Origin of the sequence: Variovorax sp. PBL-H6, assembly GCF_901827155.1 — a bacterium.
In the GTDB taxonomy this organism is placed as follows: Bacteria; Pseudomonadota; Gammaproteobacteria; order Burkholderiales; family Burkholderiaceae_C; genus Variovorax.
The window spans coordinates 5,072,243-5,240,000 of record NZ_LR594659.1 but is presented as its reverse complement, the minus strand read 5'-3'; the positions used below and the strand labels follow the sequence as shown (position 1 = coordinate 5,240,000).

Below are 167,758 nucleotides of genomic sequence, written 5' to 3'. Positions count from 1 at the left end.
GTGTAGACCCGAAACCAAGTGATCTATCCATGGCCAGGATGAAGGTGCCGTAACAGGTACTGGAGGTCCGAACCGACTAGTGTTGCAAAACTAGCGGATGAGCTGTGGATAGGGGTGAAAGGCTAAACAAACTTGGAAATAGCTGGTTCTCTCCGAAAACTATTTAGGTAGTGCCTCAAGTATTACCGTCGGGGGTAGAGCACTGTTTTGGCTAGGGGGTCATGGCGACTTACCAAACCAAGGCAAACTCCGAATACCGACGAGTACAGCTTGGGAGACAGAGCACCGGGTGCTAACGTCCGGACTCAAGAGGGAAACAACCCAGACCGCCAGCTAAGGTCCCTAAAATTGGCTAAGTGGGAAACGAAGTGGGAAGGCTAAAACAGTCAGGATGTTGGCTTAGAAGCAGCCATCATTTAAAGAAAGCGTAATAGCTCACTGATCGAGTCGTCCTGCGCGGAAGATGTAACGGGGCTAAGCCAGTTACCGAAGCTGCGGATGCACAGTTTACTGTGCGTGGTAGGAGAGCGTTCTGTAAGCCTGTGAAGGTGCGTTGTAAAGCGTGCTGGAGGTATCAGAAGTGCGAATGCTGACATGAGTAGCGTTAAAGGGGGTGAAAAGCCCCCTCGCCGTAAGCGCAAGGTTTTCTACGCAACGTTCATCGGCGTAGAGTGAGTCGGCCCCTAAGGCGAGGCAGAGATGCGTAGCTGATGGGAAACAGGTCAATATTCCTGTACCGATGTGTAGTGCGATGTGGGGACGGATCTTAATAGGTCATCCGGGTGTTGGATATCCCGGTTTAGTTGGAAGTAGGCGTGCGTTAGGCAAATCCGGCGCACATATACCGAGGCCAACGATCGAGCCAGCTTGCTGGTGAAGTGACTGAACGAGGTTCCAGGAAAAGCCACTAAGCTTCAGCTGCACACGACCGTACCGCAAACCGACACTGGTGCGCGAGATGAGTATTCTAAGGCGCTTGAGAGAACTCAGGAGAAGGAACTCGGCAAATTGACACCGTAACTTCGGAAGAAGGTGTGCCCTAATAGTGTGAAGTGAACAACGGAGCATGAATGGGTTGCAAAAAATCGGTGGCTGCGACTGTTTATTAAAAACACAGCACTCTGCAAACACGAAAGTGGACGTATAGGGTGTGACGCCTGCCCGGTGCTGGAAGATTAAATGATGGGGTGCAAGCTCTTGATTGAAGTCCCAGTAAACGGCGGCCGTAACTATAACGGTCCTAAGGTAGCGAAATTCCTTGTCGGGTAAGTTCCGACCTGCACGAATGGCGTAACGATGGCCACACTGTCTCCTCCTGAGACTCAGCGAAGTTGAAATGTTTGTGATGATGCAATCTCCCCGCGGAAAGACGGAAAGACCCCATGAACCTTTACTGTAGCTTTGTATTGGACTTTGAACAGATCTGTGTAGGATAGGTGGGAGGCTTTGAAGTGTGGTCGCTAGATCGCATGGAGCCAACGTTGAAATACCACCCTGGTGTGTTTGAGGTTCTAACCTAGGTCCATTATCTGGATTGGGGACAGTGCATGGTAGGCAGTTTGACTGGGGCGGTCTCCTCCCAAAGCGTAACGGAGGAGTTCGAAGGTACGCTAGTTACGGTCGGACATCGTGACGATAGTGCAATGGCATAAGCGTGCTTAACTGCGAGACTGACAAGTCGAGCAGATGCGAAAGCAGGACATAGTGATCCGGTGGTTCTGTATGGAAGGGCCATCGCTCAACGGATAAAAGGTACTCTGGGGATAACAGGCTGATACCGCCCAAGAGTTCATATCGACGGCGGTGTTTGGCACCTCGATGTCGGCTCATCTCATCCTGGGGCTGTAGCCGGTCCCAAGGGTATGGCTGTTCGCCATTTAAAGAGGTACGTGAGCTGGGTTTAAAACGTCGTGAGACAGTTTGGTCCCTATCTTCCGTGGGCGCTGCAGATTTGAGGAAGCCTGCTCCTAGTACGAGAGGACCGGAGTGGACACACCTCTGGTGTATCGGTTGTCACGCCAGTGGCATTGCCGAGTAGCTAAGTGTGGAAGAGATAACCGCTGAAAGCATCTAAGCGGGAAACTCGTTTCAAGATGAGATCTGCCGGGGCCTTGAGCCCCCTTAAGAGTCGTTCTAGACCAGGACGTTGATAGGTCGGGTGTGGAAGCGCAGCAATGCGTTAAGCTAACCGATACTAATTGCTCGTGCGGCTTGACCCTATAACTTTGATCTCCCAGATCAAGGTTTTATGCCAAGTGACGCAGTCAAATACCAAGCTGATTTAACTCTATGAATTCGCCGTCTTGACCTCAACACCAAGACAGCACCCCTTTATGCCTGATGACCATAGCGAGGTGGTCCCACTCCTTCCCATCCCGAACAGGACAGTGAAACGCCTCAGCGCCGATGATAGTGCGGGTTCCCGTGTGAAAGTAGGTCATCGTCAGGCTCTTACAGCCACAAAAAGCCCAACCAGCAATGGTTGGGCTTTTTGCTTTTAGAACCCCCGCACGCGCTACCATCCCAATACCCCAGCCACTGGCGGCCATACAGGTTAACGGAAGCCCCAACGCCCAACGCCCAACGCCCAACGCCCAACGCCCAACGCCCAACGCCCAACGCCCAACGCCCATCGACCTACATCTGCCCCTGCAAAGCCCCGCAGGCAGCGCGTTCAAGGCCCGTCGGTACGGAGCTCCCGCCGAAGGATCTTCCCCACGTTAGTTTTTGGCAGGCTATGTCGAAACTCGATGTGCTTGGGGCGCTTGTACCCGGTCAGTTGATCATTGCAGTAACGTGTCACGGCGTCCTCGGTCAGTGTGAGGTCCTTGCGGACCACGAAGACTTTAATCGCCTCGCCTTGCTTTTCGTCGGGCACCCCGATTGCCGCGCATTCAAGCACGCCCGGGCACAGCGAGATAACGTTCTCGAGCTCGTTCGGGAACACGTTGAAGCCGCTCACGAGGATCATGTCCTTCTTACGGTCAACGATCCGGCTGTAGCCGTCCTCCTGCATGAGCGCAATGTCGCCAGTGCGCATAAAGCCATCTGCAGTGAACGCCGCCCTGGTTTCTGCAGGTTGGTTGTAGTAGCCGACCATCACGTTGGGCCCCTTGATGCAGAGCTCGCCTGGCTCGTCGAGGGGCAGGGAGCAGCCTTCGTCATCCTTGATCGCAATTTCAATACCGGGCAGCGGCAAGCCGATGGTGCCCGTGAAGGCGATGTTGGACACCGGGTTGTTTGTTCCGATCGCGCAGGTCTCGCTCATGCCCCAGCCCTCAATCATCGGACAGCCTGTCGTCTCGAACCACTTCCGGGCCGTTCCCGCTGATGCGGCCATACCCCCGGCCTGGGAGATGAGAAGGCTGGAGAAGTCGATGGTCTTGAACTCTGGATGCATCAACAACGCATTAAAGAGCGTGTTCACCGCCGGGAGCATGTGGAAGGGCCTCTTCTTGAGCTCGACGATGAACTTGTCGATATCGCGCGGGTTGGGGATCAACGTGAGATGCGATCCCAGGCGAATCGCGAGCAGGCATAGCGTCAGTGCAAAGATGTGATAGAGCGGCAGCGCTGCGATGCTATTGATTTTGGACGAGTCGCCTGCGCGCCCGAGCGCCGGCTTGAACCAGGCTTCGGCCTGCAACGTGGCCGCGATGATGTTGCGGTGTGTCAAGACGGCACCCTTAGACAAACCGGTAGTGCCTCCTGTGTATTGCAGGAAGGCGATCGAGTCGAGCGTGCTCGTGTCCAATCCGAGCTTGAGTGCTTTGCCGTCCGCGATCACCTTCGGAAAGGGTACTACTGTACGGCCCCTGTCGAGAGGGAGCTTGTACGGGGGTACCATCTTGGCGAGATGTCGTACTGCCAGCGTGATCCATGTGCCGTAAAGGCCGCCAAGCAGGTCGCCCATGGAAGCGACGACCACATGCTTGAGGGTCGTCTGATCGATCACCTGTTCTAGCGTCGCTGCAAAGTTCTCGAGAATGACGATCGCCGTCGCACCGGAATCCTTCAGTTGATGCTCGAGCTCGCGCGCGGTGTATAGCGGATTGACATTGACGCAGGTGTAGCCCGCGCGTAGAACCCCTGCCATGGTGACCGCAAATTGCGGCACGTTGGGCAGCATGATGGCCACGCGAGCCCCGACCTCCAGCCCGCGCGCCTGGAGCCAAGCCCCCAGCGCCCTGGACAATTCGTCCAGTTCCGCATAGCTCATCCACTTGTCCATGCACACCGAGAAGGGTCGCTTTGCGTAGCGATCGAAAGACTCGTCGAACAACTGGGCCAGCGAACGGTACTGCTCGGGATGCACCTCGTGCGGTACGCCCGGCGGATAGCTTTTCAAGACGGCTGATTGCATGCGAATTCCTTTGCCGGCGGATTGTCGAAGCGAGCTGGGCCGTGCCGCCAGCGGGCTTGTCCCAGTGTCGCGGAAGATCTGTTTCGCGTGCGATAGTCGGGCGCATGGTCGCGCGTGTTCAGAAATGCATCGTGTTGGCTTGGCTGCTGGCAGCCGCTTGGTGGACTGGCGGCTGGTGGCCTGTCGCTCCCGGCGTGGCCGTAGCCGGCCTTCTGACCTTGAGCCTGGCTCACACGGCTTTCCTGGCGCTGGAGTTCATTGCGAGCTATCACGTCAGCCGACGAGACCCGTCAGGACGCGCCACTCCGATGCAGTGCGCGCGGGCGTGGGCTGCCGAAAGCCGGATGGCGCTGTGGGTGTTCTGCTGGCAACAGCCGTTCCGCTCGCAGGCAGTTCCCGATCATTTGCCCGTGAGCAGCGGCCGGCGTGGCGTGGTGCTGCTGCACGGGTTCCTGTGCAATCGGGGGTTCTGGAATCCCTGGCTCCAGGAATTGCGTGCGACCGGACACGCCTTCATCGCTCTCGATCTAGAGCCAGTCTTCGGCTCGATCGATCACTACGTGACGGTACTTGACCAGGCAATCTCGCGTGTGACCGCTGCAACTGGACACTCGCCAGTCCTGATCTGCCACAGCATGGGCGGCCTGGCCGCCAGAGCCTGGCTGCGGAGCGCGGATGCTGCGCGCGTGCATCGCATCGTCACGATTGGCACGCCGCACCGTGGCACTTGGCTGGCACGCTTCGGCCGTACCGCGAACGGACGCCAGATGCGAATAGACGACGAATGGATCCGGCAAATGGACAGCGCATTCGGGAGCGAAGTGCCGTTTACCTGCTGGTACTCGAATTGCGACAACATCGTCTTCCCGACGTCATCGGCCACGCTCCCCGGCGCAGACAACAGGCTTGCCGCCGGGCGCGGCCATGTGGAAATGGCGTTTGTCGCGAGCCTGCGGCAGCAGACCTTCGCACTGCTCGACGAGTGAAAACCTCGTGCTCAGCGAGAGGACTCGCCCTGCAGCAATACCCCGGCTTCGATGTCTGGCTCCCGGGAAAGCGCTTGGTAAAAGGGCGTGAAGTCCGGCGCCGTCAGGTCAAAGAGCTGGGCGAGGCTGTCGATCACGAAGTAGTTGCGCTGGTCGGTGTCGATCTTGTAGCGCGTACGCGTGGCTCGCAGCAGAGAGCTGTAGAGCCGTTCATTGATCTCCTCGAAGCGCGGAACTCGGTCCTTGAACGCCGAGAAGCGGCAGTGATTCGATAAACATGCCTCAAGCCAGTCCCGACGACTGCGCGGCCTGCCGTTCGAAGGCGACGGTAGGTGTCCTGGTCGGCCGGCGTGTAGCTGGCCCAGTCCTGCGGACAGGTGTAGTCCGCGAGCACGGCGCCGCCGCGCGAATAATCGCCGCGTGGCGGCCGGTCCGTTTGACCGTAGACCGCGGGCATGACCGCACCGGAAGGCGTCTTCGTGAACGCTCCGGAAGATGGTTACTTGAGCCAGCGGTCCATGACGCGCTGGAACTCGCCGTCCGCTCGTGCCAGGTGCAGCCACTGGTCGACATAGGCCTTGAATGCGATGTCATCGCGCGGCAGCATCCAGGCCATCTCACCGTACTGCAGCGGCCTGTCGGGATTGATTGCGCAGAGGCCCGGCTTCAGCTTCTGCTGCGTGATCGCTTCCGCCGCTTCCGTTACGAAGACATCGGCACGGTTCGCCAGGATCTCATCGAAGATCGTCACGTTCTCGCCATGCAGCGTGAGCCGGGCTCGCTTGAAGTTGGCACGCGCGAAGCGCTCGTTGCTTCCGCCGGGGTTGAAGATCACCCGCACCTCGGGCTTGTCGATGGCGGCGACGCTCTGGTACTTGGCGGCGTCGGCACAGCGCGCAATCGGTGTTTTGCCGTTGACCATGTAAGGCGCGCTGAAGAAGGCGCGCTTTTGTCGCTCGGTGGTCACCGAGACTCCGCCCACCGCGAGCTCGCACTTGCCGGCGGCAAGGTCCGGCAGCAGGTTGGCCCAGGTTGTCTTGACCCACTCTGGCTTCGCATTGAGGCTGCTGCCGAAACTGGCCATCAGGTCGACATCGATTCCCTCATAGCTCGCATCGGGCTTCTGAAAGCTGAAAGGCTTGTAGTCGCCCGGCGTGCAGATGCGCAGCACGCCTGTCTTCTGCACTGCATCGAGACGCGATGTGGTCACGGACTGCGGCTGCTGCTGCGGGTTCATCGCACAGCCACCGAGCACGAGGACAGCAGCCGCGATCGATGAATAGCCAATCCAAAAGCTCAAGCGCATTCCTTGCTCCTGTTTGTGATGGAGCAACTATTGTGCGGCGCTCAATACACCCCGACGCATCTGGTCGAGCTCGATGCTCTCGAACAGGGCCTTGAAGTTGCCATTGCCGAAGCCATCGTCCCCTTTGCGCTGGATGAATTCGAAGAAGATCGGGCCCAACTGGTTCTCGCTGAAGATCTGCAGCAGCAGCGCGTCCTTCTTGCCGTCGATCAGGATCTTGCGCTTGTGAAGTTCATTGACACTTTCCCCGTGGCCCGGGATGCGCTTGTCGACGAGTTCGTAGTAGGTATCGATGGTGTCGAGCAGCTTGACGCCGCTTGCGCGCAGCGCGTCAACCGTCTTGTACAGGTCGTTCGAGCCCATCGCGATGTGCTGAATGCCTTCCCCGCGATAGAGGTCCAGGTACTCCTGGATCTGGCCGGGCTGCTCCTTGCCTTCCTCGTTGATCGGGATGCGGATCTTGCCGCAGGGGCTGGTCATCGCTTTGCTCTTCACGCCCGTGACCTGGCCTTCGATGTCGAAGTACTTGACTTCTCGGAAGTTGAACAGACGCTCGTAGAAGTCGGCCCACTCGTTCATCCGCCCACGATGCACGTTGTGCGTGAGGTGGTCGATGTAGGTCAGCCCATTGCCTTCTGGCGCCAGCGCTTGCAGTGCCGTCAGGCCGGGCAGGGCTTCGAAGTCGACGTCGTAGAACCCGATGTTGCCGATGTCGCCCGGCTGCGAGCCGTTCTTGCCGCGCCAGCGATCGACCAGGTAGATCAGGCTGTCGCCGATACCCTTGATCGCCGGGATGTTCAGCTCGCCAGGGCCGGCCTTGTCGGCAAAGCCCCAGGCACCCAGCGAGGTTGCGCGCTCGTAGGCGGCCTTGGCGTCCTGCACCCGGAAGGCGATGGCACAGACGCTCGGGCCGTGCTGGCGGGCAAACCGCTGGGCGAAGGAGTCCGGCTCCGCGTTCACGATGAAGTTGATCGTACCCTGGCGATACAGCAGCACGTTCTTGTGGCGATGCTTCGCGACCGCCTTGAAGCCCATGCGCTCGAAGACCTGGCCCATGGCGATCGGATCGGGCGCGGCATATTCGATGAACTCGAAGCCATCGGTACCCATGGGGTTGTCCCACGTAGTGAAAGCGGGGGCGTCGACGGTGCTCATGAGGCGTCTCCAGAAAGAAGTGGCAGGTTAATTCAGTGTGGCGTTGCGATTGCGCACGCAGGTGTGGAACTGTAAGAGCGCACCTCCTCACGATTCCAGCGAAACCAGGCCCACAACCGACTCACAACGCAAGGACACTGTGGAAATTCCCAAAGGAACGCACTTGACAAGCGGGATCGGCTGATATTGCGCAGCAGCCGACCAGGCGATGGCCGGGCCACTTACGACCAAACTCGCCGAGGCCGTCAGCCTCTCGCCGAGCGCGGTGCTGCGGCGGGTGCGGCGGGTGCGGCGTCTCGGGGAGAGCAGCGTCGTAGCCGATATGGCCCACTACAGCCGTTTCATCATAAACACGCTGCTCAAGCACCCCAGCGTGGAAGACTTCAAAACCAGTTTCGTGCTGGACAGGGGTGAAGGCCACTACCGCTGTGCCGATATAGCAACAGGCAGGTTGCCATCTGCTGCTTCGAGTTTGTAATCTTATGAATTACTTTTTAGGCATTGCGACCTTGCCGGTTAGGGGAAAACCCTTATATTGGAGCTATGAATACCGCCAAGGCACTTCTGAAAGCCTCGCTCGGCATCGGCTCCTTCCTGAAAACGCCCATGATTGAAGCCCGGCCGCGCGCCGCCTCGACCGCTCCCGTGATGGTGCCGATCCGCTCGATCGGACCACGCGAGCGGGATCGCATCGCGCAGCACCTGCTCGCGCTCAAGCCCCACGACCGTTACCTGCGCTTCGGCTACGCCGCCTCCGACGAGCAGATCCAGCGCTATGTCGACGGTCTCGATTTCGATCGCGACGAGCTCTTCGGCATCTACAACCGCCGTCTCGACCTGATCGCGATGGCGCACCTCGCCTTTGCCCCCGACGATCAGCTCAAGGATTGCGCCGAGTTCGGCGTCTCCGTCGCAGAGCACGCACGCGGCCGCGGTTATGGGGCCCGCCTGTTCGAGCGCGCGGCAGTGATTGCGCGCAACGAGGGTGTCGGCATGCTCTTCATCCACGCGCTGAGCGAAAACATGGCCATGCTCAAGATTGCGCGCAATGCCGGCGCGACCGTGGTGCGCAGCGGCTCCGAATCCGAAGCCCATCTGCAACTGCCCAACGCCACCTTCGACAGCCGCATGAGCGAGATCGCGCTAGAACACTACGCCGAGGTCGACTTCCAGCTCAAGACACGTGCCAAGCAGTTCTGGGCCCTGCTGGCCACTCTGCAGGAGATCCGCAGCGGCGTGCGCGCCGCGCGTGAGCAGTCTTCGCCTTGACCGGCAGTTGCCGCAGGCGACCGGCGGAGCCCCGCGGGGCCGGCCCGTTCCGGTATCCTTGCGATTCCCCAACTCCGCCCTGCCGCAGTGGCTGACCCTCATCCCGACCGCGTGCCCGTTGAACGCGAGGACAAGCGCAGTTTCCTCCAGAAACTGGCCGAGTTCATTCATCCCGGACCCGACTCGCGTGACGAGTTGATCGAAACCCTCGCCGACGCCGAAGACAACGACGTGATCGGCGCCGAATCGCGCGTCATGCTCGAAGGCGTGCTGCGCATGGCCGACATGAGCGCCGGCGACGTGATGGTGGCCGCTCCGCGCATGGACCTGGTCAACATCGATGCACCCTACGAGGCGCTGCTCAACCTGGTAATCGACGCGGCGCACTCGCGCTTTCCGGTTTACGAGGGCGAGAAGGAAAACATCATCGGTATCCTGCTCGCGAAGGACCTGCTCAAGCTGCAGCGCGCGCCAGGGCTCAACATCCGCGCGCTGCTGCGTCCCGCCACGTTCGTGCCCGAAAGCAAGGGCCTGAACGATCTGCTGCGTGAATTCCGGGGCAATCGCAACCATCTGGCGATCGTGATCGACGAGTTCGGCCGCGTTGCCGGGCTCATCACCATCGAGGACGTCCTGGAGCAGATCGTCGGCGAAATCGAGGACGAATTCGACATCGCCGAAGACGAGGGTGACATCTTCGGGCTGGCCGACCGCACCTACCGTGTCTCGGGCGACACGCCGATCGAGCGCGTGGCCGAGGCCTTCGGCATCGTCTTCGACGAAGAGATGCTGAGCGAGGACTTCGACACCATCGGCGGCCTGATCGCCCACGAAATGGGCCATGTGCCCAAGCGCGGCGAGCACTATGCGCTGGGTGCCTTCGACTTCGTCGTGCTCCACACGAAGGGCGGTGCTGTGCGCTGGTTCAAGGTCTCGCCAGCGCGTGGCGACGACGCGGGCGATTGAAAACGCCGGTGCGCCCGCTGGGCTTCGCATTCGCAGGTCTCGCGCAGGCCGCGTCCATCGCGGCTCCCTGGAACGGCCAGCCATTGTGGTGGCTGCAACTGCTTTCCCTGGCCGCGCTGGTCTGGCAGCTCGATGCGCTGCCGGATCGCACCGGGCCGCGACGCGCGTGGCGCAGTGCGGTGTTCTACGGCTGGGTGTTCTCGACCGCCTGGCTGTGCGGCACCTTCTGGTGGCTCTTCGTCTCGATGCACACCTACGGCGGACTCGCTGCGCCGCTGGCCGCGATGGCCGTGCTGGCGCTGTCCGCGGCCCTGTCGCTGTACTACGCCGCTGCCGCGGCCGTCTATGTCGCGTTCGCGCCGGTCCATCGCGTGGGCGCCGTGCTCCTGTTCGCTGCTGCCTGGACTTTGGCTGAGCTGCTGCGCAACAGCTTGTTCACAGGTTTTCCTTGGGGGGCCGGCGGGTACGCCCACGTCGATGGTCCGCTCACGGCTTATGCGCCCTGGCTGGGCGCATATGGCGTCGGCGCCGTCGCGGCCGCCATCGCGGCGCTCGCAGCAGCCGCGTTGCGCGCCACGCGAGCCGGCGCGCGGATGCGTGAACTCGGCGCCGCCCTGATCCTCCTGGCCGCGCCGGCGCTGTTCACCGCGGTGCGGGGCGCACCCGACGACGCGGCGCTTTCGCGTGGCCGCATCGACGTGGCGCTGCTGCAAGGCAATATCCCGCAAGACGAGAAGTTCATCCCCAGTGGCGGCATCGCCACTGCGCTGCAGTGGTACGGCGAACAACTGCAGCGCGCCACCGAGCCGCTGGTGATCACGCCCGAAACCGCGCTGCCCCTTCTGCCGTCGCAACTGCCGCCCGGCTATCTCGATGCCATCGCGGCGCACTACACGGCCGGCTCGCAGACCGCGATCGTGGGCCTGCCGCTGGGCGATGGCCGCGTCTACACCAACTCGGTGCTGGCCTTCGGCCCCGGGCGCAGCGCGCCTTACCGCTACGACAAGCACCACCTCGTGCCTTTCGGCGAGTTCGTGCCGGGCCTGTTCCGCTGGTTCACCGACCTGATGAACATCCCGCTCGGCGACTTCCAGAGCGGCGGGCTCGCGCAGCCGCCGCTGGACTGGCAGGGCCAGCGCATCGCCCCCAACATCTGCTACGAAGACCTGTTCGGCGACGAGATCGGCGCCAACTTCCGCCACGAGGCGAGCGCGCCCACGATCCTGCTCAACGTGAGCAACATTGCCTGGTTCGGCGATACGGTGGCGATCGACCAGCACCTGGCCATCTCGCGCATGCGTGCGCTCGAATTCCAGCGGCCGATGGTGCGTGCCACCAACACGGGAGCGACCGCGGTCATCGATCACCGCGGCCGCGTCACGCACGCACTGCCGCGTCTCACGCGTGGCGTGCTGGTCGCGTCGGTCGAAGGTCGCGCAGGGCTCACGCCCTATGCGTGGTGGGTCTCGCGCTTGGGGCTGTGGCCGTTGTGGGGCCTGGCGATCGTGGTCGTGGCGGCTGTGCCCTTCTTCACGCGGAAACGTGCCAGTCGCGCAGTTGCCCCGGGTTGAGCAGGCGCACGGGTCGAAGCGCACAAACGCGGTGGTGCCGGGCACGCCGATTGCCTGGGGAAGCGACACCCGCTCCATCGAGACCGCCGATGAAACCCGCCCGATTCGAACTCGAGCAGATGCACCTTTCGCCGCAGGACGCTTCGCCGCAGGACGCTTCGGTGCCATGGTGGCGCCATGCGCTGATCTATCAGATCTACCCGCTCTCCTTCCAGGACAGCGACGGCGACGGCAAGGGTGATCTGCCGGGCATCGCCGCGCGGCTGGACCATCTTTCATGGCTCGGGGTGGACGCGGTATGGCTCGGCCCCGTCCATCCCTCGCCGATGAAGGACTTCGGCTATGACATCGAGGATTTCACCGGCATCGACCCGGTCTTTGGCACGCTGGTCGACTTCGAGCGCCTGCTGGCCCTGCTCCATGCGCGTGGAATCCGGCTCATCCTCGACTTCGTGCCCAACCACACTTCGGACCGGCACCCCTGGTTCCAGGCTTCGCGCGCTTCGCGTTCCGACGCCAGGCGCGACTGGTACGTCTGGGCCGACCCTGCGCCCGACGGAGGGCCGCCGAACAACTGGCTCAGCCGCTTCGGAGGCAGCGCGTGGGCCTGGGACGAAGCGACGGGCCAGTACTACTATCACGCCTTCCTGAAGGAGCAGCCCGACCTCAACTGGCGCAACCCCGACGTGCGCGCGGCGATGTGCGAAGTGATGCGCACCTGGTTGCGGCGAGGGGTCGACGGTTTTCGCATCGATGCCGCCGCCGTGCTGGCCGAGGACCGGTACCTGCGCAACGACCCGCCCAACCCCGAGGCGGACAAGGCGCCCCCGCCCGAGCGGTACAAGCGCGTCTACACCAACTACCGGCCCGAAGTGCTGGACTGGCTCGCCGAACTGCGCCAGGCCGTCGAGCCTTTCGGAGACCGCGTGCTGCTCGGCGAGGTGGATACCTCGGGCGATCGCATCGCCGATTTCTACGGCAGTGCGGAGCGGCCGATCCTGCACCTGCCGCTCAACTACGGGCTGCTCGACGCGCCTTGGGAGGCGGACGGCGTGCGCAGGATGCTGGAGGACTACCTCGAGCTGGTGCTCGCGCAGGGCTGGCCGAACTGGGTGATAGGCGGTCACGACAAGAAACGCATGCATGACCTGCGCGGTCCCGAGCATCTGCGCGTGGTCGCCATGATGCTGCTCACGTTGCCGGGCACTTCCATCCTTTATGCCGGCGAGGAAATCGGAATGCGCGGCGCCCACGTTGAGCAGCCGCATGATCCTTTCGAACTTCTGGTGCCCGGCTGGGGCCTGGACCGGGATCCGCAGCGATCGCCCATGCAGTGGGACGCGACTGCGAACGCAGGCTTCACGCGAGGCCAGCCCTGGCTGCCGGCCGCCGAGGGATTCGAGCACTGCAACGTGGCGGCGCAGCGTGAGGATGCCGGCTCCCTGCTGACGCTGTATCGCGAACTGATCCGCCTGCGCCGATCGGACGCGGCGCTGCGCGAGGGCGCTTTCGAGCATCCGTTCGCGGCAGGCACGGTGCTGGGCTACACCCGACGCCATCGCAATCGCTGCCTCCTCGTTCTGCTGAACCTCGGCGGGACGCGGCAGATGGTGCGTCGTCCCGACGGGTGCCGTGCGAACGTACTTCTCGCCACCACGCAGGCGCCGCAGCACGCCGCCGCGCTCGACGGGACCGTGCCCTGCGAAGCCCACCAGGGACTCATCATCACGCTCGCCTGAGAGGCCGGATCGGCAAATTCGGCGAAGATGGGCGCATGAAGCCTTCGCCTTGCCACGAGCGCGTCAAGAAGCGCAGTCTCCGAGCGTGAGAGCCCTGCCTGGCCGCACCGCGACGACCTTGATGCTGGGCGTGGCGCAGACGCTGGCCTGGGCGTCCTCCTACTACATCCCTGCGGTCCTCGCCGGGCCCATGGGGGCCGAGTTCAATGTCTCTCCTTCCACGATCTTCGGCGCGTTCTCCGTCGCGCTCCTCGTGTCGGCTGCGACCGGGCCGTGGGCCGGGCGTGCAATCGATCGCTTCGGCGGCCGCCCGGTGCTGGTCGCGAGCAACCTGGTGTTCGCGGCAGGCCTGGCCGGGCTCGCGCTGTCGAGCCAGGTGCTCCATGTCTTCGCCGCATGGGTGCTGCTCGGCGTGGGAATGGGCAGCGGCTTGTACGAAGCCGCATTCGCGACCGCCGTGCGTTTGCACGGGCGCGACGCGCGCGGCGTCATCACCGGGATCACGTTGCTGGGGGGTCTTGCAAGTACGGTGGGATGGCCCCTGTCCGCCCTGCTCGCGGAGATCGCGGGATGGCGGGGCGCCTGCCTGGCCTGGGCTGGGCTGCATCTGGTCCTCGGCCTCCCGCTCAATGCATTGCTGCCGCCGCCGCCGTCCGCGCATGCCATTCAGGCGGAGGACGGCAAGGCCGAGCAGGGCCGCGCCGCCGCCCTGAGCGCGGCCGAGCAGCGCCGAGCAGCCTGGATCATGGCCTATGTCTTCGCCGTGAGTTGGTTCGTCAGCACTGCCATGGCCGCGCACCTGCCGCGGCTGCTGGTCGCCGGAGGGGCGACGCTCGCCTTGGCCGTGTCGATCGCGGCGCTGGTGGGCCCGGCGCAAGTCGCTGGCCGGCTGATCGAGTTCAGCTTGCTCAGGCGCGCGCACCCCCTGCTCTCTGCGCGGCTGGCCACGCTGGCCCATCCGCTCGGCGCCTTGTGCCTGGGCCTGTTCGGGATGCAGGCGGCCACAGCCTTCGCAGTGCTGCATGGGCTGGGCAACGGCATCCTGACCATCGCCATCGGGACGCTGCCCCTGCTGGTCTTCGGCCCGCAAGGCTATGGGCAGCGGCAAGGCCTCCTGATGGTGCCTGCGCGGATCGTGCAGGCAGGCGCGCCCTTCCTGTTCGGCCTTGCGCTCGAGCATTGGGGTGCCGGCGCGCTCTGGCTCTCCACGGGACTTGCTTTGTCGGCGTGCGCCGCCCTGCTGGCCATGAAGCTGCCGCAGGCCAGGCAAGGACGCCCGACGGATCCGGCGCCAGTGGAGGATGCCGCCGGCAGCCGCTGAATCGCTTCGGCGGCATTGGCCCATGCGCAGGAAGCATTCCGCCGGCATGACGGCCGCCTGCGCTTCCGCTATCGTCTCTGCGCTTCGTGAGATTCTTCACGCCAACAGGAGCCTCCATGTTCTTTGCCACCCGCATCCGTGCCTTCGCGGCCGCCGCGGCGTTGACGGCCGCCGCCGCCATCGCCCATGCCCAGCAGGCCCTGCCCAACGTCGTCATCCTCGCGACCGGCGGCACCATTGCCGGCGCCGGAGCCTCGGCCGCCAACAGCGCCACCTATGCCGCGGCCAAGGTGCCGGTCGACAAGCTGATTGCCGGCCTGCCAGAGATCTCGAAGGTTGCCACCGTGCGCGGCGAGCAGGTGTTCCAGATCGCTTCTGAGAGCTTCACCAACGACAACCTGATGGTGCTGGCCAAGCGCGTCTCGGCTCTCGCCAAGCAGGCCGACGTCGACGGCATCGTGATCACCCACGGCACGGACACGCTGGAGGAGACCGCCTACTTCCTCAACCTGGTGGTGCGCACCTCCAAGCCCATCGTGGTGGTCGGCTCGATGCGCCCGGGCACCGCGCTCTCGGCCGACGGCGCACTCAACCTGTACGACGCGGTCAACGTCGCCGCCAGCAAGGACGCGTCCGGCAAGGGCGTGCTGGTGACCATGAACGACGAGATCCAGAGCGGACGCGACGTCAGCAAGACGGTCAACATCAAGACCGAGGCCTTCAAGAGCCAGTGGGGTCCGCTGGGCATGATCGTGGAGGGCAAGAACTACTGGTTCCGCGCGCCGGTGAAGCGCCACACGGCCCAGTCGGAATTCAACATCGACGAGATCACCGCACTGCCCGCGGTCGACATCGTGTACGGCTACGGCAGCGTACCTTCCACCGCAATCGATGCGCTCGGCAAGAGCGGCGTCAAGGCCCTGGTCCATGCCGGCACCGGCAACGGCTCGGTGGCCGACCGTATCGTGCCCGTGCTGCAGAAGCTGCGCGGCGAAGGCGTGCAGATCATCCGCAGCTCGCGCGTGCCCGACGGCTTCGTGCTGCGCAATGCCGAGCAGCCCGACGACAAGTACGACTGGGTGGCGGCGCATGACCTGAAGCCGCAGAAGGCGCGCATCCTCGCGATGGTGGCGCTGACGAAGACCAACGACCCGAAGGAACTGCAGAGAATCTTCTGGGAGTATTGACCCCCTGGCGCTTCCCGCTTCATCCGACGGCCGCAGCGGCGCAAGCCCTGCGGCCGTCGTCCGTCCGGGCGCTCTTAAAATGCCCGGTTCGCTGTGCCGAGGACTCGAACAGCCACCACCCCAAGATGCTCACCTTCCAACAAATCATTCTCAAGCTGCAGTCCTACTGGGATGCCCAGGGCTGCGCGCTGCTGCAGCCCTACGACATGGAGGTGGGGGCCGGCACCTCGCACACCGCCACCTTCCTGCGCGCGCTCGGCCCCGAGCCCTGGAAGGCCGCCTATGTGCAGCCAAGCCGGCGGCCCAAGGACGGCCGATACGGCGAGAACCCGAATCGCCTGCAGCACTATTACCAGTACCAGGTCGTGCTGAAGCCGGCGCCGGCCAACATCCTCGAGCTTTACCTCGGGTCGCTCGAGGCGCTGGGCTTCGATCTGAAGAAGAACGACATCCGCTTTGTCGAGGACGACTGGGAGAACCCCACGCTCGGCGCCTGGGGCCTGGGGTGGGAGGTCTGGCTCAACGGGATGGAAGTGACGCAGTTCACCTACTTCCAGCAGGTCGGCGGCATCGACTGCCGGCCCATCACGGGCGAGATCACCTACGGGCTGGAACGCCTGGCCATGTACATCCAGGGCAAGGAAAGCATCTTCGATCTGGAATGGACGCCCGGCATCACGTATGGAGACGTGTATCACCAGAACGAGGTCGAGCAGTCCATCTACAACTTCGAGCACAGCGACGCGGACTTCCTGTTCACCGCCTTCGCCGCGCACGAGAGGCAAGCGAAGCACCTGATGGAGCAGAAGCTCGCGCTGCCGGCCTACGAGCAGGTGCTCAAGGCGGCCCACAGCTTCAACCTGCTCGACGCCCGCGGTGCGATCAGCGTCACCGAGCGCGCGGCCTACATCGGTCGCATCCGCAACCTCGCGCGCAGCGTGGCGCAGAGCTACTACGAAAGCCGTGAACGCCTCGGCTTCCCGATGGCGCCGCGCGAGTGGGTGGCCGAGATGACGAAGAAGGCGGCCTGAGCGATGAGCACACGCAACAACCTGCTGGTCGAGCTGTTCGTCGAGGAACTGCCCCCGAAAGTGCTCAAGAAGCTCGGCGACGCCTTTGCCGGCGTGCTGCGTGAGCAGCTGGTGGCCCAGGGCCTGGCCGACGTGAGCTCGGTACTGACCGCCTACGCCTCTCCGCGGCGCCTGGCGGCACACCTCACCCACGTCGGCTCGCAGGCTTCAGACCGCGCGGTCTCGCAGAAGCTGATGCCCGTGGCCGTGGGACTCGATGCCGCCGGCCAGGCAACGCCGGCGCTGCTCAAGAAGCTCGCCTCGCTGGGTGCCGATGTTGCCGCTGTGCCCGGGCTGCGCCGCTCGATGGACGGCAAGGCCGAGGCCCTGTTCCTCGACAGCAGCGCCAAGGGTGCCACGCTGGCGGAAGGCCTGCAGAAGGCACTGACCGAAGCCATCGCGAAACTGCCCATCCCCAAGGTCATGAGCTACCAGCTCGAAGCCGGCTGCGCGCTGCCGGGCTGGACCAGCGTGAGCTTCGTGCGTCCGGCGCACGGGCTGGTCGCGCTGCATGGCGATGCTGTCGTGCCGGTCGAAGCGCTGGGCCTCCAGGCCGGGCGTGAAACCCATGGCCATCGCTTCGAGGCTCTGCGCGACCCGATCGTGCTGCGCGACGCCAACAGCTATGCGGTGCAGTTGGAGGAAGAAGGCGCGGTCATCGCCGGCTTCGAGGCGCGCCGCTTCGAAATCGCGCGCCAGCTGGCCGAGGCCGCACTGTCGGCCGGTGTCGGCACGCAGCCGATCCACGACGAGGCGCTGCTCGACGAGGTCACTGCACTGGTCGAGCGCCCCAACGTGCTGGTGTGCGAGTTCGAGCGCGAGTTCCTCGGCGTGCCGCAGGAATGCCTCATCCTCACGATGAAGGCCAACCAGAAGTACTTCCCGCTCCTCGATGCCGCCGGGCGGCTCACCCACAAGTTCCTCCTGGTCAGCAACATCCGGCCCGCCGACGCCAGCGCGGTGGTCGGCGGCAACGAGCGCGTGGTGCGCCCGCGCCTGGCCGATGCCAAGTTCTTCTTCGACCAGGACCGCAAGAAGTCACTTGCTTCGCGCGTCGAGTCGCTGGGCAAGGTGATCTATCACAACAAGCTCGGTACGCAGGGCGAGCGCGTCCAGCGGGTGATGCGCATCGCGCATGCCATCGGTGAGCAACTGGGCCTGGCGACGAGCGACCCCACGCTGGCCCGGCGCGCAGTGCAGGCCGCCCAGCTCGCCAAGGCCGATCTGGTGACCGACATGGTCGGCGAGTTCCCTGAGCTGCAGGGCACCATGGGCCGTTACTACGCGCTCCACGACGGCCTCGAGCAGGCCGTGGCCGACGCCATCGAGGACCACTACAAGCCCCGCTTTGCCGGCGACGCGCTGCCGCGCGGTCCGGTCGGCATCGTGGCGGCCCTGGCTGACAAGCTCGAGACCCTGGTGGGCATGTTCGGCATCGGCAACCTGCCGACCGGCGACCGCGACCCCTTCGCGCTGCGTCGCCATGCGCTGGGCGTGATCCGCATGCTGACCGAGCGTCACCTGCCGCTGGGCCTGCGCGACCTCATCGGCCAGGCCCACGCCGCTTTCAGCGCGCCCAAGGCCGGCGACCATCCGCTGGCCGACCCGACCGAGGCGCTCGAAGCCTTCATCTACGACCGCCTGGCCGGCAGCCTGCGCGAGCAGGGCGCCAGCGCACAGGAAGTCGAGGCGGTGCTGGCGCCCGCGCCGCAGCGGCTGGGCGAAGTGCCCAAGCTGCTGGCGGCCGTGCGCGCCTTTGCAGCCCTGCCCGAGGCGCCGGCGCTGGCCGCGGCCAACAAGCGCATCGGCAACATCCTCAAGAAATCGCCCGAGGCCGACGCGCATGTGAGCGAGCTGCTGCTGAAGGAGCCGGCCGAAAAGGCGCTGCACGCCGCCATGCAAGAGATCTTGCCCGTGGCCAATGCGCAGTTCGATGCCGGCGACTACACCGCCTCGCTGCAGACCCTGGCTGCGCTGCGTGGGCCGGTCGACGCCTTCTTCGACGACGTGATGGTCAATGCCGAGCAGTCCGACCTTCGGCTCAACCGCCTGGGGCTGCTGATGCTGCTGCACCGGGCCATGAACCGGGTGGCACAGCTGGAGCGGCTGGCCGCCTGACGCGAGGCAACTCATGAAAATTGTCATCCTCGATCGCAACGGCACGCTCAACGTGCACCGCGAGGACTTCGTCAAGAGCGACATCGAGTGGACGCCGCTGCCCGGCGCGCTGGAGGCGGTGGCGCGGCTCAACCACGCGGGTTGGCATGTGGTGATCGCCTCCAACCAGTCGGGCCTCGGCCGCGGATTGTTCGACGTGGCCTCGCTCAACGCCATGCACGCCAAGATGCACAAGATGCTGGCCGCGGTGGGCGGGCGCGTCGACGCGGTGTTCTACTGCCCCCACAGCCCTGACGAGAACTGCGAATGCCGCAAGCCCAAGCCGGGGCTCTTCTTGCAGATCGCCGAGCGCTACGGCGTGGATCTGGCCAACGTGCCGACCGCTGGCGACAGCCTGCGCGACATGCTGGCCGGGGCGGCCGCGGGCTGCGAGCCGCACCTGCTGCTGACCGGCATGGGCGCGGCCTGCCGCGGCGTGCCGCTGCCGCCCGAATATCCGGTGAATACGCGCGTGCATGAAGACCTGGCAGCCTTCGTCGACTTCCTGCTGGAGCGCGAAGAGCGCAACGCACTCAACCTGGCTGTGTGATGTCCCTCCTCCGATCCATCGTCCATGCCCTGTGGATGCTCGTCACCGTGGTGCCATGGGGAATGATCATGGTGGTCAGCTCGCTCTGGAAGCGCGGCATCCCGCTCTACTGGATGGCGGCGCGCTGGCTCGGATGGGCGATCGGCGGCGCCCGCGTGCTGCTGGGGATCGAGACGCGCGTCACCGGCATGGAGAACCTGCCGCAGGACAAGCTTGCGGGCTGCGTCCTGCTGGTGAAGCACCAGTCGACCTTCGAGACCTTCCTGATGCCCACCTTGATGCCGCATCCGCTGGCCTACGTGTTCAAGAAGGAACTGATCTACGTGCCCTTCTTCGGCTGGGCCATGGCGCGGCTCGACATGATCCACATCGACCGCAGCCAGCGCACCCAGGCCTTCAACAAGGTGGTCGCGCAGGGCCGCGCGTTGCTGGCCCAGGGCATCTGGATCATCATGTTCCCGGAAGGCACCCGCATCCCGCGCGGACAGCAGGGCATCTACAAGACGGGCGGCACGCGGCTGGCCTGCGAGACCGGGGTGCCGGTGATTCCCATCGCGGTGACCTCGGCCAAGGTCTGGCCGCGCAAGGCCTTCATCAAGCGCCCCGGCGTGGTGGATGTCTCCATCGGTCCGGCGATCTCCAGCGTCGGACGCAGGCCCGACGAGCTGATGCGCGAGGTCGAGGCCTGGATCGAGGGCGAGATGCGCCGGCTCGACCCCGAGGCCTATGTCTCGGTGGAGACGGTGTCGGCCTGAGGACAGGCACCATGCGCGGCTTGCTGCAGTTCACGCTCGACCTGTTCGACGCGCCGGTGACGCCACCGGTGCCTCCGCCGGCCCCACCCGCGGCCGTGGACAGCGCCGCGCCTCCCGCAATCCCCTTGGCCGACGCGATGAGCCCGGCGACCTTCATCCATCCGCGCGCCACGCGCGAGCTCACGCTGGGCAATGCCCGCGTGGCCTACGAGTTCACGCGCGGCAAGCGCCGCACCATCGGCTTCATCGTCGGCGCCGAGGGCCTGACGGTGCGCGCGCCGCGCTGGGTGGCGCTGCGCGATGTCGACGCCGCGGTGAAGGAGAAGGCCGACTGGATCCTGCGCAAGCTCGCCGAGACCCGGCAGCGCCATGCCAAGCTGGAAGCCACACGCATCGAGTGGCGCGACGGCGTGAGCTTTCCGTTCCTCGGCGAACCGGTGGTGGTGCGCCTCGACCCGCACCACGGCTTCGAGGGCGTGGGTGCGATGCTCGACGCGGGCGGGGGCGTCAAGGCGCGCATCCTGCGCCTGGCGCTCGCGAACAACGCCAGCCCGGCCCAGATCAAGGATGCAGCGCAGGCCTGGCTGATGCGCCAGGCTCGGCGCATCTTCATCGAGCGCCTGGACCATTTCGCGCCGCGCCTCGGCGTGTCCTGGAACAAGCTGACGCTGTCGAACGCCTCGACGCGCTGGGGCAGTGCCCGAGTCGACGGCGCGATCCGCCTGCATTGGCGGCTGGTGCACTTCCGGCTTCCGGTGATCGACTACGTGGTCGCCCACGAACTGGCCCATCTGCGGGTGATGGACCACAGCGCGCGCTTCTGGGAGACAGTGGAGACGGTGGTGCCCGACTACGATGACTTGCGGCAGCAACTCAAGGAGCAGCCGGTTCCGAAGTGGTGATCTCTTTTCGGGGAAGGAGTCGCTGCCTCAGCGTGCGTGCGTCACGCCGCCATCGACCACGAGCGTCGAGCCCATCACGTAGTCGCCCGCACGTGACGCCAGGTAGATCGCGGCTGCCGCCATGTCCTCCGGTTCGCCGATTCGCCCGGCCGGAATGCGGCCCTTGACATCGTCGCCATGGTCGCGCGCGTCCTTGTTCATGTCGGAGGCGAAGGCGCCCGGCGCGATCGCGCTGACGACGATGCGCTCCTTCGCCAGGCGCAGCGCCATGCGGCGCGTGAGGTGGATCAGGCCGGCCTTGCTTGCCGCGTACGAGTACGTTTCCTGCGGATTGACGGAGATGCCATCGATCGAAGCGATGTTGATCACCTTCGCCAGGTGATCGGTGGCCGCGCTCCTGAGCATCGGCGTCAGCGCCTGGGTCAGGAAGAAGGGGGTCTTGAGATTGAGGTCGACTACCTTGTCCCAGCCGCTTTCGGGGAACTCTTCGTAGGGCGCGCCCCAGGCGGCACCGGCGTTGTTGACCAGGATGTCGAGCGTGCTTTCGTGCCTGGCATAGGCCTGGACCAGCGCGTGCGCGCCTTCGACGGTCGAGACGTCGGCCGGCAGCGAGATGCAGGGGCCGAAGGCGGAGAGCTCCTGCGCCGTCCGGTCGCAGGCTTCGGCCTTGCGCGCCGAGATGTAGACGCGCGCGCCCTGGGCCAGGAAGCCTTCGGCGATCATGCGGCCGATGCCGCGCGAGCCGCCGGTGACGAGGGCCGTGCGGCCGGCAAGAGAAAAGAGTCGGGTGGTGTCCATGCGCTGTGTCTCCGTGAGTACGCAACAAGCTTAGTGCGCGCGGGCAGCGCGGCGCGTCACCTTGGCGCCAGCGGCTCCTGCGCTTCGTCTTCGTCCAACGCCAGAACCACCTCCTGCAGCGTGCGCGCGAGCTTGTCGCCATCCAGCGGCTTGTGCAGGATGCGCGCCACCGCGGTGGAAAACTCCTGGAAGCGCGAAGGCGCGGTCTCGCCGGTCACGATCACTGCGGGAAGCGCCGGCCGCTGTTGCCGCACGCGCGCGATCACGTCCAGGCCGGTTTCGTCGCGCAGGCGGTAGTCCACCACCACCACGTCGGGCTCGAAACCCTCGGCCAACGCCTGCAGCGCCTTGGCGCCGGTCGACACGCCCTTCACCAACCAGCCCAGCTGATGCAAGTAGGTGCACATCGCGGACAGCACCTCGGCCTCGTCGTCCACCAGCAGCACCGCCAGTCGCGTGCCGTCGGAGGCGCGCGCCTGGGCTGTCGCGGCTTCGGGATGGGTCTCGTCCAGCGGCATGGCGGGGGCGAGGTGCAGGGTAAAGGTGGTGCCGCGGCCGGGTTCGCTGTCCAGCTTGATCTCGATCTTCAGCAGCTCGGCTGTGCGCCGCACGATCGCCAGGCCGAGGCCCAGGCCCTGGCTGCGGTCGCGCGAGGGATTGCCGATCTGGTAGAACTCCTCGAACACCCGCTCGCGCTCGTGCTCCGGAATGCCGGGGCCGCTGTCGCTCACCCGCACCAGCACTCGGCCATCGTCAGCGGCTTCGGCCGACAGCGTCACGCCACCGCGGGTGGTGAACTTGATCGCGTTGTTCACCAGGTTGCCGACGATGCGGATCAGCTGGTCTGCATCGGTCAACCCCCACAGCGGCGTCTTCGGCACCATCGCCTTCAGGAAGATGCCCTGCTGCGCCGCGAGCGCTGCGTACTCGTCGCGCGAGGCGCGCAGCACGGCGCCGATGTCGTGCGGAGCGAACCTGGCCTCGGTGGTGTGGGCATCCAGCCGCGAGATGTCCAGCAGGCCATCGAGCAAGCCGCTGCTCTGGCGTAGCGCGCTTGCGATGCCGCGGCTCACTTCCTTGAGCAGCGGGTCGGACGAACGGCGCGCCAGGATGTCCAGCGTGGTCGCATTGATGGACAACGCGTGCAGCGGCTGGCGCAGGTCATGGCTAGCCGCCGCGAAGAAGCGCGTCTTGGCCTCGCTGGCTGCGGTGGCGCGGTCGCGTTCCTGGCGCACGGCTTCGGACAGTACTGCGTTGTCGTCGAGCACGTTCATGAGCTTGTGCAGCATGCGCCCCTGGTCCTTCACGGTGGCCAGGAGCATGAAATAGACGAGCAGGATGCCGGCGGCGAACATGTAGCCGATGGCGCCGCCGCGCCAGGCCCAGCCGGCCGCAAGACAACAGAAGGTGAGGGTGCAGAAGCCGACGAAGGCGCGTTGCGAGCCGGCGACCGAGGCGGCGCCGATGGTGCAGCCGGCCATCAGCACGGCGGCCACTGCCATCGGCGCGAAGTCGCCGTGCGCGTAGAAGGCGAACGGGACGATGCTGGCGGTCGACACGCCGTTGTAGTCGAAGCCGCGCAGCAGGCGCGGCAGGCACTGCAGTTGCCTGTCCGGTGCGGCGCGCTCCACCGCGAGGCCCATGCGCCAGCGGTACACCATGACGGCGCCGGTCAGCACCAGCCAGGCCCACGGCCAGAACTCCACGCCCTGACGCCAGACGATGAAGGCGACCAGTATGTAGCCCAGGTAATTGAGCGGCAGGCGTCGCGAGTATTGGAGGATCAACTGCAGCCGGCGCTCCAGAACGCGCTGGCCGATGCGTGCATCGCGCGAGGCCGCGGACAGCGGCATCGGCGCCGGAATGGCTTCAGTCAATGCGCACGCCCTCGCGCGAGGCCTGGTAGGCGGCCTCCGTCCTGTTGCGCACGCCCAGCGCGGTGTAGACCGCGGTGAGGTGCGCCTTGACGGTGGATTCGGCGATGTCGAGCCGGCGCGCGATCAGCTTGTTCGGCAGCCCGCGCGCGGCCGCGCGGTAGACGTCCATCTGGCGCGGCGTGAGGCCGGCGAGCCGCGGGTCATGGCCAGCGGCCGTGGCGCTTCCCATGGCCGGTGGTGGTGCCGCATTGAGGGTCTCCAATGGCAGGAAGATGCGGCCGGCCAGCACCTGCTGGAGGGCTGCGACCATCATTTCCGAGCTGTACTTCTTGGGAATGAACCCGGCTGCGCCCAGATCCACCGTGTTGCGGATCATGGTGGCGTTGGTGTCGCCCGACAGCACCACGATGCGTGCCATGCAGCCGCCATCGCGCAGCCGGCGGATCGATTCCTCGCCATTGCAGTCGGCGAGGTGCCAGTCCAGCAGGACAAGATCGAACTCGGCCAGCTCCACGAGCTTGATGGCGCTGCTCAGCTCGCCCGTGGTCTCCACGCGCAGCTCCGGCACCAGCACGCTCAGCAGGTTCTTCATGCCCTGCAGGAACATCATGTGGTCGTCGATCATCAGTACGTTCATCGACGGGAGTATTCATCAGAACAGGCCCGGCTTGATCGACCTTCGACTTTGGTCGAAGCGGGTTTGTAGGGAGCCGCGAGGCTCGTTCAGAGGGCGAGCGAGCGAAGGCTCTCGAAGGCGCGCGCCCGGCCGTCGAGCGGGTCGCGAAAGGCCAGTGACCTGGCCAGCAGCTGCAACGGCCGATCGAAGTCGTCGGCGCCCTCCGGCAGCAGCGTGGGATAGAGCGTGTCGTGGCGGATCGGCAGGCCCAACGCGGCGCAGTGCACGCGCAGTTGATGACGGCGGCCGGTCAGCGGCGACAGGAACAGGCGTGCCCAGCCGTCGCGGGCCTCGAGCAGCTCGAAGCGGGTCTCGGCGTTGGGCTCGCCTTCCACCTCGCGCATGCGCATGAAATGCGTGTCATCGACCACGCGGCTGCGGCGCACGACGGGCAGGGCCGGCGTGCCGTGCCACGGCACGATGGCCTCGTAGCCCTTGGTGACGGCGCGCGCGGCGAACAGCGCGTGATACGCATGGCGTGTGGCCGGCTGCACCGAGAACAGCACCAGGCCTGCGGTCTCGCGGTCGATCCGATGCAGGGGCGCGAGCTGGTCCAGCCCCAATTTGCGTTGCAGGCGCACCAGCAGGCTCTGCTGCACGTACTTGCCCACCGGTGCCACCGTCAGGAAATGCGGCTTGTCGACCACGAGGAGGTGCTCATCGCGGAACAGCACCGTCTCCTCGAAGGGCACGAGCGTCTCGTTGTCGAGCGATCGGTAGTAGAAGACGCGCAGCCGCGGCTGGTATGGCCGGCTCGGCGTCACGGGAATGCCGTGCTCGTCCACCACATCGCCCGCGCGCATGCGCGCCTCCCACTCGGCGCGCGGAATGGCGGCGAAGCGCTCGACCAGGAACTCCGCAATGGTGGACCATGGGCCGGGCGGCAGCGCGACCCGGCTCGGACCGACGCCGTCGCGGGTGGGCAGCGGCAAGGCGGGCACGCGAGGCCTCAGGCGGTGGCCAGCGCCGAGGCGATCTCGGCCAGCCGCGGGCGCTCGGCGACCTGGGGCTGCGTGCAGCGCCTTTCGAGCTCGGCCCATCGTTCCAGCACGGCGTGGTCCGCATTGCTCGCCGGGCGGCAGCGCGAGCGAAGCTCCCCGAGCAGCAGGCCGAAGGCGCGCGCCTCGATGCGCTGCAGCGCCAGGGCCTGATTCGCGTTGTCCGGCGGCAGGAAGGATGCGGCACCGAAGTCGCCCAGCAGGGCATTGCCCTCGCCATCCCACAGGATGTTGTGGGCATAGAGGTCGCCATGCACGATGCCGCGCGCGTGCAGCTGCGCGGCGGCCGAGGCGATGCCGCTGGCCAGCCGCAGGGCGGTCGTCACCGGCCAGCTGGCGTCGTCGGCATAGACGTCGCGGGTGCAGGAGTCCAGGCTCGGCGGCCCCGCCAGGTTGCGGAAACGCGGGTCCACCAGCGAGAGCACCAGGCCGGATCTGCCGTCGGGGTGGTCCTGGACCCGTCCCTCGACCGCAATCAGATTCGGATGCGTGCCTGCGGCGATGCAGGCGGCCATCTCGCTGTGCGGCCAGCCGTCGCTCGTGACCTCGCCCTTGAACAGCTTCACGGCCACCGCGAGAACGCTGCCGTCTTCCTGCGCCCAGTCGGCTCGGTGGATCACGCCCGAGGCGCCTTCTCCCAACTTGCCGTGCAGCGACAGTCGCTGCCAGTCGACCCTCGGGATAGCCGCTGCCTCGACGGCGGCGGCTTCCGCGCGCTCGTCGAAGGGGTTGCCTGCGAAGGCCAGCCACGCGAGCCGGGGCAGGGCCGGCAGCCAGTCTGGGAGGCCATCGAGTCGATTGGCCGAGATGCGCAGCAGCTCCAGCGCTCGGCAGCCGGCCAGCTCGGGTGGAAGGGTCTGCAGGCGATTGCCGGCGAGCATCAACTTTTGAATTTGCGTACAACGGCCGATGGCGGGAGGCAGCGCGTCGATCTCGTTGTCGGTCAGGATCAGCCAGCGCAGCGCGGGCGGCAGCGCCTCGGCCGGCAGCGTCCGGATGCGGTTGGCCTTGAAGCCGATCATCTCCAGGCTGCCGCACCGGCCCAGCGCGGCGGGCAGTTCGGTGAAGTGGTTGTTCGAGCAGAAGAGCACGCGCAGCCGGTGGAGCCGGGCGAGGTCCTCGGGCAGCGTCGACAGTGCATTGCCCGACAGGTCGAGCTCCTCCAGCGTGTCGGCCAGCGCGAAGATCTCGCGCGGGAACTCCGTGAGCTCGCAACGCAACGCAAGCCGTCGCGCCCCCGCCAGCTGCCCGCTACAAAGCAGGTCCAGCGTGGTGGGAGTGGCCGCGCCTTCTCCCGCGGTGCGACCGCCTCCTGGCGGCCGGCCCGCGGTCATGAGAACACGCCGAAGCGCCAGACGCCGTCCTCGCCTTTGCGCCGCTGCAGCTGACCCTCGAACCACAGCAGGTGCAGGTGCGCCACGGTTTCGCCCAGGGCAAAGGTGGTCTGGTGCACGTCGAGTGCGCGCTTGAACAGGACCGGCAGACCTTCGGCGGCGCTGAGGGGCCGGGCGGCACAGGCTTCCAGCAGCTCGGCCAGGCGGTCGCGGTGGTGATCCTGCAGCTGCTTCACGCGCTGGTGGATGCCGGTGAATGGCTTGCCGTGCGAGGGCAGGCCCAGTGCGTCAGCCGGCAGCGCGTTGAAGCGTTCGATGCTGTCGAGGAACAGGCGCAGCGAATTGGCCTCGGGCTCGCCCGCATGCACGCTCACGTTGGTGGAGATGCGCGGCAGCATCATGTCGCCGCCCAGCAGCACGTTGAGCTCCTCGCAGTACAGAGAGATGTGCTCCGGCGCGTGCCCGTAGCCGCTGATGCAGCGCCACGCACGCCCTCCGATGCGGACCGTGTCGCCGTCGAGCATGCGAACGAAATTTGCGGGCACCGAGGGCACCATGTCGGCGTAGTAGCTGGTGCGACCACGGATGACTGCCAGCGCCTCGGCATCGGCCATGCCGTGCGAAACGAAGAAGTCCGCCGCCGCGTCTCCGCCGGCCAGCGTGTCGCCGGTGCTGGTGAGCACGCGCGCGACGTGGTAGTCGGTCGAGCTGATCCACAGCGGCGCGTTCCAGCGCTTGCAGAGCCAGTCGGCCAGGCCGATGTGGTCGGGGTGCATGTGCGTCACGATCACGCGCAGGATCGGCAGGCCCTCCAGCTCGCTCGCGAAGATCTGCTCCCACTGGGCGCGCGAGGCCTCGTGCGCGATGCAGCAGTCGACCACCGTCCAGCCCTCTGTGCCGTCGATGCTGTCGCGCAGCAGCCAGAGGTTGATGTGGTCCAGCGCGAAGGGCAGCGCCATGCGCAGCCAGCGCACGCCCGGCGCCACTTCGAAGGTGCGGCCGGGCGCTGGCAGCGTGTCGCCGTGGGGGTAATGGAGTTCGCGTTCGAGCAAGTTCATGTAGGATTGACGTTAACGTAAACGTCATGGGAAAGACCTTTCATTGTAGGTAGTCAGGCCCAAAGCTGCTGTCGCCTGCGCAATTGACCCACGATGCCCTCGCAGACCTTCACCATCGGCGAACTCGCCCGGGAATTCGACCTCACCACGCGGGCGATCCGTTTCTACGAGGACATGGGCCTGCTCGCTCCGGAGCGAGCCGGGCAGCAGCGCGTCTACACCGCGCGCGACCGGACGCGGCTCGCGCTCACGCTGCGCGCCAAGCGCCTCGGACTGAAGCTCAACGAGGTGAAGGACATCCTCGACATGTACGACAGCCCGCGCGACACCGTGCCGCAGCTTCAGCGCTTCCTCGGCGTGCTCGGCAGCCATCGCACCCAGCTCGAGGCGCAGATGGAGGAACTGCAGGCCAACCTCGCCGAGATCCGCGCGCAGGAAAAGCAGGCTCGGGCCGCCCTGACTCGCGCGTCCAAGCCGAAGGCCCGCTGAGGCCTCATCATCATCCCTCAATCACCTAGCATGACGCCATGGACAACGAAACGCCCGACAACCTGGAGGATCTTTTCGCCCACAACCGCTCCTGGGCAGCGCGCATGGAGCGGGATCGTCCCGGCTTCTTCACCAGCCTGGTGAAACAGCAGACGCCCAAGTACATGTGGATAGGCTGCTCCGACAGCCGCGTGCCCGCGAACCAGATCACCGGCCTGGAGCCCGGCGAAGTGTTCGTGCATCGCAATGTCGCCAACATCGTGGTGCACTCCGACCTCAATGCCCTGTCGGCGATCCAGTTCGCCGTCGAGCGGCTCAAGGTCCAGCACATCATGGTGGTGGGCCACTACGGCTGCGGCGGCGTCCAGGCGGCGCTCGACAGCGCGCGCATCGGGCTGGCCGACAACTGGATCCGCCATATCCAGGACGTGCGCGACCGCCATCGCGTGCTGCTCAGTTCCCTGCCGGAAGAACTGCGCGCCGACGCATTGTGCGAACTCAACGTGACCGAGCAGGTGGTCAACGTCGCGGTCAGCACCGTGATGGAGGACGCCTGGAGCCGCAAGCAATCCGTCTCCATTCACGGCTGGGCTTTCGGCGTGCACGACGGGCTGTTGCAGGACCTCGGCATGACCCTCGATGGCGTCAAGCCCATCGAGGCCCTGTACAAGGCGGCCGTCCAGCGCATCCGCTACAAATGGAGCAAGCGGGCCGAGAAGCCGCAGGCCGATGCCGACCCGGCGCAAGCCGTGCCGTGAACTGATGTTTCCCCAGCGCCTCGATTCCCCGCTCGCCTACGACATCGCCAAGGCGATGCGCGACGGCTTCGACCGCCACTACCGGCTGTTCCGTGCCGAGTCGGCGCGCGCCAAGCACCGCTTCGAGACAGCCGACTGGCACGGCCAGCAGCGGGCGCAGCGCGAGCGCATCGAGTTCTACGACTTGCGCGTGAGCGAAGCGGTGGCCCGGCTCGAGAAGGAGTTCAAGGCCGGCGAGCAGCCCATGGACGTCTGGCACCAGGTCAAGCTGCACTTCATCGGCCTCCTGGTCGACCACCACCAGCCGGAGCTGGCCGAGACCTTCTTCAACTCGGTCACCACCAAGATCCTGCACCGCGCTTACTTCCAGAACGACTTCATCTTCGTGCGGCCGGCCATCAGCACCGAATACATCGAGGCGCGCGGCTCGCCCACCTACCGTGCCTACTACCCCGAGCAGCACACGCTGGCCGACACGGTGCGCCGGCTGCTCGAGGACTACGCGCTGCAGGGCCGCTTTGCCGACATCCAGCGCGATGCCGAGCGCGTGGCGGCCGCCATCCTCGGGCGCTTCCACCAGATCAAGCTGCGCGCGAACTTCCAGTTGCAGGTGCTGTCGGGCCTGTTCTACCGCAACAAGGGCGCCTACGTCGTCGGCAAGATCATGAACGGCTTCATCGAGCTGCCCTTCGCACTCCCGATCCTGCATGACCGCGCCGGCAAGTTCTACATCGACGCCGCGCTCTTCGGCGAGGAAGACCTGCAGATGCTCTTCAGCTTCGCGCGGGCCTACTTCATGGTCGACATGGAGGTGCCGTCGGCCTTCGTGCAGTTCCTGCGCTCGCTGATGCCGCGCAAGCCGCGCGCCGAGATCTACAGCGCCCTCGGGCTGGCCAAGCAGGGCAAGACGCTCTTCTACCGCGACTTCCTCTACCACCTGAACTACTCGACGGACCGGTTCCGCATCGCGCCCGGCATCAAGGGCATGGTGATGCTGGTGTTCGACCTGCCCTCCTTTCCGTACGTTTTCAAGGTCATCAAGGACTTCTACCCGCCGCAGAAGGACACCACGCGCGAGCAGATCAAGGGCAAGTACATGCTGGTGAAGCAGCACGACCGGGTGGGCCGCATGGCCGACACGCTGGAGTACAGCGATGTCGGCTTCCCGCTGGACCGCTTCGAGCCCGAGCTGATCGCGGAGATCAAGCAGTTCGCGCCCAGCCAGCTCGAGATCGGCGACCGTGACGGCAACGGGGAGATGGAGCTCGTGCTCAAGCATGTCTACATCGAGCGCCGCATGATCCCGCTCAACATCTACCTCCAGGAGGCCTTCGACCAGCTCGAGCATCCCGAGCACGCCCAGCGGGCGAGCAAGCAGCTGGAGCACGCGGTCGTCGAATACGGCAATGCCATCAAGGACATGGTTGCGGCCAACATCTTTCCCGGCGACATGCTGTGGAAGAACTTCGGCGTCGCGCGCGGCGGCAAGGTGGTGTTCTACGACTACGACGAGATCGAGTACCTCACCGAGTGCAATTTCCGCCGCGTGCCGGAGGCTCGCACCGAGGAAGACGAAATGAGCGGCGAGGTCTGGTACTCGGTCGGCCCCAAGGACGTGTTCCCGGAGACCTTCGGCCCCTTCCTGCTCGGCAACGAGTCGGTGCGCGAGGCCTTCATGGCCCACCACGCCGACCTGCTCGACGCGGCCTTCTGGCAGAGCCACAAGGAGCGCATCCAGGCCGGCCAGATGCTGGACGTTTTTCCCTACGACGAGGCGCAGCGGTTCCAGCACGACGGCCATGCGCCCTACTTCTGAAATGAAACCGGCGTCGCGGACCTCGCCTTCCTCTTCAATCTCACAAGGAGCAATTCATGTCTGAATCCATCGTCATCGTCGGCGCCGCGCGCACCCCCATGGGCGGCTTCCAGGGCGATTTTTCTTCCCTTGCCGCACACGACCTGGGCGGTGTCGCCATCAAGGCGGCCGTCGAGCGTGCAGGCATTGCGTCCGACGTGGTCGGCGAGGTGTTGTTCGGCAACTGCCTGATGGCGGGCCAGGGCCAGGCGCCGGCGCGGCAGGCAGCCTACAAGGGCGGCCTGCCCGACAGCGCCGGGGCAGTCACCCTCAGCAAGATGTGCGGCTCGGCCATGAAGGCCGCGATGTTCACGCACGACATGCTGCTGGCCGGCACGCACGAGGTGATGGTCGCCGGCGGCATGGAGAGCATGACCAACGCGCCCTACCTGATGCTCAAGGGGCGTGGCGGATACCGCATGGGCCACGATCGCATCTTCGACCACATGATGCTGGATGGACTGGAAGACGCCTACCAGCCCGGCCGTTCGATGGGCACCTTCGGCGAGGACTGCGCGGCCAAGTACAAGTTCACGCGACAGCAGCAGGACGAGTTCGCGATCGCCAGCGTGGAGCGCGCCAAGGCCGCCACCAGCTCGGGCGCCTTCAAGGCCGAGATCGCGCCGGTGCTGGTCAAGGGCCGCGGCGGCGACACGCTGGTCGAGATCGACGAGGGCCCGGGCAAGGTCAAGCTCGACAAGATCCCGACGCTCAAGCCGGCCTTCAAGAAGGAGGGCGGCACCATCACCGCCGCCTCCAGTTCCTCGATCAACGATGGCGCCGCGGCCCTGGTCATGATGACCGAGAGCACCGCGAAGAAGCTGGGCGCCAAGCCCATCGCGCGCATCCTCGGCCACGCAACCCATGCGCAGCAGCCCGAGTGGTTCTCGACCGCGCCGGTGGGGGCGGTGGCCAAGCTCTTCAAGAAGACCGGCTGGGGCGTGAAGGACGTCGACCTCTGGGAGGTCAACGAGGCCTTCGCGGTGGTGCCGATGGCGCTGATGCACGAGCTCGACCTCTCGCACGCGATGGTCAACGTGCACGGCGGCGCCTGCGCGCTGGGCCACCCGATCGGCGCCAGCGGCGCGCGCATCATGGTCACGCTGATCCATGCGCTTCAGCAAAAGGGCAAGAAGCGCGGCGTCGCCACGCTGTGCATCGGCGGCGGCGAGGGCACGGCCGTGGCGCTCGAGCTGGTCTGAAGCCGGCCGGCACGATAACTGCAGTCGCAGCACCGCGAAGGCGCCGGCCATCGGCCCCGACCGCCTTCGCACGGTGCGCAATCCTTGCCGAACGGAGCCCTTTCAAATGCCCTCACCGATATCGCAGGCCCAGTTCAAGAAGCTTCGCCTGCTGCTTGGCCAGGGACGGGTTGGCGTGGTCTATACCTACCTTGCCGATCACGGCTATTACTACGCATGCTGGGCTGCTGGCGAGCTCGACGGCGGATCGCCGCCCGAGCTTCGGCTTGCAACGGTGCCGGGCCTTTGCCTGGAGACGGCGCAGCGCCTCCAGGACGGCGAATTGACGCAGATCCGCCTGGCCATGGCGTGCGGCTATCTCGACAGCCTCGGCCTGCAGTTCGACACGGCCCCGCTGATCACGCGCGACGTCACCGCGGAAGAGACGGCAGAGTTCCATGGCGAGGTCTTTCGCGCTCATTTCCTGGGCCTCACCGACTGGTCCCTTCGCATCCCCTTCGAGCAGCAGGAAAAGGCCGGCGGGCTGGAGGCCGTCGAGCGCTACTGGCAAGGCGTGCTGCGCACCTCGGCACAGCTGAACGCACGCGCCATCGCCAAAGCCGCCGCTGCCTTGCTTGCTGCCTGACTCACCGCGCCCGCTCTGACATTCTTGGGCCGCTTTTCGGCGCGCTCTGACATTTCTTGGCCCAGGGCGTGCACGGCCGTGACAAGGCGAGCGCTCCCTAGAATGAGCGTTCCCCAACTCTTCGAGCCCTCCGTCATGCACCCGGCCTTCCATCGCCACGCGCTCGCTGCGCTGCTCGCCTGCGCTTTTCTCACGCCCGCTGCCTGGAGCCAGGTGCGCGACGATGCCCTGTTCAGTGCCGCCACGGCCGAGCAGCCCGCAGTGGTCAAGACGCTGGAGCGGCTGGTCAACATCGAGACCGGCACCGGCGATGCCGACGGTTTGGCTGCAGCCGGCAAGGTCCTCGAGGACGAGCTCAAGGCCCTGGGCTTCAGCGTCACGCGCAGCAAGTCGGCCGGCATCGTCGTCGGGGACAACATCGTCGGCAAGCTCAAGGGCAAGGGCGGCAAGAACATCCTGCTGATGTCGCACATGGACACCGTGTACCTGAAGGGCATCCTGGCCAAGGCCCCGTTCCGCGTCGAAGGCAACAAGGCCTATGGCCCCGGCATCGCCGACGACAAGGGCGGCAACGCCGTCATCCTGCACACGCTCAAGCTCTTGAAGGCACGCGGCTTCCAGGACTTCGGCACGATCACCGTGCTGTTCAACACTGACGAGGAAAAGGGCTCCTTCGGCTCGCGCGACCTGATCCAGGAGGAGGCGAAGGCCAGCGACTACGTGCTGTCCTTCGAGCCCACTGGCGCCGAGTCCGAGAAACTGTCGCTGGGCACCTCGGGCATCGCCTATGTGCAGGTCAACATCAAGGGCAAGGCCTCGCATGCCGGCGCGGCGCCCGAGCTCGGCGTCAACGCCCTGGTCGAGGCTTCCGACCTGGTGCTGCGCACCATGGACATCGACGACAAGTCGAAGAATCTGCGCTTCAACTGGACCATCGGCAAGGCCGGCGCCGTCTCCAACATCATCCCTGACAGCGCCAGCCTCAACGCCGACGTGCGCTATGCACGCAACGAGGACTTCGACGCCGCCATGAAGACACTGGAAGAGCGCGCCCAGAAGAAGAAGCTCAAGGACGCAGAGGTCAAGGTGCTGGTGACCCGTGGGCGGCCGGCATTCAATGCGGGCGAAGGTGGCAAGAAGCTGGTGGACAAGGTGGTTGCGTACTACAAGGAGGCCGGGGGCACGCTGGGCGTCGAGGAGCGGACCGGCGGCGGCACCGATGCGGCCTATGCCGCGCTCTCGGGCAAGCCGGTGATCGAGAGCCTGGGCCTGCCCGGTTTCGGTTACCACAGCGACTCGGCCGAGTACGTGATGATCGACGCCATCCCCCGCCGCCTGTACATGGCCAGCAAGCTGATCATGGACCTCGGCGCCTCCAAGTAAGCGCTGGCAAGGAGTCCCCATGCTGCTGACCCCCGACCAGGAAGCGATCCGCGACGCGGTGCGCGCCTTCGCCCAGGCCGAGCTCTGGCCCAACGCGCCGCGCTGGGACCGCGAGCACCTCTTCCCGAAAGAAGCCCACGCCGGGCTTGCGGCGCTCGGCGCCTACGGCATCTGCGTGCCCGAAGACGACGGCGGCGCCGGTCTCGACTACCTGACGCTCGCCCTCGTGCTCGAGGAGATCGCGGCCGGCGATGGCGGCACCAGCACCGCCATCAGCGTCACCAACTGCCCGGTCAACGCGATCCTCATGCGCTACGGCAACGCGGCGCAGAAAGCGAAGTGGCTGCAGCCGCTGGCCCAAGGCCGGATGCTCGGGGCCTTCTGCCTGACCGAGCCGCAAGCCGGCAGCGATGCCTCATCACTGCGCACCACGGCGCGCAAGGACGCGGACGGCTGGGTCATCGACGGCGTCAAGCAGTTCATCACCAGCGGCAGGAACGGCCAGATCGCGATCGTGATCGCCGTCACCGACAAGGGCGCTGGCAAGCGCGGCATGAGCGCCTTCATCGTGCCCACCGATGCCCCGGGCTACACGGCGACGCGGCTGGAGGACAAACTCGGCCAGCATTCGAGCGACACCGCGCAGATCAACTTCGACGCCTGCCGCATCCCGGCCGAGAACCTGATCGGCCAGGAAGGCGAGGGCTACAAGATCGCCCTCGGCGCGCTGGAAGGCGGGCGCATCGGCATTGCGGCGCAGAGCGTGGGCATGGCGCGCAGCGCGTTCGAGGTCGCCCTTGCCTACGCCAAGGAGCGCCAGGCCTTCGGCGGCGCGATCTTCGAGCAGCAGGCCGTCGGCTTCAGGCTGGCGGACTGCGCAACCCAGCTGGAGGCGGCGCGCCAGCTGATCTGGCATGCGGCCAGCCTGCGTGATGCGGGCCTGCCCTGCCTGAAGGAAGCCGCGATGGCCAAGCTGTTCGCCAGCGAAATGGCCGAGCGCGTCTGCAGCGCGGCCATCCAGACGCTGGGCGGTTACGGCTACGTCAACGACTTTCCGCTGGAGCGGATCTACCGCGATGTGCGCGTGTGCCAGATCTACGAAGGGACGTCGGACATCCAGAAGCTCCTGATCCAGCGAGCACTGGCCTGAGGCGCTGCTGCGGCTGTCGGCTGTCGGCTGTCATCGATACGGATGACAGACAAGCGTGACGCGGCGGCGCACCATGGGGCCTTCGTTTCACGGAGGCGTCCGCCATGTCCATCGAATGCTGCGTCTCGTTCGTTCGCACCGGCGCGCTCGCGCTGTGCGCTGCTGCCCTCGCTTCATCCGCGGGTGCGCAGGTTGCGCCGCTCGACCTCGCCACGCTGACGGCCAGCGACGCTGCGCAGCGCCTGTGCGCCGGCTCTCTGACCAGCGAGCAACTGGTGACGGCCTACCTCGCCCAGGCCAAGGCGAAGCCGCAGCTCAACGCCTTCATCACGTTGGACGAGGCAGGCGCCCTCACGGCCGCGAGGGCTGCCGATGCGGCACGCCGCAGTGGCGGTCGCTGCAAGCCGCTCGGCGGGCTGCCGGTCGCGATCAAGGACAACATCCAGGTCCAGGGCCTGCCGGCCAGCGCCGGCACCCCCGCGCTCAAGGGCTTTGTCGCCAGCGCCGATGCGCCCGTGGTCGCGAAGTTGCGCGCCGCCGGTGCTGTCGTGCTGGGCAAGACCAACATGCACGAACTGGCCTTCGGCGTGACCGGCTACAACCCGACCTTCCAGACCGGGCCCGACGTCGGCGTGCGCAATGCCTATGACGCGACGCGCATCGCCGGCGGTTCCTCCTCGGGCAATGGCGCAGCGCTGGGTGCGCGCATGGCGCCCGCCGCGCTGGGCACCGACACCGGCGGTTCGGTGCGCATTCCGTGCGCGTTCAATGGCTGCGCCGCGCTGCGTCCCACCGTGGGACGCTATTCGCAGCAGGGCATCGTGCCGATCTCGCACACGCGCGACACGGCCGGGCCGATGGCGCTCTCGGTGGCCGACCTGGCGCTGCTGGACCGCGTCATTGCCGGCGGCACGCCGGTGGTGCCGGCGGACCTCAAGCGCGTGCGGCTGGGCGTGGCGAAAGCCTTCTACGCCAACCTCGACGAGGACACCCGCGCCGCCACTGATGCGGCACTGGCAAAGCTGCGCGAGGCGGGCGTCACGCTCGTCGATGTCGAGATGCCCCGGCTTGCCGAACTCAATGGCGCGGTCAGCTTTCCGGTCGTGCTGTACGAGATCCGTGACGACCTTGCGGGCTACCTCGCGAAATACCGTGCCGGCGTCGACATCGGGCAAGTGGCCGCGGGCATCGCGAGTCCCGACGTCAAGGGGACCTTCGAAGGCCTGGTGATGCCGCGCAAGCTGCCTGCCGCGCAAGGCGTCGTCGACGCGAAGCCCGTCTATGACAACGCGATACGCAAGGCGCGGCCCGCCCTGCAAAAGCTCTACAGCGAGACCTTCAGGAGGCATCGCCTCGACGCGCTGGTCTTCCCTACCGTGCCTCGCGTGGCATTGGCCGCCACGCCCGAGTCCAGCAGCGTGGAGAACTTCGTCCTGCTGATCCAGAACACCGATCCCGGCAGCAACGCCGGCATTCCGGGCCTGCAGCTGCCTTCCGGGCTCGGCGCTGCGAGCGGCTTGCCCGTGGGACTGGAACTCGATGGGCCGGCGGGGAGCGACCGCAGGCTGCTGGCGGTGGGACTGGCCGTCGAGGGGGTACTCGGGCGCTTGCCTCCGCCGAGGTGAACGGCGCGGCGCTGCCGATGCGCCGAAGAAGAAGTCTCGATGGTTGCACCGGCCGCCGCGCGTCCAGCGTGCGCCCCGGAGATCTCAACGCCCGGGCACCCACCCCCCCAGCGCCGAGCGTCGCTCGATGCCCAGCTTGACGAAGATGCGACGCAGGTAGGTGCGCACCGTCGGAATGCCGACACCCGCACGCCGCGCGATTTCCTTGTCGGTCAGGCCCTCGCTCACCGCCTGCGCGACCTGCTGCTCGCGCGCACTCAGGCTGGCCCAGGCGGCCTCGCGCGCTGCGGCGGGCGAGGCCTTTCGCTGCGCGCGCTGCAAGGCGCCGATGAAGGCTGGCTCGATCAGATCCAGCAGCGCCGTCTCGTGCGCGCCGAAGTCCCCGCGCCCGCGTCGCCGCCAGATCCGCAGGTCGCCGAGCGCGCTCTCGCCCTCGAACGCGTGCAGGTTCATGCCCCAGTGCAGCCCGTCGCGCGACAGGAATTCGTTGAAGAAGGTGGTGCGCATGAGCGCACGCTGCGGCATGACCTCGGTCACGCGGGTGGCACGGCGGCGCGACTGGAGCGCAAAGGTGATCGGGTCATGGTGCTGGTGCCACTGCGCATAGCGGTCGAGGTTGCCCGGCTCCATGTTGAGCGCCACGCGTTTCCCGAAGGTGCCGCTGTCCGCATCCCACACGAAGGAAGCGAACTGGTCCGCCCGCAGCAAGTCCAGCAGTGCCCAGCCCAGGCGCTCGCGGATCTCTCGCTCGCCCTGGTCCTCCGCCAGCAGCGCGAAGATGCCGCGCAGGCCCAGCTGTTCCGAAGCCTTCAGATACATGGCCGTTCTCCTCGTCCTTGCCGGAGCCTAGGGTGCGAGAAAGCAATGCGCCATCGGGGCGATTCAGGGTTGCACAATCATTGGCCTTGCGCATCAGTGCCTCATGTCCAGACCCCAGCCCGACTCCTGCCCTTGCGGCCTCCGCGACCGTTCCGGCTCGGCCCTGCGCTACACCCAATGCTGCGGCCGCTACCTGGACCACTTCGGGCAGGCACCGGCGCCGGACGCCGAATCCCTGATGCGCTCGCGCTACACCGCCTTCGTGCGCGAGCGGGCCGACTACCTGCTGGCGACCTGGCATGCCTCGCATCGCCCGGATCGCCTCGACTTCGAGCCGGGCGTGAAATGGCTCGGCCTGGAAGTGCGCGCCCATGTCGTGACCGATGCCAGCCATGCCGAGGTCGAGTTCGTCGCCCGCCAGCGCGATCGATCGGGCGCCGCTACCCGGTTGGCGGAGCGCAGCCGCTTCGTGCGCGAGAGAGGCGAGGGCGATCTCCTCCGTTGGTACTACACCGACGGGGTGATGCGCTGAATCGTTCCTTGACTGGAAAATACGCCGCGGGCCGACACGGCGTGCATCCCTTGCTACAGATTCAATAGCAAGCGCGCGCATTGTGCGCGATTCGGCGACAGTCCGATTCCGTTTGGCTACTTTATCCGGGACGCTCTCGCCCCCACACTCTCTTCACGCTCCGACAGCACACCGCGCAACACACACCGACACCCCCGAGGACACCATGGCGACGAAGTACAGCACGATCATCCCGACCGCATTCCGCTGGATCGGTGCGATGCTGGCTGCGCCGATCGCTGCTGCCGCCCTCTGGCTCGCCGCGCCGGCCGCACATGCCGAAGAGGCGGCGCTGACTCCCTTCTCCGCCGCGCGCGGCGCACAGGCGCCCCAGCCCTGGCGCTTCACCAGCCTGCCCAACAAGGCGCCAACCCGCTTCGAGGTGGTCCAGCAGGGTGCGCAGAAGGTGCTGAAGGTCGAGGCCGACCAGTCCTACGGCAATCTCGTGCATGCCACCCGTGTGCCGCTCAACCCCTCCACCACGCTGGCCTGGCGCTGGCGCGTCGACACCTTCGTGGAAGACGCCAACCTGCGCACCCGCGCCGGCGATGACGGCGCCGCCAAGCTCTGCGTTTTCTTTGATTTCCCGGCCGATCACCTGTCGTTCGGTGAGCGCACCCGCCTGGCACTGGCGCGCCGCACCACTGGCGAGGAAGTGCCCAGCGAGGCCCTTTGCTACGTGTGGGACAAGAAAGAAGCAGCGGGCAGCACGCTCGTCAACGCGTTCACCCAGCGCATGCGCATGGTGGTGCTGGAGTCCGGCGCCGCAGCCAACCCGGCGGTCTTCGTGAGCGAGCGCCGCAATCTGTTGGCTGACTACAAGCGCGCCTTCGGCGACGAAGCCGGCGACACGCTGCCCGACGTGGTCGCGATCGCAGTATCGGCCGACGCCGACAACACGCAGGGCCGCGGATTGGCGTATTTCTCGGACATCGACCTGCGGGGCATCGCAACGACTCGCAGCGCCCGGGTCCAACTCCCGCCCACGCGCGCCGGCACGGGGGAATAGCGATGAACGATCTCATCGCTCTTCTTACCGCGCAGGGCGCCGCCGTGGTGTTTCTCGCCACGCTGGCGACCCGCCTGGGCGCACCGGTGCCGGCCGCGCCCTTCCTCGTCGTGGCCGGCGGCCTCGCGGTCGAGGGCCAGCTGTCCTTTATTGCGCTGGTGTTTGCTGCCGTGCTGGGGAACATCCTCGGCGACGGTGCCTGGTTCCTGGCCGGGCGGCGCTGGGGCTACCAGGTGATGCGCTTCCTGTGCCGCGTCTCGCTGTCGGCCGACAACTGTGTTCGGCGCAGCGAGTCCATTCTCGGCCGCTGGGGCGGGCTGTCCCTGATCGCGGCGAAGTTCGTGCCGGGCGTGTCGCTGGTGGCGCCGCCGATGGCCGGCGCCCTGGGCATGTCGAACGCGCGCTTCATGGCCTACGAAACGCTTGCCGCAGTGATCTGGGCGTTGGGCTTCCTGGCACTCGGCGGGCTGTTCCATGCCGCGATCCAGGACGTGCTGGCAATGATGTCGAGCGTTGGCCTCACGGCGACGCTGGTCGGCACGCTGCTGCTGGCCGTCTTCGTTGCCTGGCGCTATCGCGAACGCCGTATCGCACGGAAGGTCGACGATATCGTGCACGTCGAAGTCGATGCGCTGCGAGACGCCTTCGCCGCCGGCGCGCGTCTCTTGGTGGTCGACCTGCGTTCTCCCGAATCGCGCAGGATCGATGACCGGTCCGTGCCGGGTGCCGTCGGCATCACGTACCGCGAGCTGACGGACCGCCTGGCCGAACTGCGGGCCGCGCGCGAGGTGGTGGTGTTCTGCGACTGCCCGAACGACGAAACCGCCATCGCCGCCGCGCGACTCCTGGCGAAGGCTGGCCTGTCGCGGGTGCGCGTGCTCGCCGGCGGGATCGCGGCCTGGACCGCTGCCGAGGCGTTGGCTTCGGAGCCGGCTCGGCTCGATGTCGATGCACGGGACGTCGCCGCGCATCCGGCTTGATGCTTTCTGCCTGCGGGGCCTAGAATCGGTCCCGCTCCGGGGTGTACGCGCGATGCGTGCTGAGATGGCCAAGCGGCCGAACCCGCGAACTTGAACTGGTTCATACCAGCGTAAGAAGAGCTGCGACTCCCCGGCCACGGAATCCCCCCTTTTCCGCCGCGCCGATCCGGAGCGATTGCGGAGCACCCATCCAACCCGAAGGAGTGCCCCGCATGAATGCCCCTGACAAGTTCGCCTCGCTGCTCACGCTCACGCGCGAGCCATTCCCAGCCTCGACCAAAAGTGCCATCGCGAGCCCCCGCCGGCCCGACGTGCGTGTTCCGGTGCGGGACGTGCGCCTGACCAACGGCGAGACCGTCTCGCTCTACGACACCTCGGGCCCGTACAGCGACCCGTCCGCCGACATCGACGTGCGCAGCGGCCTGCCCAGCGTGCGCGGCGCCTGGATCGCCGAGCGCAACGACACCGAGGCCTATATCGGCCGCAGCCACCAGATGCTCGACGACGGCGCCACCCACGCCGACCGCGATGCCCGGAAGCTCGCCGAACTGCGCGGCGCCGCCGCTGGGCTCCAGCGCCAGCCGCGCCGTGCGCAGGCCGGCCGCAACGTGAGCCAGATGCACTACGCGCGCCGCGGCATCGTCACGCCCGAGATGGAGTACGTGGCCCTGCGCGAGAACGGCAAGCGCGAATGGATGGCCGAATACCTGGCCGATGCCGCGCGCGAGAAGCGCCTCGCCGGCAACCCGATGGGCGCGCAGATCCCGAAGCTCATCACGCCCGAGTTCGTGCGCGACGAGGTCGCGCGCGGGCGCGCCATCATCCCGGCCAACATCAACCATCCCGAAGTGGAGCCGATGGCGATCGGGCGCAACTTCCTGGTCAAGATCAACGCCAACATCGGCAACTCCGCCGTTACCTCCAGCATCGAGGAGGAGGTCGAGAAGCTGGTGTGGGCGATCCGCTGGGGCGCCGACAACGTGATGGATCTTTCCACCGGCCGCAACATCCACACCACCCGCGACTGGATCGTGCGCAACAGCCCGGTGCCCATCGGCACCGTGCCGATCTACCAGGCGCTCGAGAAGGTCGGCGGCGTGGCCGAGGACCTCACCTGGGAGATCTACCGCGACACGTTGATCGAACAGGCCGAGCAGGGCGTGGACTACTTCACCATTCACGCGGGCCTGCGCCTGCCCTTCATCCATCTCACGGCCGATCGCCGCACCGGCATCGTCTCGCGTGGCGGCTCGATCATGGCCAAGTGGTGCATCGCGCACCATCAGGAGAGCTTCCTGTACACGCACTTCGAGGACATCTGCGAGATCATGAAGGCCTACGACGTGAGCTTCTCGCTCGGCGACGGCCTGCGCCCCGGCTGCGCGGCCGACGCCAATGACGAGGCCCAGTTCGCCGAACTGCGCACGCTGGGCGAGCTCACGCAGATTGCGTGGAAGCACGACGTGCAGACCATGATCGAAGGGCCCGGCCACGTGCCCATGCACATGATCCAGGCGAACATGGACGAGCAGCTCAAGCACTGCCACGAGGCGCCCTTCTACACGCTGGGCCCGCTGACCATCGACATTGCGCCCGGCTACGACCACATTGCCAGCGCCATAGGCGCCGCCATGATCGGCTGGGCCGGCACCGCGATGCTGTGCTATGTCACTCCCAAGGAGCACCTGGGCCTGCCGGACCGCGACGACGTGAAGCAGGGAATCATCGCGTACAAGATCGCGGCCCATGCGGCCGACGTCGCCAAGGGCCATCCGGGCGCGCGGGCACGCGACGATGCGCTGTCCAAGGCCCGCTTTGAATTCCGCTGGCAGGACCAGTTCAACCTCGGCCTGGACCCCGACACGGCGCGCGAATTCCATGACGAGACCCTGCCCAAGGACTCGAGCAAGGTGGCGCACTTCTGCTCGATGTGCGGGCCCAAGTTCTGCTCGATGAAGATCACGCAGGAGGTGCGCGAGTACGCGGCCGCGCGCGGCCTGGCCGAAGATCAGGCAGTGGCCGACGGCATGGCGGGCAAGTCGGCCGAGTTCAAGGCTGCGGGCGGCGAGATGTACATCCCGATCCAGCCGAGCTGAAGGAGAGGGGAAGGGGCTGCTTGATACGATCGAGTCCATGCCCTCCATCCCCTTCGACGCCGTCCTCTTCGACTGCGACGGCGTGCTCGTCGACTCCGAACCCATTACCAACCGCGTGCTCGCCGAGATGCTCGGCGAGCTCGGCTGGAAGCTCACGGTCGCCGAGGCAATGCGCCTCTTTACCGGCAAGGCGGTCAAGGACGAAACCGCCCTGATCGAGGCCATGACCGGCTTCGCCGTGACGCCAGAGTGGCTTGCCGGGTTCCGGGCGAGACGCAACGAGGCGCTCGACCGCGATCTGATCGAGATCGCAGGCGCGCCCTCTGCCGTGCGCAGCCTGCACGCGAGCACAGCCGGCCGCATTGCCTGCGCCTCGGGCGCGGACCGGCACAAGGTCCGGTTGCAGCTGGAGAAGATCGGCCTGCTCGACGCCTTCGAGGGCCGCATCTTCAGCGGCCACGAGACGCCGCGCTCCAAGCCAGCGCCCGACGTCTACCTCGCAGCAGCCGCGGCGCTGGGCGTAGACCCCGCGCGCTGCGCCGTGGTGGAAGACACCGTGACCGGTGCCACCGCCGGCGTTGCGGCCGGCGCGACCGTGTTCGGCTACAGCCCCTCCGACCTGGGCCACAGCGGCCCCGAGGCACTGCGCGCCGTCGGCGTGGCGCATGTGTTCAACGACATGGCGGAGCTGCCCTCGTTGTTGGCGGGATGGCGCGGCGCTTCGGTCTGAGGCGCAGGCGAGGAGAAGCGAGAAAGAAAGGGCTCAGCTGCGACGCTGGGTCGCGGCCTTGGCCATTGCAGCCACCGCCTCGGTCATGGCCTGGGCGCGGGCTGACCAGAAACGGGCGATGAGCTGGCCGGCATTCTGCTCGACGTTCGGATGGATGCGCGACCGACCGGAGGTGGCGGCGAACTCGATCAGAGCCGCGTATTCGGAAGTGTCGGTGTCCGGGATGTGCATGCCTCGATCCTATGGCCAGAAAAACGGAGCCGGAATCCGCTTGGCGAGCGGCGTCCGGCGCAGCGGCGAACTTTGTCACGAATTGTCGCGCCGAGGCAAGCTTCCTGGTGCGTCGGCTGCGCCGGCTCGCCGGAATTCGCCGGGCGTCACGCCGGCCCAGGCCCGGAAGGCGCGCGAGAAGCTTTTCTCATTGCGAAAACCGACGGAGAGCGCGATGTTCTTGATCGGGCGTTCGGTGCGGCGCAATTGCTCGGCCGCCTGTTCGTGGCGCACTGCGTCCTTCAGCTGCTGCAGCGAGACGCCTTCTTCCAGCAATTGGCGGTGCAGGGTCCGGGCCGAGAGGTTCAGGAGCGCGGCCAGTGCCTCGGCCGTGCCTGCCTGCCGACCGTGGGCGCGCAGCAGCTCGCGCACCCGCTGCCCCAACAGCCGGTCGCGGCGGTACTGCAGCACCGTCAGCGGCAACGCGCGCCGCAGCATGGTCCGGAGCGCCTGCTCGTCTCGGCGCAGCGGCAGTGCGAGGTAGCGCTCGTCGAAGCTGTAGCTGGCGGCTTCGGCTTTGAACTGCAGCTCGCCACCGAACATCAGCGGATAGGCATCGCGGTGCGGCGGCGCATCGAAAGGAAAGCGGGCCGCACGCAGCGACACCCGCGAATCGATGATCCAGGAGGCGTAGCCGTGCAGGAAGCGCAGGTTGGACACCAGGCAGAACTCGCGCAGATCGCCCAGGTCCACGTTCTCGCGGATCGACACCGTGGCCACGCCGCCCGCCACCTGGAGTTCGAGACCGATGTCGGAAGTCAGCAGGCGGTGATGGCGGCACCAGCGCTTGATGGCAACGCCGAGGTCGGGTGAGCTCAGCGAAGCACGGCACAGCATGCCGTAGGTGCCCCAGGGCAGGCGGCGGCTGAACCAGCCCAGCGCCTCGTCGTCCAGCTCCTGCATTGCATGTCCCGACAGCGCCTCGAACTGGGCCGCGGTCACGCGGCCTTCCTGCAAGTGCAGCTCGCGCGGCGCAATCCGTGCCTGTGCCAAGGCTCCGGCAGGATCCTTGCCATACCGCTGGTAGCCCTGCACGATCGCTCGGACGAAGGCCATGGGTGTGGCCGCGCGGCCAGCCGGCTTGAAGGGAGAAGCGGTCACGAGAGACGAGATTTCGATGGCGCGATATGCAACCATTGTGACGCCAAATGCAACGGCAAGCGGCGTAAGCTGCGACTGCCCGCGCGGGATGTTTTTCGGCGCGGGAAACGAATCCCCATCCAAGGAGACACCCCCATGCACGATCCCGGCCTCAATTTCGACCTCGGCGAGACCATCGATTCGCTGCGCGACGCGGTGGCAGATTTCGCCGCCAACGAGATTGCCCCGCGTGCTGCCGAGATCGACCGCGAGAACCTCTTTCCGCACGACCTCTGGAGAAAGCTCGGCGAACTCGGGCTGCACGGCATGACGGTGAAGGAGGAATACGGCGGCACCGAGTTGGGCTACCTGGCCCACATCGTCGCCATGGAGGAGGTGTCGCGCGCCTCGGCTTCGGTCGGCCTCTCGTACGGCGCGCATTCCAACCTCTGCGTCAACCAGATCCACCGCAACGGCAGCGAGGCGCAGAAGAAGAAGTATCTTCCCAAGCTCGTCAGCGGCGAGCATGTGGGCGCACTGGCGATGAGCGAGCCCAATGCCGGCTCCGACGTGGTCAGCATGAAGCTGCGCGCCGAGAAGAAAGGCGATCGCTACGTGCTCAACGGCGGCAAGATGTGGATCACCAACGGCGGCGATGCCGACACGCTCGTCATCTACGCCAAGACCGAGCCCGAGATGGGCGCGCGCGGCATGACCGCCTTCATCGTCGAGAAAGACTTCAAGGGCTTCTCGGCTGGCACCAAGCTCGACAAGCTGGGCATGCGCGGCTCCAACACGTTCCCGCTGTTCTTCGACGACTGCGAGGTGCCCGAGGAGAACGTGCTGGGCGGCGAGGGACAGGGCGCCAAGGTGCTGATGAGCGGCCTCGACTACGAGCGCGCGGTGCTCTCCGGCGGCCCGCTGGGGATCATGGCGGCCTGCATGGATGCGGTGCTCCCTTTCATCCACGAGCGCAAGCAGTTCGGCCAGAGCATCGGCGAGTTCCAGCTGATGCAGGGAAAACTGGCCGATATGTACTCCACCTGGCAGGCCACCCGCGCCTATGTCTACGCGGTCGGCAAGGCGTGCGATCGCAAGGACCATGCGCGCACCTTCCGCAAGGACGCGGCCGGCGCCATCCTCTACTCCGCCGAGAAGGCGACCTGGATGGCGGGCGAAGCGATCCAGGCGCTGGGCGGCGTGGGCTACACCAAGGACTTCCCGGTCGAGCGGCTCTGGCGCGATGCCAAGCTGTACGAGATCGGTGCGGGCACGAGCGAGGTCCGGCGTATGCTGATCGGCCGCGAGTTGTTCGCGGAGACGGCGTAGGGCGTGGACTTCAGAGGAGACCGCACATGCCATTGACTCAAAGCATCGATCGCGGCACCACCGATGTCCCGTTGATCGAGCAGACCATCGGCGACTTCTTCGACGACATGGCCCGACGGCAGGGCGATCGCGATGCGCTGGTCAGCGCGCACGAGCAACGCCGCCTGAGCTACCTCGAACTGCAGCGCGAAGCCGACCGGCTCGCCAGCGCGTTGCTGCAGCTGGGACTGGCGACCGGCGACCGGGTGGGCATCTGGTCGCACAACAACGTGGCCTGGGTGCTGATGCAGCTCGCCACCGCAAGAATCGGGCTCATCCTGGTCAACATCAACCCGGCCTATCGGACGTCCGAGCTCGAGTACGCGCTCAACAAGGTCGGCTGCAAGGCGCTGGTCACGATGCAGCGCTTCAAGACCAGCGACTACGTCGGCATGCTGCGTGAACTGGCGCCCGAACTCGCGAGCGCGCAGCCCGGCGCGCTGCAGGCGGCGCGCCTGCCGCAACTGCGCACGGTGGCCTGGATCGATCGCCTCGGCGAGCACGAGGAGCTGCCCGGCCTCATGCGCTTCTCGACCTTGGTCGAGCAGGGAAAGGCCGATGACCCGCGCGTGCCCGCGATCGCGAAGACCCTGAAGGCCACCGACCCGATCAACATCCAGTTCACCAGCGGCACCACCGGCTTTCCGAAGGGCGCGACGCTGACCCACCGCAACATCCTCAACAACGGCTTCTTCATCGGCGAATGCATGAAGCTCACGCCGGAAGACCGCCTCTGCATCCCCGTGCCGCTCTACCACTGCTTCGGCATGGTGCTGGGCAATCTGGCCTGCCTCACCCACGGCGCGACCATCGTGTATCCCAACGACGGCTTCGATCCGCTCACGGTGATGCAGACCGTGCAGGCCGAGCGATGCACCGGGCTGCATGGCGTGCCCACCATGTTCATTGCCGAGCTGGACCATCCGCGCTTCAAGGAGTTCGATTTCTCGACGCTGCGCACCGGCATCATGGCCGGCTCGCCTTGTCCCACCGAGGTGATGAAGCGCGTGGTCGACCAGATGCATCTCTCCGAGATCACCATCGCCTACGGGATGACCGAGACCAGCCCGGTAAGCTGCCAGAGCTCGACCGACACGCCGCTGGAAAAGCGTGTCTCCACCGTAGGCAAGGTGCAGCCGCACCTCGAGGTCAAGATCGTCGATCCCGAGAACGGCGCCATCGTTGCACCCGGGGCCTCGGGCGAGCTCTGCACCCGCGGCTACTCGGTGATGCACGGCTACTGGGACGACGAGGAGAAAACCCGCGAAGCCATCGACGCCGAGGGCTGGATGCACACCGGCGACCTCGCCACCATGGATGCCGAGGGCTACGTCAACATCGTCGGCCGCATCAAGGACCTGGTGATCCGCGGCGGCGAGAACATCTATCCGCGCGAGATCGAGGAGTTCCTCTACCGACATCCGAAAATCCAGGACGTGCAGGTGGTCGGCCTGCCCGACAGGAAGTACGGCGAGGAGCTCTGCGCATGGATCATCCCCAAGCCCGGCCAGACCCTCTCGGCCGACGAGGTGCGCGAGTTCTGCAAGGGCCAGATCGCGCACTACAAGGTCCCGCGTTACATCGAGTTCGTCAAGGAATTCCCGATGACCGTGACCGGCAAGATCCAGAAGTTCAAGATCCGCGAGGCGATGAAGGCGCAGCTGGGACTTGGAGAGGAAAAGACCGCATGACGACGGACTTTGCATTCGAACCCCGCTGAACCATGACTCAACTAGAAACCAAGCTCAACGCCCGCTCCGCTGAATTCCAGGCCAATGCGTCTGCCATGCGCGCCTTGGTCGAAGACCTCCACGCGCAATTCGCCAAGGTCGAGGCCGGCGGCGGCGAGGCCGCGCGCAGCAAGCACACTGCGCGGGGCAAGCTGCTGCCGCGCGAGCGCGTCGCCCGATTGCTGGACCCGGGCACGCCCTTCCTCGAGATCGCGCCGCTGGCAGCCCACGCGATGTACCACGGCGCGGCGCCCGGCGCTGGCCTGATCGCCGGCATCGGCCGCGTGAGCGGCGTCGACTGCATGATCGTGTGCAACGACGCCACGGTGAAGGGTGGCACCTACTACCCGATCACGGTCAAGAAGCACCTGCGCGCGCAGGAGATCGCCGAGCAGAACCGCCTGCCCTGCATCTACCTGGTCGACTCCGGCGGCGCCAACCTGCCGAACCAGGACGAGGTCTTCCCCGACCGCGATCACTTCGGCCGCATCTTCTACAACCAGGCCAACATGAGCGCCCAGGGCATCGCGCAGATCGCCGTGGTCATGGGTTCGTGCACGGCCGGCGGCGCCTACGTGCCGGCGATGAGCGACGAGTCGATCATCGTCAAGGAGCAAGGCACCATCTTCCTCGGCGGCCCGCCGCTCGTGAAGGCCGCCACCGGCGAGGTCGTGACCGCCGAGGACCTGGGCGGCGGCGACGTGCACACGCGGCTGTCGGGCGTGGCCGACCATCTGGCGCAGAACGACCTGCATGCCCTGGCGCTGGCGCGCACGGCGGTGGGAAACCTGAACGCGGGCAACAACCAGGCCGCGGCCGATGCGCCCGAGGAAGTCCGCCCGCCCGCCTTCCCGCGCGAAGAACTCTACGGCGTGATCCCCACCGACACCCGCAAGCCCTTCGATGTGCGCGAGATCATCGCCCGCGTCGTCGACGGCAGTGAGTTCCACGAGTTCAAGGCCCGTTTCGGTGCGACGCTGGTCTGCGGCTTTGCCGAGATCGAGGGCATGCCGGTGGGCATCGTCGCCAACAACGGCATCCTGTTCTCCGAGTCGGCCCAGAAGGGCGCCCACTTCATCGAGCTGTGCTGCCATCGCAAGATCCCGCTGGTGTTCCTGCAGAACATCACCGGCTTCATGGTCGGGCGCAAGTACGAGAACGAAGGCATCGCGCGCCACGGCGCCAAGATGGTGACGGCGGTTGCCACCGCCAACGTGCCCAAGTTCACGATCATCATCGGCGGCAGCTTCGGCGCGGGCAACTACGGCATGTGCGGACGCGCCTATTCGCCGCGCTTCCTCTGGATGTGGCCCAACGCGCGCATCAGCGTGATGGGCGGCGAGCAGGCCGCGAGTGTGCTGGCCACCGTCAAGCGCGACGGCATCGAGGGCAAGGGCGGGCAGTGGAGTGCGGAGGAGGAAGAAGCCTTCAAGGCACCCATCCGCGACCAGTACGAGCAGCAGGGCCATCCCTACTATGCGACGGCGCGGCTGTGGGATGACGGCATCATCGACCCGGCCGACACCCGCCGCGTGCTCGCGCTCGGCCTGGCCGCGGCGCGCCATGCGCCGGTGCCCGAGCCGCGCTTCGGCATCTTCCGCATGTGACGCCAAGGAGCAGAGCATGTCGCTGCCGAACTATTTCGCGAGCCTGGCGCGCTACCACGTGTGGGCGACGCAGAAGCTGCTGGAGTCCAACCTGAAGACGCTGGCGGAGGCCGACTGGCGCCGCGACTGCGGGTTGTTCTTTCGCTCGGTGCACGGCACGGTCAACCACCTGCTGGTGACCGACGACATCTGGTACTCCCGCTTCGCCGAAGGCCACTCGCCGCGCGTGCCGCTGAACACCGAAATGCACGCCGATCGCGCCGCGCTGTGCGAAGCGCTGGCGCAGGCCGTCACGCGCTGGAGCCCCTGGCTGGCCACGCTCGCACCCGAGCGCTACGACGGCGAGATGGCCTACATCCGCAACAACGGCGAGGAGGTGCGCATTCCGTTCGCGCCGGCACTCGGCCATGTGTTCAACCACGCGACCCACCATCGCGGCCAGCTCACGGCTGCGCTGACGGGCATGGTCCAGCCGGGCCCCGAGCTCGACTGGGTCTACTTGCTGCAACAGGAAGCCCGCTCCCAATGAACACCTTCACCACGCTGGAACTGAGCATCGAAGGTTCCGTCGCGCGCATCTGGCTCAATCGGCCCGAGTTGCGCAATGCCTTCGACGACGTGGTCATCCATGAGCTGGACGAAGCGTTCTCGCAGGCCGGCGCAGCGAACGAGGTACGCGCCATCGTGCTGGGTGCCAATGGCCCGGCGTTCTGCGCCGGTGCCAACCTCAACTGGATGCGACGCGCGGCCGGATTCACGCACGAGCAGAACATCGCCGATGCAGGCGGCCTGGCCGCAATGCTGCGCACCATCGACCAGAGTCCCAAGCCGGTGATCGCGCGCGTGCAGGGCGACGTCTATGCCGGCGGCATGGGGCTGGTGGCGGCCTGCGATGTCGCGGTGAGCGTCGACACGGCCTGGTATTGCCTCAGCGAGGTCAAGATCGGCCTGATTCCCGCCACGATCAGCCCTTACGTGCTGCGCGCGATGGGAACGCGTGCCGCGCAGCGCTACTTTCTCACGGCCGAGCGCTTCAGTGCGGCCGAGGCCCATCGCATCGGCTTTGTGCACGAGGTGGTAGCTGCCGATGCGCTCGATGCCAAGGTGGCCGAGATCGTGAAGGCCTTCACCAGTGCCAGTCCAGCGGCGGTGCGCGCCTGCAAGCAACTGATCGCCGACGTGGCGGGCCGCGAGATCGACGATGCGCTGATCGCGAAGACCGTCGAAGGCATTGCCGACATCCGCGCCAGCGAGGAGGGCCGCGAAGGCGTGCAGGCGTTCCTCCAGAAGCGCAAGCCCTCCTGGATCTCCGGCTGAGACGCGCCGCGCCATGGACTCCCTCGACCTGCCGCAGCTGCTCGCCCTCTCGGCCGCCATCGGCTGGGCCAGCGGCGTGCGGCTTTACCTCGTCGTGCTGTTGATCGGCCTGGCCGGCTACCTGGGCTGGGTGCCCCTGCCGGGCGGCCTGCAACTGCTCGCGCACCCGGTGGTGATCGCGGCAAGCGGCTTCATGGTCTTCATCGAGTTCTTTGCCGACAAGATCCCCGGCCTCGACTCGCTATGGGACATGGTCCACACGGTGATCCGCATTCCAGCCGGTGCCGCCTTGGCCGCCAGTGTCTTCGGGGCCGACCACGCGGCGATGGCGATCGTCGCCGCGCTGCTGGGCGGCAGCTTTGCCGCAACCGCCCATGCGGCCAAGGCCACCACGCGCGCCGCCATCAACACTTCGCCCGAGCCCTTCAGCAATGTCGGCGCCTCGTTGGTCGAGGACAGCGTGGTGCCGGCAGGGCTGTGGCTGGCGGTGGCGCATCCGCTCGTGTTCTTGCTGGTGTTCGTCGTGTTGCTCGCGTTGTCGGTCTGGCTGATCCGCAAGAGCTGGCGCTTCCTGCGCGCGCTTTTCGCCCGCCTGGCGCGCATCTTCAGCGGCCGGCCGGACCCGGGTGTGACGCCGGCCTTCCGCTTGAACAAGCACGAAGACGGCCAGGTCTGAATTTTTTGTAACGGCGCGGGCAGTACATAGACCGCCCGTTGCGCGACGTTGAGGCAAAGATGTTGGGAACAGCTGGAAACGTCGCGCAAGCGGCAGCCATCTCGAGGACAAGCGCTGCATTGCGGCGGTGGGAAGCGCTGCCTACGATGCGCGGCCCGAGCCCCATCGAACAAGGAACGAACCCGTGCTGAATCCTGCTTCTCCGTCTCCCCCGACAGCCGCCCCGGCGCGCAATGCCGACTGGCAGCAGCGCAGCGGGCGCCATGTGTGGCACCCCTGCACCCAGAGCATCCGGCTCGAGGCCGTGCCACCGCTGCCGATCGCGCGCGGCGAAGGCGTCTGGCTGGTCGACCACGAGGGTCGCTGCTACCTGGACGCTACGAGCTCCTGGTGGGTCAACCTGTTCGGCCATGCGCACCCGGCCATCAATGCCGCGCTCAAGCAGCAACTCGACACGCTGCCCCACGTCATGCTCGCTGGCTGCACCCATGCACCCGCGGTCGAGCTGGCCGAGCGGCTGTCCGCGCTGACCGGCGGCGCGCTCGGCCACTGCTTCTACGCCTCCGACGGCGCCTCGGCGGTGGAGATCGCGCTCAAGATGAGCTTCCATGCCTGGCGCAATGCGGGCCGAGCCGGCAAGCGGCGCTTCGTGGCGCTGCGCCAGGGCTACCACGGCGAGACACTGGGCGCGCTGCATGTGACCGACGTGGCCGTGTTCCGCGACGCTTATGCGCCGCTGCTGGGCGATGCGCACCTTGTGCCTTCGCCCGACGCGCGCAGTGCCAAGCCAGGCGAGGACGCCGCCGATGTCGCTCGGCGCGCGGCCGATGCGCTGGGCGCGCTGCTGGCCGAGCAGCACGACACGATCGCCGCCGTCATCGTCGAGCCGCTGGTGCAGTGCGCCGCCGGGATGGCGATGCATCATCCCGAGTACCTGCGCCGGGCGCGCGCCCTGTGCGACCGCTTCGGTGTGCACCTGATCGCCGACGAGATCGCCGTTGGGTGCGGGCGCACCGGTAGCTTCTTCGCCTCGGAGCAGGCCGGCATCTGGCCCGACTTCCTGTGCCTGTCGAAGGGCATCAGCGGCGGCTACCTGCCGCTGGCGCTGGTGATGTCGCGTGACGCGATCTACCAATGCTTCGTGGACGACGACGTGTCTCGCAGCTTCCTGCATTCGCATTCCTACACCGGCAATGCGCTGGCCTGCCGCGCCGCATTGGCCACCCTCGACCTGTTCGCGCACGAAGACGTGTTGAACCGCAATCGTGGGCGGGCCGCGCGCATCCTGCAGCGTCTGCGGGAGGGCCTGGGCGCGCGGCCCGTCGATCACCTGCGCCAGTGCGGCATGATCAGCGCCTTCGACGTGCGAGAGCCCGGCGAGCGCTTTGCGGAGCGTTTCCATCTCGCGGCGCGGGACCAGGGCCTGCTGATGCGCCCCATCGGCCGCACTGTCTACCTCATGCCGCCCTACGCGATCACCGACCACGAGATCGATCGCCTGGTCGAGGGCACCGTAGCCACCCTCGACGCCGTCGCCGCGCCGCATGCTGCCAAGGAGGCCTGCGATGTCGCGCTTGCTTGACCGCCTCCAGCATGAAATCGCGGGGCTCGACGCGCAAACCCTGCGCCGCCGGCGGCTCATTGCCGAGACGCCCTGCGCGCCCGCGCAGCGGCTCACGCTGCCCGGCGCCGCGGTGCCGCGCACGCTCCTGGCTTTCGGCAGCAACGACTACCTCGGTCTGGCCGCGCACCCGGCGCTGGTGGCCGCGATGGCCGAAGGCGCGGCGCGCTACGGCGCAGGCAGCGGCGGCTCGCACCTGATCCTCGGCCACTCGCGCGCGCATGCACAGCTCGAGGAGCGGCTGGCCGGCTGGATGGCGCCGCACATTCCCGAAGCGCAGAGCCTCTTCTTCTGCACCGGCTACATGGCCAACCTCGCGGTGCTGTCCGCCCTTGGCGGCGCCGAGGCGGTGATCTTCTCCGAGACGCTGAACCATGCTTCGCTGATCGACGGCGCCCGGCTGGCCAAGGCGCGGGTCGAACGCTATCCGCACTGCGACGTGCAGGCGCTCGATGCGCAGCTCGCGCGCTGCGACGCGGCAGTCAAGCTGATCGTGAGCGATGCCGTGTTCAGCATGGACGGCAACATCGCGCCCGTCGCTGGGCTGCTGGCGCTGGCCGAGCGCCACGATGCCTGGCTGGTGCTGGACGATGCCCACGGCTTCGGCGTACTCGGTGCGCGGGGCCGTGGCGTGCTGGAAGAGACTGACTTGCGGTCCGAGCGGCTCATCCTCGTGGGCACGCTCGGCAAGGCCGCGGGTGTGTCGGGGGCCTTCGTGGCCGCGCACCGCACCGTGATCGACTACCTGGTGCAACGCGCGCGGCCTTACATCTTCACCACCGCCGCGCCGCCGGCCATCGCCCATGCGCTGCTCGCCAGCCTGGATTTGATCGAAGGCGAGGAGGGGGCCCGGCGCCGCGCTCAGTTGCACGCACGCATTGCGCAACTGCGCGCAGGCTTGCAGCGCGTGCTGCCCCTTGGCGGCGGCGCCCGGCTCGCCGAGTCGACGACTGCGATCCAGCCGTTGATCGTGGGGGAGAACGCGCGTGCGATGCAGCTGTCCGCGCAGCTCGACGCTCTCGGGCTGCGAGTCGGCGCGATCCGGCCGCCCACCGTACCGGTCGGGACCGCGCGGCTGCGCATCGCGCTGTCGGCCAGCCACGGCGAGGACGATGTTGCGCGGCTGGTCGATGCGTTGGGGCAGCTGCTGGCGCAGCCTTGGAAGGAGGCTGCATGAGACACGCGATGGGGGCCTTGCTGAAGGGCACGACCGCGGTGGCGCTCCCTCTCCCTCGGGGAGAGGGTTGGCGTGAGGGCAGCGGGTCTTATGTTGGTACGTTGCGCTCGTTCCGAGGCTGGAGCCTCAAACCAAGCACTCGGTACGAATCGAAATCCCGGTGCCCTCACCCCAACCCTCCCTCCAACGGGCACAGAGCAAGTCGGCAAATCCCTAAGCCGGAGGCCCGCAAGGCAAGCACCGCCGTGCGTCACGCGGAGGTTCTCCAATGAAAGTGCATTGCTTCGTCACAGGCACCGACACCGGCGTAGGCAAGACACTGGTCAGCAGCGCCATGCTGTGGTCGTTGGCTGCATCGGGCCTGCGCGCAGTCGGCATGAAGCCGGTGGCAGCCGGCCTCGACCTCATCGGCGGCATGTGGCGCAACCAAGACGTCGAGCATCTGCAGCTCGCCGGCAACGTCGATGCCCCGCTGCCGCTGCGCTGCCCGTACCTGCTGCGCGCGCCGATATCGCCGCACCTGGCAGCGCAGGACGAGGACATGTGCATCGCGCTGCAGCCCCTGCTGTTGGCGTACGCGCAGCTCGCGAAGCAGGCCGATGCCGTGATCGTCGAGGGCGTAGGCGGCTTCCGCGTGCCGCTGGCCGACAACTTCGACAGCGCTGATCTCGCCGTGGCGCTGGGGCTGCCGGTGGTGCTCGTCGTGGGATTGCGGCTCGGCTGCCTGAACCACGCGCTGCTCACCGCCGAGGCAGTTCGTGCGCGCGGCCTCGTGCTCGCGGGCTGGGTCGGCAGCGTCATCGATCCCCAGATGCTGGCCCTCGAGGCCAACATCGAAACACTCCGAGCGCATCTGGACGCGCCGCTGCTCGGCGTGGTGCCGCACCTGGGCTCGCCCGAGGCGGCCCGCGCCGCCGCCCATCTCGATTTGCGCATGTTGCGCAGCACCCTGGCGCTGGCCGCCTGAACCCGCCTACAGGAATCTCTCTTCATGGAACACAGCATCAGCTTCATCGACCGCAAGGCCACGGCCTCGCAACAGCACGCCTTGCCCGGCAACGCCGCGTGGCGCGTCGATAGCGTCAAGGCGCTCTTCGAGCTGCCCTTCAACGACTTGCTGTTCCGCGCGCAGCAGGTGCATCGCGCGCACTTCGACGCCAACACCGTGCAGCTCTCGACCCTGCTGTCGATCAAGACCGGCGGCTGCGAGGAGGACTGCGGCTATTGCCCGCAGAGCGCCCACCACGACACCGGCCTGCAGGCCAGCAAGCTGATGGCGCTCGACGAGGTACTGGCGGCAGCCCAGGCCGCGAAAGACCATGGCGCCACGCGCTTCTGCATGGGCGCGGCCTGGCGCAGCCCGAAGGAGCGGCACCTGGAGCCCGTCATCGAGATGGTGCGCGGCGTCAAGGCGCTCGGCCTGGAGACCTGCGTGACCCTCGGCATGCTCGAGGCGGAACAGGCGCAGCGACTGGCGGACGCGGGCCTCGACTACTACAACCACAACCTCGACAGCGCTCCCGAGTTCTACGACAGGATCATCACGACCCGGACCTACCAGGACCGCCTGGACACCCTCGGCCACGTGCGCGATGCCGGCCTGCATGTGTGTTGCGGCGGCATCGTCGGCATGGGCGAATCGCGCGCGGAGCGTGCCGGACTCATCGCGCAGCTGGCCAATCTCGACCCCTGCCCCGAGTCGGTGCCCATCAACAACCTTGTGCAGGTCGAGGGCACGCCGCTGGCAGGCACCGAGCCGCTCGACCCTTTCGAGTTCGTGCGCACCATTGCCGTCGCCCGGATCACCATGCCGAAGAGCATGGTGCGCCTGTCGGCCGGGCGCGAGCAGATGGACGAAGCGCTGCAGTCGCTGTGCTTCCTCGCCGGCGCCAATTCGATCTTCTACGGCGATCGCCTGCTGACCACCGCCAACCCCCAGGCCGCGAAAGACCGCGCGCTGCTGGCGCGGCTGGGCATGCGCAGCGACGCCTGAGCCCGTCCCCATCCACACCACCTCCCCCACAGGAAAGCCGTCCTCATGTTCCAGAAGATCCTTGTCGCCAACCGCGGTGAGATTGCCTGTCGCGTCGCCGCCACCGCGCGTCGCATGGCCGTCCGCACTGTCGCCGTCTACTCCGATGCCGACGCACATGCCAACCACGTGCGTGCCTGCGACGAGTCGGTGCACCTGGGCGGCAGCGCGCCCAAGGACAGCTACCTGCGATGGGAAAAGATCCTGGAGGCCGCCAAGGCCACCGGCGCGCAGGCGGTGCACCCGGGCTATGGCTTCCTGAGCGAGAACGAGGACTTCGCCCGGGCCTGCGCCGAAGCGGGCCTGGTCTTCATCGGCCCGCCGCCTTCCGCCATCCAGGCCATGGGCCTGAAGGCAGAGTCCAAGCAGCTGATGGAGAAGGCCGGCGTCCCCCTGGTGCCGGGCTACCACGGCAAGGACCAGGACCCGGCGCTGCTGGCACGCGAGGCCGAGCGCATCGGCTACCCGGTGCTGATCAAGGCCAGCGCCGGCGGCGGCGGCAAGGGCATGCGGGTGGTCGAGAAGCACGCCGACTTCGCCGCCGCGCTTGCGTCTTGCCAACGCGAGGCCATCAACAGCTTCGGCGACGACGCGGTGCTGGTCGAGAAGTACGTGCAGCGCCCTCGCCACATCGAGATCCAGGTCTTCGGCGACACGCAAGGAAACTATGTCTACCTGTTCGAGCGCGACTGCTCGGTGCAGCGGCGCCACCAGAAGGTGCTGGAGGAGGCGCCTGCGCCCGGCATGACGCAAGCCATGCGGCGCGAGATGGGCGAAGCCGCGGTGGCGGCGGCGCGCGCGGTGAAGTACGTGGGGGCCGGCACCGTGGAGTTCATCGTGGAGCAGCGCAATGACGGGTCCATGAACTTCTTCTTCATGGAGATGAACACGCGTCTGCAAGTCGAGCATCCAGTGACCGAAGCGATCACCGGCCTGGACCTCGTCGAATGGCAACTGCGCGTGGCCTCCGGCGAGCCGCTGCCGCTGAAGCAGGAGCAGCTGCAGATCAACGGCCATGCCATCGAGGCGCGCATCTGCGCCGAGAACCCGGACAACAACTTCCTGCCCGCCACCGGCACGTTGCGCGTCTATCGCAAGCCGGGCGCCACGGCCTTCCAGCGCAGCCGCGTGCGCGTCGACGATGGCGTGCGCGAAGGTGACTCGATCTCGCCCTTCTACGACTCGATGATCGCCAAGCTGATCGTGCACGGCGCGACGCGCGAGGAGGCGCTCGCGCGGCTCGATGCGGCGCTGGCACAGACCCACATCGTGGGCGTGGCCACCAATGTGCAGTTCCTGCGCGGCGTGCTGCGCACTGATTCCTTCGCCCACGCGAAGCTGGACACGGCGCTCATCGAGCGCGAGCGTGCCGTGCTCTTCGACCAGGAGCCGCTCGGCCTGCCCTTGGCGGCTGCCGCTGCCGTCGTGCGAACGTTGCTGGCGGAGCGGTCGGAGGCCGCGCCTTCGGAGCCCTTTGCGCGCCGCGACGGCTGGCGCGGCTTCGGCGAGTACCTGCGTCGCTTCGACTTCGAATTCCATGGCGAGGCGCAGCAGGCGCTGCTGACCTACCGGCGCGACGGCGGCCTCTGGCTGCAGGTCGGCGGCACTGAGGGTGCGCTCACGATGGGTCAGTTCCCCTCGGGTGAGATCGAGCTGCAGTTCAATGGCCTGCGGCGCACCTTGAACGTCTACGAGGAGGGCGCCACAACGCATGTCTTCGCCCCCGAGGGCGCGACCCGCATCGTCACGCTCGACCGGATGGCCCACGCCGGCGACACGCATGCCGATGCGGGCCGCCTCACCGCGCCGATGCCGGGCAAGGTGGTGTCCTTCGCCGTCAAGGCCGGCGACAAGGTCAGCCGCGGGCAGGCCCTGGCGGTGATGGAGGCGATGAAGATGGAACACACCATCGCGGCTCCGGCCGATGGCACGGTCGAGGAACTGCTCTACACGCCGGGCGACCAGGTGGCCGAGGGCGCCGAGTTGCTCCGCATTGCGGCTTAAGCTTGCGGGCATGCGAATCACCGTCTGCCTCACCGACAACCGCCCTGACGCCTGGATCGAGGGCCTGCGCGCCGCGCTGCCCGGCGCCGAGGTCGAGAACTGGGAACCGGGCGCGCCGCAGGCCGACCATGCCGTTGTCTGGTCGCCGCCGCAGTCCTTCATCGACGAGCAGTCGGGGCTGCGCGGCATCTTCAACATCGGTGCGGGCGTGGATGCATTGCTCAAGCTCAGGCTGCCGCCCCAGGCCCTCGTTGTGCGACTCGACGATGCAGGCATGTCGGTGCAGATGGCCGAGTACGTCTGCCACGCGCTGATACGGCATTTCCGCGAGTTCGATTTCTACGAGGCCGAGGCGCGCGAGAGCCGTTGGGGCTTTCGCAGGCCGCGCGAGCGCGAGGACTTTCCCGTCGGCGTCATGGGCCTGGGCGTGCTGGGCGAGCGCGTTGCGAAAGCGGTCGCGCAGTTCGAGTTCCCGGTCAATGGATGGAGCCGCTCGCCCAAGGCGATCGAGGGCCTGCGCTCCTTTGCGGGCGAGGCGGAATTCGACGCCTTCCTCGGCGCCAGCCGCGTGCTGGTCAACCTGCTGCCGTTGACCGAGGCCACGCGCGGCATCCTCAACCGCGAGACGCTCTCGCGCCTGAATGGCGGCAAGCCGGGCGGCTACCTGATCAATGTCGCGCGCGGCGCGCACCTGGTCGAGGCCGACCTCGTCCCACTGCTGGACGGCGGGCAGCTCGCCGGCGCCACGCTGGACGTGTTCGAGGTCGAGCCGCTGCCTGCAGACCATCCTTTCTGGCGCCATCCGAAGATCACGGTGACGCCGCACGGCTCGGCACGCACGGTACGCGGAGCCACCATTGCCCAGATCGCCGGCAAGATCCTTGCGATCGAGCGGGGCGAGCCCGTGGCTGGCGTGGTCGAGCGCGAGCGGGGATACTGAATCCCGTTACCCAAGACAAGACTGAACAAGGCTCAACCCATGAAGCTCCCCACCCATGTCAAGCTCGTCGACGTCGGTCCGCGCGATGGCCTGCAGAACGAAAAGCAGGCCGTTCCCGCCGAGGTCAAGATCGGCCTGGTCCATCGCCTCCAGGAGGCCGGATTGAAGGAGATCGAGGTCACCAGTTTCGTCAGCCCGAAGTGGGTGCCGCAGATGGCCGACAACGCGCAGGTCATGCAGGGCATCCGCCGCCGGCCGGGCGTGCGCTATTCGGTGCTCACGCCCAACATGAAGGGCTTCGAGGCGGCGATCGCCGCGCCACGCGAGGAGTGGCCCGACGAGATCGTGGTCTTCGGCGCCGCCAGCGAGGCCTTCAGCCAGAAGAACATCAACTGCTCCATCGCCGAGAGCATCGAGCGCTTCAGTCCCGTGGTGGACGCGGCGCGCGAGAAAGGGATCCATGTGCGCGGCGCCATGTCGTGCACCGTGGGCTGCCCCTACGAAGGCGAGGTCGCGCCCGAGCGCGTGGGCATGCTCGCGAAGCTGATGAAGGACATCGGCGTGCAGCACGTAGGCGTTGCCGACACCATCGGCGTGGGCACGCCCCTGAAGGTGCGCCGCGCGCTCGAGGCGACGCTCGATCACTTCGCCGTCGACGACATCTCCGGCCACTTCCACGACACCTACGGCCAGGCGCTCTCCAACACCCTTGCCAGCCTGGAACTGGGCGTGTGGCAATTCGACACGTCGGTGGGCGGCCTGGGCGGCTGTCCCTTTGCGAAGGGCGCCACAGGCAACGTCGCGACCGAGGACGTGGTCTACATGCTGCATGGCATGGGCATCGAGACCGGCATCGACCTCGACAAGCTCATCGACGCCGGTGTCTACATCAACGAGGCCCTCGGCCGGGAGCCGAACTCGCGGGTGTCGAAGGCGATCCGGACCAAGCGGGCGGCGTGAGATACGCTTGGCCCATCCATGTGCGGTGCTGAATTGACATCCCTCCCGGAAGGCGTGCAGCGCGTCGCGCGGCTGCTGCAAGAGCGTGGCCATCCACATGCGCCGCGGATGCTCGACGATGCCTGCCGCACCGCGCAGCAGGCGGCCGATGCTCTGGGCATCTCGGTGGCGCAGATCGCCAAGAGCATCGTGTTCCGCCGCAAGAGCGACGAGGCAGCGGTGTTGGTCGTGACCTCGGGCGACAAGCGGGTCGACGAAAAGAAGGTCGAAGCGCTGGTCGGCGGCAAGCTGGGCCGCGCCGATGCCGACTTCGTCAAACGCGCGACCGGCTTCTCAATCGGCGGCGTCTCGCCCTTTGCCCATGCCACGGCCCCGGTGATGCTGATCGACCGCGAGCTGTTCCGCTTCGACGAAGTCTGGGCGGCGGCCGGGCACCCGCATGCGGTGGTGCAACTGCGCCCGCATGAGCTCGAGTCGCTGACCGGCGCGCCGGTGGCGGACGTGGTGTGAGCGGGGATGCCCTCCATCCGCTCGCCGATCGCGCCGTCGCCGCGCGCAGCAAGGCACGCGACGTGCCCTCTCCCTGCATTTCCGTCTGCCGCATGGACCCGGCCAGTGGCTTCTGCGAAGGCTGCCTGCGCACCATCGACGAGATCGCCGCATGGAGCGGCATGGACGACGCAACCCGACGCAGCGTGTGGCGAGCCATCGAGCTGCGCGCCGATGCAGGCTTACTGGACTCCGGAGGAGAAGATCGGCCATGAAGCACATCACCTTCCATCTCGACTTCATCTCGCCCTACGCCTACCTGGCCTTCGAGCATCTGCCGCAAGCGCTCGAAGGGCTGAGCTACAGCGTGGCCTACCGGCCGGTATTGCTGGGTGCGCTGCTCAAGCACCACGGGCAGCTCGGCCCTGCCGAGATTCCTGCGAAGCGGGCCTGGACCTACCGCCACGTGCTGTGGCTTGGTCAGGCGAATGGCATCGCGATCGAGATGCCGGCCTCGCATCCCTACAACCCGCTGCCGCATCTGCGGCTCGCGCTCGCCACCACGGCGGACGGCGACGTCAACCGCCACGTGGCCGAGACGATCTTCCGCGATGTCTGGCAGGGCGGCGGCGAGGCAGGCGATGCCGTGCGGCTGGCCGCCCTCGCCGCTCGGCTGCGGGTGCAGCGCGATGCAGGCGGCGAGGAGGTCAAGGCGCAGCTCAAGGCCAATACCGACGCGGCCATCGCGCGTGGCGTCTTCGGCGTGCCCATGTGCGAAGTCGACGGTCGCCAGTTCTGGGGCTTTGACGGTCTGGCCATGCTGCGCGACTACCTGCGCGGGAATGCCTGGTTCGACGGGCCGCAGTGGGAAGGTGCCGCGGCGCGCCCCACGCTGCTGCGCAGCAGCAATCGCTGAATTTTCTACATTCTGAAACGCGCCCTTCGGGTCTCACCCTAATTCGTCAGCACCGATTCAGTTTGGCGAAAGCCCTGGGTCAGTCGTCCCGCCAAGAATTCGTCACGCCCCACGCCGTGGGAATAACAGGAGACGACGAAATGGCAGCCACACTTGATTCGCGGGGAAGGCCGACGCCTGTACCCCGCCCCATGTCCGCGGAGGAGAAGAAGGTCATCTTCGCTTCCTCGCTCGGCACCGTGTTCGAGTGGTACGACTTCTATCTCTACGGTTCCTTGGCGGCCATCATCGCCAAGCAGTTCTTCAGCGGCCTGGAAGCGGGCGCGGCCTTCATCTTCGCGCTGCTCGCCTTTGCGGCCGGTTTCCTGGTGCGGCCCTTCGGCGCCATCGTGTTCGGCCGGCTGGGCGACATGATCGGACGCAAGTACACCTTCCTGGTGACCATCCTGATCATGGGCCTGTCGACCTTCATCGTCGGGCTGCTGCCGAGCTACGCCACCATCGGCGTCGCGGCGCCCGTGATCCTGATCGCATTGCGGCTGCTGCAGGGGCTGGCACTCGGCGGCGAGTACGGCGGTGCCGCCACGTACGTGGCCGAGCACTCGCCGCACGGCAAGCGCGGCGCCTACACCTCGTGGATCCAGACCACGGCCACGCTGGGCCTGTTCCTGAGCCTGCTGGTCATCCTCGGCGTGCGCACCTGGCTCGGCGAGGACGCCTTCGGTGCCTGGGGCTGGCGCGTGCCTTTCCTGGTCTCGATCGCGCTGCTGGCGGTGTCGGTGTGGATCCGACTGTCGCTCTCCGAGTCGCCGGCCTTCCAGAAGATGAAGGCCGAGGGCAAGACCTCGAAGGCACCCCTCGCCGAATCCTTCGGCGAGTGGAAGAACCTCAAGATCGTGATCCTGGCGCTGGTCGGCCTGACCGCCGGACAAGCCGTGGTGTGGTACTCGGGCCAGTTCTACGCGCTCTTCTTCCTGACGCAGCAACTCAAGGTCGATGCGACCACCGCCAATCTGATGATCGCGGCCGCGCTGCTGATCGGCACGCCCTTCTTCGTGGTCTTCGGCACGCTGTCCGACAAGATCGGCCGCAAGCCGATCATCATGGCCGGCTGCCTGCTGGCCGTGGTGACCTACTTCCCGGTCTTCAAGATGCTGACCGAGTACGCCAACCCCGACCTCGCCAAGGCCCAGGCCACTGCCGGCGTGACGGTGACGGCCGATCCCAAGTCCTGCTCCTTCCAGGGCAACCCGGTGGCACGCGAGATCGACTTCAGCAGCTCCTGCGACATCGCCAAGCGCTACCTGGTGCAGAACTCGGTGAGCTACGACAACGTCGAAGGCCCGCCCGGCTCCAATGCGGTCGTCAAGATCGGCAACAAGACGGTCGAGGCGCCCGTCGGCAAGGTGGTCAACCACAAGTTCGACGAAGGATCGGGCAAGGAGATTGCCGCGTTCAAGAAGGGCGTCGCGGACGACCTGAAGGCCGCCGGCTACCCCGCCAAGGCCGATCCGGCCAAGATGAACAAGGCGATGGTCGTTGCGCTTCTGTTCTGGCTGGTGCTGCTGGTCACGATGGTCTACGGCCCGATCGCCGCCATGCTGGTCGAACTGTTCCCGACGCGCATCCGCTACACCTCGATGAGCCTGCCGTACCACATCGGCAACGGCTGGTTCGGCGGCCTGCTGCCGACCACGGCCTTTGCGATCGTGGCCTCGACCGGCAACATGTACAACGGCCTCTGGTATCCGATCATCATCGCGGGCATCACGCTGGTGGTCGGCACGCTGTTCGTGCGCGAGACCAAGGATGTCGACATCTACGCGAACGACTAGGCCGCCGGCCTAGCCTGACCTGAACAAGGGGCGCCGGCCCCTTGTTCGACAAAGAAGCCTCGTGCCGTGTCCATGGCGCGAGGCTTTTTCGTTGAACATCCAGGAGACGCAGATCATGTGGAAATTGGCCATCGGCTTCGTGGTCTTCGCGGCCATTTCGCTCTTCGTGATCATGCAGGCAGGGGACAAGGTCGACATGTCGGGCGAGAAGCACGGCGGGGATGGAACAGCCCGCCTCCCCATTGACGATGGGGTACTTGATCACGCATGAGTCACCAGGCCGTGGCTCATGTTTTGGCACTCATACTTCCCCCGCATCACGACGATTAGCGAGGGCAAGTCATCGACGTCCGGACAGAACTTGTCGATCATGATCAAGGCATCCTTGGCGCGCACCAGCGCCGGTGCCCCCTTGACCTTGCCGAACGGCCGGTCATGTGACGCTTTGCACATTGCGGCCCGTTGGTTTCTAGAATGTCTGCCCCCACCCCAAGGCACTCATGACACAGGGCTCCATCCGGATACGCGGTGCGCGTCAGCACAATCTCCAGAACCTCGACCTCGACATCCGCACCGGCGAGATGACGGTGGTCACCGGGCCGAGCGGCTCGGGCAAGTCGAGCCTCGTGTTCGACACCCTCTATGCCGAGGGCCAGCGCCGTTACGTCGAGACCTTCTCGGCCTATGCGCGGCAGTTCCTCGATCGCATGGACAAGCCGGCGGTGGACAAGGTGGAGGGGGTACCACCCGCCATCGCCATCGACCAGACCAATCCGGTGCGCTCGTCACGCTCGACCGTCGGCACGATGACCGAGCTCAACGACCACCTGAAGCTGCTGTACGCGCGCGCCGCGCAGCTCTTCGACCGCGAGACCGCGCTGCCGGTGCGGCACGATTCGCCTGACTCGATCTATGCGGACCTGGTTGCGCGCGCGGCGGCGGCGGGCGATCCGCGCGTCGTGCTGACCTTTCCGGTGGAACTGCCGGCCGGGACCAGCGACGAAGAGGTCGCGCAGTGGCTGTCGGCCAGCGGCTTCACCCGCGTCCAGGGCGAGCGGCAGATTGCCACGCCGACCGGCCCGCGCAAGGTGCTGGACGTGGTCGCCGACCGATTCCGCATGGCGAACGCCGAACGCGCGCGGGTGATCGAGGCAATCGAGGTGGCGCTCAAGCGCGGCAGCGGGCGGCTCACGGCGCATGCCGGGCCGCCCCAAGGCGGGACAGCCCCCTCGGGGGGCAGCGAACCACACGAAGTGGGGAGCGTGGGGGCTTCATCCCCAGAGGTGTGGAAGTTCTCGACGGGGCTGCATTGCCCCGACACGGACATTCGCTACGCGGACCCGATCCCCTCGATGTTCTCCTTCAACTCGGCCGTGGGTGCCTGCGAGACCTGCCGCGGCTTCGGGCGCGTGATCGGGGTCGACCTGGGCCTGGTGATCCCCAACGACAAGCTGACGCTGCGCGCCGGCGCCATCAAGACGATCCAGACGCCGGCCTGGAAGGAAGCGCAGGACGACCTGATGCGCCATGCCGAGACGGCCGGCATCCCGCGCGACACGCCCTGGTACAAGCTCACGCCCGAGCAGCAGGCCTGGGTGGTCGAGGGCTCGCCGCACTGGAACGGCAAGTGGAACCAGCAGTGGTACGGCGTGCGGCGCTTCTTCGCGTACCTGGAGAGCAAAGCCTACAAGATGCACATCCGCGTGCTCTTGTCCAAATACCGCAGCTACACGCCGTGTCCGGCGTGCGGGGGCGCGCGGCTCAAGCTGGAGAGCCTGCTGTGGCGCATCGGAAGCAAGGCGGATGCGGATGGGGTGCTCGAGCCCTCGAAGCGCGTCATGCCGGTGGGCGTGAAGTGGTCGCGCGAGCAGCTGGAGGCGCTGCCCGGGTTGTGTTTGCATGACCTGATGCTGTTGCCGATCGAGCGGTTGAGGCGGTTCTTCGATGGGCAGCAGCCCGGCGGGGGTGAGGGGGAGACCCAGGCGCTCAAGCTCCTCTTCGACGAGATCACCACGCGCTTGCGCTACCTGCACGACGTCGGCATCGGCTATCTCACCCTCGATCGCCAGAGCCGCACCCTCAGCGGCGGCGAGGTGCAGCGCATCAACCTGACGACCGCGCTCGGTACCTCGCTGGTCAACACCCTGTTCGTGCTCGACGAGCCCAGCATCGGCCTGCACCCGCGCGACATGAACCGCATCACCGAGGCCATGCTGCGCCTGCGCGACGCCGGCAACACGCTGGTGGTGGTGGAACACGACCCGGCGGTGATGCTTGCCGCCGATCGCGTGATCGACATGGGCCCCGGGCCGGGCGTGCGCGGCGGACGCATCGTGTTCGACGGCGGCCCGGCCGAACTGCGGCACGCCGACACCTTGACCGGCGAGTACCTGGGCGGGCGCAAGCAGATCGGCATGAGCTTCAGGCGCATGGTGAGCGACAACACGCCGCGCCTCGTCCTCGAAGGCGTGCGCGAGCACAACCTGCGCAACATCACGGTCGAGTTCCCGCTGGCGCGGCTGGTCTGCGTCACCGGCGTGAGCGGCTCGGGCAAGTCGACGCTGATCCAGGACGTGCTGGCGCCCGCGCTGATGCGCCACTTCGGCAAGGCGACCGAGACGCCCGGCGCGCACGACCGGTTGCTCGGCGCCGAGCAGCTGGGCGAGGTGGTCTTCGTCGACCAGTCGCCCATCGGCAAGACGGCGCGCTCCAACCCCGCGAGCTACGTGGGCGCGTGGGACGCGATCCGCGAGATCTTCGCCACCGCCGCGCTCGCACGGCAGCGCGGCTACACGGCTTCGAAGTTCAGCTTCAACAGCGGCGACGGGCGCTGCCCGACTTGCGGCGGCTCGGGCTTCGAGCATGTGGAGATGCAGTTCCTCTCCGACGTCTACCTGCGCTGCCCCGACTGCGACGGCAAGCGGTACCGGCCCGAGATCCTCGAGGTGAAGGTCGAGCGCGGCGGGCAAAGCCACAACGTGGCCGACATCCTCGAGCTCACGGTGGCCGAGGCGACGGCGCTCTTTGCCGGCGACCGCGAGGTGGTGCGCGTGCTGCAGCCCATCGTCGACGTGGGCCTGGACTATGTGAAGCTGGGCCAGCCGGTGCCCACGCTCTCGGGCGGCGAGGCCCAGCGCCTCAAGCTCGCGGGCTTCCTGGCGGAGGCGGCAAAGAACGGCAGTGCGAGCAAGCAGCCGCTGGCGCGCAAGGGCACGCTGTTCCTGTTCGACGAGCCGACCACCGGCCTGCACTTCGACGACATCGCACGCCTGATGCGGGCGCTGCGCAAGCTGCTCGATGCCGGCCATTCTTTGGTGGTGATCGAGCACAACCTCGACGTGATTCGCGCCAGCGACTGGCTGATCGACCTCGGCCCCGAGGGCGGCGAGGGCGGCGGCCAGGTGGTCGCGGTGGGCACGCCCGAGCAGGTGCGCGAGAACAGCGCCTCGCTGACCGGCGCCGCGCTGATCGACTACGAGCTGGCCATCGGCCCCGGCGCCTACAAGGTGGCGGAGCGCGCCGCACGGGCGTATGCGGCGCGCGCGCGGCAGCAGGAGGCGGGCCGCGATGCGATCCAGATCGTCCATGCGCGCGAGCACAACCTGAAGAACCTGTCGGTCGACATCCCGCGCGGCAAGTTCAGCGTGGTGACCGGCGTGAGCGGCTCGGGCAAGTCGACGCTGGCCTTCGACATCCTGTTCAACGAGGGGCAACGGCGTTACCTCGAATCGCTCAACGCCTACGCGCGCAGCATCGTGCAGCCGGCGGGCCGGCCGGAGGTTGACGCGGTGTACGGCATCCCGCCGACGGTGGCCATCGAGCAGCGGCTGTCGCGCGGCGGGCGCAAGAGCACGGTGGGCACGACCACCGAGGTCTGGCACTTCCTGCGCCTGCTCTACGTCAAGCTCGGCATCCAGCACTGCGTCCGCGACGGCGCGGCGGTGCAGCCGCAGACGCCGGACAGTATCGCGGCGCAGCTGCTGAAGAACTTCCGAGGCCAGCACATCGGCCTGCTGGCGCCGCTGGTGAGCAACCGCAAGGGCGTCTATACCGAGCTGGCTGACTGGGCGCGGCCGCGCGGCTTCACGCACCTGCGGGTCGACGGCGAGTTCCTGCCCACCACCGGATTCCCGCGCATCGACCGCTTCAAGGAACACAGCATCGAGCTGCCGGTCGCCAGCCTCGACGTGGAGCCTGCGAACGAGGCCGAGTTGCGCGAGGCGCTGGCGCGCGCGCTGGAGCACGGCAAGGGCGTCGTGCATGTGCTGAGCGAGCTCACCGGCCTGCGCAGCGCCATGATGGCGGGCGTGTCCGCTGCGGGCATCGGTCGTGTCCAGGTCTTCTCCACGCTGCGCGCCTGTCCGGTGTGCAGCACCAGCTACGGCGAGCTCGATCCGCGGCTGTTCTCGTACAACAGCAAGCATGGGTGGTGCCCGGACTGCGTGGGCACGGGGGTCAGGCTCACCAAGGAACAGCGCAAGGTCTACGACGACACGACGATGGCGGCGGACAACCGGGGGCGGGAGCAGACCTTTGCGGAGCCCGAGGCCGAAGACGTGGGGGAGGTGGCGTGTCCGACGTGCAAGGGGACGCGGCTGAACCCGACAGCGCGAGCGGTGCTGTTCGGCGGGGACGCCCCGCGCCCGAGCCCTCTCGCTGGAGGGGAGAGGGCGCCAGGCCCGAGTGCAGGCGCAGACACCGCCTTGCTCACCCACACGGCCGCGGTCAAGGCAACGGACCCCGAATTGCTCCCTCTCCCGCCGGCGGGAGAGGGCTGGGGTGAGGGCGGCATCGCCATCACGCAGCTCGCGAGGATGAGCGTGACCGATGTCCGCGTGTGGTTCGATCACATCGCGCTGACCGGAAGGCAGGCCGAGATCGCACGCGACCTCGTCCCCGAGATCCGCAGCCGCCTCGAGTTCCTCGAGGAAGTCGGCCTCGGCTACCTCACCCTCGACCGAGGCGCCCCCACGCTGTCGGGCGGCGAGGCCCAGCGCATCCGCCTCGCGGCACAGCTGGGCAGCAACTTGCAGGGCGTGTGCTACGTGCTGGACGAGCCCACCATCGGCCTGCATGCGCGGGACAACCAGATCTTGCTGGACGCGCTGCACAAGCTGGGCGAAAAGGGCAACACGCTGGTGGTGGTGGAGCATGACGAAGACACCATCCGCCGTGCGGACCACATCATCGATATCGGGCCCAGCGCAGGCAAGCGCGGCGGGCGTCTGGTGGCTGAAGGCACAGTGGCCGACCTGGAAGCGGCGAACGATTCGCAGACGGGGCGCTATCTCCGGGAGGCGATCAAGCACCCCCTTCAGCCCAGGCGCGCCGTGTTTCTTCCTCCCCTTCCGGGAGCGGGCGAGCGTGGAGGCGCGGCCTCCGGCACGTCACTGCGCACCAGGTCGAGCGCCGCGCGCGCCCAGCCCAACCCTCCCGCGGAAGGAGAGGGCGCCCTGCGTTGGCTGACCGTGCGCGGCGCCAACCTGCACAACCTGCAGGACGTCACGGTGACCCTGCCGCTCAACCGCCTGGTCGCCGTCACCGGCGTCAGCGGCTCCGGCAAGTCCACCCTGGCGCGCGACGTGCTGCTCGCCAACGTGCATGCCATCGTCGTGCAGCGCATGACCAAGGCGGGCCGCGATGCCGACGCTGCCGGCAAGCGCCCCGCCTGGTCCGGCTGCGCCGCGGTCGAAGGCTACGAGCCCATCGACCGCGTGCTGGAGGTCGACCAGACACCCATCGGAAAGACGCCGCGCAGCTGTCCCGCCACCTACATCGGCTTCTGGGACACCATCCGCAAGCTCTTCGCCGACACGCTGGAAGCCAAGGCGCGCGGCTACGGTCCGGGCCGCTTCAGCTTCAACACCGGCGAAGGCCGCTGTCCCGGGTGCGAGGGCGCGGGCGTGCGCACCATCGAGATGAGCTTCCTGCCCGACGTCAAGGTGCCCTGCGAGGTCTGCCACGGCGCGCGCTTCAATCCCGAGACGCTGGCGGTGAGCTGGCGCGGCAAGAGCATCGGCGACGTGCTGCAGATGGAGGTGGACGAGGCGGTCGAGTTCTTCGCCTCCATGCCCAACATCAGCCATCCATTGCAGCTGTTGAAGGACGTCGGCCTGGGCTACCTTACGCTGGGCCAGCCTTCGCCCACACTCTCCGGCGGCGAGGCGCAGCGCATCAAGCTGGTGACCGAGCTCAGCAAGGTGCGCGACGACGTCACCCGTCGCGGCAACAAGGTGCCGCACACGCTCTACGTGCTCGACGAGCCGACGGTTGGCCTGCACATGGCCGACGTCGAGAAGCTGATCCACGTGCTGCACCGGCTGGTGAACGGCGGCCACAGCGTGGTCGTGATCGAGCACGACCTCGACGTGATCGCCGAAGCCGACTGGCTGGTCGACCTGGGCCCCGAGGGCGGTGACGGCGGCGGGCGAGTGGTTGCAGCGGCGCCGCCGGAAGAGGTGGTGCGGCTGCGCACGCACACCGGCGTCGCGCTGGCGCCGGTGCTGGCGCGCGGCGCGGGCCGCCATGAGGTGGTGCAACTGCCTGTCCAGGCCGCGGCGGTGCCGATGCGGCGGGAGGCCTGATGAGCTGAGCAGTCGGGCTGACGCCCCGGCGACAGGCCCGGGGGTCAGCCCCGATTGCCGGGACGCAGGCGGCGCGGCCAAATGGCGGCCTTCCTATCCTGGAGCTTGCTCAATGTTCCGTCGTTCCCTCCTCTGTGCCGCCGTGCTCGGCCTGGCCGCTGCGGCCGTGCACGCGCAGAGCTTTCCCGCCAAGCCGATCAAGCTGGTCATCGCCTTCCCGGCCGGTGGCCCGACCGACATCACGATGCGGCAGTTGGCCGACAACGCCTCCAAGATCATCGGCCAGCCCGTCGTGGTGGAGAACAAGCCGGGCGCGGGCGGTACCTTGCCCGCGCAGGCGCTGCAAACCGCCCAGCCGGACGGCTACACCATCGCGCAGATTCCTCTCGGCGTGTTCCGGCTGTCCTACACCACCAAGATCAATTGGGACCCGGTGAAGGACATCAGCTATGTGATCAACGTCACTGGCTACGCCTTCGGCATCGTGGTGCCCACAGACAGTCCGCTCAAGAGCTGGAAGGACTTCGTCGACTATGCGAAGGCGAACCCAGGCAAGCTCACCTATGGCTCCACAGGCACGCTCACCAGCCCGCACCTCACCACCGAGCTGATCGCGCAGAAGGCCGGCATCGAACTGCAGCACGTGCCCTACAAGGGCAGCGCCGACCTGATGCTCGCGGTGATCAGCGGCCAGCTGATGGCCGCGGCCGACAGCACCGGCTTCGCACCTCAGGTGGAGGCCGGCAAGCTGCGCGTGCTCAACACCTGGGGCGAGAAGCGGCTGGCCAAGTTCCCCGATGCGCCGACGCTCAAGGAACTGGGTCTGGACATCGTGCAGAACTCGCCCTTCGGCATCGGCGCGCCCAAGGGCACGCCGCCGGAGGTGGTGAAGAAGCTGCACGACGCCTTCAAGCAGGCGATGGAAGAGCCCAGCTACGTGGCGGCGCTGGGGCGCTACGACATGCTGCCCAACTACATGAGCTCGGCCGACTACACGAAGTTCGCGCAGACCACCTTTGCGCGCGAGAAGGCGCTGATCCAGAAGCTGGGCCTGGCCAAGCCCCAGTGAGGCGGCGCAGCCGCACGGCCCCGGCGCATGCGCGGGCGCGGCACACCAGTGCAAGGGGTGCAAGGGGTGCACGGAAAGCAATGTCCCTGCGCAGCTCTGTCGCGCGGATAATCCGCGCACTTCGAGCCGACCTGCCAAACCCACGATGCCCGCGCGCCGCGCCGCTCCCACCCCAGACGCTGCCGCGGACAACCCCGCCGCCCTCGCCGAGCAGAACGCCGCGCGCAACGCCATCCTCGTCGCTGCGCGGGGCGAGTTCGCGGCCAAGGGACTGGCCGGCGCACGTGTCAACGAAATCGCCTCTCGCGCCGGCGTCAACAAGCAGCTCATCTACTACTACTTCGGCAGCAAGGAAGGCCTCTACCGCACTGCGCTGGAGGTCGTCTACACCGAGATCCGTTCGCTCGAACGCGAGCTCCACCTCGGCGACATGCAGCCCGCCGAGGCGATGGCCGCGCTCATCGGCTTTTCCTTCGACTACCTCGCGCGGCACCCCGACTTCATCGGCCTGCTCAACCACGAGAACGCGCACGGCGCGGCGCACGTGCGCGATTCGGCGGCGATCCGCGAGACCAACTCGCCGCTGATCGACCTCATCGCCAGGACGCTCCGGCGCGGCATCGCAGCGAAGGTGTTCCGGCGCGGGATCGATGCTGTCGAGCTCTATATCTCGGTCGCGGGCATGTCGTACTTCTTCTTCTCGAACCGGCTCACGCTGTCGTCGATCTTCGCGCGCGACCTGTCCGAGGCGAAGGCGGTCGATGCCTACCGCAAGCACGTCGTGTCCTTCGCGATGGCGGGGCTGCGTCCGGACTGAAGCGCATCGAGCGCGCATCGAAAACTCGCATCGGTCGACCGCCGATCCGCCGTTTCAACCAAACGGTTGACACGCGTCGGCCAAGCTTCTAAGCTCGCCGCGACAACTTGGAACACGGGGTTTTCCGATGCAGACATCGCAACCGCAGGGCCCGGGGGGCGTTGGCGCCGTGCCGCTGCTGGAGCCGGGAGCGCTGCCGGCGCGCTTCGATTCCGTCGAGGCGCTCGACGACTTCCTGTCGCGGCCCAGCCAGGCGCTGATCGACGACATGGCGCAGGTCGAAGGCGACCTGATGATCCTCGGGGTTGCCGGCAAGATGGGCCCGACGCTCGCGCGCCTCGCGAGGAACGCCGCGCCGCACAAGCGCGTGATCGGCGTCGCGCGGTTCAGCGATCCGGCGGTGCGCGACAAGCTCGAAGGCTGGGGCATCGAGACCATCGCCTGCGACCTGCTGGACCGCGCGGCGGTCGAGGCGCTGCCGCGCTTGCCCAACATCGTGTTCGCGGCCGGCCACAAGTTCGGCGCCTCCAGCAGGCAGTCGCTCACCTGGGCCATGAACACGCACGTGCCCGCGCTGGTGGCCGACACCTTCCGCGACGCGCGCATCGTGAGCTTCTCGACCGGCAACATCTATCCGCTCACGCCCATCGGCCGGCAGGGCGCGAGCGAGCGCACGGCACCCGCGCCCATCGGCGAGTACGCGCAGTCGTGCATCGGGCGCGAGCGCATGTTCGAGTACTTCGGCGCAAAGCACGGCACGCCCGGGCGCATCTTTCGGCTCAACTACGCGATCGACATGCGCTACGGCGTGCTGTTCGACATCGCGTCGAAGGTGCACCGCGGCGATCCGGTCGACGTCACCATGGGACACGTCAACGTGATCTGGCAGGGTGACGCCAACGCGCAGGTGCTGCGCCTGCTGCGGCACTGCAAGGTGCCTGCCACGCCCATCAATTGCACCGGGCCCGAGACGATCTCGGTGCGCTGGCTGGCGCAGGAGTTCGCGCTGCGGCTGGGCGTGGAGGTTTCCATCGTCGGGCAGGAGGCGCCCACGGCGCTGTTGTCCGACACGACCGAGGCGACACGCCTTTTCGGCTACCCGCTGGTGCCGCTCGGGGCGATGCTCGACTGGGTCGCCGACTGGGTGAAGAACGAACGCGAGAGCTTCGGCAAGCCCACCAGGTTCGAAGTGCGGGATGGCGCCTTCTGACGCGCTGGCCCCCGTGGCGATGACGTCGGCCGATGTGCTGGCCGGTGTCGCGCTGTCGGACGGCGCGGGCTGGAACCAGACCGCCGACGACTGGCAGCTCTTCGTCGAGCATGGCCGGGCCATCGGCTGGCGCACGGCGCAGAGCCAGCTGGTGGCGAGCGCCGCCACCTTGCCCTATGGCGGCGTGGCCTGGATCTCGATGGTGCTGGTCGACCGGCAATTCCAGCATCGCGGGCTGGCGACGGCATTGCTCGAGCGATGTGTCGGGCAGCTGGTGCAGGACAGTGTCGTTCCCGTGCTCGACGCCACGCCGGCGGGCGAGCCGGTGTATCGGCGCCTGGGTTTCGAGCCCGGCTTTGCGCTGGCGCGCTGGGAAGCGGAGCTGCCCGCCGCCAAGGGTGTCCACACCGGCGAGGCTCGCGTGCGCGCGGCCGGCTTGCAGGACCTGGACGCGATCGCCGCGCTCGACACCGAAGCCGCGGGCCTCGACCGGCGCTTTCTGCTGCGTGACTTCCTGGCGCGCCACGGCAGCATGGCCTGGCTCCTGCACGACGACGCGGGCAAGGCCAGCGGCTTCGCCATCGTGCGCCGCGGCCGGCGCGCGCTGCAGATCGGACCGTTGGTCGCCCCCAGCCTTTCGCAGGCCGTCGTGCTGCTCGATGCGGCACTGGCGCGCATTGCCGGCCGCGTGTTCCTGGACGTTCCCTCGCATTGGCAGGGACTTGCCGAGGCGCTGTCGGCACGCGGATTCCGCGTCCAGCGGCCCTTCGTGCGCATGGCGCTCGCGCCCTCGCTGCCGCCCTGCGTGGCGCAGGCCGGCGAGCACCTGTTCGTGCTGGCCGGACCTGAATTTGGATGACCCGATGAACGCTTCGACACTCCCGGTTTCCGACGTTCGCGCGCTGCTGCGCAACGGCCTCGCGATACCCGCGCATCCGCTGGCGCTCACGGCCGCGCGCACGCTCGATGCGCGCCGGCAGCGTGCGCTGACGCGCTACTACCTCGACGCAGGCGCGGGCGGGCTCGCTGTCGGCGTCCACACCACGCAGTTCGCCATCCGGGAGGCGGGGCTGTACGAAGAGGTGCTGCGCCTCGCGATCGACACTGCGCGCGACTGGCTCGCGCCGAAGCCGCGCCCGATCGCGATGGTGGCCGGCGTCTGCGGGCGCACGGCGCAGGCGGTCGGCGAGGCAAGGCTCGCGCGCGGACTCGGCTATCACGCCGGCCTGCTGAGCCTGGCTGCCATGAAGGGCGCCGACGAGGACGCGCTCATCGCGCATTGCGAAGCGGTGGCCGAGGAGATCCCGCTGATCGGCTTCTACCTCCAGCCCGCCGTCGGCGGCATGGACCTGAGCGCCGCCTTCTGGGCGCGCTTCGCGGCCATCGACAACGTGGTGGCGATCAAGGTCGCGCCCTTCCATCGCTACCGCACGCTCGACGTGGTGCGCGGCGTGGTGGCGGCCCGGGCCGAGTCGAGGGTCACGCTCTATACCGGCAACGACGACCACATCGTGCTCGACCTCGTCACGCCCTTCACCGTGATGCGCGACGGCGAGCCGGTCACCGTGCGCTTCCGCGGCGGCCTGCTGGGGCATTGGTCGGTGTGGACTTCGGGGGCGGTCGAGCTCCTCGCGCGCTGCCAGGCCGCGGCAACCGGCATGCAGCCGGTCGATGCGGGCCTGCTCGCGCTCGACAGCCGCGTCACCGACTGCAACAGCGCCTTCTTCGACGTCGCGAACGACTTCCATGGATGCATCGCCGGCTGCCACGAGGTGCTGCGCCGCCAGGGCCTGCTCGAAGGCATCTGGTGCCTCGACCCGGACGAGGCGCTGAGCCCGGGACAGAAGGAAGCGATCGACCGGGTCTGCGCGGAACACGCCGACCTCGCCGACGATGCCTTCGTGCAGGCCAACCTCGCCCGCTGGCTGGCCTGAAAGGCGCATGCATGAATCGCCTCGCGAAAACTCTCGTGCACTACCTGCCGGCGATCGGCCTCTTCGTCGGCTTCATCGCGCTGTGGCAGGTGGCGGTGAGCGTGTTCGGCATCCGCGAGTACCTGCTGCCGGGCCCGCTCGCCGTGTGGCAGTCGATGACGAGCAACGAGATCCCGTGGCTCTTCCACAGCTGGATCACGGGCATCGAGATCCTCGGCGCCTTCGTCCTTGCCGGTGCCGCGGGCGTCGTGCTGGGCATGGCCATCGCCTGGTCGGCAGGCATCTCGCGGGCGCTCACGCCCTTCCTGGTCTTCATCAACACGCTGCCCAAGGTCGCGATCGCGCCGCTCTTTCTCATGTGGCTGGGCTACGGCATCCTGCCCAACATGCTGATCGGCGCGCTGATCGGGTTCTTCCCGGTCGTCATCAACACCGCGGTCGGGCTCACGCAGATCGACCAGGACCTGGTCGACCTCGGCCGCGTGTTCAGCGCGCCGAAGTGGAAGGTCTTCATGAAGATCCGTATCCCCAACGCCTACCCCTACATCCTCAGCGCGCTGAAGGTGACGGCGACCTCGGCCGTGGTGGGCGCAGTGGTCGGCGAGTTCGTCGCGTCGCAGCGTGGGCTGGGCTACGTGATCATCACCACGCAGAGCAGCATGAACACGCCCGCCGCGTTCGCCGCGCTGGTGTGGATTTCGGTGCTCGGCCTGCTGCTCTACGGCCTGGTCGCCGGGCTGTCGCTGCTGCTCGCGCCCTGGGCCGAGGACAAGCCGGCCTGATCGATTTCTTTCATCCATTCGCCAACCTCCGTCACCGTCCTCCGAAGGAAGCCACCATGAGATCCAGGATCGCCGTCCCCGTCGCTGCCGCCTGTGCGGCTCTCCTCGCGCTCGCGTCCACGCCGTCGCAGGCGCAGGCGCAGGCGCCCGCGCGCGAGAAGTTCACGTTCGCGCTCAACTGGTTCGCGGTGGGGGACCACGCCGCCTATTGGGTCGCGCTCGACAAGGGCTACTACGCGCAGCGCGGGCTCGACGTGACGATCGAGAACTCGAAGGGCTCGGGCGACTCGATCGCCAAGGTCGACACCGGCCGCGCCGACGCGGGCCTGGCCGATGCGGTGCCGATCATCTCCGCCGTGGGGCGCGGTGCCCGGGTCAAGATGATCGGCATGGTGTTCGACAAGACGCCGATGACCTTCTTCAGCCGCGCCGATGCGCCGCTCTCGAAGCCGTCCGACCTGGAGGGCAAGACGGTCGGCGCGCCGGCCGGCGACAGCCAGCGGCTCGCGTTCCCGGCCTTCGCACGCCTCAACAAGATCGACGCCAACAAGGTCACGTGGGTCAACATCGAGCCGACCGCCAAGGTGGCATCGATCGCCGAGAAGCGCATGGACGGCGTGGCCGACTACACCACCGGCCTGCCGTTCTACGACAAGGCCATGGGCGAGGGCAAGGTCGCAAGGCTCGCGTGGGCCGACTACGGCTTCGACCTGTACGCCATGTCGATCATGGCCGGCGAGAAGACCATGACCGAGCGGCCCCAGCAGCTCAAGGCCTTCCTGGAAGCGTCCTACATGGGCTGGCGCGACGTGATGGCCAACCCGAAGGAAGCGCTGGCGATCTACAAGAAGCGCGTGCCCGAGATCGACGTTGCGATCATCGAGGCGAACCTGCTGCTGGGCTTCGAGCTCATGCGCACCAAGGCCTATGCCGACAACGGCATCGGCTACATCGACGAGAAGAAGATGTGCGGCTCGGTCGACATCGTCAACACCTACATGGGCTTGCCGAAGAAGGTGGATTGCAAGGCGGTCTACACCACCAGCTACTTCACCAAAGTGGCGATGCCGCTCGCGGTGAAGTGAGCCGGCCGCTGATCCACGTCGACCATGCGGGCATGGTCTACCAGGCCGAGAGCGGCCCGGTGGAGGCACTGCGCGACATCTCGCTCACGGTGCACGAGGGCGAGTTCGTCGCGCTCGTGGGGCCGAGCGGCTGCGGCAAGTCGACGCTGATGCGCGCCATCGCCGGCCTGCGCCCGGTGACCAGCGGCCGCATCCTGGTGGACGGCGCCAAGGTCGAGAAGCCGATCCCCAAGGTCGGCATGGTGTTCCAGGCGGCACTGCTGCTCAAGTGGCGCAGCGTGCTCGACAACGTGCTGCTGCCGGCCGAGCTGTCGGGGCTCGATCCGTCGAAGTACCGGGAGCGCGCGCACAGGCTGCTGCAGATGGTCGGGCTCGGCGACTTCACGGAGAAGCGGCCGGGCGAGCTGTCGGGCGGCATGCAGCAGCGTGCGTCATTGTGCCGCGCGCTGATCCTTGATCCGCCGATCCTGCTCATGGACGAGCCCTTCGGTGCGCTCGACGCCATGACGCGCGACGACATGAACCTGGAGCTGCTGCGCATCTGGGGCGAGGACCAGGCCGCGCACGGCGGCACACGCAAGACCATCGTGTTCGTGACGCACTCGATCCCCGAGGCGGTGTTCCTGGCCGATCGCGTGGTCGTCATGTCGCCGCGGCCGGGGCGCGTCGCCAACATCCACGAGGTGCGCATCGCGCGCCCGCGCACCGCCGAGACCCGCGCCGCGCCCGAGCTGGGCCGCCTGTCCTTCGGCATCTACACCGAACTGTCGGGCGTCGCGGGCAAGGGCGAGGCGCACGCCGGTCCGCACTGGTAACCCGAACGAGAGAGATCACACATGGCCGACGCTCCCCGCCTGCGCGTCCTCGCAATCGAAGGCTTCGAGTCGCCGTACCGGCTGCGGCTGCCCTTCCGCTTCGGCGTCATCACTGTCACCGAGGGCCGGCAGGCGATCGTGCGGGTGCGCGTGCGCCACGAGGATGGCCGCGAAGGCACGGGATTCGCGGCCGAGGCGCTCGGGGCCAAGTGGTTCGACAAGAACCCGGACCTGAGCGATGCCCAGAACGTCGACCAGCTGCGCAAGGCCCTCGAGCTCACGCGCGAGGCCTACCTGGCGGCCGCGCCGTCGAGCGCGTTCGAACTCTTCGCGCAGCACTACGGCGAGCTGCTCGATGCCGGCCGCAGGCTCGCGCTGCCGGCGCTCGTCGTGAGCTACGGGCCGGCACTGGTCGACCGCGCGGTGCTCGACGCACTGTGCCGCATCGAAGGTGTCGGGTTCTGGCGCGCGATGCAGCGCAACTTGCCGGGGATGCGGGCGCACGCCGTGGCGCCCGACCTGGCGGACCTGGACTTCGACGCTTTCCTCCAGGCCCTGTCGCCCCTGACGCGGCTGCACGTGCGGCACACGGTGGGGCTGCTCGACCCGATCCTCGCGCGCGACCAGCCGGACGGGACGCGCGTGGGCGACGGGCTCCCCGAGACGCTGGAGGAGGTGGCAGCGCGCTACGGCCAGCGCTACTTCAAGCTCAAGGTGTCGGGCCGGCGCGATGAGGACATCGACCGGCTGCGCCGCATCGCGTCGGTGCTCGACAGGCTGCCCGGGCCGATCCACGTGACGCTCGACGGCAACGAGCAGTTCGACGATGCGGCTTCGGCCGAGGCGCTGTGGCTGGCGATGCGCGCGGAGCCGGCACTGGAGCGGCTCTGCGCGTCCACCTTGCTGATCGAACAACCCATCAAGCGCCAGGCTGCGCTGGCGTCCACGGTCGCGCCGCTCGCGCGGCACAAGCCGGTGATCATCGACGAGTCGGACGGCGACCTCGATGCGTTCCCGCAGGCACGCGCGCTCGGCTACGCCGGCGTGTCGACGAAGGCGTGCAAGGGCTTCTACAAGTCGGTGATCAACCTCGCGCGCTGCCGGGCGTGGAACGCGGGGTCGCCGGGGCGGTTCTTCATGTCGGCCGAAGACCTGACGACGCAGCCAGGGCTCTCGGTGCAGCAGGACCTCGCGCTGGTCGCGCTGCTGGGCATCCCGCACGTGGAGCGCAACGCGCACCACTTCATCGACGGCTTCGATGGCCGCCCGGACGCGGAGGCGTCGGCGTTCCTCGACGCCCATCCCGATCTTTATCACCGTGAGGACGGCCGGGTGCGCCTGCGCATCGCGCAGGGGCAGGTCGACATCGGCTCGCTGGCGGCGCCGGGCTTCGGCTCGTCCGTCGCGCCGGTCCTCGACGGGACGGCACCCATGGAGGCTTCGAGATGGCCATGAGCTTCGACTACGAACAGCACGACGCGCTCGCACTCGGCGCGATGGTGCGCAGCGGCGAGCTCGGTGCCGCCGAACTGCTCGATGCGGCGCTCGCGCGGATCGCGGAACGCAACCCGGCACTCAATGCGGTGGTCACTCCGATGTACGACGCGGCGCGCACCGCGATCGCGGCGGGCCTGCCGGACGGGCCGTTCCAGGGCGTGCCTTTCCTGGTGAAGGAGCTGGTGGCTTCGGTCGCGGGGGTGCCCACCACGTTCGGGTCGCGCCTCTATGCGCGCAATCTGCCGGCAGCCGACAGCGAGGTGGTCGCGCGCATGCGGCGCGCGGGCCTGGTGATCGTGGGCAAGACCAACTCTCCCGAGTTCGGCCTGTCGCCGACCACCGAGTCGCTGCTCTACGGCGTCACGCGCAACCCCTGGGATCACGCGCTCACGCCGGGCGGCTCGAGCGGCGGCGCGGCCGCTGCGGTGGCGTCGGGCATGGTGCCGATGGCGCATGCGACCGACGGCGGAGGCTCGATCCGCATCCCCGCATCCTGCTGCGGCCTGTTCGGACTCAAGCCGACCCGCGCGCGCGTCACCTCGGGCCCCGAAGGCGGGGAAGGCCTGAGCGGGCTGGCGAATCAGCACGTCGTCAGCCGCAGCGTGCGCGACAGCGCCGCCATGCTCGACGCGATCGCCGGGCCGATGCCGGGGGACCCTTACGCGGCGGCGCCGCCGACGCGGCCCTTCATCGACGAAGTGGGGCAGCCGCCCGGGCGGCTGCGCATCGCGTTCAGCGCGACGGCGCCGAACGGCGTGCCGGTCGATGCGGAATGCAGGGCGGCCGTGGAAGACGCGGCACGCCTGTGCGAGCAGCTGGGGCACCACGTCGAAGAGGCGTCGCCGGCGTACGACGCGCAGGCCGTCTCACGCGGCTTCGAGGCGGTGTTCGCGGCCAACACGATGGCGAACATCGCGCGTGCCACCGGCGGGGCGATGCCGGCGCCTGACCAGGTCGAGCCGCTGACGCTTGCCCTGGCCGAGCGCGGCCGGGCGATGGGCGCGAGCGAGTTCATCCTGCAGCTGCAGTCGCTGCACCGGCAGTCGCGCCGCGTCGCGGCCTTCTTCGAGCGCTACGACGCCTGGCTCACGCCGACGCTGGCGCAGACGCCGCGGCCGATCGGCTGGTTCGACATCCGCTCGGGCGACGCGGCGCGCTGGCTCGGGCAGCTGGAGGCCTATTTGCCCTTTACCTATCTCTTCAACGTGACGGGGCAGCCGGCGGCATCGGTGCCGCTGTACTGGACGGCAGGCGGCGTGCCCGTCGGTTGCCAGTTCGCAGCACGCCAGGGAGAGGAGGGGCTGCTGCTGCGCCTTTGCGCGCAGCTGGAGGAGGCGCGTCCGTGGTTCGGCCGCCGGCCGGCGGCCGGTTGATGCGCGCACCGGACTCGATCGGCGCGCCCGCTCAAGAAGTTGGCCGCGCTCAGCGCGCGGCGAGCACTGCCGCCGCGACTTCGGCGAAGCCGGCACCGCGCTCGCTGCGCGCGACATAGCGCGGCAGATGCGCCAGGGCGGCCTCGAAGCGGCGCACGTTGGCGACGCCCACGCTGTGAGTGAAATGCTCGAACATCAGCGCGTCGTTGGTGGAGTCGCCCACGTAGGCCCAGCGCTGCATTTCCTCGTCGAGCCGGCGGCCCCACAGCTCGCGCACGATCCAGCGGGCGCCCTCGAGCTTGTCGTGCTCGCCGTACCAGCCGTTGATGTGGATGCTGCTCACGGTGGCGTGCATGCCTTCGCTGCGCATCAGGTCGGCCACCTGCGAGATGGTGGCGTCGTCGAGCCGGGTGAATTCGCTGTGGTCGATGGCAATGTCGCATTCCCGGCCGGGAGAGTCGGCTGCGCGGTGCGCGCCACGAATCTCGCGCTCGATGCGCGCGAGCACGGCCTGCATGCGCTCGAAGTTGCGCGCTCGGGTCGCGGCATCCTGCTGGTAGCGTTTCTCGATGCGTCCCGCGGCAGTGCGCACCAGCGCGACGGCGCCGTTCTCCGCCACGATCGCATCGACCGGCCAGACGTTCGCGAAGGGCTCGCTCCAGCCCACCGGCCGCCCGGTGATGGCCACGAGGTTCAGCACGGCGGCCCGCAGCGCACTCATGGCGTCGAGCGCATCCGGCGTGACGGCGCCCTCGGTCGTCAGCGTGTCGTCGATGTCGGTGAACACGCCGACGAGCTGAGCGCGCGCCTCGGTGGGCCAGGCGTCGAGCGGCAGCATCAGCCGGCCGCCGGGCCGCCCCAAGGGCGGCTGCGCCCCCTCGGAGGGCAGCGAGGACACGTCAGTGCCGAGTGGGGGGGGCATGGTCAGCCTGCGCTCTGCAGGGCCAGGCCCGCGTGCTCGCGCAACGGATGGAAGTGGATCTTGGGAAAGCGCTCCTGCGCCAGCCGCACGTCATAGGGCGAGGTGCACAGGTAGGCCAGCGTATCGGCCGCATCGCGCGCCATGCGCGCCGGGTAGGCGTCGATGAAGGCGCGCAGCTCGGCCGGCGTGTCGGCCGTGATCCAGCGCGCACCGGTGTACTGGCAGCCTTCGAGCCGCACGTCGGCGTCGTACTCGGTCTTGAGCCGGTGCTGCACCACCTCGAACTGCAGCTGGCCCACGGCACCCAGCAGCATCGGGCCGCCCACTTCGGGCCGGAACACCTGGATCGCGCCTTCCTCGCCCAGTTGGGCCAGGCCCTGCTGCAGCTGCTTGGTGCGCAGCGGGTTCCTGAGGATCACGGTCATGAAGAGCTCGGGCGCGAAGAAAGGCAGCCCGGTGAACTGCAGCGAGGCGCCGTCGGTGATGGTGTCGCCCAGCTGCACGCCGCCGTGCGTGGTGAAGCCCACGATGTCGCCCGCGTAGGCCTCTTCCACGGCTTCGCGCCGCTGGCTCATGAAGGTGACCACGCTGGTCGGGCGCAGTTCCTTGCCGGTGCGCTGCACCTTGAGCTTCATGCCCGGCGTGTACTTGCCCGAGGCCATGCGCACGAAGGCGATGCGGTCGCGGTGGTTGGCGTCCATGTTGGCCTGCACCTTGAAGACGACGCCGGCGAAGTCCTTGTCGTCGGGCTTGATCTCGCGCAACACGGGTTGGCGATTGACCAGCGTGGTGCTGGTGCGCGGCTGCGGCGGCGGCGCCAGCTCGACCAGCGCGTCGAGCACCTCCATCACGCCGAAGTTGTTGACGCCGGAACCGAAGAAGACCGGCGTCTGCTTGCCCGAGAGGAATGCCTCGCGGTCCCAGGCCGGTGATGCGCCGGTGGCGAGCTCCATGCTCTCCATGGCGGTTTCGAACTCGTGGCCGAAGCGCTTCTTCAGCGCGTCGGGTTCGGCCAGCGCAACGGTCTCGAAGTCCTGCGGCAGCCGTTCGCTGCCCGACTCGAACACCGTCATCGCCTTCGTGCGCAGGTTCACGATGCCGCCGAAGCTCTTGCCCTGGCCCACCGGCCAGGTCATGGGCACGCAGGGCATGCCCAGCTCGCGCTCGATCTCGTCGAGCAGCTCGAGCGGCTCGCGCACCTCTCGGTCCATCTTGTTGACGAAGGTGATGATGGGTGTGTCGCGCTGGCGGCAGACCTCGATCAGGCGGCGGGTCTGCGCTTCGACGCCGTTGGCGGCGTCGATCACCATCAGGGCCGAGTCGACCGCGGTCAGCACGCGGTACGTGTCTTCGGAAAAGTCCTTGTGGCCCGGCGTGTCCAACAGGTTGATCACGTGCTCGCGGTAGACCATCTGCATCACCGAGCTTGCCACGGAGATGCCGCGCTGCTTCTCGATCTCCATCCAGTCGGAGGTGGCATGGCGCGAGGCCTTGCGGGCCTTCACCGAGCCGGCGATCTGGATCGCGCCGGAGAACAGCAGCAGCTTCTCGGTCAGCGTGGTCTTGCCGGCGTCGGGGTGGGAAATGATCGCGAAGGTGCGACGGCGGCGGGTTTCGGAGGCGAAGGACATGGGAGTGAACGCAGTGCGCGCTCACGGGCGCGGGCGGCTGGTAGGCAAAGCCCGTAATTTTAGCGAGAGCGGCTCACATCGGCGGCGTGAACCCGTTGCGCCCGACCAGCATGCGCAGGGCGGTGGGCCGGCCGTCCTTCACCTGCGCGGTGATCACCACCTTGGCTCCCGGCACCACGAGCGCGGCCTGATGGGCGCCGCCCGGCTTGAATGTCACGACCTGCGTGCCCGGCGGCACGATGACGGTCTGCTCGCCATCCTTGGACTTGAGCAGCAGCTTGTGGCCGCCCGGGGCCGAGGACGGCGCCGCCTCGAGCCGGGCCACGGTGGCATTGGTCATCGGATGGGGAAGTCCAGGAGGGACCGGGAGCAGTCCAGGAGGCACGGCAACTCGCTGCTGGCCCCGAAAAATCCGCAGGCGCTAAAATGCCGCCTTCCGAGGAGCGTTGCAGCGCCGCCAGGCGTGAGGCTCGGACCACACATCGCAACCACGCTCAACCGCTGTTCTCGCGGGTGAGTCTGTTCCGCCAGAACCCGAAAGCAGCGGCCTCATTCAAACTTGTTTGGAGTCCTCATGAGCGCTGTTCTCAAAGCTTCCCCGGTGTCCACTGCCGACCAGGCAATCGCCGACCTGTCCCTTGCCGCCTGGGGCCGCAAGGAAATCAAGATTGCCGAAACCGAAATGCCCGGCCTCATGGCCATCCGCGAAGAATTCGCCAAGAGCCAGCCGCTGAAGGGCGCGCGCATCACCGGCTCGCTGCACATGACGATCCAGACCGCGGTGCTGATCGAGACCCTGCAGGCACTGGGCGCCACGGTGCGCTGGGCTTCCTGCAACATCTTCTCGACGCAGGATCACGCGGCCGCCGCAATCGCCGCCGCCGGCACGCCGGTGTTTGCGATCAAGGGCGAGTCGCTCGACGACTACTGGGACTACACCCATCGCATCTTCGACTTCGCCCCGAAGGGCTCGGCCGGCGAGGGCCCGAACATGATCCTGGACGATGGCGGCGACGCCACGCTGCTGATGCACCTGGGCCAGAAGGCCGAGAAGGACCAGGGCGTGCTGGCGAATCCGACCAGCGACGAGGAGCGCATCCTCTACGCCGCCATCAAGGCCAAGCTGGCGGTCGATCCCACCTGGTACACGCGCAAGTCCGCCGAGATCATCGGCGTGACCGAGGAGACGACCACCGGCGTGCACCGACTCAACGAAATGGCCGCCAAGGGCACGCTGCTGTTCCGCGCGATCAACGTGAACGATTCGGTGACCAAGAGCAAGTTCGACAATCTCTACGGCTGCCGCGAGTCGCTGGTGGACGGCATCAAGCGCGCCACCGACGTGATGATCGCCGGCAAGGTGGCGGTGGTGGCCGGCTACGGCGACGTGGGCAAGGGCTCGGCCCAGGCGCTGCGCGCGCTCAGCGCCCAGGTGTGGGTGACCGAGATCGACCCGATCAACGCGCTGCAGGCCGCGATGGAAGGCTACCGCGTCGTGACCATGGCGTATGCCGCGGACAAGGCCGACATCTTCGTCACGACCACCGGCAACAAGGACGTCATCACGCACGCCCACATGGTCGCCATGAAGGACCAGGCGATCGTGTGCAACATCGGCCACTTCGACAACGAGATCGAGGTTGCCTCGCTCGAGAAGTACGAGTGGGAAGAGATCAAGCCGCAGGTCGACCACGTGATCTTCCCGGACGGCAAGCGCATCATCCTGCTGGCCAAGGGGCGGCTGGTGAACCTGGGCTGCGGCACGGGCCATCCGAGCTACGTGATGAGCTCCTCCTTCGCCAACCAGACGATCGCGCAGATCGAGCTCTTCACCAAGCCCGACGCGTATCAGGCCGGCAAGGTCTACGTGCTGCCCAAGCACCTGGACGAGAAGGTCGCGCGCCTGCAGCTGTCGAAGCTCAGGGCGGAGCTCACGGTGCTGACGGACGCGCAGGCCGCGTACATCGGTGTGAACAAGAACGGCCCCTACAAGCCGGACAGCTACCGCTACTGAGCGGAGGCCGCGCAACACCGTGCGCGCCGACCAGTTGCTCGTCGAACGCGGCCTGGCCGAGTCGCGCTCGCAAGCCGTGCGCTTGATCGCAGGCGGGCTGCGCTGGCGCGACGGTGCGCATTGGCGCACGGTAGGCAAGAACGGCGAAGACGTGCCGAAGGATGCCGAGCTCGAACTGCTCGACCCGGCCGAAGCGCGCTATGTTTCGCGCGGCGGGCGGAAGCTCGAGGGCGCGCTCGGCGCAGCGGGCATCGAGGTGCGCGGCCAGCGTTGCCTCGACGTCGGCCAGTCCACCGGCGGCTTCACCGATTGCCTGCTGCAGCAAGGGGCTGCGCACGTGGTGGGTGTCGATGTCGGGCATGGTCAGCTGCATCCCCGGCTGCGCGGCGATCCGCGCGTCACCGCCGTCGAGGGTGTCAATGCACGCGCGCTCGACGCTTCGGCCTGGGGCGCCGCATCGCCGGCGGAGTCGCAGTTCGACCTGATCGTCGGCGACCTGTCCTTCATCTCGCTCACGCTCGTGCTGCCCGCCTTGGTTCCTCTGCTCTCCGCGACAGGCGAACTCCTCATGCTGGTCAAGCCTCAATTCGAATTGCAGCCGGCGCAGATCGGCAAGGGCGGCATCGTGCGCGATGCCTCGCTCTACGCGGTGGTCGAGCAGCGCGTGCGCGCGGCCTGCGAAGCGCTCGGCCTGCGGGTACGGGGCTGGTTCGACAGTCCCATCGCAGGTGGCGACGGCAACCGCGAATTCTTCATTCATGCCGCTCTCGCGAGCGGCCCACCAGGAGCCGCCCGTGCGCCCACCGTTGAGCTTTGAATTCTTTCCGCCCAAGACGCCCGAAGGCGTGGTCAAGCTGCGGGCCGTCCGCCAGCAGCTCTATGCGCTGCGGCCCGAGTTCTGCTCGGTGACCTACGGCGCAGGCGGTTCCACGCACGAGGGCACCTTCGGGACGGTGCGCGAGATCCTCGGGGAGGGGGTCGATGCCGCCTGCCATTTCTCCTGCATCGGCGCCACCCGCACGACCGTGCGCGAGCAGCTGAAGGAGCTCAAGGCCATGGGGGTCAAGCGCCTGGTGGCCCTGCGCGGCGACCTGCCCAGCGGCTACGGCATGGGCGGCGAGTTTCACTATGCGAGCGACCTGGTCGGCTTCATCCGCGAGGAAACGGGCCGCGATTTCCACATCGAGGTCGCGTGCTATCCCGAAGTGCATCCGCAGGCGCGCTCGCCCGAGGCCGACCTGCAGGCCTTCGCAGCCAAGGTTCGCGCCGGTGCCGACGCCGCGATCACGCAGTACTTCTTCAGTCCGGAGGCGTATTTCCGGTTCGTCGAGGAGGCGCGCAGGCTCGGACTCGACGCGCCGATCGTCCCGGGCATCATGCCGATCACCAGCTCCACACAGCTGATGCGCTTCTCCGATGCCTGCGGCGCCGAGATCCCGCGCTGGATCCGGCTGCGGCTGCAGGGCTTCGGCGACGACACCGCATCAATCAAGGCTTTCGGCCTCGACGTGGTGACCGATCTCTGCGCCCGGCTAGTGAGCGGCGGTGCGCCGGCCCTGCACTTCTACACCATGAACCAGTCGGTAGCGACGCTCGCGTTGCTGCAGCGGCTGGGCTGGGAAGAATGAGCGGGCCCTGGCTCGCGAAAAGGCTCGCGCTGGTTTTGGCCGCCGCTGCGTTGGCCGCCTGCACCACGCAGCCGCCAGCGCCTGCGCCCGCGCCGACGACCTCGGCAGGCGAAAGCGGCACCGGTCTCCGCCCTCTCGCCCGCCAGCCTGCGCTGCCGCCGGGCGCAGCGCCGCGTTCGCAGGTGCCTTCGGTGCGCTACGACCTCGCGGTTTCGGGCATGGCCGAGGACGACGGCGTGCCCGGTGACGCAGGCTCGCGCGAAATCTTCGAGCGCGGCGGTGCCTCGTGGTACGGCATCCAGTTTCATCAGCGCAAGACCGCCAACGGCGAGCGCTTCGACATGACCGCCATGACGGCCGCCCACAAGACGCTGCCGTTCAATACGCGCGTCTGCGTGCGCAGCCTGGTCAACGGCCGCGAGGTGCTGGTGCGCATCAACGACCGCGGGCCTTATTCGGCCGGGCGGATCATCGACCTCAGCCGGGCCGCTGCGGATGCGCTGGGCATGCTTGGGTTGGGGATCAAGCAGGTGGCGTTGTCGATCATGGGCGAGAACGGCACGCGTTGCGGCGATGCGGACATCGATCCTGCCGCGACCGACGAGCCGCCGCCGGAAGCCAAGGCCGAGAAGCCTGCCAGAAGGCCGGCGGCCCGGCGTATCCGCGAGGTGCCGCCTCGCCTGCGGCACTGAAGGTTTCGCTCAGCCGCCGCTGTCGAGCGAAAAGGCAGCGTGGCGATCTTGCGCGAGGCGCTGCGCCATCTGGGGCAGGGCCGCTTCGAGCTGGCCCTTCAGCGTAAAGGGCGGATTGACAAGGAACATGCCGCTCGCGGGCAGCCCCGGCCGGTGCTGGACGCCGGAGGGGTCGGTCAGGATCTTGCTCGACTTCACGGTCAACGTGGCGTGCAGCCAGGGCTTGCCGGCCTTGGTGGCCAGGGTCTTGAGGCGGCGCGGCAGGTCGTGCGCCTCGGGCCGCGGAATGATCGGGTGCCAGATCGCGTAGGTACCGGTCGCGAATCGCTTGAGCGCCTCGGCGACGAAGTCGAGTACGCGCCCGTAATCGCTTTTGATCTCGTAGCTGGGGTCGCAGAGGACCAGCGCCCGGCGCGACGGTGGCGGCAGGAACTTGGTGGCGCTGCCGAAGCCGTCGTCGCGCAGCACGGCGATCCGGCGACCTGCCTCCAGCTGGGCGATGTTGGCACTCAGCGTGCGCGCGTCCGTGGGGTGCAGCTCGAAGAGCTTGAGCTTGTCGTGCTCGCGTAGCAAGTGATGGACGATGAAGGGCGAGCCGGGATAGATGCGCGCGCCGCCCTTGGGATTGAAATCCTGGACCACGGAAAGGTAGCGTGCCAGGGCGTCGGCGAGCGGCGCCTCGTCGGGCTTTGGCTTGGCCGCTTCCGGCAGCAGCCGCAGCACCCCTTCGGCAGCCTCGCCGCTGGTGCCGGCGTAGTCGCCGTCGAGGCGGTAGAGCCCGGCGCCGGCGTGGGTGTCGAGCACGGTGAGCGCGGTGTCCTTCTCGAGCAGGTGCTCGAGCGCGGCGATCAGCACCGTGTGCTTGAGCACGTCGGCGTGATTGCCAGCATGGAAGGCGTGGCGGTAGCTGAACATGAGAGTAGGGCCTGGAACAGAACTGGGGAGGGTAGACGCGCCGTCACATCCGATTACAAAGGGAACGAGGAATGCGAGTCAGCTGGCGATTTTGGGCCTGTGCGCGCGCACGGGCGCGTTGTCTATTGTGACGGGCTGCGCTTGCGTCACCCACGGCACGAAGCAGGACGGCCGGTTTGTGTCGGCAAGCGCGCCTGTCGGCGGCATCCTCGCCCGCTGGAGGGTGCGCCCGCAAGGATCTGAGTCCGGCATGCGCTGGGAACGCCAGCTCCACCGATGAGATGACCGAGTCGGTCGGTGCTGCGGTAGTGCCACAGGCGCCGTTTGCCTGCCTGTACTCATTCTTCATATAATCGCGGGCTTCGCAGCGTTTTGTGGCCCCGCGGCGGAGCATTCGACCCCACCTAAGAGATTCCCATCAGAGGAACACCGACCGTGGAAAAGGGCCCGCCAAACCACTTTCCTTCCAGGAAGACTCATGACCAAAACGTTCAGCGCCAAGCCCGCTGACGTGACGCACGAGTGGTTTGTGATTGACGCGACCGACAAGGTCCTCGGACGAGTAGCCAGCGAAGTTGCTCTCCGTTTGCGCGGCAAACACAAGGCCATTTACACGCCTCACGTCGATACCGGTGACTTCATCGTCATCATCAACGCAGCCCAGCTGCGCGTCACCGGCGCCAAGCCGCTTGACAAGGTGTACTACCGCCATTCGGGATACCCGGGCGGCATCACTGCCACCAACTTCCGCGACATGCAAGCCAAGCATCCAGGCCGCGCCCTGGAAAAGGCCGTCAAGGGCATGCTGCCCAAGGGCCCGCTGGGTTACGCCATGATCAAGAAACTCAAGGTGTACGGCGGTGCAGAGCATCCGCACACCGCCCAACAGCCCAAAGTGCTGGAACTCTAAGGAGCCTTGAGAATGATTGGTGAATGGAACAATGGCACCGGCCGTCGCAAATCCAGCGTCGCCCGCGTGTTTCTGAAAAAAGGCACCGGCAAGATCACGGTCAACGGCAAGGACATCACTGAGTTCTTCGGCCGCGAAACCTCGATCATGATCGCCAGGCAACCGCTCTTCCTGACCGGCAACGTCGAGAGCTTCGACATCATGGTCAATGTGGCGGGCGGTGGCGAATCGGGCCAGGCTGGCGCGACGCGCCACGGCATCACCCGTGCGCTGATCGACTATGACGCGTCGCTCAAGCCGGTGTTGAGCCAGGCCGGCTTCGTGACCCGCGATGCCCGCGAGGTGGAGCGCAAGAAGGTCGGCCTGCATTCCGCGCGCCGCCGCAAGCAGTTCTCGAAGCGCTGATCGGTCCGCCGATTGCCTTGGGCTTATGGCCCGTACTGCCAAAAAACCGCCTTCGGGCGGTTTTTTGGTTATTGCAGTAGCATTCTTGAGTTGGCCGCTCCGTTCGGCCCCTCCACAGGAGTTCTCTATCTTATGAGCGCCGTTGCCGAAAACATTCAAACCCAGATGCCCGAACCGATCGTCTTCACGGACAGCGCGGCCGCCAAGGTGGCCGACCTGATCGCCGAAGAAGGCAATCCCGACCTCAAGCTCCGTGTCTTCGTCCAAGGCGGTGGCTGCTCGGGTTTTCAGTACGGCTTCACCTTCGACGAGATCGTGAACGAGGACGACACGACGATGACCAAGAACGGCGTGTCGCTGCTGATCGATGCCATGAGCTACCAGTACCTTGTCGGCGCCGAGATCGACTACAAGGAAGATCTGCAGGGAGCCCAGTTCGTGATCAAGAACCCGAACGCCACGAGCACCTGCGGCTGCGGGTCCAGCTTCTCGGCCTGATGCCTTGACCCCGCAACAGAGAGCCGCCTTCGGGCGGCTTTTTGCTGCTTGCCGTTCTTCCCATGAGCAATCCTGTTTCCATGCGCAAGAGCCTGCTGTGGCTGGTGGCCGTCGGGTTCTTCATGCAGACGCTCGACGCCACCATCATCAACACCGCCCTGCCGGCCATGGCCGCCAGCCTGGGAGAGAGCCCGCTGCGAATGCAGTCGGTGGTGGTGGCTTATTCGCTGACGATGGCAATGCTGATCCCGGCCTCCGGCTGGATCGCCGACCGCTTCGGGACCCGGCGCGTGTTCTTCTCGGCCATCGTGGTGTTCGTGCTCGGCTCGGTGGCCTGCGCGTTGTCGCGCAGCATCGGCCCGCTGGTGGCTGCTCGGGTGCTCCAGGGCCTGGGCGGCGCGCTTCTGCTGCCGGTGGGACGGCTGGCGCTGCTGCGCACGGTGCCTCGTGCGGAGTTCCTGGCAGCCATGAGCTTCGTGGCGATTCCAGGGCTGATCGGTCCGCTTCTCGGCCCCACGCTGGGTGGCTGGCTGGTGCAGTACGCCTCCTGGCACTGGATCTTCCTGATCAACGTGCCGGTGGGGCTGGCGGGGTGCCTGGCCACGCTCAGGCTGATGCCGGACCTTCGGGCCGTGCAGCAGCGGCCGTTCGACAGCGTGGGCTACGCCATGCTGGCCTTCGGCATGGTTGCCGTCTCGCTGGCACTCGATGGTGTTTCAGGGTTGGGCCTGCGCCAGGCAGGCGTGCTGCTGCTGCTGGTGTTTGGCTTCGCCAGCATCACTGCGTATTGGTTGCATGCGGTCCGTCGGCCAGACCCGCTTTTTTCCCCTTCGCTCTTCTCCATTCCGACGCTCAGCATCGGCCTGCTGGGCAACTTGTTCTCGCGCCTCGGCAGCAGCTGCATGCCCTTCCTCATTCCGCTGCTCCTGCAGGTCTCGATGGGCTACACCCCGCTTCGCGCCGGGCTGATGATGCTGCCGATCGCACTCGCCGGCATGGCGATGAAGCGGGCCGCCGCGCCGCTGATCACCCGCTTCGGCTATCGCCGGGTGCTGGTGGTCAATACCGCGCTCGTCGGGCTCACGATGGCCAGCTTCGGCCTGGCCGCGCCGTCGCAGCCGGTGGTGCTGCACATCCTGCAGCTGCTGGCTTTCGGCGCCGTCAATTCGCTGCAGTTCACCGCGATGAACACCGTGACCTTGCGCGACCTCGATGAAGGCATGGCCAGCAGCGGAAACAGCCTGCTCTCGATGGTGCAGATGCTGGCGATGAGCCTGGGTGTCGCGGGTGCCAGCGCGGTCTTGGCAGGTTACACCGAGGTGTTTGGCAGCCTCGATGCGCTGGCCACGCTGCATGCCTTCCAGGCGACCTTCTCGAGCATGGGGCTCATCACGGTGGCCTCGGCCCTGATCTTCTGGCACCTGCCGCCGCACGCGAGGGCCGTCCAACCCGAGCAACCCGAAGTTTCGGGCCAGCACTAGCGGCGGCGATTCAGGCCGGGTAGATCGCGCCCAGCACGCGGGCTCCGCGTGCGCCCGTCACGCTCGCGAGGTTGCCGGATTCCCGGCGGACCGTGCTGCGCGCCAGCCATGCGAAGGCGGCCGCCTCGACTTGCTGAGGCGGCAGGCCGCGCTCGGCCGAGGAGAGCACCTGGACCGTGGGCAGAAGGGCTCGCAGGCGCCCCATGAGGTGCTCGTTGAGCGCACCGCCGCCGCAGATGATCAGCAGGCGGATGTCTTTGCCATGGCGCTGCAGCTCGGTGGCGCACACGACGGCCGTCAGCTCGGCCAGCGTTGCCTGCACATCGGCCGACTCGCCGGCTGCGCCCGCCAGGCGCCCGACTAGCCAGGTGGGATTGAACAGGTCGCGGCCGGTGCTCTTGGGCGGTGGCTTGGCGAAGTAGGGGTCGGCGAGACAGCGCGAGAGCAGGTCGGGCAGCACGCGGCCGGTGGCGGCCCAGCGGCCATCCGTATCGAAGGGCTGTCCAAGATGGCTCTGGCACCAATGGTCGAGCAGCGCATTGCCGGGGCCGCAGTCGAAGCCCAGCACCGTGCCGCTGCCGGCAGGCAGCAGGCTCAGATTGGAGATGCCGCCAATGTTGAGCACCGCTACGGCCTGCTCGTCGCGCGCGAACAGCGCTCGGTGGAAGCCGGGTACCAGCGGCGCGCCCTGGCCGCCGGCCGCGAGGTCGCGGCTGCGGAAATCGGCCACCACGCAGATGCCGGTAAGCTCCGCAACGAGCGAGGGGTTGTTGATCTGCAAGGTGTAGCCGATATCGTCGAACTCGCCGGGCCGGTGCCGCACGGTCTGCCCGTGCGCACCGATGGCTGTCACGGCCGCGGGCGATGTGCCGGTGTCGGCGAGCAGTTGGTGGACCACCTCGGAATAGACGCGCGCGAGCCCGTTGCCGGCCAGGGCGGCGCGGTGCAATTCGTTGTCGCCGCCCACGGAATTGAGCGCCAACAGCTCGGCGCGCAGCGAAACCGGGAAACTCGCCGTGGCATGGGCTCGCACGGAGATGCGCCCGCCCGAGAAGTCGGCCAGAACGCCGTCAACACCATCGAGCGAGGTGCCGGACATCAGGCCGATGAAGAGATCTTCAGCCATGCCGGAGGGGGAAACGCCTAATCGGCGCTGGCCTGGACGACGGAGAAGGCAGCGGCCAGCTCGGTGCGCGTGGCGAGTGCCAGCCGGTCGAACGAAGGTCGCGCAGCCGGAGAGATCGGCGCCCCGCCGTCCTGCTGCGCAATCGTTGCGGGATCGTGGTACTCGCCGTTGATGCGGAATTCGAAATGCAGGTGCGGGCCGGTGGCCCAGCCGGTCGAGCCGACGGCGCCCACCGTCTGGCCCTGGGTCAAGGTTTGGCCGGTCTTCACGTCGATGCGGCTGAGGTGCGCATACGCCGTCTGCTGGTTGTTGCGGTGGTTCACGATCACGATGTTGCCGTAACCGCTCTGCGTACCCGCGAACTCCACGGTGCCATCGCCCACGGTGCGCACCGCTGTGCCGGTCGGTGCCGCGTAGTCCACGCCGTTGTGCTGGCGCCAGGTGTTGAGGATCGGGTGCATGCGCGTCGCGAAACCGCTCGATACGCGTGTGAACTCGACCGGGAAGTTCAGGTAGGCGCGGCGCAGACTGTCGCCGTTCGGGCGGTAGTAGGCACCCTTCTGCCCGGGCTCCTGAAACCACAGCGCCTGGTGGAGCTTGCCGTTGCTCTCGAACTCTGCCGACAGCACGCGGCCGCTGCGCAGCGTCTGGCCATCGGCTTCGAAGGTCTCGTAGACGGCGGCGAAGCGGTCGCCCTTGCGCAGCGAGCGGAAGTCGACTTCGCCGGAGAAGATGTCGGCCAGCTGGCTGGCCACCGAATCGGGGATCCGCGCGTCGTCCGTGGCGGCGAAGAGAGAGGTGCGGACGATGCCGCTGGCCAGCCGTGTGCCAGGCACCAGGGCGTCGATTTCGGTGTGGGCGCGGAAGCCGCTGCCGACCTTTTCGACCACCAGGCGCTTGAAGGCACCATCGCCGTCGGGGATCCAGCGGGCGCTGAGCTTCTGCAGCGTGTTGTCCTGGCTGGCTTCGGCCGTGACGGTGCGGCCCGGGCGGCCGAGCAGCGCCATGCGCGCCTCCTGATTGCCGCGCACGAAGGCGGCCGCGGCATCGTCGGCGATGCCCAGGCGCCGCAGCAGCGCCTCGGCGGTGTCGCTCGAGCGCGTGGTCTCGGTGCGGAAGAGGGTGAAGCCGTGGGTGTCGAGCGCCTCCACCTGGTTCTCGAAGGCGAGCGGCTTGACAGCCTCGAACACCTGCTTGACGGGCAGTTCGGACGCGTCCGGGCCGAGCGAAGCGACAGCGAAGGCACCGCCGCCGGCAGACAGCAGCAGGGCGGCGATGGCGGCCGTGATCTGCCGCGGGTAGGTCCGAAAGGTGTGCGCCAGCCGCGAAGCAAGCGCTTCTTCGGCGGCCAAAATGCCGTTGATCAAAACTGCGAATTCCAGCTCAGGTTCTGCAAATCCGCGCTGCGAGAAGCCGTGTCGAACGGGCGGCAGGGCGGAGCGGAAAAAAGCGCCGCTTAGAATCCGGCGCTTGAGAAAGTCGGGGCAAGTATAGCTTCGGACATACGAAAAACTGCCGCAATTTGCCATGAAAACGGGTTTTGTTACAACCACAAGTCTGTCCGAAGGTGTAGGACGAGCCCTCGAAATTTCACTTCGTGGCACCGACGAACTGCTGCCCGAAGACGAGTGGGTGAAGAAGCTCCAACGCTCGGAGGCTACAGGCCAGCCCTTGCGCATCAAGCTGGGCCTCGATCCGACCGCCCCGGACATTCACATCGGCCACACGGTGGTGCTCAACAAGATGCGGCAGCTGCAGGACCTGGGCCATACGGTCATCTTCCTGATCGGCGACTTCACCACGACCATCGGCGATCCTTCAGGCCGCAACAGCACCCGGCCCCCGCTTTCGCGCGAGCAGATCGAGGCCAACGCGCAGACGTACTATCGCCAGGCCAGCCTGGTGCTGGACCCGTCGAAGACCGAGATTCGCTACAACTCCGAGTGGAGCGATCCGTTGGGGGCGCGCGGCATGATCCAGCTCGCCGCGAAGTACACGGTGGCACGCATGATGGAGCGCGACGACTTCAGCAAGCGCTTCAAGGCCGGCCAGTCCATCTCGGTGCATGAATTCCTCTACCCGCTGATGCAGGGCTACGACTCCGTAGCGCTCAAGTCGGACCTCGAGCTGGGGGGCACCGACCAGAAGTTCAACCTGCTGGTCGGCCGCCATCTGCAGCAGGAATACGGCCAGGAGCCGCAGTGCATTCTCACGATGCCGTTGCTGGAGGGACTGGACGGCGTCGAGAAGATGTCGAAAAGCAAGAACAACTACATCGGCATCAGCGAAGACGCCAACACCATGTTCGCCAAGGTACTGTCGATCTCGGACGAGCTCATGTGGCGCTGGTACATGCTGCTGTCTTTCCGCTCGCTGGCCGAGATCGCGGCCTTGAAGGCCGAGGTCGATGGCGGCCGCAATCCGAAAGACGCCAAGGTGGCGCTGGCGAAGGAGATCACCGCGCGCTTCCACAGCGCGGCCGCGGCCGAAGCGGCGGAGCAGGACTTCATCAACCGCAGCAAGGGCGGCGTGCCTGACGAGATCCCGGAGGTTTCGCTGTCGGGGGCCCCCCTGGGCATCGCGCAATTGCTCAAGCAGGCGGGCCTGGCGCCGTCGACTTCGGAAGGCAACCGTTTGATCGACGGCGGCGGCGTGCGCGTGGACTCCAGCGTGGTCGGCGACAAGGGGCTCAAGCTGGCCGCCGGCACCTACGTCGTGCAGGTCGGCAAACGCAAGTTCGCCCGCGTCACGCTCAGCTGACGGCCCCGGTTCCTAGCGGACGTCGATGGTCACGCGACGGTTGCGCGGCTCTTCGACCTCGTCTGCCGTCGGGATGGCCAGGTCGCGCTCGCCGCGGCCCGCCACCTCGATCCGATGTGCTGGGAAGCCTTGCGCCAGGAACAGCTGCCTGACTTGCTCGGCGCGGCGCCGCGACAGCTCGTCGTTGCGGACTGAGGAACCGAGCGTGTCGGTATGCCCCGTCACCACGATCTCGCCGCCGCTGCGCGCCAGCGCGGCCTTGAGGGCGTCGTTCATCGCGATCTGCGAGGAGCCGGTGAGAACCAGGCCGCCGATATCGAAGTACACGGTGTAGTTCAGCACCGGCTCCGGCATCATTTCGAAGAGCACCTCGTGCTCGGTCCGCAGCCGGGCTGCGTCGACCTGATCGATCACCGGTCCGCCTCGCGCCTTGGCGGTGGCGCGCTGGTAGGGTTGGGACAGCGTCCGTTCATCGTCGTTGTTGGCCCGCACGATCACGGCCGAGGACGAGCCGTCTGCCTGTGGCAGCAGGGTCACGCGCGTCGTGAATGGCGCAGCGCAGCCTGCGAGCAGCGCGCCCGACAGTGCGGCGGCGAGAAGGGCGGGGCGGCGAAACACCATTACTGTGCGACGTCCGCTTCGACGATGAAGTCGGTACCGCGAATGCCGATGGTGGCAGTCTGGGTCTCCACGCGCACTGCATCGGGCTGCGTCTTTCCGATCAGCCCGGTGACCATGCGCAGCGAGCCGCGCAGCAGCGACACCAGCAGCCCGCCATCGCGCGTCGTCGAATTGAAATGGAACTGCTTCAGATCGAGCCGCGACGAGGGCCCCACCACCATGGTCGTGCCATCGCGCAGCACGAGGCTGGCGGCCGAGTCGGCATCTGTCTGGAGACGGTCGATGGGCGCGATGGGATCACCGGGCTGAGCCGGCCGTGCGCTGCCGTCGCCGCCCAGCAGCAGGACCTTGCCGCGCACGGACTTGAGAATGCCCGCGTGCTCCGCAGCGGCGGACGTCATGCCCGGTGCAGCAGGCGATGCGGGTGCTGCGGGCGTACTCTGTGCGAGCACACCGCCGCCGGACAGGAGAAGGCCACAAAGCATTGTGGCAAGGCATATCTTGTTCATGTTGTGCTGCAACAATAGTTCTCGATTGACCAGAAGATGGTACGTGACGACGTGACCCGCACAGCTGAACCTGATAATCGGCGTCCCGCTGCGGCGCCTGTCTGAGTGCTTCTTGTCGTCCCTGGTTCCCTCTCCATCGTCCGGTGCGTTGAGCCCGAAGCTGCTGCTGCGCATCTCGATCGCGGTCGCGTTGGCCACCATCGTGCTGAAGGGCGCGGCCGGCTGGCTGACAAATTCCATGGGCCTCATCTCCGATGCGATGGAGTCCTTCGTCAACCTTGCGAGCGCCATGTTCGCGCTCGCGATGGTGACGATCGCGGCGCGCCCGGCCGATGCGGACCATCCCTACGGCCATCACAAGGCCGAGTATTTCTCCTCCGGCTTCGAAGGCGTCCTGATCATCGCCGCGGCCGCAGCCATCGTGTGGGCAGCGGTCGTGCGGCTGCTCTCGCCCGAGCCGTTGCAGCAACTGGGCTGGGGCCTGGCGCTGTCGGTACTCAGCTCGGCGCTGAATGCGGCGTTGGCCCTCGCGCTGTTCCGCGCTGCGCGCACCCATCGCTCCATTGCGCTCGAGGCCGATGCGAAACACCTCGTGGCCGATGTATGGACCTCGGCCGGGGTGCTGGTAGGCATAGTCGCGGTCGGACTGACCGGTTGGCTGTGGCTCGATCCGTTCCTCGCGATCGGCGTGGCGCTCAACATCGCACGCGAGGGTGTGAAGCTGGTCTGGCGCTCCTCGCAGGGCCTGATGGACGAGGCACTCGACCCCGAGTCGCAGGCCCTCCTGCATGCCGCGCTGGAGCATTTCGCTGCCAGCGTGCCCGAGGGCCGGCAGCTGCGCTTCGACGACATCGCCACGCGCCGCGCCGGCCAGCGCCGCTTCGCCGACCTGCACATGCATGTTCCCGGCGAGTGGCCGCTGCAGCGCGCCGCGGACCTGCGCGACGCGCTCGAGCAGGCCCTGATGGACGCCGTGCCTGGGCTGCGCGTGACCATCCAGCTGCTGCCGCTGGGCATGGAGGCGCGCGCCACGCGGATCGAGGAGACGCCCCGGTGAAGGCGCTGCTGCAGCGCGTGGCCGAGGCGCGTGTCGACATCGAGGGCGCCACCGTCGGCGCCATCGGGCCCGGGCTGCTGGTGCTCCTGTGCGCCGAACGCGGCGACGGCGAGGCGCAGGCGGACCGGATGCTGGCGAAGATCCTCAAGCTGCGCATCTTTTCGGACGAGGCCGGCAAGATGAACCGCAGCGTGCAGGACACGGGCGGCGGCCTGCTGGTGGTGAGCCAGTTCACGCTCGCGGCCGATGCCAGCGGGGGCAACCGGCCCAGCTTCACCCAGGCTGCGCCGCCCGACGAGGGGCGGCGGCTCTACACGTATTTCGTCGCCCAGGCGCGGGCGGCGCATCCGGTGGTCGCCACCGGGGAATTCGGCGCGGACATGCAGGTGCGCCTGGTGAATGACGGGCCGGTCACCATTCCGCTGCAGATTTCATAGGCGATAGGGGTTCCTGATCCCGAGGCCGGCGAGGATCTCGATCTCGCGCGCCTCCATCGCCTCGGCGTCCACTTCGCCCGTCTCGTGGTCCCAGCCCTGCGCATGCAGCGTGCCGTGCACCAGCAGGTGCGCGTAGTGCGCGGCCAGGGTCTTTCGCTGCTCCTTCGCCTCGCGCGCGACCACCGGTGCGCACAGCACCAGGTCGGCCATGACGACCGGGCGCTGCGCATAGTCGAAGGTCAGCACGTTGGTCGCGTAGTCCTTGCCACGGAACTCGCGGTTGAGCTGCTGGCCTTCCTCGGCATCGACGATGCGCACCGTGATCTCGCCGTCGGCCTCGAGCGCGTGCCGGATCCATCGTGCGACCCGGTGCCGCGGCAATGCGGTGCGGTGACGCGCCGCCTCGCGAAAGCGCGCGAACTGGAGCGACAGCGACAAGCTGGCCAGCGCCATCAGCGCGTCGTGGCGCGTTTGCGCGCGCCGTCATAGGCATCGATGATGCGAGCCACCAGCGGATGCCGTACCACGTCGGCACTGGTGAAATGCGTGATCGCGATGCCGTTCACTCGCCTGAGCACCCGTTCCGCATCAATCAGGCCGCTCAGCTGCGCCTTGGGCAGGTCGATCTGGCTGACGTCGCCCGTGACTACTGCCTTGGCGCCGAAGCCGATGCGCGTGAGGAACATCTTCATCTGCTCGGGCGTGGTGTTCTGGGCCTCGTCGAGGATCACGAAGGCATTGTTGAGCGTGCGCCCGCGCATGAAGGCCAGCGGCGCGATCTCCAGCGCATTGCGCTCGAAAGCCTTCTGCACGCGGTCGAAGCCCATCAGGTCGTAGAGCGCGTCGTACAGCGGACGCAGGTAGGGGTCGACCTTCTGCGTCAGATCGCCGGGCAGAAAGCCGAGCCGCTCACCGGCCTCCACCGCCGGTCGCGTGAGCACGATGCGCTGCACCGCGCTGCGTTCCAGTGCATCGACCGCGCTGGCCACGGCCAGGTAGGTCTTGCCGGTGCCTGCCGGACCGATGCCCAGCGTGATGTCGTGCTCGGCAATGTTGTGCAGGTACACGCTCTGGTTGGGCGTGCGGGCGCGCAGGTCGGTACGCCGGGTGGCCAGCCTGGCGGCGCCATCCTCGGCCTCACCGAGCGTGCTGTCGCCGGCGAGCGTGAGCTGCACCACGGCCGCGTCGATCGGGCGCTGGGCGATCTCGTAGAGCGCCTGCAGCACGGCCATTGCGCGCTGCGCGTTTTCCTTGTGGCCTTCGACCTTGAACTGCTCGTGCCGGTGCGCGACCTTGACGTCCAGCGCCTCCTCGATGCGCCGCAGGTGCGCGTCCAGGGGCCCGCAGAGATGGCTCAGGCGGGTGTTGTTGGGCGGGGCGAAGGTGTGTCGCAGAATCACGCGGATTTCATTTTCAAAAGCGAGAAGGGCACCCATGATAGGCAAACTCACCGGCATCCTGGCCGAGCGCAACCCGCCCCAGGTGGTGGTGGACTGCAACGGCGTCGGCTACGAGGTCGATGTGCCGATGAGCACCTTCTACAACCTGCCCTCGGCGGGCGAGCGCGTCTCGCTGCTGACGCACTTCGTGGTCCGCGAGGACGCACAGATCCTCTACGGCTTCGGCACGGCCGAGGAGCGCTCGGCGTTCAGGCAGCTGATCAAGATCTCGGGCGTGGGGCCGCGCACCGCGCTGGGCCTGCTGAGCGGCATGAGCGTCGGCGAGCTGTCGCAGGCTGTCACGCTGCAGGAGGCTGGGCGGCTGGTGAAGATTCCAGGCATCGGGAAGAAGACGGCCGAGCGCCTCCTGCTCGAGCTCAAGGGCAAGCTGGGCGCAGACATCGGCGCACCCGCGCATGCGGCCACCGATGCGCAGGCCGACATCCTGCAGGCGCTGCTCGCGCTGGGCTACAGCGACCGCGAGGCGGCTGCGGCGCTCAAGGCGCTGCCGAAGGACGTGGGGGTGGGGGAGGGCATCAAGCTCGCGCTGAAGGCACTCGCAAAGTAGCGGGGCGCACCGGAGCTGCTACGGGGTCCACCAGAACCGCAGGGCATGAAAGTAGATCGGCGCCGCGAAGATCACCGAATCGAGCCGGTCCAGCATGCCGCCGTGGCCCTCGATCAGGGTGCCCCAGTCCTTGACGCCGCGGTCGCGCTTGATGGCCGACATCACGAGGCCGCCGAAGAAGCCCATCACGCAGAGGGTCAGCGCCATCAGCGCCGCCTGCCACGGTTCGAAGGGCGTAGCCCAGTAGAGCGCCGCGCCGAGCGCGGTGGCGCTGGCGATGCCGCCCACCAGACCTTCCCAGGTCTTCGAGGGCGAGAGCTCGGGTGCCACCTTGCGCCGACCGAAGAGCTTGCCCCACACGTACTGCAGCACGTCGCTGCCCTGCACCACGATCACGAGAAAGGCGATCAGGAGCAGGTTGCGGCCCTCGAAGCCGGGGATCTGCAAAGTCAGCAGCGCCGGCACATGGCTGATGCAGAACACGCAGACCATCAGCCCCCACTGCACCTTGGACGTACGCTCCAGGAAACGCTTGGTGTCGCCGCCTACCGCCGCGAGGATGGGCAGCACGAGAAAGGCGTAGACCGGGATGAAGATCGCATAGAGCCCGTACCACTCGATCCAGATCAGGAAGTACTGCACCGGCAGCGCCACGAAGAAGGCCACCGCGATCGCAAGGTGGTCGCCGCGGCGGGTGTAGGCCAGGCTCATGAACTCGCGCAGCGCGTAGAAGGAGATCAGGTAGAACAGGACGATCACCCCACCCTTGCCGAGCGCGAAGGCCAGGCCGATCACGGCGACCATCACCCACCACGCGTTCACGCGCGCGTTGAGGTTGTCGATCACGGAATGAGGCCGGCCCTGTGCGACGCGCCACTTGAGCAATGCGCCGACGGCGGAGGCGAGGATCAGGACGGCGGCGACGCCGCCGAACAGCATCCAGGTGGCTTGGAGAGAGGCGACGGTCATCAGTCCTCCGCGCGATCGTATTCGGGCCGCAGGTCGAGCATGGCGGCACGAGCGCGCGCAATGAACGGTGCCTTGTCCTCGCCCTCTGCCAGTGCGATCGGTGCGCCATAGCGCACCGCGCTGCCGTCGCGACGGATCATCAGCGCATTGAACACCTCCCGACCGATAAAGCGGCGCAGCGGTGAGGCCTCCCTGTAGTCCTGTCCCGCCACGGGGCGCGTGAGCGCACGCAGCTCAGGGTGCAGCGTGGCCCACAGCAGCACGAAGTCGCCGTGGCTCGTGTGGTTGGCAAAGTAGAGGGTCTGTTCGGCCTTGGAGCCGGTGCCGGTCCAGACACCACGCACGCCGGTCAGCAGCTTGGCGAAGAGCACGATCAGCCACGCCGAGACGACGGCGGCCGCCTGCCGCGAACGGCCGGGCGCGGGGGAACTCATGAACGGCGCTCCTTCATGTGGCTCAACGCCAGTCCTGCATCGCGAGCGCCATCGCGAAGACGATCGTCTGCGCGATCACCGCGATGCCGTGGCGCTGCATCAGCTGCCGGGCACCGAGCACGCGGTCGGCCAGGGGTCGCGCCCCGTTCGCGCGGGGGCGCAGACCGAGCGTTGCGAGCGCGCGATCCATGACGGGTCCGGAAGCGATCGTGCTCCTTGCCAGCCCGTCGAAAAGTGCTGCGTCGAGCCGCACGCGCATGGCCAGATAGCGCTCGGGCAAGCCGATCAATGCCACGACCGCGAACGCTGCCCAGGTGACCGAAGGGAGGGAGCGCCCCGTGAGCGCCAGGACCAGGCCCGAGACGAGTGAGAGCGCGACGCCCCAGAGGCCCAGCGTGCCTGCGGCCCGTAGCAGGCCAGCGGTGGCGGCGCACAGGGCGCGATCGTCGTCATTCATGGCGCATCTTCCCGGAAGCCATCTGGTCGAGCAGGGCGAGCCAGGCTGGGCGCAGCACGATCTGGGGCCGCGCCTGACGTACCGCCGCATGCGCGGCAGGAAGGGTGTAGCCCCGGCCGTACAGGCCGAGCCAGGCGACCACCGATGCGGCGCTGCGCGAGAAGCCCAGGGCGCAGCAGACCCATACAGGCTGACCGCTCCCGCGCAGCCCTTCGATCAACGCGATCGCACGCCGCAGTTGGGGAGTTTCCGGCAGTGCAAGGTCCAGCATCGGCACGCAGCGGGCGCCCGCCACGTGCGGCAACTGGAGCTCGGCACACAGGCTGAGCAATCGAGGGCGGCCTGCCGCTTCCCATTCGGTCCGGGTGGGCCGCCGGCCCAGTCGCAGCCCGGTCGCGACCTCCGCCGAAGCCGGCAGGCCGCGCGTCCAGAGGCGGGCACTGAGAGCGGCGGCGACACGATAAGGCGCGAACAGCCAGCGCGCGCTCCAGTGCATGCGACCATGGCCATCCATCCGGAAGCCGCGGGCACCGAAGCCGGCATAGTTCAGCGCCACCCCTGCCAGTGCCGCTGCAGGCCAGGCCAGCCACAGCCCCGCGCCCTGGACGCTGAGTGCCAGAGCGAGGAAGAGCAGCGCCCCGGCGGCATAGCCGCCTGCCAGCTTCCAGCGCTGCGGGTCGCGCGCGAGCCGCCACGCGCGTGGCAGGGCCACCACGCGCTCCAGCGGCCAGAGCCACACGCAGACAAGGCCCAGCAGCGCGCCAGTCGGGATGTCGACGAAGTGGTGCTGCCAGGTGGTGAGCACGGAGGCGCAGATCGCGAAGGTCCAAAGGTGCAGCACGGCACGGGCCCACTGCGCGTGAATCAAGCGCCGGTAGAAATCCCACAGGATCACGGCCAGCGCGATATGCAGGGAAGGCGCCTGGTTGAAGGGCTGATCGAAGCCGCGCAGCGCGTCGAACAGGAAGGCCGGCGCGCCCTCGACGGTTGGCTGGCCGAAGCTGAAGTGCAACGGCCAGAGCATGAAGCAGGCCACCGCCACCGCTTGCGCCGTCAGCAGCCGTCCCGCATGGCGGTCCAGCACATGGCGGTCGCGCGCGAGGAAGAGCGAGAGCGCATAGAAAGCATTGATGGTCCAGTAGGGAAAGATGGTCCAGGGCCAGAAGGGCAAGGCCCGCTCCCACTCGAAGACCAGCACCGGCACCTGAGCGCGGGTCGAGGCCCACCAGTTCGCAATGCCGTAGCTGACGTAGAAGAGGGGCCCCAGCAGCGCCAGCCACGCCGCGGCGCGTTTCCAGGGGCGCGGCCGTGCGGCGCTCATCGCCCCGTGCGCACTGCGAGCGAGACCGTGAAGATGCCCCACTCGTCGATGCGCTGGTCGATCTTGCGAAAACCCGCCTCGTCGATCAACTGGTCCATCTCGGCTTGCGTGCGCCGTCGCATCACCCAGGCTTGGCCCTGGCGGTGGCTGGTGAGGGCGCGCGCGATCATCTCCAGCTGCGGATGCCAGGGTTGACCGGTGTAGACCAGATAGCCGCCCTCCTCGACCGCGTCGCCGACCCCGGCCAGCGAGCGGCTCACCATGTCGTTGTCGGAGAAGAGTTCGTACAGGCCCGAGACCACTGCGAGCGTGGGGCGCGGCGTCACGCTCGCCAGGCTCGTGCGGTCGAAGGCATCGGCCTGGACGAACTGCGCGCAGCCCTGCAGTGCCTTCTCGGCGATCAGCGAGCGGCCGTCGCGCACGTTGACGTCGCTGTAGTCGCGCAGCAGGATCGAGCTGGCCTTGACGGTGCTGGCCAGCACGGCATCGAGCACGTAGCGGCCGTGGCCGGCGGCGATGTCCATCAGGCGCACTTCGCGGTGCTGCTCGGCGAGCATGTTCATGGCCTTGCGCAGCAGTTCCTCGACGTGCAGCTTGCGCTGGCGGATGCCGCGCCAGCCGATCGAACCAAGGTAAGTGCGATCGACCATCCGGCCCAGCGGTCCAGCGCCTCGCGCCTGGTTGCGGTAGACGTAATCCAGCGTGCTGCCAGAGTCGAAACCCGTGTCGTGGCCCAGCTTGATGCCGTGCGACAGCAGGCCTCCCAAGCGAAGGCTCGCCCGCGTGAGCCCCCAGTACGCACCGCGTGGGGACAGGGCGGACAGCGGCGTGGCCAGTGCCCGCGATTCGTCGGCGGTGGCGCCGTTCAGGTGGGCGCCGCGCAAACTGACTGACTGCGGCGCCTGGTCGAACAGTTCCAGCACGAAGTCGCGGATGGCCTCCACGGCCGGGCCGCGGTCCTTCTCGCCGAGGGTGTCGTGGAAGAAGCCCGGCAGCTCCAGCTTGCGCTTGACCGCACTGCCGAGCCGGTCGAAGAAGTCGTGTTGCGGTTGGTGATGCACCACCCAGTCCGCCCCGGAGATCAGCAGCTGCGTCGGCACCGTGATCGCATGGGCATCGGCAACCACGCGCTCGGCGGCGTCGTAGAGGCCCAATAGGATGTTGACGGCGATCGGCCGCGAGATCAGCGGGTCGCTCTCGTAGCTGGCGATGCGCTCGGGGTCGTGCGTGAGGAACTTCGCCTTCACGTAGCTGTTGACGAAGAAGAGGCCGCGCAACTTGTGCATGAGCGCGAGCCCGGGGCGCGCGAAGGGCACGTAGAGCTTTACCCGGAAGGCCGGCGAGGCAAGGGTGAGCCCCCGCACCTTGGGCGCATAGTCGTGGGCCCAGGTCGCGACCAGCACCGCGCCCACGCTCTGCGCGATCACGTGGATGTCCTCGGGCGGCACGCCGTGCGCACTGCCGATGTGCTCGATGAAGGTCTGCACATCGCGCACGGAGGTTGCGAAGCCGGGGCTGAAGCCGCGCTGGCCCGGCGAGCGACCGTGGCCGCGTGCGTCCCACGCGAAGAAGTCGAAGCCGGGAAGGGCCAACTCGTCCACCAGGTGGGCCATGCGCGCGCCGTGCTCGTGGCCGCGGTGGAATAGCACGACCGCGCCACATCGCGCGTCCCCGGTCGCTGGCCAGTGCCGGTAGAACAGCGAGACGCCGTCGTGTGTCTGGAATCGATGTTCTTCTGGCACGCGGGCGTCGCTCATGGTCGGGTCGGTCCTCCCCGGGTGAGCGATGCGGCGCCGGCCTCGGCGAGCGCGCCGCGGATGCGATTGAAGATGGTCCAGCCCGCCAGCAGGGTCAGCAACGGCATGAGCCCGGCGGTCCAGGCCGGCAGCGGTCCACCGAGCGCGACATACAGGCCCAGCGCGCCGAACACGAAGGCGCGGTCGCTCTTGCCGAGCGGGCCGTCGTAGCGTCGCGTGGCGCCCACGGTCGGTCCCAAGGCGCCGGTGAATTCGGACAGGCCGGCCAGCACGATCAAGGCCCCGACCCAGAAAGGGCTGAAGGGCGCGACCCATGCGAAGGGCACGTAGAGCGCGGCGTCCGAGAGCACGTCGGTCAGCTCGTTGAGAAAGGCGCCGAGCGCTGTTTGCTGCCCGTGCTCGCGCGCGAGCATGCCGTCGATGGCATTGAAGGCCATGCGCAGAAACATCCACAGCGGGATCAGCGCGAAGGCGGCCGCGGAAGGCGCGGCGAAGAACAACCACAGGCCCAGCGCGACCGAAACCACGCAGGCCGCGACCGTGACCTGGTTGGCGGTCACGCCCATGGCATGCAGGCGCCGGACCAACGGGCGCAGCAGGGCCTGGAATCGGGGCTTCAGCTCGTAGATGGACACGCTCACCCTCCTCGGTGGCGCATTCTGCCGCAGCGGTGCAGGGCGGCACCCCTGCGCGAACCCTCGACATGCCGTTCGGCCGACTAAACTGTCCGTCCAGCCTACGCCATGACCATCCAGACCGACGATTTCGCCCCGGCCCCGCAACGCGTGGTCTCTGCCGCACCGGCCTCGCCGAACGAAGAGGCGATCGAGCGGGCCCTGCGCCCCAAGCTGCTCGACGACTACGTAGGGCAGGTCAAGGTGCGCGAGCAGCTGGAGATCTTCATCGGCGCGGCGCGGCATCGGGCCGAGGCGCTCGACCACGTGCTGCTCTTCGGCCCGCCGGGCCTGGGCAAGACCACGCTGTCGCACATCATCGCGGCCGAGCTCGGCGTCAACCTGCGCCAGACCTCGGGCCCGGTGCTCGAGAAGCCGAAGGATCTGGCCGCGCTGCTGACCAACCTCGAGCGCAACGACGTGCTCTTCATCGACGAGATCCACCGCCTTTCTCCCGTGGTGGAGGAAATCCTCTACCCCGCGCTCGAGGACTACCAGATCGACATCATGATCGGCGAGGGTCCGGCTGCACGCAGCATCAAGCTGGATCTGCAGCCCTTCACGCTGGTGGGCGCCACCACGCGCGCCGGCATGCTGACCAACCCGTTGCGCGACCGGTTCGGCATCGTGGCGCGTTTGGAGTTCTACACGGCCGAGGAGCTGGCGCGCATCGTGCGCCGTAGCGCCGGCCTGCTCTCGGTGCCGACGGACGACGCCGGCGGACTGGAGATCGCGCGCCGCTCGCGCGGCACGCCGCGCATTGCCAACCGCCTGTTGCGCCGGGTGCGCGACTACGCCCAGGTCAAGGGCGACGGCCGCATTACCGAGGCGCTGGCGCACAAGGCGCTGGCCATGCTCGACGTGGATCCGCAGGGCTTCGACCTGATGGACCGCAAACTGCTGGAGGCGGTGATCCACCGCTTCGACGGCGGCCCGGTCGGACTGGACAACATCGCGGCCAGCATCGGCGAGGAGCCGGGCACGATCGAGGACGTGATCGAGCCCTACCTGATCCAGCAGGGTTATCTGCAGCGCACGCCGCGCGGCCGAATTGCCACGCTGGCGGCCTACCGGCATCTGGGCGTCGCCGCGCCGCAGCGCGACGGCGACATGTTCGGCAACTGAAGGCGGCCTCATGCACACCCATGACCTGAGCGGCTGGCAGCACGAGCACAGTTTCCAGGACGACAAACGGGCCGCCGAGGGCAGCATGCGGCGGGTGATGTGGATCACCGCCGCCGCGATGCTGCTGGAGATCGGCGCCGGCTGGTGGTTCAACTCGATGGCGCTGCTGGCCGACGGCTGGCACATGAGCTCGCACGCGGTGGCGATCGGGCTCAGTGCCTTTGCCTATGCGGCGGCGCGGCGGTACGCCGGCGACCGGCGCTTCGCCTTCGGCACCTGGAAGATCGAGGTGCTGGGCGGCTTCGCCAGCGCGCTGTTCCTCCTCGGGGTCGCGGTGCTGATGGTGGTCGGCTCCCTCGAACGGCTGTGGACGCCGGCTGCCATCCAGTACCGGGAGGCCATCGTTGTCGCGGTGCTGGGACTCGCGGTCAACCTCCTGTGCGCATGGCTGCTCGGCGGCGCCCATCACCATCATGATCACGGCCGCGATCCGCACCATGACGAGCATGCACATGGCCATGAGCATGGGCACGACCTCAACCTGCGCTCCGCCTATCTGCATGTGGTGGCCGATGCCGCGACGTCGGTGCTCGCCATCATTGCGCTGGTGGGCGGCTGGCTCTATGGCTGGGGCTGGCTCGACCCTGCAATGGGCATCGTCGGCGCGCTGCTGGTCGCGAGCTGGGCGCGCGGCTTGCTGGTCGACACCGCCAAGGTGCTGCTGGACCGTGAGATGGACCATCCGGTGGTCGAGGAGATCCGCGACGGCGTCGAGCAGGCGCTTGCGGATTCGCACACCCGCATCGTCGACCTGCATGTGTGGCGAGTGGGCCAGGGCGCCTACGCCTGCGCGCTCAGCGTTGTCACGCATTCGTCAACGCTGACGCCTGATGACGTACGCACCACCTTCTCGATGCACGAGGAAATCAGGCACTCGACCATCGAGATCCACCGCTGCCAGGCAGCTGCGTGACGCTTCGCCAAGGTCGGCCCCTGAGAGGCGACCTGTCGCTCAAGGGAGCTGCAGCAGGCCCAGCCTGAACGCCTCGACCACCAGAACACCCACGGCCGTGCCGGCTGCGAAGCGGATCCACGACCAGCTTCGACGTACTGGCTCGTGCGTCAGGTGGGCTGGGTTGAGCGGTGCGAGTCTGCTGCTGTCGTCGGCTTCGGTCCCGTCCTCGGACTGTCGTTCAGCGCGAGATTGACGAAATATCATGTAATACATAGTAGCTACATGCTATCGCTCACATGGCGCCGAAATGTAATACTGATTACTAAGCTTTCAGAAAAAATGAGAACTTATGTTTAAATAATCAGGTCGGCAACCGTTGCCGTCATAGGCAGCACCGCAGAGCGGATTTCGAGGAGCCCGTATGAACAACACAGCGTGGATGGCGTTCGCATGCCTCGCCGTCGCAATCGGCTTGAGCGCCTGCAAGAGCAACGCCACCCCCTCGACATCGTCCGGCAATGCGAGCGTGGCTGCTCCGGTCACGGCAACTTGGCAGCCCGCAGGCAAGACCGCCGAGTTTCTCAGCGCGTTCCGGCCCCAGGATTAGTCCTGACCGGGCACAACGCCCCGAGCTCGCTGTCAGCGGGTTGGCCGCCACGTCAATGGGCGTTCCCGTGGATTCGCGGAACGGGCGGCCTGTGTCGGTGCCAATGCATCGGTGGAGGGCGCCGATCCGGTACCAACCAGCAGTCAGCGTGCTCTGCTGCGAGCCAGTTGATGTGGTCCTGCCGCTTGAAGGCGAGTTCAAGCGCGGCGCGCGCCCTGGCTTTTCGCCGGTCGAGCCAAGCCAGAGGCGTGGTTACGATGAGTCCCGCCAGGGATACGAAAGCTGCAATCAGCGCAGCCACGGTCAATAGAAGCTGCAGGTCGCGCAGATCAAGCCCGCTCGCAGTTGGCCGCGCGGTCATGGGCGGCGGTGCCTCCAACGGGGAAATGGCGAGCTCGACCCAGACGAGGGAGAGGGCCAGCGCCGTCGCCAGCACGAAGGTCCAGGCAAAGAATCGCTGATAGCTCTTGTGAACGGCAGCGGGGGAGTCCATGCGCCCTCCGGCAGATGACGGGAGGTCGATAGTGCGGGCCAGCGGACAGAAACCTGTCGGACAAGGTGCATGGCGCATGCCGGATTACGCCGGGCCTGTCGCACCTTGCAGGTGCAAAGAAAAAGCCTGCTATCTATCTGATAGCAGGCCTTCTTTATGTTGGTGGCTCTTCACGGACTCGAACCGCGGACCTGTGGATTATGATTCCATCGCTCTAACCGACTGAGCTAAAGAGCCGAGCCCAAAATTATAACTCGGGTTGACGCAGCCTCAACCGCCCCTCGGCAGTTTCGCCAGCTCCTCGCTGACCAGCCGCACGATCAGCCGATCCAGCGTCTGGACCGAGTAGTTGGTGACGTCATGCGTCGTCTCGCGGCCCGGCCCGCTGCCCGGATGGCTCGCCTCCCGGTAGGTCAGGAACACGAAGCGTCCGCCGGTGTACTGGGCAATCTGCCGCTGGATGTACTCGCCCTGCCGATCCAGCCCGCTCGCGCCCACGCTGAACACCTTGATGCCTTTGCCAAGCGCGGCCATCATGTCATCGTCGTACTGAGGCCCGCCGTAGTCCAGATGCGGCGGGGCGTCGGCCAGCAGCACCACCATGCGCGTCGCACCAGTGCCGCGCCAGCTGAGCCGGTGCACGGCCTCGTGCAGCGCCTCGCTCATCGCTTCCGGATAGTCGCCGCCGCCATCGGCCTGCAGCGCGTCGAGCACTGACTGGAAGGCGCCCAGGTCGTTGGTGAAGTCATGGCCGCGCACCAGGAATTCGTCGCCGTGGTCGCGGTAAGCCACCAGGCCAAAGCAGGTGTCGGGGCTGCTCGGCAGCCGCGCCACCTCGTTGGCGATGCTGCGCAGGCTGGCCTTGAGCTTGCCGATCTCGTCGCCCATGGAGCCGGTCGCGTCGATCAGGAAGACCAGGTCGAGCCGGGCACGCTGCGGGGCTGCGAGGTCGTTGAGCACCAATTCGACGGCGCTCTTCTGCCCGCGGCGAAGGAAGGCCGTGCCTTGCTGCCCGCTCTTGCGCACAGCGACTTCGTAGATCGCGCTGTCCGAGCGATCGAAGGCCCGTGGATGCAACCAGACGCGGCCGGCCGTGTCGGTGCGTGCCCACATGGTGGCGCCGGTCGCAGCCTGGACGGCGACTTCGGCATCGGGCACGGGGTCGCCTCGCCGGTTGCGTACTTGCAGCAGGTAACGCTCGCTCACGTCGCGGTCGCGATGGGCGACCCGGGTGCGCTGGCGGAATTGCAGGTAGTCCGCGAAGTCGGCGTTGTCGTCCACCATGCCGGCCGTGACGATCTCCTGAACCGGACTCGGGCGCTGGCTTGGCTGCGGGGCGGGCGCAGGCGGGATGAAGCGCGGCACTGCCGCCTCATCGGTCAGCGCCTCCTTGGCGGCGTGTGCGGGCGGACTGGCGGGGGCCGTCATGGCCGCCACGGCGCCGACCGAAGCCCCGCCGGGCGACATGCGACGGGCCCGCTCATCGCGCGTCAAGGGAAAGGGGCCTGCGCCATGGCCGCCCATGACCGTCGCTCCGTCACGCTGGCCCGCGGTGCGGCCGGGTGTCTCCCACGTCTGCACCGGTCGCGCGCAATGGGTGGCCGAGGGCGCCTGGAAGTTTGGCGCCGTTCGCGCCACCACCTCGGCCGGCCATTGCGCCGATGGGAAGATCGGCGCTTCGGGCTGAGGCGCGGGCGCGGGCGCGGGCCAATGCGCGATGCCGGGCGCGATCTCCGTGGCACTGCAGGCGCTGAGCAGGAACTCGGCACACAGCAGCGCGGCAAGCGAGCGTTGGAAAAGTCGGGAAGGGCGAGGGATCATCAGCAGCTCCGGTTGTGGATGCAAGCTGATACGGTGGCCGCAAGCGCCGCGGGTTAGCGCCCCACGGTTTTTTGCCCCATCGCTAACCCCGGGCGTCGTCGCCGTTCGTAGAACGAGAGGTGAAAATCTGCCGATGCTTGCGCCACCGCCCGCGAACCCCGCGCTCCACGCCACGATGCCTGACGACCAGCTGATGCTTGCCTATGCCGACGGGGACGCCGGCGCCTTCGATACGCTTTACGCGCGCCACGAAAGCGCGCTGCTCCGCTTCGTGCGGCGCCTCATGGGCGTTCGGCTCGCGGCGGAGGTCGAGGAAGTGTTCCAGGAGACCTGGATGCGCATCATCGCGGCCCGCCGGAGCTTCTCGCCGCAAGGCGCGAGCTGGCGCACATGGGCCTTCACGATCGCGCACAACCTGGCCATGGACCGTCTGCGCCTGAGCGGGCGCGAGGTCGCCTTCTACGCCCATGACGAGGATGGCGACGGCCTCGAGGCGGCGCGCCTGTTCAGCCGCGGTTTGCTGAACGGAGACGGGGCATCCTCAGATGCCGCTCATCCTTCGGCCGAGGAGCTGGCCTTCTGGCGCGCCGCCGGCCGCCGCCTGCTCGCCTGTCTCGATGAGCTGCCGGACGAGCAACGCTCGGCCTTCCTGCTGCACCACGAGGATGGCTTCACGGTCGAGCTGATGGCGCAGACGCTGAGTATCAACTTCGAGACCGTGCGCAGCCGGCTGCGCTACGGGCTCAAGAAGCTGCGCGGCTGCATGGAGCGCTACCTGTCGGTCCTGGAGCGTCGGCCATGAGCCGCACGGCCGTTCCGAAGGCGAATAGCACCGCAGCCGAAGGCGCAGGTACTCCAGTGAGCCGCACGGCCGTTCCTGAGGCGAATGGCACCGCAGTGCGCGGCACGATGCTTTCGCAATGAGCACGATGGACGATAACGACACCGAAGACCTCCGCGACGAGGCGCTGCGGCGCGCGCTTCTGCATGCGCCGGACCACGCGGTGGTGCCGAACTGGCGCCTGCGCAAGGCGATCCTCGACCATGCGCGCGAGGCGGCGATGCCTTTTGCGCCCGCCGAAGCGCCTGAGCCCATGCGGCCCTGGTGGCAGAAGCTGTTGGGCATCCGTAGCACCAAGGAGGGTGGCGGTCGCGTGCCCTGGAACGCCGCCTTGGCGACCTTGCTGATCGGCGTACTGACCGCGGTGCTCTGGCAGCGCGAGCCCGTGCCCGGCGCGCGTCCGGATGGGGAGGCACTGGTCCACGCGCCAGCGCAGCGCAGCGAGGCCCCGGCTGCGCCGGCCTCCGCTGCGCCGGCCGCGCCTGCAACCGCCGTTCCTGCGCCCGCCCTTCCACCTCAAGCGCCCGAACGGGCGTTGCTGTCGAGCCAGGACATCCCCGGCGGTGGCCCGGCTCCTGCTCCGCAGGCGCCAACGGAACCGGGCCCCGTGTCGGCCCCGGAGCAAGACGCTCGTCCGCCGCGTTTGGCGGAACGCGCTGCAGGGGCCGCCGCGCCTTCCGAGCTCGCTCGCCGGCAAGCCGATGGCGCCGCGTTGTCTGCATCGGCGGGCGCAGCCGCGATGGAGTCCAGGAAGAAAGAGGCCGCCGCGTCCGCAGGCCAGGCAGTGCCTCCGCCTGCCCCGACGGCCCCCATCGCGCCCATCGCGCCCACTGCGCCGCCCGCGCTGCCCGCGCTGCCCGCGCTGCCCACCTTCTCCGCGCTATCGCAGTGGAGCCGGATCAGCATCACGCAGCGGGGCGGCGCCAGCCGCAGCCTGCCTCGCTCGGAGGCGCAGGACCTCAGCGCCCTGTTGGGCTCGGCCGCGATCTCGGCCGTCGGGCCGCAACCACTGGCGGGCGCGCCGGAATGGCGCGTCGCGCTGGAGCGCAGCAACGGCGATGTATTGGCGACCTTCGAATTGGGGCGCAGCCAAGTGCGCTGGCGTGAAGGACGCGGCGCAGCAACGACCGGTACGCCCTCTCCAGCAGCCGTAGCGGCCTTGCGCAAGGCCTTGCAGCACGCCGTGGAGCAACCGGCGCAGCCCGCGTCTCCACCCCAACTGGAGTTGAAGCCGGCGCCGCAGCATCCGGCGGCTTCCGAAGCGGCGCCGTCCGCCGCGCCGACCCGCTAGCTCACTCGTGCTTGAAGGCTGCCTTGCGCTTGTTGACGAAGGCGTCCATGCCTTCCTTCTGATCGGTGGTGGCGAACAGCGCGTGGAAAAGGCGGCGCTCGAACATCACGCCGTCGGACAGACTGCTCTCGAAGGCGCGGTTGACCGACTCCTTTGCCGCCATCACGGCCACCTGCGAGAAGTCGGCGATCACGAGCGCCGCGCCGAGCGCCTCGTCCATCAGCTTGTCATAAGGCACTACGCGGCTCACCAGGCCGGAGCGCTCGGCCTCGACCGCGTCCATCATGCGGCCTGTCAGCGCCATGTCCATGGCCTTGGCCTTGCCGACGGCGCGCGGCAGCCGCTGCGTGCCGCCGGCGCCCGGGATCACGCCGAGCTTGATTTCCGGCTGGCCGAACTTCGCGTTGTCGGCCGCGATGATGAAGTCGCACATCATCGCCAGCTCGCAGCCACCGCCGAGCGCAAAGCCGCTCACTGCGGCGATCACGGGCTTGCGCACGCTGCGGATGATCTCCCAGTTGCGCGTGATGTAGTCGCCCTTGTAGACGTCGACGAAGCTGTAGCTCGCCATGGCGCCGATGTCCGCGCCCGCGGCAAAGGCGCGTTCGCTGCCGGTCACGATGGTGCAGCCGATGGCGGGGTCGGCATCGAAGGCCTTGAGCGCATCGCCGAGCTCGATCATCAGCGCGTCATTGAGCGCATTCAGCGCCTTGGGCCGGTTCAGCGTCACGATGCCGACCTTGCCGGCCTCGGTACGGACTTCGATGTTCTCGTAGCTCATGAGGGTCTCCTTGAAGGGAACAAATCAGAAACGGCTCGTCGCTGCGCCTACCGCGGCGCCAGCCACTGCGCGAGCTTCGCGGCATCCTGCACGGCCAGCCGCAAGGTTGTGACGCCGGTCGGCAATGTGAGCGGCAGCCGCAGCAGGCGCCGGTCGCGCGCCACGAGCGCGGTGATCTTCTTCAGCCCGCCGAGGTAGAGCGCGAGGTCATCGAGGCGCGCGATGCGCCAGCCCTGCGCCGGACGTCCCTTGGCGCCGGCCAGCTCGATGCCGATCCACTCGTCGTTGGCCGAAAAACCGGCCTGCTCGGCAGCGCCGCCGCGCAACACCATCTTGACCTGCACGCTGCCACCGGACTCTGCCACGCGCAGGCCCAGTTCCTGCGCGCGCTGGGACGGGTCTTCGTTCACGGCAACGCCATGCTTGCGCAGCAGCTCGGCCAACGGCAACTCGTCGGTCGAATGGACCCAAAGCGCGATCTCGTTCGAGAAGGAGCGGCCCCCGACGGCTTCCAGCGCGGCGGCGAAATCGGCTTCAGCCACGGGGCCGCCGCCGCTGCGCGTCCACACCCGCCGCATCACGTCGTCGAGCGAGCCGCCGCCTTCGGTGCGCAGCGTCAGGTCGAAGCACAGGGCGACCAGCGCGCCCTTGGTGTAGTAGCTGATGGTGGTGTTGGCAGTCTGCTCGTCTTGCCGGTAGTACTTGACCCACGCATCGAAGCTCGCCTGCGCCACCGACTGGACATGGCGGCCCGGCGCCTGCAGGACCTGGTTGGCGGTCTTGTTGACCAGGCGCAGATAGCCTGCGTCATCCAGAAGACCGGCGCGGCGAAGCAGCAGGTCGTCGTAGTAGCTGGTGAACCCTTCGAAGAGCCACAGGAGCTCGGTGTAGTTCTCCTGGGCGTAGTCGTAGCGTTCGAACTCGGCCGGCCGCAGGCGCTTCACGTTCCAGGTATGGAAGTATTCGTGGCTGATCAGGCCCAGCAGCGTGGTGTAGCCATCGCCCTGCTTCTTGAGCCCGAGCTGCGGCAAATCGCGCCGCGTGCAGATCAGCGCCGTCGAATGGCGATGCTCGAGTCCGCCGTAGCCGTCGTCTACCGCGTTGAGCATGAAGACGTAGCGGTCGTGCGGCGCCTTCGGCCCACCGCGCTTGCCGACCTTGGCGCCGTGCCAGAAACGCATCTGCGTCTCGCAGATGGCGCGCGTGTCGGCAATCAGGCGCTCGCCGTCGAAGGAGGGCGGCGCGCCGGCGACAACGAAGCGGTGCGGCACGCCGCATGCCTCGAACTCTGCGCTCCAGAAGGCGCCCATCTCGACAGGCGTGTCGGCGAGCTCGTCGTAGTTCTCGGCGAGATAGCTCCCGAAGCCCTGGCGGTTGGTCTTGACGGGCCTCAGGGCGGTGGCGCAAGACCAGCGTTGCTCGTCCGGCAGGAGCGCAGGTGCGACGATCTCGATCGCATGCGGCCCGTCGGCCTGGCCTTCGACGTGCAGGCACAGGCTGGTGCCGTTGAAGAAGGCCCGCGCGCTGTCCAGCCAGGCGGTGCGAACAGAGTTGTCGTAGGCGCAGACCTGGTAGCGCAATTCCAACGGCTTGTCCGCCGCACAGTCGATTTGCCAGCTGTGCTTGTCGAGCTGCCGCAGGGCGGGCTTGCGCCGGCCTTGGCTCGCCTGCAACTGCTGCAGGTTTTTCGAGAACTCGCGCACCAGGTAGCTGCCCGGGATCCACACCGGCAGCGACACGCGCTGACCCGCAGCAGGCCGCTCGATGCGCAGGGTGATGGCGAAGAGGTGCGCATTGCGATCCGCGCATTCGACGCGGTAGTGGATGGCCGCCGCGACCATCAGTTGATCGCGGCGAGCTGCTTTTCGACCTGCGCCGCCGGGATCGCGCCCGGTGCGCGCGTGCCGTCGCTGAAGATCAGCGTCGGCGTGCCAGTGATGTTGTACTTCTGGCCGAACTCGCGGTTGCGCGTGAGTGCGGCCGTGTCGCACTCAGCCGTCTCGGGCGTGACGCCGCGCTGCATCCAGTCGGTCCAGGCCTTGGCCTTGTCCTTGGCGCACCAGATGTTGCGCGCCTTGGTGACCGAGTCGGGCCCCAGCACGGGGTAGAGGAAGAGATGAATGGTCACGTTGTCGACCTTGGTCAGGTCGCGCTCGAACTGCTTGCAGTAGCCGCAGTTCGGATCCTCGAAGACGGCGAGCTTGCGCTTGCCGTTGCCGCGCACGATCTTGAAAGCGTCCTTCACGGGCAGCTTGTCGAACGCGACCTCGCTGAGCTTCTCGACGCGCTCCTCGGTCAGGTTGCGCCGTGCCTTGACGTCGATCAGGTTGCCCTGCAGCAGGTAGTTGCCCTGCTCGTCGGTGTAGAAGATCTCGAAGCCGTTGATGCGCACTTCGTAGAGCCCCGGCATCGGCGCCTTGCGGATCTCGTCGATCTTGGCGAACTGCGGAATGCGCGATGCCAGGTTCTGGCGGATCTCGGCTTCGCCAGCAGCGGCGCCCAGGCTGCAGCCGAATGCGAGCGCCGCGAGAAGAGCGGAAGCGGATTTCATGCTGGTGGTCTTGCTTGCGGAATTCATTGGAGTACCTTCGCCTTCGGCTGCGGTGCTATTCGCCTTCGGAGCGGCCGTGCTGCTCATGCCAGGCCCATGGCCTGCCTGGCCACCCAGTTCTTGATGAGGCGCGTCCGGTCGAAGCCGCGCATGCCCCAGTTGCGCAGGGCCGGCAGCGGATCGGCGCTGTGCGCGAAGAGCTGCTGCAAGCCGTCGGTGGCGAGGCTCATGGCCAGAACCTCGGCGCGGCGCGAGCGTTCGTAGGCGCGCAGCAGCCGTGCGTCGCCCACGCTGCGCCAGTAGTCGCGATCCTTGATGACCTTCGCCAGCGCCGCGGCATCGGCCAGGCCGAGGTTGAGGCCCTGGCCCGCCAGCGGATGCACGGTGTGTGCCGCGTCGCCGGCCAGCGCCCAGGCATTGCCGTCGGCGAGCCGGCCGGTCCAGCGGTCGGCGATGGCGCGCTGCAGCGGCCAGCACGCACGCTCGCTGATCAGGCGCAGCGCGCCGAGCGCACCGTGGCTGGCTTCGTGCAAGGCCGCGTTGAACTGCTCGGCGCTCAGCGCGAGCAGCTGCGGTGCGCGGAATTGATCGACCGACCACACCAGCGCGAGTTGCTTGTCGCCCATCGGCAACAGGGCGAACACCTCGCCCCGGTCGTTGAACCACTGGCGCGCGGCGCCATCGTGCGGCTCATCGGCCAACAGGCGGGCAGCGATCGCATGCTGCGGATAGCGCGTGACCTCGTAGCGCACGCCGAGCGTTCCACGGGTGGCGCTGATGCGGCCCTCGCAAACGACCGTGAGCGGTGCCTGCACCGGCTCGGCCACGACTTCGATGCGGGACTGGAAGCGCACGGCGTCGGCAAGCTGTTGCTCCAGCGCCGGCACGTCGACGATCCAGGCCAGTGCCTCGACCTTCTGCCGCGCCGCATGGAACTGCACGCGGCCGCCTTCGTCGCCATGGACCAGCATCTCGCGCACCGGCGTGGCATGCGGCGCATCAGGCCAGCCGCGCAAGGTCTCGAGCAGGGTCTTCGAGGCTGCATTGAGTGCGTAGGCGCGCACGTCCTGTTTCTCGTTCGCGGCGGCGGGTGCGACCAGCGCCACGCGGACGCGTTCACGCGCCAGCAGCAGCGCCAGCGCCCGGCCGACAATGCCGGCGCCGCGAATGCAAACCTCGGGAGGAAGAGCCATCGAGCCATTGTAGGAGGCCCATGCGGGCGAGGTGCGTGACAATCGCCCGCTTCAGCCAAGGATTCCACCCGTGACCGCTTCGCCCGACTTCGACCTGCAGGCGACCATCGCCCGCCTCTTCGTCTATCCGATCAAGTCCTGCGCCGGCGTCGAGCTGCCCGAAGCCTTGCTCACCGAGACCGGGTTGGAATTCGATCGCGCCTGGATGGTGGTCGATGCCGAGGGCGGGTTCGTCACGCAGCGCGAGCTGCCGCGGATGGCGCTGATCCGACCGCAGATGAAGCATTCGGAGATGGTGCTGCGTGCCCCCGGCATGCTGGCGCTTCATATCGCCTTCGACCGGGTCGAACGGCCGGCGCGCGTGCGGATCTGGAAAGACGAAGTCGCCGCCTACGACATGGGCGACATCGCGGCGCAGTGGTTCAGCGACTTCCTCTCGCAGCCCGGGCGGCCGCAGAAGCTGCGGCTGGTGCGATTCGATCCCGAGCACAAGCGGCTGTCGAACCTGAAGTGGACCGGCGGCATCGAGGCACAGAATCAGTTCGCCGATGGCTATCCGCTGCTGGTGGCAAGCGAGGGATCGCTGGCCGAGCTCAACGCGCGGCTTGCTGCGCAAGGCCACGGGGGCGTCGGCATCGAGCGTTTCCGTCCGAACATCGTGCTCGCCGGCCTCCAGGCACACGACGAGGATCGGGTTGAGCTGCTGCATGTGCGCACCGACTTGGGCGAAGCGCGCCTGCAGCCGGTGAAGCCGTGCTCGCGCTGCCCGATTCCCGACATCGACCCGGCCACGGCCGAAAAAAGCCCCGAGGTGGGCGAGATGCTGTGCACCTATCGCGCCGATCCGCGCGTCGACGGCGCCATCACATTCGGCATGAACGCGATCGTGCTGGAGGGCATCGAGCACATGCTGCGGCGCGGCCAGCCGGTCGGCGCCAACCTGCGCTTCGAGTGAGGACGAAGCGGCGCGCCTAAAATCCGCGCTTCCCCAAAGCATCCTGAAAGTCCCGCCATGAGTCTCCAGTGCGGCATCGTCGGCCTGCCCAACGTCGGCAAGTCCACCCTTTTCAACGCCCTGACCAAGGCGGGCATCGCGGCCGAGAACTATCCCTTCTGCACCATCGAGCCCAACGTCGGGGTTGTCGAAGTGCCCGATCCGCGGCTTGCGCAACTCGCCGAGATCGTGAAGCCGGAGCGCGTCGTGCCGGCCATCGTCGAGTTCGTCGACATCGCGGGCCTGGTGGCCGGCGCCAGCAAGGGCGAAGGCCTGGGCAACCAGTTCCTGGCCCACATCCGCGAAACCGACGCCATCGTCAATGTCGTGCGCTGCTTCGAGGACGATAACGTGGTCCATGTGGCCGGCAAGGTCGACCCCATTTCCGACATCGAGGTAATCCAGACCGAGCTGTGCCTGGCCGACCTGGCCACCGTCGAGAAGGCGCTGCAGCGCCACACGAAGACCGCGCGCTCGGGCGACAAGGAGGCGATCAAGCTGGTCGCGCTGCTCGAGAAATGCCTGGCCGCGCTCAACGACAACAAGCCGGTGCGCACCGTCGAGTTCACCAAGGAAGACAAGCCGCTGATCAAGCAGTTCTCGCTGATCACTGCGAAGCCCGCGATGTTCGTCGGCAACGTGGCCGAGGATGGGTTCGAGAACAACCCCTTCCTCGATCGGTTGCGTGAATACGCGGCGGCGCAGGACGCGCCAGTGGTCGCCATCAGCGCGAAGATCGAATCCGAACTTGCCGACATGGACGAGGAGGACAAGAAGATGTTCCTCGCCGAGATCGGCCAGGAAGAGCCGGGCCTCAACCGCCTGGTCCGTGCCGCCTACAAGCTGTTGGGGTTGCAGACCTACTTCACCGCCGGCGTGAAGGAGGTACGCGCCTGGACGATCCACATCGGCGACACGGGCCCGCAGGCGGCCGGTGTGATTCATACCGACTTCGAGAAGGGCTACATCCGCGCGCAGACCATCTCGTTTGCCGACTACATCGCCTACAAGGGCGAGCAGGGCGCGAAGGACGCCGGGAAGATGCGCGCGGAGGGGAAGGAGTACGTCGTCAAGGATGGCGACGTGATGAACTTCCTCTTCAGCTCCTGAAGGCGATCACGTTCATCGCCTCGCGCCTGATCGCGCCTTGCTGAACCGAGCGCGCCTGCGCGTCAGTTCGGCCAGACGTGGAGCAGCGCCACCGTCATCGTCATGTAGCGCGCGAACTTGCCGATGGCCATATAGATGACGCAGGGCCAGAAGGAAAGCTTCAGCCAGCCAGCAACGGCGCAAAGCGGATCACCCACAAGGGGCAACCAGGCCAGCAGACAGGCTTTGGGGCCCAGTCGCTCGAGCCAACTGAGCACGCGCATGTGGTTCTTGGAGTGGGAGTACTTGTCTGCCACCTTGTGCGCCGCATAGCCCATCCACCAATCGACGATGCCTCCGAGGGTGTTGCCTGCCGTGGCCACGCCGATGGCTGGCCAGAACAATTCCGGGTTGAGCTTCAACAGGCCGAAGAGCGCTGGTTCAGAGCCGACCGGGAGCAAGGTGGCCGAGATGAACGCAGCGATAAAGAGCGTGCTGAGCCCGTATTCAGGCAGCGCCAAAAGCGCTAGTAGAGATTCGAGCCAGGCTTGCATGTGCGCTGGAGTATAGAAAGGCGCAGCCTTATGCGGCTCGGGCGTATGGATCGAAGCGCTGAACGCCGGTACGATAAAAGTGCAAATCGTTGCAGCGGCCGACGTGCAGCGCCGCTACAATCGTGCCTCATTTTTCAGCAGCAGCCGCTGCTCGCCACTTCCTCCATGACCCTGCAGATCGGCCACATCGTGCTGGAGAACCGGCTGTTCGTCGCACCCATGGCGGGCGTGACCGACCGGCCTTTTCGCATGCTGTGCCGCGAGCTCGGCGCGGGCTATGCCGTGAGCGAAATGGTGACATCGCGCAAGGAGCTGTGGAACACGCTCAAGACTTCGCGCCGCGCCGATCACGAGGGCGAGCCCGGCCCCATCGCCGTGCAGATCGCCGGCACCGATGCCGCCATGATGGCGGAGGCCGCGCAATACAACATCGAGCGCGGCGCGCAGATCATCGACATCAACATGGGCTGCCCGGCCAAGAAGGTCTGCAACAAGTGGGCCGGCTCCGCATTGATGCGTGACGAGCCTCTGGCGCTCGAGATCGTCGAAGCGGTGGTTCGTGCTGCGGCGCCGCATCATGTGCCAGTCACGCTGAAGATGCGAACCGGCTGGGATGAAGACCACCGCAACGCCGTCTCGCTGGCGCGGCGCTTCGAAGACGCGGGCGTGCACATGCTCACTGTGCATGGCCGTACGCGCGAGCAGGGCTACAAGGGCAGAGCCGAGTACGACACCATCGCCGCGGTGAAGTCGGCCGTGCGCGTGCCGGTTGTTGCCAACGGCGACATCGACTCGCCGGAGAAGGCGCGCGATGTGCTGGCGCTCACTGGCGCCGATGCGCTGATGGTCGGCCGCGCTGCGCAGGGGCGGCCCTGGATCTTTCGCGAGATCGCGCACTTCCTTGCGACCGGCACGCGTCTCGCACCGCCGCTCGTGGCCGAGGTGCGGCGCCTGATGCTCGAACATCTGCAGCAGCACTACGCGCTCTACGGCGAGTACAGCGGCGTGCGCACCGCGCGCAAGCACATCGGCTGGTACGTGCGCGAACTGCCGGGTGGCGAGCGGTTCCGCAGCGAGATGAATGCCATCGAGGATTGCGAGGCGCAGTGGCGCGCCGTCGTGGAATTCTTCGATGTGCTGGCGGCGCAGATGGACCGCATCCCGCCCAACGAAGGCGGCTGCACGCGAACGCTCAGCGATGAGCAGGCCGACGTGTTGGCATGAGATGGACAAAGAAAAGAAGAGCAGAGGGCCATGAGCAAAAAACACATTGAAGACTGCGTGCGCAGCAGCCTGGACAGCTACTTCCGCGACCTGCGGGGCACCGAGCCCGACGGCATGTACGACATGCTGGTGCGCGTGGTCGAGAAACCCTTGCTCGATGTGGTGATGACGCGGGCCGAGGGCAACCAATCCAAGGCCGCGCAATGGCTGGGCCTGAACCGCAACACGCTGCGCAAGAAGCTGGTCGAACACAAACTCCTGAAATAGCCCCCATGGCACTGACTGCACTGATTTCCGTCTCCGACAAGACCGGCATTCTTGAATTCGCGCAAGCCCTGCACGCGTTGGACATCCGACTGCTGTCCACCGGCGGCACCGCCAGGCTGCTGACCGATGCGGGCCTGCCCGTCACCGAGGTGGCCGAGCTCACGGGCTTTCCCGAGATGCTCGACGGCCGCGTGAAGACCTTGCACCCCAAGGTGCACGGTGGCCTGCTGGCGCGTCGCGATGTGCCCGCCCACATGGCAGCGCTCGCGCAGCACGGCATTGACACCATCGACCTGCTGGTAGTCAATCTCTATCCCTTCGAGGCCACGGTCGCCAAACCCGGCTGCACGCTCGAGGACGCGATCGAGAACATCGACATCGGCGGGCCCGCCATGGTGCGCAGCGCCGCAAAGAACTGGAAGGACGTCGGCGTTCTGACGGACGCTTCGCAATATGCGCAGGCGCTTGCGGAACTGAAGGCCGAAGGCCAGCTCAGCCGGAAGACGAAGTTCGCTTTTTCTGTGGCCGCCTTCAACCGCATCAGCCAGTACGACGGCGCGATCAGCGACTATCTTTCAGGCCTGCAGGAGGACGGCACGCATGCGCTGTTCCCCGCGCAAAGCAACGGCCGGTTCGTCAAGCTGCAGGACCTGCGCTATGGCGAGAACCCGCACCAGCAGGCGGCCTTCTATCGCGACCTGTACCCGGCGCCAGGCTCGCTGGTCAGCGCAAGGCAATTGCAAGGAAAGGAGCTCAGCTACAACAACATCGCGGACGCCGACGCTGCCTGGGAATGCGTGAAGAGCTTCGATACGCCCGCCTGCGTGATCGTGAAGCATGCGAACCCCTGCGGCGTGGCGGTCGGAATAGATGCGCACGAGGCCTATGCCAAGGCTTTCAAGACTGATCCCACTTCCGCCTTCGGCGGCATCATCGCCTTCAACCGGCCGCTGGACCGTACCGCCGCCGAGGCTGTCTCGAAGCAGTTCGTCGAGGTGCTGATGGCGCCCGGCTATGCACCCGAGGCACTGGAGGTGTTCAAGGGCAAGGTCAATGTCCGCATCCTCGAGATCGCGCTGCCGCCCGGCGGCAAGACAGCCTGGGAACAGGGCCGCAACCTGGTCGACGTCAAGCGCATCGGGTCGGGCCTGCTCATGCAGACGGCGGACAACCGCGAGTTGTCGATCGGCGAGCTCAAGGCAGTGACCAAGAAGCAGCCGACGCCGCAACAGTTGCAGGATCTTCTGTTCGCCTGGAAGGTCGCGAAGTACGTCAAGAGCAACGCGATCGTGTTCTGTGCCGACGGCATGACCATGGGCGTGGGCGCGGGCCAGATGAGCCGCCTCGACTCGGCCCGCATCGCGAGCGTCAAGGCGCAGCACGCGGGTCTGTCGCTGTCGGGCACGGCGGTGGCGAGCGATGCCTTCTTCCCGTTCCGCGACGGGCTCGACGTGGTGGTCGATGCCGGCGCGAGCTGCGTGATCCAGCCCGGCGGTTCGATGCGCGATCAAGAGGTGATCGATGCCGCGGACGAGCGCGGAGTGGCAATGGTGTTCTCAGGCGTTCGCCACTTTCGGCACTGAGCGAACCGCGGCGCCCTTCGGCTGATGCTCATGCGATCGGCTTCAGGGTCTTGAAGATGTCGCGCGCGGCTTCGACGGTGGTCGCGAGATCCTCGTCGTCGTGGGCCGCGCTCACGAAGCCCGCTTCGTAGAGCGCCGGCGCGATGTAGACGCCGCGTTCCAGCAGCCCATGGAAAAGCATATTGAATCTTGCATTGTCCGTGGCCATGACCTGCGTGTAGTTCTGAGGCAGATGCTCGAGCAGGAAGAAGCCGAACATGCCACCTTCACTGTCGGCGCTGAAGGGGACGCTTTCCGCCTGTGCAGCCGCCTTCAGTCCGTCGACCAGCTTGCGGGTTTTTCGTGACAGCGCATCGAAGAAGCCGGGGCGCGCCACCTCCTTCAGCGTGGCGAGGCCGCAAGCCGTGGCCACCGGGTTGCCCGACAGCGTGCCAGCCTGGTAGACCGGGCCCAGGGGTGCCAACTGCTCCATGATCGCGCGCGGACCGCCGAAGGCCGCAAGCGGCATACCGCCGCCGATCACCTTTCCGAGCACGGTGAGGTCCGGCCGCACGCCCAGCACCCCCTGGGCGCCGTGCAAGCCCACGCGGAAGCCTGTCATGACCTCGTCGAACACGAGCAGCGCGCCATGCTGCGTACAGAGTTCGCGGCAGCGCTGCGCGAAAGCCGCACTCGCGCGCACGAAGTTCATGTTGCCCGCGATGGCCTCGATCATCAGGCCCGCAATCTCGTGGCCGTGCAACGCGAAGGCTTCCTCCAGTTGTGCGAGGTTGTTGTATTCGAGCACCAGCGTGTGCTGCACCACCTCGGGCGGCACGCCGGCCGAGGTCGGGTTGCCGAAGGTCGCCAGGCCGGAGCCTGCCTTGACCAGCAGTGCGTCGGCATGGCCGTGGTAGCAGCCCTCGAACTTGATGATGTACTTGCGGCCGGTGGCACCACGCGCCAGGCGCAGCGCGCTCATTGCAGCCTCCGTGCCCGAACTCACGAGGCGCACCATCTCCATCGAAGGCACCAGTGCAAGGATGGCTTCGGCGAGTTCGATCTCGCGCTCGGTCGGCGCGCCGAACGAGAAACCCTCGAGTACGGCGCGCTGCACCGCCTCGACCACCGCAGGGTGACCATGACCAAGGATCATGGGGCCCCAGGAGCCGATGTAATCGATGTAGCGCCGGTCAGCCGCGTCCCAGAAATGGGCGCCCTGCGCACGCTTCACGAAGCGGGGCGTGCCGCCGACGGCCCGGAAGGCGCGGACCGGCGAATTCACGCCGCCAGGAATCACGGCGCGGGCGCGCTCGAAGAGGATGTCGTTGGGGTCAGTGTTTTGCATGGGGCGGTGCCGAGTTCTGGGGAGTGCGTCCCGCGTTCGCACTCATCTAATGGCGGGTGTCGTGTGGCGGCAGCGCGAGATCGATGGGCGAGGGGGAGTCGTCATTCTCGTCGTCCTCTTCGGGCTGGGCCCAGAAGAGGCGGTCCGGCAGCACATGGCCCATCCCGGGACGGAAGCCAGCGTCCAGGCAGCGATCCATGTAGCTCAGCGCCTCGGTAGCAGCGGCGGCCAGGTCGGTGCCGCTGGCCAGGAGTGCCGCCAGCGCGGCGGAGAGCGTGTCGCCGGCGCCGGCGAACACGGCATCGAGCCGCTCGTACTTCTCGCTGGCGAGCACGGATTGCGGGGAAGCCAGGACGTTGTCGAAATACTGGTCGGGCAGCACCATCCCTGTCACCAGCGTATAGGGCGCGCCCATCTCGCCTGCAGCGCGTGCGATGTCCCGCGCACTGGGTGGGCGTTCTCCTGCCCAGTCGGGCAGCAGCCAACGCCACAGCGTGCTGTGATTGCCGACCAGCACGGTGGTCTGCGGCAGCACCAGCTCGCGAAAGGCGTCGAGATAGGCCTCGATCTGCGTGTCCTCCCACCAGGACAGGTTGGGCATGTAGGCGACCACGGGGACTTCGGGGTAGTCGGTCGCGGTTTCGGCCACGGTGCTCAGGTTTTCGGGGGAGCCCACGAAGCCGACCTTGATCAGCTGGACCTCCACGTCCTCGAGGATGGTGCGCGCCTGTTCGGCGACCGCCTCCTCGTCGAAGGGAAAGTGATCGAAGATCTCGGAGGTGTCGCGCGCATAGGCACCGGTGACGACCGGCAGCATGTGGGCCCCGACCGAGGCAATCGCCACGGCGTCGCAGGCGAGGCCACCGGCACCGCTGGGGTCGCTCGCGTTGAAGACCAGCACGCAAGGCAGGGTCGCCTCGCTCTCGGCGCTGACTTCGTCGCTGGTGGGGTCGGTAAGATCGCTCACTTTGTGGCCTTGCTCCATTGGTAATAAGTAAGTTGTCATGTGCAGCTGGGCCTACCAAATGGTGGCGTATCCGAGACGCTTATCACGCGATTTTTTGATACGTCTGGATACGATCGTTGCATTCTATGAACAGGGACTTTAAGCTGCGATGAACACGAAAACCTGGATGTGCCTAATTTGCGGGTGGATCTATGACGAATCGGTGGGGGTGCCCGAAGATGGTATTGCGCCCGGCACGGCATGGGCAGATGTTCCGATGAATTGGACCTGTCCCGAATGCGGGGCGCGCAAGGAAGACTTCGAGATGGTTGAAATCTGAAGCATGGCATAGGGCCGTGCTTCTTGCGCCCCGCGAGGGGCGTTTCGGTCTTAGAGTGTCACAAAGGAGCGGCGAGAATGAGCTCGAATGGATCCGGTTACAAGGTTCTCGTCATCGACGATAGCAACACCATCCGGCGCAGTGCCGAAATCTTTCTCAAGCAGGGTGGCCATGAGGTGCTCTTGGCGGAGGACGGCTTCGATGCACTGTCGAAGGTCAACGACCACAAGCCGCACCTGATCTTCTGCGACATTCTCATGCCGCGCCTCGACGGCTACCAGACTTGCGCCATCATCAAGCGCAACGCCCACTTCTCCAGTGTGCCGGTCGTGATGTTGTCCTCCAAGGATGGTGTATTCGACAAGGCGCGCGGCCGAATGGTCGGCTCCCAGGACTACCTCACCAAACCCTTTACCAAAGACCAACTGTTGCAGGCCGTGCAGCAGTTCGGCGTCGTTTCGCAGGAAGTGCAGTAATGGCTATTCGCAAAGTGCTCGTAGTCGACGACTCCAAGACGGAGTTGATCTTCTTGACCGATCTTCTCCAGAAGAACGGTTTCTCTGTGAAGACCGCCGAGAACGCGGATGACGCCATGCGCCGCCTCGAGGAAGAGCAGCCCGACCTGATCCTCATGGACGTCGTGATGCCGGGCCAGAACGGCTTCCAGCTCACCCGCGCCATTGCGCGCAATCCGCAGTACGCGTCGGTGCCCATCATCATGTGCACCAGCAAGAACCAGGAAACCGATCGGCTCTGGGGCATGCGGCAGGGTGCTCGCGACTACATCGTCAAGCCGGTCAATGCGGCCGAGCTGATTGCAAAGATCAGTGCGCTCGCCTGACCGCGTCGTCTTTTTCTTCCGCTCTCTTACATGGCCAACCGCGACGCTCTACGTGCTTTCCAGTCCCGGCTCGCCAGTCGCCTGCAGGCCGCGCGCACTTCGGGCGTGTCCGCCTCCTGGCTCGCCGTCGAGGCGGGCGAGGCGAAGTACCTGTTTCCGCTCGGTCATGCTGGCGAGATCTTTCCCTGGACCCCGCCAGAGCCCGTGCCGTATGCACAGCCCTGGTTCCTGGGCGTCGCCAACTTGCGCGGTGGCTTGTACGGCATCGTCCAGCTGTCCACCTTCGCTTCCGGCGACGCCGCCGCGGGCAGCGAGGCAGCGCGCGCCCAGTCGCGGTTGGTGGCGCTCAACGAGATGCTGGAAGTCAACTGCGCTCTCCTGATCGACCGGCTCGTCGGTCTGCGCGGCGTAGAAGCCTTCACTGCATCCCAGCCGCCGGACGGCGACGCCCCCGCCTGGCTTGGGCATTCGTACACCGATGCGTCTGGTGAGACCTGGCAGGAGATCAACCTGCAGGCGCTGTCGCAACAACCGCAATTTTTGAGTATCGGCGCCTGAGCGCAGCGCCTTGCACCGACCACTTACCTGAAGGACCGACCGTGAGCTCGATCGCCGACAAGTTCAAGAAATTCCTGCCTGTGGGTGGCGACAACGTCACGGGGCGTGTCGACAGCGGGTCGACATTGTCGATGGACGGCGGCGACACCTTGCAACCGCCTGAGGAGAAAACCGTGCGGATCCGACGCGATTCGGCCCCCGATGCGAAGCCCGAGACAGTGGTTCTCGCCATGGACGCCGCCAACGACCAGTCCCCGGCCGCCGCGATCGACAACGACCCCGTCCTGGCGGAAAGCCCCGGCGACGCGCCCTCGGCGCCGGCTGCTGGCGGAGGCTCGCTGCGCTCCAATCCCGCGCGCCAGCAGCGCGTGTTGGCAATCGTGCTCGCCGCCGTGGTGCTCCTGCTGCTGTTGGTGGCCGGCTCCGCCATCCTGCGCGCCGAGCGGTTGGCGCAGCAGGTGGCAGCCACCGGCCAATCGCTGATGCAATCGCAGCGCCTGGCCAAGTCGGTGTCACAGGCTCTGGTGGGCAACGTACCGGCCTTCACGGAGGTGAAAGAGAGCTCGGACGACCTGACGCGCCGCGTGCAGGGTCTGGCCAACGGTGACGATGCGCTCAAGCTGGAGCGCGTGGGCTCCCAGTACGAGGCCGAGCTCGCCAAGATCACGCCCTTGGTCGAGCGTGCGGACAAGAGCGCCAAGGCTGTACTGGCGCAACAGAAGATCCTGACCCAGGTCGGCACCGCGCTGCGCGATATCAACCGCCAGTCCTCGGACCTGCTCGAAATGACCGAGACCGTGGCTTCGCTGAAGATGCAGCAGAACGCGACGCTGCCCGAAATCTCGGCGGCAGGCCAGCTCGTGATGCTGACGCAGCGCATCGGCAAGTCGGCCAACGAATTCCTGACGGTCGAGGGCGTGAGTCCCGACGCCGTGTTCCTGCTGGGCAAGGACCTGAACACTTTTCAGGAAGTCACTCGCGGTTTGCTCGAAGGCAATGCCCAGCAGCGCCTGCCCGGCACGCGCGACGCGCAGACGCGCCAGCAGCTGGAGACAATCCTCAAGACCTACGAGCAGACGCGGACGCAGGCTGGCGCCATCCTCGGCAACCTCCAGGGCCTGGTAGCCGCACGTGAGGCGCAGGCCGCGATTCTGGCCGACAGTGAGCCGCTGCGCACCTCGCTTGGCGACCTGCAAGACAAGCTCTCGGCCCGCACGGGCCTCGGCGCCGGCACGGTGGTGATGCTCTTCGTGCTGTCGTTGGCCGCCCTGGCCCTGGCGGGTGCGATCGGCTTCGTGCAGGTGCGCGAGGGTCGCGAGCGGGCATTGGCCGCCGAGCGCGAGCGGATTGCCGCCGAGCGCGCCAGCGAGGACGCCGGCCGTGTCAATGCCGCGAACCAGGCCGCCATTCTGCGGCTCATGAACGAATTGCAGACGGTGGCGGAAGGTGACCTGACCCAGGAAGCGACCGTGACCGAGGACATCACCGGCGCCATCGCCGACTCGGTGAACTACACGGTGGAGGAACTGCGCTTGCTCGTGGGCAACGTGCAGAACACGGCCACCCGCGTCGCGCAGACCACCTCGCAGGTGGAAAGCACCTCGACCGAGCTGCTCGCGGCCTCCACCGAGCAGCTTCGCGAGATCCGCGAGACTGGCCAGTCGGTGCTGACCATGGCGGAGCGCATCAACGGCGTCTCTTCCCAGGCGCAAGAATCCGCCACGGTGGCACGCCAGTCGCTCGAGGCTGCGTCCTCTGGCCTGCAAGCGGTGCAGAACGCGATTGGCGGTATGAATTCAATCCGCGACCAGATCCAGGAAACCTCCAAGCGGATCAAGCGCCTAGGCGAATCGTCCCAGGAGATCGGCGAAATCACGGAGCTGATCTCGGACATCACCGAACAGACCAACGTGCTGGCCCTGAACGCCGCCATTCAGGCTGCGTCCGCGGGTGAAGCCGGCCGCGGCTTCTCGGTGGTGGCGGAAGAAGTGCAGCGCCTGGCTGAGCGCTCCGCCGACGCCACGCGTCAGATCTCGGCGCTGGTGAAAGCCATTCAAACAGACACGCAGGATGCGGTTGGCGCCATGGAGCGCTCCACGCAGGGGGTGGTCGAGGGTGCCAAGCTCTCTGACAACGCCGGTACTGCCTTGTCCGAGATCGACCGCGTGTCGCGCCGGTTGGCCGAGCTGATCGAGCAGATCTCGCAGTCCGCGTCGCGCGAAGCCGATTCGGCGAACGTGGTCGCGGCCAACATCCAGCACATCTTCGCCGTGACCGAGCAGACGGGCGAAGGTACGCGCACCACTGCACAGCAAGTGCGCGAGCTCTCGCACATGGCCGAGGAACTGCGCCAATCCGTGGCCCGCTTCAAGATTGCCTGAACCCCGAGCATCCAACGTGTCGATCCAAAGCCCCGCCACCGCCCCGAAAGCCGGTCCCGCGCCGGCCCATGAAGATCTCGGGCCGCTGGCCTGGGTGCTCGGAGAGATCCAGAAGTCGCTCGACAACGCCAGCAAGACGTTGAAGCGCTTCGCTCGCGAGGGCAGCGCCGAAGCCGACACCGCGCCGCTGCGCCTGGCAAGGCAGCAGTTGCATCAGGCCGTCGGCGCGCTGCAGATGGTGGGACACCCGGCCCCCGCGTTGGTGCTGGGAGCGATGGAATTCGCGGTCCAGAGCTTCATTTCCGAGCCGGCGCGCTGCAGTGAGGCCGCGGCCCAGAAGATCGACCGCGCGGGCTTCGCCGTCTCCGACTTCCTTAACGCGCAGCTTGCGGGCAAGACCGTGTCCTCGGTCGCGCTGTTCCCGCAATACCGCGATGTGCTCGAACTGGTAGGCAACGAGCGCGTCCATCCGGCCGACCTCTGGGACATGAATTGGCGCTGGGCCGAGATCAAGCCCTCGCCCACCCAGACCGCAATGGTGTACGACCCTGCGGTGCGTTCCAAGCTTGACCGCGAGGTGCTCAAGATCGTCAAGAACGGCGACGACCAGGCTGCGCGTCGGCTGCAGGCCTTGTGCTTGAGCCTGGGCCGCGGCGCCTCGCTGCCGCGCGTGGCCAGCTTCTGGACGCTGGCGGCTGGTTTCTTCGAGGCCCTGGCGCTGGCATTGATCCCCGCCGATGCCCACGTCAAGCGCGCTGCCTCCCGCGTGCTCCTGCAATACGCCACCTTGGCACGCGGCGACAACACCGTTTCCGATCGTCTTGGCCAGGACCTGCTGTTCTTCTGTGCCCAGGCCGTCCCGGGTGCAGGCGACGAGGCAGCGACTCTGCGCGCGGTACGCGTTGCCTGGGGCGTGGCCAACGAGCAGAAGGTCGACTACACGATCGAGCAATTCGGCCGCTTCGAACCCCAGGTGCTGATGCAGGCGCGCAAGCGCATCGAGACAGCAAAGGAAATGTGGTCGGCGCTCTCTGGCGGCGACGTCTCGCGTACGCGCCAAGTGGCCGAGACCTTCGCACAGCTCGGCGAGTCGCTGCAGAAATTGCACCCACCCAGCCTGCCGATGGTGCAGGCCTTGAACAATGCGGTCGACGCCTCGATGCGCTCGGGCCGGCCGCCTTCCACCGAGTTGGCGATGGAGGTCGCGACCTCCGTGCTTTACCTCGAGGCGGCCTTCGAGGACCTCGACCCGCATGATCGCCAGCTCACGGCGCGTACCGTCCAGTTGGCCGGACGCATCGAGCGCGCGCGCGAAGGAGGCCGCTCGGAGCCGCTCGAGCCCTGGATGGAGGAACTGTACCGCCGCGTGAGCGACCGGCAGACCATGGGTACCGTGGTCGGCGAGCTGCGCAGCCACCTGAGCGAGCTCGAGAAGTCGCTCGACCAGTTCTTCCGCCGTCCGACCGAGAAGAGCCTTTTGCGCACGGTGCCGACACAACTTCTGCAGATGAAGGGCGTGTTCTCGGTGCTCGGGCTGGACCAGGCGGCCCAGACCGTGCAACGCATGCGCGAGAACGTCGATCGCCTGCTGGCCGTCGAGGCATCCGCCAGCGACGCCAGTGACTTCGATCCGCTCGGCAACAACCTGGGCGCACTCGGCTTCCTGATCGATATGCTGGGCTATCAGCCAGCATTGGCAAAGCGCCTGTTCGTGTTCGACGCCGAAGCCGGCGAGCTCAAGCCTCTGATGGGCCGCCAGGCTGCCGAGGCAGCCGCACCCCAGCCGGGGGCGCCGATGTCCTTCGCATCGGCCACCGGGCCGGTCTCAGTCACCGAGACTGTGCTTAGCGTCGAAGAGGTCGATGCCCAGATCGCGGCCAGGCTCGCCGCGCTGGCGACGCCTGCGCGCAAGGCGCCGCCGCCGCCGATCGAAGAAGTCAGCCGTCCGAGCGCGAGCTGGACCGCCAAGATCACGGGCCCGGCACCCCTGGAGGGCCTGCCTGACACCGAAGTGCGGGAGCTGGAGGAGGACGATCTCCAGAACATCTTTCTCGATGAGGCGCGCGAGGTGCTGCACAACGGCCTGGCCGCAGTCTCGGTGCTCGGTTCGCGTCCGGACGACAACGGCGAGCTGACCGTGCTGCGCCGCGCTTTCCACACGCTCAAGGGCAGCTCGCGCATGGTCGGGCTGATGGACTTCGGCGAGGCCGCCTGGTCCTTCGAGCAGGTTCTCAATACCTGGCTGGCCGACCAGCGCTCCGCGACGCCCGAACTGGTTGCCGGCACGCGTCGCGCGCTGACCGATTTTGCGAAATGGGTCGAAGCCATCGCCGCCAATGAGCCGCACGGCTGGCAATCCGCGCCATTCCGCAGTATTGCGGAGTCCTTGCGCACCGGCGAGCCGATCGCGCCGCACGCTCCACTGGCCGACGCCGACACCCTCGTCGCGGCGGCACGTCACATCGCTGCCGAGGAGACCCTGGCCGATGTCAAGGCAGTGCCCGAGGCACAGCCCGAATCCGTGCCTCAGCCTCAGCCTGAGCCGCTGCCTCTGCCCGAACTGCCCGACCTGGAGTTGGGGCCGCTGACATTCGATCTACCCGCAGAAGCACCGCGTGCCGAGACCGGATCCGCGAGCATCGAGGTGCAGGCGCATCCCGCCGCTGTCGACGACGATTTCGCGTCGACTGATTTCCTGGACTTCGACGACCGGCCGAACCTGCCGTCCGAGGAGCCACAACTGCCGGCCGAGCTGGAAGAGATTGACTTCCTCGAGACCACCCAGGCGAGCATCGAACCCTCACTTCCCGCGCCGGCGGCCGAGCCGGCCGTTGCACTTGAATCCGATGCACTTCCCGTGCCTCTGCTGAAGCAGGCGTCTCTGGAAGAGGAGACGCTGCACGAGCCCTTGCCGGAACTCTCGCTGGAGCTGCGCCTGGAGTCGGCGTCCGAAGAAGCATCTGCGGAGACGCCTCTCGAGGCGGAGCCCGAACCCGAACCGCTGGTCGAACCGTCCGTCCCCAGCCTTGCGTTCGCGGAAGCCGTGCCAACCGAGACGCTGCCTGCGGCCGGTGTCGACGACCAGGTCAAGGTGATCGGCCCGCTGCGCATCGGCATCGCGCTCTACAACGTCTATCTTGTCGAGGCCGACGAGTGGTCGCGGCAACTGGCCCACGAAGTCGGTGAATGGGCACTCGAGTCACACCGGCAGGTTCCGGAATTCGCCATCAACCTGGCTCATTCGCTGGCGGGCAGCTCCTCGACCGTCGGTTTCCAGGGCCTGTCGGACATGGCGCGTTCCTTTGAGGCCGCGCTACAGCACCTGTACATGCAGGGCCGCGGCGGCACGCCGGCACAAGGTGCGGTGCTGGTGGCGGCCGCGGACGAACTGCGGCGCCTGTTGCACCAGTTCGCGGCGGGCTTCCTCAAGGAGCCTGCCGTCGCCACTCTGCGTGCACTGCGCGAAGTGGCGGAGTCGCCGCTGCCCCTGGAGGTCGGCGAAACGGCCGCGGCCGCCGCTGCGGTACTGCGCCCCGGCGGCGCCGATGTGGCGCTTGACGAGGGCGATGATGCGATCGATGTGGCCGATTCGGTCGATGTCGACCTTTTCCCGATCTTCGAGGAGGAGGCGGCCGAGCTGCTGCCCCAGTTGGGTAGTGCATTGCGTGAATGGTCCCAGCATCTGGGCGACCCGGCGCCCCGCGCCGCGACCTTGCGAACGCTGCACACGCTCAAGGGCAGTGCCCGGCTGGCCGGCGCCATGCGCCTGGGCGAGCGCGCGCACCGCATGGAATCCGAGATCGAGGCGATCGGGGCCGAAGGGGCCGACCGCGGCGCCGTCGAGCAGCTGCTGACGCGCTTCGACGCGCTGCAGGCCACCTTCGATGCTCTGCGCGACGCCGATCATGCAATGCAGAGCGAGCTGGCCAAGCGCGCCGTCGCCGTGGCGCCTGCCGCCGAACCGCGCCCGGAAGCGACGGAGACCGACGCCGATGCCGAGTTCGTCTCGCCTGCGGACGACCGATCCGACGAACAAGTGCCGCGTTCCGCAGTGGCGCTGCCTTCTCCCTCGGCGCTGACGCCGCTGCGCCCGTTGTCCAGCCAGGCGGTGCGCATTCGTACCCACCTGCTCGACCGCCTGGTGGCGCAAGCTGGCGAGGTCATCATCACCCGCTCGCGCCTCGAGGCCGAGCTCGGCCAGCTGCGTAGCTCGCTTGGCGACCTGACCGGCAACCTCGACCGATTGCGCCAGCAGCTGCGCGACATCGAGGTGCAGGCCGAGAGCCAGATGCAGTCGCGGCTCGCCCAGGCCAAGGATTCGCAGCAGGGCTTCGACCCGCTCGAGTTCGACCGCTTCACGCGCGTGCAGGAGCTCACGCGGATGATGGCGGAGTCCGTCAACGATGTGGCGACCGTCCAGCGCACGCTGCAGAAGACGGTGCAGGCCACGGAAGACGACCTCAGCGCCCAGGCGCGACAGACGCGCGAGCTGCAGCGCGGCCTGCTGCGCACGCGCATGGTGGAGTTCGAGGGCATTTCCGAGCGCCTCTACCGAGTGGTGCGGCAAGCCTCAAAGGACACCGGCAAGCAGGTGCGCCTGGACATCGTCGGCGGCAGCATCGAGATGGACCGTGGCGTGCTGGACCGCATGACGCCCGCGTTCGAGCACTTGCTGCGCAACTGCGTCGCCCACGGCATCGAGGACGCTGCCGCGCGCGAGAGAGCTGGCAAGGAGCCGAGCGGTCTGATCGCGATCGAGCTGCACCACGAGGGCAACGACGTTTCGGTGAACTTCCGCGACGATGGGGCGGGGTTGAACCACCCTCGCATTGTCGAGCGCGCTCGCGCGCTGGGCCTGATCGCCGCCGATCAGCAGCCGAGCGAGGAGGAGGCTGCCGAGCTGATCTTCACCCCCGGCTTCTCCACCGCCGAGCAGGTGTCCGAACTGGCCGGCCGCGGAATCGGTATGGACGTGGTGCGCGCGCATGTCGCAGCACTCGGCGGCCGCATCGAGATTCAGAGCAAGCCGGGCGAGGGTACGCAGTTCAAGCTGGTGCTGCCGTTGACTACGGCCGTGACGCACGTGGTCATGCTGCGTGCCGGCGCCACGTCGATCGGCGTGCCGTCGAACCTGGTGGAACTGGTGCAGCGCGCTGGTGCTTCCGAACTCGAGACCGCCTATCTCGAACAGCACTATGCCTTCGGCGGGGAGCGGGTGCCCTTCTTTTGGGCCGGTGCGCTGCTGCAGTCGTCCCCGCGCAGCGAACGTGGGCCGGGCAAGACCAACACCATCGTCGTCGTGCGCAGCGCGGCTCAACGAGTGGCGCTGCACGTGGACGAAGTACTGGGCAACCAGGAAGTGGTGGTCAAGAACCTTGGTCCGCAGCTCTCGCGACTGCCGGGCATGGCCGGCATCTCGGTGCTGGCTTCCGGTGCGGTCGCGCTGATCTACAACCCCGTCGCCTTGGCCGCCGTGCATGGCGAGCAGGCGCGGCAGTTCCAGGCCAGTGGTGCATCGGCGACTTCCTCGGTGCGCGGCGCGGCCGCGGTGATGGCTCCGACGCCACCGCCGCAGATTCCGCTGGTGTTGGTGGTCGACGACTCGATCACCGTACGCCGGGTCACGCAGCGCCTGCTGCAGCGCGAGGGCTATCGCGTATCGCTGGCGGCCGACGGCCTGCAGGCGCTCGAGCGTCTTCAGCAGGAGCGGCCCGCGGTGGTGTTGTCGGACATCGAGATGCCGCGCATGGACGGCTTCGACCTGGCACGCAACATTCGCGCCGACGCTTCCCTGGCTGGCTTGCCGATCATCATGATTACCTCGCGCATTGCGGAAAAGCATCACGACCATGCACGCGCGCTGGGCGTCAACCACTATCTCGGCAAGCCCTACGCGGAAGACGAGCTGTTGCGGCTGGTCCGGCACTACACCAGTGCTGAGGCGCCGCAGGCCATGGCGGCCTGAGCGGGCCTGGGCGGCGCTTCAGGCGCTGCCCTTCCTTCCACCCTTCACCTCTCGAACGACCGCATAGCGCTCCAGTGTGCGCGTCCGCGCCTCGGCGTGATCGACGATCGGCCGGGGATAGTTGTCGCCCAGCCGCACCCCGGCGGCTTCGAGCTCCAGCGGTGCAACGGTCCAGGGTGCGTGAATGCTCGTGTCCGACAGATTCGCGAGCTGCGGCAGATAGCGGCGGATGAACTTCCCCTCTGGGTCGAAGCGCTCGCTCTGCGTGACGGGATTGAAGATGCGGAAATAGGGCTGCGCATCGCAGCCGCTGGAACTGGCCCACTGCCAGTTGCCATTGTTGGACGCCAGCTCGAAGTCGTTGAGTTGCAGCGCGAAGTAGCGCTCGCCGCGCCGCCAGTCCAGGCCCAGGTTCTTGCACAGGAAGCTGGCCACGACCATGCGCAGGCGGTTGTGCATGTAGCCGCTCTGGTTGATCTGCGCCATGGCGGCGTCGATCAAGGGATAGCCGGTGCTTCCCCGACACCAGGCCTCGAAGAGCATGTCGGCGTGCTTGCCGTGGTGCCACTGGATTCGGTCGTATTCCGGCCTGAAGCTCTTGCCTTCTGCGACTCGGGGGTGATGCATGAGCACCTGGAAGAAGAAGTCGCGCCAGATCAGCTCTCCCAGCCAGGTCGACGCGCCGGCATCGCCTTGCAGCGACAGCTGGTGCGCCACGCCTGCCAGCTGGCGAACCGAGACCGTGCCGAAGCGCAGGTGCACGCCGAGGTAGCTGGGCCCGCGCACAGCCGGGTAGTCGCGTGTCTGGTGATAGCGGTCGATCCGCTGGAAGAAGTCCTCGAAGAGCGCCGCACCGCCCCGGCTGCCGGTCGGGATCTCCAGCTTGCAGAGGTTGCTTGTCTTGAACCCGATCTCGGCCAGTGTTGGGACCGGCGAGCCAGAAGCTGCCGCCGGCGGCGCCAGCGCGTCGGCGTGGCTGCGCACCGGGTAGGGCTTGAGGTAGAAGGCATCCACCTTGGCCAGCCAGGCCCGTTTATAGGGGGTGAAGACGGTGTAGGGCTGGCCGGTCTTCGTCAGCAGTTCGTCGCGGTCGAAGACCGCTTGATCCTTATAGGCATGGAAGCTGATGCCGACGTTCGCCAGCGCGCCCAGGACCTTGGCGTCCCGCGCCTGCGCTGCGGGCTCGTCGTCGCGGTTCGCGAACACCGCCTGCACCTGCAGCGTGTGCGCAAGCGCCGCGATCTCGTCCTCCGCTACGGCGTGGCGCACGATCAGTCCGCCGCCAAGTGCGCGCAGCTCGCTCTCCAGTTCAACCAGCGATTCGCGGATGAATTCCACCCGCCGGTCCACGCGCGGCAGCGCATCGAGGATCGCCCGGTCGAAGACGAAGATGCAAAGCAGTTGCCGGCATGCGCGCAGCCCGTGGTAAAGGGCCGCGTTGTCGTCTACCCGCAGGTCGCGGCGAAACCACATGAGGCCCTTGGCGTAGGTCTTGTCGGCGGCCAGTAAAATCGGTGGCATGGCCTTTGATTCTGCCCCGATGAACCTTACGCATCATTTCCTGATTGCGATGCCAGGTCTGACGGACAAGGCCTTCAGCCGCAGCGTGGTGTACCTCTGCGAGCACAGCGAGCGCGGCGCGCTCGGTCTTGTGATCAACAAGCCCAGCGACATCAATCTGGGGGTGCTGTTCGAGAAGATCGAGCTGCGCCTGGCGCGCCCCGAACTCGGGAACGCGCCGGTGTTCCAGGGCGGCCCGGTGCAAACCGAGCGGGGCTTCGTGCTGCACGAGGCGGTGTTCGGGGAAGCAGAGAAACCCAACGAGTCGGTCTACGCCTCGACCATGACCATTCCGGGTGGCCTGGAGATGACCACCTCCAAGGATGTGCTGGAGGCCCTGGCCACCGGCGCTGGCCCGCGCAAGGTGCTGGTCTCCCTCGGCTATGCCGCATGGGGCGAGGGCCAGCTGGAATCCGAGCTGGCAGAAAACAGCTGGCTCACCGTGGGCGCCGACCCGGCGGTCATCTTCGACACACCCATCGAGCAGCGCTACGACAAGGCCTTGTCGCTGCTGGGTCTGCAGGCCTGGACGCTGTCGCCCGAAGCGGGGCATGCGTGAGGGTTGAGGCAATGCCCGACAGTGCTGCCCCTCCCGCTCACGTTCCCTCTCATTTCCAAAGCTTCCTGGCCTTCGACTTCGGGCAGAAGCGCACGGGCGTCGCGAGTGGCAACCGGCTGCTGCCCAACGCCACGCCGCAGGCCACCATCAAGGCCGAGGGTGATGCCCGCTTCTCGCAGGTCGAGGCTCGCATCCAGGAATGGCAACCGGACGCCCTTGTGGTGGGAGTGCCCTACCACCCGGACGGCGCGGCGCACGACAACACCCGGGCCGCCCAGCGTTTCGCCCGGCAATTGAGGGGTCGGTTCGGCCTTCCGGTCTACGAAGTCGATGAGCGCTACAGCACGACCGAGGCACTGGCCGCAGGCTCGCGCGATGCGGACGCAGCGTCGGCCTGCATCATTCTTGAACAATTCTTGAGGAACCTCCCGTGAACACGACTCCGAACAACGAAGGGCCGCCCCGGGGGGCGAGCGCCCACCTGGAGGACAGCGGGGACACATCTGTGCCGATCGGGGGGTCCCTGGATGCCGAAGCGCTCTATCTGGAGCTGCTGCGCGGTGTCAGAACTCTGATGCGTCCTGACACACACCTGGTCGGCGTCACTTCCGGCGGCGCCTGGCTGGTCGGGCGCCTGCAGAAAGACCTGGGCCTGTCCGGCGAGCCGGGCATCATCTCCTCCGCCATGCACCGGGACGACTTTGCCCGCCGCGGCATGGCCGCGAGCGCCCAGACCTCGCTGCCCTTCGACGTGAACGGGGCCGACGTGCTGCTCCTCGACGACGTGCTCTACACCGGCCGCACCATCCGGGCGGTGCTCAACGAGCTGTTCGACTTCGGTCGACCGGGCTGCGTGCGGCTTGCGGTGCTGGTCGATCGGGGCGGTCGCGAGCTGCCGGTGGCGGCGGAATTCGCAGCGGCGCGGATCGAGCTGCCCGCAGCGCAGTCACTCGCGCTTGCGCGCGACGACAAGGGCGCCTTCAGCTTCAAGGTCGAGGAAGCCTGATGCTCTACAAACGCAATCCCCAGCTCAACAAGAACGGCGAACTGATCCACCTGCTGTCCATCGAGGGCCTGCCCAAAGCCATCCTCACGCAAATTCTCGACACCGCCGCGAACTTCACCAGTGTGAGCGATCGCGAGGTAAAGAAGGTGCCGCTCCTGCGCGGCAAGAGTGTGTTCAACCTTTTTTTCGAGAACTCCACCCGCACCCGCACCACCTTCGAAATCGCGGCCAAGCGGCTGTCGGCGGACGTGATCAATCTCGACATCGCGCGCTCTTCCGCGAGCAAGGGTGAGTCGCTGCTCGACACCATCGCCAACCTGAGCGCCATGGCGGCCGACCTGTTCGTTGTGCGGCACAGCGAGTCGGGCGCGCCGTACCTGATCGCTCAGCATGTGGCGCCCCACGTGCACGTGGTGAACGCCGGCGACGGTCGCCACGCCCACCCGACCCAGGGGCTGCTCGACATGTACACGATCCGCCACTACAAGAAGGATTTCGCCAACCTCACCGTGGCGATCGTGGGCGATGTGCTGCACTCGCGCGTGGCACGCTCCGACATCCACGCGCTCACCACGCTGGGCTGCGCCGAGGTGCGGGTCGTCGGCCCCAAGACCTTGGTGCCGGGCGACATGGCGCAGATGGGCGTGCGCGTGTGTCACACCCTCGAGGAAGGCATCAGGGACTGCGACGTGATCATCATGCTGCGGCTGCAAAATGAGCGCATGAGCGGGGCACTGCTGCCCTCGTCACAGGAATTCTTCAAGACCTACGGCCTCACGCCCGGCAAGCTGCAGCTCGCCAAGTCCGATGCGATCGTGATGCATCCGGGTCCCATCAATCGCGGGGTCGAGATCGACTCGGCGGTCGTCGACGGGCAGCAGAGCGTCATCCTGCCGCAGGTCACTTTTGGGATCGCCGTGCGCATGGCCGTGATGAGCATCGTGGCCGGGAACGAAGCATGAGAACCCTGATCACCAATGGACGCGTCATCGATCCCGCCACTGGGCTCGACAAGCAGGCCGACGTCGCCATCGCAGACGGCAAGGTGCTCGCCATCGGCGGCACACCGGCCGACTTCAATCCCGAACGCACGCTCGATGCGCAAGGCTGCCTGGTCGTGCCTGGGCTCGTCGACCTGGCTGCGCGCCTGCGCGAGCCCGGCTACGAGCACGAGCGCATGCTGGAAAGCGAAATGGCCGCGGCCGTGGCCGGCGGCGTGACCAGCCTGGTCTGCCCGCCCGATACCGATCCCGTGCTCGACGAGCCGGGCCTGGTCGAGATGCTCAAGTTCCGCGCCGAGAAGATGCAGAGCGCGCGCCTGTTCCCGCTGGGCGCGCTGACGCGCGGCCTCAAGGGCGAGGTGCTGACCGAGATGGCCGAACTCACCGAAGCCGGGTGCATCGGCTTCAGCCAGGCTGATGTCCCGTTGAACAACACGCAGGTGTTGCAACGCGCGCTGCTGTACGCCAGCACCTTCGGCTACACCGTGTGGTTGCGGCCGCAGGACCGCGACCTCGGGCAGGGCGTGGCCGCGAGCGGCCCCCTTGCCACGCGCCTTGGCCTGTCGGGCGTGCCGGTAGCGGCGGAGACCATCGCGCTCTTCACCATCATCGAGCTGATGCGCGCCACCGGTGCGCGCGTGCACCTGTGCCGCCTCTCGAGCGCGGCCGGCGTGGCGCTGGTGCGCACGGCCAAGGCCGAGGGTCTGCCGCTTACCTGCGACCTGAGCATCAACTCGCTGCACCTGGTCGATACCGACATCGGCTACTTCGACAGCCGCGCGCGTCTCAACCCGCCGCTGCGCCAGCAGCGCGACCGCGATGCGCTCTCGGCCGCCCTGGTCGACGGCACCATCGACGCGCTGGTGTCCGACCACACGCCAATAGACGCTGACGCCAAGACTCTGCCATTCGCCGAGAGCGAGCCCGGCGCGACCGGGCTCGAACTGCTGTTGCCCCTGGCGCTGCAATGGGGCGAGCAGAGCGGCGCGGGGCTGCTGCGCGCGATCGAAGTGGTGAGCGCGGCCCCCGCGCGGCTGATCGGGGCCGCCGAAGCAGGGCGGCTGGCGTCCGGCGGGGCGGCCGATCTCTGCGTCATCGATCCCGCGCTCGAGTGGCAGGTCCTGCCCGAGGCGCTGCGCAGCCAGGGCAAGCACACGCCGTTCGGCGGCTATGCCTTGCGAGGCAAGCCGCGCCATACGCTGGTCGGTGGGCGGATCGTCCACGGTTGAGCTCCATGGCTGCCCGATGCGATCGTTGTCCGCCTTCCTGAAGCTCATGCGTGCGCTGCTTCATGCGCATGCCGGCTGGTGGACCATCCGCACCGAGTTCTCCAAGCTCTCCCCAGCAGAGCGGGAGCAGCGGGTGCAGGCCTGGGCGACGCGAATGCTCGCGATCATGGGCGTGCGCCTCGTGGTGCAGGGCACGCCGCCTCGAGATGGGCCGCTCCTGGTGGTGAGCAACCATGTGTCCTGGCTGGACATCCTCACCGTCCATGCGGCCCGGCACGTGCGCTTCGTCTCCAAGTCGAACGTGAAGCATTGGCCATTGATCGGCACCATGGCGGATGGTGCTGGCACCCTTTATATCGAACGCGAGCGCCGGCGCGATGCGCTGCGCGTTGTGCATAGCATGACTGAGGCGCTCAGCAAAGGGGACGTGATCGCGGTTTTTCCCGAGGGCACGACCGGCGACGGCAACACCGTGCTGCCGTTCCATGCCAACCTGCTGCAGGCCGCCATCTCGTCGGGTGCGCCGGTGCAGCCGATGGCGCTTCGCTTCGCCGATGCCGCCACAGGCGAGCTCAGCCTGGCGCCACGCTACATCGGCAAGGACAACCTGGCCATGTCGCTATGGAACGTCCTGAAGGCGCCGCCTTTGCTTGCGATCGTGCGATTCGGAGAGCCCCAGCCCTCCTGGGGCCGCGATCGGCGGGCCTGGGCGCTGTCCCTGCATGCGGACGTGCAGACGTTGTGGCGGCGGACGCACTGAGGCAAGCGCCTGACGAACGCGCAAAAAAAACAGCGCCCGGAAGGGCGCTGTGCAACGGCGCCAGGGGCGCCGGGGAGGAGGAAACTGTCGAACTGTCTGTGCAACCTTTTCGCTTGCAGTTCACAAAGCTTAGACGGGTCGCACTTCTTTCCTGCCGGAGAAGACAATGCGCCCGCGTGGGCCAGGGCCTACAGCAAAGGCGGGGACGTTCTGCAGTCGACCCAGATGCCTCGGCGCGTGAATCATTCACGGCTCTTGCGGCCGGTCGCCCTGCGAATCTCACCAATTGTTGCGTCGCCCGTCTCCCCCGCGCAGCGCTCGGCATCATTCGCGCCTATTCAGCGAATGGACGAGCTCATGGACACGCTTCTTCTGTTGATCGCCATCAACTTTCTCGTCGTGCCGTTTCTTCAAGAGGCCGAGGCCCAGGGCCGACGACTTCTGCGCTTCCCCGGCCTTCCCTGGATCCTGCGCCTTGCGCACGTGCGCAGGTCGCATTGGTTCCGTCCCTTTTGCATGCTGGCCTTCTTCTTCCTGTCCATTGCGGCGATGCAGGCACGGGCGGGGCGGGTGGACGCTCCGACCCTGCTGGTTCACTTCGTGATCATGCAGGTGGTGCTATGGGCGGTCGTGGTCCTGAGCGTACGCAAGCACGCCAAGGTCCGGTCCGCCGCCGAGAGCGCGCTTGGCAACCAAGCCCAAGGCCATCTCATCGCTCCTCTGTAAGCCGGTACGCGGACGAGGCTGCCCGTGTACCGCGCGTTGCTTCTGCTGGTGCTCGTCCTGATGCTGGAGGGCTGCCAGTTCCGCGGCGAGCCGCGACCACTCTCATCGGAAGTCCCGCCGCCGCCGGCCTTCGTCGACGCACCCGCGCGTTGCGTGGCGGCGCGCGCCGGCTTCGGGCTTGGCCACCGCATCACCGCTGCGCTGCTGGAGGAAATGCGCATGCGCACGGGAGCCCGCCGAGTGCGCCTGGTGCTGGCGACCGACCCCGACACTCCCTTCGACGCCGCACGGCTGATCGTGGACATCGAGCCGAACGGCCGGGTGGTAGGCACGCGCTGCGGCTAATGCCGGCCTTTTCGTCTACCCGAGCGACTCAGTCGCCAATGAGGGGGCGCGGCAGCAGGCCCAGGAAATGGTCGAGCATCTGGAAGTGATCGTCCAGCAGCCGATCCTCCAGGCCCACCAGTGCCGCAACCGGTGTCCACTCCGCGGCGGCGGCGTCGTCGTCCGCGCGTACATCGGGCAGCGGCTGCCGGTCGCCCAGGTCGAAGAAGTGGCCGTGAGTGATCGTGCGGCCTCGCTGGCTGCGATCGGGACGATCGAACACTTCAGTGCGGACGAGACAGGCCAGCAATTCGGCGGGCGGCAGCGCCAGGTGTGTCTCCTCCTCGAGCTCGCGCAGTGCGGATTGCAAGGTCGTCTCGCGCAACTCCAGGAAGCCGCCCGGCAGGGCATGGAGCCCCTTGCCGGGTGAGTGGCCGCGACGAATCAGCAGCACGTGCCCGCCGCACTTGACGACGCAATCCACCGTGACCAGCACCACCGGGTACGGGGCCACCGACCAGGCTGCGTCGTGCTGGCGCAAAAGCTCCCATTCCTGCGCCAACGCAGCATGCAGCGGTGTCGTCATCCAGCGGCGCAGGAAGGCGAGCGTGGCGGCGGGCACTGCGCGTGCCAGCACTTCGGGCGCCTCCTTCGAACCGCTGAAAATCGCATCCCTCACGGTGGCCGCACTTGCGCTGTGGCTGCGGTCCGCGGCGTGCAGCGTCCAGCCCTGGAAGCCATGCAGGTAGTCGCGCGTGGCGTCTTTCACATGGCCGATCAGCACCGTCGAGCCGGCCGCTGTCGCCGCCTCCCCCTGCTCGGCGAGCGCCGCATCGATCGCCAGGCGCGCCTCGGCGAACCAGCGCTCCTCGTCGACGTGGTCGCGCATCGGCACGAAGATTACACGCGCACGCTCGGCCTCGGCGAGCGCCAGGCGGATCATTTCCGCGCGTTCCTGCCAGGTGAACGGGTTCTTTGGCGATCGAGCCTGGAACGCTGAGCCGATCACCACCACCACGCACCGCGCCGCGTCCAGTGCTTTGCGCAGCAGGGTGTAGTGCGCGATGTGAAAGGGCTGGAAGCGGCCGATGAGGACGGCGTGCTGGTGCGTGGCGGAAGGTCGTGCAGTCATGGGAGTGGCTTCAATTCAGCCGAGGACATGTCGAGCTAAAGAATCTACAGCGCCTCGCAGTTAGCGAGGCAGTCGATTCAGCGGAATGCTCGAACAGAACATGAAAAAGCCCGCGCTGGGCGGGCTTCGAAAAATTGGTCGTGGGCTCTTACGCGGCCCACGTTACGGCACATTCACATGCAGGAGTCACCGTTTGTTTTTCTCGTCGTGGTGGCTCTAATTCGACGTGCCGTCGTGAGATTCGGCATTGCCTGCGCAGGCTAGCCCGACAGAGGCTGAAGCATGTCGGGGCAGGCGGATTGTAGCAGGGTCGCGCAGAAACCCAACTGAATCAATATCTTACTGGTGCCTCGACAGGAATCGAAAAGCAGGCTGCAACCCGCATGAACGCTATCTTTTGCCGGGCCTCTCAGAAAAGATACCGACGAAAGTACCGACAAAAGTTGAAGTGACAAGCCTTGTGGTGGTTTTGACACGGGCGTCCATGGCTAGGCGCCCTCGCCGGGGGAGTCTGCGGCTCGGTATGCCATGGGCCTACGGCTCTCCGTAGACGGCCCTAATCTCTTCACCGGCGTTCAAACCAGTGTGATCGTATTGGTCACCTATGGTGGCGCATAGCTCGACGATTGCCATGGTGTACTGCCATAAGGAAAGGCTGATCGTCTCGCCCTTGGAGATCAACCCGTACTCAGTGGCCAAGCCCGCGAAGACCTCCTCGGGATGCCTGCCCGCCGTGTCGGAGTTTTCGTCTTCCATGAAGCATGCTACTCCTCGTGGGGATGGCGTCTGGGTTCTACTTGTCGCGTGTCGTTGGCCGTCGAAGGTGGGACGTGCCGACCTCACGGGCCTGCCGTTCACGCTCGCGCCGACGCGCCTCGGACCTGCCGCTCATTTACATTTGCCTGTGAGAAGGGGGCCACCGTGATCCGTGAACTAGGTGACAACGGGGACGCCGTACTTGCGCTCTCGGTTCACTTTTAAGTTAACATGCCCCTGTATTTTGCTCGCCTGAAGACGGGCCATCCGGAACGCCTCGCTCCACCGCGGGACGGGCCGGGCTCCTTCAAGATCTACACCATCCTCGAAAACCATCATCAATGGTCATGCAAAGCAAGAGCGGATGTAGCCGCACTGTCCAGCGCAGAGGATCAGAACAGAGCGAGAGGTTGCCTAGTGCAGTTCCAACTAAACGTAGCCCATGGGCTACCACTGCCGAATATGTACGACGGAACGGCTTTGCACGCCACGGCCACGTTCACATGGCGCCATCACGAGTACAAGATCTGGCGCATACGTCAAGGCACGATAAGAACTTGCTTCATCTACTTGAACGGCAGGCGAATCGTAATTTTGAAAATTCTTGCGAAACGAAGAGGGGAACTTTCTGAAGGTGAAAAAAAGAATTTGTGCGATTCCGCAGTTGAGGTTTTAGAGCAACTTGCACATTCCAGTTTTGAATCTACTGAGCTCGAATTTCACCCTGTCCCAATTTCAGTTTGAGGTATTTAAAATGTTTGAAAAGCTGCAGCCGTTGGATGAGTTTGAGTACAAGAAAATGGCGATAGCCTCTTGCTTAAATGCTGCAATGGTTAGCAAGACGAGGACTCGTTCGATGCTTGCTGAACAGCTGGGGTGGTCAAAGAGTTACATGACTCGCTTTCTATCTGGAAAGGCTAACCTCACGCTGCGAACGATTCATGAGTTCGTTGGCGCACTGGGCTATGACGTGGACCTTGCAATTCATGACGCGGGGACTGCTGGCCCCTTGCAGCCGTGGCAAGCTGTCGGTGCTGATGCCAACTTTACTCCAGTGTTCAATCCGAATGAGGTAAACCCCATGTTCCAAGTTCAGATTCGTATGCCAAGTGAGATAGCAAATGATCTCATTACCGGGAACTACGCTGATGCTTATCTGGCGATCCAGAGCTTTCAGCCAAGTAATCTCTTTGAGACATCCAAGATTGCGTTTGATGAATCGCAGGTCAATCAGCCGTTTGAAATTTGTTCGTTTAGTATCGACGCCGAGATGATGGAGTCTCTAGTATGAGCACGCATCGGAAGATCACCGTTAATCCCGAGACCATCTCTAACGCGCCTGTGGTGTTTGCAGAAGGCGTTGCAAAACTTAACTATTCTCCGAATATCAGTCGAGTGAGTTTCTTTCAACTTGACCAAGGCAATTCCGGAGGCGAGGAAGAGCTACGAAACGTCGTCCTGACCTTGGCGATTCCAACTCATGCTTTGGTGGAACTGTGTGTCAACATCCTTAGTGGTATGCGGACCAACATGGACCAGTTGGAAGGTGTCAGTCGCAAACAGATTGACCACACTTTTAAGATGCTTCGCGACTTTCAGTTAAATGCTGGCCCGGGAACGGCGGCCGACGAAAGCGGAGCGGCACAACAAACGCCGAGGCCTAGTAGGAAGCGTTGATTGGTAGTCTGGACGTGGTCTACCATGCCAGCATGGGCAGGCTCCACGGCGAACGCCACTAGAAGGGCTATGGGTTCTCGCACCCGAAGGCTCGGACTTCCCTTGCGGGTCTCGGGCGATGCACTCACCCCTTGGCACAATGTGCGCGCCAGATAGTGCCATCTGGCAAGGAGTGAGCAGAGTAGTAAGGGCTTCGACCGCGATCAGACAATAGTGCTTCCGTTAATCTTTGGTTGTCTGCGAACCGATGGCGGCTCCAGCGTCCTACTCCTCGATCCAGTGCAGGGCGGCTAGATGAACCTTCCTTGATTTCTCTGCAATTCCTTCATCGCTTTGGCTATCGCGCGTAATTCGAGCCGGTGCCCACCGGTGTAGGCATTGCGAGCAACCTTTGCCTTACCTTCTAGCGTTTTTGGGCCGGTGGCTCTTTCCCATGGCCTCCAAGTGCGGACTAGCGCCGACTGCCGAGCCCGTCGCTCGGGTGTCCAGCCATTGGTCATCGCCTGCCTCCAATTCTTTGATTTGCGGAATCTGACTTTCTGCCGCGTGCGCGCCTGCGCGCGTATTGGTCTCAAAACCCCGGTTGTTCACCTGCTGCGGTCCGTTGCTGATGTTGGCCTGTTTCACAAAGGCTACCTGTCGCGGGTACTTCAAGTCCACAAGCGCCGTGATAGTTGCGCGGCTTTGCGCCTGTGCCTTCAAGGCCAAGCCAAGAAAGGCTTCGAGATTTCGTTGGTACTGCTGCGCCTGCGCGCGTCTGGCAAGGTTGGTGAAGATGGTTTGCAATGCTGTTGCCTGAGAAACCAGCATACCTTCGAGGTCTGACAAGTCGCCGTCCTTTACGCGCTTTGTGGCGCCTTGAATCGCCTCGATCATGCTCATGAGGCTCACGTCTTCGCCGAGATGATTTCCGAACGACTGCATGACGCTGCCGGCATTGACGGCGGGATCAGAAGCGATGCGGCCCACCGTCTGCGCCATCGTCTCCTCAGGCTTTTGGACAAGCTGCAGAATCTTTGGGTCATGCTGCTTGGCGGAAGGCCTCTTTGTTGCTTTCGTGATGCTCATGATGTTCTTTCAATGGGTGCTTTGGACTGCAGCAGATGGCATATCTAGATGGTGTCCGTGAGACGGAACAGGGGAATGGTCAAAAGTGGCCTTGATAGGTCCGTGAGACGGAACAGTGGACGGTCTCCCTGTTCCGTGAGGCGGAGCTATGGGACGCCTCCCTGTTCCGCGAGACGGACTAAGCACTGCGTTTTTCGCTGGCCGTTGATAGGCGCCTCGAACGAACCCGGCTGCTGCTCCTTCGTCATACCCGGGCAGTTTGTCGAGAGCGCGCCAAGTCACTGCGTACCAACTTGCCTTGTTGGGACGATGGCCCTTAACCGTCTCGTAGATAAAGCCGGCTGCGAGCAGCGCCTCCTTGGCGCGCTGGATCACATCGGCTGATCTCCATCCGCGGGCGGCCAAATGCTCGCGGCTCGCCAACAGTCGCCCGTTGTTGTCACGAACGAACTGCCGAGCGATTTCCCAAAGCAGCGACCGCGCAGGATGGCTTAGATCGGCGTAGGCGGCGCTATCGAGCACGGACCAGGGTAGGGCTACAAACCCGCCTGAATCGCGCCCTGAGTCGCCCTTACTGCCTCTGTTGCGACCGTTGGCCATCGGGCTCTGAAACCAGCGTGTAGAGGGCTGCGCGCGGATGACTGAACCCGTCACGGTCCACCAGAGTAATGCGCGTGGTTTCGATCACAAAACCGAAGCGGTCGCGCAGTTCCTTCACCCTCGCTGGCGCCTGATAGCAGCCCATGCGGCGAAGGTCATAACTCGTCTGGGGGCGACTGCGCAGTGCCTGCACGATGCGCTCGCGCTGCGCTTCCGTCGCAGGGGACTTGTCGCTAAACTTCAGTTGCGTTTGATGTTTCCTGAGAGCCCCCGCCGCACCACCGGCCGGGGCTTTCGTTTTGATGGGCTTCATGATTGCCGCTCCCCTGCAAGCGCATCGCCGTTGGCGCGGCGCGCAATGAAACTCTCGACGGCTTCGGCGTCCCACACCGTGACCGATTCGCCAAGCTTGAATGGTTTCGGGAACTTGCCCTCGCGCACCCAGCGCCAGACGGTGGCGGGACTGACGGGCAGCAGCCCGGCCTTGCTTTTGGTGGTTGCCAGCTCTGCAACCCGGATAACCCTCTGTGACACTGCACACCCCTTGTGAATGCGCCGTAGCGCGATGGGTGAACTGTGAAATCTCAGGCCAGGCAGCGGGGGCAAGTGCCAAACCAAATAGGCAATTGCCTAAAAAAGCCTTGTTTCATGCGGGTTGCAGCCGCATCGCGGGCCTTCTTCAAATGGCCTTCGATAGTGGTTTCGCCGATCGAGATCTTCATCAGGTTGCGCTCTCTGTGATCGTGAGCCAACGCTTGAGTTTGAACAGCTTGCTCATTGTCTACCTCGATCGACCGGCGATGGCTGCAGGAACGCTCTTTAGATGTTCTTCGATTGCCCGCTTTGAGACCGGCGCGCCGAGTTGGTCGGCCATCCCTTGGATTAACGAAGCGGCCTTGCTCGGTTTGGCAATGTCGATCTTTGCCTCTTTCGCCAGAGCGGCAATGATGGTCAGCAGCGTGTCGCGCTCTTTGGTCCCGATTGGCTTCTCTGTCGGAGGCAACAGGCTTCCGACGAAGGCTTGCAAGGCGGTCCTGCGAACAACAAACACGTCGTTCCTCGATGGCTTCGATTGAAGTGTGCCGCCTCGCTCGACATAGGCCTCCATGATCACGTCATCGAAAAGCCTTCCCTTCCAATCCCACTTGTCGAATTGACGTTGCGCGTCATGCATAGAAATCTCTTCACCTGCACCATGCATGTACCGGAGGAGTTGGTAGTACCTGCCTGTGCTCGGCGATCGGACGAATGCGCCCCGGACATCCTCTTTCAACACGAGCGGCCCGCCCGTCAACTTTTGGAGCTTGTGATGGCAGTCGTATATCTCGCCAGCGATCATTGGCAGGTCAAAGATCCCGTTGATGTTCACGACCCTGTCTTCAAAAACCAAAAGATCTGTGCCGTTAAACGGGATGCCTTGAACCTCGTCACTGGCGGGTACAGCTTCACCCGGTCTCGCATACGCGGTGTTTATAAAGTCAACGGAAACAGTCAACTTCTTGGCCAGCGCCAAACGAAGAATATCTGCTTCGGTCACGGCCTCCTCTAAGCACCCGGTTAGATGCGCAGCCGCCTCTTCCAAGGTAAGCCATTCCTTCAGACCAAACAATATGCTCATCGCGCCCCCAGCGCCCCCAATAAAGATACCAACCCCCGCCCGTCAGGGGAAACGGGTTTTCGCGCCGTCGCGCTAGGAGGCTGGCGAAACACGGTCCAAGGCGCGGAGCCTTATGGTGATTTCGCCGTCCAGATTAGCATCTCAGCGGGTCAGGAAGCGCGAGCAGATTTGGTCGAAAGTGCCTGCCATCACGCGGCCCTGTTGATCGGGATCACATAAGCACCGAGGCGAAGTTTGTCCAGGTAATCGGCCCACCGCTGCATCATTTCGCGCCGCGATGGCAGGTGCGCAGTGCGGTTGTAAGCCCGGCCGTTTGCATCTTTGACCATGTGTGAAAGTTGGTGCTCTATGAAGTCCACGCGCTCTCCAAGCACTTCGTCCAAGATCGTCCGCGCCGTTGCCCGGAACCCGTGGGCTGTATGAACCTCAGCGCTGTAGCCCATGCCGCGCAAGGCCGCGTTGATGGTGTTCTCGCTCATTGGCCGTTCGCCCGTCCTGATGCTGGGGAAGACGTAGCGGCCGTGCCCGGTGATCGGGTGGATGCCACGCAGGATCTCCACCGCCTGAGTGGACAGCGGCACGATGTGGTCAACACCCATCTTCATCTTCGTGCCGGGGATGCGCCACTCTGCCGCATCAAGGTTGATCTCGTTCCATTCCGCCGTGCGCAGTTCTCCCGGACGGACGAACACCAGCGGGGAGAGCTTCAGCGCGGCTACCGTCGTTGGATGGCCGCTGTAGGCGTAGATCGAGCGCATCAGGGCGCCAAGCTGCTTAGGTTCGGTGATAGCTGCAAAGTGCTTGCCGGCCTTCACCGCGAGGGCTTCCCTAAGATCGGCGGTTACGTCGCGCTCTGAAAGTCCGGATACCACGGCGAACCGGAACACCTGTCCGCAAAGCTGCTTCACGCGGTGCGCGGTGTCGATAGCCCCTCGCGCCTCCAACTTGCGAACAACCCGCTCCAGCACATCGCGCGGCCCGATGGTGGAAATAGGTAGCTTACCGATGAAGGGGAAAACGTCCTTCTCCAGCCACGTCTTAACTTTGAGTTGCGTGATGGGCTGGCGCTTCGCCGCCGTTTTGGTAAGCCATTCGCTCGCGACCGCCTCAAAGGTGTTGGCCGAGGCGACCGCGCGGGCTTGCTTTTGCTCCCTCTTGGCGGTGCTGGGATCGATCCCGTGCGCCAGCTCCTTCCGGGCCTTCTCGCGCCGTTGGCGTGCTTCAGCAAGCGAAACGTCCGGGTAGACGCCCAGAGCCAGGGTCTTGGCCTTGCCGTTCATGCGGTAGTCCATGCGCCAGTACCTGCCTGCCGCCTTTACGCGCAGGTACATGCCGCCGCCATCGGCGTAGCGTTCTCCGATTTCGGCGCCCTTGTGCTTTACCTGCCTAACAAACGTGTCGGTGAGTGCCATCGCTGCCCCTTTGTTGTCGGTACTTCAGTTGCTGACCTTTGGCAGATACCTGCACAAGTACCGGAAAAGTACCGACATTGGATGCTACGCCGTGAGTCGCCTTGAGGCAAAGAAAAACCCGCTACGCTAGGGAGCGTGCGGGTTTCTGTTGTTTGATGAGAGGCAGTGATTCGGTCTCATGGTGCCCTCGACAGGAATCGAACCTGTATCTGAGTCTTAGGAGGACCCCGTTCTATCCATTGAACTACGAGGACGGAGGCGGCGGCGACTTTAACAGCTCGGCGGCCTCAATCGTATTTCAGGGTGTAGATCAAGTCGATGCCGCTTTGCTGCCCGGCCTGGCCGCGCAGCGTCAACCGGCGCGTAAGGTCGTAGAAGATGAACAGGCTGCCCAAGGTGCCCGACAGGCTGCGCTCGTAGGTCAGATAGAAATCCTTCGACAAGCGCTTGCCCACCGTGACGGCCGAATCGCGCACGTCGCCCCCGCTGCCCGGGCCCTTGAAGCCGATCTCGTCGAGCCCGAAGCGGCTCGCGAGCCCACCGCCGGAGCTGCCCGAGCCGAGCCGACCCAGCAGCGCCAGCGCGGCCTGCTGCAGCAGCAGCGATTCGCCGCCGCTGGTGGCCGAAGCGCGGCCCAGCACCACCCATGACAGCGTCTCCGCGTCGGACAACGCTGGCTCGGAATACAAGCGCACGCGCGGGGATTGCGCGCTGCCGGTGATCTGTACGCCTGCACGTTGCGAGATGTTGGGCCGGATGGCGAGGATGTCGAGCGCCGGGTTGTCGTAGGGGCCGTTGAAGCGAGCGATGCCGGTCTCGACGTCGAGCCGCTGGCCATAGGCGCGGTACTGACCCTTGACGGTGTGCACCTCGCCGGTGATGCGCGGCGGCGCGTTCAGGGCGGTGCTGCGGATCTCGAGCTTGCCTTCGAGCCGCGTCGTCAGGCCGCGCCCCTGCACCGCGAAATCCTCGCCGAGGTCGAAGCCTACGACGATATCCGGCGGCTTTGCGGTCTGCGCCTTGGCGGCCTGCGCGTCCTCACTGGCCCTCTGGCGCTGCGCGGCCTCGGCCGCCTCCCGGTCCTTGGCGGCCGAGCGCACCACCACGTCGCTGCCGAGGCCGGGCGCGCTCTCGTCCGGCAGGATGATCACCGCCCTGTCGGTCTTGAGATTGCCGCGCACACTGATCTGGCCGTTGTCGAGCCGCGCCTGCAGATCGCCCGAGAGCGTGACCTGGCGATCGGTGCGCACCAGCACCCGCAGCGAGCGCAGCTGGGCCTGCATGGCCATGCGGATGCCGGTGCCGCTGGCCGGTACCGCGCCCCAGCTCAGCTCGCCGCGCGCCGACAGGGTGCCGCCGCCGCTGGTTGCCTCGCTGGCCGCGGTGCTGAGGTTGCCGCTCTGCCCCGGGATGCGGGTGCTGCTGCCGGCGCCCCCTTTGAGCGCGAATTCCGTGATCTCGATGCGCTGCCCGGTCAGCGATGCACGCAGGCGCCCGTCGCGCAGGTCCAGTCCCTCGACCAGCGCGCGCAGCGCGAGCTGGTCGGCCGACAGCGTGCCGTTCCAGCGCGGCAGCGCGCGGTTGCCCGAGAGTGCCGCGTCGGCCTCCAGCGTGCCGGCCACGCGCCAGCCAGGAGGCGCCAGCATCGACCAGACGCCGAGGTTGGGCAGCCGCGCGGTTACTCGTCCAGCGAGCGGAGCATCCGGTGCCCACTGCCAGCCGTCGGCGCGCTGCACCACCCTCGTGCTGGCCTCGGCGCGGATCTGGCCGGCGCGCAGGCTGTCCCAGGTCAGGCTGGCGCGCACGGTGTTGCCCTCGGCGTCGAGGCCCAGTTCGGCCTGGCGCAGGCCGGCCGGCGTGCTGCGGCCTTCTGCCGCCGCATTCATCTTGCGCTCGCTGGCGGTGCCGGTGCCGTGGCTCTCGATGCGCGTGACCAGCGCTGCCTCGCCCGCCTGCACGCGAAGGTCGCCGCTGGCGCGCGCGAGCTTGGCGCGCGCGCGCAGCGTGTCGCCAGCGTCGATGTCCCAGTCGCCGTCGAACAGCAGATCGCCACTGATGCCCATCTCGGCCAACGTCGCGCTGCCGCCCATCGCCTCTGCCCAGGCCATCGGCAGGCCCCGGAGGCGGCCTTCCGAACGCAGGCGGAAGACACGGTTCGGCGCCGCGCCGCTCTGGCTGTAGCGCAGCGGCTCCCAGTCGATGCGCACTGTGCCCGGCACCGGGCCGCGCAGCGTAGCGCTGGCGGCCGAGGCCTCCACTTCGAGGTGGCCCGCATCGCCACTTTTCAGCGTGGTGCCGACGGCGCGTTCCAGTTCCAGCGTCCACGGTCCGGGGCGCTGGCTGTCCTGCGCCTGCAGCCGCAGGCTGGCGATGGAGGCACGCCATTGCTTCGCACGTTCCAGGCCGCCGCTGGCGCGTACGTCGAGGCTGAGCTTCTGTGTGCCGCTGCTGGCTTCGCCCTTGAGTGCCAGCGTGGCCTGAGCGAGGCTGCCGGCCAGCTCGGCGTGCAGGTCGTGCAGCTGGATCTCGGTCGGCGGGCCGTTGGCAGGCGGTGCCAGCCGGAGCGCCAGGCGAGGGGCGGAGAGCGTGGCCTCGAGGGTCGGCTCGGTGCTGCCGCGAGGGGCCGGCGTACTCGCATTCTTGAGCCGGCGCTGCACCGCCTGCCAACCGCCTTTCCAAGAGGCGTCGAGCTGGGCACTGCCTTGTGCGCTGCTGTCCGCAAACACGGCCGAGAGTTCGGGCAAGCTTTCCACCCAGCGTTGCAGGGTGGCGGCCTCGTCGATGCGGGCCCGGAGCTCGCCGCCGCCGCTGGCCGGAGCGATGCGGCCCTGCAGTTGTGCGCTGCCGCCCGGCACCACGAGTTTCAGGTCGCCGTTGCCGGCCTGCTCGGCGACACGTACCTGCAGTTTGCCTTCGAGGCTCGCGTTGGCTGCGTCGATGCGCAGCGTGCGCAGGTCCAGCACCTCGGACTGCCACTGGCCGTGTGCCAGCGCGCGGTCGAGTCGCAGGCCTTGCAGCGCTTTGCTGCCGGCACCGCCCTCGGCCCGCAGCGCGAGATCGAAAAGCAGCGCTTCGCCGCGTTGCTCGGCGGTGACGCTGCCGCTTACCGGCGCGCCGGCGAGCTCACTGTGCAGCGCTGCAGGGCGCACGCCACGCACCCGGGCGCGCGCCTGCCATGGCGCGGGCGCGGGGCTCCAGCGGCCTTCGGCCTCGATGCGGCCGCCACCGGCGAGCACCGTGGCTTCGGGCAAGGTCCAGGTGCTGCCGTCGAAGCTGGCGCGAACCCGAATCTGCTCTATGGGCAACTGGCCGCTGTCCCATGGGCCGGGCTTCGCGTTGCGGATCTCGGCGCGGGCCTGCCACACCGTGCTGCTGGGGGGCGCGCTGCTGTCGGGGCCGGCTTCCACCTCGCCACTCAACAGCGTGCTGGGCGCTTTGGGCAACAGGAGAGCCACGTCCAGGTTTTGCAGTTGGGCCCGGGCGTCGATCACCGGTTGCGGCTGCCAGGGCGCAATGTTGGCCTTTAACTGCGCCGCCATCGGTGCTGTGGCGCCGGAATCAGCGGGCTTGAGCTGGGCTGCCACGCCGAGCCGGGCATCGGCTGTCGCGAGCGTGCCCTTGGCGCGGGCCTCGGCCAGCACCTCGATGTCTCGGCCTTCAGCGAGCGGCGCGCGCACGCGGCCCTCGAGCGCAGCGTCGAGGGCCATCGGCGCCGGGCCTTGAAGCGTGACCCGTGCGCCGTAGTGGCCTTGGGCAATGTCCACGCCTTCGACCACCAGCTGATGTTCGTCGCCGGCATAGCGGTAGCTGCCTGCCAGGTTGTCCGCCTGGAGCGCGGGCGGGCCGGCCCAGCGCAGCGTGTCGATGCGAAACGGAAGCTCGACTTCCACCGGCAGCACGATCGGCGCCAAGGGCTGAGGCGGCTTGTCTTCCGCTGGCGCTCGGCGCTCGATCAGCAACTGTGCCGCATGCAGCTCGCCGAGCTGAACCTTGCGCTTCAGCAGCGGCGCCAGCTGCCAGCCGATGGTGGCCTCGTGCACCTCCACCGACAGGCTTTCGCTCTGCCAGCGCAGCCAGCCGATCCGGCCACCGGCCCGCAGCGAGCCGCTGACATCGCGGCTCTCCAACGTCTGGCCATTCGGCAGATAGCGCGCGGCCCGCGCGAGCGCGAATGCCAGCGATTGACTGGAGCCCAGCCACCACCATGCGCCAGCCGTGAGCACGCCCACCAGCAGAACCAGCCCGAGCAGGCTCAGCGCCAGCGCGCGCACGACCCGCCGGCCGCGCGAGCGCGGGGGCGTGGGGGAAGTCTGCGCGCCCGGCGTCATGTTCAGAACGTGAAGCCCAGGCGCAGATGCAGCCTGAACTTCTTGGTGTCCACGCCATAGGCAAGGTCGGCCTGCACCGGCCCAACCGGGCTGCGCCAGCGTGCGCCCACGCCGATGCCCACCTTGGTCTCGAGGTCGCCGGGCCGGTCGGCCACGGCGCCGGCATCGATGAAGACCGCGCTCTCCCACTCGGTCAGCTTGCCGCGATAGACGAAGGGCCGCTGCCACTCGATGCTGGCCACGGTCATGTACCGGCCGGCGATGATCTGGCCGTCGCTGCGCTCGGTGCCGATCTGGCGATAGCCGTAGCCGCGCACTGTGGTATCGCCGCCGGTCAGGAACATCAGTGTCGAAGGGATCTGCGCGCTCTGCCTGGCGGTTACGGCGCCTGCCTCAGCGCGAAATTGCAGGCGGCTGCTGCGCGCGGCACTGGCGCTGTCGTCGCTCGAGGCCCAGTCGAGCGGCACGATGCCGAGCCAGCGGCCGTAGATCCGCGTGAAAGGCAGGTGTTCGCCTGTCAACGTGTAGCCGGCACCCAGCTCCAGCGCCAGTCCGTGGCCGCGCGTTGGCACGCCGGCATCGTCGAAGTAGCGCCCGGTCCAGCCCCAGTTGACGGACAGCGCCGAGGCGGAGGGCGGCGCGTTCACGCCGCGGTTCTGCGCGTAGTCGTACTGGAGGAAGTAGTTGTAGTCGATGTGGTCGCTCGACTTGCCCAGCCCGCCGCGCAGCCGCCCGCTGTCGACCTTGTAGCTGCCGGAAGTCTCACTCTTGAGCTGGCCCGCGCCGAACCAGCGCCAGCCCTTGTCATCGGGCACGGCATTCCACTCGGTGCCCAGCGACCGGGTCTCGCGGTCGACCAAGAGCTTGGAGACGGCACGCCAGCCCAGCAGCGGCATGCGGTTGTGGATGTGGTCCACCGACACGCGTGGCCCGCTGTCGGTGGTAAAGCCGATCCCCAGCACCACCTTCTGCAGGGACGCCTCGCGCACCTGGGCGATCACCGGTGCCCACAGCGGATTGCTGCCGTCGGTGTCGAGCGTGAGGAAGACCGAGTCGTAGTAGCCGCTGCTGGCCAGGCGCTGCTGCGCATCGAGCAGCTTCTGCTGGTCGTAGTCGCTGCCGGTAGGCACACGCGCGATGCGGCGCGCGGCATCGGCGTCATAGCGCTCGTTGCCGCGCACCTCCAGCGGGCCGAAGCGGTAGGCCGGCCCCGACCGGTACTCGACGCGCAGACTGGCCTCGCCCCGATCGGCATCGATCTCCGCGCGGCTCAGCGCCACGCTGCCGGTCGGAAAGCGCTTGGCCGTCAGGCTTCGCAGCGCGGCCGACTTGGCGTTGTCCCAGCCGAGCTGGGTGAAGGTCTGGCCCGCGCGCAGCGGCCAGTCGTTGCGGATCGCCTCGCGCTGGGCCGCAGCGGTGGCATCGGCGGCGATCGCTCCGCTGAAATCGATCTGCACCTGGCGCACCCGGGTGGGCTCGCCGGGATCGACCGTGATCCGCACCTCGCGCGGCGCCTTGGCCCCGGGCGTCTCATTCAGCTCCAGCGTGAGCGCGGGCTTGAAGTAGCCGAGGGTCGCGAGCAGTTCGCGTGCGTTGGCTTCGGCGGCCACCATGAGGCGCGAGAGCTCGGTGGCACCGAGATCATCGATCTGGCTATAACGCTGGATTTCCAGGTTGCGCTCGAGGTACTCGCGCACCCTGTCGGGCGCCTGCACCGCGACGCTGAAGGCCTCGCGCGTGCCCGCCGGCTTGTCGCCGCTGACGGGCCGGGCGCCCGTTTCGGCCTCGGCTGGCTCGCTCTTCGGCAGCAGGCTGCAGCCCTGCAGCAGCAGGAGGAGGCCTGCACAAAAAAACGCCGGCATCCACGCCGGCGCGAGTGACCGAAACACCCTGAGCATGCGGCCATTCTGACAGCATGCCCGGCACGGTCCCCGTAGGCGGGAGCCGCGGTCTGCCGCTCAGGCGCGGCCGGTAATCTTTCGTGCCAGCAACCAGACCACCGGCGGCGTAATCATGCGTGCAACGGCCTTGGCCCGGTCCACGCGATGCGTCTTCATGAAGACCGAGGCCGATTCGTCGCCGTGCTGCTTGCCTGCCAACGGGCTGCTGTAGTAGTAGGCGGCGACGGAGCGGCGCGGCCGGCCGTCCGGCGCCTGCAGCGGCTTGGTGTGGCCGTGGTAGCTGATCGGGCCGTGCGGCAGCAGGATGGTGCGGCCGAACTCAGGCTGCACCGTGGTGACGCAGCGGTCGTGCTTCTTGTCCCACAGCTCCAGGCCGGAGCCCCAGTCCGGGTTCCATCCCTTGTTGAGATAGGTGATGAAGACCATCTCGTTCTTCAGCCCGAGGTGGCGGTGGCGATTGAAGTCGCGGTGCACCGCAAATGTCGCGCCGGTGCGGCTCTCGTGAAGTCCGCCGCCGAACAGCTTGGGGTCGGCCAGGAGGTAGGGCACCCCCGTCAGCGAGGAAAGCCAGTCGATGAACCAGCCGGAATGGATGGTGTCGAAGTACAGCTGCGTTGCGGGGCCGAGCGATGGCCCGAGCACCGAGCGCCGGGTCGATTCGTAGCGACTCTTGACCTCGGACCAGGAAGTGCCGGGCTGGGCATCGAACTCCTCGGCGGCCAGGTCCAGCAGAGCCGGGTTGAACAGGTTCTCCAGCACCAGATGGGGAAAGGGAGACGCAGCCATCAGCGCATTGCGCAGGCGATCGCGCTGAGCCGGAGAGAAAAGGGCACGATCGACCAGCTCGGCGCGCGGCAGCTGCACGCCGCGGATGCTCACGAAGTCGCCGGGCGGCTGGAAGCGCGGGTTTTGCTCCGCCGCGGGCAAGGGTTGCTCGAGAACCGGCGAATCGAGCGGCATCGAAAGAACGGCAGACATGGCAACACCTCCAGCGGACCAGCGTCAGCGGACGCCTTTTTGAATCCTTAGGTGTTAACTGTAACTCTCCGTTGCCACGTTGTGACAACTTTTTTCGCCGGAAACCCACCTCAAAGAGGTAGCCCCTCCGGCCTAGGCTGCCTGTCAGAGGCCTCCTACTTGGACAGCAGCCGCATCGCCTCCTCCAGCCCCTTGAGGGTCAGCGGGTACATGCGGTGGGATACGAGTTGTTGCATGACCGCGATGCTTTGCCTGTATTGCCAGACGCCCTGCGGCTCGGGGTTGATCCAGGCGAACTTCGGGAAGGTATGGGTCAGCCGCTGGATCCACTCGGCGCCGGCTTCCTCGTTGTTGTATTCGACGCTGCCCCCCGGCTGCAGGATCTCGTAGGGGCTCATGGTCGCGTCGCCGACGAAGATCAGCTTGTAGTCCTTGTTGTACTTGCGGATGATGTCCCAGGTGGCGAACTTCTCCGAGAAGCGCCGCCGGTTGTTCTTCCACATGAAGTCGTAGACGCAGTTGTGGAAGTAATAGAACTCCAGGTGCTTGAACTCGGTCTTGACGGCGGAGAAGAGCTCCTCGACGCGCTGGATGTGCTCATCCATCGTGCCGCCCACGTCCATCAGCAGCAGCACCTTCACGTTGTTGTGGCGCTCGGGCCGCATCTTGATGTCGAGGTAGCCGGCATTGGCTGCCGTCTTGTGGATGGTCTCATCGAGGTCCAGCTCGTCCTCGTGGCCTTCGCGCGCGAACTTGCGCAGCCGGCGCAGCGCGATCTTGATGTTGCGCGTGCCCAGCTCCTGGCTGTCGTCGTAGTCCTTGTATGCGCGCTGGTCCCATACCTTGACCGCGCTCTTGTTCTTGCCCGCACCGCCGATGCGGATGCCCTGCGGGTTGTAGCCGCCGTGGCCGAAGGGCGAGGTGCCGCCGGTGCCGATCCATTTGTTGCCGCCCTCGTGCCGTTCCTTCTGCTCCTCGAAGCGCTTCTTGAGCGTCTCCATGAGCTCGTCCCAGCCCATCTTCTCGATCTTGGCCTTCTCCTCGGCGGTGAACTCGCGCTCGAGCGTCTTGCGCAGCCAGTCGAGCGGCACTTCCTTGGTGAAATCCGTCACCAGCTCGATGCCCTTGAAGTAGGCGGCGAAGGCGCGGTCGAACTTGTCGTAGTGCTTTTCGTCCTTCACGAGTGCGGTGCGCGAGAGGTAGTAGAAGTCGTCGAGCCCGAAGGCGCCGTCCGAGTTCGGGCCGACCACGTCGGCCTGCAGCGCCTCCAGCAGGCTCAGGTACTCCTTGACGGAGACCGGCAGCTTGGCCGATCGCAGCGTGTAGAAGAAGTCGATCAACATGGCGAATCACTCCGGTGTTCGGGACGGACGCGGCTTGTCCAGCAAGTACAGCAGCTGGGCCCGTACCTCGGGCCACTCGCCCGATCGCAGGCTGTACATCACCGTGTCGCGGATGGTGCCGTCGCGGCGCAGCGCGTGCCCGCGGATCACGCCGTCCTTGCGCGCACCCAGCCGCTCGATGGCGCGCTGCGAAGCGTGGTTGAAGTTGTCGGTACGCCAGCCCACCACGTGGCAGCCCAGCGCGTCGAACGCGTGCGTCATCATCAGCAGCTTGCAGGTGGTGTTGACGTGCGTGCGCTGGCAGCGCCGGGCGTACCAGGTGTAGCCGATCTCGACGCGCTTCACCGCGGGCAGGATGTCGTGAAAGCTGGTCGATCCGAGCACCGCGCCGCTCGCTTCGTCGGTGACGGCAAATGCGAAACGGTGGCCGGCCTCGCGGGCCGCGAGCGCGGCCTCGATGTAGTCGCGCGTGTCCTGCGGTTGCGGCACCGAGGTGACCCGCAGCTTCCACAGCTCGCCGTCCGCGGCAGCGGCGCGCAGCCCCTCTTCGTGGGCAAGCGCCAGCGGCACCAGCGCGATGCCGCGCGCACTCAGCGTGACCGGCTCGACAAAGGCCATCGGCAGCTTCCGCTCAGCGGTTGTGGCGTTGCATGAACACCAGTTTCTCGAACAGCGTCACGTCCTGCTCGTTCTTGAGCAGCGCGCCCACGAGCGGCGGCACGGCGACCTTGTCGTCCTTGCTTTGCAGCGCCTCGAGCGGGATGTCCTCGGCCACCAGCAGCTTGAGCCAGTCCAGCAGTTCGGAGGTGGACGGCTTCTTCTTCAGACCGGGCAGGTTGCGCACGTCGTAGAAGGTCTTCATCGCAGAGGCGAGCAGTTCCTGCTTGAGGCCGGGGAAATGCACCGCCACGATGCTCTTCATGGTCTCCGCATCGGGGAACTTGATGTAGTGGAAGAAGCAGCGGCGCAGGAAGGCGTCGGGCAGCTCCTTCTCGTTGTTCGACGTGATGAAGACGACGGGCCGGTGCTTCGCCTGGATCAGCTCGCGCGTCTCGTAGCAGTAGAACTCCATGCGGTCGAGTTCGCGCAGCAGGTCGTTGGGGAATTCGATGTCTGCCTTGTCGATCTCGTCGATCAGGAGCGCCACCGGCGCATCGGCGGTGAACGCTTGCCACAGCACACCCTTGACGATGTAGTTGTGGATGTCCTTCACGCGCTCGTCGCCCAGCTGTGAGTCGCGCAGCCGGCTCACCGCGTCGTACTCGTACAGGCCCTGCTGGGCCTTGGTGGTCGACTTGATGTGCCACTGCAGCAGCGGCAGCCCGATCGAGCTGGCCACCTCTTCCGCGAGCATCGTCTTGCCGGTGCCGGGCTCGCCCTTGACAAGCAGCGGGCGCTTGAGCGCGATCGACGCGTTGACCGCGAGCATCAGATCCTGTGTGGCGACGTAGTTGTCGGAGCCCTTGAATTTCATGGATGGCGTAGTGCAGAGAGGGGGGTGGATGAATGACTCAACATTCCATTCATCTGCGTCGCGCAACGACCGAGTGCCTCACGCACGGGACTGCCTGGAGCCCCCGCATATAATCAAATGTTGACTTGAAAACCAGTTCTCCACGAGATTGTGCGCGCAAAATGAACAAGTTGTTGTCTACGGTATTTGCCCTCGCTGTCGCTTGCGTGACGGTCTCCGTCCAAGCCCAGAAGATCACGGGCAACGCCGAAAACGGCTCGAAGAAGGTGGCGATGTGCGTCGGCTGCCACGGCATCATCGGCTACCAGGCCAGCTTTCCTGAAGTCCACAAGGTTCCGATGATCGCGGGCCAGAGCGCCACCTACATCGTCTCGGCCCTCACGGCCTACAAGGGCGGCGACCGCAAGCATCCGACGATGCGCGCCATCGCCGATTCGCTGAGCGAGCAGGACATCGCCGATGTCGCGGCTTACTACAGCCAGCTCGGCGTGCAGGAAGGCGATGCACCACCGGCCGCCGCCGCCAAGCAGCCCGGCGAACGCGTGCAGGCCCTGATTTCGCGCGACAAGGACAACGCCTGCACCAAGTGCCACGGCGCCAACTTCAACACGCCGAACGATGGCACCGTCGCCAAGCTGGCGGGCCAGCACGCCGACTATCTCTTCGTCGCTCTCAAGTCGTACAAGACCGAGAAAAACCTGCAGATCGGCCGCTCGAACGGCGTGATGAGCCAGCAGGCCAAGAAGTTCAGCAACGCGGAACTGAAGGAACTGGCCAGCTACATCAGCTCGTTGCCGGGCGAGCTCAAGACGGTGCCGGAATCGCGCATCCACCACACGAAATAAGAAGCGCACTCCACAAACAAAAGCCCGCTGCAAGCGGGCTTTTTTGTGCCGTTGCCGGCCTTCGTCCTGTCTGTCTAGACGTCGAAGAACACCGTCTCGTTCGGCCCCTGCATGTGGATGTCCAGGCGGTACGTGACCTGCCCACCGGTCTCGCTGCGCTGCGCCACCAGCGTCTGCCGCCGCTCGGCCGGCACACTGGCCAGCACCTTGTCCTCGGCGTTGGCCTTCGCCTCGTCATTGAAGTAGATGCGCGTGAAGGCGTGCAGCAGCATGCCGCGCATCAGCACGATCACGTTGACATGCGGCGCTTCGCCGGGCGATTCGGCACCGGGCTTGACGGTGTGGAACACGAAGCGCTTCTGCGCATCGGTGCCGGTGCCCACGCGGCCGAAGGCACGAAAGCCGATGGCCTGCGCGTCCTCCACCGATTGCGGGTAGGCGCCGGTGCCATCCGGCTGGCTGATCTCGACCAGCGCGTCGTCGATCGGCTTTCCGTCGCCGTCGATCACCCGGCCTTCGATGCGGATGCGCTCGCCACGTGCGTTGTCGAGTGCGAGCACGGCGTCGAAGGGCTGGTCGAACGCGTAGCCGTACTGGGTGGCCGTGAGGCCGTAGGCGAAGTAGGGGCCGACCGTCTGCGAAGGGGTCTGCCCGAAGTTGGTTTCGAGTGCGCTCATCATGATGCGTATTTCCTGCGCTTCAGCGGTTTTCAAAAGGCGTCTCGTCGGCGCCGCGCAGCACCATGTCGAACACATAGCCCAGCGCGTAGCCCTCTTCGGTGACGTCGAGGCTGAAATCGGCGATCAACCGGTTGCGCACCTTCTCCGGCGTGCCGGTGATCATCGGGTCGTACTGCAGCAGCGGGTCGCCCGGGAAGTACATCTGCGTCACGAGTCGGCTGGCGAAATGCTCACCGAACAGCGACAGGTGGATGTGCTGCGGCCGCCAGGCGTTGGGATGGTTGCCCCACGGGTAGGCTCCGGGCTTGATGGTGAGGAAGCGGTAGCGGCCCTCGTTGTCGGTCAGGCACCGCCCCGCGCCGAGGAAGTTCGGGTCCAGCGGTGCATCGTGCTGGTCCACCTTGTGAACGTAGCGGCCGCACGCATTGGCCTGCCAGAGCTCGACCAGCGTGTTGCGCACCGGCCGGCGGCGCTCGTCGAGCACTTGGCCGGTGAGGATCATGCGTTCGCCCAGCGGCTCGCCGTTCCTGCGCGCGTTGCGGGTAAGGTCGCTGTCCAGCTCGCCGATGCTGTTGTGACCGTACACGGGCTGGCGCAGTTCGCCAAGCGACGCCTTGAGTGGAATCAACGCCTGCGTCGGCCCGCGCTTGGCGGTCGACTTGTAGCCGGAATAGACGTAGGAAGGATGGCTGGGCCAGTCGCGCGGCGTGAGAGTGGGTAGCACGCCGCCGTGCGGGGAAACGCTCATGAATTTGTCTCCGGGTTCGTGGGAATGGGATCCACTCTATTCATGCGCACTGCTGATGTAAATTGACGTCCTCGCGATTTTTCATAAGCACTGGTAATTGAATGGCGGCCAAGCCCGACACCTTCCTGCGCAACGTGCAGCTTCGGCACCTGCGCTGCCTGGTGGCCGTGGCGCAAGAGCGCCATCTGGCGCGCGCGGCCGAGCGGCTGGCGTTGAGCCAGCCCGCGGTGTCCAAGACCCTGGCCGAACTCGAAGCCCTGGCCGGCGCACGGCTCGTGGAGCGCGGCAGTGCAGGGCGGCGTGGCATACAGGGCCTCACAGCCGCCGGCGAGCAGCTGCTGGCGCACGCGCTGCGCGTGCTGGAGGCCCTCGATGCCAGCGCGCAGGCCCTGATGCCCGCTTCAGGCGAGCGCCTGCAGCGCCTGCGCATCGGCGCTCTGCCCAGCGTCGCGCCGTCCCTGCTGCCAACCGCATTGGCTGCGCTGCGCGAGCGTCTGCCCTTGGTGCAAGTGCAGGTGCAGACCGGCGCCAACGCACCCTTGCTCGATGCGCTGCGCGCCGGCGAGCTGGACCTCGTGGCCGGCCGCATGAGCGACCCGCAGCTGATGGCGGGCCTCACCTTCGAGTTGCTCTACACCGAGCCCCTCGCCCTCGTGGCGCGCGCGGGCCATCCCCTGTCCGAGGCGGCCCCTTCGGTGCAGGACGTGCTGCGCTATCCGCTGGTGATCTACGGCGAGGGCACGATCCCGCGCCACCACACCGAGAGCTTCCTGTCCGGCCTCGGCCTGCGCCTGCCTTCGCACGGCACCCAGACGCTGGACCTTTCCGTGGCTCGCGCGCTGCTGCTGCGTTCGGATGCCGTGTGGTTCACGCCCATCGGGGCTGCCCGCGACGACGTTGCAAGCGGCCAGCTGGTGCGCCTTGCGGTCGACACCGCGGGCACCGAGGAGCCGGTAGGCCTGCTGTTGCGTACCGATGCCGAGCCTTCGGCCGCGCGCCAGGCATTGATCGCGCTGCTGCGCGACAGCGGTGCGGCTCAGACGCGCGTGGCGCGCCGCTGAACGCAGGCCACGTAGGCCTCGCCGTCAGGGGGGCGGCCGGCGCGCTGGCTCTCCCACATCATCTGCCCCAGGCATTCCATTGCCTCGTGATGCGCCTCCAGCAACGAGTCGCGGCGCGCGGCCAGCAGCTCGACGGCCTGGCGGATGCCGCGCGGCTGGTCGATGGAGCACTGTTCGCTGATCGTCAGGTGCATCGAGAGATGCAGGAACGGGTTCTCGCGCCCGTCGGCGCCGTCGTAGACGCGCACCACCGCTGCCTCGGCGTCGGCCAATTCGGCGTGGTACTCGGGGTGCTCGTCGATCCAGCGGCTGGCGATGATCTCCAATGCCTCCATCGGCAGGCCCTGCCGGCTCTTGGCGTAGACATCGCAGAAGAACCGACGCACTTCCTCTTGGGTGGGATTGAACATGGGCCAAGGTTAGCACCGGCCCCAAGGCCGCACGCGGCTGCCGGCCGCTACATTGCGGGCCATGGACCGACTTGAAAACATAGAGACATTCGTCCGGGTTGCGCAGACGCAGAGCTTCGCCGAGGCGGCCCGGCAAATGCGCGTGGCCAAATCGGTGGTCACCACACGCGTAAAGCAGCTTGAAGAACACGTTGGCGCGCCACTGTTCCACCGCAGCACGCGCGTGGTTCGGCTCAGCGATGTCGGGCAGGCCTTCCTGCGCGATTGCACCGAACTCGTGGGGCGCGCCCACGACGTCATGGACCAGATGCGCGGCGCGCGTGCCGGCCCGACCGGCGTCCTGCGCATTCATGCGCTCACCGGGTTCGTGCTGGGCCACCTGGCGTCGGTGCTGCGCGCCTTCCAGGCCAGCTACCCCGACATCCACCTCGAGCTGATCGTGAGCGATGTGGTGGTCGATCCGGTCAAGGCGGGGGTCGACTGTGCGCTGCAGATCTTTCCGGCTGCTTCTACCGAGTTGATCGCGCGCCCGCTGTTCCCCGTGCGCCGCGTGTTCTGCGCCACGCCCGAGTACCTGCGCACGAACGGCGTGCCGCAGACGCCGCGCGACCTGCACAAGCACCGGCTGGGCCTCTACTCCGCCTATCCGAGCCGCGACCGCTGGACCTTCCATCACGAGGGCGAGCAGGTGACGATCTACATGACCGCAGCCTTGCTGACGAACAGCGTGCACCTGCTGCGCGAATACGCGCTGGAGCATGCCGGCATCGTGTGCCTGCCGACGCTGGTGGCGGGGGATCCGATCCTTCGGGGGGAGCTGCAGGTGGTGCTGCCGGAGCACCAGCTGTCCTCGTTCTCGCTCAATGCGGTGTATGCGGAGACTTCGCGCAATGCGTTCAAGCTCAAGCTCTTCATCGAGCACATCACGGCGGCGTTCACGCGTGTGGCGCCTTGGGATGCCGCAATGGTGGAGCGGGGCTTGCTGCCCGCAGAGCTGGTGGCTGACGTTTAGTGAGCCAGGCGCCGTGGGCGACATCCTTCAGCCTGCTTCCCGGCCACACGGAAGGGCAAGCCCGGGCGTACTGCTTCGGGTAGTCGATGTCCGCGCCCAGAACGCGCGCCGCCTCATACGGCCAATGGGGGTTGTCGATGAAGGCCCTGGCGAGCGCCACCATGTCCGCCGAGCCCGCCAGGACGAGTTCCTCGGCCTGCCGCGGGTCGACGATCATCCCGACCGCCCACACGGGCATGTCGACGGCCTCCCGGACAGCGCGGGCGAACGGAACCTGATAGCCGGGCGCAATGCGGATCTGGGCCGGCACGAGGCCACCGGACGTCACGTCGACGAAATCCGATCCCCGGCGCTGCAGTTCCCTGGCAAAGGTCATGGTCTCGGCGATCGAAATGCCGCCTTCCACCCAATCCGACCCGGTGATCCTTGCGCCGATCGCGACCTGTTCCGGCGCGGCGGCGCGCATCGCCTCGAAGACCTCCAGCGGGAAGCGCATGCGGTTGTCCAGGCTGCCTCCGTACGCATCGGTGCGCCTGTTGGAGAGCGGGGACAGGAATTGATGCAGCAGATACCCGTGCGCCGCGTGCATCTCGATCACGTCGAAGCCCAGGCGCACGGCCCTCCGGGTCGCATCGGCAAAGGCCTGCCGGATGCGTTCCAGGTCGGCGCGCCCGCATGCGACGCAATCCGTGCCTTCCACCTCCGACGCGGACCATAGGCGCCAGGGGTCGTCATGCGGACCCAGCGGAGCCCCGCCGGCCCAGGGCGGCTGGCAGGAGCCCTTGCGCCCGGCATGATTGAGCTGGATGCCGAAGCGGCCACTGCCGATGCTCCGGCAGACGGCCAGCGTGTCCCGCAGTGCCGCTTCGTTGGCGTCGGAATAGAGCCCCAGGCAGCCGTGCGTGATGCGGCCGGCGCGTTCCACGGCCGTTGCCTCGACCATGACCAGTCCCGCGCCGGAGCCGGCGAAGCCGCCCAGATGCACCCTGTGCCAAGGGGTGGCGCTGCCGTCCTCTGCCGAGTATTGGCACATCGGTGAAACCACGATGCGATTGGCGAGCGTCCGTGTGCCGAGGGAGATGGGTGAGAAAAGCGCAGAAGCCATGGGGAGGTCAGCTGGAAGGAAGGGCGTCGGTCCGGCGCCCGATCTGGGATCGATTCAGTTTCGCGTGCGCGAGGCGAGCCATCCACCGTCGACGGCGATCACCTGCCCGTTCACATAGGCCGCATCCTCCGTGCAGAGGAACGCGATGACCGCCGCCACCTGCTCCGGTGTGCCGACGCGCGCGAGCGGGGTTCCGCCGATCATGGCCTTCCGGTAGCCCTCGTCGCCGTCCAGCCGCGCCGACGTCATCGGTGTGCGGATCACGCCCGGCGCCACTGCATTGACGCGCACGCCCTGGCTCGACAGGTCCGCGACCAGCTGGCGGGTCATCTGCGAGATGCCGGCCTTGCTGACCGCATAGGCTGTCGATGTCGGATAGCCGGTCTCGCCGAAAACGGAGGAGACATTGACGATGCTCGCATCGGGCCCGAGCAGCGGCAGCATGTCGCGGGTCAGCCGCAGCACCGCGCGAAGGTTGGTGCCCAGCACGCGGTCGATGAGCTCGTCGTCGCTTTCCGCGAGCGACCTGGCTGCACCGATGCCTGCGTTGTTGATCAGGCAATGCACGGGGCCCATCCGGCGGGCCTCGGCCACAACGCGTGCGGGGGCCTCGTGCGATGCCAGGTCGATTGCCAGGCGCTGCACCGGGAGCGCCTCGATGTCCTGCACATCGAGGTCGACCGCCAGCACCTGCGCGCCTTCCGCCAGGAAGCGCTCGACAGTGGCGCGGCCGATGCCGCGGTTGGCCCCGGTGATGACGGCCGTCTGCCCTCGCAGTCTCATGCGAGTCGCCCTCCGTCCACGGGAAGGGCCACGCCCGTCAGGTACGAGGCGCCGGGACTCGCGAGAAACAGCGCAGCCTCGGTGATCTCGTCGGCGCGGCCGAATCGGCCGGCGGGGATGCGCCGCAGGTACAAGGCCTCGCGTGCCCGCCGCTCCTCGGCATCGCCGGCGGCGCCGAAGGTCGCCTCGAGC

The 167,758-nt window shown here is 66.8% G+C and carries 153 protein-coding genes, 2 tRNA genes, 2 rRNA genes, 3 pseudogenes and 2 riboswitches (2 of these 162 cut by a window edge); of the genes and pseudogenes, 98 read left to right on the top strand and 62 right to left on the bottom strand.

The annotated features are described in order from the left end of the window. Nucleotides 1-2,219, top strand: a 23S ribosomal RNA gene (locus G3W89_RS24825) (it extends 652 nt beyond the left edge of the window). Between the two features lie 117 nt (nt 2,220-2,336). After that, nucleotides 2,337-2,449: ribosomal RNA gene (gene rrf / locus G3W89_RS24820) — 5S ribosomal RNA — on the top strand. A 225-nt stretch (nt 2,450-2,674) separates the two neighbouring features. On the opposite strand, the gene G3W89_RS24815 is transcribed toward rrf, so the two are convergent. Next, nucleotides 2,675-4,363 (bottom strand): AMP-binding protein, encoded by a 1,689-nt coding sequence (locus G3W89_RS24815; RefSeq protein WP_162576646.1) that lies wholly within the window; start codon nt 4,361-4,363, stop codon nt 2,675-2,677. A gap of 218 nt (nt 4,364-4,581) precedes the next feature. Between G3W89_RS24815 and G3W89_RS24810 the strand changes: the two genes are divergently transcribed. Further along, on the top strand, nt 4,582-5,349 hold the full coding sequence (locus G3W89_RS24810; protein WP_332107455.1) for an esterase/lipase family protein: 768 nt from the start codon (nt 4,582-4,584) through the stop codon (nt 5,347-5,349). Between the two features lie 11 nt (nt 5,350-5,360). Here G3W89_RS24810 and G3W89_RS24805 read toward each other — a convergent pair. The 3 genes and pseudogenes from G3W89_RS24805 to hppD all read right to left on the bottom strand — a co-directional run bounded on the left by G3W89_RS24805 (nt 5,361) and on the right by hppD (nt 7,810). Next, nucleotides 5,361-5,806: pseudogene (locus tag G3W89_RS24805) on the bottom strand (hypothetical protein). A gap of 42 nt (nt 5,807-5,848) precedes the next feature. Further along, on the bottom strand, nt 5,849-6,655 hold the full coding sequence (locus tag G3W89_RS24800; RefSeq protein ID WP_162576645.1) for a transporter substrate-binding domain-containing protein: 807 nt from the start codon (nt 6,653-6,655) through the stop codon (nt 5,849-5,851). Between the two features lie 27 nt (nt 6,656-6,682). Continuing rightward, nucleotides 6,683-7,810, bottom strand: a complete 1,128-nt coding sequence (gene hppD / locus G3W89_RS24795) for a 4-hydroxyphenylpyruvate dioxygenase (RefSeq protein WP_162576644.1) — start codon at nt 7,808-7,810, stop codon at nt 6,683-6,685. A gap of 180 nt (nt 7,811-7,990) precedes the next feature. On the opposite strand from hppD, the pseudogene G3W89_RS24790 reads away from it, so the two are divergent. The 12 genes and pseudogenes from G3W89_RS24790 (at nt 7,991) to G3W89_RS24735 (ending at nt 21,297) form a co-directional block, all read left to right on the top strand. Further along, a pseudogene (locus G3W89_RS24790) lies at nt 7,991-8,250 on the top strand (Lrp/AsnC ligand binding domain-containing protein). A gap of 103 nt (nt 8,251-8,353) precedes the next feature. Next, complete coding sequence (locus G3W89_RS24785; protein ID WP_162576643.1) at nt 8,354-9,079, top strand: GNAT family N-acetyltransferase; 726 nt, start codon at nt 8,354-8,356, stop codon at nt 9,077-9,079. A gap of 87 nt (nt 9,080-9,166) precedes the next feature. Next, entirely contained in the window at nt 9,167-10,045 is an 879-nt protein-coding gene (locus G3W89_RS24780; RefSeq protein ID WP_162576642.1) for an HlyC/CorC family transporter, read from the top strand. Further along, nucleotides 10,042-11,616 carry an apolipoprotein N-acyltransferase gene (lnt, locus tag G3W89_RS24775; RefSeq protein WP_162576641.1) on the top strand — a complete coding sequence of 525 codons (1,575 nt, stop codon included), beginning with the start codon at nt 10,042-10,044 and terminating at the stop codon, nt 11,614-11,616. The genes G3W89_RS24780 and lnt overlap by 4 nt, the downstream gene beginning before the upstream one ends. 89 nt (nt 11,617-11,705) lie before the next feature. Next, nucleotides 11,706-13,355 (top strand): alpha-amylase family glycosyl hydrolase, encoded by a 1,650-nt coding sequence (locus G3W89_RS24770; protein ID WP_232076725.1) that lies wholly within the window; start codon nt 11,706-11,708, stop codon nt 13,353-13,355. 121 nt (nt 13,356-13,476) lie between these two features. Continuing rightward, nucleotides 13,477-14,676 (top strand): MFS transporter, encoded by a 1,200-nt coding sequence (locus tag G3W89_RS24765; RefSeq protein WP_162577638.1) that lies wholly within the window; start codon nt 13,477-13,479, stop codon nt 14,674-14,676. A gap of 116 nt (nt 14,677-14,792) precedes the next feature. Then, nucleotides 14,793-15,863 carry a type II asparaginase gene (locus G3W89_RS24760; protein WP_162576640.1) on the top strand — a complete coding sequence of 357 codons (1,071 nt, stop codon included), beginning with the start codon at nt 14,793-14,795 and terminating at the stop codon, nt 15,861-15,863. A 125-nt stretch (nt 15,864-15,988) separates the two neighbouring features. Further along, nucleotides 15,989-16,894, top strand: a complete 906-nt coding sequence (gene glyQ / locus G3W89_RS24755) for a glycine--tRNA ligase subunit alpha (protein ID WP_162576639.1) — start codon at nt 15,989-15,991, stop codon at nt 16,892-16,894. Between the two features lie 3 nt (nt 16,895-16,897). Continuing rightward, entirely contained in the window at nt 16,898-19,051 is a 2,154-nt protein-coding gene (gene glyS / locus G3W89_RS24750; RefSeq protein WP_162576638.1) for a glycine--tRNA ligase subunit beta, read from the top strand. Nucleotides 19,052-19,064: 13 nt separating this feature from the next. Continuing rightward, a complete protein-coding gene (gene gmhB, locus G3W89_RS24745; protein WP_162576637.1) occupies nt 19,065-19,640 on the top strand; it encodes a D-glycero-beta-D-manno-heptose 1,7-bisphosphate 7-phosphatase in 576 nt (191 codons plus the stop codon). Next, the gene (locus G3W89_RS24740) at nt 19,640-20,395 is read left to right on the top strand and encodes a lysophospholipid acyltransferase family protein (protein WP_162576636.1); all 756 of its coding nucleotides are present in this window, start codon (nt 19,640-19,642) and stop codon (nt 20,393-20,395) included. Before gmhB ends, G3W89_RS24740 begins: the two co-directional genes overlap by 1 nt. An 11-nt stretch (nt 20,396-20,406) precedes the next feature. Then, a complete protein-coding gene (locus tag G3W89_RS24735) occupies nt 20,407-21,297 on the top strand; it encodes a M48 family metallopeptidase (RefSeq protein ID WP_162576635.1) in 891 nt (296 codons plus the stop codon). Between the two features lie 27 nt (nt 21,298-21,324). Here the strand turns inward: G3W89_RS24735 and G3W89_RS24730 are convergent, their stop codons facing one another. The 6 genes from G3W89_RS24730 to G3W89_RS24705 form a co-directional block, all read right to left on the bottom strand. Next, nucleotides 21,325-22,095, bottom strand: a complete 771-nt coding sequence (locus G3W89_RS24730; protein ID WP_162576634.1) for an SDR family oxidoreductase — start codon at nt 22,093-22,095, stop codon at nt 21,325-21,327. A 56-nt stretch (nt 22,096-22,151) separates the two neighbouring features. After that, a complete protein-coding gene (locus G3W89_RS24725) occupies nt 22,152-23,972 on the bottom strand; it encodes a hybrid sensor histidine kinase/response regulator (RefSeq protein WP_162576633.1) in 1,821 nt (606 codons plus the stop codon). Next, on the bottom strand, nt 23,965-24,609 hold the full coding sequence (locus G3W89_RS24720; RefSeq protein ID WP_162576632.1) for a response regulator: 645 nt from the start codon (nt 24,607-24,609) through the stop codon (nt 23,965-23,967). Before G3W89_RS24720 ends, G3W89_RS24725 begins: the two co-directional genes overlap by 8 nt. Nucleotides 24,610-24,695: 86 nt before the next feature. After that, nucleotides 24,696-25,589 (bottom strand): pseudouridine synthase, encoded by an 894-nt coding sequence (locus tag G3W89_RS24715; protein ID WP_232076723.1) that lies wholly within the window; start codon nt 25,587-25,589, stop codon nt 24,696-24,698. A gap of 8 nt (nt 25,590-25,597) precedes the next feature. Continuing rightward, a complete protein-coding gene (locus G3W89_RS24710; protein WP_162576630.1) occupies nt 25,598-26,980 on the bottom strand; it encodes a leucine-rich repeat-containing protein kinase family protein in 1,383 nt (460 codons plus the stop codon). Next, nucleotides 26,977-28,038 (bottom strand): MBL fold metallo-hydrolase, encoded by a 1,062-nt coding sequence (locus tag G3W89_RS24705; protein WP_162576629.1) that lies wholly within the window; start codon nt 28,036-28,038, stop codon nt 26,977-26,979. The genes G3W89_RS24710 and G3W89_RS24705 overlap by 4 nt, the downstream gene beginning before the upstream one ends. 93 nt (nt 28,039-28,131) lie before the next feature. Here G3W89_RS24705 and G3W89_RS24700 point away from each other — a divergent pair, with 93 nt between their 5' ends. The 8 genes from G3W89_RS24700 (at nt 28,132) to iaaH (ending at nt 37,125) form a co-directional block, all read left to right on the top strand. Beyond that, entirely contained in the window at nt 28,132-28,527 is a 396-nt protein-coding gene (locus tag G3W89_RS24700; protein WP_162576628.1) for a MerR family transcriptional regulator, read from the top strand. Nucleotides 28,528-28,565: 38 nt separating this feature from the next. Beyond that, nucleotides 28,566-29,285, top strand: coding sequence for a carbonate dehydratase (gene can / locus G3W89_RS24695; protein WP_162576627.1), 720 nt, complete (start codon nt 28,566-28,568; stop codon nt 29,283-29,285). Between the two features lie 4 nt (nt 29,286-29,289). Further along, nucleotides 29,290-31,101, top strand: coding sequence for a bifunctional isocitrate dehydrogenase kinase/phosphatase (aceK, locus tag G3W89_RS24690; RefSeq protein WP_162576626.1), 1,812 nt, complete (start codon nt 29,290-29,292; stop codon nt 31,099-31,101). 56 nt (nt 31,102-31,157) lie between these two features. Next, entirely contained in the window at nt 31,158-32,342 is a 1,185-nt protein-coding gene (locus G3W89_RS24685; protein WP_162576625.1) for an acetyl-CoA C-acyltransferase, read from the top strand. Nucleotides 32,343-32,448: 106 nt separating this feature from the next. Next, nucleotides 32,449-32,967 (top strand): hypothetical protein, encoded by a 519-nt coding sequence (locus tag G3W89_RS24680; protein ID WP_162576624.1) that lies wholly within the window; start codon nt 32,449-32,451, stop codon nt 32,965-32,967. 135 nt (nt 32,968-33,102) lie between these two features. Then, a complete protein-coding gene (locus G3W89_RS24675; RefSeq protein WP_162577637.1) occupies nt 33,103-34,350 on the top strand; it encodes a glutamate carboxypeptidase in 1,248 nt (415 codons plus the stop codon). A 19-nt stretch (nt 34,351-34,369) separates the two neighbouring features. Beyond that, on the top strand, nt 34,370-35,500 hold the full coding sequence (locus G3W89_RS24670) for an acyl-CoA dehydrogenase family protein (RefSeq protein WP_162576623.1): 1,131 nt from the start codon (nt 34,370-34,372) through the stop codon (nt 35,498-35,500). Nucleotides 35,501-35,604: 104 nt separating this feature from the next. Then, the gene (gene iaaH / locus G3W89_RS24665; RefSeq protein ID WP_162576622.1) at nt 35,605-37,125 is read left to right on the top strand and encodes an indoleacetamide hydrolase; all 1,521 of its coding nucleotides are present in this window, start codon (nt 35,605-35,607) and stop codon (nt 37,123-37,125) included. 84 nt (nt 37,126-37,209) lie between these two features. Here iaaH and G3W89_RS24660 read toward each other — a convergent pair whose 3' ends face one another. Next, nucleotides 37,210-37,944, bottom strand: coding sequence for a helix-turn-helix transcriptional regulator (locus G3W89_RS24660; RefSeq protein ID WP_162576621.1), 735 nt, complete (start codon nt 37,942-37,944; stop codon nt 37,210-37,212). Between the two features lie 103 nt (nt 37,945-38,047). On the opposite strand from G3W89_RS24660, the gene G3W89_RS24655 reads away from it, so the two are divergent. The 5 genes from G3W89_RS24655 to G3W89_RS24635 all read left to right on the top strand — a co-directional run bounded on the left by G3W89_RS24655 (nt 38,048) and on the right by G3W89_RS24635 (nt 43,330). Beyond that, entirely contained in the window at nt 38,048-38,476 is a 429-nt protein-coding gene (locus G3W89_RS24655; RefSeq protein WP_162576620.1) for a YchJ family protein, read from the top strand. A gap of 205 nt (nt 38,477-38,681) precedes the next feature. Continuing rightward, a complete protein-coding gene (locus G3W89_RS24650) occupies nt 38,682-39,524 on the top strand; it encodes a DUF3047 domain-containing protein (RefSeq protein WP_162576619.1) in 843 nt (280 codons plus the stop codon). A 2-nt stretch (nt 39,525-39,526) separates the two neighbouring features. Beyond that, nucleotides 39,527-40,504: a rhodanese-like domain-containing protein gene (locus G3W89_RS24645; RefSeq protein WP_162576618.1), complete on the top strand. Its 978-nt coding sequence runs from the start codon at nt 39,527-39,529 to the stop codon at nt 40,502-40,504. A 27-nt stretch (nt 40,505-40,531) separates the two neighbouring features. Continuing rightward, a riboswitch (TPP riboswitch) is annotated at nt 40,532-40,638 on the top strand. A gap of 78 nt (nt 40,639-40,716) precedes the next feature. Continuing rightward, nucleotides 40,717-42,600 (top strand): phosphomethylpyrimidine synthase ThiC, encoded by a 1,884-nt coding sequence (gene thiC, locus G3W89_RS24640; protein WP_162576617.1) that lies wholly within the window; start codon nt 40,717-40,719, stop codon nt 42,598-42,600. A 37-nt stretch (nt 42,601-42,637) separates the two neighbouring features. Continuing rightward, on the top strand, nt 42,638-43,330 hold the full coding sequence (locus tag G3W89_RS24635; protein ID WP_162576616.1) for an HAD family hydrolase: 693 nt from the start codon (nt 42,638-42,640) through the stop codon (nt 43,328-43,330). A 33-nt stretch (nt 43,331-43,363) separates the two neighbouring features. Here G3W89_RS24635 and G3W89_RS24630 read toward each other — a convergent pair whose 3' ends face one another. Together G3W89_RS24630 and G3W89_RS24625 are read right to left on the bottom strand one after the other, a co-directional pair. After that, nucleotides 43,364-43,561, bottom strand: a complete 198-nt coding sequence (locus tag G3W89_RS24630; protein ID WP_162576615.1) for a hypothetical protein — start codon at nt 43,559-43,561, stop codon at nt 43,364-43,366. Nucleotides 43,562-43,636: 75 nt separating this feature from the next. Next, entirely contained in the window at nt 43,637-44,656 is a 1,020-nt protein-coding gene (locus G3W89_RS24625) for an AraC family transcriptional regulator (protein WP_197893612.1), read from the bottom strand. A 180-nt stretch (nt 44,657-44,836) separates the two neighbouring features. Between G3W89_RS24625 and G3W89_RS24620 the strand changes: the two genes are divergently transcribed. From G3W89_RS24620 to G3W89_RS24480, 29 genes are all read left to right on the top strand, one after another. Beyond that, a complete protein-coding gene (locus tag G3W89_RS24620; protein WP_162576613.1) occupies nt 44,837-46,009 on the top strand; it encodes an isovaleryl-CoA dehydrogenase in 1,173 nt (390 codons plus the stop codon). 26 nt (nt 46,010-46,035) lie between these two features. Continuing rightward, complete coding sequence (locus G3W89_RS24615; RefSeq protein ID WP_162576612.1) at nt 46,036-47,739, top strand: AMP-binding protein; 1,704 nt, start codon at nt 46,036-46,038, stop codon at nt 47,737-47,739. Nucleotides 47,740-47,771: 32 nt separating this feature from the next. Next, nucleotides 47,772-49,385 carry a carboxyl transferase domain-containing protein gene (locus tag G3W89_RS24610; RefSeq protein ID WP_162576611.1) on the top strand — a complete coding sequence of 538 codons (1,614 nt, stop codon included), beginning with the start codon at nt 47,772-47,774 and terminating at the stop codon, nt 49,383-49,385. A 16-nt stretch (nt 49,386-49,401) separates the two neighbouring features. Then, nucleotides 49,402-49,914: a DinB family protein gene (locus G3W89_RS24605; protein WP_162576610.1), complete on the top strand. Its 513-nt coding sequence runs from the start codon at nt 49,402-49,404 to the stop codon at nt 49,912-49,914. Then, nucleotides 49,911-50,702: an enoyl-CoA hydratase/isomerase family protein gene (locus G3W89_RS24600; protein WP_162576609.1), complete on the top strand. Its 792-nt coding sequence runs from the start codon at nt 49,911-49,913 to the stop codon at nt 50,700-50,702. Before G3W89_RS24605 ends, G3W89_RS24600 begins: the two co-directional genes overlap by 4 nt. 13 nt (nt 50,703-50,715) lie before the next feature. After that, nucleotides 50,716-51,378: a DUF4126 domain-containing protein gene (locus G3W89_RS24595; RefSeq protein ID WP_162576608.1), complete on the top strand. Its 663-nt coding sequence runs from the start codon at nt 50,716-50,718 to the stop codon at nt 51,376-51,378. 187 nt (nt 51,379-51,565) lie between these two features. Next, complete coding sequence (locus tag G3W89_RS24590; RefSeq protein ID WP_162577636.1) at nt 51,566-52,960, top strand: adenosylmethionine--8-amino-7-oxononanoate transaminase; 1,395 nt, start codon at nt 51,566-51,568, stop codon at nt 52,958-52,960. After that, nucleotides 52,944-54,176: an 8-amino-7-oxononanoate synthase gene (bioF, locus tag G3W89_RS24585; RefSeq protein ID WP_162576607.1), complete on the top strand. Its 1,233-nt coding sequence runs from the start codon at nt 52,944-52,946 to the stop codon at nt 54,174-54,176. Before G3W89_RS24590 ends, bioF begins: the two co-directional genes overlap by 17 nt. Before the next feature lie 268 nt (nt 54,177-54,444). Beyond that, on the top strand, nt 54,445-55,143 hold the full coding sequence (bioD, locus tag G3W89_RS24580) for a dethiobiotin synthase (RefSeq protein ID WP_162576606.1): 699 nt from the start codon (nt 54,445-54,447) through the stop codon (nt 55,141-55,143). A gap of 24 nt (nt 55,144-55,167) precedes the next feature. Next, on the top strand, nt 55,168-56,169 hold the full coding sequence (bioB, locus tag G3W89_RS24575) for a biotin synthase BioB (protein ID WP_162576605.1): 1,002 nt from the start codon (nt 55,168-55,170) through the stop codon (nt 56,167-56,169). A 45-nt stretch (nt 56,170-56,214) separates the two neighbouring features. After that, the gene (locus G3W89_RS24570) at nt 56,215-58,212 is read left to right on the top strand and encodes an acetyl/propionyl/methylcrotonyl-CoA carboxylase subunit alpha (RefSeq protein WP_162576604.1); all 1,998 of its coding nucleotides are present in this window, start codon (nt 56,215-56,217) and stop codon (nt 58,210-58,212) included. A gap of 10 nt (nt 58,213-58,222) precedes the next feature. Further along, nucleotides 58,223-59,152 (top strand): 2-hydroxyacid dehydrogenase, encoded by a 930-nt coding sequence (locus G3W89_RS24565; RefSeq protein ID WP_162576603.1) that lies wholly within the window; start codon nt 58,223-58,225, stop codon nt 59,150-59,152. A 39-nt stretch (nt 59,153-59,191) separates the two neighbouring features. Beyond that, on the top strand, nt 59,192-60,112 hold the full coding sequence (locus tag G3W89_RS24560) for a hydroxymethylglutaryl-CoA lyase (RefSeq protein WP_162576602.1): 921 nt from the start codon (nt 59,192-59,194) through the stop codon (nt 60,110-60,112). 18 nt (nt 60,113-60,130) lie between these two features. Further along, entirely contained in the window at nt 60,131-60,622 is a 492-nt protein-coding gene (locus tag G3W89_RS24555; protein ID WP_162576601.1) for a YbaK/EbsC family protein, read from the top strand. After that, the gene (locus G3W89_RS33395; protein WP_162576600.1) at nt 60,619-60,876 is read left to right on the top strand and encodes a DUF1289 domain-containing protein; all 258 of its coding nucleotides are present in this window, start codon (nt 60,619-60,621) and stop codon (nt 60,874-60,876) included. The genes G3W89_RS24555 and G3W89_RS33395 overlap by 4 nt, the downstream gene beginning before the upstream one ends. Next, nucleotides 60,873-61,517 carry a 2-hydroxychromene-2-carboxylate isomerase gene (locus G3W89_RS24545; protein WP_162576599.1) on the top strand — a complete coding sequence of 215 codons (645 nt, stop codon included), beginning with the start codon at nt 60,873-60,875 and terminating at the stop codon, nt 61,515-61,517. Before G3W89_RS33395 ends, G3W89_RS24545 begins: the two co-directional genes overlap by 4 nt. 140 nt (nt 61,518-61,657) lie before the next feature. Then, nucleotides 61,658-63,352: an MFS transporter gene (locus tag G3W89_RS24540; protein WP_162576598.1), complete on the top strand. Its 1,695-nt coding sequence runs from the start codon at nt 61,658-61,660 to the stop codon at nt 63,350-63,352. 115 nt (nt 63,353-63,467) lie between these two features. Further along, entirely contained in the window at nt 63,468-63,623 is a 156-nt protein-coding gene (locus G3W89_RS33010; RefSeq protein ID WP_174258284.1) for a hypothetical protein, read from the top strand. 229 nt (nt 63,624-63,852) lie between these two features. After that, a complete protein-coding gene (gene uvrA / locus G3W89_RS24535) occupies nt 63,853-69,936 on the top strand; it encodes an excinuclease ABC subunit UvrA (protein WP_232076719.1) in 6,084 nt (2,027 codons plus the stop codon). A 112-nt stretch (nt 69,937-70,048) separates the two neighbouring features. Beyond that, nucleotides 70,049-71,005, top strand: a complete 957-nt coding sequence (locus G3W89_RS24525) for a tripartite tricarboxylate transporter substrate binding protein (protein ID WP_162576597.1) — start codon at nt 70,049-70,051, stop codon at nt 71,003-71,005. Between the two features lie 145 nt (nt 71,006-71,150). Further along, nucleotides 71,151-71,822: a TetR/AcrR family transcriptional regulator gene (locus tag G3W89_RS24520; RefSeq protein ID WP_162576596.1), complete on the top strand. Its 672-nt coding sequence runs from the start codon at nt 71,151-71,153 to the stop codon at nt 71,820-71,822. Nucleotides 71,823-71,949: 127 nt separating this feature from the next. Continuing rightward, on the top strand, nt 71,950-73,032 hold the full coding sequence (locus G3W89_RS24515) for an NAD-dependent epimerase/dehydratase family protein (RefSeq protein ID WP_162576595.1): 1,083 nt from the start codon (nt 71,950-71,952) through the stop codon (nt 73,030-73,032). After that, on the top strand, nt 73,019-73,891 hold the full coding sequence (locus tag G3W89_RS24510; RefSeq protein ID WP_162576594.1) for a GNAT family N-acetyltransferase: 873 nt from the start codon (nt 73,019-73,021) through the stop codon (nt 73,889-73,891). Before G3W89_RS24515 ends, G3W89_RS24510 begins: the two co-directional genes overlap by 14 nt. 4 nt (nt 73,892-73,895) lie before the next feature. Further along, on the top strand, nt 73,896-74,966 hold the full coding sequence (locus tag G3W89_RS24505; protein ID WP_162576593.1) for a dihydrodipicolinate synthase family protein: 1,071 nt from the start codon (nt 73,896-73,898) through the stop codon (nt 74,964-74,966). An 11-nt stretch (nt 74,967-74,977) separates the two neighbouring features. Then, nucleotides 74,978-75,748: an ABC transporter permease gene (locus G3W89_RS24500; RefSeq protein ID WP_162576592.1), complete on the top strand. Its 771-nt coding sequence runs from the start codon at nt 74,978-74,980 to the stop codon at nt 75,746-75,748. 56 nt (nt 75,749-75,804) lie between these two features. Beyond that, the gene (locus G3W89_RS24495; RefSeq protein WP_162576591.1) at nt 75,805-76,833 is read left to right on the top strand and encodes an ABC transporter substrate-binding protein; all 1,029 of its coding nucleotides are present in this window, start codon (nt 75,805-75,807) and stop codon (nt 76,831-76,833) included. 32 nt (nt 76,834-76,865) lie between these two features. Then, the gene (locus G3W89_RS24490) at nt 76,866-77,648 is read left to right on the top strand and encodes an ABC transporter ATP-binding protein (RefSeq protein ID WP_162577635.1); all 783 of its coding nucleotides are present in this window, start codon (nt 76,866-76,868) and stop codon (nt 77,646-77,648) included. A 21-nt stretch (nt 77,649-77,669) separates the two neighbouring features. Next, entirely contained in the window at nt 77,670-79,103 is a 1,434-nt protein-coding gene (locus G3W89_RS24485) for an enolase C-terminal domain-like protein (protein ID WP_162576590.1), read from the top strand. Next, nucleotides 79,094-80,518, top strand: coding sequence for an amidase (locus G3W89_RS24480; RefSeq protein ID WP_232076717.1), 1,425 nt, complete (start codon nt 79,094-79,096; stop codon nt 80,516-80,518). Before G3W89_RS24485 ends, G3W89_RS24480 begins: the two co-directional genes overlap by 10 nt. Before the next feature lie 49 nt (nt 80,519-80,567). Here the strand turns inward: G3W89_RS24480 and G3W89_RS24475 are convergent, their stop codons facing one another. The 3 genes from G3W89_RS24475 to G3W89_RS24465 all read right to left on the bottom strand — a co-directional run bounded on the left by G3W89_RS24475 (nt 80,568) and on the right by G3W89_RS24465 (nt 83,411). Continuing rightward, on the bottom strand, nt 80,568-81,356 hold the full coding sequence (locus tag G3W89_RS24475; protein WP_162577633.1) for an HAD-IIB family hydrolase: 789 nt from the start codon (nt 81,354-81,356) through the stop codon (nt 80,568-80,570). An 86-nt stretch (nt 81,357-81,442) separates the two neighbouring features. Continuing rightward, nucleotides 81,443-83,071, bottom strand: a complete 1,629-nt coding sequence (locus tag G3W89_RS24470; protein ID WP_162576589.1) for a peptide chain release factor 3 — start codon at nt 83,069-83,071, stop codon at nt 81,443-81,445. Nucleotides 83,072-83,144: 73 nt separating this feature from the next. After that, nucleotides 83,145-83,411 (bottom strand): hypothetical protein, encoded by a 267-nt coding sequence (locus G3W89_RS24465; RefSeq protein ID WP_162576588.1) that lies wholly within the window; start codon nt 83,409-83,411, stop codon nt 83,145-83,147. A gap of 92 nt (nt 83,412-83,503) precedes the next feature. Beyond that, nucleotides 83,504-83,574, top strand: a riboswitch (S-adenosyl-L-homocysteine riboswitch). A 71-nt stretch (nt 83,575-83,645) separates the two neighbouring features. Here G3W89_RS24465 and ahcY point away from each other — a divergent pair. The 4 genes from ahcY to G3W89_RS24445 are packed head-to-tail and all read left to right on the top strand — an operon-like array spanning nt 83,646 to nt 87,405. After that, the gene (ahcY, locus tag G3W89_RS24460; protein ID WP_162576587.1) at nt 83,646-85,085 is read left to right on the top strand and encodes an adenosylhomocysteinase; all 1,440 of its coding nucleotides are present in this window, start codon (nt 83,646-83,648) and stop codon (nt 85,083-85,085) included. Nucleotides 85,086-85,104: 19 nt separating this feature from the next. Continuing rightward, complete coding sequence (locus G3W89_RS24455) at nt 85,105-85,902, top strand: TlyA family RNA methyltransferase (protein ID WP_162576586.1); 798 nt, start codon at nt 85,105-85,107, stop codon at nt 85,900-85,902. Beyond that, nucleotides 85,844-86,713 (top strand): methylenetetrahydrofolate reductase [NAD(P)H], encoded by an 870-nt coding sequence (gene metF / locus G3W89_RS24450; protein WP_174258283.1) that lies wholly within the window; start codon nt 85,844-85,846, stop codon nt 86,711-86,713. The genes G3W89_RS24455 and metF overlap by 59 nt, the downstream gene beginning before the upstream one ends. Then, nucleotides 86,710-87,405 carry a septal ring lytic transglycosylase RlpA family protein gene (locus tag G3W89_RS24445; RefSeq protein ID WP_162576584.1) on the top strand — a complete coding sequence of 232 codons (696 nt, stop codon included), beginning with the start codon at nt 86,710-86,712 and terminating at the stop codon, nt 87,403-87,405. The genes metF and G3W89_RS24445 overlap by 4 nt, the downstream gene beginning before the upstream one ends. A 9-nt stretch (nt 87,406-87,414) precedes the next feature. On the opposite strand, the gene G3W89_RS24440 is transcribed toward G3W89_RS24445, so the two are convergent. Then, complete coding sequence (locus G3W89_RS24440; protein ID WP_162576583.1) at nt 87,415-88,320, bottom strand: 23S rRNA (adenine(2030)-N(6))-methyltransferase RlmJ; 906 nt, start codon at nt 88,318-88,320, stop codon at nt 87,415-87,417. 478 nt (nt 88,321-88,798) lie between these two features. On the opposite strand from G3W89_RS24440, the gene rplM reads away from it, so the two are divergent. From rplM to mdtD, 4 genes are all read left to right on the top strand, one after another. Continuing rightward, on the top strand, nt 88,799-89,230 hold the full coding sequence (gene rplM / locus G3W89_RS24435; RefSeq protein ID WP_028249522.1) for a 50S ribosomal protein L13: 432 nt from the start codon (nt 88,799-88,801) through the stop codon (nt 89,228-89,230). A gap of 12 nt (nt 89,231-89,242) precedes the next feature. Next, a complete protein-coding gene (rpsI, locus tag G3W89_RS24430; protein ID WP_162576582.1) occupies nt 89,243-89,635 on the top strand; it encodes a 30S ribosomal protein S9 in 393 nt (130 codons plus the stop codon). A 132-nt stretch (nt 89,636-89,767) separates the two neighbouring features. Then, on the top strand, nt 89,768-90,133 hold the full coding sequence (gene erpA, locus G3W89_RS24425) for an iron-sulfur cluster insertion protein ErpA (protein WP_068683558.1): 366 nt from the start codon (nt 89,768-89,770) through the stop codon (nt 90,131-90,133). A 62-nt stretch (nt 90,134-90,195) separates the two neighbouring features. Further along, the gene (gene mdtD, locus G3W89_RS24420) at nt 90,196-91,614 is read left to right on the top strand and encodes a multidrug transporter subunit MdtD (protein WP_162576581.1); all 1,419 of its coding nucleotides are present in this window, start codon (nt 90,196-90,198) and stop codon (nt 91,612-91,614) included. Between the two features lie 10 nt (nt 91,615-91,624). Here mdtD and G3W89_RS24415 read toward each other — a convergent pair whose 3' ends face one another. Both G3W89_RS24415 and G3W89_RS24410 read right to left on the bottom strand, forming a co-directional pair. After that, nucleotides 91,625-92,740 (bottom strand): anhydro-N-acetylmuramic acid kinase, encoded by a 1,116-nt coding sequence (locus G3W89_RS24415; RefSeq protein ID WP_162576580.1) that lies wholly within the window; start codon nt 92,738-92,740, stop codon nt 91,625-91,627. A 17-nt stretch (nt 92,741-92,757) separates the two neighbouring features. Then, nucleotides 92,758-94,107: a M23 family metallopeptidase gene (locus G3W89_RS24410; protein ID WP_162576579.1), complete on the bottom strand. Its 1,350-nt coding sequence runs from the start codon at nt 94,105-94,107 to the stop codon at nt 92,758-92,760. A 160-nt stretch (nt 94,108-94,267) separates the two neighbouring features. Here G3W89_RS24410 and tyrS point away from each other — a divergent pair, with 160 nt between their 5' ends. Beyond that, nucleotides 94,268-95,500 carry a tyrosine--tRNA ligase gene (tyrS, locus tag G3W89_RS24405; protein WP_162576578.1) on the top strand — a complete coding sequence of 411 codons (1,233 nt, stop codon included), beginning with the start codon at nt 94,268-94,270 and terminating at the stop codon, nt 95,498-95,500. A 12-nt stretch (nt 95,501-95,512) separates the two neighbouring features. Here tyrS and G3W89_RS24400 read toward each other — a convergent pair whose 3' ends face one another. Next, a complete protein-coding gene (locus tag G3W89_RS24400) occupies nt 95,513-96,121 on the bottom strand; it encodes an OmpA family protein (protein ID WP_162576577.1) in 609 nt (202 codons plus the stop codon). Next, the gene (locus G3W89_RS24395; protein WP_232076716.1) at nt 96,121-96,522 is read right to left on the bottom strand and encodes a FecR family protein; all 402 of its coding nucleotides are present in this window, start codon (nt 96,520-96,522) and stop codon (nt 96,121-96,123) included. Before G3W89_RS24395 ends, G3W89_RS24400 begins: the two co-directional genes overlap by 1 nt. A gap of 229 nt (nt 96,523-96,751) precedes the next feature. Between G3W89_RS24395 and G3W89_RS24390 the strand changes: the two genes are divergently transcribed. Together G3W89_RS24390 and dtd are read left to right on the top strand one after the other, a co-directional pair. Further along, nucleotides 96,752-97,687 (top strand): cation diffusion facilitator family transporter, encoded by a 936-nt coding sequence (locus G3W89_RS24390; protein WP_174258339.1) that lies wholly within the window; start codon nt 96,752-96,754, stop codon nt 97,685-97,687. Beyond that, nucleotides 97,684-98,124 carry a D-aminoacyl-tRNA deacylase gene (dtd, locus tag G3W89_RS24385; RefSeq protein WP_162576576.1) on the top strand — a complete coding sequence of 147 codons (441 nt, stop codon included), beginning with the start codon at nt 97,684-97,686 and terminating at the stop codon, nt 98,122-98,124. The genes G3W89_RS24390 and dtd overlap by 4 nt, the downstream gene beginning before the upstream one ends. On the opposite strand, the gene ybeY is transcribed toward dtd, so the two are convergent. Then, nucleotides 98,119-98,577: an rRNA maturation RNase YbeY gene (ybeY, locus tag G3W89_RS24380; protein ID WP_162576575.1), complete on the bottom strand. Its 459-nt coding sequence runs from the start codon at nt 98,575-98,577 to the stop codon at nt 98,119-98,121. The genes dtd and ybeY overlap by 6 nt on opposite strands. Next, nucleotides 98,577-99,524 (bottom strand): PhoH family protein, encoded by a 948-nt coding sequence (locus G3W89_RS24375; protein ID WP_162576574.1) that lies wholly within the window; start codon nt 99,522-99,524, stop codon nt 98,577-98,579. Before G3W89_RS24375 ends, ybeY begins: the two co-directional genes overlap by 1 nt. 34 nt (nt 99,525-99,558) lie before the next feature. Here G3W89_RS24375 and ruvA point away from each other — a divergent pair, with 34 nt between their 5' ends. Further along, the gene (ruvA, locus tag G3W89_RS24370) at nt 99,559-100,131 is read left to right on the top strand and encodes a Holliday junction branch migration protein RuvA (RefSeq protein WP_162576573.1); all 573 of its coding nucleotides are present in this window, start codon (nt 99,559-99,561) and stop codon (nt 100,129-100,131) included. Between the two features lie 18 nt (nt 100,132-100,149). On the opposite strand, the gene G3W89_RS24365 is transcribed toward ruvA, so the two are convergent. Genes G3W89_RS24365 through G3W89_RS24340 form a run of 6 tightly spaced genes read right to left on the bottom strand, consistent with a single transcriptional unit; the run spans nt 100,150 to nt 105,704 of the window. After that, nucleotides 100,150-101,100: a phosphatidate cytidylyltransferase gene (locus G3W89_RS24365; protein WP_162576572.1), complete on the bottom strand. Its 951-nt coding sequence runs from the start codon at nt 101,098-101,100 to the stop codon at nt 100,150-100,152. Next, on the bottom strand, nt 101,100-101,534 hold the full coding sequence (locus G3W89_RS24360) for a hypothetical protein (protein WP_162576571.1): 435 nt from the start codon (nt 101,532-101,534) through the stop codon (nt 101,100-101,102). Before G3W89_RS24360 ends, G3W89_RS24365 begins: the two co-directional genes overlap by 1 nt. A gap of 22 nt (nt 101,535-101,556) precedes the next feature. Further along, nucleotides 101,557-101,991: a hypothetical protein gene (locus tag G3W89_RS24355; RefSeq protein WP_162576570.1), complete on the bottom strand. Its 435-nt coding sequence runs from the start codon at nt 101,989-101,991 to the stop codon at nt 101,557-101,559. Beyond that, entirely contained in the window at nt 101,984-103,312 is a 1,329-nt protein-coding gene (locus G3W89_RS24350) for a phosphatase PAP2/dual specificity phosphatase family protein (RefSeq protein WP_162576569.1), read from the bottom strand. The genes G3W89_RS24355 and G3W89_RS24350 overlap by 8 nt, the downstream gene beginning before the upstream one ends. After that, nucleotides 103,309-105,069, bottom strand: a complete 1,761-nt coding sequence (locus G3W89_RS24345; protein ID WP_162576568.1) for a bifunctional alpha/beta hydrolase/class I SAM-dependent methyltransferase — start codon at nt 105,067-105,069, stop codon at nt 103,309-103,311. Before G3W89_RS24345 ends, G3W89_RS24350 begins: the two co-directional genes overlap by 4 nt. Then, nucleotides 105,066-105,704, bottom strand: a complete 639-nt coding sequence (locus G3W89_RS24340) for a CDP-alcohol phosphatidyltransferase family protein (RefSeq protein WP_162576567.1) — start codon at nt 105,702-105,704, stop codon at nt 105,066-105,068. Before G3W89_RS24340 ends, G3W89_RS24345 begins: the two co-directional genes overlap by 4 nt. A 108-nt stretch (nt 105,705-105,812) precedes the next feature. Here G3W89_RS24340 and ruvB point away from each other — a divergent pair, with 108 nt between their 5' ends. Both ruvB and dmeF read left to right on the top strand, forming a co-directional pair. Next, on the top strand, nt 105,813-106,868 hold the full coding sequence (ruvB, locus tag G3W89_RS24335; protein ID WP_162576566.1) for a Holliday junction branch migration DNA helicase RuvB: 1,056 nt from the start codon (nt 105,813-105,815) through the stop codon (nt 106,866-106,868). Between the two features lie 10 nt (nt 106,869-106,878). After that, nucleotides 106,879-107,841, top strand: a complete 963-nt coding sequence (gene dmeF, locus G3W89_RS24330; RefSeq protein ID WP_162576565.1) for a CDF family Co(II)/Ni(II) efflux transporter DmeF — start codon at nt 106,879-106,881, stop codon at nt 107,839-107,841. A gap of 39 nt (nt 107,842-107,880) precedes the next feature. Here the strand turns inward: dmeF and G3W89_RS24325 are convergent, their stop codons facing one another. Further along, nucleotides 107,881-108,087 carry a hypothetical protein gene (locus G3W89_RS24325; protein WP_162576564.1) on the bottom strand — a complete coding sequence of 69 codons (207 nt, stop codon included), beginning with the start codon at nt 108,085-108,087 and terminating at the stop codon, nt 107,881-107,883. Between the two features lie 157 nt (nt 108,088-108,244). On the opposite strand from G3W89_RS24325, the gene G3W89_RS24320 reads away from it, so the two are divergent. Beyond that, on the top strand, nt 108,245-108,430 hold the full coding sequence (locus G3W89_RS24320) for a hypothetical protein (protein ID WP_162576563.1): 186 nt from the start codon (nt 108,245-108,247) through the stop codon (nt 108,428-108,430). 52 nt (nt 108,431-108,482) lie between these two features. Here G3W89_RS24320 and G3W89_RS24315 read toward each other — a convergent pair whose 3' ends face one another. The 3 genes from G3W89_RS24315 to G3W89_RS24305 all read right to left on the bottom strand — a co-directional run bounded on the left by G3W89_RS24315 (nt 108,483) and on the right by G3W89_RS24305 (nt 110,744). Further along, nucleotides 108,483-108,923, bottom strand: coding sequence for a hypothetical protein (locus tag G3W89_RS24315; RefSeq protein WP_162576562.1), 441 nt, complete (start codon nt 108,921-108,923; stop codon nt 108,483-108,485). Between the two features lie 160 nt (nt 108,924-109,083). Further along, nucleotides 109,084-109,160, bottom strand: a tRNA-Met gene (locus tag G3W89_RS24310). 33 nt (nt 109,161-109,193) lie between these two features. Continuing rightward, nucleotides 109,194-110,744: a VWA domain-containing protein gene (locus G3W89_RS24305; RefSeq protein WP_162576561.1), complete on the bottom strand. Its 1,551-nt coding sequence runs from the start codon at nt 110,742-110,744 to the stop codon at nt 109,194-109,196. A 133-nt stretch (nt 110,745-110,877) separates the two neighbouring features. Here G3W89_RS24305 and G3W89_RS24300 point away from each other — a divergent pair, with 133 nt between their 5' ends. Then, nucleotides 110,878-111,546 (top strand): sigma-70 family RNA polymerase sigma factor, encoded by a 669-nt coding sequence (locus G3W89_RS24300; RefSeq protein WP_232076713.1) that lies wholly within the window; start codon nt 110,878-110,880, stop codon nt 111,544-111,546. A gap of 127 nt (nt 111,547-111,673) precedes the next feature. After that, nucleotides 111,674-112,876, top strand: a complete 1,203-nt coding sequence (locus G3W89_RS24295; protein ID WP_162576560.1) for a hypothetical protein — start codon at nt 111,674-111,676, stop codon at nt 112,874-112,876. A gap of 1 nt (nt 112,877) precedes the next feature. On the opposite strand, the gene G3W89_RS24290 is transcribed toward G3W89_RS24295, so the two are convergent. The 4 genes from G3W89_RS24290 to G3W89_RS24275 form a co-directional block, all read right to left on the bottom strand. Then, entirely contained in the window at nt 112,878-113,657 is a 780-nt protein-coding gene (locus tag G3W89_RS24290) for an enoyl-CoA hydratase (RefSeq protein ID WP_162576559.1), read from the bottom strand. A 47-nt stretch (nt 113,658-113,704) separates the two neighbouring features. After that, nucleotides 113,705-115,498 (bottom strand): M61 family metallopeptidase, encoded by a 1,794-nt coding sequence (locus G3W89_RS24285; RefSeq protein WP_162576558.1) that lies wholly within the window; start codon nt 115,496-115,498, stop codon nt 113,705-113,707. Continuing rightward, nucleotides 115,498-116,208 (bottom strand): DsbC family protein, encoded by a 711-nt coding sequence (locus tag G3W89_RS24280; RefSeq protein ID WP_162577629.1) that lies wholly within the window; start codon nt 116,206-116,208, stop codon nt 115,498-115,500. Before G3W89_RS24280 ends, G3W89_RS24285 begins: the two co-directional genes overlap by 1 nt. Nucleotides 116,209-116,291: 83 nt before the next feature. Beyond that, nucleotides 116,292-117,401 (bottom strand): FAD-dependent monooxygenase, encoded by a 1,110-nt coding sequence (locus G3W89_RS24275; protein WP_162576557.1) that lies wholly within the window; start codon nt 117,399-117,401, stop codon nt 116,292-116,294. Nucleotides 117,402-117,471: 70 nt separating this feature from the next. Here G3W89_RS24275 and G3W89_RS24270 point away from each other — a divergent pair, with 70 nt between their 5' ends. Next, nucleotides 117,472-118,356 (top strand): MOSC domain-containing protein, encoded by an 885-nt coding sequence (locus G3W89_RS24270; RefSeq protein ID WP_162576556.1) that lies wholly within the window; start codon nt 117,472-117,474, stop codon nt 118,354-118,356. Nucleotides 118,357-118,413: 57 nt separating this feature from the next. Beyond that, nucleotides 118,414-119,505 carry a redox-regulated ATPase YchF gene (ychF, locus tag G3W89_RS24265; protein WP_162576555.1) on the top strand — a complete coding sequence of 364 codons (1,092 nt, stop codon included), beginning with the start codon at nt 118,414-118,416 and terminating at the stop codon, nt 119,503-119,505. A gap of 62 nt (nt 119,506-119,567) precedes the next feature. Here ychF and G3W89_RS24260 read toward each other — a convergent pair whose 3' ends face one another. Further along, nucleotides 119,568-120,038 (bottom strand): YqaA family protein, encoded by a 471-nt coding sequence (locus G3W89_RS24260; protein ID WP_162576554.1) that lies wholly within the window; start codon nt 120,036-120,038, stop codon nt 119,568-119,570. 165 nt (nt 120,039-120,203) lie between these two features. On the opposite strand from G3W89_RS24260, the gene dusB reads away from it, so the two are divergent. From dusB to purH, 3 genes are read left to right on the top strand one after another with little or no spacing between them, the layout of a single operon-like run. Then, complete coding sequence (gene dusB / locus G3W89_RS24255) at nt 120,204-121,262, top strand: tRNA dihydrouridine synthase DusB (protein WP_162576553.1); 1,059 nt, start codon at nt 120,204-120,206, stop codon at nt 121,260-121,262. Nucleotides 121,263-121,292: 30 nt separating this feature from the next. Then, entirely contained in the window at nt 121,293-121,529 is a 237-nt protein-coding gene (locus G3W89_RS24250; protein ID WP_068683508.1) for a Fis family transcriptional regulator, read from the top strand. A 5-nt stretch (nt 121,530-121,534) separates the two neighbouring features. Further along, nucleotides 121,535-123,112 carry a bifunctional phosphoribosylaminoimidazolecarboxamide formyltransferase/IMP cyclohydrolase gene (gene purH, locus G3W89_RS24245; protein WP_162576552.1) on the top strand — a complete coding sequence of 526 codons (1,578 nt, stop codon included), beginning with the start codon at nt 121,535-121,537 and terminating at the stop codon, nt 123,110-123,112. A 28-nt stretch (nt 123,113-123,140) separates the two neighbouring features. On the opposite strand, the gene hemL is transcribed toward purH, so the two are convergent. After that, nucleotides 123,141-124,439 carry a glutamate-1-semialdehyde 2,1-aminomutase gene (hemL, locus tag G3W89_RS24240; protein WP_162576551.1) on the bottom strand — a complete coding sequence of 433 codons (1,299 nt, stop codon included), beginning with the start codon at nt 124,437-124,439 and terminating at the stop codon, nt 123,141-123,143. A 46-nt stretch (nt 124,440-124,485) separates the two neighbouring features. Further along, the gene (gene thiD, locus G3W89_RS24235) at nt 124,486-125,445 is read right to left on the bottom strand and encodes a bifunctional hydroxymethylpyrimidine kinase/phosphomethylpyrimidine kinase (protein WP_162576550.1); all 960 of its coding nucleotides are present in this window, start codon (nt 125,443-125,445) and stop codon (nt 124,486-124,488) included. 109 nt (nt 125,446-125,554) lie between these two features. Between thiD and G3W89_RS24230 the strand changes: the two genes are divergently transcribed. The 6 genes from G3W89_RS24230 (at nt 125,555) to G3W89_RS24205 (ending at nt 135,470) form a co-directional block, all read left to right on the top strand. Further along, nucleotides 125,555-125,725 (top strand): rubredoxin, encoded by a 171-nt coding sequence (locus G3W89_RS24230; RefSeq protein WP_088955233.1) that lies wholly within the window; start codon nt 125,555-125,557, stop codon nt 125,723-125,725. A 77-nt stretch (nt 125,726-125,802) separates the two neighbouring features. Continuing rightward, the gene (locus G3W89_RS24225; protein WP_068683500.1) at nt 125,803-126,201 is read left to right on the top strand and encodes a response regulator; all 399 of its coding nucleotides are present in this window, start codon (nt 125,803-125,805) and stop codon (nt 126,199-126,201) included. Next, nucleotides 126,201-126,566 (top strand): response regulator, encoded by a 366-nt coding sequence (locus G3W89_RS24220; protein WP_162576549.1) that lies wholly within the window; start codon nt 126,201-126,203, stop codon nt 126,564-126,566. The genes G3W89_RS24225 and G3W89_RS24220 overlap by 1 nt, the downstream gene beginning before the upstream one ends. A 30-nt stretch (nt 126,567-126,596) precedes the next feature. Beyond that, entirely contained in the window at nt 126,597-127,124 is a 528-nt protein-coding gene (locus G3W89_RS24215; RefSeq protein WP_162576548.1) for a chemotaxis protein CheW, read from the top strand. Nucleotides 127,125-127,165: 41 nt separating this feature from the next. Continuing rightward, entirely contained in the window at nt 127,166-129,505 is a 2,340-nt protein-coding gene (locus G3W89_RS24210; RefSeq protein ID WP_162576547.1) for a methyl-accepting chemotaxis protein, read from the top strand. A 16-nt stretch (nt 129,506-129,521) separates the two neighbouring features. Next, the gene (locus G3W89_RS24205) at nt 129,522-135,470 is read left to right on the top strand and encodes a hybrid sensor histidine kinase/response regulator (RefSeq protein WP_162576546.1); all 5,949 of its coding nucleotides are present in this window, start codon (nt 129,522-129,524) and stop codon (nt 135,468-135,470) included. 18 nt (nt 135,471-135,488) lie between these two features. Here the strand turns inward: G3W89_RS24205 and G3W89_RS24200 are convergent, their stop codons facing one another. Continuing rightward, nucleotides 135,489-136,991: a cryptochrome/photolyase family protein gene (locus G3W89_RS24200; RefSeq protein ID WP_162576545.1), complete on the bottom strand. Its 1,503-nt coding sequence runs from the start codon at nt 136,989-136,991 to the stop codon at nt 135,489-135,491. On the opposite strand from G3W89_RS24200, the gene G3W89_RS24195 reads away from it, so the two are divergent. The 8 genes from G3W89_RS24195 (at nt 136,990) to G3W89_RS24160 (ending at nt 142,656) form a co-directional block, all read left to right on the top strand. After that, entirely contained in the window at nt 136,990-137,589 is a 600-nt protein-coding gene (locus tag G3W89_RS24195) for a YqgE/AlgH family protein (protein WP_162576544.1), read from the top strand. The genes G3W89_RS24200 and G3W89_RS24195 overlap by 2 nt on opposite strands. 11 nt (nt 137,590-137,600) lie before the next feature. Then, nucleotides 137,601-138,023, top strand: coding sequence for a Holliday junction resolvase RuvX (gene ruvX, locus G3W89_RS24190; protein WP_162576543.1), 423 nt, complete (start codon nt 137,601-137,603; stop codon nt 138,021-138,023). Nucleotides 138,024-138,070: 47 nt separating this feature from the next. Next, nucleotides 138,071-138,595: a bifunctional pyr operon transcriptional regulator/uracil phosphoribosyltransferase PyrR gene (gene pyrR, locus G3W89_RS24185; protein WP_162577628.1), complete on the top strand. Its 525-nt coding sequence runs from the start codon at nt 138,071-138,073 to the stop codon at nt 138,593-138,595. Beyond that, the gene (locus G3W89_RS24180; RefSeq protein ID WP_162576542.1) at nt 138,595-139,557 is read left to right on the top strand and encodes an aspartate carbamoyltransferase catalytic subunit; all 963 of its coding nucleotides are present in this window, start codon (nt 138,595-138,597) and stop codon (nt 139,555-139,557) included. Before pyrR ends, G3W89_RS24180 begins: the two co-directional genes overlap by 1 nt. Continuing rightward, nucleotides 139,554-140,825, top strand: a complete 1,272-nt coding sequence (locus G3W89_RS24175; RefSeq protein WP_162576541.1) for a dihydroorotase — start codon at nt 139,554-139,556, stop codon at nt 140,823-140,825. The genes G3W89_RS24180 and G3W89_RS24175 overlap by 4 nt, the downstream gene beginning before the upstream one ends. Before the next feature lie 16 nt (nt 140,826-140,841). Then, nucleotides 140,842-141,585, top strand: a complete 744-nt coding sequence (locus G3W89_RS24170; protein WP_162576540.1) for a lysophospholipid acyltransferase family protein — start codon at nt 140,842-140,844, stop codon at nt 141,583-141,585. A 357-nt stretch (nt 141,586-141,942) separates the two neighbouring features. Next, a complete protein-coding gene (locus G3W89_RS24165) occupies nt 141,943-142,311 on the top strand; it encodes a hypothetical protein (protein WP_162576539.1) in 369 nt (122 codons plus the stop codon). A gap of 24 nt (nt 142,312-142,335) precedes the next feature. Continuing rightward, the gene (locus G3W89_RS24160; protein ID WP_232076711.1) at nt 142,336-142,656 is read left to right on the top strand and encodes a hypothetical protein; all 321 of its coding nucleotides are present in this window, start codon (nt 142,336-142,338) and stop codon (nt 142,654-142,656) included. A 28-nt stretch (nt 142,657-142,684) separates the two neighbouring features. On the opposite strand, the gene G3W89_RS24155 is transcribed toward G3W89_RS24160, so the two are convergent. Further along, nucleotides 142,685-143,767, bottom strand: coding sequence for an NUDIX domain-containing protein (locus G3W89_RS24155; protein WP_162576538.1), 1,083 nt, complete (start codon nt 143,765-143,767; stop codon nt 142,685-142,687). Between the two features lie 534 nt (nt 143,768-144,301). Further along, nucleotides 144,302-144,523, bottom strand: a complete 222-nt coding sequence (locus G3W89_RS24150; protein ID WP_162576537.1) for a hypothetical protein — start codon at nt 144,521-144,523, stop codon at nt 144,302-144,304. A 754-nt stretch (nt 144,524-145,277) separates the two neighbouring features. Here G3W89_RS24150 and G3W89_RS24145 point away from each other — a divergent pair. Then, nucleotides 145,278-145,814 (top strand): helix-turn-helix domain-containing protein, encoded by a 537-nt coding sequence (locus tag G3W89_RS24145; protein ID WP_162576536.1) that lies wholly within the window; start codon nt 145,278-145,280, stop codon nt 145,812-145,814. Further along, nucleotides 145,811-146,200, top strand: coding sequence for a hypothetical protein (locus G3W89_RS24140; RefSeq protein ID WP_162576535.1), 390 nt, complete (start codon nt 145,811-145,813; stop codon nt 146,198-146,200). The genes G3W89_RS24145 and G3W89_RS24140 overlap by 4 nt, the downstream gene beginning before the upstream one ends. A 396-nt stretch (nt 146,201-146,596) precedes the next feature. Here the strand turns inward: G3W89_RS24140 and G3W89_RS24135 are convergent, their stop codons facing one another. From G3W89_RS24135 to G3W89_RS24075, 13 genes are all read right to left on the bottom strand, one after another. After that, a complete protein-coding gene (locus G3W89_RS24135) occupies nt 146,597-147,268 on the bottom strand; it encodes a hypothetical protein (RefSeq protein WP_162576534.1) in 672 nt (223 codons plus the stop codon). A 571-nt stretch (nt 147,269-147,839) separates the two neighbouring features. After that, a complete protein-coding gene (locus tag G3W89_RS24130) occupies nt 147,840-148,181 on the bottom strand; it encodes a helix-turn-helix domain-containing protein (RefSeq protein WP_162576533.1) in 342 nt (113 codons plus the stop codon). Next, nucleotides 148,178-148,402, bottom strand: coding sequence for a helix-turn-helix transcriptional regulator (locus G3W89_RS24125; RefSeq protein WP_162576532.1), 225 nt, complete (start codon nt 148,400-148,402; stop codon nt 148,178-148,180). Before G3W89_RS24125 ends, G3W89_RS24130 begins: the two co-directional genes overlap by 4 nt. Before the next feature lie 50 nt (nt 148,403-148,452). Beyond that, nucleotides 148,453-148,590, bottom strand: a complete 138-nt coding sequence (locus tag G3W89_RS24120; protein ID WP_162576531.1) for a hypothetical protein — start codon at nt 148,588-148,590, stop codon at nt 148,453-148,455. Between the two features lie 59 nt (nt 148,591-148,649). Next, on the bottom strand, nt 148,650-149,486 hold the full coding sequence (locus tag G3W89_RS24115) for a hypothetical protein (protein ID WP_162576530.1): 837 nt from the start codon (nt 149,484-149,486) through the stop codon (nt 148,650-148,652). Between the two features lie 188 nt (nt 149,487-149,674). Continuing rightward, nucleotides 149,675-150,898, bottom strand: a complete 1,224-nt coding sequence (locus tag G3W89_RS24110) for a tyrosine-type recombinase/integrase (protein ID WP_162576529.1) — start codon at nt 150,896-150,898, stop codon at nt 149,675-149,677. Nucleotides 150,899-151,077: 179 nt separating this feature from the next. Beyond that, nucleotides 151,078-151,152: transfer RNA gene (locus G3W89_RS24105), tRNA-Arg, on the bottom strand. 33 nt (nt 151,153-151,185) lie between these two features. Then, nucleotides 151,186-155,226, bottom strand: coding sequence for a translocation/assembly module TamB domain-containing protein (locus G3W89_RS24100; RefSeq protein WP_162576528.1), 4,041 nt, complete (start codon nt 155,224-155,226; stop codon nt 151,186-151,188). A gap of 2 nt (nt 155,227-155,228) precedes the next feature. Further along, nucleotides 155,229-157,124, bottom strand: coding sequence for an autotransporter assembly complex protein TamA (locus G3W89_RS24095; protein WP_162576527.1), 1,896 nt, complete (start codon nt 157,122-157,124; stop codon nt 155,229-155,231). 60 nt (nt 157,125-157,184) lie between these two features. Continuing rightward, nucleotides 157,185-158,105, bottom strand: a complete 921-nt coding sequence (locus tag G3W89_RS24090) for a 2OG-Fe(II) oxygenase (protein ID WP_162576526.1) — start codon at nt 158,103-158,105, stop codon at nt 157,185-157,187. A 155-nt stretch (nt 158,106-158,260) separates the two neighbouring features. After that, entirely contained in the window at nt 158,261-159,448 is a 1,188-nt protein-coding gene (locus tag G3W89_RS24085) for a vWA domain-containing protein (RefSeq protein WP_162576525.1), read from the bottom strand. Between the two features lie 6 nt (nt 159,449-159,454). Next, entirely contained in the window at nt 159,455-160,066 is a 612-nt protein-coding gene (locus G3W89_RS24080) for a GNAT family N-acetyltransferase (RefSeq protein WP_162576524.1), read from the bottom strand. Between the two features lie 13 nt (nt 160,067-160,079). Then, a complete protein-coding gene (locus G3W89_RS24075; RefSeq protein ID WP_162576523.1) occupies nt 160,080-160,922 on the bottom strand; it encodes an AAA family ATPase in 843 nt (280 codons plus the stop codon). Between the two features lie 161 nt (nt 160,923-161,083). On the opposite strand from G3W89_RS24075, the gene G3W89_RS24070 reads away from it, so the two are divergent. Continuing rightward, nucleotides 161,084-161,767: a c-type cytochrome gene (locus G3W89_RS24070; RefSeq protein WP_162576522.1), complete on the top strand. Its 684-nt coding sequence runs from the start codon at nt 161,084-161,086 to the stop codon at nt 161,765-161,767. A gap of 74 nt (nt 161,768-161,841) precedes the next feature. Here the strand turns inward: G3W89_RS24070 and pcaG are convergent, their stop codons facing one another. Beyond that, on the bottom strand, nt 161,842-162,450 hold the full coding sequence (gene pcaG / locus G3W89_RS24065) for a protocatechuate 3,4-dioxygenase subunit alpha (RefSeq protein WP_162577626.1): 609 nt from the start codon (nt 162,448-162,450) through the stop codon (nt 161,842-161,844). Between the two features lie 16 nt (nt 162,451-162,466). Further along, on the bottom strand, nt 162,467-163,195 hold the full coding sequence (gene pcaH, locus G3W89_RS24060) for a protocatechuate 3,4-dioxygenase subunit beta (RefSeq protein WP_162576521.1): 729 nt from the start codon (nt 163,193-163,195) through the stop codon (nt 162,467-162,469). 101 nt (nt 163,196-163,296) lie between these two features. On the opposite strand from pcaH, the gene G3W89_RS24055 reads away from it, so the two are divergent. Further along, a complete protein-coding gene (locus G3W89_RS24055; RefSeq protein ID WP_162576520.1) occupies nt 163,297-164,256 on the top strand; it encodes a LysR substrate-binding domain-containing protein in 960 nt (319 codons plus the stop codon). Here G3W89_RS24055 and G3W89_RS24050 read toward each other — a convergent pair. Further along, nucleotides 164,232-164,666 carry a DUF1841 family protein gene (locus G3W89_RS24050; RefSeq protein ID WP_162576519.1) on the bottom strand — a complete coding sequence of 145 codons (435 nt, stop codon included), beginning with the start codon at nt 164,664-164,666 and terminating at the stop codon, nt 164,232-164,234. The genes G3W89_RS24055 and G3W89_RS24050 overlap by 25 nt on opposite strands. A 61-nt stretch (nt 164,667-164,727) precedes the next feature. On the opposite strand from G3W89_RS24050, the gene G3W89_RS24045 reads away from it, so the two are divergent. Continuing rightward, nucleotides 164,728-165,678, top strand: a complete 951-nt coding sequence (locus G3W89_RS24045) for a LysR family transcriptional regulator (protein WP_162576518.1) — start codon at nt 164,728-164,730, stop codon at nt 165,676-165,678. 52 nt (nt 165,679-165,730) lie between these two features. Here the strand turns inward: G3W89_RS24045 and G3W89_RS24040 are convergent. From G3W89_RS24040 to G3W89_RS24030, 3 genes and pseudogenes are all read right to left on the bottom strand, one after another. Next, a pseudogene (locus G3W89_RS24040) lies at nt 165,731-166,783 on the bottom strand (NADH:flavin oxidoreductase/NADH oxidase); the annotation flags it as partial. Nucleotides 166,784-166,837: 54 nt separating this feature from the next. Continuing rightward, nucleotides 166,838-167,566 carry an SDR family NAD(P)-dependent oxidoreductase gene (locus G3W89_RS24035; protein ID WP_162576516.1) on the bottom strand — a complete coding sequence of 243 codons (729 nt, stop codon included), beginning with the start codon at nt 167,564-167,566 and terminating at the stop codon, nt 166,838-166,840. Beyond that, nucleotides 167,563-167,758, bottom strand: partial view of an SDR family NAD(P)-dependent oxidoreductase gene (locus G3W89_RS24030; protein ID WP_162576515.1) — the final stretch only. The gene runs 569 nt beyond the window's last position; only the last 196 of its 765 coding nucleotides appear in the window; the start codon falls outside the window, past its right edge — the gene reads right to left on this strand; its stop codon occupies nt 167,563-167,565. Before G3W89_RS24030 ends, G3W89_RS24035 begins: the two co-directional genes overlap by 4 nt.

Bases quoted from the DNA above. Each gene is read 5' to 3' on its own strand.
- G3W89_RS24720 (WP_162576632.1), bottom strand. From the start codon at position 24,609: ATGAACGTACTGATGATCGACGACCACATGATGTTCCTGCAGGGCATG.
- uvrA (WP_232076719.1), top strand. From the start codon at position 63,853: ATGACACAGGGCTCCATCCGGATACGCGGTGCGCGTCAGCACAATCTC.
- G3W89_RS24345 (WP_162576568.1), bottom strand. From the start codon at position 105,069: ATGAGCGACGCCCGCGTGCCAGAAGAACATCGATTCCAGACACACGAC.
- ybeY (WP_162576575.1), bottom strand. From the start codon at position 98,577: ATGGCGCTGGCCAGCTTGTCGCTGTCGCTCCAGTTCGCGCGCTTTCGC.
- G3W89_RS24635 (WP_162576616.1), top strand. From the start codon at position 42,638: ATGCCCTCCATCCCCTTCGACGCCGTCCTCTTCGACTGCGACGGCGTG.
- rpsI (WP_162576582.1), top strand. From the start codon at position 89,243: ATGATTGGTGAATGGAACAATGGCACCGGCCGTCGCAAATCCAGCGTC.
- G3W89_RS24735 (WP_162576635.1), top strand. From the start codon at position 20,407: ATGCGCGGCTTGCTGCAGTTCACGCTCGACCTGTTCGACGCGCCGGTG.
- ruvX (WP_162576543.1), top strand. From the start codon at position 137,601: ATGCCCGACAGTGCTGCCCCTCCCGCTCACGTTCCCTCTCATTTCCAA.
- G3W89_RS24415 (WP_162576580.1), bottom strand. From the start codon at position 92,740: ATGGCTGAAGATCTCTTCATCGGCCTGATGTCCGGCACCTCGCTCGAT.
- G3W89_RS24280 (WP_162577629.1), bottom strand. From the start codon at position 116,208: ATGAAATCCGCTTCCGCTCTTCTCGCGGCGCTCGCATTCGGCTGCAGC.
- G3W89_RS24560 (WP_162576602.1), top strand. From the start codon at position 59,192: ATGAAGCTCCCCACCCATGTCAAGCTCGTCGACGTCGGTCCGCGCGAT.
- G3W89_RS24155 (WP_162576538.1), bottom strand. From the start codon at position 143,767: ATGACTGCACGACCTTCCGCCACGCACCAGCACGCCGTCCTCATCGGC.
- G3W89_RS24680 (WP_162576624.1), top strand. From the start codon at position 32,449: ATGCCCTCACCGATATCGCAGGCCCAGTTCAAGAAGCTTCGCCTGCTG.
- bioF (WP_162576607.1), top strand. From the start codon at position 52,944: ATGTCGCGCTTGCTTGACCGCCTCCAGCATGAAATCGCGGGGCTCGAC.
- G3W89_RS24490 (WP_162577635.1), top strand. From the start codon at position 76,866: ATGGTCTACCAGGCCGAGAGCGGCCCGGTGGAGGCACTGCGCGACATC.
- pcaH (WP_162576521.1), bottom strand. From the start codon at position 163,195: ATGAGCGTTTCCCCGCACGGCGGCGTGCTACCCACTCTCACGCCGCGC.
- G3W89_RS24740 (WP_162576636.1), top strand. From the start codon at position 19,640: ATGTCCCTCCTCCGATCCATCGTCCATGCCCTGTGGATGCTCGTCACC.
- G3W89_RS24400 (WP_162576577.1), bottom strand. From the start codon at position 96,121: ATGGTGTTTCGCCGCCCCGCCCTTCTCGCCGCCGCACTGTCGGGCGCG.
- G3W89_RS24395 (WP_232076716.1), bottom strand. From the start codon at position 96,522: ATGACGTCCGCCGCTGCGGAGCACGCGGGCATTCTCAAGTCCGTGCGC.
- G3W89_RS24230 (WP_088955233.1), top strand. From the start codon at position 125,555: ATGAACACGAAAACCTGGATGTGCCTAATTTGCGGGTGGATCTATGAC.
- G3W89_RS24300 (WP_232076713.1), top strand. From the start codon at position 110,878: ATGCTTGCGCCACCGCCCGCGAACCCCGCGCTCCACGCCACGATGCCT.
- G3W89_RS24515 (WP_162576595.1), top strand. From the start codon at position 71,950: ATGCAGACATCGCAACCGCAGGGCCCGGGGGGCGTTGGCGCCGTGCCG.
- G3W89_RS24445 (WP_162576584.1), top strand. From the start codon at position 86,710: ATGAGCGGGCCCTGGCTCGCGAAAAGGCTCGCGCTGGTTTTGGCCGCC.
- ruvB (WP_162576566.1), top strand. From the start codon at position 105,813: ATGACCATCCAGACCGACGATTTCGCCCCGGCCCCGCAACGCGTGGTC.
- dmeF (WP_162576565.1), top strand. From the start codon at position 106,879: ATGCACACCCATGACCTGAGCGGCTGGCAGCACGAGCACAGTTTCCAG.
- G3W89_RS24325 (WP_162576564.1), bottom strand. From the start codon at position 108,087: ATGATATTTCGTCAATCTCGCGCTGAACGACAGTCCGAGGACGGGACC.
- G3W89_RS24195 (WP_162576544.1), top strand. From the start codon at position 136,990: ATGGCCTTTGATTCTGCCCCGATGAACCTTACGCATCATTTCCTGATT.
- G3W89_RS24320 (WP_162576563.1), top strand. From the start codon at position 108,245: ATGAACAACACAGCGTGGATGGCGTTCGCATGCCTCGCCGTCGCAATC.
- G3W89_RS24275 (WP_162576557.1), bottom strand. From the start codon at position 117,401: ATGGCTCTTCCTCCCGAGGTTTGCATTCGCGGCGCCGGCATTGTCGGC.
- G3W89_RS24545 (WP_162576599.1), top strand. From the start codon at position 60,873: ATGAAGCACATCACCTTCCATCTCGACTTCATCTCGCCCTACGCCTAC.
- G3W89_RS24085 (WP_162576525.1), bottom strand. From the start codon at position 159,448: ATGTTGATCGACTTCTTCTACACGCTGCGATCGGCCAAGCTGCCGGTC.
- G3W89_RS24080 (WP_162576524.1), bottom strand. From the start codon at position 160,066: ATGGCCTTTGTCGAGCCGGTCACGCTGAGTGCGCGCGGCATCGCGCTG.
- G3W89_RS24220 (WP_162576549.1), top strand. From the start codon at position 126,201: ATGGCTATTCGCAAAGTGCTCGTAGTCGACGACTCCAAGACGGAGTTG.
- G3W89_RS24150 (WP_162576537.1), bottom strand. From the start codon at position 144,523: ATGGAAGACGAAAACTCCGACACGGCGGGCAGGCATCCCGAGGAGGTC.
- G3W89_RS33010 (WP_174258284.1), top strand. From the start codon at position 63,468: ATGTGGAAATTGGCCATCGGCTTCGTGGTCTTCGCGGCCATTTCGCTC.
- G3W89_RS24050 (WP_162576519.1), bottom strand. From the start codon at position 164,666: ATGTTCAATCCCACCCAAGAGGAAGTGCGTCGGTTCTTCTGCGATGTC.
- G3W89_RS24285 (WP_162576558.1), bottom strand. From the start codon at position 115,498: ATGGTCGCGGCGGCCATCCACTACCGCGTCGAATGCGCGGATCGCAAT.
- iaaH (WP_162576622.1), top strand. From the start codon at position 35,605: ATGTCCATCGAATGCTGCGTCTCGTTCGTTCGCACCGGCGCGCTCGCG.
- G3W89_RS24610 (WP_162576611.1), top strand. From the start codon at position 47,772: ATGACTCAACTAGAAACCAAGCTCAACGCCCGCTCCGCTGAATTCCAG.
- G3W89_RS24620 (WP_162576613.1), top strand. From the start codon at position 44,837: ATGCACGATCCCGGCCTCAATTTCGACCTCGGCGAGACCATCGATTCG.
- G3W89_RS24700 (WP_162576628.1), top strand. From the start codon at position 28,132: ATGCCCTCGCAGACCTTCACCATCGGCGAACTCGCCCGGGAATTCGAC.
- G3W89_RS24225 (WP_068683500.1), top strand. From the start codon at position 125,803: ATGAGCTCGAATGGATCCGGTTACAAGGTTCTCGTCATCGACGATAGC.
- G3W89_RS24250 (WP_068683508.1), top strand. From the start codon at position 121,293: ATGAGCAAAAAACACATTGAAGACTGCGTGCGCAGCAGCCTGGACAGC.
- G3W89_RS24215 (WP_162576548.1), top strand. From the start codon at position 126,597: ATGGCCAACCGCGACGCTCTACGTGCTTTCCAGTCCCGGCTCGCCAGT.
- G3W89_RS24600 (WP_162576609.1), top strand. From the start codon at position 49,911: ATGAACACCTTCACCACGCTGGAACTGAGCATCGAAGGTTCCGTCGCG.
- G3W89_RS24475 (WP_162577633.1), bottom strand. From the start codon at position 81,356: ATGCTGCCGCTCGACGCCTGGCCCACCGAGGCGCGCGCTCAGCTCGTC.
- G3W89_RS24625 (WP_197893612.1), bottom strand. From the start codon at position 44,656: ATGGCCTTCGTCCGAGCGATCGTGCAGGGCTACCAGCGGTATGGCAAG.
- G3W89_RS24200 (WP_162576545.1), bottom strand. From the start codon at position 136,991: ATGCCACCGATTTTACTGGCCGCCGACAAGACCTACGCCAAGGGCCTC.
- rplM (WP_028249522.1), top strand. From the start codon at position 88,799: ATGACCAAAACGTTCAGCGCCAAGCCCGCTGACGTGACGCACGAGTGG.
- erpA (WP_068683558.1), top strand. From the start codon at position 89,768: ATGAGCGCCGTTGCCGAAAACATTCAAACCCAGATGCCCGAACCGATC.
- G3W89_RS24145 (WP_162576536.1), top strand. From the start codon at position 145,278: ATGTTTGAAAAGCTGCAGCCGTTGGATGAGTTTGAGTACAAGAAAATG.
- G3W89_RS24705 (WP_162576629.1), bottom strand. From the start codon at position 28,038: ATGAACTTGCTCGAACGCGAACTCCATTACCCCCACGGCGACACGCTG.
- G3W89_RS24055 (WP_162576520.1), top strand. From the start codon at position 163,297: ATGGCGGCCAAGCCCGACACCTTCCTGCGCAACGTGCAGCTTCGGCAC.
- G3W89_RS24760 (WP_162576640.1), top strand. From the start codon at position 14,793: ATGTTCTTTGCCACCCGCATCCGTGCCTTCGCGGCCGCCGCGGCGTTG.
- G3W89_RS24785 (WP_162576643.1), top strand. From the start codon at position 8,354: ATGAATACCGCCAAGGCACTTCTGAAAGCCTCGCTCGGCATCGGCTCC.
- G3W89_RS24595 (WP_162576608.1), top strand. From the start codon at position 50,716: ATGGACTCCCTCGACCTGCCGCAGCTGCTCGCCCTCTCGGCCGCCATC.
- aceK (WP_162576626.1), top strand. From the start codon at position 29,290: ATGTTTCCCCAGCGCCTCGATTCCCCGCTCGCCTACGACATCGCCAAG.
- G3W89_RS24710 (WP_162576630.1), bottom strand. From the start codon at position 26,980: ATGACCGCGGGCCGGCCGCCAGGAGGCGGTCGCACCGCGGGAGAAGGC.
- G3W89_RS24075 (WP_162576523.1), bottom strand. From the start codon at position 160,922: ATGAAATTCAAGGGCTCCGACAACTACGTCGCCACACAGGATCTGATG.
- G3W89_RS24100 (WP_162576528.1), bottom strand. From the start codon at position 155,226: ATGACGCCGGGCGCGCAGACTTCCCCCACGCCCCCGCGCTCGCGCGGC.
- G3W89_RS24495 (WP_162576591.1), top strand. From the start codon at position 75,805: ATGAGATCCAGGATCGCCGTCCCCGTCGCTGCCGCCTGTGCGGCTCTC.
- G3W89_RS24175 (WP_162576541.1), top strand. From the start codon at position 139,554: ATGAGAACCCTGATCACCAATGGACGCGTCATCGATCCCGCCACTGGG.
- G3W89_RS24140 (WP_162576535.1), top strand. From the start codon at position 145,811: ATGAGCACGCATCGGAAGATCACCGTTAATCCCGAGACCATCTCTAAC.
- ahcY (WP_162576587.1), top strand. From the start codon at position 83,646: ATGAGCGCTGTTCTCAAAGCTTCCCCGGTGTCCACTGCCGACCAGGCA.
- ruvA (WP_162576573.1), top strand. From the start codon at position 99,559: ATGATAGGCAAACTCACCGGCATCCTGGCCGAGCGCAACCCGCCCCAG.
- G3W89_RS24630 (WP_162576615.1), bottom strand. From the start codon at position 43,561: ATGCACATCCCGGACACCGACACTTCCGAATACGCGGCTCTGATCGAG.
- G3W89_RS24295 (WP_162576560.1), top strand. From the start codon at position 111,674: ATGGACGATAACGACACCGAAGACCTCCGCGACGAGGCGCTGCGGCGC.
- G3W89_RS24480 (WP_232076717.1), top strand. From the start codon at position 79,094: ATGGCCATGAGCTTCGACTACGAACAGCACGACGCGCTCGCACTCGGC.
- G3W89_RS24815 (WP_162576646.1), bottom strand. From the start codon at position 4,363: ATGCAATCAGCCGTCTTGAAAAGCTATCCGCCGGGCGTACCGCACGAG.
- mdtD (WP_162576581.1), top strand. From the start codon at position 90,196: ATGAGCAATCCTGTTTCCATGCGCAAGAGCCTGCTGTGGCTGGTGGCC.
- G3W89_RS24470 (WP_162576589.1), bottom strand. From the start codon at position 83,071: ATGTCCTTCGCCTCCGAAACCCGCCGCCGTCGCACCTTCGCGATCATT.
- G3W89_RS24730 (WP_162576634.1), bottom strand. From the start codon at position 22,095: ATGGACACCACCCGACTCTTTTCTCTTGCCGGCCGCACGGCCCTCGTC.
- G3W89_RS24305 (WP_162576561.1), bottom strand. From the start codon at position 110,744: ATGATCCCTCGCCCTTCCCGACTTTTCCAACGCTCGCTTGCCGCGCTG.
- G3W89_RS24440 (WP_162576583.1), bottom strand. From the start codon at position 88,320: ATGTTCAGCTACCGCCACGCCTTCCATGCTGGCAATCACGCCGACGTG.
- bioD (WP_162576606.1), top strand. From the start codon at position 54,445: ATGAAAGTGCATTGCTTCGTCACAGGCACCGACACCGGCGTAGGCAAG.
- G3W89_RS24355 (WP_162576570.1), bottom strand. From the start codon at position 101,991: ATGAATGACGACGATCGCGCCCTGTGCGCCGCCACCGCTGGCCTGCTA.
- thiC (WP_162576617.1), top strand. From the start codon at position 40,717: ATGAATGCCCCTGACAAGTTCGCCTCGCTGCTCACGCTCACGCGCGAG.
- glyS (WP_162576638.1), top strand. From the start codon at position 16,898: ATGAGCACACGCAACAACCTGCTGGTCGAGCTGTTCGTCGAGGAACTG.
- tyrS (WP_162576578.1), top strand. From the start codon at position 94,268: ATGAAAACGGGTTTTGTTACAACCACAAGTCTGTCCGAAGGTGTAGGA.
- G3W89_RS24660 (WP_162576621.1), bottom strand. From the start codon at position 37,944: ATGTATCTGAAGGCTTCGGAACAGCTGGGCCTGCGCGGCATCTTCGCG.
- G3W89_RS24520 (WP_162576596.1), top strand. From the start codon at position 71,151: ATGCCCGCGCGCCGCGCCGCTCCCACCCCAGACGCTGCCGCGGACAAC.
- G3W89_RS24110 (WP_162576529.1), bottom strand. From the start codon at position 150,898: ATGGCACTCACCGACACGTTTGTTAGGCAGGTAAAGCACAAGGGCGCC.
- G3W89_RS24505 (WP_162576593.1), top strand. From the start codon at position 73,896: ATGAACGCTTCGACACTCCCGGTTTCCGACGTTCGCGCGCTGCTGCGC.
- G3W89_RS24095 (WP_162576527.1), bottom strand. From the start codon at position 157,124: ATGCTCAGGGTGTTTCGGTCACTCGCGCCGGCGTGGATGCCGGCGTTT.
- G3W89_RS24130 (WP_162576533.1), bottom strand. From the start codon at position 148,181: ATGAAGCCCATCAAAACGAAAGCCCCGGCCGGTGGTGCGGCGGGGGCT.
- G3W89_RS24615 (WP_162576612.1), top strand. From the start codon at position 46,036: ATGCCATTGACTCAAAGCATCGATCGCGGCACCACCGATGTCCCGTTG.
- dusB (WP_162576553.1), top strand. From the start codon at position 120,204: ATGACCCTGCAGATCGGCCACATCGTGCTGGAGAACCGGCTGTTCGTC.
- G3W89_RS24180 (WP_162576542.1), top strand. From the start codon at position 138,595: ATGCTCTACAAACGCAATCCCCAGCTCAACAAGAACGGCGAACTGATC.
- metF (WP_174258283.1), top strand. From the start codon at position 85,844: ATGCCGCTCTCGCGAGCGGCCCACCAGGAGCCGCCCGTGCGCCCACCG.
- G3W89_RS24555 (WP_162576601.1), top strand. From the start codon at position 60,131: ATGTGCGGTGCTGAATTGACATCCCTCCCGGAAGGCGTGCAGCGCGTC.
- G3W89_RS24135 (WP_162576534.1), bottom strand. From the start codon at position 147,268: ATGAGCATCACGAAAGCAACAAAGAGGCCTTCCGCCAAGCAGCATGAC.
- G3W89_RS24035 (WP_162576516.1), bottom strand. From the start codon at position 167,566: ATGAGACTGCGAGGGCAGACGGCCGTCATCACCGGGGCCAACCGCGGC.
- G3W89_RS24170 (WP_162576540.1), top strand. From the start codon at position 140,842: ATGCGATCGTTGTCCGCCTTCCTGAAGCTCATGCGTGCGCTGCTTCAT.
- G3W89_RS24045 (WP_162576518.1), top strand. From the start codon at position 164,728: ATGGACCGACTTGAAAACATAGAGACATTCGTCCGGGTTGCGCAGACG.
- G3W89_RS24165 (WP_162576539.1), top strand. From the start codon at position 141,943: ATGGACACGCTTCTTCTGTTGATCGCCATCAACTTTCTCGTCGTGCCG.
- gmhB (WP_162576637.1), top strand. From the start codon at position 19,065: ATGAAAATTGTCATCCTCGATCGCAACGGCACGCTCAACGTGCACCGC.
- G3W89_RS24765 (WP_162577638.1), top strand. From the start codon at position 13,477: ATGCTGGGCGTGGCGCAGACGCTGGCCTGGGCGTCCTCCTACTACATC.
- glyQ (WP_162576639.1), top strand. From the start codon at position 15,989: ATGCTCACCTTCCAACAAATCATTCTCAAGCTGCAGTCCTACTGGGAT.
- G3W89_RS24685 (WP_162576625.1), top strand. From the start codon at position 31,158: ATGTCTGAATCCATCGTCATCGTCGGCGCCGCGCGCACCCCCATGGGC.
- purH (WP_162576552.1), top strand. From the start codon at position 121,535: ATGGCACTGACTGCACTGATTTCCGTCTCCGACAAGACCGGCATTCTT.
- G3W89_RS24120 (WP_162576531.1), bottom strand. From the start codon at position 148,590: ATGAAGATCTCGATCGGCGAAACCACTATCGAAGGCCATTTGAAGAAG.
- G3W89_RS24315 (WP_162576562.1), bottom strand. From the start codon at position 108,923: ATGGACTCCCCCGCTGCCGTTCACAAGAGCTATCAGCGATTCTTTGCC.
- thiD (WP_162576550.1), bottom strand. From the start codon at position 125,445: ATGACAACTTACTTATTACCAATGGAGCAAGGCCACAAAGTGAGCGAT.
- G3W89_RS24500 (WP_162576592.1), top strand. From the start codon at position 74,978: ATGAATCGCCTCGCGAAAACTCTCGTGCACTACCTGCCGGCGATCGGC.
- G3W89_RS24675 (WP_162577637.1), top strand. From the start codon at position 33,103: ATGCACCCGGCCTTCCATCGCCACGCGCTCGCTGCGCTGCTCGCCTGC.
- G3W89_RS24290 (WP_162576559.1), bottom strand. From the start codon at position 113,657: ATGAGCTACGAGAACATCGAAGTCCGTACCGAGGCCGGCAAGGTCGGC.
- hppD (WP_162576644.1), bottom strand. From the start codon at position 7,810: ATGAGCACCGTCGACGCCCCCGCTTTCACTACGTGGGACAACCCCATG.
- G3W89_RS24465 (WP_162576588.1), bottom strand. From the start codon at position 83,411: ATGACCAATGCCACCGTGGCCCGGCTCGAGGCGGCGCCGTCCTCGGCC.
- G3W89_RS24090 (WP_162576526.1), bottom strand. From the start codon at position 158,105: ATGTCTGCCGTTCTTTCGATGCCGCTCGATTCGCCGGTTCTCGAGCAA.
- G3W89_RS24070 (WP_162576522.1), top strand. From the start codon at position 161,084: ATGAACAAGTTGTTGTCTACGGTATTTGCCCTCGCTGTCGCTTGCGTG.
- G3W89_RS24650 (WP_162576619.1), top strand. From the start codon at position 38,682: ATGGCGACGAAGTACAGCACGATCATCCCGACCGCATTCCGCTGGATC.
- G3W89_RS24260 (WP_162576554.1), bottom strand. From the start codon at position 120,038: ATGCAAGCCTGGCTCGAATCTCTACTAGCGCTTTTGGCGCTGCCTGAA.
- G3W89_RS24655 (WP_162576620.1), top strand. From the start codon at position 38,048: ATGTCCAGACCCCAGCCCGACTCCTGCCCTTGCGGCCTCCGCGACCGT.
- hemL (WP_162576551.1), bottom strand. From the start codon at position 124,439: ATGCAAAACACTGACCCCAACGACATCCTCTTCGAGCGCGCCCGCGCC.
- G3W89_RS24670 (WP_162576623.1), top strand. From the start codon at position 34,370: ATGCTGCTGACCCCCGACCAGGAAGCGATCCGCGACGCGGTGCGCGCC.
- G3W89_RS24350 (WP_162576569.1), bottom strand. From the start codon at position 103,312: ATGAGCGCCGCACGGCCGCGCCCCTGGAAACGCGCCGCGGCGTGGCTG.
- G3W89_RS24565 (WP_162576603.1), top strand. From the start codon at position 58,223: ATGCGAATCACCGTCTGCCTCACCGACAACCGCCCTGACGCCTGGATC.
- G3W89_RS24510 (WP_162576594.1), top strand. From the start codon at position 73,019: ATGGCGCCTTCTGACGCGCTGGCCCCCGTGGCGATGACGTCGGCCGAT.
- G3W89_RS24645 (WP_162576618.1), top strand. From the start codon at position 39,527: ATGAACGATCTCATCGCTCTTCTTACCGCGCAGGGCGCCGCCGTGGTG.
- G3W89_RS24770 (WP_232076725.1), top strand. From the start codon at position 11,706: ATGAAACCCGCCCGATTCGAACTCGAGCAGATGCACCTTTCGCCGCAG.
- ychF (WP_162576555.1), top strand. From the start codon at position 118,414: ATGAGTCTCCAGTGCGGCATCGTCGGCCTGCCCAACGTCGGCAAGTCC.
- G3W89_RS24115 (WP_162576530.1), bottom strand. From the start codon at position 149,486: ATGAGCATATTGTTTGGTCTGAAGGAATGGCTTACCTTGGAAGAGGCG.
- bioB (WP_162576605.1), top strand. From the start codon at position 55,168: ATGGAACACAGCATCAGCTTCATCGACCGCAAGGCCACGGCCTCGCAA.
- G3W89_RS24800 (WP_162576645.1), bottom strand. From the start codon at position 6,655: ATGCGCTTGAGCTTTTGGATTGGCTATTCATCGATCGCGGCTGCTGTC.
- G3W89_RS24570 (WP_162576604.1), top strand. From the start codon at position 56,215: ATGTTCCAGAAGATCCTTGTCGCCAACCGCGGTGAGATTGCCTGTCGC.
- can (WP_162576627.1), top strand. From the start codon at position 28,566: ATGGACAACGAAACGCCCGACAACCTGGAGGATCTTTTCGCCCACAAC.
- G3W89_RS24365 (WP_162576572.1), bottom strand. From the start codon at position 101,100: ATGACCGTCGCCTCTCTCCAAGCCACCTGGATGCTGTTCGGCGGCGTC.
- G3W89_RS24605 (WP_162576610.1), top strand. From the start codon at position 49,402: ATGTCGCTGCCGAACTATTTCGCGAGCCTGGCGCGCTACCACGTGTGG.
- G3W89_RS24360 (WP_162576571.1), bottom strand. From the start codon at position 101,534: ATGAGTTCCCCCGCGCCCGGCCGTTCGCGGCAGGCGGCCGCCGTCGTC.
- G3W89_RS24485 (WP_162576590.1), top strand. From the start codon at position 77,670: ATGGCCGACGCTCCCCGCCTGCGCGTCCTCGCAATCGAAGGCTTCGAG.
- G3W89_RS24525 (WP_162576597.1), top strand. From the start codon at position 70,049: ATGTTCCGTCGTTCCCTCCTCTGTGCCGCCGTGCTCGGCCTGGCCGCT.
- G3W89_RS24540 (WP_162576598.1), top strand. From the start codon at position 61,658: ATGGCAGCCACACTTGATTCGCGGGGAAGGCCGACGCCTGTACCCCGC.